General features: G+C 40.9%; 207 protein-coding genes, 1 tRNA gene and 8 pseudogenes (1 of these 216 cut by a window edge). 191 read left to right on the top strand and 25 right to left on the bottom strand.

Annotation, left to right across the window (positions count from 1 at the left end):
* From LKD41_RS03560 to LKD41_RS03490, 15 genes are all read left to right on the top strand, one after another.
* Positions 1-1,147, top strand: partial view of an MATE family efflux transporter gene (locus tag LKD41_RS03560; RefSeq protein ID WP_227700412.1) — the 3' portion only. It extends 179 nt beyond the left edge of the window; 1,147 of the gene's 1,326 nt are visible here — the last part of the coding sequence; its start codon lies beyond the left edge, outside the window; its stop codon occupies positions 1,145-1,147.
* A gap of 105 nt (positions 1,148-1,252) precedes the next feature.
* On the top strand, positions 1,253-2,668 hold the full coding sequence (locus LKD41_RS03555) for an MBOAT family O-acyltransferase (RefSeq protein ID WP_117841725.1): 1,416 nt from the start codon (positions 1,253-1,255) through the stop codon (positions 2,666-2,668).
* Positions 2,669-2,680: 12 nt separating this feature from the next.
* Positions 2,681-3,562, top strand: a complete 882-nt coding sequence (locus LKD41_RS03550; protein ID WP_227700411.1) for a GDSL-type esterase/lipase family protein — start codon at positions 2,681-2,683, stop codon at positions 3,560-3,562.
* Positions 3,563-3,682: 120 nt separating this feature from the next.
* Complete coding sequence (locus tag LKD41_RS03545) at positions 3,683-4,588, top strand: hypothetical protein (protein ID WP_227700410.1); 906 nt, start codon at positions 3,683-3,685, stop codon at positions 4,586-4,588.
* A gap of 157 nt (positions 4,589-4,745) precedes the next feature.
* Entirely contained in the window at positions 4,746-6,245 is a 1,500-nt protein-coding gene (locus tag LKD41_RS03540) for a radical SAM protein (RefSeq protein WP_227700409.1), read from the top strand.
* Positions 6,246-6,412: 167 nt separating this feature from the next.
* Positions 6,413-7,198, top strand: coding sequence for a LytTR family transcriptional regulator (locus LKD41_RS03535; RefSeq protein ID WP_227700408.1), 786 nt, complete (start codon positions 6,413-6,415; stop codon positions 7,196-7,198).
* Between the two features lie 329 nt (positions 7,199-7,527).
* Positions 7,528-7,707, top strand: a complete 180-nt coding sequence (locus LKD41_RS03530) for a hypothetical protein (RefSeq protein ID WP_227700407.1) — start codon at positions 7,528-7,530, stop codon at positions 7,705-7,707.
* The gene (locus tag LKD41_RS03525) at positions 7,667-12,058 is read left to right on the top strand and encodes a DUF4368 domain-containing protein (RefSeq protein WP_227700406.1); all 4,392 of its coding nucleotides are present in this window, start codon (positions 7,667-7,669) and stop codon (positions 12,056-12,058) included. Before LKD41_RS03530 ends, LKD41_RS03525 begins: the two co-directional genes overlap by 41 nt.
* Before the next feature lie 18 nt (positions 12,059-12,076).
* Positions 12,077-12,451 carry a TnpV protein gene (locus tag LKD41_RS03520; protein ID WP_227700405.1) on the top strand — a complete coding sequence of 125 codons (375 nt, stop codon included), beginning with the start codon at positions 12,077-12,079 and terminating at the stop codon, positions 12,449-12,451.
* A gap of 10 nt (positions 12,452-12,461) precedes the next feature.
* The gene (locus tag LKD41_RS03515; protein ID WP_227700404.1) at positions 12,462-12,752 is read left to right on the top strand and encodes a hypothetical protein; all 291 of its coding nucleotides are present in this window, start codon (positions 12,462-12,464) and stop codon (positions 12,750-12,752) included.
* A 198-nt stretch (positions 12,753-12,950) separates the two neighbouring features.
* A complete protein-coding gene (locus LKD41_RS03510; protein WP_227700403.1) occupies positions 12,951-13,664 on the top strand; it encodes a TetR/AcrR family transcriptional regulator in 714 nt (237 codons plus the stop codon).
* Positions 13,661-17,266, top strand: a complete 3,606-nt coding sequence (locus LKD41_RS03505; protein WP_227700402.1) for a pectate lyase-like adhesive domain-containing protein — start codon at positions 13,661-13,663, stop codon at positions 17,264-17,266. Before LKD41_RS03510 ends, LKD41_RS03505 begins: the two co-directional genes overlap by 4 nt.
* 428 nt (positions 17,267-17,694) lie before the next feature.
* Positions 17,695-18,597: an AAA family ATPase gene (locus tag LKD41_RS03500; RefSeq protein WP_227700401.1), complete on the top strand. Its 903-nt coding sequence runs from the start codon at positions 17,695-17,697 to the stop codon at positions 18,595-18,597.
* A gap of 103 nt (positions 18,598-18,700) precedes the next feature.
* The gene (locus LKD41_RS03495; protein WP_227700400.1) at positions 18,701-19,639 is read left to right on the top strand and encodes a hypothetical protein; all 939 of its coding nucleotides are present in this window, start codon (positions 18,701-18,703) and stop codon (positions 19,637-19,639) included.
* A 15-nt stretch (positions 19,640-19,654) separates the two neighbouring features.
* A complete protein-coding gene (locus LKD41_RS03490; RefSeq protein ID WP_227700399.1) occupies positions 19,655-19,792 on the top strand; it encodes a hypothetical protein in 138 nt (45 codons plus the stop codon).
* On the opposite strand, the gene LKD41_RS03485 is transcribed toward LKD41_RS03490, so the two are convergent.
* Positions 19,789-20,034, bottom strand: a complete 246-nt coding sequence (locus LKD41_RS03485) for a GHKL domain-containing protein (protein WP_227700398.1) — start codon at positions 20,032-20,034, stop codon at positions 19,789-19,791. The two genes, LKD41_RS03490 and LKD41_RS03485, sit on opposite strands and share 4 nt — an antisense overlap.
* A 226-nt stretch (positions 20,035-20,260) precedes the next feature.
* Positions 20,261-21,118, bottom strand: a complete 858-nt coding sequence (locus LKD41_RS03480) for a patatin-like phospholipase family protein (protein ID WP_227700397.1) — start codon at positions 21,116-21,118, stop codon at positions 20,261-20,263.
* A gap of 469 nt (positions 21,119-21,587) precedes the next feature.
* Here LKD41_RS03480 and LKD41_RS03475 point away from each other — a divergent pair, with 469 nt between their 5' ends.
* The 7 genes from LKD41_RS03475 to LKD41_RS03445 all read left to right on the top strand — a co-directional run bounded on the left by LKD41_RS03475 (position 21,588) and on the right by LKD41_RS03445 (position 29,768).
* Positions 21,588-25,049 (top strand): DNA polymerase III subunit alpha, encoded by a 3,462-nt coding sequence (locus LKD41_RS03475; protein ID WP_227700396.1) that lies wholly within the window; start codon positions 21,588-21,590, stop codon positions 25,047-25,049.
* An 88-nt stretch (positions 25,050-25,137) separates the two neighbouring features.
* Complete coding sequence (pfkA, locus tag LKD41_RS03470; protein ID WP_117841732.1) at positions 25,138-26,112, top strand: 6-phosphofructokinase; 975 nt, start codon at positions 25,138-25,140, stop codon at positions 26,110-26,112.
* 9 nt (positions 26,113-26,121) lie between these two features.
* Complete coding sequence (locus LKD41_RS03465; RefSeq protein WP_117841733.1) at positions 26,122-26,895, top strand: TrmH family RNA methyltransferase; 774 nt, start codon at positions 26,122-26,124, stop codon at positions 26,893-26,895.
* A 3-nt stretch (positions 26,896-26,898) separates the two neighbouring features.
* Positions 26,899-27,165, top strand: coding sequence for a hypothetical protein (locus LKD41_RS03460; RefSeq protein WP_022242313.1), 267 nt, complete (start codon positions 26,899-26,901; stop codon positions 27,163-27,165).
* 24 nt (positions 27,166-27,189) lie between these two features.
* Positions 27,190-27,705 carry a transcription repressor NadR gene (locus LKD41_RS03455; protein ID WP_227700395.1) on the top strand — a complete coding sequence of 172 codons (516 nt, stop codon included), beginning with the start codon at positions 27,190-27,192 and terminating at the stop codon, positions 27,703-27,705.
* An 86-nt stretch (positions 27,706-27,791) separates the two neighbouring features.
* Positions 27,792-28,853: a PTS transporter subunit IIC gene (locus LKD41_RS03450; RefSeq protein ID WP_117697982.1), complete on the top strand. Its 1,062-nt coding sequence runs from the start codon at positions 27,792-27,794 to the stop codon at positions 28,851-28,853.
* 228 nt (positions 28,854-29,081) lie between these two features.
* A complete protein-coding gene (locus LKD41_RS03445; protein WP_227700394.1) occupies positions 29,082-29,768 on the top strand; it encodes a GTP pyrophosphokinase in 687 nt (228 codons plus the stop codon).
* Between the two features lie 143 nt (positions 29,769-29,911).
* Here the strand turns inward: LKD41_RS03445 and LKD41_RS03440 are convergent, their stop codons facing one another.
* Positions 29,912-30,496: a hypothetical protein gene (locus tag LKD41_RS03440; protein WP_022243716.1), complete on the bottom strand. Its 585-nt coding sequence runs from the start codon at positions 30,494-30,496 to the stop codon at positions 29,912-29,914.
* Positions 30,497-30,662: 166 nt separating this feature from the next.
* Between LKD41_RS03440 and ispE the strand changes: the two genes are divergently transcribed.
* From ispE to LKD41_RS03405, 7 genes are all read left to right on the top strand, one after another.
* Positions 30,663-31,532 (top strand): 4-(cytidine 5'-diphospho)-2-C-methyl-D-erythritol kinase, encoded by an 870-nt coding sequence (gene ispE / locus LKD41_RS03435; protein ID WP_022243715.1) that lies wholly within the window; start codon positions 30,663-30,665, stop codon positions 31,530-31,532.
* Between the two features lie 39 nt (positions 31,533-31,571).
* Complete coding sequence (locus LKD41_RS03430; protein ID WP_227700393.1) at positions 31,572-32,255, top strand: GntR family transcriptional regulator; 684 nt, start codon at positions 31,572-31,574, stop codon at positions 32,253-32,255.
* Between the two features lie 162 nt (positions 32,256-32,417).
* Complete coding sequence (locus LKD41_RS03425) at positions 32,418-33,992, top strand: spore germination protein (RefSeq protein ID WP_227700392.1); 1,575 nt, start codon at positions 32,418-32,420, stop codon at positions 33,990-33,992.
* Between the two features lie 2 nt (positions 33,993-33,994).
* Positions 33,995-35,200 carry a GerAB/ArcD/ProY family transporter gene (locus LKD41_RS03420; protein ID WP_227700391.1) on the top strand — a complete coding sequence of 402 codons (1,206 nt, stop codon included), beginning with the start codon at positions 33,995-33,997 and terminating at the stop codon, positions 35,198-35,200.
* A gap of 55 nt (positions 35,201-35,255) precedes the next feature.
* On the top strand, positions 35,256-36,395 hold the full coding sequence (locus LKD41_RS03415; RefSeq protein WP_227700390.1) for a Ger(x)C family spore germination protein: 1,140 nt from the start codon (positions 35,256-35,258) through the stop codon (positions 36,393-36,395).
* A gap of 617 nt (positions 36,396-37,012) precedes the next feature.
* Entirely contained in the window at positions 37,013-37,654 is a 642-nt protein-coding gene (spoIIR, locus tag LKD41_RS03410) for a stage II sporulation protein R (RefSeq protein ID WP_022243710.1), read from the top strand.
* 40 nt (positions 37,655-37,694) lie between these two features.
* Positions 37,695-38,141, top strand: coding sequence for a DUF1934 domain-containing protein (locus tag LKD41_RS03405; protein WP_227700389.1), 447 nt, complete (start codon positions 37,695-37,697; stop codon positions 38,139-38,141).
* A 49-nt stretch (positions 38,142-38,190) separates the two neighbouring features.
* Here the strand turns inward: LKD41_RS03405 and LKD41_RS03400 are convergent, their stop codons facing one another.
* Positions 38,191-38,601: a hypothetical protein gene (locus LKD41_RS03400; RefSeq protein WP_117698024.1), complete on the bottom strand. Its 411-nt coding sequence runs from the start codon at positions 38,599-38,601 to the stop codon at positions 38,191-38,193.
* Between the two features lie 224 nt (positions 38,602-38,825).
* Here LKD41_RS03400 and tig point away from each other — a divergent pair, with 224 nt between their 5' ends.
* Positions 38,826-40,019 (top strand): trigger factor, encoded by a 1,194-nt coding sequence (gene tig, locus LKD41_RS03395; RefSeq protein ID WP_227700388.1) that lies wholly within the window; start codon positions 38,826-38,828, stop codon positions 40,017-40,019.
* A 39-nt stretch (positions 40,020-40,058) separates the two neighbouring features.
* Positions 40,059-41,450, top strand: a complete 1,392-nt coding sequence (gene asnS, locus LKD41_RS03390; RefSeq protein ID WP_022243706.1) for an asparagine--tRNA ligase — start codon at positions 40,059-40,061, stop codon at positions 41,448-41,450.
* A 125-nt stretch (positions 41,451-41,575) separates the two neighbouring features.
* Here the strand turns inward: asnS and LKD41_RS03385 are convergent, their stop codons facing one another.
* Positions 41,576-44,020 carry a GH36-type glycosyl hydrolase domain-containing protein gene (locus LKD41_RS03385; RefSeq protein ID WP_227700387.1) on the bottom strand — a complete coding sequence of 815 codons (2,445 nt, stop codon included), beginning with the start codon at positions 44,018-44,020 and terminating at the stop codon, positions 41,576-41,578.
* A gap of 384 nt (positions 44,021-44,404) precedes the next feature.
* Between LKD41_RS03385 and LKD41_RS03380 the strand changes: the two genes are divergently transcribed.
* The 11 genes from LKD41_RS03380 to LKD41_RS03330 all read left to right on the top strand — a co-directional run bounded on the left by LKD41_RS03380 (position 44,405) and on the right by LKD41_RS03330 (position 54,777).
* A complete protein-coding gene (locus LKD41_RS03380) occupies positions 44,405-45,445 on the top strand; it encodes a LacI family DNA-binding transcriptional regulator (protein WP_227700386.1) in 1,041 nt (346 codons plus the stop codon).
* A gap of 16 nt (positions 45,446-45,461) precedes the next feature.
* A complete protein-coding gene (locus LKD41_RS03375; RefSeq protein ID WP_227700385.1) occupies positions 45,462-46,889 on the top strand; it encodes a hypothetical protein in 1,428 nt (475 codons plus the stop codon).
* 127 nt (positions 46,890-47,016) lie between these two features.
* Positions 47,017-47,976, top strand: a complete 960-nt coding sequence (locus LKD41_RS03370) for a carbohydrate ABC transporter permease (RefSeq protein ID WP_227700384.1) — start codon at positions 47,017-47,019, stop codon at positions 47,974-47,976.
* On the top strand, positions 47,976-48,878 hold the full coding sequence (locus tag LKD41_RS03365) for a carbohydrate ABC transporter permease (protein ID WP_227700383.1): 903 nt from the start codon (positions 47,976-47,978) through the stop codon (positions 48,876-48,878). The genes LKD41_RS03370 and LKD41_RS03365 overlap by 1 nt, the downstream gene beginning before the upstream one ends.
* A 233-nt stretch (positions 48,879-49,111) precedes the next feature.
* On the top strand, positions 49,112-49,621 hold the full coding sequence (locus LKD41_RS03360; RefSeq protein WP_022243700.1) for a QueT transporter family protein: 510 nt from the start codon (positions 49,112-49,114) through the stop codon (positions 49,619-49,621).
* A gap of 122 nt (positions 49,622-49,743) precedes the next feature.
* Positions 49,744-50,490 (top strand): helix-turn-helix domain-containing protein, encoded by a 747-nt coding sequence (locus LKD41_RS03355; protein WP_227700382.1) that lies wholly within the window; start codon positions 49,744-49,746, stop codon positions 50,488-50,490.
* Between the two features lie 400 nt (positions 50,491-50,890).
* Complete coding sequence (locus LKD41_RS03350) at positions 50,891-51,778, top strand: DUF2156 domain-containing protein (RefSeq protein WP_117697998.1); 888 nt, start codon at positions 50,891-50,893, stop codon at positions 51,776-51,778.
* Position 51,779: 1 nt separating this feature from the next.
* Complete coding sequence (locus LKD41_RS03345) at positions 51,780-52,652, top strand: GNAT family N-acetyltransferase (protein WP_227700381.1); 873 nt, start codon at positions 51,780-51,782, stop codon at positions 52,650-52,652.
* 94 nt (positions 52,653-52,746) lie between these two features.
* Entirely contained in the window at positions 52,747-53,520 is a 774-nt protein-coding gene (locus LKD41_RS03340; RefSeq protein ID WP_227700380.1) for a ZIP family metal transporter, read from the top strand.
* Between the two features lie 21 nt (positions 53,521-53,541).
* The gene (locus tag LKD41_RS03335) at positions 53,542-53,757 is read left to right on the top strand and encodes a hypothetical protein (protein ID WP_227700379.1); all 216 of its coding nucleotides are present in this window, start codon (positions 53,542-53,544) and stop codon (positions 53,755-53,757) included.
* Between the two features lie 27 nt (positions 53,758-53,784).
* On the top strand, positions 53,785-54,777 hold the full coding sequence (locus LKD41_RS03330; protein ID WP_117841745.1) for a helix-turn-helix transcriptional regulator: 993 nt from the start codon (positions 53,785-53,787) through the stop codon (positions 54,775-54,777).
* Positions 54,778-54,934: 157 nt separating this feature from the next.
* Here LKD41_RS03330 and LKD41_RS03325 read toward each other — a convergent pair whose 3' ends face one another.
* On the bottom strand, positions 54,935-55,333 hold the full coding sequence (locus LKD41_RS03325) for a bZIP transcription factor (protein ID WP_227700378.1): 399 nt from the start codon (positions 55,331-55,333) through the stop codon (positions 54,935-54,937).
* A 175-nt stretch (positions 55,334-55,508) separates the two neighbouring features.
* Here LKD41_RS03325 and LKD41_RS03320 point away from each other — a divergent pair, with 175 nt between their 5' ends.
* Both LKD41_RS03320 and LKD41_RS03315 read left to right on the top strand, forming a co-directional pair.
* The gene (locus tag LKD41_RS03320; protein ID WP_117841757.1) at positions 55,509-55,778 is read left to right on the top strand and encodes a hypothetical protein; all 270 of its coding nucleotides are present in this window, start codon (positions 55,509-55,511) and stop codon (positions 55,776-55,778) included.
* Between the two features lie 26 nt (positions 55,779-55,804).
* The gene (locus tag LKD41_RS03315) at positions 55,805-56,284 is read left to right on the top strand and encodes a hypothetical protein (RefSeq protein WP_199534303.1); all 480 of its coding nucleotides are present in this window, start codon (positions 55,805-55,807) and stop codon (positions 56,282-56,284) included.
* A 71-nt stretch (positions 56,285-56,355) separates the two neighbouring features.
* Here the strand turns inward: LKD41_RS03315 and LKD41_RS16030 are convergent.
* Positions 56,356-56,541, bottom strand: a pseudogene (locus LKD41_RS16030) (IS481 family transposase); the annotation flags it as partial.
* Between the two features lie 348 nt (positions 56,542-56,889).
* Between LKD41_RS16030 and LKD41_RS03305 the strand changes: the two are divergent.
* The 15 genes from LKD41_RS03305 (at position 56,890) to ilvN (ending at position 71,541) form a co-directional block, all read left to right on the top strand.
* Entirely contained in the window at positions 56,890-57,627 is a 738-nt protein-coding gene (locus tag LKD41_RS03305) for a DUF6577 family protein (protein ID WP_117698008.1), read from the top strand.
* 6 nt (positions 57,628-57,633) lie between these two features.
* On the top strand, positions 57,634-58,671 hold the full coding sequence (locus LKD41_RS03300; protein WP_117698009.1) for a nucleotidyl transferase AbiEii/AbiGii toxin family protein: 1,038 nt from the start codon (positions 57,634-57,636) through the stop codon (positions 58,669-58,671).
* 127 nt (positions 58,672-58,798) lie between these two features.
* Positions 58,799-59,359, top strand: a complete 561-nt coding sequence (locus LKD41_RS03295; protein ID WP_022243687.1) for an RNA polymerase sigma factor — start codon at positions 58,799-58,801, stop codon at positions 59,357-59,359.
* Positions 59,356-60,048: a hypothetical protein gene (locus tag LKD41_RS03290; protein ID WP_117841758.1), complete on the top strand. Its 693-nt coding sequence runs from the start codon at positions 59,356-59,358 to the stop codon at positions 60,046-60,048. Before LKD41_RS03295 ends, LKD41_RS03290 begins: the two co-directional genes overlap by 4 nt.
* Positions 60,049-60,471: 423 nt before the next feature.
* Positions 60,472-60,906 carry a hypothetical protein gene (locus LKD41_RS03285; protein WP_227700434.1) on the top strand — a complete coding sequence of 145 codons (435 nt, stop codon included), beginning with the start codon at positions 60,472-60,474 and terminating at the stop codon, positions 60,904-60,906.
* Between the two features lie 516 nt (positions 60,907-61,422).
* Positions 61,423-62,784, top strand: a complete 1,362-nt coding sequence (locus tag LKD41_RS03275; RefSeq protein ID WP_227700377.1) for an MATE family efflux transporter — start codon at positions 61,423-61,425, stop codon at positions 62,782-62,784.
* A gap of 53 nt (positions 62,785-62,837) precedes the next feature.
* Positions 62,838-63,323, top strand: coding sequence for an NUDIX hydrolase (locus LKD41_RS03270; protein ID WP_118087731.1), 486 nt, complete (start codon positions 62,838-62,840; stop codon positions 63,321-63,323).
* A gap of 266 nt (positions 63,324-63,589) precedes the next feature.
* Positions 63,590-64,615 carry a phosphoribosylformylglycinamidine cyclo-ligase gene (gene purM / locus LKD41_RS03265; RefSeq protein WP_022243386.1) on the top strand — a complete coding sequence of 342 codons (1,026 nt, stop codon included), beginning with the start codon at positions 63,590-63,592 and terminating at the stop codon, positions 64,613-64,615.
* A complete protein-coding gene (gene purN, locus LKD41_RS03260; protein WP_022243387.1) occupies positions 64,609-65,247 on the top strand; it encodes a phosphoribosylglycinamide formyltransferase in 639 nt (212 codons plus the stop codon). The genes purM and purN overlap by 7 nt, the downstream gene beginning before the upstream one ends.
* Positions 65,248-65,325: 78 nt before the next feature.
* Entirely contained in the window at positions 65,326-66,600 is a 1,275-nt protein-coding gene (gene purD, locus LKD41_RS03255) for a phosphoribosylamine--glycine ligase (protein WP_227700376.1), read from the top strand.
* A gap of 354 nt (positions 66,601-66,954) precedes the next feature.
* On the top strand, positions 66,955-67,803 hold the full coding sequence (gene thyA, locus LKD41_RS03250) for a thymidylate synthase (protein WP_118087728.1): 849 nt from the start codon (positions 66,955-66,957) through the stop codon (positions 67,801-67,803).
* A gap of 19 nt (positions 67,804-67,822) precedes the next feature.
* Positions 67,823-68,314, top strand: coding sequence for a dihydrofolate reductase (locus LKD41_RS03245; RefSeq protein ID WP_117841761.1), 492 nt, complete (start codon positions 67,823-67,825; stop codon positions 68,312-68,314).
* Positions 68,315-68,335: 21 nt separating this feature from the next.
* On the top strand, positions 68,336-69,295 hold the full coding sequence (locus LKD41_RS03240; RefSeq protein WP_227700375.1) for an AEC family transporter: 960 nt from the start codon (positions 68,336-68,338) through the stop codon (positions 69,293-69,295).
* A 13-nt stretch (positions 69,296-69,308) separates the two neighbouring features.
* On the top strand, positions 69,309-71,030 hold the full coding sequence (ilvB, locus tag LKD41_RS03235; RefSeq protein ID WP_227700374.1) for a biosynthetic-type acetolactate synthase large subunit: 1,722 nt from the start codon (positions 69,309-69,311) through the stop codon (positions 71,028-71,030).
* A gap of 13 nt (positions 71,031-71,043) precedes the next feature.
* The gene (gene ilvN, locus LKD41_RS03230; protein ID WP_117698016.1) at positions 71,044-71,541 is read left to right on the top strand and encodes an acetolactate synthase small subunit; all 498 of its coding nucleotides are present in this window, start codon (positions 71,044-71,046) and stop codon (positions 71,539-71,541) included.
* 51 nt (positions 71,542-71,592) lie between these two features.
* On the opposite strand, the gene LKD41_RS03225 is transcribed toward ilvN, so the two are convergent.
* Positions 71,593-72,636 (bottom strand): DUF6709 family protein, encoded by a 1,044-nt coding sequence (locus tag LKD41_RS03225; RefSeq protein WP_227700373.1) that lies wholly within the window; start codon positions 72,634-72,636, stop codon positions 71,593-71,595.
* A 135-nt stretch (positions 72,637-72,771) separates the two neighbouring features.
* On the opposite strand from LKD41_RS03225, the gene LKD41_RS03220 reads away from it, so the two are divergent.
* From LKD41_RS03220 to LKD41_RS03210, 3 genes are read left to right on the top strand one after another with little or no spacing between them, the layout of a single operon-like run.
* The gene (locus tag LKD41_RS03220; protein WP_117698017.1) at positions 72,772-73,521 is read left to right on the top strand and encodes a class I SAM-dependent DNA methyltransferase; all 750 of its coding nucleotides are present in this window, start codon (positions 72,772-72,774) and stop codon (positions 73,519-73,521) included.
* 19 nt (positions 73,522-73,540) lie between these two features.
* Positions 73,541-74,410 carry an Hsp33 family molecular chaperone HslO gene (gene hslO / locus LKD41_RS03215; RefSeq protein ID WP_117698018.1) on the top strand — a complete coding sequence of 290 codons (870 nt, stop codon included), beginning with the start codon at positions 73,541-73,543 and terminating at the stop codon, positions 74,408-74,410.
* Positions 74,407-76,329 carry an NAD(+) synthase gene (locus LKD41_RS03210; RefSeq protein WP_227700372.1) on the top strand — a complete coding sequence of 641 codons (1,923 nt, stop codon included), beginning with the start codon at positions 74,407-74,409 and terminating at the stop codon, positions 76,327-76,329. The genes hslO and LKD41_RS03210 overlap by 4 nt, the downstream gene beginning before the upstream one ends.
* A gap of 43 nt (positions 76,330-76,372) precedes the next feature.
* Here LKD41_RS03210 and LKD41_RS03205 read toward each other — a convergent pair whose 3' ends face one another.
* Positions 76,373-77,074 (bottom strand): phosphatase PAP2 family protein, encoded by a 702-nt coding sequence (locus tag LKD41_RS03205; RefSeq protein ID WP_227700371.1) that lies wholly within the window; start codon positions 77,072-77,074, stop codon positions 76,373-76,375.
* 264 nt (positions 77,075-77,338) lie between these two features.
* Between LKD41_RS03205 and LKD41_RS03200 the strand changes: the two genes are divergently transcribed.
* The 7 genes from LKD41_RS03200 (at position 77,339) to LKD41_RS03170 (ending at position 86,459) form a co-directional block, all read left to right on the top strand.
* On the top strand, positions 77,339-79,186 hold the full coding sequence (locus tag LKD41_RS03200) for a peptidoglycan binding domain-containing protein (RefSeq protein WP_227700370.1): 1,848 nt from the start codon (positions 77,339-77,341) through the stop codon (positions 79,184-79,186).
* A gap of 584 nt (positions 79,187-79,770) precedes the next feature.
* Positions 79,771-80,937, top strand: a complete 1,167-nt coding sequence (locus tag LKD41_RS03195; RefSeq protein WP_227700369.1) for a galactokinase — start codon at positions 79,771-79,773, stop codon at positions 80,935-80,937.
* 17 nt (positions 80,938-80,954) lie between these two features.
* A complete protein-coding gene (gene galT / locus LKD41_RS03190) occupies positions 80,955-82,487 on the top strand; it encodes a UDP-glucose--hexose-1-phosphate uridylyltransferase (RefSeq protein WP_227700368.1) in 1,533 nt (510 codons plus the stop codon).
* A 208-nt stretch (positions 82,488-82,695) separates the two neighbouring features.
* Positions 82,696-83,595, top strand: a complete 900-nt coding sequence (locus tag LKD41_RS03185; RefSeq protein WP_227700367.1) for a DMT family transporter — start codon at positions 82,696-82,698, stop codon at positions 83,593-83,595.
* Between the two features lie 59 nt (positions 83,596-83,654).
* Complete coding sequence (locus LKD41_RS03180; protein WP_227700366.1) at positions 83,655-84,854, top strand: pyridoxal phosphate-dependent aminotransferase; 1,200 nt, start codon at positions 83,655-83,657, stop codon at positions 84,852-84,854.
* A gap of 55 nt (positions 84,855-84,909) precedes the next feature.
* Positions 84,910-85,971, top strand: a complete 1,062-nt coding sequence (hisC, locus tag LKD41_RS03175) for a histidinol-phosphate transaminase (protein ID WP_227700365.1) — start codon at positions 84,910-84,912, stop codon at positions 85,969-85,971.
* Between the two features lie 20 nt (positions 85,972-85,991).
* Complete coding sequence (locus LKD41_RS03170; protein ID WP_022243405.1) at positions 85,992-86,459, top strand: COG2426 family protein; 468 nt, start codon at positions 85,992-85,994, stop codon at positions 86,457-86,459.
* Between the two features lie 242 nt (positions 86,460-86,701).
* Here LKD41_RS03170 and LKD41_RS03165 read toward each other — a convergent pair whose 3' ends face one another.
* A complete protein-coding gene (locus tag LKD41_RS03165; RefSeq protein ID WP_117699129.1) occupies positions 86,702-87,706 on the bottom strand; it encodes an ABC transporter substrate-binding protein in 1,005 nt (334 codons plus the stop codon).
* 130 nt (positions 87,707-87,836) lie between these two features.
* Here LKD41_RS03165 and LKD41_RS03160 point away from each other — a divergent pair, with 130 nt between their 5' ends.
* Entirely contained in the window at positions 87,837-88,568 is a 732-nt protein-coding gene (locus tag LKD41_RS03160) for a phosphatase (RefSeq protein WP_227700364.1), read from the top strand.
* A gap of 684 nt (positions 88,569-89,252) precedes the next feature.
* Here LKD41_RS03160 and bsh read toward each other — a convergent pair.
* Complete coding sequence (gene bsh / locus LKD41_RS03155; protein ID WP_227700363.1) at positions 89,253-90,239, bottom strand: choloylglycine hydrolase; 987 nt, start codon at positions 90,237-90,239, stop codon at positions 89,253-89,255.
* Positions 90,240-90,461: 222 nt separating this feature from the next.
* Between bsh and LKD41_RS03150 the strand changes: the two genes are divergently transcribed.
* From LKD41_RS03150 to LKD41_RS03130, 5 genes are all read left to right on the top strand, one after another.
* Positions 90,462-90,701 carry a hypothetical protein gene (locus tag LKD41_RS03150; RefSeq protein WP_022243409.1) on the top strand — a complete coding sequence of 80 codons (240 nt, stop codon included), beginning with the start codon at positions 90,462-90,464 and terminating at the stop codon, positions 90,699-90,701.
* A gap of 16 nt (positions 90,702-90,717) precedes the next feature.
* The gene (locus LKD41_RS03145; RefSeq protein ID WP_331470881.1) at positions 90,718-91,326 is read left to right on the top strand and encodes an HD-GYP domain-containing protein; all 609 of its coding nucleotides are present in this window, start codon (positions 90,718-90,720) and stop codon (positions 91,324-91,326) included.
* A 101-nt stretch (positions 91,327-91,427) separates the two neighbouring features.
* Positions 91,428-91,730, top strand: coding sequence for a DUF6110 family protein (locus tag LKD41_RS03140; protein WP_022243411.1), 303 nt, complete (start codon positions 91,428-91,430; stop codon positions 91,728-91,730).
* A gap of 97 nt (positions 91,731-91,827) precedes the next feature.
* Positions 91,828-93,903: a heavy metal translocating P-type ATPase gene (locus LKD41_RS03135; RefSeq protein WP_227700362.1), complete on the top strand. Its 2,076-nt coding sequence runs from the start codon at positions 91,828-91,830 to the stop codon at positions 93,901-93,903.
* A 154-nt stretch (positions 93,904-94,057) separates the two neighbouring features.
* Positions 94,058-94,375, top strand: a complete 318-nt coding sequence (locus tag LKD41_RS03130; protein WP_022243413.1) for a YerC/YecD family TrpR-related protein — start codon at positions 94,058-94,060, stop codon at positions 94,373-94,375.
* 186 nt (positions 94,376-94,561) lie between these two features.
* Here LKD41_RS03130 and LKD41_RS03125 read toward each other — a convergent pair whose 3' ends face one another.
* Positions 94,562-95,251, bottom strand: coding sequence for a DUF1836 domain-containing protein (locus LKD41_RS03125; protein WP_227700361.1), 690 nt, complete (start codon positions 95,249-95,251; stop codon positions 94,562-94,564).
* A gap of 269 nt (positions 95,252-95,520) precedes the next feature.
* On the opposite strand from LKD41_RS03125, the gene pcrA reads away from it, so the two are divergent.
* The 11 genes from pcrA to LKD41_RS03070 all read left to right on the top strand — a co-directional run bounded on the left by pcrA (position 95,521) and on the right by LKD41_RS03070 (position 108,697).
* Positions 95,521-97,749: a DNA helicase PcrA gene (pcrA, locus tag LKD41_RS03120; protein ID WP_227700360.1), complete on the top strand. Its 2,229-nt coding sequence runs from the start codon at positions 95,521-95,523 to the stop codon at positions 97,747-97,749.
* A 127-nt stretch (positions 97,750-97,876) separates the two neighbouring features.
* Positions 97,877-98,155 (top strand): hypothetical protein, encoded by a 279-nt coding sequence (locus tag LKD41_RS03115; protein ID WP_022242638.1) that lies wholly within the window; start codon positions 97,877-97,879, stop codon positions 98,153-98,155.
* Positions 98,156-98,290: 135 nt separating this feature from the next.
* Positions 98,291-99,709: a 23S rRNA (uracil(1939)-C(5))-methyltransferase RlmD gene (gene rlmD, locus LKD41_RS03110; RefSeq protein WP_227700359.1), complete on the top strand. Its 1,419-nt coding sequence runs from the start codon at positions 98,291-98,293 to the stop codon at positions 99,707-99,709.
* Between the two features lie 435 nt (positions 99,710-100,144).
* On the top strand, positions 100,145-102,262 hold the full coding sequence (locus tag LKD41_RS03105; protein ID WP_227700358.1) for a penicillin-binding transpeptidase domain-containing protein: 2,118 nt from the start codon (positions 100,145-100,147) through the stop codon (positions 102,260-102,262).
* A complete protein-coding gene (locus LKD41_RS03100; protein ID WP_118541762.1) occupies positions 102,210-103,451 on the top strand; it encodes a DUF6070 family protein in 1,242 nt (413 codons plus the stop codon). The genes LKD41_RS03105 and LKD41_RS03100 overlap by 53 nt, the downstream gene beginning before the upstream one ends.
* A complete protein-coding gene (locus tag LKD41_RS03095; RefSeq protein ID WP_227700357.1) occupies positions 103,451-104,725 on the top strand; it encodes a DUF6070 family protein in 1,275 nt (424 codons plus the stop codon). The genes LKD41_RS03100 and LKD41_RS03095 overlap by 1 nt, the downstream gene beginning before the upstream one ends.
* Positions 104,726-104,729: 4 nt before the next feature.
* Entirely contained in the window at positions 104,730-105,995 is a 1,266-nt protein-coding gene (locus LKD41_RS03090; protein ID WP_227700356.1) for a DUF6070 family protein, read from the top strand.
* A 53-nt stretch (positions 105,996-106,048) separates the two neighbouring features.
* The gene (locus tag LKD41_RS03085; protein WP_227700355.1) at positions 106,049-106,507 is read left to right on the top strand and encodes a hypothetical protein; all 459 of its coding nucleotides are present in this window, start codon (positions 106,049-106,051) and stop codon (positions 106,505-106,507) included.
* A 13-nt stretch (positions 106,508-106,520) separates the two neighbouring features.
* Positions 106,521-106,961: a hypothetical protein gene (locus tag LKD41_RS03080; RefSeq protein ID WP_227700354.1), complete on the top strand. Its 441-nt coding sequence runs from the start codon at positions 106,521-106,523 to the stop codon at positions 106,959-106,961.
* Positions 106,962-106,977: 16 nt separating this feature from the next.
* Positions 106,978-108,204, top strand: a complete 1,227-nt coding sequence (locus LKD41_RS03075; RefSeq protein WP_227700353.1) for a hypothetical protein — start codon at positions 106,978-106,980, stop codon at positions 108,202-108,204.
* Between the two features lie 52 nt (positions 108,205-108,256).
* Positions 108,257-108,697: a hypothetical protein gene (locus tag LKD41_RS03070; RefSeq protein WP_227700352.1), complete on the top strand. Its 441-nt coding sequence runs from the start codon at positions 108,257-108,259 to the stop codon at positions 108,695-108,697.
* A gap of 96 nt (positions 108,698-108,793) precedes the next feature.
* Here LKD41_RS03070 and LKD41_RS03065 read toward each other — a convergent pair whose 3' ends face one another.
* Entirely contained in the window at positions 108,794-110,590 is a 1,797-nt protein-coding gene (locus LKD41_RS03065; protein WP_227700351.1) for a BlaR1 family beta-lactam sensor/signal transducer, read from the bottom strand.
* A gap of 1 nt (position 110,591) precedes the next feature.
* Positions 110,592-110,978: a BlaI/MecI/CopY family transcriptional regulator gene (locus tag LKD41_RS03060; RefSeq protein ID WP_004059103.1), complete on the bottom strand. Its 387-nt coding sequence runs from the start codon at positions 110,976-110,978 to the stop codon at positions 110,592-110,594.
* A gap of 300 nt (positions 110,979-111,278) precedes the next feature.
* Between LKD41_RS03060 and LKD41_RS03055 the strand changes: the two are divergent.
* The 39 genes and pseudogenes from LKD41_RS03055 to LKD41_RS02860 all read left to right on the top strand — a co-directional run.
* A pseudogene (locus LKD41_RS03055) lies at positions 111,279-111,485 on the top strand (SH3 domain-containing protein); the annotation flags it as partial.
* Between the two features lie 167 nt (positions 111,486-111,652).
* Positions 111,653-112,069 (top strand): recombinase family protein, encoded by a 417-nt coding sequence (locus tag LKD41_RS03050; protein WP_227700350.1) that lies wholly within the window; start codon positions 111,653-111,655, stop codon positions 112,067-112,069.
* The gene (locus LKD41_RS15765; protein ID WP_331470879.1) at positions 112,060-112,593 is read left to right on the top strand and encodes a recombinase family protein; all 534 of its coding nucleotides are present in this window, start codon (positions 112,060-112,062) and stop codon (positions 112,591-112,593) included. The genes LKD41_RS03050 and LKD41_RS15765 overlap by 10 nt, the downstream gene beginning before the upstream one ends.
* Positions 112,562-113,341 carry a recombinase family protein gene (locus LKD41_RS15760; RefSeq protein ID WP_331470878.1) on the top strand — a complete coding sequence of 260 codons (780 nt, stop codon included), beginning with the start codon at positions 112,562-112,564 and terminating at the stop codon, positions 113,339-113,341. The genes LKD41_RS15765 and LKD41_RS15760 overlap by 32 nt, the downstream gene beginning before the upstream one ends.
* Positions 113,286-114,623 carry a recombinase family protein gene (locus tag LKD41_RS03040; RefSeq protein WP_227700431.1) on the top strand — a complete coding sequence of 446 codons (1,338 nt, stop codon included), beginning with the start codon at positions 113,286-113,288 and terminating at the stop codon, positions 114,621-114,623. The genes LKD41_RS15760 and LKD41_RS03040 overlap by 56 nt, the downstream gene beginning before the upstream one ends.
* A gap of 116 nt (positions 114,624-114,739) precedes the next feature.
* Positions 114,740-116,080: a hypothetical protein gene (locus LKD41_RS03035; RefSeq protein WP_178061088.1), complete on the top strand. Its 1,341-nt coding sequence runs from the start codon at positions 114,740-114,742 to the stop codon at positions 116,078-116,080.
* An 18-nt stretch (positions 116,081-116,098) separates the two neighbouring features.
* A complete protein-coding gene (locus tag LKD41_RS03030; RefSeq protein ID WP_178061090.1) occupies positions 116,099-116,854 on the top strand; it encodes a restriction endonuclease in 756 nt (251 codons plus the stop codon).
* A gap of 25 nt (positions 116,855-116,879) precedes the next feature.
* On the top strand, positions 116,880-117,734 hold the full coding sequence (locus LKD41_RS03025) for a hypothetical protein (protein WP_227700349.1): 855 nt from the start codon (positions 116,880-116,882) through the stop codon (positions 117,732-117,734).
* 55 nt (positions 117,735-117,789) lie between these two features.
* Complete coding sequence (locus LKD41_RS03020) at positions 117,790-118,212, top strand: hypothetical protein (RefSeq protein ID WP_227700430.1); 423 nt, start codon at positions 117,790-117,792, stop codon at positions 118,210-118,212.
* A 123-nt stretch (positions 118,213-118,335) separates the two neighbouring features.
* The gene (locus LKD41_RS03015; protein WP_178061367.1) at positions 118,336-120,159 is read left to right on the top strand and encodes an HAD-IB family phosphatase; all 1,824 of its coding nucleotides are present in this window, start codon (positions 118,336-118,338) and stop codon (positions 120,157-120,159) included.
* 332 nt (positions 120,160-120,491) lie between these two features.
* A complete protein-coding gene (locus LKD41_RS03010; protein WP_178061366.1) occupies positions 120,492-121,403 on the top strand; it encodes a hypothetical protein in 912 nt (303 codons plus the stop codon).
* 216 nt (positions 121,404-121,619) lie between these two features.
* Positions 121,620-121,754, top strand: a pseudogene (locus tag LKD41_RS16025) (tRNA (uracil-5-)-methyltransferase); the annotation flags it as partial.
* Between the two features lie 49 nt (positions 121,755-121,803).
* The gene (locus tag LKD41_RS03000) at positions 121,804-122,493 is read left to right on the top strand and encodes a response regulator transcription factor (protein WP_117914274.1); all 690 of its coding nucleotides are present in this window, start codon (positions 121,804-121,806) and stop codon (positions 122,491-122,493) included.
* Positions 122,469-123,734, top strand: coding sequence for a sensor histidine kinase (locus LKD41_RS15645; RefSeq protein ID WP_255669422.1), 1,266 nt, complete (start codon positions 122,469-122,471; stop codon positions 123,732-123,734). The genes LKD41_RS03000 and LKD41_RS15645 overlap by 25 nt, the downstream gene beginning before the upstream one ends.
* 136 nt (positions 123,735-123,870) lie before the next feature.
* Positions 123,871-124,545, top strand: coding sequence for an ABC transporter ATP-binding protein (locus LKD41_RS02980; RefSeq protein WP_227700348.1), 675 nt, complete (start codon positions 123,871-123,873; stop codon positions 124,543-124,545).
* Complete coding sequence (locus LKD41_RS02975; protein WP_227700347.1) at positions 124,542-126,986, top strand: ABC transporter permease; 2,445 nt, start codon at positions 124,542-124,544, stop codon at positions 126,984-126,986. Before LKD41_RS02980 ends, LKD41_RS02975 begins: the two co-directional genes overlap by 4 nt.
* A gap of 728 nt (positions 126,987-127,714) precedes the next feature.
* Positions 127,715-128,719, top strand: a complete 1,005-nt coding sequence (locus LKD41_RS02970; RefSeq protein WP_227700346.1) for a virulence RhuM family protein — start codon at positions 127,715-127,717, stop codon at positions 128,717-128,719.
* A gap of 6 nt (positions 128,720-128,725) precedes the next feature.
* Complete coding sequence (locus LKD41_RS02965) at positions 128,726-130,414, top strand: recombinase family protein (protein WP_331470876.1); 1,689 nt, start codon at positions 128,726-128,728, stop codon at positions 130,412-130,414.
* A 256-nt stretch (positions 130,415-130,670) separates the two neighbouring features.
* Positions 130,671-130,859 (top strand): annotated as a pseudogene (locus LKD41_RS15900) (cell filamentation protein Fic); the annotation flags it as partial.
* Between the two features lie 209 nt (positions 130,860-131,068).
* Positions 131,069-131,638, top strand: coding sequence for a hypothetical protein (locus LKD41_RS02955; protein WP_227700345.1), 570 nt, complete (start codon positions 131,069-131,071; stop codon positions 131,636-131,638).
* 74 nt (positions 131,639-131,712) lie between these two features.
* A complete protein-coding gene (locus LKD41_RS02950; protein ID WP_227700344.1) occupies positions 131,713-131,964 on the top strand; it encodes a DUF262 domain-containing protein in 252 nt (83 codons plus the stop codon).
* A 139-nt stretch (positions 131,965-132,103) separates the two neighbouring features.
* A pseudogene (locus tag LKD41_RS15895) lies at positions 132,104-132,617 on the top strand (site-specific integrase); the annotation flags it as partial.
* Between the two features lie 354 nt (positions 132,618-132,971).
* Positions 132,972-133,472 (top strand): replication initiator protein A, encoded by a 501-nt coding sequence (locus tag LKD41_RS02940; protein ID WP_227700343.1) that lies wholly within the window; start codon positions 132,972-132,974, stop codon positions 133,470-133,472.
* Between the two features lie 122 nt (positions 133,473-133,594).
* Positions 133,595-134,884 carry a ComEC/Rec2 family competence protein gene (locus tag LKD41_RS02935; RefSeq protein ID WP_227700342.1) on the top strand — a complete coding sequence of 430 codons (1,290 nt, stop codon included), beginning with the start codon at positions 133,595-133,597 and terminating at the stop codon, positions 134,882-134,884.
* Positions 134,885-135,480: 596 nt separating this feature from the next.
* Complete coding sequence (locus LKD41_RS02930; protein WP_022243003.1) at positions 135,481-136,551, top strand: carbamoyl phosphate synthase small subunit; 1,071 nt, start codon at positions 135,481-135,483, stop codon at positions 136,549-136,551.
* A complete protein-coding gene (gene carB, locus LKD41_RS02925) occupies positions 136,551-139,757 on the top strand; it encodes a carbamoyl-phosphate synthase large subunit (RefSeq protein WP_227700341.1) in 3,207 nt (1,068 codons plus the stop codon). The genes LKD41_RS02930 and carB overlap by 1 nt, the downstream gene beginning before the upstream one ends.
* Before the next feature lie 342 nt (positions 139,758-140,099).
* The gene (locus LKD41_RS02920; RefSeq protein ID WP_118087698.1) at positions 140,100-140,426 is read left to right on the top strand and encodes a DUF4176 domain-containing protein; all 327 of its coding nucleotides are present in this window, start codon (positions 140,100-140,102) and stop codon (positions 140,424-140,426) included.
* A gap of 1 nt (position 140,427) precedes the next feature.
* The gene (locus LKD41_RS02915; protein ID WP_227700340.1) at positions 140,428-140,865 is read left to right on the top strand and encodes a YwqH-like family protein; all 438 of its coding nucleotides are present in this window, start codon (positions 140,428-140,430) and stop codon (positions 140,863-140,865) included.
* A gap of 29 nt (positions 140,866-140,894) precedes the next feature.
* Positions 140,895-141,194 (top strand): hypothetical protein, encoded by a 300-nt coding sequence (locus LKD41_RS02910; protein ID WP_147340206.1) that lies wholly within the window; start codon positions 140,895-140,897, stop codon positions 141,192-141,194.
* A 17-nt stretch (positions 141,195-141,211) separates the two neighbouring features.
* Entirely contained in the window at positions 141,212-142,963 is a 1,752-nt protein-coding gene (locus tag LKD41_RS02905) for a T7SS effector LXG polymorphic toxin (RefSeq protein WP_227700339.1), read from the top strand.
* The gene (locus tag LKD41_RS02900) at positions 142,950-143,294 is read left to right on the top strand and encodes a hypothetical protein (protein WP_227700338.1); all 345 of its coding nucleotides are present in this window, start codon (positions 142,950-142,952) and stop codon (positions 143,292-143,294) included. Before LKD41_RS02905 ends, LKD41_RS02900 begins: the two co-directional genes overlap by 14 nt.
* A 33-nt stretch (positions 143,295-143,327) precedes the next feature.
* The gene (locus tag LKD41_RS02895; RefSeq protein WP_227700337.1) at positions 143,328-144,026 is read left to right on the top strand and encodes a PoNi-like cognate immunity protein; all 699 of its coding nucleotides are present in this window, start codon (positions 143,328-143,330) and stop codon (positions 144,024-144,026) included.
* Positions 144,027-144,055: 29 nt separating this feature from the next.
* Complete coding sequence (locus tag LKD41_RS02890) at positions 144,056-144,532, top strand: hypothetical protein (protein ID WP_178180704.1); 477 nt, start codon at positions 144,056-144,058, stop codon at positions 144,530-144,532.
* A 2-nt stretch (positions 144,533-144,534) separates the two neighbouring features.
* Positions 144,535-144,747: a hypothetical protein gene (locus LKD41_RS02885; RefSeq protein WP_227700336.1), complete on the top strand. Its 213-nt coding sequence runs from the start codon at positions 144,535-144,537 to the stop codon at positions 144,745-144,747.
* Positions 144,748-144,795: 48 nt separating this feature from the next.
* Positions 144,796-145,140, top strand: coding sequence for a hypothetical protein (locus tag LKD41_RS02880; protein ID WP_227700335.1), 345 nt, complete (start codon positions 144,796-144,798; stop codon positions 145,138-145,140).
* A 36-nt stretch (positions 145,141-145,176) separates the two neighbouring features.
* Positions 145,177-145,512 (top strand): annotated as a pseudogene (locus tag LKD41_RS02875) (DUF1911 domain-containing protein).
* Between the two features lie 31 nt (positions 145,513-145,543).
* The gene (locus tag LKD41_RS02870) at positions 145,544-145,879 is read left to right on the top strand and encodes a hypothetical protein (RefSeq protein WP_227700334.1); all 336 of its coding nucleotides are present in this window, start codon (positions 145,544-145,546) and stop codon (positions 145,877-145,879) included.
* Between the two features lie 30 nt (positions 145,880-145,909).
* On the top strand, positions 145,910-146,386 hold the full coding sequence (locus tag LKD41_RS02865; RefSeq protein WP_227700333.1) for a hypothetical protein: 477 nt from the start codon (positions 145,910-145,912) through the stop codon (positions 146,384-146,386).
* A gap of 38 nt (positions 146,387-146,424) precedes the next feature.
* Complete coding sequence (locus LKD41_RS02860) at positions 146,425-147,102, top strand: PoNi-like cognate immunity protein (protein ID WP_227700332.1); 678 nt, start codon at positions 146,425-146,427, stop codon at positions 147,100-147,102.
* 350 nt (positions 147,103-147,452) lie between these two features.
* Here LKD41_RS02860 and LKD41_RS02855 read toward each other — a convergent pair whose 3' ends face one another.
* Complete coding sequence (locus LKD41_RS02855; RefSeq protein ID WP_227700331.1) at positions 147,453-148,310, bottom strand: helix-turn-helix domain-containing protein; 858 nt, start codon at positions 148,308-148,310, stop codon at positions 147,453-147,455.
* 217 nt (positions 148,311-148,527) lie between these two features.
* On the opposite strand from LKD41_RS02855, the gene LKD41_RS02850 reads away from it, so the two are divergent.
* The 4 genes from LKD41_RS02850 to LKD41_RS02835 are packed head-to-tail and all read left to right on the top strand — an operon-like array spanning position 148,528 to position 153,669.
* Positions 148,528-149,928, top strand: coding sequence for an MFS transporter (locus LKD41_RS02850; protein WP_227700330.1), 1,401 nt, complete (start codon positions 148,528-148,530; stop codon positions 149,926-149,928).
* Between the two features lie 47 nt (positions 149,929-149,975).
* A complete protein-coding gene (locus tag LKD41_RS02845) occupies positions 149,976-151,877 on the top strand; it encodes a glycoside hydrolase family 2 TIM barrel-domain containing protein (RefSeq protein WP_227700329.1) in 1,902 nt (633 codons plus the stop codon).
* Entirely contained in the window at positions 151,861-152,814 is a 954-nt protein-coding gene (locus LKD41_RS02840; protein WP_227700328.1) for a beta-galactosidase small subunit, read from the top strand. Before LKD41_RS02845 ends, LKD41_RS02840 begins: the two co-directional genes overlap by 17 nt.
* 24 nt (positions 152,815-152,838) lie before the next feature.
* On the top strand, positions 152,839-153,669 hold the full coding sequence (locus LKD41_RS02835) for an AraC family transcriptional regulator (protein ID WP_227700327.1): 831 nt from the start codon (positions 152,839-152,841) through the stop codon (positions 153,667-153,669).
* Between the two features lie 127 nt (positions 153,670-153,796).
* Here LKD41_RS02835 and LKD41_RS02830 read toward each other — a convergent pair whose 3' ends face one another.
* Positions 153,797-155,014: an HD-GYP domain-containing protein gene (locus LKD41_RS02830; RefSeq protein ID WP_227700326.1), complete on the bottom strand. Its 1,218-nt coding sequence runs from the start codon at positions 155,012-155,014 to the stop codon at positions 153,797-153,799.
* Positions 155,015-155,206: 192 nt separating this feature from the next.
* Here LKD41_RS02830 and LKD41_RS02825 point away from each other — a divergent pair, with 192 nt between their 5' ends.
* The 7 genes from LKD41_RS02825 to LKD41_RS02795 all read left to right on the top strand — a co-directional run bounded on the left by LKD41_RS02825 (position 155,207) and on the right by LKD41_RS02795 (position 162,838).
* Positions 155,207-156,457: a cell wall hydrolase gene (locus LKD41_RS02825; protein ID WP_227700325.1), complete on the top strand. Its 1,251-nt coding sequence runs from the start codon at positions 155,207-155,209 to the stop codon at positions 156,455-156,457.
* Between the two features lie 176 nt (positions 156,458-156,633).
* Positions 156,634-157,818, top strand: a complete 1,185-nt coding sequence (locus LKD41_RS02820) for an acetyl-CoA C-acetyltransferase (protein WP_117841801.1) — start codon at positions 156,634-156,636, stop codon at positions 157,816-157,818.
* Positions 157,819-157,949: 131 nt separating this feature from the next.
* On the top strand, positions 157,950-158,822 hold the full coding sequence (locus LKD41_RS02815) for a 3-hydroxyacyl-CoA dehydrogenase family protein (protein ID WP_022244335.1): 873 nt from the start codon (positions 157,950-157,952) through the stop codon (positions 158,820-158,822).
* A 27-nt stretch (positions 158,823-158,849) separates the two neighbouring features.
* Positions 158,850-160,004 carry an acyl-CoA dehydrogenase gene (locus tag LKD41_RS02810; RefSeq protein ID WP_022244336.1) on the top strand — a complete coding sequence of 385 codons (1,155 nt, stop codon included), beginning with the start codon at positions 158,850-158,852 and terminating at the stop codon, positions 160,002-160,004.
* An 81-nt stretch (positions 160,005-160,085) separates the two neighbouring features.
* On the top strand, positions 160,086-160,868 hold the full coding sequence (locus LKD41_RS02805) for an electron transfer flavoprotein subunit beta/FixA family protein (RefSeq protein WP_022244337.1): 783 nt from the start codon (positions 160,086-160,088) through the stop codon (positions 160,866-160,868).
* A gap of 27 nt (positions 160,869-160,895) precedes the next feature.
* The gene (locus tag LKD41_RS02800) at positions 160,896-161,939 is read left to right on the top strand and encodes an electron transfer flavoprotein subunit alpha/FixB family protein (RefSeq protein ID WP_117699200.1); all 1,044 of its coding nucleotides are present in this window, start codon (positions 160,896-160,898) and stop codon (positions 161,937-161,939) included.
* A 302-nt stretch (positions 161,940-162,241) separates the two neighbouring features.
* Entirely contained in the window at positions 162,242-162,838 is a 597-nt protein-coding gene (locus LKD41_RS02795; protein WP_117699203.1) for an ECF transporter S component, read from the top strand.
* 107 nt (positions 162,839-162,945) lie between these two features.
* Here LKD41_RS02795 and LKD41_RS02790 read toward each other — a convergent pair whose 3' ends face one another.
* Positions 162,946-163,671: a GntR family transcriptional regulator gene (locus tag LKD41_RS02790; protein WP_227700324.1), complete on the bottom strand. Its 726-nt coding sequence runs from the start codon at positions 163,669-163,671 to the stop codon at positions 162,946-162,948.
* 245 nt (positions 163,672-163,916) lie between these two features.
* On the opposite strand from LKD41_RS02790, the gene LKD41_RS02785 reads away from it, so the two are divergent.
* The 12 genes from LKD41_RS02785 to LKD41_RS02730 all read left to right on the top strand — a co-directional run bounded on the left by LKD41_RS02785 (position 163,917) and on the right by LKD41_RS02730 (position 176,646).
* Entirely contained in the window at positions 163,917-165,473 is a 1,557-nt protein-coding gene (locus tag LKD41_RS02785) for an amidohydrolase (RefSeq protein WP_227700323.1), read from the top strand.
* Positions 165,474-165,486: 13 nt separating this feature from the next.
* A complete protein-coding gene (locus LKD41_RS02780) occupies positions 165,487-166,731 on the top strand; it encodes an MFS transporter (RefSeq protein ID WP_227700322.1) in 1,245 nt (414 codons plus the stop codon).
* Between the two features lie 18 nt (positions 166,732-166,749).
* On the top strand, positions 166,750-167,733 hold the full coding sequence (locus LKD41_RS02775) for an SIS domain-containing protein (RefSeq protein ID WP_227700321.1): 984 nt from the start codon (positions 166,750-166,752) through the stop codon (positions 167,731-167,733).
* Between the two features lie 17 nt (positions 167,734-167,750).
* Positions 167,751-168,626 (top strand): PfkB family carbohydrate kinase, encoded by an 876-nt coding sequence (locus LKD41_RS02770; protein WP_022244344.1) that lies wholly within the window; start codon positions 167,751-167,753, stop codon positions 168,624-168,626.
* 64 nt (positions 168,627-168,690) lie between these two features.
* Positions 168,691-168,846: a hypothetical protein gene (locus tag LKD41_RS02765; RefSeq protein WP_022244345.1), complete on the top strand. Its 156-nt coding sequence runs from the start codon at positions 168,691-168,693 to the stop codon at positions 168,844-168,846.
* Positions 168,843-169,487, top strand: a complete 645-nt coding sequence (locus LKD41_RS02760; protein WP_227700320.1) for a stage V sporulation protein AA — start codon at positions 168,843-168,845, stop codon at positions 169,485-169,487. Before LKD41_RS02765 ends, LKD41_RS02760 begins: the two co-directional genes overlap by 4 nt.
* Positions 169,477-169,905 carry a stage V sporulation protein AB gene (locus tag LKD41_RS02755; RefSeq protein ID WP_022244347.1) on the top strand — a complete coding sequence of 143 codons (429 nt, stop codon included), beginning with the start codon at positions 169,477-169,479 and terminating at the stop codon, positions 169,903-169,905. The genes LKD41_RS02760 and LKD41_RS02755 overlap by 11 nt, the downstream gene beginning before the upstream one ends.
* 140 nt (positions 169,906-170,045) lie before the next feature.
* A complete protein-coding gene (locus tag LKD41_RS02750) occupies positions 170,046-170,363 on the top strand; it encodes a DUF3837 domain-containing protein (protein ID WP_117947686.1) in 318 nt (105 codons plus the stop codon).
* Between the two features lie 11 nt (positions 170,364-170,374).
* Positions 170,375-172,333 (top strand): GGDEF domain-containing protein, encoded by a 1,959-nt coding sequence (locus LKD41_RS02745; RefSeq protein ID WP_227700319.1) that lies wholly within the window; start codon positions 170,375-170,377, stop codon positions 172,331-172,333.
* Positions 172,334-172,465: 132 nt separating this feature from the next.
* Positions 172,466-174,763: a methyl-accepting chemotaxis protein gene (locus LKD41_RS02740; protein ID WP_227700318.1), complete on the top strand. Its 2,298-nt coding sequence runs from the start codon at positions 172,466-172,468 to the stop codon at positions 174,761-174,763.
* 187 nt (positions 174,764-174,950) lie between these two features.
* Positions 174,951-176,012, top strand: coding sequence for an iron-containing alcohol dehydrogenase family protein (locus tag LKD41_RS02735; protein ID WP_227700317.1), 1,062 nt, complete (start codon positions 174,951-174,953; stop codon positions 176,010-176,012).
* A gap of 109 nt (positions 176,013-176,121) precedes the next feature.
* A complete protein-coding gene (locus LKD41_RS02730; protein WP_227700316.1) occupies positions 176,122-176,646 on the top strand; it encodes a SpoVA/SpoVAEb family sporulation membrane protein in 525 nt (174 codons plus the stop codon).
* A 446-nt stretch (positions 176,647-177,092) separates the two neighbouring features.
* Here LKD41_RS02730 and LKD41_RS02725 read toward each other — a convergent pair whose 3' ends face one another.
* On the bottom strand, positions 177,093-177,986 hold the full coding sequence (locus LKD41_RS02725) for a hypothetical protein (protein WP_022244353.1): 894 nt from the start codon (positions 177,984-177,986) through the stop codon (positions 177,093-177,095).
* Positions 177,987-178,054: 68 nt separating this feature from the next.
* Between LKD41_RS02725 and spoVAD the strand changes: the two genes are divergently transcribed.
* From spoVAD to LKD41_RS02710, 3 genes are all read left to right on the top strand, one after another.
* Entirely contained in the window at positions 178,055-179,068 is a 1,014-nt protein-coding gene (gene spoVAD, locus LKD41_RS02720; protein WP_227700315.1) for a stage V sporulation protein AD, read from the top strand.
* Positions 179,069-179,138: 70 nt separating this feature from the next.
* On the top strand, positions 179,139-179,495 hold the full coding sequence (spoVAE, locus tag LKD41_RS02715) for a stage V sporulation protein AE (protein WP_227700314.1): 357 nt from the start codon (positions 179,139-179,141) through the stop codon (positions 179,493-179,495).
* A gap of 79 nt (positions 179,496-179,574) precedes the next feature.
* Entirely contained in the window at positions 179,575-179,958 is a 384-nt protein-coding gene (locus LKD41_RS02710) for a hypothetical protein (RefSeq protein WP_199535639.1), read from the top strand.
* Positions 179,959-180,083: 125 nt separating this feature from the next.
* Here the strand turns inward: LKD41_RS02710 and guaB are convergent, their stop codons facing one another.
* Positions 180,084-181,541 carry an IMP dehydrogenase gene (gene guaB / locus LKD41_RS02705; protein ID WP_022244357.1) on the bottom strand — a complete coding sequence of 486 codons (1,458 nt, stop codon included), beginning with the start codon at positions 181,539-181,541 and terminating at the stop codon, positions 180,084-180,086.
* A 202-nt stretch (positions 181,542-181,743) separates the two neighbouring features.
* On the opposite strand from guaB, the gene hisA reads away from it, so the two are divergent.
* The 6 genes and pseudogenes from hisA (at position 181,744) to LKD41_RS02675 (ending at position 186,828) form a co-directional block, all read left to right on the top strand.
* On the top strand, positions 181,744-182,523 hold the full coding sequence (gene hisA, locus LKD41_RS02700; RefSeq protein WP_022244358.1) for a phosphoribosylformimino-5-aminoimidazole carboxamide ribotide isomerase: 780 nt from the start codon (positions 181,744-181,746) through the stop codon (positions 182,521-182,523).
* A gap of 19 nt (positions 182,524-182,542) precedes the next feature.
* Positions 182,543-183,871: a type I glutamate--ammonia ligase gene (gene glnA / locus LKD41_RS02695; RefSeq protein WP_227700313.1), complete on the top strand. Its 1,329-nt coding sequence runs from the start codon at positions 182,543-182,545 to the stop codon at positions 183,869-183,871.
* 33 nt (positions 183,872-183,904) lie between these two features.
* Positions 183,905-184,453, top strand: coding sequence for an ANTAR domain-containing response regulator (locus tag LKD41_RS02690; RefSeq protein WP_227700312.1), 549 nt, complete (start codon positions 183,905-183,907; stop codon positions 184,451-184,453).
* Between the two features lie 56 nt (positions 184,454-184,509).
* Complete coding sequence (locus LKD41_RS02685) at positions 184,510-185,724, top strand: LL-diaminopimelate aminotransferase (RefSeq protein WP_227700427.1); 1,215 nt, start codon at positions 184,510-184,512, stop codon at positions 185,722-185,724.
* Between the two features lie 475 nt (positions 185,725-186,199).
* Positions 186,200-186,582: pseudogene (locus LKD41_RS15740) on the top strand (GH36-type glycosyl hydrolase domain-containing protein); the annotation flags it as partial.
* Positions 186,583-186,672: 90 nt separating this feature from the next.
* Positions 186,673-186,828, top strand: a complete 156-nt coding sequence (locus LKD41_RS02675; RefSeq protein WP_227700311.1) for a hypothetical protein — start codon at positions 186,673-186,675, stop codon at positions 186,826-186,828.
* Between the two features lie 91 nt (positions 186,829-186,919).
* Here the strand turns inward: LKD41_RS02675 and LKD41_RS02670 are convergent.
* Positions 186,920-186,992: transfer RNA gene (locus tag LKD41_RS02670), tRNA-Gly, on the bottom strand.
* Positions 186,993-187,103: 111 nt separating this feature from the next.
* Between LKD41_RS02670 and LKD41_RS02665 the strand changes: the two genes are divergently transcribed.
* Genes LKD41_RS02665 through LKD41_RS02655 form a run of 3 tightly spaced genes read left to right on the top strand, consistent with a single transcriptional unit; the run spans position 187,104 to position 189,050 of the window.
* Entirely contained in the window at positions 187,104-187,553 is a 450-nt protein-coding gene (locus LKD41_RS02665) for a hypothetical protein (protein ID WP_022244363.1), read from the top strand.
* 56 nt (positions 187,554-187,609) lie between these two features.
* The gene (locus LKD41_RS02660) at positions 187,610-188,203 is read left to right on the top strand and encodes a M48 family metallopeptidase (RefSeq protein ID WP_227700310.1); all 594 of its coding nucleotides are present in this window, start codon (positions 187,610-187,612) and stop codon (positions 188,201-188,203) included.
* Positions 188,187-189,050: an aldose 1-epimerase family protein gene (locus tag LKD41_RS02655; RefSeq protein WP_255669419.1), complete on the top strand. Its 864-nt coding sequence runs from the start codon at positions 188,187-188,189 to the stop codon at positions 189,048-189,050. The genes LKD41_RS02660 and LKD41_RS02655 overlap by 17 nt, the downstream gene beginning before the upstream one ends.
* Here the strand turns inward: LKD41_RS02655 and LKD41_RS02650 are convergent.
* Entirely contained in the window at positions 189,047-189,421 is a 375-nt protein-coding gene (locus LKD41_RS02650; protein WP_227700308.1) for a DUF3783 domain-containing protein, read from the bottom strand. The genes LKD41_RS02655 and LKD41_RS02650 overlap by 4 nt on opposite strands.
* Before the next feature lie 172 nt (positions 189,422-189,593).
* On the opposite strand from LKD41_RS02650, the gene LKD41_RS02645 reads away from it, so the two are divergent.
* From LKD41_RS02645 to aspS, 5 genes are all read left to right on the top strand, one after another.
* Positions 189,594-191,909: a RelA/SpoT family protein gene (locus LKD41_RS02645; RefSeq protein WP_022244367.1), complete on the top strand. Its 2,316-nt coding sequence runs from the start codon at positions 189,594-189,596 to the stop codon at positions 191,907-191,909.
* A gap of 74 nt (positions 191,910-191,983) precedes the next feature.
* Positions 191,984-192,616 (top strand): MBL fold metallo-hydrolase, encoded by a 633-nt coding sequence (locus LKD41_RS02640; RefSeq protein ID WP_227700307.1) that lies wholly within the window; start codon positions 191,984-191,986, stop codon positions 192,614-192,616.
* Between the two features lie 9 nt (positions 192,617-192,625).
* Complete coding sequence (hemZ, locus tag LKD41_RS02635) at positions 192,626-194,119, top strand: coproporphyrinogen dehydrogenase HemZ (protein WP_227700306.1); 1,494 nt, start codon at positions 192,626-192,628, stop codon at positions 194,117-194,119.
* A 108-nt stretch (positions 194,120-194,227) separates the two neighbouring features.
* Entirely contained in the window at positions 194,228-195,484 is a 1,257-nt protein-coding gene (gene hisS / locus LKD41_RS02630) for a histidine--tRNA ligase (RefSeq protein WP_118057149.1), read from the top strand.
* Positions 195,485-195,548: 64 nt separating this feature from the next.
* Positions 195,549-197,372, top strand: a complete 1,824-nt coding sequence (gene aspS, locus LKD41_RS02625; protein WP_022244371.1) for an aspartate--tRNA ligase — start codon at positions 195,549-195,551, stop codon at positions 197,370-197,372.
* A 245-nt stretch (positions 197,373-197,617) separates the two neighbouring features.
* On the opposite strand, the gene LKD41_RS02620 is transcribed toward aspS, so the two are convergent.
* Complete coding sequence (locus LKD41_RS02620) at positions 197,618-198,490, bottom strand: DegV family protein (protein WP_022244372.1); 873 nt, start codon at positions 198,488-198,490, stop codon at positions 197,618-197,620.
* A 233-nt stretch (positions 198,491-198,723) separates the two neighbouring features.
* On the opposite strand from LKD41_RS02620, the gene LKD41_RS02615 reads away from it, so the two are divergent.
* The 9 genes from LKD41_RS02615 (at position 198,724) to LKD41_RS02575 (ending at position 206,478) form a co-directional block, all read left to right on the top strand.
* Entirely contained in the window at positions 198,724-198,891 is a 168-nt protein-coding gene (locus tag LKD41_RS02615) for a hypothetical protein (protein WP_022244373.1), read from the top strand.
* Positions 198,892-198,903: 12 nt separating this feature from the next.
* Positions 198,904-199,986, top strand: a complete 1,083-nt coding sequence (locus LKD41_RS02610) for an ATPase, T2SS/T4P/T4SS family (protein ID WP_317246668.1) — start codon at positions 198,904-198,906, stop codon at positions 199,984-199,986.
* Entirely contained in the window at positions 199,973-201,235 is a 1,263-nt protein-coding gene (locus LKD41_RS02605; RefSeq protein ID WP_227700305.1) for a hypothetical protein, read from the top strand. The genes LKD41_RS02610 and LKD41_RS02605 overlap by 14 nt, the downstream gene beginning before the upstream one ends.
* An 8-nt stretch (positions 201,236-201,243) precedes the next feature.
* Complete coding sequence (locus LKD41_RS02600; protein WP_022244376.1) at positions 201,244-201,618, top strand: hypothetical protein; 375 nt, start codon at positions 201,244-201,246, stop codon at positions 201,616-201,618.
* 116 nt (positions 201,619-201,734) lie between these two features.
* Entirely contained in the window at positions 201,735-201,878 is a 144-nt protein-coding gene (locus tag LKD41_RS02595) for a hypothetical protein (protein WP_156454680.1), read from the top strand.
* Between the two features lie 5 nt (positions 201,879-201,883).
* Positions 201,884-202,327: a hypothetical protein gene (locus LKD41_RS02590; protein ID WP_227700304.1), complete on the top strand. Its 444-nt coding sequence runs from the start codon at positions 201,884-201,886 to the stop codon at positions 202,325-202,327.
* Positions 202,324-202,959 carry a hypothetical protein gene (locus LKD41_RS02585; RefSeq protein ID WP_227700303.1) on the top strand — a complete coding sequence of 212 codons (636 nt, stop codon included), beginning with the start codon at positions 202,324-202,326 and terminating at the stop codon, positions 202,957-202,959. Before LKD41_RS02590 ends, LKD41_RS02585 begins: the two co-directional genes overlap by 4 nt.
* A gap of 10 nt (positions 202,960-202,969) precedes the next feature.
* The gene (locus LKD41_RS02580) at positions 202,970-205,621 is read left to right on the top strand and encodes an InlB B-repeat-containing protein (protein ID WP_227700302.1); all 2,652 of its coding nucleotides are present in this window, start codon (positions 202,970-202,972) and stop codon (positions 205,619-205,621) included.
* Positions 205,622-205,698: 77 nt separating this feature from the next.
* The gene (locus LKD41_RS02575) at positions 205,699-206,478 is read left to right on the top strand and encodes a hypothetical protein (protein WP_227700301.1); all 780 of its coding nucleotides are present in this window, start codon (positions 205,699-205,701) and stop codon (positions 206,476-206,478) included.
* 32 nt (positions 206,479-206,510) lie between these two features.
* Here LKD41_RS02575 and LKD41_RS02570 read toward each other — a convergent pair whose 3' ends face one another.
* Positions 206,511-207,761 (bottom strand): HlyC/CorC family transporter, encoded by a 1,251-nt coding sequence (locus tag LKD41_RS02570; protein WP_022244382.1) that lies wholly within the window; start codon positions 207,759-207,761, stop codon positions 206,511-206,513.
* A 1-nt stretch (position 207,762) separates the two neighbouring features.
* Entirely contained in the window at positions 207,763-208,002 is a 240-nt protein-coding gene (locus LKD41_RS02565) for a hypothetical protein (protein ID WP_022244383.1), read from the bottom strand.
* Positions 208,003-208,130: 128 nt separating this feature from the next.
* Between LKD41_RS02565 and LKD41_RS02560 the strand changes: the two genes are divergently transcribed.
* The 5 genes and pseudogenes from LKD41_RS02560 to LKD41_RS02540 all read left to right on the top strand — a co-directional run bounded on the left by LKD41_RS02560 (position 208,131) and on the right by LKD41_RS02540 (position 210,595).
* Positions 208,131-208,772: an HAD family hydrolase gene (locus LKD41_RS02560; RefSeq protein ID WP_227700300.1), complete on the top strand. Its 642-nt coding sequence runs from the start codon at positions 208,131-208,133 to the stop codon at positions 208,770-208,772.
* A 228-nt stretch (positions 208,773-209,000) separates the two neighbouring features.
* A complete protein-coding gene (locus tag LKD41_RS02555) occupies positions 209,001-209,324 on the top strand; it encodes a PadR family transcriptional regulator (protein WP_022244385.1) in 324 nt (107 codons plus the stop codon).
* Positions 209,267-209,428: pseudogene (locus tag LKD41_RS15890) on the top strand (hypothetical protein); the annotation flags it as partial. The gene LKD41_RS02555 and the pseudogene LKD41_RS15890, both read left to right, overlap by 58 nt.
* Before the next feature lie 94 nt (positions 209,429-209,522).
* Positions 209,523-209,816 (top strand): hypothetical protein, encoded by a 294-nt coding sequence (locus LKD41_RS15735; RefSeq protein ID WP_227700435.1) that lies wholly within the window; start codon positions 209,523-209,525, stop codon positions 209,814-209,816.
* Positions 209,813-210,595 carry a DUF4097 family beta strand repeat-containing protein gene (locus LKD41_RS02540; protein WP_227700299.1) on the top strand — a complete coding sequence of 261 codons (783 nt, stop codon included), beginning with the start codon at positions 209,813-209,815 and terminating at the stop codon, positions 210,593-210,595. The genes LKD41_RS15735 and LKD41_RS02540 overlap by 4 nt, the downstream gene beginning before the upstream one ends.
* An 86-nt stretch (positions 210,596-210,681) precedes the next feature.
* Here LKD41_RS02540 and LKD41_RS02535 read toward each other — a convergent pair whose 3' ends face one another.
* The gene (locus LKD41_RS02535) at positions 210,682-211,248 is read right to left on the bottom strand and encodes an ECF transporter S component (RefSeq protein ID WP_022244388.1); all 567 of its coding nucleotides are present in this window, start codon (positions 211,246-211,248) and stop codon (positions 210,682-210,684) included.
* Between the two features lie 210 nt (positions 211,249-211,458).
* Between LKD41_RS02535 and LKD41_RS02530 the strand changes: the two genes are divergently transcribed.
* From LKD41_RS02530 to LKD41_RS02475, 12 genes are all read left to right on the top strand, one after another.
* Positions 211,459-212,691, top strand: coding sequence for a CapA family protein (locus LKD41_RS02530; protein WP_227700298.1), 1,233 nt, complete (start codon positions 211,459-211,461; stop codon positions 212,689-212,691).
* 106 nt (positions 212,692-212,797) lie between these two features.
* Entirely contained in the window at positions 212,798-214,561 is a 1,764-nt protein-coding gene (locus LKD41_RS02525) for a S8 family peptidase (protein ID WP_227700297.1), read from the top strand.
* Positions 214,562-214,684: 123 nt separating this feature from the next.
* Positions 214,685-218,953, top strand: coding sequence for a diguanylate cyclase domain-containing protein (locus tag LKD41_RS02520; RefSeq protein WP_227700296.1), 4,269 nt, complete (start codon positions 214,685-214,687; stop codon positions 218,951-218,953).
* Positions 218,954-219,314: 361 nt separating this feature from the next.
* The gene (locus LKD41_RS02515; RefSeq protein WP_227700295.1) at positions 219,315-221,951 is read left to right on the top strand and encodes a cation-translocating P-type ATPase; all 2,637 of its coding nucleotides are present in this window, start codon (positions 219,315-219,317) and stop codon (positions 221,949-221,951) included.
* A 318-nt stretch (positions 221,952-222,269) separates the two neighbouring features.
* The gene (locus LKD41_RS02510; RefSeq protein ID WP_227700294.1) at positions 222,270-222,701 is read left to right on the top strand and encodes a hypothetical protein; all 432 of its coding nucleotides are present in this window, start codon (positions 222,270-222,272) and stop codon (positions 222,699-222,701) included.
* Between the two features lie 33 nt (positions 222,702-222,734).
* The gene (locus LKD41_RS02505) at positions 222,735-222,878 is read left to right on the top strand and encodes a hypothetical protein (protein ID WP_197420839.1); all 144 of its coding nucleotides are present in this window, start codon (positions 222,735-222,737) and stop codon (positions 222,876-222,878) included.
* Between the two features lie 207 nt (positions 222,879-223,085).
* Positions 223,086-226,514 (top strand): ABC transporter ATP-binding protein/permease, encoded by a 3,429-nt coding sequence (locus tag LKD41_RS02500; protein WP_227700293.1) that lies wholly within the window; start codon positions 223,086-223,088, stop codon positions 226,512-226,514.
* Between the two features lie 65 nt (positions 226,515-226,579).
* On the top strand, positions 226,580-227,014 hold the full coding sequence (locus tag LKD41_RS02495) for a MarR family winged helix-turn-helix transcriptional regulator (protein ID WP_227700292.1): 435 nt from the start codon (positions 226,580-226,582) through the stop codon (positions 227,012-227,014).
* A 127-nt stretch (positions 227,015-227,141) separates the two neighbouring features.
* Positions 227,142-227,648 carry a DUF2798 domain-containing protein gene (locus LKD41_RS02490; protein ID WP_227700291.1) on the top strand — a complete coding sequence of 169 codons (507 nt, stop codon included), beginning with the start codon at positions 227,142-227,144 and terminating at the stop codon, positions 227,646-227,648.
* A gap of 72 nt (positions 227,649-227,720) precedes the next feature.
* A complete protein-coding gene (locus LKD41_RS02485) occupies positions 227,721-228,989 on the top strand; it encodes a Y-family DNA polymerase (protein WP_227700290.1) in 1,269 nt (422 codons plus the stop codon).
* Entirely contained in the window at positions 228,979-229,164 is a 186-nt protein-coding gene (locus tag LKD41_RS02480; protein ID WP_147326048.1) for a hypothetical protein, read from the top strand. The genes LKD41_RS02485 and LKD41_RS02480 overlap by 11 nt, the downstream gene beginning before the upstream one ends.
* Positions 229,165-229,278: 114 nt before the next feature.
* On the top strand, positions 229,279-230,070 hold the full coding sequence (locus tag LKD41_RS02475; RefSeq protein ID WP_227700289.1) for a sporulation initiation factor Spo0A C-terminal domain-containing protein: 792 nt from the start codon (positions 229,279-229,281) through the stop codon (positions 230,068-230,070).
* Positions 230,071-230,686: the final 616 nt, after the last annotated feature.

The raw sequence follows: 230,686 nt of genomic DNA, 5'->3' as shown, positions 1-230,686 counted from the left end.
TCTCATTGCAATCGGCGTTATGCTGGCAACCGGTGGAAGTGCAGTGGTAGCGAGAAAAATGGGTGAGGGAGATGAAAAGGGAGCATGTGAGAACTTTACTTTTCTTGCAGTGGCAGGAGTTGCTGTAAGCCTGGTGCTGCTGGTTATTGTATTACTTTTTCATAAACCGATTGTATATGCATTAGGAGCAGACGACTCTTTATTCGAAAATGGGAAAACATATCTTATTTATATGATGTATTTTGGACCGTGCTGTATTTTGCAGAGTTTATTTCAGTGCTTCTTTGTGACTGCAGGAAAACCTGCATATGGACTCGGACTGATTACTGCCGGAGGTGTAGCCAATGCAATCTTAGATTATGTCTTTATGGGACCAATGCAGCTTGGCATTGCCGGAGCAGCTATTGCAACAGGCATCGGACAGATGATTCCTGCGGTAGTGGGAGTCATCTATTTCCTTGTGAAAAGAAAAGGACTTCATTTTACCCGCTTCCATTGGGATGGAAAAGCATTGTGGCAGTCCTGCACCAACGGTTCTTCCGAGATGGTAACGAACCTTTCCAATGCAGTAATTACATACCTTTTTAATATTATTCTGATGCGTATGGTTGGAGCAGACGGGGTAGCTGCAATTACCATTATTTTATACGGACAGTTTTTATTCAATGCGCTGTATCTTGGATTTTCCATGGGTGTGGCACCGGTTATCAGCTTCCAGTACGGAGCAAAGAACAGTGAAAAATTAAGTAACGTTTACCATATCAGTAACCGGTTTGTAAAAATATCTTCCGGTTTTATGGCGGTGGCATCCATCCTTCTGGCGAAGCCGATTACATCAGTATTTGTCTCAGAAAGCAGTCATACCTTTGCAATGACAGTTACGGGATTTGCATTGTTTGGCATCAACTATCTTTTCAGCGGCTATAACGTATTTACCTCTTCGCTGTTCACGGCACTTTCTGATGGAAAAACATCTGCACTGGTATCCTTCAGCAGAACCTTTGTCTGTATTCTGGCCTCTTTACTGATTCTGCCGCAAATTATCGGATTAAAGGGAGTCTGGCTGGCAGTTCCGGTGGCAGAATTTGTGACATCAGGACTTTCTTTTTACTGTCAGAGAAGAAATTTATCGAAATACGGAATTTAAGAAACTTTTTTTTTATCTGGAACGTCTAATCTATAAAGAGTATAATGAATGGTAAAGAATGAATGGATAATACTATTTTAAGATAGTAAAGAGAGGATACGAAAGATGGTTTTTAGCAGCATAGCATTTATCATGTATTTTATGCCGGTATTTTTTCTGGTTTATTATATCCTGCCGGCTTCTTATAAGAATGCCTGGCTTTTCCTTGCCAGCCTTGGTTTTTATTACTATGGTGTCAGGGGAAATCCGGGTTATCTTTTACTTATGATTATGTCTGTGGTGGTCAATTTCGTGGCTGGAAAACTGATTGAAGCACAGAAGACGAAGCGGGCGAGGAAAGCCTGGCTTGTGGTTGGAATCGTCTATGATTTAGGATGGCTCATTCTGTTTAAATATCTGGGCTTTCTTATAGAGAATCTGAATGCCCTTTTTGGTGCAATGCACGTTAAGGTACAGCTGGAAACATGGAATCTGATTCTGCCGATTGGAATCAGCTTTTATACGTTCCAGATTATTTCCTATCTGGTGGACGTGTACCGGAGGGAAACAAAAGCGGAAAAATCGTTGATTTCACTGGGAACGTATCTTTGCATGTTCCCGCAGTTAATTGCAGGACCGATTGTCAATTACCATCTGATTCAGGAACAGCTTCATAAGAGAAAACATTCCATGGTAAAGGTGGAATCCGGACTTAAGGTATTTGCACTGGGACTTGCTTATAAAGTATTGCTGGCAAACCGGGTGGGACATCTTTGGACAGAGGTGACAGCAATCGGTTATGAGAGCATTTCCACACCGCTGGCATGGATGAGCATTGTGGCATACAGCCTGCAGTTATATTTTGACTTCTATGGGTATTCCCTGATGGCAATCGGACTGGGGCGGATGATGGGCTTTGACTTCCCACAGAACTTTAACAATCCGTATATGGCAGTGTCCATGACGGATTTCTGGCGCCGCTGGCATATGACACTGGGTGGCTGGTTCCGGGAATATGTATACATTCCGCTGGGCGGCAACCGCGGTGGTTTTGCAAAGACCGTCCGCAATATGTTTGTGGTATGGCTTCTGACAGGGCTCTGGCATGGCGCAAGCTGGAACTTTGTACTGTGGGGACTTTTACTTTTTGTCTTATTATTCGTGGAAAAAGCCGGACTTGGAAAAGTGCTGGAACGGCATAAGGCGCTTGGTCATATTTATATGATACTCTGGATACCGCTTTCCTGGCTGGTCTTTGTGATTACGGATTTAAGCCAGCTTGGCATTTATTTACAGAAATTATTTCCATTCTTTGGCAGTACCGGAACGGTATTGTTTCAGGGAGATTATCTGAAATATGGTAAGACCTATGGCATTTATCTGGTGCTTGGTATCCTGTTTGCAACAGGTGTTCAGGAGAAACTCCTTAAGAAGAATAAGAACCGCCTCTGGGTGATCTTACTGCTGCTGGCATTATTCTGGGCGAGCGTATATTGTATGTATCTTGGAATGGATGATCCATTCTTATACTTCAGATTCTAGTGAGGAAATACGATGAAAAAATATAAATTTACTATACTTTTACTGCTGACATTTGTGATTGCATTCCCGGTAATTACCGTAAAGCTTGTAACTGCGGAGCAGGAGAAGAAGGCAAGGCAGGAAGAACTGGCACAGGTGACAGGCACAGAAAAAGAGCCGGCGGAAGCAGTTGCCGGAACGGAAGAAAACAGCACAGATAAAGCCGGTACAGGACAGGCAGATATTGATAGTACAGAAAATACAGAAGATAAAACAGGTATCAAGGATAATGAAACGGTGGCAGATACGGAGCAGGAGGGAACCTTTACAACAGAGGATATCAGCTATTTTTCCGATGCCTTATTTATTGGAGATTCCAGAACAGTAGGATTATCGGAGTATGCAGACCTTGGGGATGCGGATGTATTTGCAACGATTGGCTTAAGTTCCTTTAAGCTGTTTGAAACAGAGGTGGATATGCCGGGCTATGGAAAAGAAACTTTGGATGAAGTGTTAAGCCGGAAAAATTACGGAAAGATTTATCTGATGCTAGGTATCAATGAACTGGGATATCCACATGCAAGCATAGAAAAGCAATATCGTGAAGTGGTAGAGAAAATACGGGAAATGCAGCCGGATGCCATTTTATTCTTAGAGGCGAGTCTTCATGTTTCCAAGGCAAAATCCGATTCAGACAGCCTTTATAACAATGCCAATATTGACTGGCTCAATGGTGTGGTGGAGTCCTTATGTGACCAGAAGCAGACCTATTATATTGATGTGAATGAAATCTTTGATGATGGGGCAGGAAACCTCGATGCCCAGTATACCAGTGATGATGCCCATCCTCTAGGAAAATATTATGCTCAGTGGGCAGAATGGATTCTGACGAAAGCCATTGTAAAGGAAAAATAAGACCAAAACCCTTAGGAAAACGCAGTGGAAAACCGATATATTATTCATAAAAGTGTATACAACAGCGAAAGAAATATCCGATAACCGGATAAGCGTTGCAGAAAGGCAAGGGAAGCGTATATGAATGGAATCAATACCAGCTTTGGGACACAGAGCTTATATCAGAATGACGGGACACAGGGAAGTGCAAAGTCAGATGATAAGAAGCAGGATAATAAGAATGACAGCAATGTAATAAAAGGTGCCGGTCTTAACCTGAATCAGACAGATCTGATTGGACAGAAGATGGCAAATGCCCAGAAAGAAGCATTAAAGAAGATTATGGATACATTTTCCGGTGAGCATGCAGTGGATGAAGAGATGGACGAGCGGCGTGCCCACATTAAGGAAATAGACAGCGAGATAAAAGATTATCAGAGTGAAATCCGCGACTTACAGGATAAGGAAGCTGAATTAAAGGAACGTTACCAGGTAGCGGATGGCAGCCAGGAAAAGGCAGACCTTGACCTTTTAAAGAAAGCCAGTACAGCAGAAGGAAGAAGCATGCTTTCCAAAGAAGAATTAGAGCATGTCTCAGAATTACAGAAAGGCGGAATGACAGACTATCAGAAAGAGTCCATGGACTACTATAAAATGGAGTCAGAATACAGAAGCAAGATAAAAGACCTTGGAAAGGAAAGAGCCGAGGATAACGGATACCTCCGGGCAGTACATACGGAACGGTTAAAGCATCATGATATGATAGACAGCCAGAAGGAAGCGGAAGAAATATTAGACAATGCATCCGATGAAGCAACATTAGGACTGATTGGGGAAGCAGTAGACCACATCGATGAGACCATCAAAGAAAATGAGAAAGATACGGATAAGAAGGATGCAGACAAGAAAGAGGATAAGAAGACTGATACAAAATTAGACAAGGAGACCCAGAGCAGCCTTTTAAAGAGTGAAGCAGAGAAAAAGGTTGCGGAGCATAAACTTGCCGAGGACGATATCAAAGGACTTGTCTATGATGAGCAGTTATAAACAAAATGGACAATTTGTGCTGTCAGATATACAAATTATCGAAAAAGTATAACTTGACCATACAAAAAAAATTTATTGTATATGTCAAAAAACCGCATTGTTTCTTATACTAATAAATGTTAAAATACATAGAAGAAAAAAGAGGGAGGAAGTTAGCATGGCTTCATTCGTTGAAAACACACAGCACAAAGTAGAAAGAAAAGCTTTTGAGATAATGACCAATAGCATCGTAGGTAAGTTGACTAAGACAGATGATATCGCGAAAAGACAGGAAACATTCCTTGAACTTATTGACAAGGCAGAGACTTTCTGGGGAAATGGCGCAGACAAGGCAACATTGGATAAGGTCAGAGAGTATGTAAAGAATCCGGAGAACAGATGGGTGAAGTTTGTAAACCGTGTTCTGGATGAGACAAATCCAAATTATGCTAAGAAATTCCTTCTGAATTTAGGATATGAAGCATTTTTCCGTGGAACAAAGACAATCAGGGCAAACCGTGAGAAGTACAACTGTAATATTCCATGGCTGATTCTTTTTGACCCGACAGACGCATGTAATATGCATTGTGTAGGATGCTGGTCTGGCACATATGGTCACAAGAATAACATGTCCTATGAGGATATGGATAAGATTGTTACACAGGGTAAGGAACTTGGAACTTATCTTTACTTTATGACAGGTGGAGAACCGACTGTTCGTAAGAATGATATTTTAAAACTTGCTGAGAAGCATAATGATTGTATGTTCGGTCTTTTCTCCAACTCTACTCTGATTGATGAGGAGTTATGTAAGAAGATTGTAGAACTTGGAAATATTACATTCCTTCTTTCCATTGAGGGAACACCTGAGACAAATGACGGACGTCGTGGTGACGGACACTATGCAGCCGTTATGAAGGCAATGGATTTGTTGAAACAATATGGTATCATATTCGGAACTTCTATCTGCTATACCAGAGCCAATATTGAGGCTGTTACCGATGAGAAATTCTTACGTTTCATTGCTGATAAGGGCGCACGTTTCGGATTCTACTTCCATTATATGCCGGTAGGACAGAATGCAGCTCCGGAGCTGATGCCGACATTGGAACAGCGGGAAGAAATTATTAAGAAGATTCGCTGGGTTCGTACCGGAGACAATGATATCGGATTTTTCCCAATGGACTTCCAGAATGACGGAGAATTTGTTGGCGGATGTATTGCCGGTGGACGTAACTACTTCCATATTAATGCACAGGGAGACGCAGAACCGTGCGTATTTATCCATTTCTCGGATTCGAATATCCATGATAAGTCAATCCTTGAGATGCTGCAGAGTCCATTGTTTAAGGCATATCATGAAGGACAGCCATTTAACAGAAACCACCTGCGTCCATGTCCGATGCTTGAGAATCCAAAGCTCTTAAGAGAAATGGTAAACAAGACTGGTGCGAAGGGAACAAACGCTGAGGCAGAAGAGACTGTTGAGCATCTTTGCTCTAAGTGTGACCACTATGCAGAAGAGTGGGGACCGGTTGCAGACCGTATCTGGGCAGAACAGAAACATAAGAAAGCACCTTATGAGAACTATACGGAAGAAAAGAGAGAACATCCGGAACTTGCAGCATTTGAGCATGCGGATGGTTCCAATGGATTAAGAGATGAGGATCTTCAGTAATTAAATCAGATGTTAAAATAGGACTAAATCAAGAGAAACCTTATAAAACAAGGGTTTGAATGATTTAAGTCCTATTTTTTTAAAGTCCGCGAGAGATAAGTAAAGCATCTTGCAGTCTTATACCTGATACAGTACAATAGATACATCCGGCAACAGGGAGGTCTCAAATGAAACAGGAATCCATTACGATCATATCAAAGCGTATGAAAAAGAAGATAAGGATAGCAGATATTTTATATATCATCAAATCAGAATACCTCAGCCTGATCCATCTGATAGACGGGGATATTCTACAGACCATAACGCCTATTTATGAATTAAAGGAAATGCTCGGTGATGACTGTATCGAGGTAAAGAAGGGGTGTATTGTGTCGGTATCCGCAATCACGAATATCAAAGATAAAATCTATCTGTGCAATGGCGAAGCGATTGACTTTACCGTGAGAAGAAGAAAGGCAGTCCGGCTGGAGTGGCGGGAAAAGCAGAAACTGATGATAGATGAAATTAATGGACAGAATCCGCCGAGGACGGATGAGGAATACCATAAATATTATGAAATCTGTGATAAATTTCCATTTGCATTTACGGATATTGAGATGGTTTTCAATGAAAAACGCCGTGCAGTAGACTGGATCTTCCGCTACGGTAATGAAGCACTGGCAGAACTGGAAGGTGTCCCTTTGAAAGAGATGATCGGCAGCACATTTTCCAGCCTGTTTGACAATATGGATGCCAAGTGGCTGCGCTGCTATGAGCGGGCTGCCTTGTATGGAGAAACCATGGAAATTGAGGAATACAGCCCGGAGATCGATACGAACCTAAGGATACTGTGCTTCCCGACATTTCCCGGACATTGTGGTTGTATTCTGCATGACATGGACAGGCTACGGTTTATGAAAAAAGAGAATTGGTTTGGAATGGCGGCGGTAGTACAAAGGAGTCGGGATTTCTGAAAATGTCGTTTCATCAAAAGTATATGTCGTTTTGTTGAAAGTTTGAGAAATTAATCTGCCTTTTGATAAAATAATGTTTGATATTGCAATACCTGCATGGTATATTTTCCATAGGTGGATGTGACAAACCCTGTACATATCTACAGAACGGAAAGAGAGGATGCAACTATGAATCCATGCAGTCAGTACAGCCTGACAATAACGACAGACATTAGCTAGAAAAATCAGGAAGATATCATAGAGAATGGCATGCATAAAGTATGCGATTCTCTATGGTGTCTTTTTTATGTTTTAGGGGAATTACACGCTAAGAGAAAGGACAGATAAGTATGAAAAGATTTAAGAGAGGACTTGCAATATTGTTAAGTGTCGGCATGATTGGCGGCATGATGCCGCTTCCGGTTAGTGCAGAGGAGTCGGTGTCAGGGAATACTGCTCAGACAGAGGGCACAGAGCAAGTGCAGGAGAATGGGGAAGCAGGAACAGAAGCCATATCTGACACGCTATGATGCGGCTGTTGCAAAGATGATGGCACTGATGGGGATGGACGGAGCCGGAGAGACGATGTCAGCAGATATGGATACCTCTCCGCAGTATTATACCATGAAGCCTGGGAGCACATTGGATGTGACCACAGTACCAATGGGAGAATTGAAACCACGGGTTTATCAATTAAATCAGGATGGAGCCACCTATACAATTACAGGAAAGCGAGCTACCAGTAGTTCAACGACTCTTAGATTTGTGATATCGGCAAACTGTACCGTTATATTAAAAGGTACAGAATTCAAAGCCGGAATCACCTATGATGATGGAACCAAGAATCACTATAGAGGCGGAACGCATGGTGTGTTCGAGGTGGAGCAGGGGAAAAAGGCAGCATTTCAATTAGAAGGAGACAGCACCATATATCCGGTATCTTATAATGGCTTAGCGGGTAGCTGTGTGCCGGGAATACTATTGAAACCGGATGCAAAAGTGGAATTCTGTGGTTCGGGAACATTGGATATACAGGGGAAAATTGGTCAAAATATTGAAATTATAAATAAAAATCCAGGAACCTATGGGGTAGGATACGTCATAATGAAGGGTGGCAGCGTGTCCATCGATGGTTTTGGTAATACCTATGGAATGGATTATCACACTCCTAAGGGGACGGTTTTATTTAGCTACCAGGGAGGTAACTTCAGAAACACATATGATTTTAAAGAAAATTCCGAGCATTTGTACACGACACCGGATGGAAGAAGCACGATGTATCGTGTAGAGATTCCGATACAAAGGTTCGCCAAGGGCAAGATAAAGGTCGGAAGTACAGGAACCTTTACTGAGTTCGAAGCGTGGAGCAATAGTGTATTGTATGCATGGCAGGATAGTGCTGCCGTCAGGGATTATTATGTAGTATATAATGGAAAATACTACCATTACAAAAGCGGTACCTATGCGGCCGGAACGTATACGGCACAGGCTGACGATGCGGCATCAGAGAAAGATACCATCGGTGGATTCTCGGGCACGGTAAGGGGAAGTGGAAAAGGGATTGCCAATGCAGAACTGATCTTTGTAAGAGAAGGTACGGATGGAATGGCTTACACAGGAACGTGCACGACAGACAGTAATGGACAGTATTATGTTGCATTGCCGCCTGGAACTTATACGGTGAAATTAAAATTCCCCACCGGAGAGCTTACCTATGGAGAAAAGTTTTCCTTATCGGAAGAAAAGGAGTCTAATAAGGATATCAATGTAAGTGCAGTTTCCGGAACAATAACAGATCAAAACCAGAATCCGTTGAGTGGAGCAGAGGTTACTGTACAGCAGGGAAATAATGTGTTTACTACGCAGACGGATGCTGCCGGAACTTACACGATTGTACCGGTGGGATTCACAGAGGATTCTTTTAATATCAGAGTGGCTTATAGGACATTTAAAGCAGTATCAGGAACATCCACATGGAATCATTTGTCCGGAAGTATATGTGATTTGTCCATAAATACTTCATCTGAATCGGAGATACATATTGAAAATGAAGCGGATCTGCTGCGGCTTGCGAAGAATGTGGAGCATTTATCAGATAAGACCATTATATTGGAAAATGATATAACAGTATCTTCGGGGGAAAATGGATTTAAAGGTATCGATCATACGGGAAAAAAGATAAGTAATCTTACCTTTAAAGGAAATGGGCATACCATCAGCGGAATGACAAGACCATTGTTTCATACCAATATTGATCAAAAGGATACCTCTAAAACTAATTTGAATAATTGTATTTTTGAAAATCTCCATATAAAGGGAGATATAGAAATTTACAGACAATCCAAGGAAAGCTACTACGGTGTATTGTGTGGAATGTTAAGCGGAGGAGGCTCCAGAGTTGAGGGATGTTCATTTGAGGGCTCTATTTGCATAGACAAGGAAGCACATGCGCTTGGTGCATTGGTTGGAAAATTGGCATATAGTGCAACAATAGAAAACAGTTATGCAAACTTAAGTTTCATAAAAGCAGAATATAGTTTAATGGGAAACAGTGTTCATAGAATAGGCGGCATTTGTGGTATAATAACTGATAATGCGACAATAAAAAACTGTTATATTATTATTGCGGATATGCAGTGGGGAAGTAGTAAGGATGCACCATGTGTTGGTGTAATAACAGGTGTATGTCAAAGTGCATCCATAATAAGTAATTGTTATGGGGTTATTAACAAAGCAAAAAAGAATATAAATTTATATGGGGAACAAGAAAAGAGTACTATAAGTGGCTATATTAGCGGTGACGGAGCGCAAACCACCTCCGGCTATTATATTACGATGGAGAAGGTAGCGGCAGCATCGGGTACGGAGGGCGAATCGAACTCGATACTGAATCAAAAGAGATTTCTCGAAGATTTTGCCCGCAAAAGCGGTATGACGAACATCAAGCATTTTACCGATGACGGTTACACAGGGCGTAACTTCAACCGTCCCGGATTTCAGGCAATGCTTGCAGAAGCCGAAGCCGGAAAAATCGGCACGATTATCGTCAAGGATATGAGCCGTTTCGGCAGAAACTATCTTGAAGTTGGCTTTTATACCGAGATTCTGTTCCCCAAGAAGCAGATACGCTTTATCGCAATCAATAACAGCGTGGACAGCGACAAACCACAGGATAACGACTTTACCCCGTTCCTCAACATAATGAACGAGTGGTATGCCAAGGACACCAGCAACAAGATAAAGTCCATCTTTCTGTCCCGTATGAATGATGGCAAACGCTGCTCCGGCAGCATTCCCTACGGCTACAATCGACTGCCCGAAGATAAACAGACCTTAGTGGTCGATCCTGTTGCTTCTCAGGTGGTAAAACACATCTTTGAGCTTGCGGCAGAGAGCTTGACACCTCCGGCAATCGCAAGACAGCTAACGGAGGAAAAGGTGCTTATCCCATCGGCGTACACCCTCCAATATCACCCCGAACAATGCAACCGAAAAGCAGAGTACGGCTGCACAAGCTGGAACGCAAACACGGTAAGAGAGATTTTAAGCCGACAGGAATATCTCGGTCATACTGTGCTGAGAAAGACCATTGGAACGAACTTTAAGACCGATGAACGCCGCTTTGCCACCGATGAGGAACGCCTTGTGTTTGAGGACACCCACGAGCCAATTGTTGACAGCGAGCTTTGGGAGCAGGCGCACAGAAGATTGAAACACGCTACACGCCGTATAAAGGAAGGGACGCACCAAGAGGAATGCTTACTGCCCGGTCTTGTGTATTGCGCCGATTGCGGCAGTAAGATGTCCTATCAGACGAATTACTACAAAAGCGGAGAACCCTATCATTCGTTCCGATGCAGCAGCTACGGAAACAGAACCGTGAACTGCACCATCCATCATATCAGCGACAAAGTCCTCTATCAGCTGGTACTGCGCTCTATCCAACGCCTTTCAAGCCACATTATCGCAGATGAGCGTGGCTTTGCCGAAGAACTGAAAAGCAAATGGGAAGCACAGGCGAATGGCAAACTGCAAAAGCAAAAGGATGAACTTCAGATAATCAATCGCAGACTGAACGAGCTTGACCGCCTGATTGGAAGTCTTTATGAGAATTTCATTTCAGGTCTGCTGCCTGAAAAGCAGTACAAGTCCCTGATGAAGAAATACTCGACTGAACAGGACAGCCTTGAGAGCCAAGTATCGGAAATTCAGGAGAAGCTGGAGCAAACCAAAGCGTCCTCTGCTCATATCGGACGGTTTATCAGGCTCATCAAGAAGTATAAGCAGCCCACAGAGCTGACGAAAGAGATGGCGTGTGAACTGATTGATAAAATCGTTGTTCACGAAGCCGTGGGCAAGAAGCCCAACCGACAGCAGCAGGTGGACATCTACTATAACTTCATCGGGCAGTTTGACCTCCCGCTTTCCGAAAAGGAAATTGCCGAAGCAAGACGAAAAGCCGAGCAAGAAGCGGCGGAAAAAGCCAGGCGCAAGAAGAACCGGCAGCGTGAGAGCAATGTTGCACATCAAGCCAAAGCAAAGGCGGAACGCTGGGCGGCGAATGACGGGCATAAGTACCCGAAGCGTGTGTGCGAACAATGCGGCAAAGAGTTTTATCCAAGCAGCACAAGACAGAGGTTTTGTAACACCGACTGCACAAAAGCCCATCAGCAGGCAGAAAAAGAGAAGAAACGCTTTGCCGAAAAGGGAGAGCACACCTTCCGTCAAAAGGTCTGCAAGATTTGCGGCAAGCCCTTCTGGCCGTCCAACGGTCAGGAGGTGCTGTGCTCCGAGGAATGCAAAACCATCAATCGCAACCAAAGACAGCTTGCCTATTATCGCCGTAAGCAATCCGGGCAGAAAGCCGGAGAAGCAATATAATTCAAGGAGGACGACACAATGGAAGAATTCATCACGGACGAACGGACAGGCTTGCGTTATGAGCTTGTCGGGGACTACTATCTGATCGCCGGAGAGGACGAGCCGGAGGGCAGACCCATCGGCATTTGGGGACAGCGACACCTGCGATATATCCGAAAGCACAAGGTCAGCTTGTATGCCGAGCTGCTGACTACCGGCAAGCTGAACGATTACCTTGCAGACCTCAACGAGCAGGCGGAAGCATTGTTTTCTCGGCTGGTAAAGCAGCTTTCCGAAAAGGAGGGCGTTACGGAAGCCCTCAAAGCGGAAAATCAAATGCTGTGGGTACAGAGGATGAACAACATCCGCAGTGCTGCTATGGAAATCGTTGCAAACGATTTGATTTACTGTTAGGAGGACGGCTATGAAGGTCAAGCTGGACGATTATGAGGTGCGAGTGCTGATAAACGGCTTAATACAGCAGCACAGGAGCTATGACGCAGAAACCAACGGTCAGATTGACTCACTCGCCCTTCGCCTGTGTGACATTGCTGAAGCAATGAAGCCGGGGCGAAAGAAGAAAATCTCCTTTGAGCCGGTAGAAATCAGAGTAATTTGTCAGTGCCTTATGGAGTGGCGAAATCGAGAGATACAGGCGAAAAGACACGGCGCAGTGGATGCTATAAATGAACTGCTGATACGGTTTACCCGATAAAGAGAAAAGTCGCTGTCATCGGACGGCGGCTTTTCCTTTGCGGGTAGTATTCAAGAAGTCATAAAGATCTGTGAGTAATGGAAGAAGCCAGCACTTGTGAAAATATCACAATTTACGGAGGTAAAGTTTCAAATTCCACTTGCCTTTTTGTTCTTGAAATGATATTATTGGTATATATACTAGAATATTTAAAGAGAGGTGATATATTTGCGGAGAGACAGCAGTGAAACAAAGAGGAAAATACTGACCGTGTGCGTCCGTCTCTTTCTGGAACAGGGGTATAAAAACACCTCTGTCAGTCAGATCGTGGATGAAGCAGGTGTTGCAAGGGGAAGCTATTTGAATCTGTTTCCTACCAAGGACAGAGTTTTGCTGGAATTAACCGAAACAATGTTCGGCGGACAGTTCGACGTGGCAAGAAGCATTGCAGGCAGCAAGCTGCCGCCGGTTTATGCCTATGCTGTGGAAACGGCGATTCAACTGACACTGACTGAACTGAATGAGAACCTGCGAGAAATCTATATTGAAGCCTATTCCCTGCCTGACACGTCGGAATATATTTACCTGCATACCACAGCAGAGCTGAAGCAGATTTTTGGTGAAAATTTCCCCCATGATACCGAGAGCGACTTTTACGAGATGGAAATCGGCACGGCGGGACTGATGCGCAGCTATATGGCGAGAAAATGTGATATTCATTTTCCGTTGGAACGCAAGCTCAGCCGCTTTTTGACGGCGGCAATGCGGGTGTATCGTGTATCGGAGGAAGAGCAGGCAAAGGTGCTTGCCTTTATTCAATCACTGGATATTAAAGCAATTGCCACAGATGTTATGTATAAGCTGTTTACAATGCTTGAAATGAAATACGATTTTAAGCTGTCAAAGAACAACGAAATGGAGGAAACAAGATGAAGAAACGATTATTCAGTATCCTGCTTGCTCTGTGCATGGTGCTCTGCCTTGTGCCGACCACGGCATTTGCCGAGAGCGAGACGGAAGAACCGCCTGTATGCACCTGTGAAACAGCCTGCACGGCAGAAGCAATGAACGCAGATTGTCCCATCTGCGGCGTAGAGGGCGCTTTGCCGGAGAACTGTGTAAAGTGCGCCCAGCCCGCAGACGATGCGGCAGTGCAGCCGGAGGGGGAAGTGTCCGACCCCCAGCCGGAGACAGCCTTGACGGCGTTGATTGGAGGGAACGAGACGGCAAAAGAGGTCAGCAACGAGTCTGAGCTGACTGCGGCGATTGCCGATTCTACTGTCGGCACCGTCAAGCTGGCAGGGGACATTAGCATCAGCAGTTCCCTGACCGTCAACCGCACCGTGACGCTGGACTTGAACGGTCATGTGCTCAAATACGAGAGCGCAAACAAGGGCAGCGTGATTGTGGTCGAGAACGGCGGGCAGCTGACTATCGAGGACAGCAATACGAGTAATCTCTCGCACAAATTCATGCCGAATGGCAAACTGTGGGTGCTGGACGAGGCAAGCGGCACAGAGACCGTCACCGGCGGCGTCATCACCGGCGGTACGGGCTATCCGTTTACGCTCAGCAGCGGCACAGTAAATTGTGGCGGCGGTGTGTATATCGCACCCGGCGGGCAGTTGACCATGACCGGCGGCAATATTATCGGCTGCTCCGCAGAGTTCGGCGGCGGTGTATGTATTTATCCGAGGCAAAACGGCGAACAGATTCAGTTCTCTATGTCCGGCGGCAGCATCATCGGCTGCGTCGCCTCCGACATCGGCGGCGGTGTTGGTGCTTACGGCACGTTCAAAATGTCAGGTCCGGCGGTCATTCGCAGCTGCGCCGTCGAAAGCGCGGACAATTTTGTTCTCGGCGGAGGCGTATTTGTCGACGGTAGCTTTGAAATGTCTGGTGAGGCAACAATCAAAGGCTGTCATGCAATCTCCGATTTTGCCAACGGCGGAGGCGTATTTGTCAACAGCAGCCGTAGCTTTGTGATGTCTAATGAGGCAAAAATCGAAAACTGTCAGGCAATCTCCAATTCTTCCAGGGGCAGGGGCGAGGGCGGGGGCGTCTATCTCGCAAACAATACGAAGTTTACCCTGTCGGGCAGCGCCGTGATTCAAAATTGCACGGCAACAAATTCCGCCAACCACGGCGAAGCCTATGGCGGCGGCGTAAGCACCGATTGTGTGAAGGAGATCACCTTGGCGGACAGTGCGCGCATCGTTGGCTGTACTGCGGCAAACGGAAGCGGACTATACATCACCGGCTCTCAGGTACCTGGCTATGGGATCCTTCACGCCAACGGCGGCTCGGTTGACGGCGACGTCGTGCTGGGAGATACAGAAGACGGTCCCTGTACCATTACAGGCTCCGGCGGGACTGTGTTCAATGGCAAAGTGACCGTTACCCCCGGCAGCACCATCGAAAGCGGCACATTCAACGGCGAGGTCATCAACAACGGTACCATCACCGGCGGCGTCTTTAACAACACAGTCTCCGGCAGCGGTACCATCACCGGCGGCACATTTAACACCCCGATGACCGGCAGCGGCACGGAGAACGACCCCTATCAGATTGGCACCGCCGAACAGTTGAAGCTGTTCCGGGATATTGTCAACGGCAGCAACGGCCAGAAGCAGGACCGTGGCGCGTGCGCTGTGCTGACAAACGACATCGTCCTCAACGACGGCACCTTTGCCGAGGACGGCAGCTACACCCCCGGCCCCAGCGGCAAGACCGCTGAGGAATGGACGCCCATCGGCAGGTATACGGACGACGGCAATAAGACCCCCTATACCGGCACCTTTGACGGAAAGCATTATGCCATTAAGGGTCTGTATGTCGTCAATTTGCCCGACCTCGTCGTCGGCCTGTTTGGCGGTCTGGAGGGTGCTGCCGTCCGAAACCTGACGGTAGATGGCTATGTACAGGGCTGCCACGCTGTCAGCGGTATCGCGGGCGATGCCAGCGCAAACTCAACCATTGAGAATTGCCGCAATAACTGCCGTGTTGTAAGTGAATTCGTCACCGGTAGAAGCAGCAGCTACCTGTACGTTGGTGGTATCGTAGGGTTTGCCGAAGACACCACCATTGTGGGCTGCGTCAATACCGGAGTTGTCGAGGCGAGAGGCAGCTACAAAAATAGTCGCGCAAGCAAGGCTGCCGGTATTGTATGCACCCTGTGCGGAAATGTGATCGTCAAAAACTGTTACAACACCGGCGATATCAATGTCACCAGCGACAAAATGAAAGAGGGCACCGCCGGTGGTATCGCGGGCAACGACCTCTCTGCGCGCAATACCGTATCCGACTGCTACAATCTGGGTGCAGTAACGGTCAGTTATACGGGCAACGATGTTAAATATATTGCTAAGGCAGGCGGTATCATGGGCTACATCTTCTATTCCGACACCACCGTATCCAACTGCTACAGCGTAGGGACGCTGACGTCGACGACAGGGACAGGAACAAGCTATATCGGCGGTGTTGTCGGCATAACCAAAGGCACCGTAGGAAACTGCTATTATCTGGATTCCACAGCCACAAAGGCCGTCTGGAACGATGGCGGCACAGTGGATGAAGCCACCGGCCCCAAGACTGCCGCGCAGCTTGGCAACGGCACGGTGCTGGCGCTGCTCATCAATAGCCGCGCTGATAGCGAACACCCATGGAACAGCCAGTGCCAGTATATGGCCGCAGCGGGTAAGACCCTGCCGGTGTTCAAGACCCAGACCGGTGACAAACATACCCACAATTGGAGTGTGTGGACATCGAATGACGACGGCACCCACAGCCGCCGCTGCACCTGCAACGCCGTGGAAACAGAAAACTGCTCCGGTGGTATGGCAACCTGCATAGCTAAGGCCGTCTGTGAGTTTTGCAAGGCTGAGTATGGCGAAAAGCTGCCCCACGGCTTCACGGCGGAGACCGTGGATGCAAAGTACCTGAAATCCGCCGCCACCTGCACGGAAAAGGCGGTCTACTACAAGTCCTGCGCAGTCTGCGGTCTGAGCTCCGAGGGCACGGCGGATGAGGCGACCTTCTTCTCCGGCAATGCGCTGGACCACGACTGGGGCGCTTGGACGCAGAACAGCGATGAAAAGACCCACACCAGAATCTGTAAACGTGACACCAGCCATACGGAAACCGAGAATTGCCACGGCGGCACGGCGACCTGCACCGCAAAAGCCGTCTGTGAGATTTGCAAGGCAAGCTACGGCAGCCCTGACCCGAACAACCACACCGACCTGAAACACATTGACGCAAAGGCCGCCACCGTTGCCGAAGAAGGCAACATTGCGTATTGGTACTGCGACGGCTGCAAGAAGTATTTCTCCGATGCTGCGGCAATAAAGGAAATCACCAAGGCTGCCACCGTGACGGCAAAGCTGCCCGGCGGCACCGTCAAACCCAGCGCCGACAAGTCTCCGCAGACGGGAGATAACTCCAATCTTTTGTTGTGGATTGCCCTGTTGTTCATCAGCGGCGGTGCAGCCATTGGTACAACGGTTGTAAGCAGAAAGAAAAAGTACAACAGATAATTGAATAGCGTTCCCTTGCTCCATCTTCCGAGCAAGACAAAAGCGTCGTAGTAATACGGCGCTTTTTTGTTACCCGGAAGCGACAAACAGCGACATGTGAATGACGGACGGTAAGGATACCGCCGCCAAAACAAAGCCGCTCATATCGAAAGAAAACGCCCAAAATCACCCCGAAACCATACAGCGGGGTCAGGTTTTGGGCGTTTCTGCGTTTCGGGAGCAAATCGGCAATTAGGCAGCGAAAAGGAGGTGCCCGCTATGCCCCGTATGCCGAAATACCTCAAGAGAGAATGGGCGTTCTTTCTTGATGAGCGTGGCAGGAAGAAATACAACGAGCTTTGCAGGAAATGCGAAAGGAGCTGCAAGCAGAGCTTCCGTGCCACCGTTATCTACTGCCCACACTATCTATCAAAAAGGAGAACAAGACAATGACAGACTATCCGAACAACATTCCCGCAAAGCTGGAAATCATCAAGGCAAGCGAGATTACCCCGAAAGAGGTGCGCTGGCTGTGGTATCCCTATATCCCCTTCGGCAAGGTCACACTGCTGCAAGGCGACCCCGGAGACGGCAAGAGTAAGCTGATGCTTTCTCTTGCCGCTTTGCTTTCCAAGGGAGCGCCGCTTCCCTTTGCCGATGAGGACGAGAGCGGCGAGCCGATGACCGTTATCTATCAGACCACCGAGGACGATGCAGACGATACTGTTGTGCCGAGATTTAATGCGGCGGGCGGTGACGGCGACCGGCTTATCTTCATCAAGGAGGACGAAAAGAGCCTGACCTTTGGAGATGACCGTATCCGTGAAGCCGTGGAGAAGTACCACGCCAAGCTGCTGATCCTCGACCCGATGAGTTCGTATATCGGTGACACCTGCTCGATGAACAACGCCAACGAAACAAGAGCTGAGTTCAACCACCTGATTGCCGTTGCCAAGGAAACCGGCTGCGCCATCGTTATCATTGCCCATATGAACAAGGCAAAGGACACAAGTCCCCTCTACCGCACCAATGGCTCTATCGACATTGCCGGTGCTGCAAGAAGCATTCTTGCCGTCACACGCACGGCAAACAAACAGAACCCCGCCGAGCGTTATCTGGTGCAGGTCAAGAGCAATCTTGCACCGATGGGCTCGGCTATTCTCTTTGAGGTGGCCGACAAGGGCGTGAACTTTCTTGATGAGCTGGAGCTGAGTGCAGAGGATGCTTTCTCTGCTTCTGCTCCGAGAATGGGCAGGAAGTCACGGACGGGACGACCTGCCTATTTGATTGAGGTTTTGAGGGAGGTCAAGGGAGGAAAGCCCTTGCCCACGACATCTTTGCAGCGAAGCTGAAAGTGTCATAGTGGGTTACGCACTTTGAAAAAGTTGCGTAACCCGCACCCCCGCCCTTTCCGCTGACTGGAGGTGATGAGAATGGCGGAAGGAAACTGGAGCGTTGTCCGAGGGATTGACTGCAAAAAATTACACGATCACTTTTGTGAAAGGTACTCTGACCGTAAAAGAAAAAGCACCGGAACTATCCAATGCTTCCGGCAATAATAACAATACAGGCACAACTGGAGGAAGTGCCGCAGGAACAGAGAACAGCAGCAGTACTGGACAGAATAATTCTGACACCGAAAATAAGCCATACATCAAGGACGACAGCGGTAAGGAAGGCTGGGATGTGATCAGCTCACAGCTTGACGAAGCCAAATCCGGTGAGACAGTGACCGTTGCCATGAATGGAACAACGGTAGTACCAAAGGATATTTTTGACAGTATTAAGGGTGAGGATGTCACACTGGTGCTTGACATGGGAAATGGTCTTTCTTGGAAGATTAACGGACAGGACATCACAGAACCATCCGGAGACATTGATTTCGGCGTGACCGTCGGGGCAGATGCCGGAAAATCCATTCCAGTAGATGTCATCAACAACGTGACCGGAGAACGTTCTTCCATGAACCTGTCACTTGCTTATGACGGAGAGTTTGGATTTACAGCCACACTGGCTATCAACATGGAATCAAAGAATGCAGGACTGTATGCGAACCTGTTCTACTACAAGGAACAGACCGGTGAACTGGAATTTGTCAGTGCCGGACAGATTGATGCGGATGGAAATGTGGAACTTGAATTTACCCACGCATCTGATTACACGATCGTTGTTGATGTGGCTGTGATGGATGGAGGAAATAAGGATAGCATAAATACTACAAAAGACAATGGAAACGCCGAAGATAATTCAACGATTCCTGCGCCGAATGCAGATCATGCTAAGAGTGACGCATGGAATCCGGCTATCATAATCATCATCGGAATCTGTATTCTATTGATTGTGTCTGGTGTAGTAATTTTCGCCAGAAAAAAGAGTGGTCCGGAGGAAGAATAAGTATCAAATTTTACGATGAAACAACAGATAGTTACAAAGGCAGTGCTGCGGGATGGCGAACAGGCAACAGAATATGATATGCCACAAGAGGATAAAGAGAAAACGCCTGAAAAGTATGAGACAGTATCATTGGATGAAATAGCTTTCTCTTAAGATAACCGTAGCATAATATTTGAAATAAACTCCGTTTCCTCATTATAAAACCGGGTAGAACCGTGATAACGTTCGGCAGTGGTTTGGATAGAAAGAAGTCCAATACCGCTGCCGCTTTCTGTTGTAGACAGAAACTGCCTGTTCATCTTTTTTACAATTCCATTGAAGCTGTTTACCATTGTGATATATATGGTGCCCGGACTGTTAAGGTCAGAACTGAGGTGAATATATCTATTTTCCACAGGAACCTGACAGCACTGGAACGAACGGTTCCGGCACAGTAGCGGGAACTTCAAATGGAAGCAGCTCTGATGCAGCCGGTTCCAATACGGCAGCCCTGACGGGAACAACACAGAAGACGGCAACCATAAAAACTGGTGATGAAACACCGGTTGGAAGAATACTGCTTCTTATGTTTTCCGCAGCCGGATTACTGGTTGTGGCAGCTGCAGGCAGAAAGAAATATTGTTAATTGTTTAAGAAGGCACGCAGCGCATCCTTTTGTGCTTTATAATCACTGATTCCTAAATCATAAAGCTCCTGCATGATTTTCGGGTCAGTGGTAAAAGTGCCAATCTTAACCTGATGGGACGGTGCAAAGAGAAATGCCCGTCCTTCTTTTTGTAATTTTGCAGCAACTTCTACCGAGTGCCGGTAATTTAAGTGTCTGTTATCAATTGCAGTAATCGTATTTGGAAATTTCCGTAACATCTTTTTGTAAAGAAAACGGTAACTCTCCGGCTGCTTGACATAGCCAAGTGGACGGCAGTAGATAATTACTACCTTGTCGCAGCCATCTGCAATGGCACGTTCAACCGGAATGGAATCTGCAACACCGCCATCATAGTAATAATTGCCGTGAAAAGAAATCGGTTTGCAGAAGCCCGGAAGGGCACAGGTTGCCATAATGCCGCGGTAATCATCACGGCCTAAATCTTCTTTGGAAAAATATTCTGCCTTTCCGGTGGCAGCATTGGTTGCCGGAAAATGAAATTCACTTGGATTTGCTGCTAAGGCATCATAATCCAGCGGGTCGTTTCCTGTGGAATTGGTTAAGGTTCCGTAAATATATTGAAGTCCGAAGAGAGAACCGGTTTTAATCAGATTTTTGATACTGATGTAGCGGGGGTCCTTTACATGCTCTATATAGAAACGCAGATTACGGCCATGCTGCCCGGCAAGGTAAGAAGCAGTATTTGCCGCACCGGCAGATACCCCCATACAATAATCAAATGTAACATTGTCGTCTAAGAAGGCATCCAGAATTCCGGCACTGTAAGCGCATTTCATACCGCCGCCTTCTACAATCAATCCAGACTTTTCCATGATATCACCTCTTGAGATATACTTCGTTAATTTTTTCACATATAGTTTAGCACATTGAAGAAGAAAGTCAAAATACATTTTTTATTGTATGTATATTCCAGGAAAATATAAGAGTTTGCGGCATTCGGGCTGCTACCCATATGTCACTGCATTGTTAAGAGTCTCTAAGAATTTCATGAAATATAAAAAAAGTTCCGGCAACCGGCACAAATTCACATCCATGTTCATCTGTGCCTTGCTGGCACGTCCATGTGCCAGCATTGCCAGTTTTGGTGAGAAATTCTAAGAGTCTCTAAACAATTTCGTTAATATATGGGGAGCAGCACGAATGCCACAAATTGATATAATTTCCCCGGAATAATCCACACAGAATCTCCTTCCGGTCGTTGAAACCTTCCGCAAAAAACGCTATAATATGAGACAGTGATAAAAGGCGAAGAATAGAAACAGTGGAAGAGAGGAAGCGGGAATGGCATTTGCCCATTTACATGTACATACAGAATACAGTCTGTTAGACGGTTCAAATAAAATAAAAGAATATGTGGAGAAAATCAAGGCACTTGGCATGACAGCAGGGGCGATTACCGACCATGGTGTTATGTATGGTGTCATTGATTTCTATAAGGCAGCCAGGGAGGCGGGAATTAACCCGGTTCTTGGCTGTGAAGTCTATGTGGCTCCCGGCTCCAGATTAGACCGTGAGATGGTACATGGAGAGGACAGATACTATCATCTTGTGCTTCTGGCAGAGAATAACACAGGCTATAGCAATCTGATGAAAATTGTATCCAAAGGCTTTGTGGAGGGATACTATTATAAGCCGCGTGTGGACATGGAAGTGTTAGAAAAATACCATGAGGGAATCATTGCCCTAAGTGCCTGTCTGGCAGGTGAAGTACAGCGTAATCTGGTACGTGGAATGTATGAAGAAGCAAAAGAAGTAGCTTACCGCTATGAACGCTGTTTTGGAAAAGGCAATTTCTTTTTAGAGCTGCAGGATCATGGAATTCCGGAGCAGAAGCTGGTAAACCAGCAGCTTCTTCGCATGAGTCAGGAGACCGGAATTGAGCTGGTAGCAACCAATGACGTGCATTACACCAATGCAGAGGATGCAGAGCCTCATGACATCCTGCTCTGCCTTCAGACCGGAAAAAAATTAGCGGACGAAGACAGAATGCGTTATGAAGGCGGACAGTATTATGTCAAATCCGAAGAGGAAATGAAATCACTTTTTCCATATGCACTGCAGGCACTGGAAAATACCCAGAAGATTGCAGACCGCTGTCATGTGGAAATTGAATTCGGACATACCAAGGTGCCGCATTTTGAGGTGCCGGAAGGCTATGATTCCTGGACTTATTTAAATAAATTGTGTCATGAAGGACTGGATAAGCGGTATGGAGCCGATGCACCAAAATATTTACAGAAATTAGATGACGAGCTTGCCGTTATTAAAAATATGGGATATGTGGACTATTTCCTGATTGTGTGGGACTTTATTCATTATGCGAGAGAGCATGATATTATGGTGGGACCGGGACGAGGCAGTGCCGCAGGAAGCCTTGTTTCTTACACCACCGGAATTACAGATATTGACCCGGTTCGTTACAATCTGATTTTTGAGCGTTTCTTAAATCCGGAACGTGTATCTATGCCCGATATTGATGTGGACTTCTGCTTTGAACGAAGACAGGAAGTTATTGATTATGTGGTAGAAAAATATGGCAAGGACTGTGTGACACAGATTGTAACCTTTGGTACGCTGGCAGCCCGTGGAGTAATCCGTGATGTGGGGCGTGTCATGGATTTGCCTTATAATTTTGTGGATACGATTGCCAAGGCAATTCCAAATGAACTGGGAATTACCATTGATAAGGCACTGATGATGAACCCGGAGCTCCGGGGCATGTATGAATCTGACGAGTCGGTAAAGAAACTTATCGATATGTCAAGAAGATTAGAAGGTCTGCCGAGGCATACGTCCATGCATGCGGCAGGCGTAGTAATCAGCCAGAAACCAATGGATGAATATGTTCCGTTGTCAAGAGCATCCGATGGCACCATAACCACACAGTTTACCATGACTACCATTGAAGAATTAGGACTTCTGAAAATGGATTTCTTAGGACTCCGGACACTGACTGTAATCCAGAATGCAGTCCGTCTTGCAGAAAAGAGCAGCGGTAAGAAAATCGATATGAATGCCATCGACTATAACGATAAGAAAGTGTTAGACTCTCTTGGAACCGGTAAAACCGATGGTGTATTCCAGTTAGAAAGTGCCGGAATGAAGAACTTCATGAAGGAGTTAAAGCCACAGAGCTTAGAGGATGTTATCGCAGGCATTTCTCTTTACCGTCCGGGTCCAATGGACTTTATTCCGGCTTATATCAAGGGAAAAGACCACCCGGAAAGCATTACCTATGACTGCCCGGAATTGGAACCGATTCTGGCGCCGACCTATGGCTGTATCGTATATCAGGAACAGGTTATGCAGATTGTACGTGACCTCGCCGGTTATACATGGGGCAGATCTGACCTGGTGCGCCGTGCCATGTCTAAGAAAAAGGGCAAGGTAATGGAGCAGGAGCGGAAGAACTTTGTCTATGGTAATCCGGAGGAAAATGTTCCGGGCTGTATTGCAAGAGGAATCGATGAGAAAGTGGCAAACAAGATTTATGATAACATGATTGACTTTGCCAAATACGCATTTAATAAATCCCATGCGGCAGCTTATGCAGTGGTTGCATATCAGACCGCATATTTGAAATACTATTATCCGGTAGAGTTTATGGCAGCATTAATGACATCAGTCTTAGACAATACTTCCAAAGTCTCAGAATATATCTACACCTGCCGCCAGATGGGAATCGCAATTCTGCCGCCGGATATCAATGAAGGCGAGGGTGGTTTCTCCGTATCCGGACAGGCAATCCGCTATGGACTTTCTGCCATTAAGAGTATCGGAAGACCGGTGATTGATGCCATTGTGGAGGAGCGTAAAATCCGTGGACCGTTTACCACGTTAAAGGATTTTATTACAAGACTTTCCGGAAGAGAAGTGAATAAACGGACCATAGAAAACTTTATCAAAGCGGGAGCCTTAGACGGACTGGAAGGAAACCGCCGTCAGAAGATGATGATATACGGTTCTCTTTTGGATGCACTGAATCAGGAAAAGAAGACCACAATGGCTGGTCAGATGACACTTTTTGATATTGCACCGGAAGAGGACAAGGCAGAGTATGAAATCAAGCTTCCGAATGTAGAAGAGTATGACAAAGAAGTGCTTCTTGGCTTTGAAAAGGAAGTTCTGGGCATATATATCAGCGGACATCCGCTGGAAGAATATATGGAGCGTTTAAAGAAGAATACCAATGCCGTTACCACAGACTTTGTACTGGATGAAGAGACCGGAACCCTTAAGGTATCGGATGGCGTAAAGGTGCGTATCGGTGGAATGATTACCGATAAAGTCATCAAGTATACCAAGAGTAATAAGGCAATGGCATTTATTACGTTAGAAGATCTGGTGGGAACAGTGGAAATCATCATTTTCCCGAAGGATTATGAGCGTTATGCAAAATATCTTGAAAATGATGCCAAAGTATTTGTGGAAGGCCGTGTAACTGCAGAAGAAGACCGTAACGGCAAGCTTATTTGTGAGAAAATCATTTCCTTTGATGAAGTGAAACGGGAGCTGTGGCTGCAGTTTCCAAGTAAGAGCGATTTCGAAGAAAAAGAAGGTGCTCTTTATGGAAAAATGATGGATGCCGATGGCTCAGAGCATGTCGTTATTTATCTTGCAGCAGAAAAACAGATGAAGCGTCTGCCGGAAAACAGAAATGTTGCAATTACAAAAGAGCTTTTAGAAGAACTTGGGAATTTCTTAGGTAAAGACAATGTAAAAGTTGTAGAAAAGTCGTTGTAGCCATTGCAAAACCACAGTTTAAGGATTAGAATAAAAATGATTGGATAAAGAACAAAGAGAAGTGTTTACATATAGGAGGTAACAGGGAATGTCAAAAGAAATTCAGACAATTGGTGTTTTAACCAGTGGCGGGGATGCTCCGGGCATGAACGCTGCTATCCGTGCGGTAGTAAGGGAAGCTATTGCAAAGGGAAAGAAAGTAAAAGGAATTAAGAGAGGTTATGCAGGTCTTTTGCAGGAAGAGATTATTGATATGGAAGCAAAAGATGTAGCAGACATTATCCAGAGAGGTGGAACAATTTTACAGACTGCACGTTGTCAGGAATTCGTAACACCGGAAGGACAGCAGAAGGGTGCTGAAATCTGCAGAAAACATGGCATTGATGGAATTATTGTAATCGGTGGAGACGGTTCCTTTAAGGGCGCACAGAAGCTGGCAGCACTTGGAATCAACACCATCGGATTACCGGGAACCATTGACCTTGATATTTCCTGTACCGATTATACCATCGGTTTTGATACCGCAGTAAATACTGCCATGGAAGCCATTGATAAGGTACGTGATACCTCAACCTCCCATGAGCGCTGCTCCATCATTGAAGTAATGGGCAGAGGTGCAGGCTACATTGCACTGTGGTGTGGTATTGCCAATGGAGCAGAGGATATCCTGCTTCCAGAGAAATATGATTATGACGAGCAGAAGCTTGTAAATAATATTATAGAGAACAGAAAACGTGGAAAGCAGCATCATATTATTGTAAATGCAGAAGGTATCGGTCATTCCGCAAGCATGGCAAAGAGAATTGAAGCAGCAACCGGAGTTGAAACCAGAGCAACCATCTTAGGACACATGCAGCGTGGTGGAAGCCCGACCTGTAAAGACCGTGTTTATGCATCTACCATGGGATGCATTGCCGTAGATTTGCTGTGCGAAGGCAAATCCAACCGTCTTGTAGCATATAAAAATGGTGAATTCGTAGATTATGATATTGACGAGGCACTGGCAATGACCAAATCCATTCCGGAATATCAGTATGAAATCTGTAGAAATCTTTCCAGATAGGATGTTATTATGATTACCAGTACAGCAAATCCGCAGGTAAAAAATTTAATTCAGTTAGTAAAAAAAGCCAAAGTTCGTAATGAACAGAGGCTTTTTGTTGTGGAAGGAATCCGTATGTTCCGGGAAATCCCGGAAGGCTGGCTTGATAGAATTTATGTTTCCGAGCATTTCATGGAAGAGGAATCCCATGTAAAAGTTCTGCAGGGGAAAAATTATGAAGTACTTGCCAATCATGTGTTTGAAAGTGTGTCCGATACCAAGACACCGCAGGGAATCCTTTGTCTTGTGAAAATGCCGGATTATACCCTAGAAGAAGTAATACCAAAGGAAAATGCCCATCTTCTGATTCTTGAAAGTATTCAGGATCCGGGTAATTTAGGCACGATGTTCCGGACCGGAGAGGGAGCGGGAATCAGCGGAATTATCATGAACCGCACCACTGTAGATGTTTTTAATCCAAAGACCATCCGCTCCACTATGGGCAGTATCTTTCGCGTACCATTTTTCGTGACGGAAAACCTGCAGGATATATTGATGCAGTTAAAGTCCCGGAAAATAAAGCTTTACAGTGCCCATCTGCAGGGCAGTGTTTCTTATGAGGAGCCGGATTATAAAGAACCCACAGGCTTTTTAATTGGAAATGAAGGAAATGGATTATCGGATGAGATTGCCAGAATGGCAGATACCTATATCCACATTCCAATGGCAGGAAAAGTAGAATCACTGAATGCAGCAATTGCGGCAACACTGCTGATGTATGAGGCAGCACGTCAGAGGAGGTAAGGGATGTTCCGGTTATGGGCAAAAGAATTTAAAGACAATCATATGTTAAAGGATACCACCATCTGTGATGACTCCGGGGATACCAGAACCCATAAGGTGTTCCGGGCATTAGATGAGGTGTGCTATACCTTTGATTTGGGAAAACCAATCTGGTTAGACCGCAATGTGGATGAATTTAAGCGGCATGCAAAGACCAGGTTTTATCAGGATAATTTTGTGGAAGAAATTGAATTTGATTTTTTGGAAATTCATGTGATTGAAGAGGATTAAGTAACTGTGTCAGGAGGAAAGAAAATGGAAGGGCAGATGCGCCGGGATACCATCATTAAGATGCTGGGGGAGAAGGGAAAACCTTTGTCCGGAACAGAATTGGCAAAAGAATTAGGAGTCAGCCGTCAGGTGATTGTACAGGATATTGCATTGCTTCGTGCAGTAAATAAGAATATTTTAAGCACCAACAAAGGCTATGTGCTCTATGACCCTTCGGAAGAGATACAGAAAGCAAGAAGAACCATTGCAGTAAGCCACAGTGATGAACAGACACAGGATGAGCTTTATACCATCGTGGATTTCGGTGGAAAAGTCTTAGACGTCGTAATCGAGCATGATATTTACGGACAGATAACGGTGGATCTGATTTTAAAGAGCCGTCAGGATGTGGACGAATTTATTGCAAAGGTTGCAAAGAGCAAGGCAAAGCCGCTTAAGACACTGACCGGAAATAAACACTTTCATACCGTAGAAGCAGATTCAGAACAATTACTTGACATCATAGAAGAAAAATTACGGGAAAAAGGCTACGCAAGATAACAGCTTGACTTTTTTTCTCGATATGGTAAACTACTCCTTGACTGACAAGACAACTGACAAGACAGCTAAAGTCAAGGAGGAAGAAAATGGAAAAGATAAAAGCGTTCTTAAAACGCAAAAATATTATTATCTCAGCAAAAAGATATGGCATTGATGCATTAGGTGCAATGGCACAAGGTCTTTTTGCTTCTCTTTTAATTGGAACAATTATCAGTACAATTGGTGAGCAGGCTGGCATCCAGCTTCTGGTGGACATCGGTGGATATGCCAAAGCAGCAACCGGTCCGGCAATGGCAATCTCCATTGGTTTTGCTTTGCAGTGTCCGCCACTGGTGCTTTTTTCACTGGCAGCCGTCGGTGTGGCCGCAAATACCCTGGGTGGAGCAGGCGGACCGCTGGCAGTATTGATTGTCACCATCTTTGCAGCCGAATTCGGTAAAGCAGTATCCAAAGAAACCAAAATTGATATTATCGTTACTCCGTTTGTAACCATTTTCATCGGAGCAGGCTTATCCATCTGGTGGGCACCGGCAATCGGAGCCGCAGCCAGTGCAGTAGGAAATGCCATTATGTGGGCAACCGAATTGCAGCCGTTCTTTATGGGAATTTTAGTCTCTGTAATTGTAGGTATCGCACTGACGCTGCCAATCAGCAGTGCTGCAATCTGTGCAGCTTTGGGACTGACCGGACTGGCAGGAGGAGCTGCAGTAGCAGGATGCTGTGCTAACATGGTAGGTTTTGCAGTACTAAGCTTCCGGGAAAATAAATGGGGCGGACTTTTCGCACAGGGAATCGGAACTTCCATGTTACAGATGGGAAATATCGTGCGGAATCCAAGAATCTGGCTTCCGGCAATTTTAAGCTCCGCCATAACAGGTCCAATAGCAACCTGCGTCTTCCATCTTCAGATGAACGGTGCAGCCGTAGCATCCGGAATGGGAACCTGTGGACTGGTTGGTCAGATTGGTATTTATACTGGCTGGATTAATGATATTGCATCCGGCACCAAGGCAGCCATTACACCAATGGACTGGATTGGAATGCTGTTAGTATGCTTCATTTTACCGGGTGTTTTAACCTGGGCATTCGGTCTGTTCTTCCGTAAGATTGGCTGGATCAAAGAAAATGATTTGAAGCTTGATTTATAAGAAAGATTTAAGAAAATATAGATAAAAGTTATACCATAAGAAAACAAAAGCAATACCTCTTGTGCATAATTATTAAAAATTGATAAAAATTTAACTAATAACAAGCATATTATACAAAGATGTGCTATACTAAAGTTAGATTGTTCTTGCATATATTATAACTTACGAGGAAAATTTCGAAAATATAAAAAGGTTATTTTCCGCAGTAGATGCATGGAGGAGTAGAAAATGGAATCACCAATTGAAGTGACAGAAGGTGTAGATGGTTGGAATACCATAATCTTTCTTTATAATTCTGCATTAAAAGAAGTTGGAACCAAGCTTGAAATATTAAATGATGAATTTCAGCATGTACATCAGTACAATCCGATAGAATATATAAAGCGGCGGATTAAGACGCCGGAGAGTATCGTAAAGAAGCTGAAACGATATGGTTACGAGAGTACCATTGATAATATGGTCAATTATGTAAATGACATTGCAGGAATCCGTATTGTATGTTCCTTTACTTCTGATATTTATCGTATGGCAGAGATGATTGGAAAGCAGAATGACCTTACCGTGGTATCGGTAAAGGATTATATCAAGCATCCGAAGGAAAGCGGCTATAAGAGTTATCATATGTTGGTTACGGTGCCGATTTTCTTATCAGACCGTGTAGTGGATACAAAGGTTGAGATTCAGATACGGACCATTGCCATGGACTTCTGGGCGAGTCTTGAACATAAGATATATTACAAATTCGAAGGAAATGCACCGGAATATATCAGTAAAGATTTACGGGAGTGTGCAGAAATTGTTTCTATGCTGGATGCAAAGATGTTATCCTTGAACGAAGCAATTCTAGAGGCAAAGGCAGCACAGGAAGCGGAGCTTTTGCGGGAAGAAAAAGATAGAGCGGATAAAGAAAAATAAAAGAAGCTGCCGGTTTGGCAGCTTCTTTTTTACGCGAGTAGCGAGAAAAATCGCATGCTTGCGTGCAGATTTGGCGAGCACCGCGATAACTCGAGAAACTCGCAAAGCGTGTTTCTCGTAGTTGCAAGTGGCTTAAAAATGATTTAATCGTCTTCACCATTCATCCAGCTATCAAATTTTTCTAATACTTTATCATAGGTCTGCTGGGAAATATCAGGAAGCTTTCCACCCCAGGCTTTGGTAGCCTGATCGAAGCCCTTTTTAAAAGCATCTGCTAATTCCTGGGCTTTGGACTTATCATTACCGGATAATGCTTTTGCAAAATCTAAAATACGGTCAGAGGTCTGGTTTACACCCCAGTATCCGTCTTCTGCAATATCAGCCTGTGCCTGAGCCTTTACATCAGCAGAAACGGTGAAGTTACCACCTGCAAGGAAAGACCACATATCATCGGCTTTGCCAATGGCTGCGCCCTGTTTGCTCATCATCTGTTCTACAATTCCGCGAAGCTGTGAAATACGGCTGTCAGAATCAGCTTTCATCTTTGCAATGAGAGCAGAGTTCTGTGTCTTTTGGGAAGAACTGCTCTTGTCGCTGGAGCCTTTTTCATAGATAACACCGGTAGAGGTGTCATTCTTCGAAGATTCGGTCTTCTTAGAAGAAACTTTGGAATCTGTGGCAACAGTGGATGCAGCAGATACATAATTGTTAATAGAATTAATTGCCATAATCTTAACCCTCCTTGGTCAAATGCTTACTAAGTATCCATTCTTAGTCTTATTCATATATTTTATCGGTAAGAATGGGACAAAATATAAGAGGAAGAATTGACCTTTTTTAGAAAAAATGATAACATAAATTTGTATCATGTATACAAAATACAGGAGAAAAACAATGGACGAACTTGCAGTAAAAGCACTGGCAAAAATAAATCTTGGATTGGACGTATTACGTCGGAGAGAAGATGGGTATCATGAAGTAAAGATGGTTATGCAGACCATTCATTTATATGACCAGCTTCATCTTAAGAAAATAGAGTCTGGCATACATTTAGAGACAAATCTTGGATTTCTTCCGGTAGATGAAAGTAATCTGGCTTACCGGGCAGCGAGACTTATGAAAGAAAAATATCAGATTGAAGAAGGCATTGATATCCGGCTGAATAAGCGGATTCCTGTTGCTGCCGGGATGGCAGGTGGAAGCACGGATGCCGCAGGTGTGCTTTATGGAATCAATGAATTATTCAATCTTGGAATAAAGCGGAAAGAACTGATGGAGCTGGGCGTTCAGATTGGGGCTGACGTACCGTATTGCATCATGCGTGGTACAGCCTTGGCAGAAGGCATTGGAGAAAAATTAACTTCACTGCCACCGATGGTGAAGTGTCCGGTAGTGATTGCCAAACCGCAGGTCAGTGTATCTACTAAATATGTCTATGAGAATCTGAAGCTGGATGAGCATACACAGCATCCTGACATTGATGCCTTAATACAGAATATCCGCACAAAGGATTTGCCGGCAATTGCAGGTAGTATGGGAAATCTTTTAGAAACGGTTACTGCAAAAAAGTATCCGGAGATAGAGAAGATAAAAGAACTGATGCGGGAAAATGGTGCATTGAATGCCATGATGAGTGGAAGTGGCCCGACAGTATTTGGACTTTTTGATGAACTGGAAACAGCAAAAATGGCAGCAGCGATTGTACGTCAGAGCGGGCTCGCAAGGCAGGTCTTTGTAACAGATATTTATAATAATAGAAGATAAGAACATGCTCTTTATAAAAAAGGGTTGGAGGGTTAATATATGACAGATAATCTGGAATTAAATATGAATGCATATCTTCCTTTGCGAGATGTTGTATTTAATACACTTCGTGAGGCAATATTAAAAGGAGAATTAAAACCGGGTGAAAGACTGATGGAGCTGCAGCTGGCATCTAAGCTTGGAGTCAGCCGGACTCCGATTCGTGAGGCCATCCGGATGTTAGAGCAGGAGGGGCTTGCTGTAACCGTACCGAGAAGAGGAGCCGAGGTTGCCCGCATGACAGAAAAGGACATGGAAGATGTGTTACAAATCCGGGCAGCTTTAGATGAACTGGCAGTGCAGCTTGCAACAGAACAGATTACAGATGAACAGTTTGATGCATTAGAACAGGCAAGACAGAACTTTGAAAATTCTTTAAAAAGTGATGATGTAAAAGAAATTGCACAGGCAGATGTAGCATTTCATGATGCAATTTATGATGCTACCGGAAATGCAAAACTGGTATCCATGCTGAACAATCTGCGGGAGCAGATGTATCGTTACCGTGTAGAATATTTAAAGGACGAGACGATTTATCCGAGATTATTAAAGGAACATAAGGATATTGCAGAGAGTCTTCGCAGAAAGGACAAGTCTCGTGCTTCAGAAACCATGCGGGAGCATGTGAAGAATCAGGCAGAAGCAGTCAAAGATATGATCCGTCAGCAGGAACAAGACCAATAGCATAAAGAAACAGGAATAAAAAAGCAAAATACGGAAACACTAAGGACAGACCGCACAGGGTCTGTCCTTTTTGCATATGCACAGGTGACTGGAAAATCGCATGCTTATATGCAGAGCTGGCGGACATCCGATACTATAAAAATTATGCCAAGGAGTTGATTTATGCAGCAGAAAGAAGAGAACATCGCAGGGCACACTGCAAAGCATATCGCAGGACACACTGCAGAACATACAACAGAACGTAATGCAGAATACAATGATGAAATTACAACCAGTTTGCAGGAAAATGCTGCACGTTTTCAGAAGATATTTTCCGGGTGTGCGGATATTAAAATGCGAACCATGAAGATTGGACAGAAGCAGCAGATTGCGTGTATGGCAGCATACATAGAGGTAACCGGTGGTGGAGCAATTTTTGAGAAATATCTCGTTGGCAGGCTTTTAAACGAATTGTGTCATTATAATGAAAAAGAAGTCTATGAGCGGCTGTCGCAGAATGCCCTTGGCTTATCGGATGTTACGCCTTTTGATACTTTTTCGGATGCAGCAGCAGGTCTTTTGACCGGAGATACCATTCTATTTATAGATGGCTATGATAAAGCGTTAAAGATTCCGGATAAGGGATACCCTTCTATGGGGATTTCGGAAGTAAATTCAGAAAAGGTAATCCGGGGCTCCAATGAAGGATTTACCGAGTCCGTAAAAGCGAATACGGCATTAGTACGTAAAAGGATTCGTTCTCCGAAAGTAAAGGTAAAAGAGAAAAAGATAGGGCTGCGCAGTAAGACCAATGTGGATTTGATGTATATGGAGGATTTGATTTATCCCGGAGTTTTAGAGGAGGTAGAAAAGCGGCTTGACGGATTTGAAATTGACGGAGTCTTAGACAGTGGAATCATTGAACAGCTTACAGAAGAAAAATGGTATTCTCCATTTCCGCAGTTTCAGACTACACAGCGGCCGGACCGGGCAGCCATGGCAATTTTAGAGGGAAGGGTAGTGCTGATTGCGGATAATTCACCAATTGCACTGATTCTGCCGACGGATTATAACTCCTTCATACAGACCAGTGATGACTATTACAACCGCTGGGAAATTGCATCATTGGGAAGAATTTTACGTTTTCTGGCTTCTTTTTTTGCCATGACATTACCGGGACTGTATCTTGCGGTCTGTAATTTTCATACACAGATACTGCCGACGAAATTGCTGTTATCCTTTGCTGCAGCAAGACAAGGAGTGCCGTTTCCCGGGGGGGTAGAGGTGCTTTTGATGGAGTTATCCTTTGAACTGTTGCGGGAAGCAGGCGTACGCCTTCCGGGAGCTATGGGGAATACCATAGGAATTGTCGGTGGGCTGATTATCGGACAGGCGGCGGTGGAAGCAAATCTGGTCAGTCCTATCGTGGTAATTGTGGTGGCATTTACAGCACTGTGTTCCTTTGCGGTACCCAATGAAGAATTTGCAACAGCATTTCGCATCTTGAAATTTTTCTTTATTGCCATGTGTGCGTGGCTGGGCTTTTTCGGCTTTTTGATGGCTTTACTTGCGGTACTCATTCATCTGTCGCATCTTAAGAGTTTTGGCATTCCATATCTGATGCCCTTTGTAGGCGCAGATGTAACGGATTATCAGGATGAGCGGGACAGTCTGCTGCGTCTGCCATTATATCAATTGCGGCACAGACCGGTTTTTGCGAGACGCCACAATCGTCTGCGGCTTAGGAGGAAAAAGTAATTATGTTTTCAGAAAATCAGAGAATATCAGAGAGGCAGATGGCAAGGCTCCTGATTTTTGATATGTGCGGAATCAGTACGCTGCTGCTTCCCGGACTGTTAGGAAAAATGCTTGGGACAGACGGCGTATTTGCTATATTGCTGGGAGCAGTGCCGGTGTATCTATTTACCTTTCTTCCGGAGCTGCTACAGGAAAAGCGGAAAAGCAGTAATACCAGAAATGGCAGTAATACCAGCAATATCAGCAATATCAGTAATATCGGGAAAAGTTATCCGGAGATTTTAAAAAAACAAGGCAATGGTTTTATTCGTATTTTTGCATTGTTAGTCTATACAGTCGAGGGAATTCTGCTGGCGGGCTATGGCTTATTTCTTTTAAGTGACCTGATGGTGAGTGAATTGTTAAAGGACAGTTCATTTGTGCTGGCAGCAGTTTTACTAATGCTTTTATGTGGCTATGGAATCTGGCAGGGCATCGAAGGGCGTGCCCGGGTGTATGAAATCCTGTTCTGGTTTATATTCCTTCCACTTATTTTAATGCTGCTTCTGGCAACAAAGGATGTCAATACGATTTACTGGACTCCGGTAATGGTACATTCCTGGGGAAACTTTGTTAAAGGGACAGCGGCAGTTGTGCTTCTGTATGGCACAATGGCATTTGTTTTGTTTTTACAGCCCTATCTTGCAGAAAATGTCCGTGTAGGACGAACATGCCGGAAAAGCCTTTGTGTTACAGTGATTTTTAATGCTGCAATCTATCTGATTACGCTTGGCATCTTTGGCAGTGGCATGCTGCCGAAAATGAAATATCCGGCAATTACATTAATGAGCATGATAAAACTGCCAGGCGGTTTCTTCGAACGGCAGGATGCCTTTATGGTAGCAATCTGGTTCTTTACAATTTACGCATTTATCAATACCGGAATGTTTTATGCCTCGGATTTGCTGAAAGCTGTATGGCAAAAGGAAGGGCACCAAAAAGCGGATGGGAAAAATGAAGCGATTCAGGGAAAAGCCGATGCGAAAAGTATAGAAAAATTGATAATACCAATTGTAATGGTTCTTACATTTGCAGTCACATTACTTTTTTACCGGCTACCGGAGTGGAAAATAATGTTTATATGGATTCAGGCAATTGCATTTCTTCCGTTGACGGTAATTCTTCCGCTGTGCATTGGAGAGATAAGGAAATGCCGGGAAAAGGGATAGTGAAAAGGGATAGTGAAAAAGGATAGCGGAAAAAATGGTGGAAAGGAGCAGCAGTATGAAAAATAGAATCGTGACAATTGTTTCCATGATATTTTTGGCAGTCTTATGCCTTGGCGGCTGTGGAAATACAGAGTTGGAAGAACGGAATTTTCCATTGGCAGCAGCGGTGACTTTGACAAAGGAGAACTATCAGATGGCATTTGGCTTTGAGCAGCTTAAGGATGTGGCAGATGAGAAAAGCGAAAAAGAGAATACATCGGTACTTCTGGCGGAAGGAAAAGACTGCATGGAGCTGTTTTTACATGCAGATGGGGAAAATCCTGGAGAGATGGATTATAACCATTTAAAGGCACTGATTCTAAACCGGTCGCTTTTAGAGGATGAAAAGCGGCTGGGGGCATTTCTTGGGTATCTGGAAGAGGAAAATCTTTTTTCAAGGAATACGCTGCTTTTTGTTACGGAGGATGAACCGGATCAGGTGATGGAGATGGATACAGTTTTAAAAGAGCCGGTAGGAACTTATCTGAATGAAAGAATTGCCTCGGATGAACGTTTTAAGGACAGTGAGGCAGTTACCCTGGGCAGCCTGTTCCGGATATGTGAAAATGAGAACGAAAATCTGTGGATTCCCTATATTAACTGTGCAGAAGATAAAATGATACTGGAAAAATATTATCTGATGCAGGGCAGGACGGCAGCAGGCAAAGTGGACCGGGAAACGGGAGAACTGGCTTTGCTCTCAGAGCAGAAGATGAAAAGCTACAGCATTTCACTTGAAGATGCAGAAAGTGTAACACTTAGTAATTTATGCTGCAGCTATGCTTTTACGGAGCAGAATGGCCAGGTGACGGAAACCGTTACAATAAAGGCGGATGGAAAGTATCAGGGCAACAGGGAACTGCTGCAGAAAACAAAGCACAGGGATGAAAAATTGGAAGACATTCATACAGACAGTCAGGATGAAAATGCACTGCTGGAAGTGGAAGCAGAAATAGAGCAGACTTTGGAAGAAAAGATGGATGCCATGACAGAAAAATTGCAACAGAATCAGAATGCAGATGGAACAAACAGTTATTATAAATTAGGGGCATATGCAAGGGATATTTATTTGCAGTTTCAGAAGGATTGGAGCGGTTACCGGAAAAACCTGACAGTGGAATATCATTGGGATGTCACGCTGGTGACATCTCCGTAGGATGCTGGACACCCGGTTACACTGGTAACATTGGAAACATCTTTGTAAGATGTCTGGTTCTGGTGATGCGGATGGCAGCCGATTATTTCTTAAGTTAATTTATTAATTTGACTTAGATTGGGCAAAAACAGAAAGATTACATTACTTTTTGCCCAAAATGAGTTGCAGAAGGAAGCATAGTCTTTGTTATTTACTTCTGATTGGGTAAAAAGACTTCATTTTTCTAGAATCTTACCCAAACCGAGAGAACTTCGGAGATAACAGCAGAGGAGATTGGGCAAAAAAGAGTCATTTTTCTTAAATTATACCCAAATCAACTTCACCAGCGACTTTTGAGAGAAAAGTCGCAAACTCAACCGTGTCCCTAAAAAGAAAAGTTACAAACTCAACCGTGTCCCTAAAAAGAAAAGTTACAAGCTCAGCCGCATCCCACCAAGAAAAATTTACAACCCCACCACATTTCTACATAAAATTTTCTCCCCCAAAAAGTTATCAAAATGTATAGAAAAAATTTTTTCGGTTATATTCCAGATAGAAAGTCAGAATGGTATGGCTAAAGAAAGCGTAGCAAGGAAAAGAAGAAACAAGAAATCAGAAACATGAAAAGGAGTTTTAAGATGAAAGAATATAACCGAAAAAAATTGTATTTAAAAAGAGCGTTGTTCTATGGCATGCTGTTATTACTGTTGGTATTTACGGTGGACAGTGCGAAAAAGGCTTATGAGGGGCGAAGAATGCAGGAGGACATTGCAGAAAAGATTCTGCGTTTCCATGTCAGGGCAAACAGTGATGGGGAAGCAGATCAGGCACTGAAGCTTAAGGTGCGGGATGCTGTTGGAAAAGAAATGGGAGAACTTTTGCAGGATGCTAAGACAGCCGAAGAAAGCAGCCGGATTGCAAGAGAACACTTCCCAGAAATTATACATATTGCAAAAGAAGTCATCCGGCAGGAGGGCTATGATTATCCGGTAGAGGTGAAATTATCTTCCGTGGAGTTCCCGGTAAAGACCTATGGCAGTTATACGTTCCCGGCGGGAACTTATCAGGCACTGGAAGTGATTATCGGAGCAGGCATGGGACATAACTGGTGGTGTGTCATGTATCCGAATATGTGCTTTGAAGGAAGTGTCTATGAGGTTGTGGATGGTAAATCAGAAAAGGTATTGAAGGATACCTTGAGTGAGACGGAATATCAGTCTCTGATGGAAGAGAAGAATTATAAGATTTCATGGAAATGGCTGGATTTCTGGGATAAATAGTGCTATACTGACCTGGATTTCTATAGAAGGAGCGGATTAGATGACAAAAGATGTAATTGTATCAATCAGCGGATTACAGATGCCGGCAGAAGGAGAAGCAGAGCCGGTTGAAGTGATTACAGTAGGGGATTATTACCAGAAAAACGGAAAACATTATGTGCTGTATGAAGAAGTAAATGAAGGTTTTGAAGGAAGCACAAAGAATATAATCAAGATGCAGGAAAACTGTATTGATATTACAAAAAAAGGAGTTTCCAATGTACACATGGTCTTTGAAAAGAACCGGAAAAATATGTCTTATTATGGAACGCCATTTGGAAATCTTCTGGTTGGAATTGATGCAAAGGATATTAAAGTGGAAGAGACAGAACATTGTATTGATGTGCAGATAGATTATGCATTGGAGGTAAACTATGAGCATCTGGCAGACTGTACAATTAAGATGAAGATTGCATCAAAAGAAAAAGGCGAATTCAGTCTTACGTAGCTGGATGTATAAAAATAGAGCTGGGTGAAAACCCAGCTCTATTTTTATTTTATTTACCAGCTTTTTCTTTTAATTTTGCCATAAAGCCTTTTTTCTTTTTGGCAGGTGCTTCGATAGGACCACGCATTCCTTTTACTGCGGTAATGTAAAGCCCGCTGACAGTAGCTTTTACTTCCTTCTTAACCGGAACGGAATCAAAAATCTGTCCGTCACAGATTAAAGTCATAACCTTTGGACCAACCTTTGCTTTGACGATTGGAAGTTTGGAACGGCGGAGCATTTTCGGAGTCTGGGCAATGACATTTGCCGGAAGACCGGAATCTTTAAGCCGCATCTTCTTCTTATCGATAATCAGCATGGAAATGGTCTGTGCTGCTGCTGCAATCTGGGCATCCTGTTCTTCTTTCTTTTTCTGAGCTCGTTTGCCCACAAAATAAAGAACAATCAGGGCAATAATCATAATAATCAGTATTGTTAATAATACAATCGCAAATTTTGGCACGATGAAAACCTCCTTAAGTAAAATCCAAATATGATTGTATCATTGATTGGCGGGATTGACAACCTGCAAATGCGAAAAATTCTATGAAATGCTTTTATTTTCGGTGAAAATGTGGTATCTTTAGAAAGTATGACTGACTGGAAAAATCCAGCCTTTGAATGAAAGACAGAAGGGAAATAAATATGAAGAAGAAAATAGTAGCAGTATTGTTATGCCTGACACTGGCATTTTCAGTAACTGGCTGTGGAAAAGACAAGAAAAGTGAATCGGTAGAGAATACAGAGAGCACAGAAGTGGTATCCAGTGCGGCAATTGATTTTGACCCGCTTGATTATGTGGAACTGGGCGATTATATGGGATTGTCAGTAGCTTTGACAGACGATTATTCCGTAAGTGATGATGATGTGAAGACTTTTATTGAGAATAGCGTAATTACCAACTATCCATACTATGTAGATACGGATAAAACAGTGGTAGAGGATGGAGATGCTGTAAATATCGATTATGAAGGATTAAAAGATGGTGTGGCATTCAGCGGTGGAACTGCAACAGATACGGTCTTAGAGATTGGAAGCAATACGTTTATTGACGGCTTCGAAGAAGGACTGATTGGTGCAAAAGTAGGGGATAAAGTAACCTTGAATCTTACATTCCCGGAAAGCTATAAAAATACAGACCTGGCAGGACAGGCGGTTGTGTTTAATGTAACCATCAATAAAATTGTTGAGAAACAGGATATTACTTATGACAATATGACAGATGAATATGTGGCATATGTCAATGCTAAGGCCAGCCTTGGCTATGATACGGTAGATGAGATGAAGGCAGATGCACGCAATTATATGGAATCTTCTAAGGAATCCTCCAAGAAATCTGCAATCCGTTCTGCAGTAATGGACAAGTTAGGAGAGGTATGTACCGTAAAGGAAATTCCGGATGGACTTCTGGATGCCCGTATGGAAGAGGTAATGGCACAGTATGAATCCTATTACTGCAGCGATGGAAGCAGCCTTAAGGATTATGTGGAAAATACAGCAAATCAGGATTATGATGAATTTGTAAGCAATGTAACTGACGAAGTGACATCAGATCTTAAGACACAGATGATTTTAGAGGCAATTGCAGAAAAGGAAGGCATTGAGTTTGACCAGGATGGCTTTGACAGCTACGTTGGAAATCTTATGAGCAATTACAGCTACAGCGATGAATCCACATTATACAAATCATATGGATTGAACGCAGACAGCGGAAAAGAATATTTAAAGAAAGTATATGTATGCAATCTGGCACTTCAGAAAGTAGTTGACAGTGCAACTGTTGAAGATGAGGCAGGAACAGAAAATGTTACAGATACTGAATTAAATACAGAAAACTAAAAAGGATTAGAAAATTTTTTATCTAAGGGGGATAGAAAAATGGAACTTGTTGACATCAGAGATTTATTTCACCATCAGGAAGATTATGTAGGTAAGAAGATTACCGTCGGAGGCTGGGTAAGAAGTAACCGTAATTCTAAAAACTTCGGATTTATCGTAGTAAATGACGGAACTTTCTTTGAGCCACTGCAGGTAGTATATGCAGACGGACTGGAGAATTTTCAGGAGCTTACCAAAATTAATGTGGGCGCAGCTATTGTTGTTACCGGAGTGCTGGAAGCTACACCGGAAGCAAAGCAGCCATTTGAAATTCAGGCAGAGGAAATCATAATTGAAGGCGCATCTGCACCGGATTATCCGTTACAGAAGAAACGCCACAGCTTCGAATATTTAAGAACCATTTCACATTTAAGACCACGTACCAATACCTTTGAGGCAGTATTCCGTGTGCGTTCCCTGATTGCATATGCAATTCATAAGTTCTTCCAGGAGAGGGACTTTGTCTATGTACACACTCCGCTGATTACCGGAAGTGACTGTGAGGGTGCCGGGGAAATGTTCCAGGTTACTACCATGGACTTAAATAACATTCCACACAAGGAAGACGGAAGCATTGATTATACACAGGATTTCTTTGGAAAACCAACCAATCTTACCGTAAGTGGACAGTTAAACGGAGAGACCTTTGCACTGGCGTTCAAAAATATTTATACCTTTGGACCAACCTTCAGGGCGGAGAATTCCAATACTACAAGACATGCTGCAGAGTTCTGGATGATTGAGCCGGAAATCGCATTTGCAGATCTGGAAGATGACATGGTACTGGCGGAGAGTATGCTGAAATATATTATTTCCTATGTTATGGAACATGCACCGGAAGAAATGCAGTTCTTTAATTCCTTTGTAGACAAGGGACTGATTGAACGGCTGAATAATGTATTACATTCCGATTTTGCAAGAGTGACTTATACAGAAGCCATTGAACTTCTGGAGAAGAATAATGATAAATTTGATTACAAGGTATCCTGGGGCTGTGACCTTCAGACCGAGCATGAGCGTTTCTTAACCGAGCAGGTTTTCAAGAGACCGGTATTCGTAACAGATTATCCAAAGGAAATCAAAGCCTTCTATATGAAACTCAATGAAGATGGCAAGACAGTTGCAGCAGTTGATTGTCTGGTGCCAGGAATCGGAGAAATTATCGGAGGAAGCCAGAGAGAGGATGACTACGATAAATTATTAGAAAGAATCCATGAACTTGGATTAAAAGAGGAAGATTACAGCTTCTATCTTGATTTACGTAAATATGGTTCTGCAAGACATGCAGGCTTCGGACTTGGATTTGAAAGATGCGTCATGTATCTTACCGGTATGGCAAACATCCGTGATGTCATTCCGTTCCCAAGAACCGTTAACACCTGTGAATTGTAAGAGCAGCAGGTTATAAAAGAAGTATATAGAAGAAGGGCGTATGAAAAAACTTTCGTTTTTTCATACGCCCTTCTTTTGAATCATGGATTGATTTTATATAAGATAAATAAAGGGAGGTATTTTGCTTAACCCATAATTACTTCAACAGTAACTTCTTTCTTAGACGGATCAAATGGAATCATATTGCCATCAACAATAACACCATCTACAGTAAGAACCTTGACACCTTTCTGTACGCCAGTTGGATTCTTTACCTGAATGTGATAAGTTACACCACGGAAATCACGTTTTGCGGTAAAGCCGGATAAAGTAGATGGAATACATGGGTCAATTACAAGACCATCATAATCCGGACGGATACCTAAGATATACTGGGATACATCAAGGAAGGTCCATGCAGCAGTACCGGTAAGCCAGCTGTTCTTTGCTTCACCGAAGTTTGGAGCATCTTTTCCGGCAATCATCTGAGAGTACACATATGGTTCAGTGCGGTGAATTTCGCTGATATCTTCGATATAAGCAGGACAGGTTCTGGTGTATACCTGCCATGCACGGTCGCCACGTCCAACGACTGTTTCTGCAATGGAAATCCATGGATTGTTGTGACAGAAGATACCTGCATTTTCTTTGTATCCAGGTGGATAGGAAGAAATTTCACCGAGCTCTACATGGTATTTGTGATAAGGTGGCTGCAGCAGTACAATACCGTATTTGGTATCTAAGTATTTTTCAACAGACTGCATTGCCTGAAGACAATTGCCTTCTTTCAGGCCGATTTCGGCCATAACACAGAATCCCTGCGGCTCGATAAAGATTTTACCGTCGTCACATTCTTTGGAACCGATTTTCTGTTTGTAGTGGTCGTAAGCTCTTAAGAACCATTCGCCATCCCAGCCGGCATCAAGAACGGTTTTTTCCATGGAAGCAATTGCTTCTTCCGCTTCTTTGGCTTCTTCTTCCAGACCTTTGTGTTTGCAGATTTCTACATAATCTTTACCATATTTTACAAACATGCCTGCGATAAATACAGATTCTGCATTTGGCCCCTCAGATGGTCCAAAGGTCTGGAAGGATTCACCCGGCTCTTCTGAGAAGCAGTTTAAGTTCAGACAGTCATTCCAGTCAGCACGTCCAATCAGAGGAAGTCCATGTGGTCCTAAGTGTGTTCTGGTATAGTTGAAGGAACGTCTTAAATGTTCCATAAAATCGGTTGATTTGCTTTCGTCATTATCATAAGGAGTGATTTCATCTAAAATGGAGTAATCTCCGGTCTCCTTGATATAAGCAGCAGTACCGGCAATGAGCCATAACGGGTCATCATTGAATCCGCTTCCAATATCAGCATTTCCTTTTTTGGTAAGTGGCTGATACTGATGGTAAGCACTTCCATCCTCAAACTGGGTGGATGCGATATCTAAAATACGCTGTCTTGCACGGTCCGGAATCAGATGAACAAATCCTAAAAGATCCTGACAGGAATCACGGAAGCCCATGCCTCGTCCAATTCCGGATTCGAAATAGGAAGCGGAACGTGACATATTAAAGGTAACCATACACTGATATTGATGCCAGATGTTTACCATACGGTCTAACTTCTCTTCAGAAGAAGATACGGTAAAGTGGTTTAAAAGGTTATTCCAGTATTCTTTTAATTCTGCTAAAGCAGCGTCAGCTTTTTCTGTGGTATCAAAACGTTTTAATAATTCTTCTGCCGGTTTTCTGTTGATGCATCCGTTTTCAGCAGGACCATCCCATTTCTCGGCAACCGGATTCTCTACATAACCCAGTACAAAAACAAAGGATTTTGATTCGCCCGGTGCAAGAGAAACCTTGATATGGTGGGAACCAATCGGAGACCAGCCGCTTGCTACAGAGTTCTTAGAGGTTCCGTTTATGACAACTTCCGGCGCGGAATTTTCGCCATAAGCACCAAGGAAAGATTCACGGTCGGTATCGAATCCGGCAAGCTGGGTATTTACAGCATATACCGCATAATGATTACGGCGTTCGCGGTATTCTGTCTTATGATAAAGGGCAGAGCCGTGAATTTCCACTTCACCGGTACTGAAGTTACGCTGGAAGTTTGTCATATCATCCATGGCATTCCACAGACAGAATTCTACATAAGAGAATACGGAAATTTCTTTGTGTTCACTGCCGTGGTTGGTCAGTGTCAGTTTGTTAATCTCACAGGTATTTCCCATAGGAACAAACATGGTCAGCTCTGCGGATAACTGATTTTTGCTTCCTTCAAAAACAGAGTAGCCTAATCCATGCCGGCACTGATAGGAATCTAATTCAGTCTTGGCTGGCATCCATCCCGGATTCCAGATGGTGTCACCGTCTTTGATATAGTAATAATGTCCATTGCTGTCATAAGGAATATTGTTGTAACGATATCTTGTAAGACGAAGGAGCTTGGCATCTTTATAGAAACTGTATCCTCCACAGGTGTTAGAAACCAGTGAAAAGAAATCTTCACATCCTAAATAGTTGATCCATGGAAGTGGAGTCTTTGGGGAAGTGATGACATATTCTTTCGCTGCATCATCGAAATGTCCAAATTTCATAATTAAATAACCTCCTTAAATGCAATAAGCTCGAAAACGATTAAGAGAGGTATTTCTTTAGATTGAGTATAATATAAGAATCAGGAAAAAGCAACAGAAATATTGATAAAATGCTTATTTCATTGAGATGAAGGCAAAAAAACGGATTTGTATATCGTCCAGCAGGCAGGTAAAACAATAACGATTAAGTAAAAAGATAGGTTGAAATTCGGCTTGATGTAGAAGAAAGAAAACAAGATTAGTAAAAAATGCACAAAACTGACGAATTAAAACTGGATAACTATTACAAATATACAAAAAAAGGTTGCATTTCACACTGAATATGTTATGATAAAGATACGAAAACGATTAAGAAAAGCAACTCGAAACAGTGAGGTGCAAAAGATGGTATCTTTAAAAGACATTGCGAAAGAATGTGGTGTATCAACTGCAACAGTTAGCAAAGCACTGAATGGACAACATGATATTGGAGAAGAAACAAAAGCAAGAGTAAGAGAGACAGCAGAGCGGATGGGGTATTTTCCAAATGCAGCTGCCAGAGCATTAAAGACCAACCGTTCCTACAACGTAGGAGTCCTGTTTCAGGAAGAAGCAGGAAGTGGTCTGACACATGAATATTTTTCAGGTGTGCTAAATGGAATTAAGGTGCAGGTTGAGAAGATGGGATATGATGTAACATTTATCAACAACAGTTACGGAGTAAAGAAAACCTCATTTTTTGAACATTGCAGATACCGGAACTTTGAAGGAATCGTTATCGTGTGTGCTGATTTTGCCAGCCAGGGAGTGCTTGAATTAATGAACAGTGCATTCCCGGTAGTGACCATTGATTATACACATTACAATTGCACAGCAGTTTGTTCCAATAATGTAAAAGGAATGGAAGAGCTGCTGAAGTATATATATAAGAAGGGTCACCGAAAAATTGCTTACATACATGGACAGAAAAACTCGAATGTAACACGAGAAAGACTTACAAGCTTTTACCGGACGATGGAAGAACTTCATATTAAGGTAAATGAAGATTACATTCGGGAAGCTGCTTATCTGGAAACAAAGGGAGCGGCGGAGCAGACAGAAATCTTACTTGATATGGATGACCCGCCAACCTGTATTCTTTATCCGGATGACACCTCTTTAATCGGAGGAAAAAACGTGATTATGGAACATGGGATGCATATCCCGGAAGATGTTTCCATTGCAGGATATGACGGAACTAGAATTTCCCAGTTATCCCATCCGAGGATCACAACGATTCGTCAGGATACAGAAGAAATAGGAAGAGAAGCAGCCAGGCGTCTGATTGATGCCATAGAGAAACCGAGAACTACTCTCATAGAGAGAGTCATTATAGAGGGCACTTTGATTACCGGCCAGTCGGTAGGAGAGCTGCCTGAAAACAACATCCAAAAGGATGACGAATAAGAAGGAGGAGAACTCAATGAAAAAGAAACTTATCAGTACTTTATTGTGTGTATCCATGGTAGCAGCTATGGTAGCTGGATGTGGATCAGGAGATGACACAAAGGATGCGAATAATGATGCATCCAACACAGAAGGAACAGCAGATGCGGATGCAGACACAGACAGTGATTCTACAGAAGTAGAGAATACAATCACCGGTGATCCTAGTGCAGATGATGCATTTGTAGTATGGGGCTGGAACGACGATATCAAGAATATCTTAGATGGACCGTTTGCAGAGCAGTACCCAGACCTTGCAAAACGTATCGTATTCGTAAATGCAGGTGGATCTGATTATTATCAGACAAAGATTGATGAAATCTTAGATGATCCTGATAATGAATTGTATCCAGACCTGATGGGACTTGAGGTTGACTACGTTTTGAAATATGTAAACAGCGACTGGCTGACCTCAGTTGGTGACTGCGGAATTACAGCAGATGATTATGCAAATCAGTATCAGTACAATCTGGATCTTGGTACCGTAAGTGGTGAGGATTCATCTGATGCAAACAATGTAAAAGCATTATTCTGGCAGGCTACTCCTGGATGCTTCCAGTTAAGAGCTGATCTTTGTGAGAAATACCTTGGAACAACTGATCCTGCTGAATTAAGCACAATGTTCTCTACATGGGATGGAATCCTGGAAGCAGCAAGAAAAGTAAATGATGCATCAAGCGGAAAATGTAAACTGTTCTCTGGTTATGATGAGTGTTTCCGTGTACTTTCTAACTCAAGAGCAACTGGTTGGTATGGCGATGACGATGTAATTACTGTAGATGACAATATGACAGAGTACATGGATCTTGCTAAGACAATGGTAGACGAAGGATTAACCTATGAAACAGACCAGTGGTCAACAGACTGGTATGCAAACATGGAAGGTGACGGCGAGACATCTAATGCAGCAGTTGCTTACTGTGGATGCCCATGGTTCACATACTGGAGCTTAAAAGATACCTGGAAAGGTAACACAATCCTTGTAAATGCTCCGGAACAGTTCTACTGGGGTGGTACAGGACTTGCAGCAACAGCTAACTGTGCAGACAAAGAAATGGCTGGAACAATTATCAAAGCATTTACCTGTGACACAGACTTCATGGTATCTATCAATGCCAAGAACAGTGATTTCGTAAACAACAAAGAAGCTGTTAAGAAGATTTCTGAAGCTGGTGCAACATGTGACTATTTATATGAAGCAGCTGGTCAGGACATCATGGCATTCTACTTACCAATGGCTGATTCCATCAGTGCTAAGAATGCAACAGCAGAAGATCAGAACATCAACTCTGCTTGGTCTACTCAGGTGAAAGAGTATGCAGCAGGAAACAAGGATAAGGATACTGCAATCGCAGATTTCAAATCCGCAGTACATGACTCCTATTCATACTTAAAAGCTGAATAATCAGTAAAAGAACAATAACTATGCTGCCCTTTCCGGCATGGGAAGGGCAGCATTTATAAACAAAACTATTGGAGAGTTGTTTTAAAATATAGGGAAATGGAAGATGGATTGAGAGGAGTTGGCAAAGATGGACAAAAAGAAAAAACGTAAACATATTGAATATGGCAGATATGGATACTTCTTTATCGCCCCATTCTTCATTGCATATTGTCTGTTTCAGTTATGGCCGTTATTTAATACATTTTACTATAGTACATTAAGCTACTATAAGAGAAACGGTAGAGAATTTATTGAATTTTGTGGAGTAGACAATTTCAAAAATATTCTCGGACTGACAGCCGGTGAAAAAGGATATGCATTGATTTATTTGAAAAATACACTGACAATGTGGGTATGTAACTTTATTCCACAGATTTTAGTTTCATTGTTACTGGCAGTATGGCTGACTGATAACATTGTAAAATTAAAAGCTCAGGGCGCATACAAAATTATTATTTACTTACCTAGTATTATCACAGCAGCGTCTGTATCTGTTTTATTCAATGCAATGTTTTCCCAGTATGGACCAATTACACAGACTTTACGTGATATGGGAATCATTTCACAGAAATTTAACTTTATGACAAGCGTCGGCGGAACGCGGGGGTTAATATCATTTATCCTCTTCTGGATGTGGTATGGAAATACAACCCTGTTGCTGATATCAGGAGTTTTGGGAATTGACCCAAGTCTTTATGAAGCAGCTGATATTGATGGAGCAACCGGATGGAAGAAATTCCGTTATTTAACGCTTCCATTATTAAAACCGATTATGTTATACGTATTGATTACTTCTGCAATCGGTGGTTTACAGATGTACGATATCCCGGCATTATTCAATGTCAGTAAGTCAGGACTTATCGGACAGCCGGATGATTCATCCACAACAATGGCAATGTACATCATGAGATTATATCAGAGTGATGTAGGTAAGGCAGCAGCAGTATCTGTATTCCTGTTTATTCTGACCTTGATTATCAGTCTTATCTTCTTCGGAACGATGACGGATCGGAGCGAGAAGAAATATAAGAAAGGAGGGAATCGATAATGGCAAGTTTTGATATGGCAATGAGTGGACAGACATCCCAGCCAAAACAGAAAAGTTATTCGAAAGTATTACATACAAAAAGAGCAATCCGAGGTTTGATTTGTATCCTCTTCTGTCTCCTTAGTTTACTGCCATTCCTTTTAATGGTTATGAATGCGACCAGAACTTCTGGAGATATTCAGGCAGGTGTATCCTTGATTCCTTCCTCCCACCTGATGGAGAACTGGAACATGCTTCTTCAGAAGCAGAATGGTATGAGATTAACATTAGAAAGAGCAATGTTGAACTCCTTATGTATCACAGTACCAGGTACCTTCCTTGCAGTATATTGTTCCTGTATGACAGCTTATGGAATTCATGTATATAACTTCAAAGCAAAGAAGTTTGCATGGGCGTTCATCATGGCAATCATGATGGTGCCGAACCAGATTACAATCATTGGTTTCTACCGTTTTATGTTAAAACTGAATCTGGTAGATACTTATATCCCATTGATTATTCCTTGTATCGCAGCACCGGCAGTTGTATTCTTCATGAAGCAGTATATGGAAAGTACCTTATCCATTGAAATGATTGAAGCTGCACGAATTGACGGAGCAAGAGAATTTCGGATTTTCAATACCATTATCATGCCGATTATGAAACCGGCAGTAGCAACACAGGCAATCTTCCAGTTTATTGCACAGTGGAATAACCTCTTTACCCCAACCATCATGTTAACAACTGATGAGAAGAAAACACTTCCATTGTTTGTACAGATGCTGACATCTGATCAGTTCCGTGTAGATTACGGTGTTGTATATGTAGGCCTTACTGTAACGGTACTTCCATTAATTATTGCTTACCTCATCCTTTCAAAATACATTGTAGCAGGTGTAGCACTTGGTGGTGTAAAGGGCTAAAACAAAGATAATTCTTTTTTCCATTTCCTCATACAAAATATAATTAAGCGCGAAGAGAGGTTGCCGAAAGGCAGTCTCTCTTTGTGTGTATACAATCGCTTGCAATTAGACAAGTTCTGTGATACACTTTCAAACGTTGCAAGTACCCCGTAAAACCAAGGTCTTTGGGGAAGAAGAAACCGAGTGTTCGAGACCTTCCACTCGTAAAACAAAACTAGAGGAGACAAAAGAATATGAGAAACAAAAAAGTATTATTTATTGTGCAGGCTGCGTTAATTGCAGCAATCTATGTGGCACTGACTTATCTTAGCAGTATTGCAGGACTGGCATCCGGTACGATTCAGGTGCGTATTTCAGAAGCATTATGTATTCTGCCAGTATTTACGACTGCAGCAATTCCGGGATTATGGCTGGGATGTTTTCTGGCAAATATGCTGACGGGCGGTATTCCTGTGGATGTTGTGTGCGGAAGCATTGCAACTTTGATTGGAGCGTTTGGAACTTATGCATTAAGAAAGCATAAATTTGCATGCACATGGCCGCCGGTTATTGCAAATATGGTGATTGTACCTTTTGTATTACGCTATGGTTATGGCTTTATTACAGAATATAAAGGCGTTGACTGGTCGATTCCATTTAATGCACTTACTGTTGGAATCGGAGAAGTTATCACCTGTGTGATTTTAGGCAGTGTATTACTCCGGGTACTGAATAAGTACCGCAATGTAATCTTTCATGAATAAAAATAAAATAATACTTGCAATTTAAAATGCCATAAAATATAATGGTTTTAGACCAAAGAGGGTATATTCGAAAGAATATGCCCTCTTTTTACATCTGAAAAATACTTAAAGAGGGTGATTGATTGAAAACACTAGAGACAAATGACTGGATGATTTTAAATAGTATTATTTATAAGATTTATACGACGGAAGATGCAGATATTATGCGGGAGCAGTTTTTAGAGCAGATGAAGATGGTGCTGGATTTTGACAGTGCAGATTTTTTTCTCGCAGACAGCCAGGAGAGCAAGCATCTGGTAAGACCGGTCACTTATAATTGTGATGATGAATCCCCGATGTATGATGAAATGAATGCTGACCGCGGAATTGTATATAGCGGAAAGAGCCTGGTGTACCGGGAAACTGATATGATATCGGATGAAAAAAGGGTACAGACAGAATATTATCAGAAGGTGTACCGGCCAAATAACTGGCATTATGCAATCCAGATGATATTGGGAAGAAATAAGGAATTTCTGGGTGTTGTCACTTTTTACCGGACAATTGGAAAAGACAATTTCCAGTATGATGACATTTTTATTCTGGACATGTTAAAAGACCATCTGGCATTCCGGCTGTATAAGGACGGACAGCAAAAGGATGAAAGGGCAGAGAAACTTACGATAACAGAAGTAACAGAGAAATATGAACTGACAAAGCGGGAGCATACGATACTGCAGCTTCTGATGCAGGGAAAGGATAATCATACCATCTGTGAAGAATTGTCCATAAGCGTAAATACATTAAAGAAGCATATCTTAAATATCTATCGGAAGCTGGGTATCAGAAACCGTGTTCAGATGTTTAAAATGATTAAAGAAAAAGAGTGATTTTTCTATATCGAAAATCTGATGGATATTTTTGCATTGCCGGAAGAGGAAGCAGATAATTTATTGCAGGGTGGTAAAGAACAGTAAAATATATATTGGAATAGCATGATTTAAGGAGAAGGTTCGCTATTGTCATAACCGATGGAAAGGGGCAATAGGGAATCTTTTTTACTGTACAGGAAATTGCTTTCCTGTACAGTAAAAAACGCTCCGCGAGGATGCACACTGCGGCGTATAAGGTAGAAGTTGCAAGCGACCGCCGCAGGCGCGAGAATGTGCCAAGGCACATTCTATGTTCCGATAAACATGGGAAACATATTTCTAGTAGTTTATGGCAGGAGCAGAATTTGACAATCTGGGGTATAATAATTGAAGAAGAAAAGAGAATGAGGAAGATGATATGATAGAATTTAGACCAATAACCATAGATGACAGAGACTGGATGAGTGAAAAGCTTAGGGAAGATAACAGACAGGGCTGCGAATACAGCTTTGCAAATAACTTTATCTGGTCTGTGATATATAAAGTGGAAGTGGCAGAAGTCTGCGGCTGCTGCGTGATAAAATTCGATGCAGAAGGGGAAGACTGTTATGCATTCCCAATTGGAGCCGGAGATAAGAAGGCAGCAATTATGCAGCTCCTTACACATGCAAAAGAAGATAACAGCAAGCTCTATATTGAAAGTATTGAGGAGGCAGACCGGGAGTTTTTAGAAACGTATTTTTCCGGTATTTTTCAGATCGAAGAAAACAGGGACAGCTTTGATTATATTTATACAGTGGACAAGCTGACCAGTCTGGCAGGAAAGAAGCTTCATGGCAAACGAAATCACATTGCAAGATTTAAAGATGACGAGGATTGGAGTTATGAGCCAATGACAGCGGAAAATAAGCAGGAATGCTATGATATGAATCTTAAGTGGTGCGACCGGAGAGCCTGCAAGTGGAATGAGGATATGAGTGATGAGCAGTGTGCCCTGAATCAGGCAATGAAATATTTTGATGAGTTGCATTTAGAGGGCGGCATATTGCGTAAGGCTGGAGAAATCGTAGCATTTACCATAGGAGAACGATTAAATTCCGATACTTATGTAGTGCATTTTGAAAAAGCATTTCCGGAAATACAGGGTGCTTATCCAATGATTAACCAGCAGTTCGTAATGCATAATTGTCAGGAGTATAGTTATGTAAACCGAGAAGATGATGCCGGGGATGAAGGACTGCGAAAGGCAAAATTATCCTATTATCCTGATATTTTGCTGAAAAATTATACTGCACGGGAGATTTAAGATGGAAATACGGTTTGCAACAAAAGAGATGATTCCACAGATAAAAGAGATTTGGCATCGGTGCTTTGGGGATGAAGAGGACTATATGGAATTCTATTTCACGCACCGGTTTACGGAAGAAAATATGCTGGTGTGTACGGAAGATAAGAAGCCTGTGGCAATGACAACATTTCTTAAGGCGTATCTTGTGACCGGGGAAGGTGAGATACCGGTACATTATGCTTATGCAGTAGCAACCCTGCCGGAATACCGGGGCAGGGGCTATGCAAAAATGCTGTTAGAAAAAGGAAAACAGCATTTTCAAACACCGATTGTCTTAGAACCAGCCAGTGAAAGCCTCATATACTATTATGAGAAGCTGGGATTCCGTATGGCATTTTGCGTAGCAGAGAGAACCATTCTTCCGGACGAAATTGCAGAAGCAAAAGGGGAAGAAAAAGGGCAGCAGAAATACTGGCTGCTTACAGTGACACCGGATGAGTATGTGAATCTTCGGGATGCCTTTTTTACGGAAAATGGTTATATCCGCTGGGATAAGGATGCAATTACTTATGCGTTGCTGGAAAATGACTATGCAGATGGTTATGCTTATAAAGTGCAGCACCATGGCAGAGAGGATCTTTTATTATTCCGGGAAGAGGAAAATGCAATCGAAGTATTGGAAACAACTTTATCAGAGCAGGATTTGCTGGCGGTATTAAAGCGGCTTCGGATAAAAGTTCCGGTCAGAGTCAGAAAATCTCTGGCGGCAGTTGAAAGAGAAGAACGAGTCGGAAATGATAAAAAAGAACAGGGCTATCAGAAAAAAGATTTTGGCATGATAACCGGCTGTGATGAGGTAAAGAATGGGTACTTGAATCTTACGCTGGAGTAGAAACTTTATGAGATAAATTCTATATGAGAGAAGAATTTTATAAGAAGATAATGAAATGCTGCTTTAGAATAGCAAGTGTGAAAGGAGGTTTTATATGATTGGAATATATATCTGGATTCCGTTTATAGGAACATTTTTAGGGGCGGCCTGTGTGCTGTTTATGACTGGGGAGTTGAAGCCGCTGGTGCAGAAATCCCTGCTGGGATTTGCATCCGGAGTCATGGTGGCAGCGTCGGTATGGTCACTATTGATTCCGTCTTTGGAAATGTCAGAAGAAATGGGAAGGTTATCATTTATTCCGGCAGCAGTTGGATTTGCCCTTGGAATTGCATTTTTGCTGATTTTGGATAGGATTATTCCGCATTTACATTTAAACAGTGATGAGCCGGAGGGAATTAAAGCACACCTAAAAAAAACAACCATGCTGGTACTGGCAGTTACCTTACATAATATTCCAGAAGGAATGGCAGTGGGTGTAGTATTCGCAGGATTTCTGATGGGCAGCGGAAATATTACTTTGACAGGAGCGCTTGCCCTGGCAATCGGTATTGCCATTCAGAATTTCCCGGAGGGTGCAATTATATCCTTGCCACTTCGCAGTGAAGGAACCGGAAAAGGAAAAGCATTTCTTTACGGTGCACTGTCTGGCATTGTAGAGCCGATAGCTGCAATTATAACCATTGCAGCAGCATCCATAGTGATTCCGATTCTGCCGTATCTGTTATCGTTTGCAGCAGGCGCCATGATTTATGTGGTAATCGAAGAACTGCTGCCGGAGGCATCCACAGGCAGCCATTCGAATATTGCAACCATATGGTTTTCGGTAGGATTTCTGCTGATGATGATACTGGATGTGGCACTGGGATAGAAAATGCGTGAAGGTACTAGTTTGGCAGAAAACAGAAGTATGAAAAGCTTGAAGTTAGATAGTTTTATTACAGAACTGAATAAGAAACAAAATAACAAAGAAATAAAGAGAATAAAGTCGGATAGTTGTGAGGGCGATTATTCAGGAATAGCTGCAATCGGTAAGTTTATTGGATTTTTCGTATTACTATTTGGTATGTTATGGTTATTTATGGTATCATATAAGAGAAGTTTTTAGTTTTATCGGGGAGTTTGGAGGTGCTATATGCCTAAATCATCAAATCAGAAATTGAAACTGATATATCTTATGAAAATTCTTCTGGAGCGGACTGATGAAACGCACAGTATTACTATGCCGGAGATTATAGATGCACTCGCTGCGTATGATATAAGTGCGGAGCGCAAAAGCTTATATAATGACATTGAAAATTTAAGAGTGTATGGTCTGGATGTTATAGGAACGCAGGAAGACAGGACATATTCGTATCATATAGGTAACAGACAGTTTGAACTTGCAGAATTAAAATTATTGGTTGATTCTGTGCAGTCTGCAAAATTTATCACAGCCAAGAAGTCAAATGAGCTTATAAAAAAGATAGAAGGATTGGCAAGTAAATATGAAGCATCGCAGTTACACAGACAAGTATTTGTGGCTGGTCGTGTAAAGACGATGAATGAGAGCATTTATTACAATGTTGACAGGATACATACGGCAATAGCAGAAAATTCGAGGATAACATTCCAGTATTTTCAGTGGAATGTTGACAAGAAGATGGAACTGCGTCATGATGGAGCACTTTACGAGGTTAGTCCATGGTCATTATCCTGGGATGATGAAAATTATTACTTAATTGCGTATGACAGTAATGAGGGAATAATTAAACATTTTCGTGTAGATAAAATGCTTTATATCAAGTCAAACGGTAAGGGAAGAGAAGGAAGGCAGGCATTTAAATCATTTGATATGGCTGCATATGCCAGAAAAATGTTTGGCATGTATGGAGGCAAAGAAGAGTGGGTGCGCATTGAGTGCGACAACTCTTTTGCTGGTGTAATGATAGACCGCTTTGGTAAAGATGTATCAATGATCAGATTGGATGATAAACGCTTCGTAGTCAATGCAGAGGTTGCAGTCAGCAGGCAGTTTCTGGCGTGGATCATAGGTCTTGGAGAGGGGGTAACACTTGCAGGACCGCAAAATGTGGTTGAAATGATGAATGCTGAAATTGACAGATTGATAAAACAATACAAAAAATAAGAACAGTTACTGTTCACACCTTAGCCAAATGCAGTAAATAGAACGGGTGCAGGGTTTATGTTGTGAATGTTTCACAAATAGGTTCTCGGCGTTGTAGCTCATGAGCCTCTTTTAAAGTCATCACTGATCCTCCTTGAATTTATGGGAATAAGAAAATTTAGTTGGAAGTCTGAATGCGTTCAAGTTCTTTCTTTAAAGCGGATATTTGAAGCTTAAGCTGACGGTTTTCGTCTTCTAATTCCTGAATACGTTTGTCTTTATCAATTTCAGGAGATATAGAATTGGGTTTAGACTTTGCACCCTTATTTCTGCCATCAGTAGGTATAATCTCACCAGTATTGGAATCAAGTTTGCCGATGAGAGTACGTTTGGCTCTGGAACATTTTTTTCCTTTGTCGTAGTAAGATTTAGAGTCATAAACATAGGTAATACCAGATCTTTTATCGAATTGTTTTATGATAGCTATAAAAAACACCTCCTTAGTGGTTATGAGTTTGCTATAACACATAACACTATGAAATGCAAGAAAAAATGGCAGAAAACCGCCATTTTTCAAGGATTTTTAGGTGTTTTTATAAATGAAATGTGGTTACGTGATAGGACTTCTGGCTGGGGTCTGAACAGTAACAAAAGAACAAAGATTCGATATACAAGGGATGATTATAGGACAACATAAGTAGTACTATATAATCAGAAAGAAACAAATAACCTTGATTACAGGAGGTATGGCAATGAGAAATTGGATGGATTTAAATGGCGATGGAGAAATAGATAGCTCAGAAATGATGTTTGCAGGAGAAATGCTTTGCACTAGCAGGGAAGAACATGAAGCATTATTTGGAGATGCCGGAGACTTCGAGGATGACGCAAAGGATGATTTTGAGATTGATGCAATGGCAGCAGGACTTGATGTTGATGAATTAGAACTTATGGATCCTGATGACAGGGCAGAGGCATTGGAAGAAGCAGGGTTAGACCCGGATGATTATGATTTTGACTGAGTTTTTTGCAAGGGAGGCAGATTTGTATGAGAAAGAATTCATTTGGACAGGGACTGGCAATATTCCTTGTAATAATAGGCGTTCTGTTTGTAATAGGTTCCATAGGTGAAGCAAGTGAGCCTAAGTGCATTAAGGCAGGATGTGATAATAAGCAGGCAAGTGGAAGCAGCTATTGTTATTTGCATAAACCATATACGGGAAGCAGTACATCCCATAGCAGTTCATCATATAGCAATAAATCGTCTGGCAGTACTTCTAAGAGCAGTACAAGTAACTCTGGTTCAAGTAGCAGTTACAATAATAAATCAAATTCTACAAACAAGTCATCATATAGCAGTGGTACAAAGAAAAGTACAACGACAAAGAAGAGTACATATGACTCTTATGATGATGGCTATGATGATATCTATATGGATGACGATTATGACTATGACAGATATGACAGAGACAGCGATTATGCAGATGGTGTAGATGATGCAATGGATGAGTATGGAGAAGATTGGTAATGCTGACAAAGTTTTACGGAAAGGAGACCACTATGGAAGAACTTTATTTTACCATCAGGAGTTTTCAGTTAAGGACCAATACTTGAATCACCACACCATACTTCATTTATGTGAGGTCTTTCATAGCGGCGCATATCCTGATTGCTGGTTGTTTTGAGCTTAAGAGCCAGGAGATTAATATATCTGTTAACCGTGGATTCAGATACATCCCCTTTTTTGATGCTTCCGTTTTCATGAAGCTGTCTGTAGATAGCAGAAAGTCTGATGATGTTATCGTTCCAAGCGTACCTAAAACCGGAAAGGCAAGGTAAGTGCTTATGACAGATAAAGAGAAAAGGTACTGGGCATATTTTCTGAATGGAAAGTAGTAGCTGAAGGGAGGGTGATTCATCTTATGGTGGATTGCTCTTTTTGTCGTTTTGCTTGAAAAAGTAAAAAAATTCCAGGTATATTTTTTTGAGAAAAGCAAAATATATTAATGGCACTAAAATAATAATAGTGCCGAAAAAATATTGACAAATATAAAAAGAGATATTACGCTATTCATATATTTCCGGCACTTGGCTGGGTGAAGTGCCGGAAAAATAATTGGAGGTGATATCACGATGACTGAAGAAATTTATTTCAGGGGTGTTCATAATGTGACGGAATTTACGCGCAATGAATTATTCGTCTCTTTTCGTCAGGGAGGATATCAATTAAGTGAAGCTTCGTTCTACAAAAAGGTTGAAGATATGGTCAATGATGGTGAGATAGTAAGGGTGGGACGTAATCATTATTGTTTGCCGAATGATAAGCGGCAGGTGTACCGTCATGACTATTCGGAATTGGCGGAAGAAGTGGCATTGCAACTAGAGGAACAATATCCATATTTGAATTTTACAATATTTGAATTTGTTCAAATGAATGATTTCGTAAATCATTTAGTGGCTCATAATGTTATATTCCTATCAGTAGAATCAGATATTATGGAATTTGTTTTTGATACATTAAAGGAGAAATATCCTGGAAAAGTGCTTATCAATCCAACGGCAGATATCTACCATCAGTATTGGTCGGATAACATGATTGTAATTGTAAAGCTTATAACAGAAGCACCAAAAGGACAGGAAAAATCGTGGCATACAAGATTGGAGAAGCTATTAGTAGACATTATGTCAGAACCGTTACTTCTGGCATCTATAAGTGAGTCAGAATATCCGGGTGTATATATGGATGCTTTTGCAAGATACTATATTGATGAAAATTGTTTGTTTCGATATGCAAATCGAAGAAAGAGCGCAAAGAAAATAAAGAAACTGCTACATGATAAAACGGATATTATATTAAAAACAAAGGAATAGGTGCAAATGCTTTTGAAAGAAAATTTTAGTGAGGAATATATTCGCAGTCTACAAAAGGACAGCAAGAGAGATCCGGTGCTTTTAGAACGTACTGTATATGCTTTTGGACTTCTTGAAGCTTTGGCAAGGGTGAGGATGCCATTTATTTTTAAAGGTGGTACCTGCCTTATGATGCTAATGGATAAGCCACGTCGATTATCTACAGATATTGATATTATTGTGGAACCAGGGACTGATTTGGATGATTACTTAGAAAAAGCATCTGCTATATTTCCATTTCAGATGGTGGAAGAACAGAAGAGAGTCGGAAAAAACAATATAGAAAAGCGGCATTTTAAATTTACTTATGATTCACCAATTAACAATAAACAATTTTATATATTATTGGATGTGCTATTTGAAAATAATCATTATGCAGAAGTTGAGACAAAGGAAATAAGAAATGATTTACTACTGACGGAAGAAGAGTATCTAACAGTTAAAATTCCGAGTGCAGATTGTATTCTTGCAGATAAACTGACTGCATTTGCTCCTCATACGACAGGTGTCGAACTTAATAAAGGTAAGGATATGGAAGTAATGAAGCAGCTTTATGACGTGTGTTCTTTAATAGAGGTTTTTAAAGAATGCGATGTTGTAAAGCGTACATATGAACCGATTGCGTTGGCGGAGATTGCATACCGTGGAATAAATGCAACACCAACGGACTGCTTATGGGATAGCTTTGAGTCAGCTTTATGTATTGCGTCACGAGGCAAGGTCGGAGCAGAGGAGTATCCGATATATGTTAAAGGTATACGTGACTTACGTGGACATATTTATGCAGAAAACTATAGTCCGGAAATTGCAGCAGGGAGAGCAACCATGGTTATGTACATGGTAATGTGTTTGTTGACAGATACAGAGTTTGAAAAGGTGAGGGACTTCCGGGAATATGCCAATCATAAATTAGTGCATGAAAAGTTATTGACTCTTCGTTACTTGAAAAAGGCAAATCCAGAGGCCTATGCTTATGTGGTGAAGACTGATGAGATAATGAAATAAAATGATACTTGAAGAATTAATATCAAAAGCTAATCTTTGAATAAATATTTTTTGAATTTAAGTGACTCTTGACACATTTTCCCCGTCTATTAGGGTGAAAGGCCTTAATACAAAGGAGGAGAAGCCTATGGATGATAAACAGATATTAGATTTATATTGGGAGCGCTCCGAAGCTGCTATATCCGAAACTTCAAAAAAATACGGAAAGTATTGCAGATACATAGCCTTTAATATTCTTCACAATGACGAAGACAGCGAGGAATGTGTAAATGATACTTATTTAAGAGCTTGGAACAGCATACCGCCTAACCGTCCATCTGTTCTAAAAACTTTTTTAGGGAAGATTACTCGCAACTTATCTTTGGACAGGTACGAACTGCTCAATGCAAAGAAACGTAATGGCGGGCAAATGCCATTGATTTTTGATGAAATACAAGAGTGCATACCATCGTTGGATAGTACAGAAAACATTGTTGAAGAAATTGCTCTAACGGATATTCTCAACCGCTTTCTTTCTTCCCTGTCATTAGAACAGCGAAAAATCTTTATGAGAAGATATTGGTATTTATCGCCCATTAAAGAAATTGCAACGGAATATGGTATGAGCGAGAGTAAAATCAAGATGTCATTATTTCGTTCAAGGAACGAACTCAAAAAATTGTTAGAGAAAGAAGGTATCTCTGTATGAAAGAAAAGAAACTTTTAAGGGCATTGGGAAATGTCGATAATCAGTATATTAAAGAAGCTGAACCTATGAAAAAAACAAGTAAAATAACTAATCGGCAAAAATGGGTGTCTGTTGCTGCTTGCTTCGTACTCGTTGCTGTGATTGGAGTGGGAGTTTTTCAAAGCAAACTGTTTGGTACAAAAAACGATATTGCCACGCTGGATAGTGGAGAAACAATTACTTTTGTTAAAAATGACTTATCACAATCTTCAATTGACTTAAATGTAACAACAAGACCTTTGAGCGATGCTGAAATTGAAATGCTTTTTGCAGACTTGCCTGTTACCGCAGATGCTTACTTTGATGCTGACAATCATAATATTCTGGGTTTTGAGGGAAAAATTGGTGATACAAGAATGGTAGTTTCTAAACAGGGTGTAAATCTATTAGATACTATCATTGATGGAAATACAATCACTTCAAGTGTAGACGGCGTTGATATCAATGCAGGATATTTCGTAACAAAGTCAAATAGTCAAGGTATCAAAACCGTAATATATTATGCAACCTTTGATATGGGAGAGAACACTATTTATGTAGAGTATTCTGGCACTGAAAATGAAAGTGAAACTGTAAAGAACAACTTGGTAGACACAATTTTGCAGTTGATTGAGAACGGTGCATTTGATTTGAGTCAAATCCAAGAATAATCTGCAAATTTCATATACTAAGAACTTGATGTAACGCCTATACCCTTAAAAATATTTGGCTTCGGTATGCTGTATTGTGTGGTGTATCTTCCTTCTTAAGATGGCACATTATTTCTTTGCTGTGGTTACAAATGCACCAATTACATATTATGGAACGGTGTGCATTGTGCTGTTTGGATTAATGTGGAGTATAGTCATGGAATTGAAGCAGGAATTAAAAGAATACCTTTTGGGGTTTCCACAGGAATATTGGCTTGTTCCGTGTTCTAATAGTTCAAGATATAACAAGGTGTTTCGTTTTATATGGTTAGTAGGCGTCGTTTTAGAAATGATATTTTTATTAATGATTAAATGAGGGATGAGTCTTTGATAAAAGTTATATTTTATTTTTTACTTGTAAGTATAGGAGCAGGTTTGGTGCAGATGAAAATACCGCTGTTTGGTCGTCATGGCAAGCGGTGGGAAGAACAAAATTATGCACAGCGGTTTGGCGGTATCTTTTTTCCGGTATTCATTGCGCTTGTAGTTATCTTTTTATTTAATGAGTATAAGACGGCTCAATTACCCACTTTGAATGAAGAAATGCTGATGAATGGAGCGGAGTATTGTTTGGTAACTGATCTGAATGAGATAGGAGATGCGGATTATGCTTATGAGATAAAAAGCGGAAGCTCACAAGAGGAGATTTGCGGAATTATATCAAGTATATGTATAGACTTAAAAAGGGAAGATGATTTGGTAAATGCCAGATATGAAAACGGAGAATATATTATCATCAGCAATGGCATAACAATAGGACGGGCTGTCATAAATGACAAAGCAACAACAGATTTGTTGAAAATATACTTTTGCAACTAACAGTGGATGAGCGTTTCTGTGTAACTTTTAGGCGAGAATATCAAAAACTTTTCGTTCTGTTCACATTAACTGCTATATATTCGTTGAAGAATTTGCTATAAAATAAGTGGTTGAGGATACCTGTTAGCCCATAACGCGAAAGGCGATGTTATGTATGCGTATGTAAGCTCAGTAACAATTCTTTCTGCTAACGACAAGGCTTCCTATGACGTGACGTAGATTATAAAAGATATTAAAGAATGGATTACATCATGGAACGAGTAGTACAATTTTTAAAAGAAGCAGAGACATATTATTTGGCAACAGTAGAAGGTGACCAGCCAAAGGGTAAGACCTTTTGAAACCGCACACATTTTTGAAGGGAAGCAAGACAGTCTATGCTTGATGCTTATCCATCTATAACTATGGAAAAGTAAGAGGATTGCGTGATGTAATAGATTATCGTACAATGGATTATTATCAAAGAAGATATATGGCAGGAAAGGAATAGCAAACCAACCAAAGTGAAATAAAGTTATGAGCAGTAAAGCAGAAAGCAGAAGAAAAAGTATCGGGATGACATCCGGCTCTTTATGGAAGAACATCTTCCTCTTTAGCATACCGTTGATGTGTTCTCAGATATTAGAAGTATTATTTAATTTAAGCGACGTAGCAATTGTAGGAAAATATGCAGGATATATCCCCCTGGGGTCGGTTGGCTCGACCACGCTGTTGGTGTCCTTATTTACCGGCTTCCTGATTGGAATGGGTGGAGGTGTTAATGTAAGGGTAGCGCATAAACTGGGCGTAGGCGATGCGAAGGGAACAGAAGAAACCGTGCATACGGCGGCATTGATTTGTCTGATAGCAGGTCTTATACTGTGCCTGATATGTAATATATTTGCGGAGCCATTTTTAAACATTTTACATACGAAATCAGAGTTTATGGATGGCGCAGTACTATATTTTCGGATCTATGCACTGGGGCTTCCGGCACTTGCAATTTACAATTTTGGAAATGGTGTTTTAAGTGCATCCGGCGAGACGAAGCTTCCACTTATTTATCTGAGTATTGCCGGTGTGTTAAATGTGTTATTAAATCTTTTCTTTGTTATCCAGTGTAATATGGCAGCAGGCGGAGTGGCAATTGCCAGCGTTATTGCTCAGTATGTGTCAGCTATTTTGGTGGTTTCTCATCTGTGCCAGAGAAAGGATAGCTGCAGGCTCTATTTTTCCAGACTGCGTTTTCATAAGGAAGCGGCGAAAAGTGTGCTGATGCTTGGCGTTCCGGGCGGAATGCAGAATGCAATCTTTGCAATTGCAAATCTTTTTGTGCAGACCGGCGTAAACTCCTTTGATGCGGTTATGGTGTCCGGCAATTCAGCGGCAATCAATGCAGATACGCTGATTTTTAATATTATGACAGCGTTTTATACGGCATGCGCCAGTTTCATGGGACAGAATATGGGGGCAGGAAACAGGGAACGCATGATAAAAAGTTACCGCATCAGTTTATTGTATTCGTTTCTGGCAGGCGCAATTTTTGGTGGGCTGCTGGTGGTTTTCGGAAGACAGTTCCTGTCTCTTTTTGCCAGCAAACCGGAGGTAATTGAAGCCGGAATGGAGCGGATTAAGATTATGGGATTTTCCTATGCACTTTCCGCATTTATGGACTGCACGATTGCGGCATCCCGCGGAATTGGAAAGAGCATTGTGCCGACCATTATTGTTATCATGGGCTCCTGCGTATTCCGTGTAATCTGGGTATATACGATTTTTGCATATTTTGGAACCATTGCATCCTTATATCTTTTGTATGCATTTTCCTGGTCGATTACAGCAATTGCCGAGATTATTTATTTCAAAGTATGCTTCCGGAAGCTTCGGATAGCGGCATAGAACCATAGAGTCATGGAAGAAAGTAAAAAAGAAAGCGGAAGAGAGAAAGAAAAATGGAAGAAAGACGTTCGGAAAATACAACGCTTTGCTATATAGAAAAGGAAAATTGCTACCTGATGATGCACCGGGTGAAGAAAAGTCATGATGTAAATAAAGATAAATGGGTTGGTGTTGGCGGTCATTTTGAAGCCGGAGAATCTCCGGAAGAATGCCTGCTTCGGGAAGTAAAAGAAGAAACCGGGCTTACTTTGGATGCCTATCGGCTGCGGGGCGTGGTAACTTTTGATTCCGATGCGTGGCCGACGGAGTATATGTTTCTATATACGGCAGATGAATTCCACGGTACGATGAGCGAGTGTGACGAAGGAACACTGGAATGGGTGCCAAAGGAAGAAGTATATGACCTGCCAATCTGGGAAGGTGATAAGATATTTTTCCGGCTGTTAGAAGAGAGGGAGAGTTTCTTTTCACTGAAATTATCCTATCAGGGAGATACTTTGACCCATGCCATATTAGATGGGACAACCCGATTGAAATAAAAGTAAATTATAAGTAGAAATAAGCAACCAGATACCATTAATTAGAAAAACTAATTAGTGGTATTACTATATATAATTGGTCTTTATAAGCAAATGACGTTATAATGTAAGTAGCATTGAGCAGTGCCAGACCTTATAAGCAGTCCGTTGGGCTGCTTATAAGGTCTGATAGGGCGAAAGCCCGTAGTATGGAAATGCGAAGCATTTCCATACTTGCACTGAAAAAATAAAGAGCAAGATAAAGAATAATTTCAGGAGGAAGAACAATGGATTACAAGAACGCAGGCGTGGATATTGAGGCAGGATATAAGTCCGTAGAACTGATGAAGGAGCATGTAAAGAAGACCATGCGTCCAGAGGTTCTTGGAGGACTGGGCGGATTTTCCGGAGCATTTTCATTAGAGAAGATTAAAGAAATGGAAGAACCGGTACTGTTATCCGGAACAGATGGCTGTGGCACGAAAGTAAAGCTCGCCATGATTATGGACAAGCATGATACCATCGGTATTGATGCAGTAGCAATGTGTGTAAATGATATTGCCTGTGCAGGTGGAGAACCATTATTCTTCTTAGATTATATTGCATGTGGTAAGAATTATCCGGAGAAAATTGCAGCCATCGTAAAAGGTGTAGCAGAAGGATGTCTTCAGTCTGATGCGGCATTAATTGGTGGAGAGACCGCAGAGCATCCTGGTCTGATGGCGGAGGATGAATATGACCTGGCTGGATTTGCAGTAGGTGTATGTGATAAGAAAGATATGATTACCGGCGAGACCCTGGCAGACGGTGATGTTCTGATTGGTATGGCATCAACCGGAGTACATTCCAATGGATTTTCACTGGTTCGTAAAATCTTTACTATGGATAAAGAAACCCTTGATACATACCATGAAGAACTGGGAACTACTTTGGGAGAAGCACTACTTGCACCAACCAGAATTTATGTAAAAGCACTGCGTGCCATCAAAGATGCCGGCATCCGTGTAAAAGCCTGCAGCCATATCACAGGCGGTGGTTTCTATGAAAATGTTCCACGTATGCTTCCGGAAGGAAAACATGCAGTGATTGAAAAGAACAGCTATCCGATTCCACCAATCTTTACCCTGATGGCAAAAGAAGGAAATGTAGAAGAGAAAATGATGTACAATACCTACAACATGGGACTAGGTATGGTACTTGCAGTTGCACCGGAAGATGTAGATAAAACCATGGAAGCAATCAAATCTGCCGGAGACAAGCCATATGTTGTTGGTAAGATTGAAAACGGAGAAAAGGGTGTTACATTATGCTAAAAGTTGCAGTATTAGTATCCGGTGGTGGAACCAATCTTCAGGCAATTATCGATGCCATGGATAATGGAACCATTACCAATGCAAAGATAGAAGTGGTAATCAGTAATAATCCGAATGCCTATGCCTTAGAGCGTGCAAAAAAACATAATATCAAGGCACTTTGCATTTCTCCGAAATCCTATGAGAACCGGGCGGCATTCAATGCTGATTTCTTAGAAAAATTGAATGAATATAAAGTAGATTTGGTGGTGCTGGCAGGATTTTTGGTGGTAATTCCACCGGAAATGATTGCACAGTACCGCAACCGGATAATCAATATTCATCCATCCCTGATTCCATCTTTCTGTGGAACAGGCTTCTATGGATTGAAAGTCCACGAAGGAGCACTTTCCCGTGGAGTGAAGGTAACAGGAGCTACGGTGCATTTTGTGGATGAAGGAACAGATACCGGCCCAATCATTTTACAGAAAGCAGTTGCAGTTGAAGAGGATGATACACCGGAGATTCTGCAGCGTCGTGTGATGGAACAGGCAGAGTGGAAAATTATGCCACAGGCAATTGATTTAATTGCCAATGGAAGAGTAAAAGTCGAAGACGGGAAAGTGAAGATTCTTCCAAAAGCAGACCATTAGAATTGAGTAAAAGTAAATAAAGATTAAGTAGAAATGAATGAAAAATAGAAGAAAAATAACCGGATTAGGAGGAGCAGCATGAAAGTATTAGTAGTTGGAAGCGGCGGAAGAGAGCATGCAATTGTGACAAGTGTAGCAAAGAGCAGCCGTGTAGATAAGATTTATTGTGCACCGGGCAATGCCGGAATCGGACAGCTGGCAGAATGTGTGAACATTGGAGCTATGGAATTTGACAAGCTGGTAGCTTTTGCAAAGGAAAAAGAGATTGATTTTACCATCGTAGGAATGGATGATCCATTGGTCGGTGGAATTGTAGATGTATTTGAAGCAGAAGGATTAAAAGTATTCGGACCGAGAAAGAATGCTGCAATCTTAGAGGGATCCAAAGCATTTTCCAAAGATTTGATGAAGAAATATAACATTCCGACCGCAGGATATGAGACCTTTGATGACCCGAAAAAGGCATTGGAGTATCTGGAAACTGCAAAAATGCCAATCGTATTAAAGGCAGACGGACTGGCACTTGGTAAAGGTGTTCTGATTTGTAACACCTTGGAGGAAGCGAAAGCCGGAGTAAAAGAAATCATGGAAGATAAGAAATTTGGTTCTGCCGGCAACCATATGGTAATAGAAGAGTTCATGACAGGCCGTGAAGTATCCGTGCTTTCTTTCGTAGATGGCAAGACCATTAAGATTATGTCTTCCGCACAGGACCACAAACGTGCCAAAGATGGAGACCAGGGCTTAAATACCGGTGGAATGGGTAACTTCTCTCCAAGTCCTTTCTATACCAAAGAAGTAGATGATTTCTGTAAGAAATATATCTATCAGGCAACCGTAGATGCCATGGCAGCAGAAGGAAGACCATTTGTAGGTGTTATTTTCTTCGGTCTGATGCTGACAGAGGATGGACCAAAGGTATTAGAGTACAATGCCCGTTTTGGTGACCCGGAGGCTCAGGTAGTTCTTCCGAGAATGAAAAATGACATCATTGATGTAATGGAAGCCTGCGTAGACGGTAAATTAGATACCATTGATTTACAGTTTGAAGATAATGCAGCCGTATGCGTTGTTCTTGCATCTGACGGATATCCGGTGGCATATGAAAAAGGATTTGAAATCAAAGGCCTTGAGAACTTTGATGGCAAAGAAGGTTACTACTGTTTCCATGCCGGAACCAAGTTAAATGACGAAGGCAGGATTGTAACCAACGGAGGCCGTGTACTTGGCATCACAGCCAAGGGAGCTACCTTAAAAGAAGCAAGAGCCAATGCTTATAAGGCAACGGAGTGGGTAGACTTCGATAACAAGTATATGCGCCATGACATTGGAAAAGCCATAGATGAAGCATAAAGTTAAAGAATGATTTAATAAAATAGAAAAATAAAAAGATAAGAAAAAGTATCCGTAAAAAACAGAAAAAAGTTACGGATACTTTTTCTTTTGACGGTTCTCTTTTATAAAAGATACTAAAATCAGAAAACAAATTAACATAAATCTTAAAAGAAAGATTTTAAGATTACATAATATATAAAATAATAAAAATTGATAAGACAACTTGCAGGAGAAAAAGAAAATGCACAAGCTGCAATCATAAATTTGTAATGTTAAATTTTCTACTCTTGCGCTTGGTGGGATTATCCGATACAATATTAATTTAGAATATACTCTAAACAGTGAAAAAACTAGCGCAGGAGGTGCCGCAGCATGAGTCTGGCAGATAAAATTTTTATCGATATGTGTCAGGATATATTGGACAACGGGGTAAGTACAGAAGGAGAAAAGGTCCGCCCACATTGGGAGGATGGAACCAGTGCTTATACAATTAAGAAATTTGGTGTGGTAAACAGGTATGATTTATCCAAAGAATTTCCGGCAATTACATTACGAAAGACAGCAATCAAGAGCTGTACCGATGAGATGTTATGGATCTGGCAGTTGAAGTCCAATAATGTCAATGACTTACACAGCCATGTCTGGGATGAATGGGCAGATGAGACAGGCTCCATTGGAAAAGCATATGGCTACCAGATGGGAGTAAAGCATAAATATAAGGAAGGAATGTTTGATCAGGTAGACCGTGTGATTTATGACCTTAAGAACAATCCTTTCAGCAGAAGAATCATGACCAACATATATGTACATCAGGATTTAAGTGAGATGCATCTTTATCCATGCGCATACAGCATGACCTTTAATGTAACCCAGAAGAAGGGGGACGACAAGCTGACTTTGAATGCAATTTTAAATCAGCGTTCCCAGGATATCTTAGCTGCCAATAACTGGAATGTCTGCCAGTATGCAGTATTGATGCATATGCTGGCACAGGTGTGCGATATGCATGTGGGAGAGTTAGTGCATGTGATTGCAGATGCACATATTTATGACCGGCATATTCCTATTATAAAGGAACTGATTCAAAGACCGACGTATGACGCACCGACATTCTGGCTGAATCCGGATGTAAAGGATTTCTATGAATTTACCAGAAATGATGTACGTCTTGATAATTATGTGACAGGACCGCAGATTCAGGATATTCCAATCGCAATATAAAAAGGAGCAGGTGAAAGAGATGAATTTAATCGCAGCAGTAGATGCTAATTGGGCAATTGGCTATAAGAATAAATTACTGGTAAGCATTCCGGATGATATGAAATTTTTCCGTCAGACCACAACCGGGAAAGTGGTAGTCATGGGACGTAAGACCTTGGAAAGCTTTCCAAATGGACAGCCTCTTAAGAACCGTGTCAATATTGTACTGACAAGTGATAAGAATTATAAAGTGAAGGATGCCATTGTGGTGCATGATTTAGACGAACTGCATAAAGAGTTAGAGCAGTATAACAGTGAGGATGTCTATGTTATTGGCGGTGAAAGCATTTACCGCCAGCTTTTGGATGAGTGCGATGTAGCGCATATTACGAAGATTGACTATGCATATGATGCAGATGCCTATTTCCCGAATCTGGATGAAAAGGAAGAATGGCAGATTACAGAAGACAGTGATGAACAGACCTATTTTGATCTGGAGTATTACTTCTTAAAATATGAAAGAATAAGATAAGCAGAAAGAAACGTGTAAGAAATGAATAATCTTATTTTCAGTTTAAATACCACCATGCCAATCTTTCTTGTGATGGTAATCGGTTATATCTTAAAGCAGATTGGTATGCTCAATGATAATTTTGTGACAGTGGCGAATAAGTTTAATTTTAGGGTGACCTTGCCCTTTATGTTATTTCGGGATATTTCTACGGTAAATATCCGGGAAATCTTTGATTTGAAATATGTGCTTTTCTGTGCACTGGCAAGTACCGCCTGTTTCTGGGTAATCTGGGGAGCCACAAAGCTCTTTGTAAAGGATAAATCCATCCGTGGTGCATTTGTGCAAAGCTCCTTCCGGAGCAGTGCCGCAGTCATGGGACTAGCCTTTATTGAAAATATTTATGGCAGTTCTGCTATGGGACCATTGATGATTATCGGAGCAGTGCCGCTTTACAATATTTTTTCCGTTATTGTACTGACCTTTGAAGCCAATGAAGATGGAACTGGAGAAGAGACAGCACATGGTGGCAGAATCAAGACAGCATTTCTTAACATACTAAAGAATCCGATTATCCTTGGAATTGCCTTTGGTATGGTGGCAGCATTATTGTCCCTTGATTTTCCTGCCATGGTAGATAAGACCATTGAGAATGTGGCAAAGATGGCAACACCACTGGCGTTGGTTGCACTGGGCGCAGGCTTTGAGGGAAGAAAAGCCTTGGCAAAAATCAGACCGACCCTTGCAGCATCTGCAATCAAGCTTGTGATACAGCCGCTTTTATTACTTCCGGTGGCAGCAGCCTTGGGATTTACCGGAGAGAAAATGATTGCAATTCTGATTATGCTTGCATCACCGACTACACCAAGCTGCTATATTATGGCAAAGAACATGAAAAATGATGGCGTGCTGACAGCAAGTATTATTGTGACAACAACGCTTTTGGGAGCATTTACCTTAACTGGCTGGATTTTTATCCTTAAGACCATGGGATTGATATAGAGGAGGACGTTAGATGGATATTACAGGAAGAAAATTATTTGTAAAGGCGATGATGGAAGAAGGCGTGGATACCATATTTGGCTATCCGGGCGGAATGGTCACCGACCTTTTTGATGAATTATATAAACAGGATGATATTCACCTGGTGCTTCCAAGACATGAGCAGGGACTGATTCATGAGGCAGAAGGATATGCGAGAGCTACCGGAAAGCCGGGCGTATGCCTGGTAACCAGCGGACCGGGTGCCACCAATATTATTACAGGACTCGCAGATGCGCATTTTGACAGCATTCCGCTTGTTTGCATTACCGGTCAGGTGCCACTTCCGTTGATTGGAAATGATGCCTTTCAGGAGGTTGATATTGTAGGAATGACCCGTTCCATAACAAAATACGGCGTAACCGTTCGGGACAGAAAAGATTTGGGAAAAATAATCCGCATGGCATTTCACATTGCAACCACCGGAAAACCGGGACCGGTTCTTGTGGATATCCCAAAGGATATCCAGTTAGAGAGTGGACCATCCGATTATCCAAAGAGTGTGCAGATTCGTGGTTACAAGCCAAATGAAGGCGTACATATCGGACAGTTGAAAAAGGCATATAAGCTTTTAAAGAGTGCCAAGAAACCATTGATTCTTGCCGGAGGCGGAATCAACATTGCCCGTGCCAATGATATTTTTGATGAATTTGTTACTAAAATGCAGGTGCCGGTTGTTACCACCATTATGGGAAAAGGAGCCATTGGCACATCCAATCCTTATTATATGGGAAACTGCGGTATGCATGGAAGATATGCAGCCAATATGGCAGTTTCTGAGTGTGATGTATTATTTTCCATCGGAACAAGATTCAATGACCGCATTACCGGCGATTTGAATGAATTTGCACCAAAGGCAAAAATTGTTCATGTAGATGTGGATACAGCATCCATTTCCAGAAACGTTGTGGTGGATGTACCGGTAGTAGCAGATGCAAGAACCGCACTGGAAAAATTATCAGAGTGGGCAGAACCGAAGAAAACAACAGCCTGGATAGCCCGCATTGAGGAATGGAACAAAGAAAATCCTCTGGAAATGCGAAGAGATAAGGGACTTTCCCCACAGATGATTATGGAAGGAATCAATGAGCATTTCAAAGGAGCCATTATTGCAACAGATGTTGGGCAGCATCAGATGTGGGCAACCCAGTATCTTGAGATGGAACGTGGCGGAACCTTTATTACATCAGGGGGCCTTGGAACAATGGGCTTTGGATTCCCGGCAGCAGTCGGAGCAAAAATCGGCTGTCCGGAAAAAGAGGTTATCTGTATCACCGGAGATGGTGGATTCCAGATGAATATGCAGGAAATGGCAACTGCAGTATGCCAGGATGCACCGGTAATTGTCTGCATTTTAAATAATTTTTATCTTGGCATGGTTCGCCAGCAGCAGCAGCTTTTCTACGGAAAACGTTATTCTGCAACCTGCCTGCGTCAGCATAAGGAATGTCCGAACAACTGTAAGGGACCGGGAAAAGACTGCCCGGTATATGAACCGGATTTTTTGAAATGGGCAGAAAGCTATGGCGCAAAGGGTATTCGTGTAACGAACACCGAAGAAATGAATGCAGCCTTCGAAGAGGCAAAGAAGAATAAAAAGACTTCTACCGTAATAGAATTTATGATTGCAACAGAGGACATTGTACTTCCGATGGTTAAGAGTGGAACTGCAATGAGCCAGATGATTTTGAAATAGGAGGAACGTTGGTATGAAAAACAGATGGATTGCATTATATGTAGAAAACCAGGTTGGTGTACTGGCGAAGGTTTCCGGACTTTTTTCCGGCAAATCCTATAACCTCCAGAGTCTTACCGTAGGAACTACGGAAGATGAGAGTGTGTCCCGTATGACAATCTGTGTAACCAGTGATGATATTACATTTGAACAGATTAAGAAGCAGTTAAACAGTATGGTAGAGGTCATTAAGGTAATTGATTTAACCAATGTACCAATCCATATGAAAGAGATTCTTTTCGCAAAAGTGCTGCATTGCAGCGTGGAAGATAAAGCGGAGGTATTTCAGATTGCAACAACCTTTAAAGTAGATGTGGCAGATATTGGGGAAGACAGCGTATTGTTAGAGTGCAAGCTGACAGAACGCCGCAACAATGAACTGATAGCTCTTTTAAAACGCCGCTTCAGGACCATCGAAGTAGTGCGTGGCGGGGCAGTAGCCATTGAATCAATCAGCACATCCTGCCGGTAATATTAAATACCGGGAATATGGGAAGACCGTAATGCGGAATTCCCATATTTTTTATAATCTTTTTTTCAACAGTGCAATAAACTTCTCAAACTGCAATGGTGTTCCCTGAATTTCCTGTACCTTCAGGCGGTTCTTTTCATTGAAGCCTACAAGAATATCATGATTTGCTTCTGCTAAGTAGTCGATGATACCGTCGATATCGGATTTTAAGTTCTTCGGACACTGGATGTATAAGTGCTTTTTCGCAGAGATACACAGCGTATAGGAGATACTGAAATGGTACCAGAAGAACTTGTGCAGGGTGGAATGTTTATAAAGCCAGATGATTTCCTGAATCGGAACAAAGGCAATTCCATCCGTAGAGATTTCAATAAAGAAATGCTCGGTAATAAACATATCTTCCGTAGCCAGCTGTGGCAGTGTCGCCAGTTCTTCTTCTGCCTGCATAAGAAGAGTCTTCGGAGAACCGAACCGGGCCAGCTGCTGGCAGGGCGGTGACAGCCATGGAAAATGAATGTATACAAAATAACATATGATACTGAAAATAGCATAAAGTCCACTGCATGCAAAAAGCAGAATCAGAAAGATACTGAAGCCGTAACGGAAACCGGGCTCACTGATATAATAGGAGGAGCTTTCTCCGTAAATACCGCTGTCTGTCCAGTTCAAATCTGCTGCAATTTTAGAAAGCAGGGTATGGTAGGATTTGGTTGCGGTCTGGATTTTGGCATGGACGGTTACTTTGTTAATATTCGGAAGTCCCTCTTCGCTGGTCTTCGGAGAGAGCAGTACGATATTACAGCACCCATCCTGAATCGTATAGTAGTAATATCCATGGGTCTGCCCTAAGACTTCCTGTGTGTATCCGGTAAATTTTAAATCCGTCAGCGTAATACTGACATACCGGTCATTCTCTTTATATAATTTATCAAGAGAAGTCTTTTCGTTGATAACCCTCGGACTTAAGATGGTGCCGATGGGAAAGATAATCCAAAGAACAATCAACAGTATCATATATAGAATCGGCGAAAAAAGCTTATGCCGGTAAAGACTTTTGATGTGGTTGGATATATAGTGGTCTAATTGGTTTGTCATAATTCCTCCCGGTAGTGTTATGATTTTAAGTATAAAGTTTTAGGGAAAAATAATCAAGCCTTAGGGCGCGACTACTTGCTTTTATCAGGGAAAATTGTTAGTATTACAGAAGAATAGGACAGAAAGAGTGGTTGTGTGGAAGCATATACAGAATTTGCAACAGTTTATGATACATTTATGGACAATGTCCCTTACGAAGCATGGAAAAAATATCTGGTGGACATATTAAAAGCAGAGGGAATAAACGATGGCCTGCTTTTGGAACTTGGCTGTGGAACCGGAAGGATGACGAGACTTTTAGCGGCAGAAGGTTATGATATGATTGGGGTGGACAATTCCGAGGAAATGCTCTCGGTAGCCAGAGAATATACCATGGAAAATACAGAGATACTGTATCTTCTTCAGGATATGCGGGAGTTTGAATTGTATGGAACCATCCGGGCAGTAGTAAGTGTCTGCGATTCCATGAATTATATCATGTCAGAAGAGGATTTAAGACAGGTATTTTCCCTGGTCAATAATTATCTCGACCCGGGCGGAATCTTTATTTTCGATATGAATACCAGATATAAATATGAGGAACTCTTAGGAGACAACAGCTTCTGCGAGACCAGAGAGGACAGCAGCTTTATCTGGGAAAATTATTATGACCCGGAGGAACAGGTCAATCAGTATGATTTAACACTTTTTATCAAAGAAGAGGATGATTTGTTCCGGAGATATGAAGAAACACATTTTCAGCGGGCGTATGAGATAGAAACCGTACGAAAATTAATCGAAGAAGCCGGTATGAAATGGGAAGGTGTCTTTGATGTAGAGACGGGAAAAGAACCGACAGCCTGCAGTGAACGGATTTATATCATCGCAAGAGAACAGGGGAAATAAGAAGAAAGAGGAAGAAAAAATGTCAGATTATATGGTGAGAGCAACAGCTGCAGATGGACAGATTCGTGCATTTGCGATTACATCAAAAGAGATGACGGAGGAAGCAAGAGTCCGTCATAACAGCAGCCCGATTGTAACAGCAGCATTAGGACGTGCCATGAGCGCAGCAGCAATGATGGGCAGCATGATGAAGGGAGAAAAAGACCTTCTGACCCTGCAGATTCAGGGCGATGGTCCGATGCATGGCCTTACGGTAACTGCCAATGCTAACGGGGGTGTAAAAGGCTATCCCGGCGTGGCAGATGTGATATTGCCACCCAATGCAGCCGGTAAATTAAATGTAGGCGGAGCCATTGGAAATGGTGTTTTAAGTGTTATAAAGGACATGGGATTAAAGGATCCGTATGTAGGACAGACCGAGCTTCAGACCGGTGAAATAGCAGAGGATTTAACCTATTATTTTGCAGTATCCGAGCAGGTACCATCTTCCGTGGGTTTAGGAGTTCTCATGAATAAGGACAATACAGTGCGTCAGGCAGGCGGGTTTATCATTCAGCTGATGCCGTTTACAGAGGATGCAGTCATTGATGCCTTAGAGCAGAAAATCGCACAGATAGCATCCGTAACAGAAATGTTGGAAAAGGGCATGACACCGGAAATGATTTTAGAGGAAATCTTAGGAGAGATGAAGCTTGAAATCAATGATACGATGCCGGTTACCTTCCACTGTGACTGCTCCAAAGAGCGTGTGGCAAAAGCACTGGCAAGCTTAAGCAAGAAAGATTTGGATGATTTAATCAAGGATGAAGAACCGATTGAAGTAAAATGTCATTTCTGTAATGAGAATTATGTATTCAGTCCGGATGATTTAAGGGAGATAAGAAAATGAGAGATGGATTTATCAAAGTAGCAGCAGTAACACCAAAAGTAGTAGTCGCAGATCCGGTAGAAAATACCATTCGAATAAAAGCGGCAGTAATGGAAGCAGCAGCAAACGGAGCCAAAGTCATTGTGTGCCCGGAGCTTTGCATTACCGGATATACCTGTGGCGATTTATTTTTACAGGAGACTTTATTAAGAAGCGCAAGGGAGCGGCTGGTATGGCTGGCAAAGGAACTCGGTGCTTTGGATGCCGTTGTATTTGTTGGTCTGCCCCTAATGCATGAAGGCAAGCTTTATAATGTGGCAGCAGCTTTAAACAAAGGCGAGATTATCGGCATCGTGCCAAAGACCCATATTCCAAATTACAATGAATTCTATGAAGCAAGATATTTTACTCCGGGAAAAGAAGAAGCGGAGGGTGTAGATATTGCACCGGCTTATCATGTACCGATGGGAAGCCATATTTTGTTCCAGTGTGATGATGTATTGCCGGAGCTGGTAATCGGTGTGGAAATCTGCGAGGATGTCTGGACACCGAACCCACCGAGTATTTCCCATGCTCTGGCAGGAGCAACTTTAATCGTAAATCTTTCAGCCAGTGATGAGACAACCGGAAAGGATATTTACCGGAGAGAGCTTGTTGCAGGACAGTCTGCCCGCCTGCTCTGCGGTTATATCTATGCCAGTGCCGGAGATGGAGAATCCACACAGGATGTAGTATATTCCGGGCATAATATCATTGCAGAAAACGGAGCGGTTTTAGCAGAATCCGAACGTTTTACCAATGAGACGGTATATTCTGAAATTGATATGGAACGTCTGGTATCCGAAAGACGGAGAATGAGCACTTTTGCAGCAGGCAGCAGAGGCAAGGATTATCTTAGATTTTCTTTCTTTATTGATAAATCAGATACCACGCTGAGCCGTTTCGTGGATCCGGCGCCATTCGTTCCGGGCAATAAGGACAAGCGTGATAAACGTTGTGAAGAGATTTTAGCTATTCAGTCCATGGGACTTAAGAAACGGTTAGAGCATACCGGATGTAAATGCACAGTGGTAGGCATTTCCGGAGGATTAGATTCCACACTGGCACTTCTGGTTACGGTGCAGGCATTTGACCGGCTGAAGCTTCCGAGAGAGCAGATATATGCAGTTACCATGCCGGGCTTTGGAACCACAGACCGTACCTATGAGAATGCATTAAGTCTCATTCGCTGTCTTGGCGCAAAGCTGATAGAAGTGGATATCAAAGAAGCAGTACGCATTCATTTCCGAGATATTGGTCAGGATGAGAGCGTACATGATGTCACTTATGAAAATGGACAGGCAAGGGAACGTACCCAGATTCTGATGGACATTGCCAATAAGAATAATGGTATGGTAATCGGAACCGGAGATATGTCAGAGCTGGCATTGGGCTGGGCTACCTATAACGGTGACCATATGTCCATGTATGGAGTGAATGCATCCGTACCGAAGACGCTGGTGCGCCATCTGGTACACTACTATGCAGACACCTGTGGAAATAAGGAACTTTCAACTGTACTTTATGATGTCTTAGATACACCGGTCAGCCCGGAACTGCTTCCGCCGGAAAATGGAAAAATCGCCCAGAAGACAGAGGATATTGTAGGACCGTACGAACTGCATGATTTTTATTTATATTATGTGATGCGATTTGGCTTTGCTCCGGCAAAAATATATCGCCTGGCACAGGTGGCATTTGCGGGGCAGTACGACAATGCAGTGATTTTGAAATGGTTAAAGACCTTCTACCGCCGTTTCTTCTCACAGCAGTTTAAACGTTCCTGTCTGCCGGATGGACCAAAGGTCGGTACGGTAGCAGTATCACCAAGAGGTGATTTAAGAATGCCAAGTGATGCATCAGTGCGTATCTGGATGGATGAAATCGAACATTTGAAATAAAAAAACTGCTGCTCAAAATGGAGCAGCAGTTCTTTTATAAAAACTATATGTGCTTAAGCTGTTTTTCAAAAGATTCTTTTGTCTTGCTGCGGCCGAAAGCAAAGTTCCTGCCGTAGACGAAAGAGTACATGACAGCAGCCATTACAAATGCAGTAACCACATCAAATACAGAATGCTGTTTTAAGAACATGGTTGCAAGAATAATGCTGACCATAAGAATGAAAGAAGCCAGCTTTAACTTCGGACGATCCTTAAATTCTTTACTGTTACAGATTGCAATGTGAACACCGAGCGAATTATAAACATGAATACTTGGAAACAGGTTTGTCGGTGTATCGGTTGCATAAAGCCAGGCTACCATATGGGTGAAGACATTGTCATGCTCAAAGGAATGCGGGCGGAGATAATGTCCGTTTGGATAGAGGCTGGATACTACCAGAAATACAGTCATTCCCACAAACAGGAATGTACAGAGCCGGTAATAATCTTCTTTATTTTTGAAGAAAAAGTAAAGAACCGCATATGCGACATATCCAAACCATAACATATATGGTACGATGAAAAATTCTATAAATGGGATTTTATCATCCAGTGCAGTATGTATTACGTTGAAATTTGAAGTCACATGTTTTTCCAGATAGGTAAACCATGGAAAATATATGAATACATACAGCAGAACCCATGCGTGCTTATATTTTTGAAAAAATGCTTTGAGATTTTGCTTAAAGTTATCTTTTTTCAACATCGGATTCCCCTTTTTTAATGTAAGAATACTACTTCTATGGTGGAATTCTAGCACAGCATTTTTTAAAAAACAATGCTATAAAATCGAATTTAATAATTTTTATGGAATTCTTAAGATTTTAATGGAAAAGGAACATTTTCATTGTGCAAGAATACAAGAAAATGTATTTCATTTTTTAAATAAATATTACAAATGCGGGATTTCATTGACAAAGAAAAACGGTCAACTATAATGGAAACTAGCAAAATAGAAAGGTTAAGGGATATGAAGAAGAATGAAGAGAAACAGCAGGAAACTGCAAAGGAAAAAATGAGCAGAAAAAAACTCCTTTGTGTAATCGGAATTCCTGTAGGAATATTAGTTGTGATTTATCTGGTACTGGCACTGTTTTTTCAGAGCCATTTTGCATTTCGTACCACGATAAATAATGTGGGGGTATCCGCTTCCTCAACCAGTGGTGTGGAAAAGAAGATTACGAAGCAGGCATCCAGGTATGAGATGAAACTGGTGGAGCGTGAGGATAAGACAGAGAGCATCAATGGAACAGACATTGACATGGAGCCGGTATTTGATAAGCAGGTAAAAGAGCTTTTAAAGAAGCAGAATGGATTTGCATGGCCGTACTATCTTATTTCTCCACAGAAATACGAAGCGGAGACTATGATATCTTTTGATGAAGAAAAATTGAAGGATGTTCTGGATAATTTGTCCTGTATGGATGAAAGCAAATGGACGGATTCCGAAAATGCACAGATTAAGGATTATACAAAGGATGGCTATGAAGTGCAGCCGGAGGTATATGGAACAAAAATCGATAAGGATGCATTTACGGAGAAAATCAAAGAAGCCTTGGATAAAATGCAGCCGGAATTTGACCTTTCCGGGGAAGGCTGTTATGAAGACCCAAAGGTAAAAGAAGAGGATGATGTATTTCAGGATGCATTGGATACTTTGAATAAATATACCCAGATGAAGATTACCTATCAGGCAGAAGGCAAGGATGATGTGGTTTTGGATGGAGAAACCATCAGTACCTGGCTTTCTGTGGATGATGATTTCAATGTGTCTGTAGATGATGAGGCATTGAGCGCTTATGTAAAAGCTATGGCAAAAAATTATAATACCGCCTATGGAAACCGGACACTGGATACCTCTTATGGACAGACAGTGACAATTTATGGTGGAAATTACGGATGGTGGGTAGATAATGCAGCTGAAAAGGAAATGATACTGGAGGATTTGAAAGCCGGTAAGGATGTAACAAGAGAGCCGGTTTATTCCCAGACGGCTAACAGCCATGGTGAGAATGACTATGGTAATACATATGTGGAAATCAATCTGACCGCACAGCATTTGTTTTTCTATAAGAACGGATCACTGGTGGTAGAATCTGATTTTGTCTCCGGTAACCTTGCAAAGAATCATGGAACGCCGTCCGGCTCTTTTGGTGTTACTTATAAGGCAAAGGATGCGGTGCTTCGCGGCGAAGATTATGAGTCTCCGGTATCTTTCTGGATGCCTTTTAACGGTGGTGTTGGAATGCATGATGCCAGCTGGAGAAGTACTTTTGGTGGAACAATTTATAAAAGAAGCGGTTCACATGGATGTATCAATCTTCCATACAGTGCAGCAAAAACAATTTATGAAAATATAGAAGCAGGTTATCCGGTGCTTGTTTATGAACTGCCGGGAACCGAGAGCCAGAAGGGCAAGGATATGGATGCAGCATCTGCAGTAGATGAGGCAATCACCTCCATTGGAACAGTAACCCTGGACTCCGCAGGAACCATTGCGTCTGTCCGTTCCCAGTATGATGCTTTATCTGACAGCGCCAAAGCATATGTAAAGAATCTGGATGTGCTGACAGCAGCCGAGTCAGCTCTGTCACAGTTGCAGTATGAACAGGCCCTGCAGGAATTGCAGAATCAGGAAAGTATAGATGCACAGAATGTAACGAATACAATCATGGCATTGCCAGATACGATAACTGCCACAGATGCAGCAGCAGTAGCCAATGCAAGAAATGCCTATAATGCCTTAAGCGAGGGCGCAAAAGCGAAGGTACCACAGAGTGCACTGGACAAGCTGGCAGCCGCTGAAGCAGCATTGTAGGGAATTGGAATAAAGAATAAGAACGCTAGCTTCTGTTCAGACAATTTTAGTATGATGAATGTCTGTAGGAACCACTGAAAATAAATTGAAAATAGAAATAACACCAGCCTCTGCCTGGATGATTACAGATGCATGAGGGAGGGCTGTTAGGGACTTATGAAATTCGTTCGGAAACAGGCAACGCCGGTACAGGGATGTACCGGCGAGGCGCAGATGAACATGGATGTGAATTTGCGCCGGTTGCCGGAAGCATATATACTTTTATCGAATTTCCAATGTCCCTTACAGCTCTCCCTCGTATCAAAATCATCCGAACAGAGGCTGGTGTTATATATATATTTATATTTTCATGTTTATTTGTAATTATCATAATGCATATGGAAAAATGTTGCCAAATAGCAATTGAGATGTTGCAGACTAGAACAGCAATATTGCAAAGAAACAAGGCACATAGTATAATATTATCAAGAAGTAAAAAATATAAATTATGTTGCTGACGAGCACAAAGACAGATGAATAATATCCTGTGAAAATGTGCCGGATAACAGGAACGGATGAAAATAAATCGAAAGGAGAATGTATTGATGAAGGAGCAGGTTTTGACAAGGTTTAAGGAATTATTTGGGGATGAAGGAGACATCCGTGTGTATTTTGCACCGGGACGTGTGAATCTGATTGGAGAGCATACGGATTACAACGGAGGTCATGTATTTCCATGTGCACTGACCATTGGAACTTATGGCGTGGCAAGAAAACGTGCCGATAAGAAACTGAGATTTTACTCCATGAATTTTGAACAGCTTGGTGTGCTGGAATCTTCCATTGAAGGCTTGAAACCGGAGAAAGAAGCAGACTGGACGAATTATCCGAAGGGTGTTATCTGGGCATTTGGAGAAAAGGGCATGCAGGTAGATACCGGACTGGATTTGTTGTTATTTGGAAATATCCCGAATGGTTCCGGACTTTCTTCTTCTGCATCTGTTGAGGTGCTGACCGGATATATCTTAAAGGACTTATTCGGATTTGATGTAACGAACCAGGACCTGGCTTTAATCGGACAGTTTTCAGAGAATAAATTCAATGGAGTGAACTGTGGTATCATGGATCAGTTTGCCATTGCCATGGGAAAAGCAGAGCATGCGATTTTCTTAGACACGGCTACTTTAAAATATGAATATGCGCCGGTTCGTTTAAAAGATGCGAAAATCGTAATTTCCTGCAGCAATAAGAAGCGTGGTCTGGGTGATTCGAAATATAATGAGCGTCGTGCAGAGTGTGAGGAAGCACTGGCAGAATTACAGAAGGTAGTAGATATTAAGAGCCTTGGTGAATTGTCTGAGGAACAGTTTGAAGAATATAAGGGAGCCATCGGAAGTGAAGTCCGCATGCGTCGGGCAAAACATGCGGTATATGAGAACCAGAGAACCCTAAAAGCGGTGGAAGCTTTGAAAGAAAATGATGTGGAAACCTTTGGAAAGCTGATGAATGCATCCCATGTATCCTTAAGGGATGATTATGAAGTAACCGGAATTGAACTGGATACCTTAGTGGAAGAAGCCTGGAAGGTAGCTGGAGTCATTGGATCCCGTATGACAGGTGCAGGCTTTGGTGGATGCACCGTCAGTATTGTAAAGGATGAAGCAGTAGAGCATTTTATTGAAGCAGTAGGCAGTGCCTATGAAAAGAAAATTGGATACAGCGCAGATTTCTATGTGGTAGAAATTGGAGACGGTCCATCCAGACTGGCATAAGAAACAGGAGGTAAGTCATGATTTGTGAAGATATCTTAAAATTAACAGAATATGGCATGGTAACCGGGTTGGTTCCAAAGGAAGATGAGCGTTTCACCATCAACCGCCTGCTGGAATTGTTTGAATTAGAAGAATTAGATGAGGACGCTGTGGCAGCTTATCAGTCACGGACACCGATGAGCAGAGAAGAAGCAGAAGAGAGTCTGGAAGAATTGTTAAACCGTCTGCTGGATTATGCTTATGAAAATGGCATTTTAAAGGAAAACAGCGTAGTATACCGAGATTTATTTGATACGAAAATCATGGGAATGCTGATGCCAAGACCAGGTGAAGTAATTCATAAATTTCAGAGCCTTTATGAGAAGGATGCAAAGGCGGCAACGGATTATTATTATACTCTCAGCCAGGACAGCAATTATATCCGCAGATACCGTATCAGGCGTGATATGAAATGGACTGCTGAGACGGAGTTTGGTGAACTGGATATTACAATTAACTTATCCAAGCCGGAAAAGGACCCGAAAGCCATTGCAGCTGCAAAGCTGGCAAAGCAGAGCGGCTATCCGAAATGCCTTTTGTGTAAGGAAAATGAAGGCTATGCAGGAAGAGTCAATCATCCGGCAAGACAGAATCACCGTATTATTCCGGTAACCATCAATCATAGTGACTGGTTCTTACAGTATTCTCCTTATGTGTACTATAATGAGCACTGCATCGTGTTTAATGGAAAGCATACACCGATGAAAATTGAAAAAGCAACCTTTGGAAAACTGCTGGATTTTGTAAAACAGTTTCCGCATTATTTCGTTGGCTCCAATGCTGACCTGCCGATTGTAGGAGGCTCGATTTTAAGCCATGACCATTTCCAGGGTGGACATTATGAATTTGCCATGGCAAAGGCACCGCTGGAAAAAGAGATTACCTTTGCGGGCTTTGAAGATGTGAAAGCAGGAATTGTAAAATGGCCGATGTCAGTTATCCGCCTGTCCGCACCGGATACAGAACGGTTGATTGAGCTGGCAGATAAAATACTTCTGACCTGGCGTGGCTATACGGATGAGGCAGCATTTATTTTTGCAGAAACAGACGGGGAGCCACATAATACCATTACACCAATTGCAAGAAAACGAGGCAATAATTACGAACTGGATTTAGTGCTTCGTAATAATATTACAACAAAGGAGCATCCGCTGGGCGTATATCATCCGCATGCAAAGCTTCATCATATTAAGAAGGAAAATATCGGCTTAATCGAGGTAATGGGTCTGGCAGTGCTGCCGGCACGTCTGAAGGACGAGATGGCACAGCTTAAGACGGCAATTCTTTCCAGGGCTGATTTACGGAGCAATGAAGTTTTAAGTAAGCATGCAGACTGGGTAGAGGAATTTTTGCCAAAATATGAGAGCATTACGGCAGAAAATATCGACGGGATTATCCAAAAGGAAATCGGACTGGTATTCCGTGAAGTTCTTCTGGATGCCGGTGTATACAAATGCACTGAAGAAGGAAGAGAAGCATTCTTACGCTTTATTGATACGGTAAATAAATAGAAAAAGATGTTTATCCGGGAGTGGGATTCTGGTTAACATAAGAAAAGAGCATCATTGGCATAAGGTGTCATCCAAAGGGAAGGATGAAAAGCACCGCCTTTGATGCTCTTTGTTGTATGTTATGACTCTTGCAAGAAGGAAAGAAATGCATTAATATAAGAGCGATATGATAAATTATGCAAAAGAATAAGGACAGAATGGAGATTTTATGAAACAGCAGATAAAGAGTTCTTTGATATTGTTATTGACCGCAACCATCTGGGGCGTGGCTTTTGTAGCCCAGAGCGTGGGCATGGAATATATTGGTCCATTTACCTTTAACGCAATCCGATGCGTTCTGGGGGGAATGGTGTTAATCCCGGTTATTCTGGTTTTAAAGAAAAAGAAAGAGACAGGAGCAGAAAATCAGGAAAAAGAGGATAAAAAGACTTTATGGATGGGTGGAATTGCATGTGGTGTAATTCTTTGCATTGCATCTAATCTGCAGCAGTTTGGCATTATGGAAGCAAGCGTTGGTAAATCGGGTTTTTTTACGGCGTTGTATATTGTGATGATTCCGGTTATCGGCATCTTTATTGGAAAGCGTCCGGAAATCAAGCTGTGGTTTTGTGTGGCACTGGCAGTTGTGGGAATGTATCTGCTTTGTATGAAGGACGGCAGTTTTACCATTGAGCGGGCAGACATCATGCTTCTTTTATGTGCACTGGCATTTTCCTTTCATATACTGGTGGTTGATTATTTTTCACCAAAGGTAGACGGCGTAAAAATGTCCTGTATACAGTTTTTTGTATGCGGAGTGCTTTCAGCAGTAGGAATGCTGTTTACAGAGACACCGGACATTTCCAATATTCAGGCGGCATGGCTGCCCTTGTTGTATGCGGGACTTCTTTCCTGCGGCGTTGGCTATACCTTGCAGATTGTGGGACAGAAAGGCATCAACCCGGTTATCGCATCCCTTATTATGAGCCTGGAATCCGTGATTTCCGCACTGGCTGGCTGGGTGATCTTGGGACAGGTATTATCACCAAAAGAAATTTTAGGCTGCGTATTGATGTTTGTGGCAATTATTATCACGCAGATTCCCATCGGAAACAAGAAAACAGATTGATTTTACGGATAGTCTCAGCTATACTGTAACAGAATAGAAAGAGAAAGAAGGCATAAGATATGTTGTCAAAAAAGATAAAACAGGCAATGGCAGGAAGCTCTGCAATTCGTGCCATGTTTATGGAAGGAAAAGAAATGGCTGCCAGGTTTGGGGCAGAAAATGTGTATGATTTCAGCCTTGGCAATCCGGCTACACCGGCACCGGAAAAAATTAAGACAGCAATTTATGATATTTTGGATAAAGAAGACCCGCTTGTGGTGCATGGATATATGGCAAATGCAGGTTATGAGGAAGTAAGAGAGGCAATTGCAGAGAACTTAAATGAACGCTTCGGAACCAATTTCCATGGGAAGAACCTGATTATGACAGTTGGTGCAGCAGGCGGTCTGAATATTATTTTTAAGACGATTTTAGATCCGGGCAATGAAGTTATGGTATTTGCTCCGTATTTTGGTGAATATAAAAGCTATGCCGCAAACTTCGATGCAAAGATTGTGGAAGTCATGCCAAATGAAGCAGATTTTATGCCGGATTTAGCAGACTTTGAACGAAAAATTACAAAAGATACAAGAGCGGTTATCATCAACAATCCGAACAACCCGACCGGAGTGGTATATTCAGATGCTACCTTAAAAGAGATTGCCAGAATTTTAACTGCGAAGGAAGAGGAATTTGGAACCGATATTTATCTTATTTCCGATGAACCATACCGTGAACTGGTTTACGACGGCGTACAGGAGAATTTCCTGACGAAATATTATAAAGATACGCTGGTAGGATATTCCTTCAGTAAATCTTTATCACTTCCGGGCGAGCGGATTGGTTATGTGGTAGTGCCGGATGAAGCGGCAGATTCCGCAGAATTAATCGAGGGAATTACTGTATCAAACCGTACTCTTGGCTTTGTAAATGCACCATCTCTCATTCAGAAAGCAGTGGCAGAGTGCTTAAAGGAAAAGACCAATCTTGAATTTTATGACCGCAACCGTATTGCTTTATATGAAGGACTGACGAAGCTTGGATTCACCTGCATTAAACCACAGGGAGCATTTTATCTGTGGCTGAAATCTCCGGTTGCAAAGGAAGAAGAATTTGTAGAAGCTGCGAAGAAATACCATTTGATTCTGGTAAAAGGAAGTGCCTTCGGCTATGGCGGTTATGTACGCCTTGCATACTGCACTTCTTATGAGACAGTAGTAAATTCCATGCAGGCATTTGCAAAGCTGGCAGCAGAGTATGGACTGAAGGCAGCAGAATAAAAAATCGGAAAACGAAAGAATGATAAAATCAAGCAGCAGATAGAAGGAGTAAGACATGAAAGCATGGGAAAATAACATACGCAAAGTTATCCCGTATATTCCGGGAGAACAGCCGAAGAAAGAGAAAATGATAAAACTGAATACCAATGAGAATCCGTATCCACCGGCACCGGGAGTAAAGGATGTTTTAACCTCTTTTGATACCGACCGGCTGCGTCTTTATCCGGATCCAAAGATTGAGAAACTGACGGACGCAATTGCAGAACGATATGGTTTAAATTCCAATCAGGTATTTGTGGGCGTTGGCTCAGATGATGTACTTGCCATGTGCTTTATGACATTTTTTAATTCTAATCGTCCGATTCTGTTTCCAGATATTACTTATTCTTTCTATGATGTCTGGGCAGAGGAATTCCGTATTCCATATAAGCAGATTCCGCTGGATAGGAATTTTACAATTTGCCCGGAGGATTATGCTGGGGAAAACGGAGGAATTGTATTTCCAAATCCAAACGCACCGACAGGAAAGCTGCTTCCGTTAGAAGATGTGGAACGCATCATTGCACAGAATCCGGATGTCATTGTTATTGTGGATGAAGCATATATTGATTTTGGTGGAACATCTGCATTGCCGCTTATTGATAAATATGACAATGTATTGGTAGTCCAGACCTTTAGCAAATCCCGTTCCATGGCAGGCATGCGGATTGGATATGCGATGGCACAGCCTGAATTAATCAAATATTTGAACGATGTTAAATATTCATTTAATTCTTACACCTTAAATTCCCTTACGATTGAAATGGGAACGGCTGCTATTTTGGATGAAGCTTATTTTAAAAAGACAACACAGAAGATTATTGCAACGAGAGAGCGTACCAAGGAAGAACTTCGGGCACTGGGATACCGGATGGATGATTCAAAGAGCAACTTCCTCTTTGTAACCCACGATACGATTTCCATGGAGAAGCTGTTTGAAGATTTGAAGAAGAAGGACATTTATGTCCGTCATTTCTCCAAACCGGAGCGGATTGCAAATTATCTGCGTATTACCATTGGTACAGATGAAGAAATGGATACGCTGATTACGTTTTTGAAAAACTATAAACAGTCATAATTCATTAGGAAAGGAGTATTATGTTATTACATTATCTGATTGTATTTTTTGTTTCCATGGTACCACTGGTTGAACTGAGAGGAGCGATTCCATTTTCACAGGGCTTTGGACTTCCATTGATACCATCTTATATTATTTCCATCATTGGAAATATGCTGCCGGTACCATTTATTTATTTTTTTGCAAGAAAAGTACTGATTTGGGGTGCAGATAAGCCTGTTATTGGAAAATTCTTCGGCTGGTGTCTGGAAAAAGGTGAAAAGGGTGGTAAGAAGCTGCAGGCAAAGGCAGGAAGAGGATTATTCCTGGCATTACTGCTCTTTGTTGGAATCCCGGTGCCGGGAACCGGAGCCTGGACAGGAACTCTGGCAGCCAGCATCTTAGATATGGATTTTAAATCATCTGTTATCGCAGTGATGCTTGGCGTATTGCTGGCTGGTGTAATTATGATGTTAATCAGTGTTGGTGCATTTTCTATGATTCGCTAACAGGGTGGAATGTAAAAAGGATATCTAAGTGATAAAAGCACAGCGTGTATAGTAATGTTATTTACTATATATTCTGTGCTTTTTAACTTTACAGGAAATTGCTTTCCTGTAAAGTTAAAAACGCTCCGCGAGGATGCGCACTGCGGCGTATAATGTAGATGTCGCAAGCGACCGCCGCAGGCGCGAGAATGTGCCAAGGAACATTATTTGTTTAATAATGATTTAATTTCTGATGCTTTGAACTACAGTGTGGATGCTTTTTCGGCAAAATCTGTATTTACAAGATCTTCATAAGGAGCGGCACCGGAGAGAACACCGGACTCTTCTAAAATAGTAAGCATTAAGTCATAGCCTTCTTCCCGGAGTATTAAATCTGTGTTCCAGGTTTCCTGGTCGTAGTAGCGGCTTACAATAAGTGTAAGGGTTTTAAGATCTGTTTCACTAAACTGTGGTGCAATGACAGTTGCGATTTCTTCCGGACTGTGACCTGCTACATAATCCATGCCTTTCTGTAAAGCATTGGTGAAATGCTGGATAAGGTCGGCATTTTCCTTAAGATAGCTTTCTTTGGCACAAAAAGCAGTATATGGAAGATAACCGGAATCCACGCCAATGGACGCTACCACATAGCCGTCACCGGACTGCTCCAAAGCAGTAGCAGATGGTTCAAATTCAATGGTATAATCCCCCTGCCCGCCGGAAAAAGCCGCTGCGGTAGAACCAAAGTCAATACTCTGGTCGATTTTGACTTCGGAAGGAGAAACACCATTTTCCCGGAGTACATATTCATATACCATTTCCGGTGTGCCACCGGCTCTTCCGCCCAGCACATCTTTTCCAATCATATCTTCATAGGAAAAGGAATCGGTGTTTTCCCTTGCAACCACAAAGTTACCGGCACGCTGGGTAAGCTGTGCAAAATTGATGACATGGTCTTTTGCACCTTCCGTGTAGGCATAAATGCTTGCCTCCGTTCCCATGAACCCTACATCTGCATCCCCGGAAACAACGGCAGCCATGGTTTTATCCGCTCCGAAGCCGGTGGTCAATGAGAGCTCGATTCCCTCATCTTCAAAGTAGCCTTTTTCGATGGCCACATACATCGGTGCGTAAAAGATGGAATGTGCCACTTCATTTAATTTTACGGTTGTTAATGCTTTAGAATCATCTGATTTGCAGGCACAAAGCGGGAAGGACATAAGAAGAATTAAGAAAAGAGAAATACCTTTTTTATAAAATCGTTTCATAGAGCATCCTTAAAAGACATTTGTATTATAGTATGAAAGACAGATGAAAATGTGCTATGATGAATAGGATAGGATTGTCTGAAATTTAGAAAACAGTATTAAGACAAGAGATATAAAAGGAGAACAGAACATGAACGACTACGTAGACCTTCATACTCATACAATTGCAAGCGGACATGCTTACAGTACTATTGAAGCAATGATAAAGGCGGCAGAGCAGAAAGAAATCCGTCTCTTTGGTATTACAGAGCATGCTCCGAAAATGCCGGGAACCTGCAGCGAGTTATATTTTAATAATCTTCGCGTGCTAGAAAGAAAGCATGGAGAAATGTATACGCTGTTTGGCGCAGAACTTAATATCATGGATATGGAAGGGCATGTGGATCTGCCGGAGCGTACCTTAAAGCAGATGGATTTGTGCGTTGCAAGTATGCATGGTCCGTGTTTTCATCCAGGAACCATAGAAGAAAATACGAAAACTTATCTGAATGTGATGAAAAATCCCTATGTAAATATTATCGGACATCCGGATGATTCTTATTATCCGGTGGATTATCGTGCATTGGTGGAAGGTGCAAAGGAACATCATGTATTGTTAGAGGTCAACAATGGCTCCCTGACACCGGGTGGCTTCCGGCAGAATACGAAGGAAAACAGCTGCAAAATGTTAGAACTTTGCAAGGAATATAAAGTTCCGGTTATCATGGATTCCGATGCGCATGTGGATACTGCAGTTGGGAATCATCAATATCCATTGGAAGTTATTCAGATGGTAGATTTTCCGGAAGAACTGGTAGTCAATACCAATGTGGAACTGGCGAAGAGTTTTTTGAATTATTTTAAATCACCGGAACATCTATAAGGAGTTATCACAGGTGAGAAAAGAATATCAACAGCGATATTGACAGAAAACAAGAGTTAGCATAAACTAACTCTTGTAAGGAACATTACAATACACACAAAATACTTTGGACGTAAAGGGAGCAGACTTTTGATGCGGGTCTGCTCCTTTTATATGCCATCAATTAGGGAATTGTGATGTGGGAGATAACATTTAGAATCAAAGAATTTTGCAGCAGTCAAAGTACATCTGATTTTCTTTTATGTGAAATGTCAACCGTTCTTAGGGGTCTGTTTTTCTTGATGATAAACTGTCTTTTCGGTTGCTTTGACAGAATATTGGTACTGTCCGTCGAGGACAGATACCACCTAATGTCTGCAAGGGGCACTGGGAATTTCGATATATTTTTCATTTCATCTGGCAACCGGCACAAATTCACATCCATGTTCAAATGTGCCTCGCTGGTACATCCCTGTACCAGCGTTGCCTGTTGCCAGACGAAATTCCAAGTGCCCCTAACAGCCCTTATCAGGCATCTGCACTTCGACGATCAGTACCAATATTTTGTCAAACATAGAAAAGACGGTTTTTATCGTAAAAAGAAAAACAGACCCCTTAGAACGGTGACGTTTCATCATATGAAAATCAATGTGCTTCGACTGCTGCAAAATTTTTTAATAAATTTTTCTCCCACATCGCAATCCACTAATTCTGCCAGTGAATCTCACCTGCATCAAGAACCGCAAACCGGATTAACTCTGCACTGTCCAGGTTCTCATGATGCATATCGATTCCGTTAATTGAATGATTATCATAGGTCGTATAGTAATAAATCCCCTTATCCGCATTGCAGCAGGAAGTGTAGATTGTAATTTCATATTTTCCATCAGCAACTTCACAGCAGCCCCGCTGCTGGTCGACGGAACCTAAGATATGAAAGAACTGGCTGACACTTTCGATTTCTGAACTGCCGGAAATGGAATGCAGTCTGGTGAAAGCAACCCGGATAAAACGGGACTGGGAAGATAAATCGCCCGGCAGACCCAAAGCCCCCATACCGCGGCTGTAAGCCTGTAAGTTGAGCTTGTCGGAAAAATGATTTTCCGGCTGCCTGGATGAGAGAGCCGCATAATTATTTAAAGCAAACATCTGTATTGGAAAAGGTGGATTGTTGGTCAGCACACCGGCAGGATTGTCATAGATATGAAGCCCGTCTGCCATGGATTCCACAACGATGTTTTCACTTTTGTCGGCAATCATCCAGTGAAGCTGTGCTGCCGGAAAATGGCTGGCAAAAACAGTTCCAACGAGATTCATCTGCACTAATTTTTCTCTGGCTTCTGAAACAGAAGCACACTGGCTTAGAATCCATGGAATAAATTCAAATTGTGCAACATTTTCCTTTGTATCAATAATATCAGCATAAGCGGCATTTCCCACAAAGTTAAGCCCTGCCATGCAGACACCTTTTTCATTGCAGGCATCATAATAAAGAGGATAGTCAACACCATTGTCCGGTGCTACATGAGCCATGCCAATCATGGCATAGTGGGAGCTTAAAGTCCCGGCATGACGGAAATGAAACGGATAGTTGCGGGGGGTAATGGTGACTTCATCGCCATAGGAAAATTCATAATCAAGGGTTCTGCCCATGTAGAAGTTCTTTGTTTGATAAGTAGCTGCGGTGCACATAAAATAGCCTCCTTTTATCTTTCTTTTGTATTAGTATTCTGCTGAAAAATCAGATTTATGTAATAGGACTATTATAACGTGGATACAGGGGTAAATCAAATTAAGAAATAATGAGAAAAAATATCGATAAGAAAGGTCCTATTTTCAATAACAGGTGTTATAATACAACTGGATTAGAAAGAACTAACATAAAGTAGTAACAACTAAGAAAGGAAGCTCATTATGGGAAGATATTATCGGATGTCTAAAAAAGTAACAGAGGATCAGGTAAAAGAAATTCTTCGTGAAACATTAGAATTAGAGGATGTAGAGGAAGCAGAATATGAGGCAGAGACACAGCTTCTTAAAATTGTAACCAAAGATAACCAGTTTGCAGGAGTTATGACCAGAGTGGTAAATATCTGCAGCAGAATCGGCAAAGGAGCAGAATTATCATTTGCAAAATTTTTCATTGAAGGATAGAAAGTGAAGGGATTATTTGAAAGCTTGTGAATATTGCGGCGAGATAGATTATCATGAAATTATGGAATGCATTACCTGTGCACTGGATGCCAAGGACCCTTATACGGCGGGGCATTCCCAGCGTGTCAGTGATATGGCAATGAAAGTATGCCAGTTAATTGGCTTAAAAACGGAGAATATACAGCAAATCCATATTGCGGCACATCTCCATGATATTGGAAAAATCGGTGTTCCGGATGCTGTTTTAAATAAAGAAGGAAAGCTTGATGATGAGGAATGGGAGGCAATGAAGAAACATCCCTCTATTGGAGCTGAGATTTTGAGTAAATCAAGACATTTAAAAGAACTGCAATATATCGTGCTCTGCCATCATGAACGATTCGATGGAAAGGGCTATCCGCTTGGACTCAAAGGAGAAGAAATCCCGGTGGGAGCAAGAATCATTGCAATCTGCGATTCCATTGATGCCATGACTTCAAACCGGAGTTATCGCAAAGCACATGATTTTGACTACTGTTATCAGGAAATCAAAAATAATCTTGGCAAGATGTATGACCCGATTATCGGACAGTATGTCTTAGACCACTGGGAAGAAATTATTTCCGTAATCAAAATTTCAAGATAAGATTCTATTGTTGATAAGAATTCTCAATAACGAAAAAGAGTATGGACAATGGGTTTTAATGGCGGTAAGCTAAAAAACAAACAGAAATAGGAGGAATACATATGTTTGATTTTGTGAAAAAATTTAACTGGAAGAAGACCGGAATCTTTGCTGCCGGTGTATTGTTTGGAACAGCCGGAATTAAAATATTAGGTAGTAAGGATGCAAAGAAAGTCTACACAAACTGTACAGCAGCAGCATTACGTGCAAAGGAATGTGTCATGAAGACTGCTTCTAATATCCAGGAAAATGCAGAGGATATTTATGCAGAGGCACAGCAGATTAATGAAGACAGAGCTGCTAAAGCAGCAGAATATACAGATGAATCTGTAGAAGATGCAACAGAAGAAACTGTAGCAGAATAAACATTGGACATGCGATTTTGCTCGTTGTTCATGTAAACTATGAGAATCACCTTCAGAATATGCTGTAGGTGATTCTTTATCTAAGGAAGTATGTAATATGAGATTTGTTATAAAACATGAGATAAAAGGAAGACTTCGTATTCATATCATTCAGGGCGGGATGAGTTTCCGCCAGGCAGATATGATGGAATATTACCTGAGTAACTGCAAATGTGTCACTTCAGTGAAAGTAAATGAACGTTTACAGGATGCAGTAGTCTGTTATGTGGGAAATCGTGAGGAGATGATAGAGACACTGCGTCATTTCTCTTATCAGAAAGTGGATGTGCCAGAGACTTTTTTACAGAATTCCGGCAGGGAACTGAACCGGACTTACTGGGACAAGCTGGTAAATAAAGTGGTACTCCGTATGGGCAGTAGGATGTTCCTGCCATATCCAATCCGCGCAGGAATTACCATGGTCCGTTCCGTGAAATATTTGTGGGCTGGAGTGTCTGCATTGGCGAAGGGCAGGATAGAGGTTCCGGTGCTGGATGGAACAGCTATTGGAGTCTCTCTGCTTCGCAATGATATCAATACAGCAGGTTCCATTATGTTCTTACTGGGCATTGGAGAAATCTTAGAGGAGTGGACACACAAGAAATCCGTTGATGATCTGGCAAGAAGTATGTCCTTAAATATCAGTAAAGTATGGCTGTGTCAGGATGGACAGGAAATACTGGTATCGGCATCTGAGATTAAAGAAGGCGATGAAGTCTGTATTCATATGGGAAATGTCATTCCGTTTGATGGCGTGGTAACGGAAGGGGATGCGATGGTAAATCAGGCATCCTTAACCGGCGAATCCCTTCCGGTGCATAAGAGTGTAGAAAGTTATGTCTATGCCGGAACCGTATTGGAAGAAGGAGAACTGACCATTCGTGTCAAAGAAGTAAATGGCTCCAGCAAATTTGAAAAAATTGTCACGATGATTGAAGAGTCAGAGAAGTTAAAATCTTCCCTGGAAAGTAAAGCCGAGCATCTGGCAGACCGCCTGGTTCCGTATACATTACTAGGAACAGGAATTACCTGGCTCTCTACCAGAAATGCCACAAAAGCATTAGCAGTTCTTATGGTGGACTTTTCCTGTGCATTAAAACTTGCAATGCCGGTATCTGTATTGTCTGCAATCCGTGAAGCAAGTGTGCACAATATTACCGTAAAAGGTGGCAAATTCTTAGAGGCAATGGCAGAAGCAGATACCATCGTCTTTGACAAAACAGGTACTCTGACCAAAGCGCAGCCTACCGTAGTAGATGTGGTTTCTTTTACGGATAAGCCCACGGAAGAGCTTTTACGTATTGCTGCCTGCTTAGAGGAACATTTCCCTCATTCCATGGCAAAGGCAGTCGTAGATGCAGCCCAGGAAAAGAATCTTGTGCATGAAGAACTACATTCTAAGGTGGAATATATTGTAGCCCACGGAATTTCTTCCACCATAGAAGGAAAGAGTGTGGTAATCGGAAGCTATCACTTTGTATTTGAAGATGAAAAATGTGTGGTTCCGGAAGGCTATGAAGAACAGTTTAACAGCCTTCCATCAGAATATTCACATCTTTATATGGCAATTGAGAACCGCCTTGCAGCCGTTATCTGCATTGAAGATCCGCTTCGTGATGAAGCAGCAGCCGTTGTAAATTCCTTAAAGACAGCCGGAATTAAGAAAGTTGTTATGATGACAGGGGATAGTGAACGTACAGCATCCGCCATTGCAGCAAGAGTGGGCGTAGACGAGTATTACTCCGAGGTACTTCCGGAAGATAAGGCAAGTTTTGTAGAGAAAGCCAAAGCAGAAGGACACAAGGTCATTATGATTGGAGATGGTATCAACGATTCACCGGCATTATCTGCGGCAGATATTGGAATAGCCATCAGTGATGGAGCAGAGATTGCAAGAGAAATTGCAGATGTAACCATCGGTGCAGATAATCTTTATGAGATAGTAACCTTAAAGGTGCTGAGTAATGCATTGATGAAACGGATTCATAAGAATTACCGGACAATTGTTGGGTTCAATACAGGACTGATTGTGCTTGGCGTGGCAGGAGTCCTGCAGCCAACCGTATCTGCATTACTTCACAATACATCTACCTTGGTAATTACCTTAAAGAGTATGCAGAATCTTTTGGATTAAAAATTTCCAGAAACAGAAATCTTACGGTTCAGGAAAAGAAAAATTTTGAAAAGAAAATTGAAAAGAAAATTTTTCGAAAAACGGTTTACTTTCACACTTTAATATGCTAACATTTTTGTATTGAAATAAGTATAATACGAAAAGGAGAGGCAGAATGAGTAAGAATGTAAGAACGGAAGCAGTGGATCATTTGTTTGATGCAATCTTAAGCCTTGAAAATAAAGAGGAATGTTATAAATTCTTTGAAGATGTCTGTACGGTAAATGAATTACTGGCATTCTCACAGAGATATGAAGTGGCAAAGATGTTGCGTGAGCAGAGAACTTATCTTGATATTGCAGAGAAAACTGGCGCATCAACAGCGACCATCAGTCGTGTGAACCGTTCCTTGAATTATGGATGCGATGGATATGATATGGTATTTGCCAGAACGAATGTGAAGCCGGTAGAAGAAAAAAAAGAGGAAAATTAAAACGAAGAGTAGAGATAAAATTAAAACGATATTTAATTTTTGCACAAAATCATGTAAATAATAAAGAAAAGCACCGGTTCGAAAACTGGTGCTTTTTCGATTTACAGGAAATTACTTTCCTATAAAGTAAAAAACGTTCCGCGAGGATGTGCCAAGGCACATTCTTTTTTCCAGGCATATGGCTTTTTATTCGTTCGACTTTTTTTCGGAAGTCTTTTTCTCGGAAGCTTTTTTCTCTTCGGAAGCTTTCTTTTCTGCAGCACGCTGCTCATCTTCGGCTTCTTTTTCCATTTCTTTCGTCTCGTCAATCAGCTTTTCAATCAACATACACTTTACAAATACATCAAAACTTAACATACAGATAAAGGAAAAGGTATGAAGAAAATCCTGGTCTTCTTCCGGTGCATCTGCAAAGGTGGTAGAACTGGTATTGAATTTCTTGGTAATATCCTTCATCAGATTTTTTACCTCATCCCGTTCCAGACTGAACACCTCTTCATAGACAGTTGTCAGATTGAAATCTCCTTCTGCATTGAAGAAACGTTTTGCCAGAGGATTTAAGATACTTTCGATATCATTGATACTTAATATGCTTTTGAAATAATAAATGAAAATCAGCATCAGAATATGTTCTTTGCTGTATTTCTTCTTGACCGGCGGTGGAAGCAGATTGTTTTTTGCATAGTTATTAATCATGGTTTTGGTCAGAATCTTGTCATCGGGATGACGTTTGGAAGCTGCAAGCTGGGTATCCATGAAGGTTGTAATCTGATCCATGTAAAGGTCAATATTTGGAATACTTTCCGGACGGATATAGTCAATCCGCGACAGACTGGATAAAATACTGTTTAATAAATCTTTTGCATCAATTGTCATTTGAATTCACCTCATACCTATTATATAGTATTGAAAACTAGATAACAAGAAGAAAAATGACAGAAAGCATATACAATGACGCTGTGATGTGTAAATGACATTGCGTGATGCAACTACAATAGAATGGATATAAGGGAAAAGAACGCATGAATGCGTTCGACGGACAGTACAAAAAGAAATCTGAAAAGAAATACAGAAAATATGTTCCCATCCCTTAAGGAAGTATGGTATACTGAGCGGAGTGGTATTGAGGAGAGTAAAGGAGCATTATGAGTATATACGATTCATTAAATGAAGAACAGAAAAAAGGTGTATTTACAACAGAAGGACCTGTGCTGCTGCTGGCGGGCGCAGGCAGCGGAAAGACCCGTGTGCTGACCCACCGGGCGGTATATCTGATAGAGGAACTGGGAGTCAATCCCTATCATATCCTTGCGATTACATTTACCAATAAGGCTGCAGGCGAAATGCGGGAGCGTATTGATGACATGGTGGGCTATGGCTCGGAAAATATCTGGGTATCTACCTTTCATTCTACCTGTGTGAGAATTTTGCGCCGTTTTATTGACCATATCGGATTTGGAACCAACTTTACCATATATGATACAGAAGACCAGAAGACCATTATGAAGGATATCTGCAAGCGTCTGGAAATTGATACGAAGATGTATAAGGAAAAAAGTTTGCTTGCGGCCATTTCTTCTGCAAAGGACGAGCTGATCAGTCCGGAAGCATATGCCTTACGGGCGCAGGGAGATTTCCGGAAAATGAAGGAAGCAGCTGTTTACCGGGAATATCAGCAGGTGTTACGGAAAAATAATGCACTGGATTTTGATGATTTGATTGTAAAGACTGTAGAGCTTTTCCAGTCAGATATGGAAGTGCTGGATTATTATCAGGAGCGGTTCCGTTATATTATGGTGGACGAGTATCAGGATACCAATACGGCACAGTTTCAGCTGATTAAACTGCTGGCAGGCAAATATAAGAATCTCTGCGTGGTAGGTGATGATGACCAGTCCATTTACAAATTCCGTGGAGCAAACATTTATAATATATTGAATTTTGAAAAAGAATTTCCAAATGCAGTTACCATCAAGCTGGAGCAGAATTACCGTTCCACCCAGAATATTTTAAATGCAGCCAATGGGGTCATTGCAAATAATGTGGGACGAAAGGCAAAACGTCTCTGGACTGAGAATGAGGAAGGCGAAAAAATTGCATTTCATCAGTTTGAAACCGGATTTGATGAAGCAGACTATGTAGCAAAAGATATCCGGAGCAAAGTGCGGGAAGGCATGTATCATTACGGAGACTGTGCCGTATTATACCGTACCAATGCCCAGTCCCGACTTTTCGAGGAACGTTTTATCACAGCCAGCATACCATATAAGATTGTGGGAGGCGTAAACTTCTATTCCAGAAGAGAAATCAAGGATTTACTGGCTTATCTTAAGACCATTGACAATGCCATGGATGATCTGGCGGTACGCCGTATTATCAATGTGCCAAAACGTGGAATTGGAGCAACGACATTAAGCAGGGTGCAGGATTATGCCGATGAAAACGGTCTTACCTTTTATAATGCCTTAAAAATGGCAGAAGAGATTGGCACAATCGGACGGGCATCTGCAAAAATCAGACCGTTTGTAATGCTGATTCAGAGTATGCGGAGCAAGTTGCCGTATATCAGTGTATCAGAGCTTTTGCAGGAAATCATTGAAGAAACCGGTTATGTCCGTGAGCTGGAAGCAGAAAATACAGAGGAAGCACAGCAGCGAATGGAAAATATCGATGAGTTGATTTCCAAGGCGGTTACTTATGAGGAAAGCGAAGAAGAGCCGACCTTAAGCGGATTCTTAGAGGAAGTAGCACTGGTTGCAGATATTGACAGTGTGGATGAGACACAGGACTATGTAGTGCTGATGACGCTGCACAGTGCGAAGGGTCTTGAATTTCCACAGGTTTATCTGGCAGGAATGGAAGACGGACTGTTTCCGGGATTCGGTGCAATCTGTGCGGAAAATCCAACAGCGGAAATCGAAGAAGAACGTCGTCTTGCCTATGTGGGAATCACAAGAGCCAAGGAGCGGTTGTCCATATCCTGCGCAAGAATGCGTATGATACGAGGAGAAACACAGTATAATAAGGTGTCCCGTTTCGTAAAAGAGATTCCGCGGGAACTTTTAGCGGGAACCATCCAGAAGGAAAAAATGCCGGATATTCCGAAACCAAGTATGATGGCGAAAAATGCATTTTCGGCAAAGCCGATGGCACTGCGCAGAACTGGCGTACCGGAGGCAAGAAACTTTGGCAATTCCGCAATGAAAAAGTCGTTGGATTATGCTGTGGGTGATACCGTTTCCCATCTGAAATTCGGCACCGGAGTCGTAAAGCAGATTATTGACGGCGGCAGGGATTATGAGGTTACTGTTGATTTTTCCGGTGTAGGTGTGAAGAAGATGTTTGCATCCTTTGCCAAATTGAAAAAGTTATAAAAATTTTATGAATTTGTAATTTTTTCTAGTAGATTGGGGAAACATATGCTATAATGAATTAATAAAAAGAGTTCTAGGTGGCAGGAAAATGAAAAACTGTTGTTGGCATAAAAAGGAGTGGTCAGAAATGGAAAAAATGGAAGAATTAAAGAATTTATTAACCGCAAATGTGAACAAAGTAACAGAATTATTGCATAAAAAGGAGAAAGAGGAAATAATGGAAGAGAAGAAAAAATCAAAAGCTGGTTTAATTTTTGCAATCATTGGTATTGTTGTAGTAGTTGCTGCAGCTGCTTATGGATTATATCGTTTCTTTGCACCAGATTATCTGGAGGATTTTGAAGACGATTTCGATGATGATTTTGAAGATGATTTCTTTGACGAGGATGACGAGGAAGAGAAATAATCATTATCATTTGCATAATTTAACAGGTGAAGATGTAAAGGGCTGTGTGATATCATGCAGCCCTTTTACTGAGTGTGCCGGAAACGCTGCGGATGACATGTGTTTCTGGAAAAGAATTGTTCGTGTGAGGTAAGTATGAAAAAAGGTCAGGTATTACAGGGAACTGTTGCATATGTGGATTTCCCGAATAAGGGAGTCGTAAAAGTAGAAGAAGGAAAGCAGGTAATCGTAAAAAACGTATTACCGGGACAGGAGATTTCCTTTTCTGTAAATAAAGTAAGAAAGGGAAAAGGCGAAGGTCGCTTACTGGAAGTTTTGAAGAAAGCACCAAATGAGCTGCCGGAAGCACCATGCCCGCATTTTGGAATCTGTGGAGGCTGTACTTATCAGAATTTATCCTATGAAGATCAGCTTGCATTAAAAGGACAGCAGGTGAAGAAACTGATGGATGCGGTAGTAGACCCGGAAACTTACAGCTTTGAGGGCGTAAAAGCAAGTCCGAATGAATTCGGATTCCGTAATAAGATGGAATTTACTTTTGGGGATGAATATAAAGATGGCCCCCTTGCTCTTGGCATGCATAAGCGTGGCAGCTTTTATGATATTGTTTCGGTAACGGACTGTAAAATTGTAGATGAAGATTATCGGAAGATATTAAGCTGTGTGCAGCAGTATTTTGCAGAAAAAAAGATTTCCTATTATCACAGAATGCGGCATACCGGATATCTGCGTCATTTACTGGTGCGTAAAGCGGTAAAGACCAAAGAGATCCTGATTGACCTCGTAACGGCAGGCGCAGAGCATATACTGGATGGTCTGACAGAGGCAATATCTTCAGAAAAAGAATTGTTGGCTGGAATGAAAGATGCATTATGTAAACTTGATTTAGACGGCAGCATTGCAGGAATTCTTCATACGAAAAATGACAGTGTAGCAGATGTAGTAAAGGATGAAGGAACAGAGATTTTATATGGAAAAGATTATTTCTACGAAGAACTCTTAGGACTTCGTTTTAGAATCACACCATTTTCTTTCTTCCAGACCAACTCTCTTGGAGCAGAGGTGCTTTACCAGACTGCAAGGGACTATATCGGAGATACGCTGACCGAGAAGGCAGACAAGGTGGTATTTGATTTATACAGCGGAACCGGAACCATTGCACAGATGCTGGCACCAGCCGCAAAAAAGGTAGTGGGTGTGGAAATAGTAGAAGAGGCGGTGGAAGCTGCAAAGGAAAATGCGGCATTAAATGGTCTTGAAAACTGCGAATTTTTAGCCGGTGATGTCTTAAAAGTATTGGACGATATTACCGAAAAACCGGATTTTATCGTATTGGACCCTCCGCGCGATGGCATCCATCCAAAGGCATTGGAGAAAATTATCCGCTATGGCGTAGACCGCATGATTTATATTTCCTGTAAGCCAACCAGTCTTGCAAGAGACTTGGAGGTTTTAACCGCCAGAGGATATCAGGTGGAGCGGATGTGCTGCGTGGACATGTTCCCATGGTCCGGAAATATTGAAACCGTTTGTCTGCTTTCAAAGAAACCTTGATTTTCTGCGGTTTGTAGGATATTAAGGGGAGAAAAATGAATGTGTGTTTTCAGGTCTTTTGAATGAAACATTTGAATATCGAAACAGTGGGGTGTTTTGAGACTCTGCTGAATAATAGGCTTTTGCTAAAAGGTATCACTTTTGCGAAAATGTATGATACCTTCCGGCAGAAGCCTTTTTGTATAAAGATAACTTGACTTCTAAATCTTACTGATGTAATATTTACACGAGTGTAGCAGGAGTTCGAACGATATTTTTTTGTTGTGAAATCTTACACATGTAATAAAAAAAGGATGAGGAATGTATAGTATGATATATTCATCAAAGAGAAATTTTTTTACTCAAAAATCTTACAAATGTAATATTTTTGAGATATAGTGTACATTGAAAATAGAATATGACCATATCAGCAAAGCAAAATGAATGGAGGTCAATATGAAGAAAGGAAAAAGCAGACATAAAAGAAAGAAAAGCAGGCTCCTATGGATTGCGATTGCTGTTATAGGAATGGCTGCGGTAATTTCTGCGGTATGTGTGGCAGGAATGTTGGAAACAAAAGAAAATGCCTGGAGGACACCGGAAGAACTTCTGGTGGAGTACATGTATCATATCCCCAAAAAGGAATATGAAGAAATGTATGCGATGTTGCACGTTGAGGCATCGGGAAGTATCAGTCAGGAGGATTTCATAAAACGCAACTCAGCTATTTATGAAGGCATAGAAGTCCAGAATATGGCTGTCCGGATTATTGCATATGACGAGGAGCAAATGACGGTAACCTACCAGACTTCTTTCGATACAGTTGCAGGAACTATCAGCTTTGAGAATGAAGCACTTTTCCTAAAAGACGAAGAAGGATATAAGTTGGTTTGGGATGATTCCATGATTTTTCGGAATCTAACTTCTACAGATAAAGTAAGAGTTTCCACTACACAGGCAGAACGAGGAGAAATTCTGGATAGGAACGGACGTGTCCTTGCAGGAAAAGGTACAGCATCTTCGGTTGGAATCGTTCCGGGAAAGTTGGAAAACAGAGAGGAAGCAATCGCACAGATTGCAGAACTATTGGAAATCACACCGGAAGCGATAGAAAAGAAACTGTCTGCAAAGTGGGTAAAGGATGATTCTTTTGTTCCTATTAAAACGATTCCAAGAGTGGAAGAAATTGAGTTAATGTCTATCAGTCCAGATGAAGAAGTCCTAAAGGAGAATGAAAGGCATGAAAAGTTGCTGGAGATTCCCGGAGTGATGATATCTGATGTTGAAGTGCGTGAATACCCATTAGGGGAAGCAGCTGCACATTTGGTCGGATATGTTCAAAGTGTTACTGCGGAAGATTTAGAGGAACATGCAGGAGAAGGCTATACAGCCAATAGTGTAATCGGCAGAAGTGGAATGGAGGGATTGTTCGAAAGTGAATTCAAAGGCCAGAACGGTTGCAGGATTTATATTGTAAACTCGGAAGGCAAAGAGAAGGAGGAACTTGCTTGCATCCTGGTACAGCATGGACAGGACATCCAGCTTACGATAGATACTGATTTACAGGTTTCCTTGTATGAGCAGTTTAAGGAAGATAAAAGCTGCTCGGTAGCCATGAATCCTTATACTGGAGAGGTATTGGCTTTGGTCAGCACACCAGCCTATGACAATAACGATTTTATTATGGGATTATCGAGTGAGCAGTGGACTGCACTTAACGAGGATGAGAATAAGCCAATGTATAATCGCTTCCGGCAAGTATGGTGTCCGGGGTCTACATTTAAGCCAATTACCGCTGCGGTCGGCTTGGAATCAGGAGCAATCGATCCAATGGAAGATTACGGGAACGTAGGCTTAAGCTGGCAAAAGGATGCATCGTGGGGGTCCTATTATGTAACAACACTCCATGCATATGAACCAGTCATTTTAGAGAATGCCCTGATATATTCCGACAATATTTATTTCGCAAAGGCAGCATTAAAGATTGGATCAGAAGAGATGGAGAGTTCTTTGACTGGACTTGGTTTTAATGAGGAATTGCCATTTGAGATTAAGATGGCAGAGTCGCAGTATTCTAATTCAGAGGGAATTGAAACAGAAATACAGTTAGCTGATAGCGGTTACGGTCAAGGGCAGGTTTTAGTGAATCCGTTACATATGGCTTGTATCTATTCTGCTTTCTGTAACGAGGGAAATGTCATAAAGCCTTATTTGGTATATCAGAATGAAGCAACAGCTGAGTATTGGATTCCGGGTGCCTTTTCTAATGAGACAGCAAGCCGTGTATTGGAAGGAACAAAGAAGGTTGTGAATGATTCTAATGGAACTGGATATGCAGCCCATCGGGATGACATTCTTTTAGCAGGAAAAACAGGTACGGCAGAAATCAAGGCATCGAAGGATGATATTTCGGGTACGGAATTAGGATGGTTTGCAATTTTTACAGCAGAAGATACGGTAGAACGTCCTATATTGATTATCAGCATGGTAGAAGATGTGAAAGGTAGAGGAGGAAGTGGATATGTTGTTAAGAAAGACGGCCTGGTCCTGGAAGAGTGGTTTAGCAGTAATTAGTTTTGTACTGATGCTTAGTGTTTCAGGGTGTAGCGATGCACCCCCGGAAGAAGATACAGTTTCGGAAACAGTAATTGATATTCAAGCTATTCCAGAAGATTCTAAGGAGAACGCAGAAGAAATTATAAACATCTGTATAGATCTTTATAAGAAGGCAGCAGAAGAAAACAAGATAGCTGATTTGGAAACGATTCGTAGTATTGTAAATTGCCTTGGAGAAAATGGATATCCGGCTGTTGACAGCAGAAATCAAATTAACATGACGGACCCAGAGAAGGTAGTGGAATTCTGCGAAAAGGTGGATGCACAGGAAGAAGCAGAAATAACAATTCTTGAAGTCAGTTATTTAGGCGGATTTGTAAAATACGATTTACACACAAAAGACGGAAATGTAGATGTGGTCAGAAGCTATTACAAGTACGAAAATGGAGATATACAAAGAGAGGTTACTGGAAGCTATCAGGCGGAGTATTGGAATTATACAGAAGAAGGTTACCTGATGTTTTCCGGTGTCTGGTTTTCAGAAGAATTGTATGTTCTTACATTGAGTGGGGCAGAGGAGCATACCGCATTGCGGGTACAGCCATTGGATGAAACATATCGGGAGTTGAGTCGGAAATATCTCCGCCCGATTGGCTTTGAACAGAATAACATGTTTATTGTGGATTGGAGCGAGGATGATTTCGGGGCTTTGAATTTCTATGATATGTATGACATTCTCTATCCAAAAGTAAATGGTCAGTATGTTCCCTATATTGCAGATGACAACCTGGCAGTAAGTGCAGTTTATCGGATTCCAAAAGAGGAATTTGAAAGCGTTATTATGAAATATTTCAATATTGATAGTGAAACGCTGCAATCCAAAACCGTCTATTATTCGGAGGATTCAACTTATGAATATAAGCCGAGAGGCTTCGAAGAAGTAGAGTACCCGGAATATCCATATTCAGAGGTAGTCGATTTTACAGAAAACAGCGATGGGACAATTACACTTACAGCTAATGTAGTATTCCCTTATGCAGGTGATTCCAAGGTATATGCTCATGAGGTTGTGGTCCGCCCGTTAGAGGACGGAGGGGTACAATATGTATCCAATCAAATTATACCTTCCGAGGATAATTATGAGGAAACATGGCATACACCACGGTTGACGTTGGAAGAATGGGAAGAATTGTACGGAGGCGAATAATGGAAGATGTAAAATGGCTGCTTAGAAGATGTGGACTTCCGATTTTGCTGCTGTTGATTTTCGTGATAGCCGGAGTGTTCTGTTGGGGAAAATTGCATGCAGAAAAGCAAAAGGTGGCAGAAGAAGTATGGGAGCCACCTATAGAAATCGAAAATAGCGAAGCAGAAACAGAAGAAGCCGAGAATGCGGAGATTTCCACAGAGTCAGCATATTGGTTTATTCCGCAAGCCAGTGATGATCTCCTTTCAGAAAAGGAGAAGGAGCAGCTGCAGAGTACGGTTTTGTCAGCAGCAGAATCGGTCAGAGAAATCTATAAGGATATTGTAATTGCAGATGCACCAAGCTACTCTTCCGGTATTAATGAATTTACCCACGAGCAGAGGAAAGCCGTGGTGGAACAATTGGGCAGAAGCGGTTTGGTAAGTGTTGAAGAAGATACTGCCATGCAAAACCATGAAGTAATCGAAACATTTTATGCAGATTACTTGGATGGACGGGACTCGATGGTTACGGTATTTGAAGTATATAGAGATGGACTGATTGGAGCAGTTACCTTCATTTATCGGAAAGGTGAGCTGCAGACCTATTACATAGGAATTCGGTGGAAGGAAGGCGGTATACCAGAGATACAGGGAACTTCGGTAAGTAATGTGGCTGAGATTAAACTGACCGAAAAAGGATATTTTATCTACGCATATGAATATGTGATTGCACATGCAAGTTTAAGACAGTATTGGAGAATAGAACCGCTTCCGGAAGACTGGCGGGAATTGACGGAGAAATACATATCAGGACTAAGCTATGTGAATTACAATGTGCTTGTCACAAATTGGGACAGCAACAATGTAGAGGACATTCTGATGCCTTGTATGTATGAAGATATTTATCGGATTTCTACGGGCGAAAATCTGAAAACTGAAGATTGGAAGATTCCGGCAGAGGAATATGAAAGGATAATGACTACTTATTTTCCGGTATCGGTAGAACAGTTGAGAGAGCATTGCGGGTATGCTGAGGGCAGCAACAGCTATGAATATGAGATGATTTATGCCAGCCCATACCCACCTTTTGGAGAGGTGGTTGACTATACAAAAAATGCGGATGGAACGATTACACTTATCGTAGATGGAGTATGGTCGGATTATAATTCTGATCTCGCTTTTCGGAATACGGTTGTGGTTCTGCCATTTGAAGACGGAACTTTCAGATACCTTTCCAATTCTATAGAACAAATTGAGTTGGAACTGCCGCCGATAGCAAGAAAGAAAGGATGATATTATGGCATTAAAGAAAAAAAGCATTCTGCTGATTATGGCATTTCTGATTGGATGCGACCTGTGTGCCTGTGGAAAAGAAGATAGCGTTGTGGGTGAATCTCTTGTGGAAGATACGGAAGAAGTATCTTCCACGGAGGAAACAAAAAGTGCCGAGGAAGAGGCTGCAGAACAATGGGAAAAGGGCTACGACCTTCCAGTAGATGAACAGGAAAGGGAAGAAGCTGAGACTGACTGTAAAAAGCTGATGGAACATTATCTTGATATTTATGAAACTGCAGATAAAGGGATAGCATCCAATGTTGTTTTGGATGATCAAACGGTTCTTGAAATGCAGAAGAAGGTAAAGGACGCAGGATATCCAATTGCTACGATGGTAACGTATTCTAACATGGGGAATTATGAAAGTGTCGATAGTTTTCTTAAAGAATGTATGGAAGGGCAAAGCGGTTCTGTAGTAATTTATGAAATCCACAACGATGGTGGACTGGGCAGAATGAAATTCATTTTTGATGGAACGGATATGTATGTTGTAAGTACAAGAGGAATCTGGAATGCTGACAACGAGCCGGGAATTTCGTACATTTCATATACGAGACTCAAGGAATGGAAATACACGGAAAAAGGATGGTTCTGCTATGAGTTGTGTGTGCCGGAGCCACCGGAAGTCAGTGAAATTGTGGATGGAAGCTGCCTGATTAGAATAAAACCTATGACAGAGGAACAGCGTGAAATGTCTGAACGTTGTGTTCGAGGTCTTGGGTATCAGGGAAATAATCTTTTATGCTCGAATTGGGATACTGACCATATGGAAAAACTGGACTATAATGGAATGTATGAATATCTGTATGCCATGAAACATCAGAAAGCGTTTGATGCCGAGGATTATTCAAATGGAATACCAAAAGAAGAATTTGAGAGTTTGATCATGGAATATCTTCCAGTAACAGCAGAGCAAATTCAGGAATATGCGGTATTTGATGAAAAAAATCAGACTTATGTATGGGTACGACTAGGCTGCCTTAACTATGCACCAACTTTTTTTGGAACTTCGCTGCCGGAGGTTATTGATATCAAAGAAAATGAGGATGGAACAGTGACATTAACGGTGGATGCGGTGTGTGATATGGTCATTTGTGATGATGCGGTCATAACCCATGAACTTACGGTAAAGTTTGCTGATGATGGTAGCTTTCAATATTTGGGGAATAAAATCCTTGATGATGGAATTAAGGAGATACCAGCCTATCAGTACCGAATTAAAGAATGATTGATAATATTGGTGATGGTGGTAATATTACAGATGTAAGAGAGTGAGAATAAATGAAAAAAATAAAATTGGTTGGAATATTGGCAGCAGTTGTTATGCTGATATTTGTAGCAGTTACAGCTTATTTGCATGAAAAGAATGCAGATAAATCAGAAGAAAGATTTGTTATTCCTGTAAACAATGATGAATTATTTGTTAGTTCGGAGGAGAAATATAATTCTATTAAAGTATATAAGCAGACAAATATGCTAGTTATAAATGCACAATCGGAAACGGCGTTTTTCGATGGGGCACAATTTACAGTAGAAACTGATGGGAAAATAACGCCGGAAGATATAGAAATTACTTGGATGACCATAGGTGGCAATACGGAGCAGGCAGAAGATAATGACCGTATTATCGCTGAGATAAAAATATATGATAATGATGAATTGATTTGTGATACAAAGATAAATTTTGCAAAAAAAGCAATTGACGCAATAGAAGATGTGTTAGAAAGGAACGGGATGTAAAAAAGGAGGACACATGAAAAAATTAAAATTAGTTGGAATATTGGCAGCGGTTGTATTGATAGGCAGTGTGATTTCAATTCCACTTATAAATAACCATACAGCCTATAAGGTGGAAAAGGCATTATGTGAAATCCCGTTGCCAGAGGAAACAGAATTGATAGAGTCGTTGTCACAGGCTGGGAAGCTGACGGGTAACGGAAATGGAATGCAGTATTTCGGAGCAATTTTAATTCGAAGTGATTTGTCTTTGGAAGAATTGGATGCTTACTATTCAGGTTACAGAAGTAATGAATGGGAATGTTTGGTGGAAACTCAGGAAGGGCAGTCCATTGAGGTGATTGAACATAAGGCACTACAATTTTCGGAAGAAATAGAGGACGGCGGTTATTACATTGTATATTCATGGGGAAGTGGAAATTCTCTATTGAAAGAACTGGATATACGAGGACATTAAAAAGGGGGCTATATCAATGAAAAAATTTATGCTATGTATTATGGGCTCGCTCATTGCACTGTTTGTAGTATTTTGGTGTTGCATTTCGTATACGGTAAATTACAAGAAGATAACTTGCGATACATCCGTTTCACCAGATAAAAAATATGAAGTGGTACTTCAAGCTGTTGGAGAACCGGAATGGGCTTTTGGTTCAGCAAGTGGACGGTTAGTCCTTAAAGAAGGCGAAGATAAGATATCGCAAACAGATTTTGAATTGCACAATGACGGTGCAAGCATCAGTAGCAGCTGTTGGAAGGTTACCTGGCATGAGGATTATGTAGAAATAATTCTATCAGGTGAAGAACAAATTGATGAACAAGTCATTTTATATTTCGATGGTACGAAAGAAATACAGCAATTGACAGATGTAGCAGATATTGAAGTAGAATATCCATCAGGAGAGAGATTAGATGAAAGCCGGGTTATAACTGAACAATCCTTTGATGTAGAATTGAATGATTGGGGTGAAGTACAGTTTGTATCTTATCTGCCGACTTATGAAACGCTCTGGGAAGATGTTTCATTTGTGCTGGCAAAAGACAATCAAATTATATATTATTTTCCGGAGTGTTATGAAAATAATAGTACAGAGAATGATAGTGTAGGAATGTTTGATAGTGTTGAAGCGGTTGGATTTCAGGATATAGATGGAGATGGTGCAAAGGATGTGATTGTCATCATAAACTATGTTACAGGAGCAGGACCGCAGGGAATGATGCCACGAAAGACCATTAGAATATTCAGTTCACAGGATAATGGTTTTGTCATTCAACACGATTTAATGGATGAATTAATGGAAAATATGAAAGAGGATGATATTTCTATTCCTGCGATCTGTGATTATGTGACATTAATGGAAACAAATGAAATATATGATGGATATCGTACTATATATCAACAATACCTCGCAGACGAAGGATGTGATTTTATGATATCATACGGTGCGAATGGAAATTCCAGAGTTATCTTAAATGAGAATGAGGAAATAATAGAATATCTTGTATATGACAGACTTTCGGAGAATGAAAAATGCGAATTATATGTTTTATACAGAAGTAAGAAAAACACAGATGGTTCATGGTATATCTTAGAGGCGGAGATCCTTGATATATTTGCATATAGTATGTCTACAAAAGATGTGGTCAGTAGTGGTAAAACATCATGGTCAGCGACTGGAAGTGAAGAGCATGAAATAAATTAAGATAAGCTTTTGATTTTAATTCGATTATCTACATGTGGAGTGAGGTGTTTTTATGAGAAAGTTTGTTAGAACGTATTCTCCATTTTTAGTATATTTTGTATGTGTGGCTTTGGCTTATTTTCTTTGTTTTTATTTATTTCCCAAATATAATGCGGCCTTAGCCTATTTTGGTTTTTTAATTATATATACATATATTGATATTGGGGTTTTTATTTTAGGTTTTTTTATGGGAAAAATCATTGTCAAACGCAGCATTGACATTAGCTTTTTGCTGTGTCTAATATATGCATTAATTTCTTTCTGGTTGATGCTCTTGATAGGTTCTCTGAAATACGTTTTTTATGATTATATGTATAGTAACTTTACGTTTACATTTTCAATCTTCATTGAATCATTAGGTGATAGAGATAGTTTGTTTGTTTCAATTGGGACATTTATATCTTTTTTTATTGGAGAAATTATAGAATACATCAATGATAAATCTAATTCTTGACGTATAGAACTGGATAATTGAAACGCTTTTATGCATAAAGTGTAAATAAAAAAATCGGGCAAAGGATTATACGACTATGACCTTTACCCGATTTCTTTATTTCCAGATATTCATGTCGGACAAGATAGACATGGTTATTTCAGTTGCGTTGCCTCCGGTAGCATCGCTGTCTGCACCAATGTTGGTAGCGAAAAAGTATGTATTATCTACAGTTTCGATATAGCCGATAAACCATCCGTTCACATCTTGGCCATCCACACGTCCGGTTCCGGTCTTTCCGTAGAATGTTCCGGCATCGGAAGAGGAAAGGCAGATGGCATCTTTTACTGCATTGATATTTTCAGGGGCGAAGCCCAGGCTGTTATTCTGCAGCCTGGTTAGAAGTTCGACCTGCTCTATTGGGGAAATCTTCAAGGAAGATTCCATCCAATAAGTGGAGAAATCACCACTTATATTTTCGTTTCCATACCCAATTTCCTCAATATAGTTGGAAATGTTAGCGGCTCCAAGCTGTTCGTCCACAGATTCAAAATACCAATTCACGGAGGAATTCATTGCAGACTGTAAAGTCTGATCCGCATTCCATGCTTCAAATGGATAGGTTTCGCCATTCCATGCAATGAACGAATTTTCCGGTGTAATGATCTCTTCTTCCAATCCGAACAGGGCATCATATATCTTGTAGGTGGAGTTTGGAGCAACTCGTAAGGTGGCATGCTCCATGTCGTGTATGCTCCATGCATCATTTTCTAAATCGTATAAAACAAAGCTGCCTTCGTATTCTCCGAAGTATGTGGAGAGGTCTACATAGGAAACATTCTCAGAAGAGGAATCCCATTGGTAGTGGCTTCCGTCTGCTGCGTATGTGGAAATAAAAGGTGCGAATCCCATGAGAAGAACAGCAGTCAGCACAAATGCAGTCATACCTTTTATTCTTTTCATAAATGTTGGCTTCTCATAAGAGGCAATGTTGATAATTCTCCGTTTCATCTGATCCATGTTTCCACCAAGACCGGCAGCAAACGGAAAAGGAGTAAGTGAAACTTTCTCTGCAAAGTTAATCAGTGTATTGCCATAATCTTCGTAAGCATCCTCTTCAAGCATTTTCAAAACGGAAGTGTCACAGGCAACCTCTCTGTCATTACGCATTTCTTTCAGAGCGTACCAGACAAGAGGATTGAACCAATATATTACCCCGGCAAGGTTCATCAGATAACTGGCAACAGCATCTTTGTGTTTATAATGCTGCAGTTCGTGCAACAGCATATAACGCATATCGGATTCGTCATAATCAGAGATCAGATGAATCGGAAGATAAATACACGGTTTCAAAAGTCCGACAATAATGGGGGATTTCAAAAATGCGGTGCTGTAAACAGGAATATCTCTGTGAATCCCCATTTCCTCCAGACATCGATGATACAGTCTGCGGACTTCCTGATTTTGAAGTGGAAGCGCAGATTTCTCCAACGAGCGTAAACGGAGAGAGGATTTGATTACCAATATTATCATGGCGAGAATACCGACAATCCATATCCCTAATAGTATGTATCCTGCGATGGATGGAGTCTCACTATTTACCGAAAGAGTAAAGTTGTTCATCCAATTTGTATTTCCGGTTGTAACTGCTTCTGCGGTGCCTGTAATATTGGTGCCAGCACCGGAAGAAGGAGAACTTCTCAGGCTGCCAAGCCAGGAGAAGATTTGTGGTAGACCGATGAAACGGAACGGTATAAATGGAACTGCTAAAAGTCCGAGCAGCAGAAACCACAGATTATACTGCATCCGGCTGGACAGGCTGTTTTTGAATATCCGTTTGACAAGCAAAAGGATTCCAATGATACCGCTGATAAACACATTGCATAGGAAAAAGCGTATCATAAAATTAGCCACGTTAATTGCCTCCTTTTTTTGACCTCTTGGAAAGAAGGGAGCGGAGAGTGTCTATTTCTGTTTCAGATAGTCTGTCATTTTCTATATATGCAGACAGCATGGCAGTGATATCCCCGTCATAGTATCGTTCCAGAAAAGAGTTGCTTTCCTGGCCGATGTATTCGCTTTCTTTCACAACTGGGGTATAAACAAACACTCGGCTCTGTTTTTCATAAGTCAGAACGCCTTTTGTTACGAGACGTTTGATTAAAGTCTGTATCGTTTTCGGACTCCAGCTTGTGGTCTGTAATAATTTATCTGTTATTTCATTTGTACTGATCGGCGCATGTTTCCATACGATTTTCATAACTTCAAATTCAGCTTCAGAAATCTGTGGTAAATCACTCATTTCAAATCCCTCCTTAAATCTTACAACTGTAATAAATATATTATAGACGTTATTTATGTGGTTGTCAATTTCAGAAAAAAGATATTGACTTGAAATCTTACTTACGTAATAATTAAAATATTACAATAGTAAGAATTTTAGATGGTAACAAAAAGAAAAGAACCAGAATCACAACGGATTAGCTGGTTCCTTTACTCGTTTGAATTACCTCTTTTATGTATGAGTGCTGTCTGACGTTGGAGATATTCCATATTTGATGAATCCGGTAAAGTGATTTATTCCAATGATACATTCACACTGTATCTTGTGAGAGTATCCATCGAAGATTTGAACATCCGCAAGGGTCCGGGAACAGACTATGATAAAACAGGTAAGTACACCGGAAAAGGTGCTTTCACTATTGTGGAAGAAGCAGAAGGTAAAGGTGCGAGCCTTTGGGGACTTCTGAAATCTTATCAGAAAAATCGTGACGGATGGATTTCACTGGATTATACCGAGAGGGTTTAAAGATAAGCCGGACAGAGACAACAGGTTTCTGTCCGGCTGCTTTTTTCGGTTCCTGACAAGTTTGGACAGAGTGAAAAAAGAGTGGGTGGAAACCGTAGAATTGCTTGACTTTACAGGGGTTTAGAGTGATTTATATACTACCAAAAACGAAAGGAGTACTTATTTATATGGTGATTGCAGGAACGATAAATAGGGTGGCTTTTTACTGCAGAGTCAACCATCGTGACAGAGACTATGAAAAATATCTGGACGATGTAATGAGGCGGTTGGAAGAAGAATATGGAAAACAGAAATGGGATTTGCAGATATTTTTTGAGGAAGCTTCAGGAGCCGACCCGAACAGAAAAGAATTTAATCGTCTGAAAGAGAAAATCGCAGCAAAGAAGATAGATGTGGTGGTTACCATGAGGGCTGCCACAATTGCCCGTAGCTGGGGACAGTTTATGGAGTTCATGCTGATTTGCAGTAAGAAAAATGTGGATGTGGTGTGCATTGACAAGGTAGAGGATGCACAAGCCATTTTCCGAAGGATTCAGGAGTTTAAGAAAAGGTTTTTTGAAGGAAGTGATGTAACGTGCGTGTAAAAGTGATTAACAAACGACCAGCTTCGGTCTTACAAAAGAAAAGGGTTTGTGCTTATGCCAGAGTTTCCACAGATAGCAGAAGACAGGAAGACTCTCTTGAAAATCAGATGGAAACCTATGAGAGACTGATTACCGGAAATCCGGAATATGAATTTATCGGAGTATTTGCTGATCAAGGCATATCCGGTTATTGTGAGAACCGACCACAGTTCCAGAGAATGATGGAGAAGGCAAGGGCAGGAGAGATTGACCTGATTATTACAAAATCTATATCGAGGTTTGCGAGAAATACCGTCACCGTTCTAAAGTTCGCAAGAGAACTGAAGGAACTGGGTGTCGGTATTTTTTTTGAAGAACAGAACATTAACACTCTATCAGGGGACGGTGAGATGATGCTTGCCGTCCTCGCTTCTTTTGCTCAGGAAGAAAGCAGAAGCATGAGTGAAAACAATAAATGGTCCATTCGGAAGAAGTTTGAGAGAGGGGGAAGTGATGATTACCACTTCCCGCTTCCTCGGTTATGACAAAAACGAATATGGGGATTTGATTGTAAACCGAAAGGAAGCAGAAATTGTCAGTCTGACTTTTGACCTTTATCTAATGAATGTTGGCTCGTCAAGGATTGGCGAGCTGCTTGATTACCTGGGTGTGAAAACGGTGACGGGAACAACATGGGAAAGCGGGACTATCAATGGGATGCTTTGTAATGAAAAGTACAAAGGGGATTTTCATCTGCAGAAGTATTACACCCCTGAAAACAAAAGAAACCATACAAGGAAAAACAACGGGGAAGTGCAGAGTTATTACATTTCGGAAAATCACGAACCAATTGTATCGCCAGAGGTCTGGGAACAGGTACAGAAGGTCAGAGAGCAGAGAAAGCGTGACAGGAATATTGGACAGGACAACACAATGAAGTTCCAAAACCGCTATCCCTTAAGCGGAATGCTGATTTGCCCTTACTGCGGAAAAACACTCCGGCGCAGACAGGTTTACAAGAAGAAAATCCAATGGCTTTGCAGCACCTACATTGAAAAGGGAGTCAAGGCATGCAAAGGGATAAGGATTGATGATGCCGAATTGCAAGGCTTGAACATTACGGAACAGACAGTGATTGAGGAGGTGGTTAAAAATGGCAAGAAGCATTACGGTTATACCAGCAAAGCAGATTTCGACTGCGGAATCAGGAACAGCACAGTCAGTGCAGAAATTGAAGATGGCAGCGTACTGCCGAGTGTCAACCGACCAAGAAGAACAGTTATTAAGCTATGAGAATCAGGTCAATTATTACACAAATTATATCAGCGAGAATCCACTCTATGAATATGCAGGGACTTATGCGGATGAAGGTATTTCGGGAACCAATACCAAAAAGAGAGATGAATTCAACCGTATGATTGCTGATTGCAGGTCGGGGAAAATAGACATGATTATTACTAAGTCCATTTCCCGATTTGCAAGAAATACGCTGGATTGCTTGAATTATGTGCGAGAGCTGAAAGATTTGGGGATAGGGATTATTTTTGAAAAGGAAAATATCAATACTCTCGATGCAAAGGGCGAAGTGCTGCTTACCATTCTTTCCTCACTGGCACAGGATGAGAGCCGATTCATTTCAGAGAACTGCACATGGGGAATCCGCAGAAGATTTGAGACAGGGAAGCACAAAATGAGTACAAAGCGTTTTCTTGGCTACGATACAGATGAAACGGGGAAGCTGGTAATCAACAACAGGACGCAGGAGCCGATTGTGGTTCGGCTGTATCAGGAATTCATGGACGGAAAAACAACCGATTACATCAAGAGGATTTTTGAGCGGGAAGGTGTGAAAAATTGGGATGGCGGTACGAAGTGGCAGTCTACAACCTTAATGAGTATGTTGGAAAATGAAAAATACAAGGGTGATGCCTTGCTGCAGAAAAGCTATACGGTGGACTTCCTTACCAAGAAGAGGACACAGAATAAAGGGGAAATTCAGATGTTTTATGTGGAGGATGATCATGATGCCATCATTTCAAAGCGGATATGGGAATGTGTACAGCTTGAAATAAAACGCAGGAAAAAGTACCTGGAGGAGCATGGGACAAACTCCTATTCCCACCGGCCGGAAAGTAATCCATTTGCATCCAAGATAATTTGCGGAGACTGTAATAAGGTATTTGCACGTAAAGGCTGGCGGAGCAGCACGGGCGTTGACCGTAAGGTATGGCAATGCAGTGAACGCTACAAGGTCAAAGGAGTCATGGGATGCGCCAACCGCCACGTAGAGGAAAAAACGCTGATAAAGGCATATCTGATGGCTTGGAATGTGTTGGTGGAAAACCGAGAGGATTTCATGGAGCAGTGGACAGAACAGCTGCAGAGCGAGAACCTATTAGAAGGTTATCGAGCAGAGAAGTTCATAGAATACACCGATGGGGCAGAACCTTTGACGGAGATGGATACGGACTTCATGCTGAAAACGCTGGACCACATCAGGGTTTTTGAAGATGGAACATTGTTGGTGGTCTTCCTGGACGGAACGGAGATTGAATGTAAAAATGAAGAGGAGTAAGAAAAGATGCCGATTGGGAGTTGCGATTCCTGATCGGCTTTTTTTCTTGCTCTTTTGCAGATGGTAAAAAAACAGGTGATATGGTAAAATAATAGTGTTAGGCTAAGGAGGCAGCAATGAGGAAAGTTGATGAATTAAGAAATGTAATTGCAAATCAATTTGCCTGTGAATATAAGGCTTATGACTTGGGAGGAGTCTGTAATGCATATGGAATTGAACCAGATGCTGGGTTGGAACCAATGCATAGCAAGCGGTTATGTGTATTGAGTGGTTTGAACAAGTTGCCAGATGATGATATTTGGAAGTTGGCAAGAAGAATAGTTAAAGAATTTGAAAATGCAGAAATGATAAAAACCATGGAGCCTTATTTGGCTGATACAGAATTAGTTTTTTCGTTTGTGACAAGAAGGCGAATTGTTGATTTTTTAGATTCATTAAGTGATATGGAAGGGCAAATGAAATTAGACGATTTTCTATCGTTTATTTGGAATATGACGGATATTCCAGATATTTTCATTGGAACGACTGTAGGGGAAGAAATTATGTCTGCAGTAAAATATGATAAAACCATGTCCTATAAGGAATTGCTTACAAAACGATTAGAGGTTAAATATCTGCCCGATGAAACTTTCGTCAAGTTTTTAGAGTGTTTGGTAAAACCAGAGGTGAGAGAAGGCGATGAACAGAAAAAGTATGTTCAAGGTATAAATGGAATAATTAAGGAAGATGGATATGAGTTATATATCAGTTCTCAAAAATCCGGAGTTCCACATTATAGTATAGGAAAAAGAAGAATTGTTGAAGGTGAATTAAAAAATCTCATTTTTGCTCCGGTCGGTCAAAAGCCAGATATTACTATTGAAAATTCAATTAGTAACGAACTGCGATTGATAGGAGATACTGACAATTGCTTGTTTTATAATTTTGAGATAGGAGCAGATGGACTACAGTGGAATACTTTGGTCGAATGGTGGAAAGAGAATAACAAAGAGAATGATGGCAATCCTGAGTTAGAATTGTATGGCCGGTTAAGAGCATCTCTTGATTCAGAACCCGAAAAAATCTTTTTTAGAGCATATTATAACTATTATCGTCACCCGATAAAGCAAGATATTCCTGCATTAGTGCCACAAGTGTATTTGCATTATGACCCTCGTAGCAAATATCAGAGAAAAGGACAAGTAGTATACTCCCATCAAAGAATGGATTTTTTGATGTTATTACCGGGAGGAATACAGATCGTTTTTGAATTGGATGGGCAGCAACACTACTCTCAGAATGGAAAGGCGGCACCTGCATTATATGCCGAAATGGTAAAAGCTGATAGAGCATTGCGGTTGAAGGGCTATGAAGTATATCGATTTGGAGGATATGAGTTTTGGGACGAGAATAATGCGAAGCAAATGATATGTGAGTTTTTTGATAAATTATTTGAGAGATATGAAATTGATTTATAAGGCACGGAGGCAATGTGCATGGAATTATTAAATGATGTAGTTATACAGTGTGAAGAGTGCGGAAATATTATCGTCATTAAGAAGGAGTATCTGGATGCAGAAACATCTTCATACGAAAGACAAATGGGTCCAGAAATCGTGTATGATATATACGAAGAATGCGATTGTGAAGAATGTGGAAACAATATAAAATACAGAATTTCTGGTTATGAATATCCAGTAGGGTGTTTCAATTATGAAGATAATGAAATACATGGTGGACAATTTCTTGAGAAGCCAAATATGGGGATTGTATATCAGGTGGAATTCGATGAAGAAAGCATAGCTTCATTTTTGCCACAGGTAGAGGAAAATATATATAGGATATTGAATGATAAAAGATCTGTATATCAGCTTACTCCCAGGGAGTTTGAAGAGCTCGTGGAAGAAGTGTTTAAAAGGCAAGGTTTTCAAACTCGTTTAACACCTCAGACACGAGATGGGGGAAAAGACATAATCGCAACAAAAAGTATCTTAGGTAGACCTGTCATGTTTTTAATTGAATGTAAAAGGTATAATGAAATGAATAAAATAGGTGTTGATATTGTTCGAGCCTTATATGGTGTGCAAACAGCAGAAAGGGCAAATAAGGCAATTATCGTAACTTCTTCCTATTTTACAGAAGATGCACAGAGATTTGCAGAGCAACAGAAAACATTGATAGACCTATTTGATATTGATGATTTGATTAGATTAATGGAAAATAGTATTCAAAATGAACAAGGTAATTTTTAGCTGCCCATAAGGAGAAAAGAATAATATGAAAAAATATTACGCAGAAAGGCATGGTTTACTTACAAAGCAACTGCAGATAGATTTTGATGAGTTGTTACAGTATTTCAGACAAGTACATAAGTATTTTTGCGATAAAGAGTATTTTGAAGTGGCTACAAGAGGAGTGTGGAGACAAATTCCTTATACGCAGGATTCGGAGCAGGTTTTACCACCAAGTCTGTTGCCATCGCCGGAAGTGTATTTTGCAACACGCTTACAGGATAAAGAGGTTTGGCCAATTTGGCAATATCTCGAAGAATATGATGAACAGACATTATTTTCGGTGATTGAGATTTTATACGACCATATTGGTGTTTATAACTATGAAACAGCTGAATTTGAAAATGAAGCGCAAAAGGCAGAATTTGCTGAACAGATTAATAATATCTTACGTGCCTATAAAGAGGGTTATTATCTTGAACCAACAAATGGATTTATAATGCAAATGCCTAACGGTGCATTGCGTGAGCAGTTAGAATATGATGGTTCTGCTTTGCCTGATTCAGTATATGAGCAATTAGCAACAGCCACAGAAATGTATTATCGTTTTGATGCCAATTTAGAACAGAAAAAGAAGGCTATTAACATTCTTGCTGATATTTTGGAAAGTGAACGTGAAGAAGTAAAAGATATTTTTAATGCTGAGTATGAAGTTTCTAAAAATGAACATGATAAGTTGATTTTTGGTATAGTTAACGGCTATAATATTCGCCATAATCGTGCGGGTCAAAAGAGCGATTATAGCAAGGAAATATGGTATGATTGGATGATGCAATATTATACCAGTGTAATAATTGCATTTTACAAGCTGAAAAATAAGCATAACGATATTGATTTTTAGCAGATAAGGAAAAGAGTATCTCCTCAATGGATACATATTTTTTTCGTAAAAGGTAATAGTTTGCGGAGACTGCAAAAAAGTATTTGAACGGAAAGGCTGGCGGAGCAGCACGGGCGTTGACCGTAAGGTATGGCAATGCAGTGAACGCTACAAGGTCAAAAGAGTCATGGGATGCGCCAACCGCCACGTAGAGGAAAAAACGCTGATAAAGGCATATCTGATGGCTTGGAATGTGTTGGTGGAAAACCGAGAGGATTTCATGGAGCAGTGGACAGAACAGTTGCAGAGCAAGAACCTGTTGGAAGGTTATCGGGCAGAGAAGTTCATAGAATACACCGATGGGGCAGAACCTTTGACGGAGATGGATACGGACTTCATGCTGAAAACGCTGGACCACATTAAGGTTTTTGAAGATGGAACGCTTGCAGTAATGTTCTTGGATGGAACGGAGACTGAATGTAAAAATGAAGAGGAGTAAGAAAAGATGCCAATAGGGAGTTTCAATTCCTGATCGGCATCATTCTTACTCCTTTTCGGATGGTAGGATGTGGACTTCTGTGGTATAATATTATTGGATTTTTTATGATTGGAGGGTAAGCTCATGGAAAGGATAAACCAAAAAACAACAAAACAAATAAAGAGAGAAAATAAAAATTGGTTATTATTAGTGACAGTTAATGATATAGAAACAAACAGTTTACTTTCCAGATTAAAACCATTAGAAGACTATTCAGATATACTGGTTGCATATAGTAAAAATAATACATATTTTATAGGTAGATTTGGGGCTTATAATGTAATTCATGTTCAATCAGATATGGGAGCAATGAATAGGGATGCGGTAATGACAACAGTAGATAATGCAATAAAAATGTGGAATCCTCGTGGAATTATTATGGTAGGTGTTGCATGGGGAATGAATAAGGGAAAGCAACGAATTGGAGATGTACTTATTTCTAAAAAAATACTTCAGTATGAAACCGCAAAAATATCAAATGGAAGTACAATACCAAGAGGCGCTGATACAGAAGCTGGGGGAGTATTAACGAATAGGTTTAAGTCATGCATGGACTGGGAGTATTTGTTAGAGGATGGTAAAGCCGCAAAAAAATATATGGGGACAGTATTGTCAGGTGAAAAATTATTAGATGACAAAAATTACAGAGATAAATTACATAGTTCATTTCCAGAAGCTATTGGTGGTGAAATGGAGGGCGCAGGATTAGCAAGTGTTGCTATGGCTAATAATCTGTATGAGTGGATTATTGTAAAAGGAATCTGTGATTGGGGATATGATAAGCAAAGTGAAAATAAAGATAGATATCAGAAAATTGCCATGGAATCTGCCATTTCACTTTGTGAGTCGGTTTTGTGTGATGATTCTGTTTTGGAAGAAATATTGAAAGCAGAAAATAGAAAGAAAAATGCAGATAATTTAATGCTTAGAATCAACGCATACAAATTGTTTTTTTACAGAAATTCCCAAAAGATTACAATAAAGGAATTGAGCAAATTAAGTGGAATTAGTATAGGACATATATCCAAATGTGAGAAAATCAATGCAGAGGAAAACGAATTTTCAATTAGGATTTTTAGGGAAACTACGGTAGCCACCATAAGAAGTTTAGAGAAAGCATTGAATTTACGAAAAGGAGAGCTTACTGCAGATGATGATGACTTATTAGCAGAAAAGTATAAAAATTATTATTTAAAAAGGAAAGGAATCCATGCTACGCCTATGAAATTAAAAAATGCTAAAATCGTAGTGTTTGATTTTGATGGAACACTTGTATCGCCTAATTTTTCAAAAACAACATGGGAGCGAATATGGACTGAGTTGGGATATAGTGTAAATGATTGCGATTATTATCATAGACAGTTTTCTAACAAGCAAATAACACACGAGCAATGGTGTAAGATAACAGAAGACAAGTTTAGAGAAGCTGGGTTAACCAAAGATATTATGAAAAAAATTGCATCTGAAATGGTATTAATTGATGGATGTAAAGAAACATTAATGGAATTGAAGAGTAGAGATGTGTTGTTGTACATTGTTTCAGGTTCTATTCGAGAGATAATAAAAGAAGTACTTGGAGATATGGTAAATCTTTTTGAAGATATAAGTGCTAATAAGTTCTATTTTCAGAAGGGTAAGCTGTCAAGAATTGTTGGAACAGAGTATGATTTTGAGGGAAAAGCAGAATATATTAAGCAGATTGTAAATGAGAATAAGATAAATGCATCGGAGGTATTATTTGTGGGAAATTCATTTAATGATACATTTGTACATTTATCTGGGGCAAGAACTTTATGCATCAACCCTCAAAATACCAATTATACGAATTCCATATATTGGCATGATTATATTAGGGAAGTGAATAATTTGAGGGAGATAATACCTCATGTATTTATAGAAGATAAATAGAACATATGTTTAGTAGATTAGGTTTATTACGAGCCTTATCCCCCACCAGTGAGAGTTCCATAAAGTTTGGCGAAAGTGGTACTTTCGCTATTTAGTATAAGTAGAAACTTTCACCGCATGTGGAGACAGTCTGCCTTCTGTCGAGAAAAGACCAATAAATCAAAGGATTTCGCCATTTTGGGAATAAAATAGATGTGTGTTTCTGTTTCCATAGAGTGATGATATAACTGGAGTTTTACCCCAGGGGATAGGCTTTTGGGAATAAGAAATACACATTTTGGCGGAAGGATACTTTTTCGCAAAAGTAAATTTGTGATAAGGAGGATAAGTTAATGAGTAATTTTAATAATAACTCATATCAAAGCTTAGTTGCAGATTTAATCGGAGATACATTTTATAAAGATACTTCCGTTAGCGGAAGAATATCTTTTGTTAGAAAATATGCAGAGGTTGTTATTCGAAAAATATTAGATATTGATCCAAATAGGGCAGTAACTTTAGGAGCGAAGAATGTTCAAAATAGAATAAAAAATTTGCCTAACCATGAATTTATTGAAGCAGCTGTAGAAACTGTTCGTGGCAAAGGAAATCAGTCGACACATACGCAATATTTAGGAGGGTTTGACTCAGAGGACTTTGATAATGTGGTAGATGGTTTATTTGATATGCTATCATATCTGCTGATAAGCTATTTTGAAAAATACGAATTTGGATCAAGAAATGACGTGTTATATTCCTTTTCAATGCTGCCACCTATAATACGTTATAAGGTGTTAAGTTTTTTGTATAAAAAATATCCGGATAATATTTCAGTCATAGATAAGTTGGTTTTGGCAACTGTGAAAGCTTTTAGTGTTGATGAGGCAACGGAATGGGTTGAAAGAGAGAAGAACGCACTAATCAAGATGGGAACAGTGACGGAAAAAGCCTTTAATGAGATAGCCGAAAAAGAAGGCATAGGGTTTGCTGAACTTATTCGAAATAATTCACCTGCTAATATGTACATATTATGTAAAATGAAGATTTCAGAAGTCGGAGACATGGTTAACAGTAGAGGTGTATTATATACGGATTTTGAAAGTGCATTGCCACATTATAAATCAAGAGGAATACTAACAGGAGATGATTGGGAAACAACGGAATTTAATGATATTATGAATTTTTTGTATATGGGACGAAAAGAAAAAATTAGAGAAATATCAAATGAAAGTAATCCGTATGTTATCTTGAATTTTATTTCGTGATATGGGGGATAAAATTGTCACCCCACTTTGAAAACCTATTGCATACTTTCGCTATGCAGTATAAAATCAAAGTTCAGGGGAATATTGAGACAGTGTGCATGTTGTCGAAACTCCATGAGGTGAAGTAGCATGTGAATGTGAGACTTGACATGGACGAGATGGATTTAACGGCAGCTGAGAGGCGCTAAAGGTTCAGGGAACATTTGCTCAGCGCGGACCGAAGCGGAGCGTAGACAGGCTACTTATGAGGAGATAAAGAAGTATGTGTCTGAACATAATGCCGGCATGAAGGTTTCCAATCTGTATATTTCGCAGGTAAAGAGAAAATGCAGAATTGAAGTTGGAAAGAATTTGTGCGTTGCAACGAGGAGAATAGTTAATAAAGAGAGGCGCATATGCTATGCCAGGTATACTTGTGGTTGAAGATGATGAAAATTTAAATCGTGGAATTGCATTTTCACTGAAAAAATCCGGATATGAGGTTTTTTCAGCAGAATCAGTGAAAAAAGCGAAAAGAATTGCAAGTGATAATAATGTGGATGTTACCATTTGTGATGTGAATCTTCCGGATGGGAATGGACTGGAATTTGTAAGGTGGATGAGATGCAATTATAATACATACATTATTTGTCTTACAGCACTAGATCAGGAGATGGATCAGGTCATGGGATATGAAGCAGGGGCAGATGATTATATTACAAAGCCGTTTAGTCTTTCGGTACTTCTTTTGAAAATAGAAGCACATTTCCGCCGCAGACAGGAGAAAACGGAAGCCGGAAAGATGATTTCGGGAGATATCGTATTTATCGCAGGAGAAATGAAAGTCCTGATAAAGAGTCGTGAAATCAGTCTGACAAAAACGGAGTTGAAAATGCTGACTTTTTTTCTTCAGAATCCGAAACAGATTCTTTCAAAAACACAAATATTGGAAAATGTGTTTGATCTGGAAGGGGATTTTGTGGATGAAAATACAATCGCTGTCAATATCAGAAGACTCCGTGAGAAAATCGAAGACAATCCGGCTGCACCGGTCTATATAAAGAATATCAGAGGTCTTGGGTATATATGGAATCAGGAGGTAAGGCAGTGACAAAGAGATATCGCAAGAAGATTACAGTAGTGCTCTCCTTGGTATTACCTGTCATAGTATTGTTTGCAATATTAAATTGCTTTACCACGTATGTGTTTTATGAAGATTATAAATATAAAATGAATCTTATGACAGAGATTGCTGCAAAGGAAGAATTTTCCGGGCTGGATGCTGTTTCGGAATTGCTTAAGGATAAGGATATTGAAACGAACGAACAGGGGAGGCGATTATTGGAGCAATATGGATACTGGGGAAATAAAGGGAATGCATTTTATTCGCAATTCTGGCATCAGGTTATGGTGACTGGTGCTGTAAGCACTGTGATATGCGTGCTTCTTTTGACTTTTTTACTTTATTGGAAGAAAAAAGAAGATGCGTGTCATCAGAAAATTTTAGACCAGTTGGAAGAAATTCTGATTAGATTCCGTGAAAATAAATTTGATGATTTACTGAAAACGGAAAATCATGCAGAACTGGAAAAATTGAATGACCAGCTTGAAGCAATCGGACATCATATTCAGTTGACAAAGGAAGAAGCAAGGGCAGAAAAGGAGAACACGAAAGAAATGGTTTCTGATATTTCTCACCAGTTAAAGACACCGGTTGCAGCTTTGGATACATGTTTTAGTGTGCTGATGCAGAATGACTTAAGTGCCACAGAACAGGAGGAGTTTCGTATCCGTTGTCGGAGTGCTCTGGATGGACTGGAGACATTATTGCAGTCGCTTCTTGAAATATCCAAGATGGAAACTGGACTGATTCAGATTAATAAGAAAAAACTTCCGCTTATGGATACTGTCATATCTGCTGTGAACCGCACTTATCCTAAAGCGGATGAGAAAGAGATTGAATTCGTTTTTGACTATGAAAAAGAGCTGGAAACATGCACGATTATGCAGGATAAAAGGTGGCTTGGTGAAGCTGTGATCAACGTTCTGGATAATGCAATCAAGTACAGCCCGGATGGTTCAAAAATATTTATCCGGTTACAAAAAAGAAACGATCTTGTAAGAATGGAAATTGAGGATCAGGGAATTGGTATTCCGCAGAATGAGTATCACAAAATTTTTCAACGATTTTACAGAGGAAGTTCCAGGGAGGTCATGGAAAAGAGTGGTACAGGAATCGGACTTTTTCTATCGAGAGAAATTATCGAAAAACACGCAGGTACGATTACGGTAACCTCCGGCAAAAAGAAAAAAGGAAGCACGTTTGTGATTCAATTACCATATGTTGGTTAAATTTTAAGTGGGCAGAAATCTTACAATTCTGTAAGACTTCTGCTCGTTTTTTGAAAGTGAAATGAAAGATTATCCTGATACAATTTGGATGTAGGTTGAAAAGGTACACTTTACAGAATTGAAAAGGAGGCAACACATGAGTGTGATATTAGAAACCAAGCAGCTTTGTAAATTTTATGGCGCGGGTGAGAATCAGGTCAAAGCGGTCAATCAGGTGGACATTCAGATTGAGCAGGGAGAATTTGTCGCAATTGTCGGAAAGTCAGGTTCCGGTAAAAGTACATTACTTCATATGCTTGGAGGGCTTGATACTCCGACAAAAGGCAGTGTTACTTTAGCGGGGAAAGATTTATACAGGATGAAGGAAGATGCCCTTGCTGTTTTCCGCAGAAGAAAAATCGGATTTGTTTTTCAGGCATTTAATCTGGTTTCATCTGTTAATGTCTGGGAAAATATTGTACTGCCACTGGGGCTGGATGGAAGAAAAGTGGATGAAGCGTATGTAAATGATATCATTGCAACTTTGGGGATTGAAAAGAGAATTTACAATCTGCCAAATCAGTTATCCGGAGGACAGCAGCAGAGAGTAGCAATTGCAAGAGCACTGGTGAATCGTCCGGAAATTATATTTGCAGATGAGCCGACAGGAAATCTTGATTCCAAGACCAGTGATGAGGTAATCGCCCTGCTTAAGATGACAGCAAAAAAATATGGACAGACAATTATAATGATTACCCATGATGACGAAATTGCACAGGTCGCTGACCGTATTCTGGTGATTGAGGACGGACAGGTGGTGGATTTCAGATGAAGACAATAAGCAGGATTGCATATAGCAATGACAAAAAGAACAAGACAAGAAGTATACTGATTATGATGTCCATATGTCTGACTACGATGCTGCTTGTGATTATCAGTACTGTGGGAAATGGAATGATCCGTTTACAGAAAAGTCAGGCGGCAGGCTCATATGGAAGCAATTATGGTTTGTTTGTCGCAGCAGATGCCTCGCAGTTAAAAGAAGTAAACCGCCGTGCGGAAATAGATGCTACAGGCACTATGTGCACCGAAGGTATCATAAAAGGCAACGAAAACGGTGGTTTTGTCTGCATGGATGAGACTGCAAGAAAAATGCTTCCCTATAATAAGGAATATGAGTTAAAGGAAGGAAAGTATCCGGGGGGAACGCAGGAAATTGTCGCAGGAAGAGCATTTTTTAGTGAAATGGGATATGATGATGTAAAGGTCGGAGATACGGTTACATTGGATTACCGCGCAGGGATGCAGTCAGAATATAAGCCGGAAGAATTTGTTGTCAGCGGAATCCTATATGACCGGGATGAGTATACCATCGAGGCATCTTATGTTGCTTTCGGGTCACAGGAGTTTTATGATGAGCACGTCGCAGAGAATGACAGACAGTATAATATTTATTTTACTTTAAATGATTCTGCAAATGTATCTATGAATAATATTGATTCGGTTATAAAGCAGATTGCAGCAGCTTGTGGGATCGAAGAAAAAAACGTTATAGTCAATGATCTCTATTTGCAATGGGTCTTGCAGCCGAGTTATGAAACGATTGCGGTATGCGGGGTTTTGATTCTTGCAATTGTACTTTTCTCTGTTGTGGTCATTTATAATATTTTTCAGGTCGGTATTGTCAACAAGATACAGGAGTATGGAAAAATCAAGGCTCTGGGAGCGACAAAAAAGCAGATGAAACAACTGATCTTCAGAGAGGGCATTTTTTTGACATTTTTTTCAATACCAGTTGGATTGCTTTTTGGCTTTCTGATTGCAAAATGCGGTTTTAACTGGCTGGTAGAACAGGGGAACCTTGTATCAACCGGGACGGACTCTATGGGAGTCCAAAATCAGCAGGTGCCACTGTTTTCCCTGCCTGTTATACTTCTCTGTATTTTCGTATCATTTCTTACCGTTGCTTTGGCACTGCGTAAACCAATGAAAATTGTTTCACGGATTTCACCTATCGAAGCAACACGGTATTTAGAAAATGCAGAAACACACAAAAAAGGAAAACGAAATGGCAGAAAAAATGTCACCGTGTTTTCTATGGCAATGGCAAATGTAACGGGTAATCCCAAAAGAACTATTGGTACTATCCTCACAATGGGTTTTTCCTGCGTATTGTTTGTGATTATCTCTAATTATGTGGGAAATATTGACACGGAGCATGAAGCACGTCTTTTTGTTAATCATGGACAATTTGAACTGCAGCTTGACTATTCTGCTGAGTATGATGAAAGATATCCGGAGAATAATCTGGATACGATTCTGACGGACGATCCATTGAATGATTCGCTGATTGAAGAAATCAAAAGCATTCCAGGAGTAACAGATGTCATGACGAGAGAGATTGTCTCTGTAAATCTGAACGGAACAAGATATCCGGCTGATATTGTGAGTAAAAAGGATTTTGATTTTATGCGCCAAGAAGGGGATATTGGCTCTATGGACTATGATCAGGCGGTAAAGAATGGTGATATTTTCTTTGGCTGGTCAACGTGGATGGAACAAGATGGATATGCTCCGGGTGAATCCATTGCATTTGACTTTGAGAATGGAAATGGAACCTATACCTATCAGGGAAGGATTGCAGGATCTTTTGTAAGTGCGGACACTTATCTTGTCATTCCGGAAGGTGTATATCGTTCCATGAATCCGAGAGGAACAGCCTATGGCTATCTGTGGGTGGACTGTGATAAAAAAGATGTGGCATCTGTAGAACAAAGTCTGAATACTTTGATTTCTAATACTTCGCATATAAAAATGGATACTTATCATGCGCAGTTACAATCTGCCGAATTTGCAAGCAGCATGATGAAGCTTGGCTGTTATCTGTTTATGGCTATTGTAGGACTCATCGGGTTTATGAATATGGCGAATACCATGATTATGAATATTACGACAAAAAAGCAGGAATATGGTATATTACAGGCTGTGGGTATGACAAATAAACAATTAAATTTATGCCTGCAGTTACAGGGACTGATGTTTACGGTTGGTACCATATGCGTAGCTTTGATCATTGGTCTGCCGCTCGGCTATGCACTTTTTTCCTATGCAAAACATATGGGAATATTTGGAATGAATATCTATCATGTTCCAATTACACCAATTCTTGCTATGATTTTGCTGGTCGGTCTGTTGCAGATTGTACTTTCCTGCGTTTTAAGCAGTAATCTGAAAAAGGAAACGCTGGTAGAAAGAATAAGGTATCAGGGATAGCAAGTAATATGTAGTGAACTAGGTCTTAACGAAGAGGAAAAATAGATAACTTCCAATTTGTATGTATGGTAAATCTAAACTGTATTTTAGCAATATTTCCTGAGTGGGGGCAGAAAGCGCCCCCACATATAATAAACAAAGGGTTCAAGGGAAAAATCCCTTGCTAGAACAGCATTTGGATGGAGACATCTCTAATGCGTATCTAGCCGTCGCTGGGGACTGATATATAAGAAGGAATATTGTTTGAGCAGGAAAAGACATAGAAGACTCTGGATATATCGCAGGATATGTGCCTTGAAAGAATTGATTTGTGATAGATAGAAATATTTGAAAACTACCATTCAGTAAAATCTATTCCATTTTAGTAAGTCTTGAGATAAAAGAAGAAGTAGAGGTGTGTATGATGATCAAGGATTCAATTGATGACGAGAAAGTAAGCAGGCAGAAACAATTTGACCGGTTCTGTTATTACTTAGGTGGAGTAAAACAGCTTCTGGACAAAAAGGCTGCGTAGGCAGCCGGCATCCTGTAGATAATATGCTATGGGATGTATACATATATCAGGAGGCTTCATTCATGGCGAGTGGAGTCTCTTTTATTTTGCACTGTATAATGGAAAAAGTTTTTGTTGAACAGAGGTTGGAATGATGATAAGATTTAGTTGGGACAATAGTGAACACATGTGTTCACATTTCATAACTAAGAAGTAATGGATTGGAGAGGTGCTTATGGCAGATAAAATTGGAACCGATGAATATGGGGAAATTCTCATATACCAGACAGATAATGGGCAGACAAATATAGAAGTTAAAATAGAAGATGATACAGTGTGGTTGACACAACAGCAGCTTACTGAATTATATCAATGCAGTAAATCAAATATAAGTGAACATATAAAGCATATATTCGAAGAAGGGGAGCTGGATAAGGATTCAGTTGTTCGGAAATTCCGAACAACTGCAGATGATGGAAAAACATATAATGTTACTTATTACAATTTAGATATGATTATCTCTCTTGGATACCGTATTAAATCAGTGATTGCAACAAGATTCAGGCAGTGGGCAACAAAGCGGTTAAAAGAATATATGATTAAGGGATTTACGATAGATGACGAGCGTTTGAAAGGAAATGGTGGAGGAAATTACTGGAAAGAGTTACTTGACAGAATCAGGGATATCAGATCTTCAGAAAAGGTCTTGTATCGTCAGGTTCTTGATTTGTATGCTACGAGTGTAGATTACAATCCTCATAGCGAAGAGTCTGTTAGATTCTTTAAAATTGTTCAGAATAAACTTCACTATGCAGCACATGGTCATACTGCGGCAGAGGTCATATATCAGCGGGCAGATGCACAAAAACCATTTATGGGACTTACTTCATTTTCAGGTGAATTACCAGCATTAAAAGATATAGGAATTGCAAAAAATTATCTGGATGAGAGTGAACTAAAAGTATTAAATAATCTTGTATCTGGTTATTTTGATTTGGCAGAAATTAATGCAATTGAACATAAACCTATGTACATGGATGATTATGTAAAGCAATTGGATAGTGTTTTGTCATCAGGAAACAGAAAGCTTTTAACTGGTTCCGGTTCTGTAAGTCATAAACAGGCATTGGAGAAAGCAAAGTCAGAATACAGAAAATATCAGGAGATTACTTTGACACCAGTCGAAAAAGCATATCTTGAAAGCATTAAAGAGGTTTCCAAGGAAGTAAAAAGGAGATAACATCTGATGAAAAAACAGCAGAAATGTTACATATATACAAGAGTTTCCACTTCCATGCAGGTAGATGGTTACAGTCTTGATGCACAGAAGGATAAGCTTAGAAAATACGCAGAGTATCAGGAAATGTCTATCGTTGGGGAATATTCTGATGAGGGTAAATCTGGCAAAAGTGTGGAAGGCAGACCACAGTTTAAACAGATGTTATCAGATATAGAAAAGGGTAAAGATGATGTTGATTATGTGTTAGTATTTAAGCTGTCAAGATTTGGAAGAAATGCCGCAGATATTTTATCATCATTGCAGAAAATGCAGGATTATGGGGTTAATCTTATCTGTGTAGAGGATGGAATTGACAGCTCCAAGGATGCCGGGAAGCTGATGATATCTGTGTTATCTGCGGTTGCAGAGATAGAACGTGAGAATATTCTTGTCCAGACAATGGAAGGCCGCAGACAGAAAGCGAGAGAAGGCAGATGGAACGGCGGATTTGCGCCATATGGCTATCAGCTGGTAAATGGTGAGCTTATCATTGCAGAGGATGAGGCAGAGATTATCCGCATAATATATGATAAATTCGTCAATACAACGATGGGAATGGCTGCGATAGCCGCATTTTTAAATAACAGTAGTTATAAGAAAAAGCTTCGCCAGAATAACACAATTGAAGGTTTCTCTACATCATTCGTCAAAGGTGTGCTGGATAATCCGATATATTGCGGTAAGCTTGCATTTGGCAGAAGAAAAAATGAGAAGATTCCGGGAACAGGGAGTGAATATCATATTGTAAAACAAAAGGATTACTTGTTAAATGATGGAATCCATGAGGCAATCATATCAGAAGAAATGTGGAATCAGGCACACAGAAAGCGTCAGGAGACAGGTGTTTTACAGGTAAAAACGCACAGCCTTGAACATGAGCATATTTTATCCGGAATTATTAAGTGTCCTGTCTGTGGAAGCGGTATGTATGGCAATGTAAACCGCAAGAAGCATCCGGATGGAGGCTATTATAAGGATTATTTCTATTATGCCTGCAAACACAGGAAGCTTGTGGACGGACACCGCTGTACTTATAAAAGACAGTGGAATGAGGACAGGATTAATGCGGCAGTTGAGGAAATTATCCGCAAATTTGTGAAGAATCCAAAGTTTGAGCAGGAAATCCGTAAGCAGATAGGAAGCAGCATTGATACTTCGGAGCTTGATCGGGAATATGATGGATTAAAAGACAGACGGAACCAGACAACCGGGGCGAAAAACAGGCTTGCTGACCAGATGGATCATTTATCTGTATCTGATAAGAATTATGATAAAAAATATAATGACATGCAGGAACGTTTGGACAAGCTATATGATGAAATCACTGATATTGAGGATGCCATGGAAGAAGTCGAAACAAGACTATATAATATCAGGCAGGACAAAATCTCAGAAGATAATGTTTACCAGTTCCTTTTATTCTTTGATAAGCTGTATGATAAATTTACAGATCTGGAAAAGAAGATATTTTTGAAGAGCTTCCTGTCTGATGTATTTATCTATGAGGAAGAGCAAAAGGACGGCAGAATATTAAAAGGTCTCCGGTTTAAATTTCCTATATATATGAATAGCAGAAATGTATTAGGCGTGGATTGGGACAACGAGAGTACAGATGAGACTGTGTGCATGTTGTCGAAACTCCATGAGGTGAAGTAGCATGTGAATGTGAGACTTGACATGGACGAGATGGATTTAACGGCAGCTGAGAGGCACTAAAGGTTCAGGGAACATTTGCTCAGCGCGGACCGAAGCGGAGCGTAGACAGGCTACTTATGAGGAGATAAAGAAGTATATTGCACAGATAAAGCAGAAGCATGGCATTATAGAAAGAGAGAACTATAATAAGCCAAAATCTGAGAAGGGCGGACAGCCGGAATGCCCAAAAGAAATAGCAATTGAAGAGGCATTTTATTTGGCAAAGAAAAAAGATGGGATAACCATCCGCTCAAGTGCAGTGGAATACCTGACCTATGTTGCCTCTGTAGGTGATCAACAGGACAGCATAGAAATGCGCTATGAGGATGAAAATATATGGCTGACGCAGAAGATGATGACCACATTGTATGATGTTGGTTTACCAACGATAAATGAACAATTTAAAACAGAACTTACTTGGCAGAGGATAATAGCATATCTAACATTAGCATGGGTTGAGTTTACGCAGGCAGATATTGTATGCAAAACCATATATACATACACAAAAAGGTGAAGTTGTATCTATAAGTGCTTATTTAAATTATTTTTTTATGTGAACATAGTGTTTTATGGATTGTTAGGGACAGATTTAAGAATCTTGGTCGACAGGATTTTGTGAATTATTTTGGCAATTTGTTTGAAAAGTATTTTGCAGAATTACTTGGTTGTACTTTAGATAAAAATGAATATGAAAAGATTCCAGAAGAAAAGGAGAAGAGAGCTGATTGGAAAATATGCTGTGGCAAACATAAAATACTTGTTGAACAGAAATCGGCGATTATGAGATTGTCTGCAAAACAGCAGGGAACAGACGTAAGTGCAATAAAGAGTTTTGCAGTTAAGACTGTAATTAAGGCAATGAGACAACTTGAAAGAACTGAAAATGATTTCGGTGCTGGTAAGTATATAAAAATCATTTTGCTATATGAGGATTATCTTAAACCTGAAATTTTAGAACAAATTATGGACATGCCTGAATGTGATGTAGAAAATGATAACTATTACTGGCTTGTGACAATAAGTGAAATGGAGAGGCTGCTTACTGTTGCGAAGAATGATAGAAAAAAGTTTGACGACATCATTTGTGACAAGGTGGACAGAGAATTACATCATTCTTTGGCAGGGAAAAGTTTAGATCAATTGCTAGATGAACATGGTGTTACTGATAATGAATATATAAGATAAGAAAAATTTATGAAATATAGGAATGCAGCTCAGGATGCTGCAAGATCATTTTTATAACATCAGGTGGTGAACGTATGGCTGAGATAAAAAGTATAAATGAATTATTGAATATGAAGCTGGATATTCCTGATTATCAGAGGCCGTATAAATGGGATATTCAGAACATAGATGATTTATTATCTGATATTACGAATGCAATAAGTGATGCAGATAGATACAGAACTGATTTTAAGTATCGTATTGGAACAATAATTCTCCATAAGACAAAAGATGATATTTTTGATGTAGTGGACGGCAGCAAAGAATTATTTCATTGGTGCTTTTGAAACAGTGTATTGAAGAGGGTTTTAATTGTACGATATTAGAGAAGAACTTTGCGAATAAAGTTACTCAATATAATATTCACAGAAATTATACCTTCATAAGAGAGTGGTTTTCATTAAAGAGCGAGGAAGCAAAGAAGGAATGGGTAAAGAAGAAAATAAGGAAATGGAGTTCTGGACACAGGAGGAATTTCAGGCATTTTTGGAGTGTGTGGCAGATAAGCCTATTTCGTATTATGCATTTGAAATACTTTATTGGACTGGTATTCGTGAAGGTGAGCTGCTTGCCTTGACACCGGGTGATTTCAATTTTGAAAACGCTTCGGATAAACAAGTCATATCAGAGGCTGGAAGGTAAAGATGTAATTACAGACCCGAAAACACCAAAGAGTAACAGAACCATTGTCATGCCGGATTTCCTTACTATAGAGATGGAGGATTTTATAAAAAGCATATACGGAATCAAGATGGATGACAGAATTTTTACCATTTCAAAAAGCTATCTGCATCACGAAATGGATAGGGGAGCAAAGCTTGCAGGAGTGAAAAGAATCCGAATCCATGGATTACGACATGCGCAGTATTGTCATTTTGACAATTTTGTATTATTCACGGGTTTTAAACTTGATGGGGATTGCGTCCCCATACCCACGTGAAAATATAATTGCAGGCGATTACATTTTAGCAGATACGCAAGCGTTTCTGAGTAAGCGTCACAGACACCAAAATAAGAAAATTTTGATAAGGCATATCACTGGAATAAGTGAATGTTTTTTTGTTTTCAAATATTCAATTAACTGAAAAAGTAAAAAAGTTTTCCTCAGGGGCTGTAAAAATACCTTTCAGCGTTTCGTATTAATGAAAGGGTATTTTTTGCAGGAAAAATAAAAAATTTTTATCAAGAGCCTGTGTTTATGCCCTTCATCTTTTGTATATGTGTAAGAACATTTTTTAGCCGGCATAAAAATGATTTTTACAACAGTTAGAAACAGAAATGAGGCGAGAAAAGAATGAAATATGAATACATGAAGGAGTCAGAGCAGAGGATTCAGTACTTCCGGTTTCCGAAGTTTTTGCTAAAACTGCGAATTTCTCAAACTGCAAAATTCCTTTATATGATTTTGTATGACCGGGCGCGGATATCGAGAAAGAATAGCTGGATAGACAAGTATGGAAACGTTTATCTGATATTTCCAATAGATGAATTGTCTGTTCAAATCGGCAAATGCAAATCTTCTGTAAAAACAACATTGAAGGAATTAGATGATGAGGGATTATTGGTTCGCAGATTCGGTGGATTTTCAAAACCTAATCATTTATATGTAAAAATTCCATCTGATGAGATAGGTTTACAGCCAGTTGATAATAAGGTGTTTGAAAAGATGGCGATAACAGAGTCAGAAAAGCAACCATCATCTAGCCGAAAAAATGGCTGTGCAGGAGTCGGAAATGTGGCACCTAGTAAAGTAACTGAGAAATATAAAAGAAATAAATATTATGAAGTAAATTAAGGTAGTTTAATATGGAAGTGGAATGACGCTCTGACTTAGGCTGGAGTGTTTTTCTGTGGAAAAAACATAAAAAAATATTATAATAGAAAAGAAATTTTAAGAAAAACGGAGGAGTTAGGAAAATGAAATCGAAATCCGGAAACAAGAAATTATGGATTGCAGTTATTATTTTCGTATTGATGATAGCCGGAGCAATCGGCAATCATTCAGATAATAAGAAAGAAAAGCCTGACAGGGAAAGTTCCGTTGCCGCGGAAGCACAGACTGAAACAGAGACAGAAAGCAATACAGAGCCTGGTGGTGATACGGAGGATTTTGTTACCGAGGGAGTCATCAGTAATACCTATAAGACAGATAGCAGTTCCGCCGGACAGATGCAGGTGCATTTCATAGATGTAGGGCAGGGCGATGCTGCCTTGATAGCTTGTGATGGTCATTACATGCTGATAGATGCCGGCAATAATGACAAAGGAACAACGGTACAGTCCTATCTTATGAGCCAGGGCGTAGAGAAACTGGATTATGTCATAGGAACGCACCCGGATGCAGACCATATTGGCGGACTGGATGTAGTAATTTATAAATTTGACTGCGATACAATTATCATGCCGGATGTGGCAAATGACACCAGAACCTATGATGATGTGGTGCAGGCAATGAAGTCCAAGGGCTATCAGACTACTTATCCGGTAGTTGGAGAGACTTATACTTTGGGCGGAGCAACTTTTACCATCGTGGCACCGAATGCAGACTATGGAAATGACATGAATGACTGGTCGGTGGGTGTGCTGGTGCAGAACGGCAACAACCGTTTCCTCTTTACCGGAGATGCAGAAGAAAAAGCGGAAGAGGACATTTTAAATAATGGAATTGATATTTCCGCAGATGTCTATGCGGCGGCGCATCATGGAAGCAAGACAGCCACAAGTCAGGCTTTTTTGGATAAGGTATCACCGACTTATGTGGTAATCAGTGCCGGTGAAGGCAATAAATACGGACATCCTCATGCAGAGGTGCTGAACCGTCTGCGGGCAGCCGGCATATCCGTGTTCCGTACCGATGAACAGGGTACGATTGTAGCCACGTCAGATGGAAATGATATCACCTGGAACTGCTCCCCATCAGAAAGCTGGAAAGCAGGAGAACCGACCGGAAGCAGTGATAGTACAGCAAATAATTCCACAGCAGACAGCACTACATCATCAGGCAGCAGTGATGCAGGTATAGCTGCAGATGCATCCGGCAGTTCAAATAGTGACAGCAGTTCCGTTATGGTACATATTACAGACACCGGTTCAAAATATCATTCGGCAGGCTGCTCGTATTTGAAAAAGAGTGACCATGAGGTGACTTTGTCAGAGGCGAAGAACATGGGTTTGACACCATGCTCAAGATGTAACCCGCCACAGTAAAAATTTAATGAGAAAAACGAATCGCCAAGCACCTTGCACTTTTTATTTGATTAGTATACAATAAACGAAGTTAGTAGCAACTAACTCCTCGTGAATCATAGTGACTCCTTTGGAATATGGAGACGGCAATATCCATATTCACCGGAAGAAATATTCTTCCGGGAGGCAGAGTCCTGTATCTGACAAAATATGAAGAGGAACTGCACCGAGCTTCAAAGTTATAAACTTCCAAAAGCTGGCACGGAATATACCGCAGAGCAGTTAATCGTACTCCTATAGATAAATGATATTCTTTAACAAACACCAAAGAAGCTGCAGTACGGCAGCTTCTTTTGGCGTGCCGGGAAAATGGAAGGGTGGTTATTATAGAGGGAAAAAGAAAAAATGCATAAAAAATGGATAAATATGCATCAAACTTAGTGACTATTTGTTTTGCGAAAAAGGTTGAAAAAACCTTCCCGATATGGTAGAATTTTTACAATTTAGGTAGACTGTGCAGGTTTGGTGCATTTTTTATGCAAAAGGAAGGAAAAAGAGATGACTGACTCTTTTTTTTTGCGCAGGTATCGGAAGAATAGAAAGGACAGGGTGAACAAATGAAAGCTTTTCTTATATTGGAAGATGGCAATGTATTTACCGGAACCAGCATCGGTTCAACACGGGAAGTCATCAGTGAAATCGTATTTAATACGTCGATGACAGGGTATTTAGAGGTACTGACAGATCCATCTTATGCAGGACAGGCGGTAGTAATGACATATCCTTTGATTGGAAATTATGGAATTACACCGGATATGGAGTCAGGACGTCCATGGGTAGATGGATATATCGTAAGAGAATTATCCAGAATGCCAAGTAATTTCCGTTGTGAAGGAACCATTCAGGATTTTCTGAAAAAATACGATATACCGGGAATTGCAGGAATTGATACCAGAGCATTAACCAAGCTCTTACGTGAAAAGGGAACAATGAATGGAATGATTACAACAGATGAGAATTACAATCTGGATGAGATTATTCCAAAATTAAAGGCTTACACCACAGGAAATGTGGTAGATAAAGTAACCTGTGAAGAGAAAAGCGTATTGCCTGGAAAGGGCAAAAAAGTAGCACTGTTAGACCTTGGTGCTAAGAGAAACATCGCCCAGTCATTAAATAAAAGAGGCTGTGAAGTTACCGTTTATCCGGCACACACCACAGCAGAAGAAATTTTAAGCACGAATCCGGACGGAATCATGTTAAGTAATGGACCTGGAGACCCGAAGGAGTGCAAGGAGATTATTGCAGAGATTCGTAAATTATATGAATCTGACACACCGATTTTTGCAATCTGCTTGGGACATCAGCTGATGGCACTTGCAACCGGTGCAGACACATATCATTTGAAATATGGTCATCGTGGAGGAAATCATCCGGTTAAGGATTTAAAGACCAACCGTGTATACATTTCCAGCCAGAACCATGGTTATGCAGTAGATACCAATACCTTGGATGAGAAAATTGCAAAACCGGCATTTGTAAATGTAAACGATGGAACCAACGAAGGATTAGAGTATGTCGGAAAGAACATTTTTACCGTACAGTTCCATCCGGAAGCATGTCCGGGACCACAGGATTCTGCTTACCTTTTTGACCGTTTTATTGAGATGATGGGAGGAACGAAATAATGCCTAAGAATAAAGATATTAAAAAAGTATTGGTAATTGGTTCAGGTCCGATTGTCATTGGACAGGCTGCAGAGTTTGACTATGCAGGAACACAGGCATGTCGTTCTTTAAAAGAAGAAGGAATCGAAGTTGTTCTGGTAAACTCCAATCCTGCTACCATTATGACAGATAAGGATATTGCAGATGAAGTTTATATCGAGCCATTAACTGCAAAAGTATTAGAGCAGATTATCATAAAAGAAAAACCGGACAGCGTCCTTCCTACCTTAGGTGGACAGGCAGGTCTTAACCTTGGTATGGAGTTGGCAGAATCCGGATTCTTAGAGAAACATGGTGTCAAACTGATTGGTACAACTGCTGAGACAATTTTTAAGGCTGAGGATCGTCAGGCATTTAAGGATACCATGGAAAAAATCGGTGAGCCATGTGCACCATCCCAGGTAGTACACAATGTAGAAGATGGTATCAAATTTACCAATACCATCGGATATCCGGTTGTACTTCGTCCTGCTTATACCTTAGGAGGAAGCGGCGGCGGAATCGCACATAATGAGACAGAGCTTATCGATATTTTATCCAACGGACTTCGTCTGAGCCGTGTCGGAGAAGTACTGGTAGAACGTTGTATCGCAGGCTGGAAGGAAATCGAGTACGAAGTAATGCGTGATGCCAATGGAAACTGTATTACTGTATGTAATATGGAAAACATTGACCCGGTTGGTGTACATACCGGAGACTCTATCGTAGTAGCACCTTCCCAGACATTAGGTGATAAAGAGTACCAGATGCTGCGTACTTCTGCACTTAATATCATTTCCGAATTAAATATTACCGGTGGATGTAACGTACAGTACGCACTGCATCCGGAAACCTTCGAATATTGTGTTATCGAGGTTAATCCTCGTGTATCCCGTTCTTCTGCATTAGCATCCAAAGCAACCGGATATCCGATTGCAAAAGTTGCTGCAAAGATTGCACTGGGCTATACCTTAGATGAAATCAAGAATGCAATTACCGGAAAGACATATGCAAGTTTTGAGCCGATGTTAGACTACTGCGTAGTAAAAATCCCAAGACTTCCATTTGATAAATTCATCACTGCAAAACGTACGTTAACAACACAGATGAAAGCAACCGGAGAAGTTATGAGTATCTGCAATAACTTTGAAGGTGCCCTGATGAAAGCAATCCGTTCCTTAGAGCAGCATGTAGACAGTCTTTTATCCTATGACTTCAGCAAGCTTTCTGATGAGGAGTTACAGGAGCAGTTACATGTAGTAGATGACCGCAGAATCTGGGTTATTGCAGAAGCACTGCGCCGTGGCGTATCTTATGATAAAATTCATGAGATTACAAAGATTGATAAATGGTTTATTGACAAACTGGCTATCTTAGTTGAGATGGAGCAGGATTTAAAGACAAAACCACTTACCGTAGAGCTTTTAAAAGAAGCAAAACGTATGGAATTCCCGGATAAAGTCATTGCAGATCTTACTGGAAAGAGTGAAAAAGAAATTCATGACATGCGTTACGAAAATGGTATCGTAGCAGCCTTTAAGATGGTTGATACCTGTGCCGCAGAGTTTGAAGCATCCACTCCATATTACTATTCCGTATTTGGCAGTGAAAACGAAGCAACAGAGACAACACCGAAGAAGAAAGTACTGGTATTAGGTTCCGGTCCAATCCGTATCGGACAGGGTATCGAGTTCGACTACTGTTCCGTACACAGCACCTGGGCATTTGCCAAGGAAGGCTGGGAGACAGTTATCGTAAATAACAACCCGGAGACTGTATCAACAGACTTTGATATTGCAGATAAACTGTATTTTGAGCCGTTGACACCGGAAGATGTTGAGGCAATTGTAAAATTGGAAAAACCGGACGGAGCTGTAGTTCAGTTTGGTGGACAGACCGCAATCAAGCTGACCGAAAGCTTAATGAAGATGGGTGTCAAGATTCTTGGAACCAAGGCAGAAGATGTAGATGCTGCCGAGGACCGAGAGCTCTTTGATGAAATCTTAGAGAAGACCGGAATCCCAAGAGCAGCAGGTGGAACTGTATTTACCGCAGAAGAAGCCAAAGAAGTTGCACACCGTCTGGGTTACCCGGTACTGGTTCGTCCTTCCTATGTATTGGGCGGACAGGGTATGAAGATTGCATACAATGATGAAGAGATTGAAGAATTTATCGGAATCATCAACCGTATTGCGCAGGATCACCCGATTCTGGTTGATAAATACCTGATGGGTAAGGAAATCGAAGTAGATGCCGTATGCGATGGTACAGATATTTTAATTCCAGGTATCATGGAGCATATCGAGCGTACCGGAGTACATTCCGGAGACAGTATTTCCGTATATCCGGCACCGACCATCAGTGATGAAGTAAGAGAAATGCTGGTAGAATATACTAAGCGTTTGGCTCAGGCATTACATGTAGTAGGACTGATTAATATCCAGTTTATCGTAATGGACGAGCAGGTATATGTCATCGAAGTAAATCCACGTTCTTCAAGAACGGTACCATATATCAGTAAAGTTACCGGTATCCCAATCGTAGACCTGGCAACCAAGGTTATCATTGGAAATACCATCAAGGGAATGGGTTACACACCGGGACTTGCACCAACCGCAGATTATATCGCAATCAAGATGCCGGTATTCTCCTTCGAGAAACTGCGTGGAGCAGAAATCAGCCTTGGACCGGAAATGAAGTCCACCGGAGAATGCTTAGGAATTGCCAAGACCTTTGATGAAGCTTTATACAAAGCTTTCTTAGGAGCAGGCGTTCAGCTTCCGAAATATAAGCAGATGATTATGACTGTAAAAGATGCGGACAAGCCGGAAGCAGTCGGTGTAGCAAAACGTTTTGCAGCCTTAGGCTACAAGATTTATGCAACCAGAAGTACTGCAAAATATTTACAGGAGCATGGCGTAGATGCACTGCGTGTCAATAAGATTACCCAGGAGTCACCAAACGTTATGGACTTAATCTTAGGTCATAAGATTGACCTTGTCATCGACACACCGACCCAGGGAAATGGTGATAAGAACCGTGACGGATTCCTGATTCGTCGTAATGCAATTGAGACTGGCGTATACTGTATCACAGCAATGGATACAGCCAACGCACTGGCAACCAGCTTGGAAAATGCTCAGTCAGAGCTTACTCTGGTAGATATTGCAACCGTGAAGAATATTTAAGAGCAACCCAAAACAGCCTCATGTGTTTCGATTGGAACACATGGGGCTGAAATTTTTTCTGTCAGGCATCTGTAAGAAGCTGCCGGTAGCAGGCACAGGCAGCGTTTATATAATATATACAAAAACGGAAACATAATTTGAATAAAAATGACAATTGACAAAGAAATGTAAAATGGTTAATCTGATAGGTAGTTGCTGAAGAATCAGCGGGAGTACTGAGCTATGAAAAAATGAGATGAAATGATTAGATAGTACAATTCATAGATTCCGGAATTCTCCGGTGATAATCCCAAATGATATGAGGCAATAAAAATAGAATAAGTATGCATATGAGGTGGCAAAATGGAAGAGAGAGTGGACTATCTGCCGTTAGGAAGTGTTGTTATTGTGCATGGAGGTGTAAAAAAGTATGTAATCGTAGCAAGAGGACTACAGCTAAAGATAAATGGAGATTACAAACTTTTTGATTATGGAGCATGTACTTATCCGGAAGGAATGATGGGAGACCGGTTAATGTATTTTCAGGCATCTGATATTAACAAGGTAGTATTTAAGGGGTATACGGATGATGATGAGAGAATAATGGTTGATAATATTCAAAAAGCAATGGAGAGTCTTGATGTAGAGCGGGCAGATGTTCGAAGACTGAAGCAGAGTATGAGGAATTAATATGGCTAAAAAATATGACAATTCCAAATATCAAAGTTTAAAATCACAGAAAAGTGCAAATGAGAAAAAACAGGAATCATACAAGAGCGAAATTAATGATATAGAAGCTGAGATTGAGAGACTTCGGGTCGCTTATAATACCCTGGATGATGCAAAGGAAGCGTTGGAGGATATAAAGAATATTCATAGTAATATGCCGACTTTCTATGAATCATTATGGACGGGAAATAAGGCACAGTATTTTTATGAAATCTGTGAGAGTGGCGGATTGAAAACAGGATATGATGGATATATTTCCGGTATTGATAGTGTAGAAGATGAAATCAACTGGGAGATTAATGCTTTAAAGGAAAAACAGAATGAGAAATATGGAGCACTTTCGAAACTGGTAAATGCATGGGATGATTTATGTACAAAAATTCGAAACTTTTTTAATTAGCAGGAATGTTTAAAACAGGAGTGGAACAGATGATAACTATTTTAGATGAGATAGCCACGGAATCAGATATCGGAAAAATGTATATGGATGCATGTGGTCTTTCGCTGGAGGCAACAACAACAGATATTAGTGGAAAATCAGAAGCATTGGAGAAGTTTTTAAGCAGTTATGAGAGTTTTGCAAATATAGTAAGTGCTTATGAACAGATATTGATTTCGGATATATGCAATATATCTGAAATATCAAATTCCTGGATAGAACGGGACAGAGAGCAGAGTAATCAGTTAAAGGAAAGTAATACATTGTTAGATTTACTGGAACATCCATAGAAGGATGGGGGAGAAGAATGGAAGGGTTTGTAATCAAATATACAGATATAAATAATCTGTTATGGGAGTATAAGTCAAAGCTGGAAGGCTTGATAAGTAAGTTGGAAACGTGTGAAAGAAGTATAAATCAGTTTATTCAGAGTGACCAGTTTATAGGAGAGACGGCAACAGCAGCAAAAAATTATTTATATGATGTACATATTACTATGATATCCTGTTTAAAGGTGGCAACGCAAAATATGCTAGATGATATTGCTTATCATAAGGCATGTTATAATGAGATAGATGGTTCGACGAATTTTAGGCTGGATGAGGAAGCAATCCGGGAGTTCCGCACAAAACTGGCTACGAATTCAGCGGATACGGAATCTTATGCTCAGAGTGTACAGCAGGCGGTATCTAATATCTCAGATATTTCAGGCGTGAATACACCGGGAACAAATGGTATAATAGAACTACATGAACAATTGGATCAGGAACTTTTGAATTTTATTGAGACAATTCAGACACAGGAAAGTACTACGGTAACAATTATTGAAAATACAGTAGATCTCATGGTTGACAGTATAAAAAACTGCCTTGGGAAAATAGGAACCAGTAAAACATCAATCACTACTTATACAAGTAATAGTTTTTATACTGACATCGATGTGTATACACTGGCATACCTGAGTGAATATTTTTATCAGCAGCATACAGTCAATCAGGAAACTTATGATGCAATATGGGATGTAGAACAGCAGTTAAAAGATGCGGCAGAAGAACGGGAAGTGCAAGGTGTTATAAAAGCAATCGGCGGAATTGTACTGGTTGTAGTTGGTGTAGCATGTATTGCAGCATCGCTTGGAGCAGCAACTCCGGCAGTGGTAGCCGCAGGTACAATGATTGGAAGCGGAACAACCGTTTTTGGAATTACAGATACAGCCGAAGGGGCACAGGATGTTTATTATGGAAGTATTAGTGATCTTGACAGTACGGCTGTGAATCGGCTAAAAGAAGTAGTCTTTCAGGGAAATGAAGAGGCGTATTATTTTACGGAGGGTGTATTTTCTTTCGCAGCATCAGCCTTTATTCCAATTGGAAAAGCTTCGACAGTAGGAAAACTTACTTTTCGAAGCGGTTCAACGATAATTGCCAAAGAAGGACTTTCAACATTGGCGGGCGAGGGTGTCTCGAAATTGACAACAGATTTATCGGGAAACCAGACTGTGGGAATGATGGCAGGAATGCTGGCCAGCGGACTTACTTCACATGGGCTTGATAAGCTGGATGTGAAGAAGAATGTTTCTGGCATAGGAAACATAGAGGAAAATGGAAATATTGGAGAAAAATCGACTGCTGGAGAATTAGATATAGTTGATAAAAAAGTAATTGGAAAGATACCAGTGGAAGAATATGAAAAAATAAAAGAAATGTCAATACATAATCCAGATGCAAAAAGTATGACTCTAGGAAAATATTTTGATGGAACAATTGAATCTGGTTCATATGTGGCAAGAGCTGAAGAAACAGGGGATACATATTTTAGCTTAGGAACAATGTGGGATGAAATAGAGGAAATGTATGGATTGACAGATAAAGAAATGTTTGATTTGTTTAACACAAAAGCATTAGATGATGCTGTTTTAAGTGATAAAGTAATAAGATTTGGACAAGATCCAAGAGAGTGGAGCGAAACGGCATTAGGGGATGAATGGAATTATTTGAAAAGTAGATATAATTATACAGGATTATTAGAAAATGGAGGATATTGGTATGCAATTAAATGAGACACAGACAATGGCAATTAATTTTACTAAAATGGCAAAAGAAAAAATGGGGGATAAAGTTAAAGATTTTTGCATTTTGGACGTATATGATGATGTGAATAACCGAGCATTTAGCGTGGAATTTACAGCATATGATTATTTTCCAATAAGGTTGAATTATGAAAGAGGAAGATTTGGATGTTGCATTTTATATGGAGAAAGAACAGTGGCATTAAGTAACTCACAACAATGGTGGGAAGAAGCTGATTTTGATGTCTTTTTTAAAGAATTAGAAAGAGAACTGAAGTTAAGAATTCCGGATAAATTCTTAAAAGCGCATCGTTGGCGATGATATGAAAGAAGCACTACTAAGGAGAAACAGACATTGCGTGATACAGTAATGAATGAAAAATATTTTAGGGAATATATTTTGGAAGAGACAGGAAGAATAAAAAATTTTCAAAATAAATTAGAAAATAATGAGGTAAGAGAAGATAGAATTTATTCGGTAAAAAGAAAGATTGATGCTATACAATTTGAATTACTTATTGCAAGATATTCTAGTGGTGAAGATATAGAAAAATTAGAAAATGATTTTATGCAGTTATTAAATGATATGCCATTGTATTGGAATGGTAATTCCAGCTATATTGATATGCTGTGGATGATGGCACTTGCAATTTTATTTGATGTAAGTAGAGAAAAGTTTGGTATATTGTCGGATTTGGTAACTCAATATAATCGGAAAGATGCTTTGCTGGAATTTTTTGTTAATTACAAAATGCATGGAAGCATAGAACAACTGGAAGGAGACTATTCCTTTGGCTTCCCATATGATAAGCTGACGGATATTGTTGCAAATAGAGAAAAAGCAGTTGAAAAATTAAAAGAATATTTAGAAAAATATTGGTATGTGGGACATAAAAATATGGGATGGTACGATATTCATAAAGCAAAAGAAAAATTGTATTATGGCTATTGGAGTTTTGAAGCAGGAGTTATTGCAAAAATATTAAAATTAGATGACAGTAATTTGAAAAATGTTCCATATTATCCATACGATTTGGTTCATTACAAAAAGTAAAATTAGTAAATGATTCGAGGCAATATATTATGAAACCAATATATGCAGAAAATATTATAGTAGCAATAAAATCGTGCGGCTGTATAGCGTGGTATATTTTAGACAAAGATTATTGCTTTTTAGATTATCCTAAGCTAGAAGAAGCATATCGTAAGAAAGGCTATAATGATACTTTTGATGATGATTCCAGATTTGGCATAAAAGTAGTAAATGAATTGTCAAAAACACAATTTTTGGATCATATAAAAGAATATAAAATTACAGCCGAAGAATTAAAGAAAATGTTAATGAAGGAATCTGATTATAATGATAAATTAGCATATAATCCATCTATTTTAATAGATTTTGAAAATCGGGTATTTATATCGTATTATGCTGAACCAGAATCTTTTGAAGCGTTTGTTCCAGATGGTTGGACAGGAAGGTATCAGGATTTTACAGAAGAAATACCAGAAAAACAGAGATATTGGATGGATGAAAACGGTAAAAATTTGATAGGAGAGTAGGAATGGATAATAATACAGTTACAATTTTAAATGAAGAATTCGAGAATGATAAAACAGGTGAGAAAGTACAGGGAATAACAATTATTGTAGAGGGAAAACTTAAAGAAGTGCTTGATTTGCTCATGAAAAATAATCCTAATTACAAAAATTATACAGAAATTGTTCGGGATGCTTTTTTTAATGGCATTAATTCAATGATAAGAGAGCATAAATAATAAGCACAAAAGAAGTAGCTGGTAGATAATAATACGGAGGGTATTGGTATGGAATTTAATGAGACACAAACAATGGCAATTAATTTTACTAAAATGGCAAAAGAAAAAATGGGGGATAAGGTTAAAGATTTTTGCATTTCGGACATATATGATGATGTGAATAACCGAGCATTTAGCGTGGAATTTACAGCATATGATTATTTCCCAATAAGGTTGAACTATGAAAGAGGAAGATTTGGATGCTGCATTTTATATGGAGAAAGAACAGTGGCATTAAGTAACTCACAACAATGGTGGGAAGAAGCTGATTTTGCTGTCTTTTTTAAAGAATTAGAAAGAGAACTGAAGTTAAGAATTCCGGATAAATTCTTAAAAGCGCATCATTGGAGATAATATAAAAGAATTCAATATAATCGGAAAGATGCTTTATTGGAATTTTTTGTTAATTATAAAATGAATGGAAACATAGGACAACTGAAAGGAGACTATTCCTTTGGCTTCCCATATGATAAGTTGACGGATATTGTTGCAAATAGAGAAAAAACAGTTGAAAAATTAAAAGAATATTTGGGAAAATATTGGTATGTGGGACATAAAAATATGTGATGGTACGATATTCATAAAGCAAAAGAAAAATTATATTATGGCTATTGGAGTTTTGAAGCAGGAGCTATTGCAAAAATATTAAATTTGGATGACAGCAATCTGAAAGATATGCCATATTATCCATATGATTTGGTTCACTATAAAAGCAATAGTATGTAATCGGGATTAGAGGATATAAAAGGCGTTTTATATGTTGTGGGATAAATTAACGGAAGAGAATTATATAATATATGTAAACAGAAACATTGATTTAAAGATAAAAGTTTTTGAATTGATGGAGAATGATGAAATATATATCAACTATAAGGGATTTAATTTGACAATACCTATGTTGGTATGGGAGTTTGGAGAAGATTTAAAGTTGGCATCAATAGAAGATGTTCGTATGGAAGGCAACGACCGATTTGATAAACATTTTGTTATTAAAAAAGAGGATAAAGAAAAGTTTTTAGATGAAATATATTTCTTTTTGGTTGATAATCATATGGATTCTGTTTTAAATGAAAAGTATCGAGCAAATTGGTGATAAAGCAAAAAAATATTTTATAGGATGAATATGAAAATAAAAGTAAGAAGAGAAGATGCTAAATGCACAAATTGTGGGAAAATTAATGAATTTTATTATTTATCAGATTTTTCATATGGTGAGAGATTAGTGCTATTTCATAACGGTATGAGTTATGCATATATTAATTTGTTGAAAGATGATGTTTATAATGATTTTATTGATAAAGTGAAATCCATTTTAAATTTGCATCAAAAAGAATTTTCAGAAGAAAAATTGCAAAATATAATTAATCATATATTTGGCATGACTTGTGACAGGATACAGGAAAGTGAGATTGACTTTGCAATGAACCATAAAAAATGCATCTATTGCGCCGCGGATGATTTTGAAGATTTAATGGCTAAGCCGGAAAAAATTATTTGTGTGGAGATGCCCAATGTGACACATCATGCGTGGAAAACTCTGGATGATGCGAAAAAGGTGCAGCGAATAGAAAAAGCATTAATGGAAAATAAAGTTATCTAATGATACAGTGGTGTATACCAAATGGAGAAAATCAGGGAATGAGAGATTATATTAAAAGTGAACAATATTTCGACGAATTCATAGCGGAAGATACAGCCAGAATTTTAAAATTAACCCAAAAAGTAAATGGGGGAGAAGTAAGGCAAGAAAGAATAGTGCCGGTAAAACAGGGAATTTTTCGTATTAAACTTGGAATTATAATAGCAAGGTATTCTAAGGGAGATAACATAGCCTGTTTAAGAAGTGATTTTGTGGAAATATATGAAGAATGGATAATGTCTTTCTTCTCGCCAGATGCATATAATGAAAATTTGAAAATGTTGTCACTTGCAGTTCTTTTTGAAATAGAGGAAAATCTGATTGCATTAACAAAAAGAAAAATGAAGGAAAAAGAGGTAAAAGACTGGCTGTTACTTTTTCTGATTGGCGAAGAACAACCGGATTTACCACTTTTATTTCCAGACAGATTTCAAATGATGAAAGCATTAGTTGAAGAAAAGGAAACAGATAAACCAAGGCTGCTGGCAAAGTATTTGAAAGAGAACTGGTATAATGAGAAGTGCGATTGTTATGAGGCTCATAAAAGCAGCCAGAATATATATTATGGCTATTGGAGTTTTGAAGTAGGAGCTATTGCAAAAATATTAAATTTAGATGACGGCAATTTGAAAGATGTACCATATTATCCATATGATTTGGTTCATTATAAAAGATAAAATTTCCGTGGAGAAAATGAAATGTGGAGAATCCAAAAGAAAGAAAAATTTGATATTTGGGAAAACGACTTATGTTCATTGAAAGTTCAATATGAAGAAAATAAATGTAGAGTTTGTGGGGCAACTGTACATTACATAGGGTAAAATCTGTGCGTGAAAAAGTCTGCATAAAAGCTAAGTAAGTTTTCAATAAAGTTGTGGAATTTGTTTCTCATAGATGTTCATCTCCTTTTTGTTTACGCTGTCATTATAAAACATGAAAGGGTATATTACTTGCCAAAATAAAAAAATAATTGGACAAAAATTGCAATGGGCAGAGCGTGTGTAAATTCTCTTCCCATTGCAGTTTTTTATATATTTTTACGATATTCTGAGGGAGATATGCCTTTTATTTTTTTGAATATGCGGCTGAAATATAAAGCATTATCATAACCAACAATTTGTGCAATTTCATTTATGTTATATTCCGTATTCAAGAGCAGGGCTTCTGCATTACAAATGCGTTTTTGCAAAATGAAATGCATGGGTGTAGAGCCGACATAAAGTTTGAAGTTGCGTATAAACCAGCTTGTGCTTACATGAATTTTTTTGGCGTATTCTTCAATACTGATTGATTCGCTATAATGTTCATTAAAATAGGCAATAGCCATGTCAATAGTTTCAGCAGCACGGGAATTATCTATCCTTATGCTGTTATTAAAGTGTCGTTGCAGTTTTATAAATATCTGTCTTAAATACATTTCAAGCATTTCCTGATAACTATCCTTACACATCTGCAATTCATTTATCATTGTACGAAAAAGATTTTGATAGGAGGGACCAGAACCACAGTAAAATACCCTTTTGTCATCGGTCAATCCATAAGAGCGTAATATATTTGTTACATCACTGCCTGTAAAATGAACCCAGTAGACTTCAGTTTGATCTTCTGCATAATATTCATATTTTTGAGGCTCCTTTGGACGATATAAAATCATATGTCCGGCATGAACAATAGTTTCATCTTCACTATTGCGGCCAAAGTGGAAATGCGCTTTTCCGGCAGCAATATAAATCAACTGAAAATCGAGTCTGCCACGAGGCCTCCAGGTAGGTAGCTTAGGATGCGTGTATAACTTATATGTTCCACACATAGTTACAACAAGCGGCTTGGATTTATCTTTTCTATCCATCGTTGAGTGATCGAGATATGCATTATTTGTGTACATGTGTGCCTCCTTGTATTGAAATATAAAAAAGTGTATGTCAAAAATAGCTAAAAATCTGTCCAATATAATCCTTATGTTCATTAATTTTATCATTTTGTGCATATTTTGTCCAATTTATGATATGTCATTTTGTACTTATTTTTTATATACTAACCATAACAAAGCTGTGGGGCAAAACAAAGCAAAAGGAAAAGTACTTGTGGAAGGAGAAATTCTCATGGAAGAAAAAACATACCTGAAATGGTATAACAAAGTAGGTTACGGAACGGGAGATATTGCAGGAAATGTAGTATATGCTTTTTTATCATCATTTGTCATGATTTATCTGACAAATACAGTTGGGTTAAATTCGGGCATAGTAGGCACATTGATAGCAGTATCAAAATTATTTGATGGAGTTACGGATATATTTTTCGGTACAATGATTGACCGTACAAAGAGTAGGATGGGAAAAGCAAGACCGTGGATGTTCTATGGATTCTTTGGCTGTGCTGTCACACTGTTTGGTGTATTTGCAATTCCGACCAGTCTTGGAAAAACAGCACAGTATGCATGGTTTTTTATAGCATATACATTACTTAATGCTGTGTTTTATACTGCTAATAATATTGCGTATGCAGCGTTGACATCACTGGTAACAAAAAATAGTAAAGAGCGTGTTCAGATGGGTTCTTTCCGTTTCATGTTCTCTTTTGGTACAAATCTGGTCATCCAGTCTGCTACTGTTGGCGCAGTAGAAATGTTTGGTGGTGGTGCGGCCGCATGGAGAACTATCGCAGCTATTTACTGTATTATAGGTATTATTACCAATACACTTGCTGTATTTTCAGTAAAAGAACTGCCGGACGAAGAATTAAAAGATGACAGAGTAGCAGGAGAGGAAGATGACAAACTTTCTTTTAAGAAGACAATAAAACTTCTCTTTAGTAATAAATATTTTTCAATGATTTGCGTAATCTATATTCTTCAGCAGCTTCGTGCAGCTATGGTGAATGTAGGAATCTTTTTTATGACATATGTATTACTGAATAAGAATTTGTTCGGTATATTTTCATGGGCGAATAATATCCCTTTGATTATTGCACTTGCTGTTACACCTGTACTGGTTTCAAAAATGAAAGGAATGTATAAATTAAATAAGTATAGTTATATGTTTGCTACAGTATGCCGTTTGATGGTTGCAGTGGCAGGTTATCTGGGTAGTGTTCCATTAATGCTGTTATTCACAGTTCTTACATCCTTCGGAGAAGGACCTTGGCAGGGAGATATGAGTGCAGTAATTGCACAATGTTCAGAATATACTTATTTAAAGAGCGGAAAGCGGATTGATGGTTCCATGTTCTCCTGTACTTCGTTAGGTGTAAAGCTCGGTGGAGGTATTGGTGTTGCACTTTCAGGCTGGCTGCTTGATATAAGCGGATATATTAATCTTGACAATGCGGTTCAGCCGGATAGTTGTATCAATATGATGTATTTTATGTATCTGTGGCTTCCATTTATATTTGACATAGTTATTGCAGTCATTCTTTCGTTTCTTAATGTAGAACGGGCAAATATGAAATTAAAAGAAAAATATGCTGAATCAGTAAATAAGATAGCCTCTCGAAATTTGCTTTAGGGGCTATATAGAAAAAGAAAATAAGAAAAGATATGAGGAGGATTATTATGAACGCTGATATGAAGTGGTTAGACAATCCGGAAGTGTTCCGTGTAAACCAGTTGGACGCACATAGTGACCATTGTTACTATATGGATTATACAGATATGGAAAAATCAGAAAATCCGTTGACACAGTCATTGAATGGACAATGGGAGTTTGCTTTTAGTAAAAATGTAATGGACCGACCGGAAAATTTCTATGAGGAAAATTTTGATGCATCTTCATTTAATAAGATTATGGTTCCTGGACATATTGAGCTGGCAGGTTATGACAAAATACGCTATATCAATACGATGTATCCGTGGGAGGGAAAAGAATATCACAGGGGTGCGTATAGTATGGGGAGTACCGGGGACGAGGCAGGAATGTTTTCTGAGGCAGAGTATAATCCGGTCGGCTCTTATATCAAACGATTTGATCTGAGTGAGCAAATGCGTAAAAAGAAAATCCGTATTTGTTTTGAAGGTGTGGAAGAAGCGATGTATCTGTGGCTGAATGGTCAGTTTGTAGGATATGCAGAGGATAGTTTTACACCGTCAGAATTTGATCTGACACCATTTATCAGAGAAAAAGGAAATGTGCTGGCAGTTCAGGTTCACAAAATGAGTACAGCAGCATTTTTGGAGGATCAGGACTTTTTCCGTTTTTTTGGAATTTTCAGAAATGTAACTTTAAAAGCAGTGCCAGAGGTGCATTTGGAAGATGTATGGTTTCAACCGACACTAAACAAGGATAATGCAAGCGGCAGGGTATCGGTAAAGATAAAAGTAACTGCTCCAGAAGGAAAGAAAGTAGCTGCCCATTTTGTGCTAAAAGACCGGGAGAATAATCAGGTGGCAGAGGACAATATCATCTTAGAGGAAAAAGATGGAAGTCTTGTAGGAGTGATGGATACTGAGGTTGGAAGTGTTAAGGCATGGGATAATCACTGCCCATATCTGTATCACGCATATGTAGAGCTTAGAGGCGAAGATGGAGAAATATTAGAGATAATTCCATATGACATAGGTTTCAGAAGACTGGAAATGATTGACAAGGTAATCTATTTAAATGGTAAACGTCTTGTCATTACCGGAGTAAACCGTCATGAGTGGAGTGCAAAGACAGGAAGAAGCATCAGTATGGATGAAATGACAGCAGACATTGATTGTCTGATTAGAAATAATATCAATGCAGTACGCACCTGCCATTATCCGGATCAGATACCGTGGTATTACCTGTGTGATAAAGCAGGCATTTATGTAATGGCAGAAACGAATATGGAAAGTCATGGAACATTCCAGAAACTTGGTACGATTGAACCATCGTGCAGCATACCTTGTTCTATTCCACAATGGCGGGCGGCTGTTGTTGACAGGGCTAGGAGTAATTTTGAAACTTTTAAAAACCACACAGCAATTCTTTTCTGGTCTTTAGGAAATGAATCTTATGCGGGTGATGACATAGAAGCAATGAATACTTACTTCAAGGAAAAGCAGGATGGCAGATTTGTTCATTATGAAAGTTCTTTCTATGACCGTAATTATGAGGAAACCATATCAGATGTAGAGAGCAGAATGTATGCAAAGCCTTATGAAGTGGAGGAATATTTAAATAATAATCCAAAGAAACCTTATCTTTTGTGTGAGTATATGCATGATATGGGTAATTCGATGGGAGGACTTGGTACTTATATGAAGTTAATAGATAAGTATGAGATGTACCACGGTGGATTTATCTGGGATTTCATTGATCAGGCACTTCTCGTGAAAGATGAAGTGACAGGAAAAGAAGTTTTGCGTTATGGCGGAGACTTTGATGATAAGCCTTCTGATTATGAGTTTTCAGGAAATGGAATTGTATTTGCAGACCGTAAGGAAAAACCAGCTATGCAGGAAGTGAGGTATTACTATGGCTTATACAGATAAGAATAAATTGAGAGTTGTATATGGAGATTATACACTTGGCGTACATGGAGAAGGGTTTGACTATATATTCTCTTATTCACAGGGCGGTCTGGAGTCTGTAGTAAAAAACGGTTATGAATGGTTGTATCGTTGTCCAAGACCTACTTTTTGGAGAGCATTAACAGATAATGACAGAGGCAGCAGGTTTCATATTAAAAGTGGAAGCTGGCTCGCATCGGATATGTTCATTGACTGTAAAAAAACGGAAGTTATTATGGATGGTGAACTGCAAAAGCAGTATGCTCCGGACAATAACAGCTATGGCGGTGATGTAGCTGCCGGAGAAATAATTGTGAAATATACCTATGAGACTGTCAGCAATCCAGCCACAACAGTCATTGTATCTTATACCATTGATGTAACTGGAAATATCAAGGTGGATGTGGATTACACAGGAGTAAAGGGACTGCCGGAACTTCCGGTATTCGGAATGAGGTTTATTATGCCGACACTTGCAGATAAATATATGTACAAGGGATTATCGGGGGAAACCTATCCGGACAGAAAGGCAGGGGCAGAAAAAGGAATTTATGAGGTATCAGATTTGAGCCTGACACCATATCTGGTTCCACAGGAATGTGGTATGAGAATGGATACAGAGTGGTTGGAGATTACAAGACATACAAGTCTGGATAATAGCAGAATGGATAGTTCACCACAGACATTACGAATAGAGAAAAACGACAAGACATTTGCTTTTTCGTGTCTGCCTTATACGGCATCAGAGGTTGAAAACGCAACACACCATGAGGAACTGCCTCCAGCAAGAAGAACAGTCCTTTGTGTCTATGGTGCAGTAAGAGGAGTCGGTGGAATTGATAGCTGGGGAAGTGATGTGGAAGATGATTATCGGATTAGTGCAGAAAAAGACATTCACTATTCCTTCATTATCCGCTAAGTTTGTTTGAGGAGTTGCTTGCGAGTGTTATTGGTATATGAGAACAGAATAGATGGAATAGTGGCAGAGTGGAAAAAAACAGTGCATTTTCCACCACATTTACATGAAGCAATAGAGGTAGTGTATGTAACAGATGGGGATATTGAGCTTGGAGTTGGACAAGAATTGTACCATATGGATGAGGGCGATTTTGCAATCGTGTTCCCGAATGTAATACATCATTATCAGGTGTTTGGGAAAAAAGAAAATAAGGTAATATACTTGTATCTTGATCCAACGCTGTTTCCATCTTATTACAAGGAGTTGCAGATATACAGCCCGAAGAATCCGGTTGTAAAAAAAGAGCAAGTGCATCCTGATGTAGTAAATGCCATAAAATATCTGGCAGGAATAACAGAGGGGAATCCCATGCTGATACAGGCTTATGTACAGATGATTCTTGCCCATGTTTTCGCGGAAATGCCAATGGTTGATAAAAGCACAGTAGGGAGTGATGACCTCATTTATAATGCGGTAGAATATGTAGCTAAAAATTTTAGAGAGAAAATCAGTCTTGAAAAAATGGCATACGATTTGTGCGTAAGCAGATATGTGTTATCAAGAATGTTTGCAAAAACCTTTCACTGTAATTTTAGTAAATATGTGAATGGAGTCCGGTTAAATTATGCAGTTACTGCGCTGGAAAACACAATGGATTCCATTACAAATATATGCCTTGATTGTGGGTTTGAAAGTCAAAGAACTTTTAACCGTGTTTTTAAGGATAGATACAAGATTACACCAAGAGAGTACAGAAAAAGGAGAGGACTTATTAATAAAAGCGTAGTAGTGAATGATAGAGGGGGGAAGAGGTAAGTGGAATGTGGCATTAAAATTTTGGAGCATTAGTATTATCTGGTTATCGGATATGTGGTTAAAAGAAAACCATGTATGTTCAATATTTTAGATTGAACATACATGGACCTTTTTGTATTGTCGAATCCTACACCAGCTTCTTTCTTGCAGCCTTTTTCTTTGGTGCCGGCTCGGCAGCGGCTGTTGCGGCAGCCTGATTCTGGCGCTTGCGGAACCGGTCGGCTACATCTTTGATATATTTGTCTGAGGTAAAATGCTTTAAAGTATTTTCATCAATGGCAATCCGGTTATCCATGGTCTTCATGATATCCTGAATCTGGATAATGTCATAGATGTGCGGGTCACGCAAATCAAAGATTTCATTATTAGTAAACTGTAAGATAAGAGGTTTGGAATAATCCTCCGGGTTATCTTCAAGAATCATCGCCTTTTCGCCATTGGATAAATCTACACAGGCACCTCTCGGAAGAATGTGGATGCAAAGAGAAAGTGCACGGACAATCTTTGTATCATATTTTTCCGGAAACTCCTGCAAATATTTCATGGCAACGATTTCGGAAATCGGCTCATTGGTTAGGCTCATGGCGGTCATCCGGTCAAAGGCATCTGCAACCTGTAAAAGTTTTGTGCCGCTGCTGCGGAAAATCTTGGATGGCTCAGCAGCCTCTTCCGGAGCGGAGAGTGTAATAAACTGGGTAATGATTCTTAAAGCATCCGGTGATAACTTTATACTGTGAGTCTGCGGATTCAGATAATCTAAGCTCTTGATACGGCAGGCAAGGATTTTCTTTTCGTCTTCTTCTGTTAAAGGATCCGTTTTTTCAGCAAGCTCGGTCGGAACTAAAAGCCAGCCAAAATCATAGAGCAGAGCAGCCGTTACACAGGTCTGCTGAAAATCATCCGGCATATTTAACTGGTGAGTCAGCATGGCGACCAGAATAGCAACGCTGATGGAATGCTTGTATACATAATCCGCAGAGCTTCTTAAATTCTGCGCAAAGTTCAGCTTGTGGTCAAGACGGCCATACTGGGACAGAATCGAAGAGACCAGCGTTGGAAGCTTGTCCGGCTGTCTGCCTTTACGAATCATATCCATGCAGTCGCGAAGCTGGAACATGGAAATGGTCTGGAACTGTTCGAAAGCAATATCCTCGTCGGATAATGGCGGAACCGGTTCGGCAGGCTCCAGAATATAAATACCAATCAGCTCGAAATTCCGGATACTTTCGATACCCTGCCGGGTCAGTCTGGTGTCGCGGTCATAAAGCATGACGCCCAATTTATTATAGATAGGTTTAGCAAGACGCATGCCGGGTTTTAAGTCATCTGTCCGTATAAATAGCATAGCGGTTACCTCCTTACAAAATATGTTTTTCTCAGTTAAAATTCCTAGTTCAAATATAGCACAAGCAGAGAGGAAAAACAATCTTGGGATTGAAAAAGAAGTGTAGTTTTTCGTTGCATTTTCATAAGAATGCCGTCTATAATAAAGGAAGAAAACAATTGGCGTGATAAATCCATAAAAGAGGATAAAGATATGAAGAAAAACAGTAAACGACGTATGTTTTCCGCATTGCTGATACTGTTTCTGATGATACAGATGACGGTGCAGGCAGACACCGGTACCAAGGAAAGAGTGGATCTGGCATCTAAGGACACCGGAAGCAGCGTGGAAGAGCTGGAACGTCAGAGAGAGGAACAGCAGTCGCAGCTTGATTCCTTGAAAGAATATCAGATAAATCTTTCCGATGAACTGACGGAATTAAATAATGGATTGCAGGAAATCAGCAACGAACTGGCGGATACCCAGGATGAAATTGCGGCGAAAAATGTGGAGATTGAAGCAGCGGAAAGCCGGATTGCAGAGCTGACAACACGTTCTGAGAGCCAGTACGAAGCCATGAAGAAAAGAGTACAATATATGTACGAAAATGGCAATCAGTCTTACATGGAGCTGCTGCTTGGAGCAAGCTCTTTTTCGGATTTTTTAAACCGGATGGAATATGCCAAATCCATTTATGATTATGACAGGCAGGAGCTTTCTGATTATCAGGATACACTGGCTGAATTAAAACAGCAGAAGGAAGATTTAGAGACGGCAAAAGAAGAACTGCTGGCGGCAGAACAGACGAAGCAGGAGCAGAAGAGCAAGGCAGACAGTCTGGTGGCAGCCCAGCAGGAAAAAATAAGCGCAGCAAAGTCGGATGTAGCAGATGCAGAGACGGAAATAGCAGACACAGATGCGGAAATCGCAAGACAGAAAGCCTATGAGGAAGAATTAGAGGCACAGAAGGCGAAAGAAGATGCTGCCCGTCAGGAGGAGATTAAGCGTCAGGAAGAGGAACTTATTAACAGTCAGCAGCCAGCTGCTTCAGATAATAATGCAAATCCGGATGGGACATCCACCGGGGATAATACCACAGGAAGTGATGCTTCCGGTGGCGGGACAGTGAATGCCAGTGATGTTGCCATGCTGGCAGCACTGATCCAGTGCGAAGCAGGCGGCGAAAGCTATGAAGGGAAGCTTGCCGTTGGAAGCGTGGTCATGAACCGTGTGGACAGCAGTTATTTCCCGGATACCGTGGTAGGTGTCATCTATCAGAGCGGGCAGTTCTCACCGGTAGCCAGCGGTCGTTTCGCAGTAGTGCTTTCATCCGGGACAGATGCGTCCTGTGTGCAGGCTGCCACAGAAGTATTAGCAGGCACAAGAACCTTAAATTGCTTATATTTCCGCAGAAACAACGGACTGATTAATGGAACTGTAATCGGAAACCATGTATTTTATTAAGGAAAGCTGAAAATCCGGCTCAATAAAGCAAGTTTCACTTGCAAAAATCCCCTTTCTATGATAACATCAGATTGTCGGGAAAGAGCCGGAAAGGCTTTCTTTTATTTTTTTTACAAAAGATTGTTAAAAAAATAACAATAGTAAAAGGCAAATTTAATTCAGAAGGAGACGAGAAAATGGCACAGAAAGTAGTTTTAGCAGGCGCATGTCGTACCGCAATCGGTAAAATGGGAGGAGCTTTAAGCAATACTCCAGCCGCAGATTTAGGCGCAATCGTAATCAAAGAAGCATTAAACAGAGCTGGTGTTAAACCAGAACAGGTTGATGAGGTAATGATGGGATGTGTAATCCAGGCAGCACAGGGACAGAACGTTGCACGTCAGGCTTCTATCAAAGCAGGTTTACCAATCGAGGTTCCTGCATTTACATTAAACGTAGTTTGTGGTTCTGGTTTGAAATGTGTAAACGAAGCTGCAAACATGATTATGGCTGGTCAGGCAGACATCGTTGTTGCAGGTGGTATGGAGAACATGTCTATGGCACCTTACGCTATGACAAAAGCTCGTTTTGGATATCGTATGAACAATGCAACAATTATCGATACCATGGTAAATGATGCATTAACAGACGCATTTAATCATTATCATATGATGATTACAGCAGAGAACGTATGTGACAAATACGGAATTACCCGTGAAGAGTTAGACGAGTTCTCAGCAAACAGCCAGCAGAAATGTGAAAAGGCAATTGCTGAAGGCAGATTCAAAGACGAAATCGTTCCTGTACCTGTTAAGGTTAAGAAAGAAACTGTTATGTTTGATACAGATGAGGGACCACGTCCAGGCACAACTGCTGAGTCATTAAGCAAATTAAGATGCTGCTCTGGTAAAGAGGGTGGACTTGTTACAGCAGGTAATGCTTCCGGTATCAACGATGGTGCAGCAGCAATCGTTGTTATGAGCGAAGAAAAAGCAAAAGAGCTTGGTGTTAAACCAATGGCTACATGGGTTGCAGGAGCACTTGGCGGAGTTGAGCCGGAAATCATGGGTGTTGGACCTGTTGCTTCTACAAAGAAAGTTCTTGCAAGAACCGGAATGTCTATCGATGATTTCGACTTAATCGAGGCAAACGAAGCATTCGCTGCTCAGTCAATCGCAGTTGCAAGAGATCTTGGATTTGATATGTCTAAGGTAAACGTAAACGGTGGTGCAATCGCACTTGGACATCCTGTTGGAGCATCTGGATGCCGTATCTTAGTTACATTGCTTCATGAGATGCAGAAGAGAGACGCTAAGAAAGGTCTTGCTACTCTGTGTATCGGTGGTGGAATGGGCTGCTCAACAATCGTTGAGAGAGACTAATTCACTCTTTCTGAATAAGTAAATATACCCGGGAAGTGCAAAACGCTTCTCGGGTCTTGCGTTGCAAGTTATAACCCAGAAGGCTTTCGTTTTCGGGTAAATATAATACATAATTTTTAAGGAGGACTAACATGAAAGTTGGCGTTATTGGTGCAGGTACCATGGGACAGGGCATTGCAAAAGCATTTGCTCAGGTAGAAGGATATGAAGTAGCTCTTTGCGACATCAAGCAGGAATGGGCTGATGGCGGAAAAGAGAAAATCGCAAAAGGATATGCAAGACTGGTAGAAAAAGGAAAAATGACACAGGAAACTGTTGACGGAATCCTTGCTAAAATTACACCAGGTTTAAAAGAGAATCTTTGCGCAGACTGCGATTTAATCGTAGAAGCAGCATTCGAAGATATGGGCGTTAAGAAGACAACATTCCAGGAGCTTGATAAGATTGCTAAACCAGAATGTATCTTTGCTTCTAATACATCCAGTCTTTCTATTACAGAAATCGGAAATGGTCTTACCCGTCCAATGGTAGGTATGCATTTCTTCAACCCGGCAGACAGAATGAAATTAATCGAAGTTATCGCTGGTGTAAATACTCCTGCTGAAACAGTAGAAGCTATTAAGAAAATCTCTGTAGAAATCGGAAAAACTCCGGTACAGGTAAATGAAGCTGCAGGTTTCGTAGTAAACCGTATCTTAATCCCAATGATTAACGAAGCTGCATTTATCAAAATGGAAGGTGTATCTGATATCGCAGGTATCGACGCAGCTATGAAGCTTGGCGCAAATCATCCAATGGGACCTCTTGAGTTAGGTGACTTCATTGGTCTTGACATCTGCCTTGCAATCATGGATGTACTTTACAACGAGACAGGCGACAGCAAATATCGTGCATGTCCATTAATCCGTAAAATGGTTCGTGGTGGTAACCTCGGCGCTAAGAGCGGAAAAGGATTCTATGTATACAACGCTGACCGTACAAAGACCCCGGTTGACGCTCAGTAAAATAAAATTTATGGAGGATTTCAGAACATGGATTTCAGTTTAGATAAGAAACATGAAATGGCGAGAACTCTGTTCAGAGATTTCGCAGAAAACGAAGTAAAACCTCTGGCTCAGGAAGTTGATGAGACAGAAGTATTCCCACAGGGAACAGTTGATAAAATGGCAAAATTTGGTTTCATGGGAATTCCGGTACCAAAGGAGTACGGCGGACAGGGATGTGACCCATTAACCTATGTTATGTGTGTAGAAGAGTTATCTAAAGTTTGTGGTACAACAGGTGTTATCGTATCTGCACATACTTCTCTTTGCATCGACCCAATTATGACTTACGGTACAGAAGAGCAGAAACAGAAATATGTAAAACCACTTGCAACAGGTGAGAAGCTTGGTGCATTCGCATTAACAGAGCCTGGTGCTGGTACAGATGCCCAGGGAGCACAGACCAAGGCTGTATTAGATGGTGATGAGTGGGTATTAAACGGATCTAAATGCTTTATTACAAACGGTAAAGTTGCAGACGTTTATATCGTAATCGCAATCACAAGTGTTACCGAAGATAAGAGAGGAAGAAAGAAGAAGAACTTCTCTGCATTCATCGTGGACAAGGGAGCTCCTGGATTCTCCTTCGGAACAAAAGAAAAGAAAATGGGTATCCGTGGATCATCTACATACGAGTTAATCTTCGAAGACTGCAGAATTCCAAAGGAAAATCTGTTAGGACCGGAAGGAAAAGGATTCCCAATCGCTATGCATACTCTGGATGGCGGACGTATCGGTATCGCAGCTCAGGCACTTGGTATTGCAGAAGGTGCATTAGACAGAGCAGTTGCATACACCAAAGAAAGAAAACAGTTTGGTCGTTCTATCGCTCAGCAGCAGAATACCCAGTTCAAGCTTGCTGATATGGCAACCAGAATTGAAGCAGCTCAGATGCTGGTTTACAAAGCTGCTATGGCTAAAGCAACACAGAAGGTATATTCTGTAGAAGCAGCAAAAGCAAAATTATTCGCAGCAGAAACCGCAATGGCAGTTACTACAGAAGTAGTTCAGTTATTCGGTGGATACGGATACATCAGAGAATACGATGTAGAGCGTATGATGCGTGATGCTAAGATTACAGAGATCTACGAAGGAACAAGCGAAGTTCAGAGAATGGTTATTTCTGGCGCATTATTAAAATAGTTTCTGACAGATCGGCGCAAAAGGATTTTAAACGAAAAATCATGGCGCACACAAATTAAAAATATAAGGAGTGAATATACCGTGAAAATAGTTGTATGTGTAAAACAGGTACCAGATACAAAAGGCGGAGTAAAATTTAATCCGGATGGTACTTTGGATAGAGCTGCAATGCTCACTATCATGAACCCAGATGACAAAGCAGGTCTGGAAGCAGCATTAAGATTAAAAGATCAGTACGGTGCAGAAGTTACTGTACTTACCATGGGACTTCCAAAGGCTGATGAAGTTCTTCGTGAAGCAATGGCAATGGGAGCTGACAAGGGAATCCTTGTAACAGACCGTGTATTAGGTGGTGCAGATACCTGGGCTACTTCTACTACAATCGCTGGTGCATTAAGAAACCTTGACTATGATTTAATTATCACAGGCCGTCAGGCTATCGATGGAGATACCGCACAGGTTGGTCCTCAGATCGCAGAGCATCTTGGACTTCCGGTTATTTCCTATGCACAGGATATCAAAGTAGAAGGTGACAGCGTAATCGTTGAGCGTCAGTTTGAAGATGGATATCATGTATTAAAAGCAAAAATGCCTTGCTTGGTTACAGCATTATCTGAATTAAACGAGCCGCGTTACATGACTCCAGGCGGAATCTTCGATGCATTTGACAAAGAAGTAACTGTATGGGGCAGAGCTGACCTTAAAGACGTAGATGATTCTAACCTTGGCCTGAAAGGTTCACCGACCAAAATCGCAAAAGCATCTGACAAAGTTCGTAAAGGTGCAGGCGAGAAGGTTGCTCTCGATACCGACGAAGCAGTATCTTACTTAATTGGCAAATTCAAAGAGAAACATATCATCTAATAAAAATAAGGAAAAGTGGTGAATAAAATGGGTTTAGAAGAGTATAAAGGAGTATTTGTCTTTGCACAGCAGGTAGACAACACATTAAATGGTGTTGCTTTTGAGTTACTTGGAAAGGGCAAAGAACTTGCAAAAGATTTAAATACAGAAGTAACTGCAGTATTAATTGGTTCTGATGTGAAAGGTCTTGCAGATCAGCTTGCTGAGTACGGCGCTGATAAAGTTATCGTAGTAGATGATCCGGAACTGAAGAACTACAGAACAGAGCCATATGCACATGCATTAGCATCTGTAATCAACGAATTCAAACCAGAAGTTATGTTAGTTGGTGCAACAGCAATCGGTCGTGACCTTGGTCCTACTGTATCTGCAAGAGTTGCAACAGGTCTGACAGCTGACTGTACTGTTCTTGAGATTGGTGATTTCCCAATCAATCCAGTTGGAAACCAGGAGCAGAAACACAATCAGTTACTGATGACCCGTCCTGCATTCGGTGGAAATACCATCGCAACAATCGCTTGTCCGGATAACCGTCCTCAGATGGCTACTGTACGTCCAGGCGTTATGCAGAAAATTGCTCCAATCAAAGGTGCAAAAGCAGAAGTTATCGAGTTCAATCCAGGATTTACACCAAACAACAGATATGTTGAAATCATGGATATCGTAAAAGAAGTTAAGAATACAGCAAACATCATGGATGCTAAGATCTTAGTATCCGGTGGCCGTGGAGTTGGTTCTAAAGAAAACTTCAAACTGTTAGAGGACTTAGCAGAAGTTCTTGGTGGAACAGTAAGCTGCTCCCGTGCAGTTGTAGAGAATGGATGGCTTCCAGTTGACTTACAGGTAGGTCAGACAGGAAAGACAGTTCGTCCTCAGATTTACTTTGCAATCGGTATTTCAGGAGCAATCCAGCACGTAGCAGGTATGGAAGATTCTGATCTCATCATCGCAATCAACAAAGACGAAGATGCTCCAATCTTCGACGTTGCAGATTACGGTTTAGTAGGAGACTTAAACAAAATCGTTCCAGCTCTTACAAAAGCATTAAAAGAGGAAATGGCTGCAAAATAATCCGTTTATGGATGTAATATTCATCTTGGATGAGTCGCATTTAAGATGAGTGATAAAAGGGTGTCATGCAAACCGGAAGATTTGTGTGATGCCCTTTTTTATGCACCTGGCGGGAAATTTGCAAAGTATGTTGCCTGTAGTTAAACTGCAGTTAAACTGCAGGTATTTTTTGGAATACAAACATTGTATACAGTGGAAAAAAGTGGTATTCTAAACAAGGTTTGCAGGAAACTGTTTTGGCAGTGTGGCAGACAAATAATATTGCGGCATCGGCAGACAGATGCAGAAAAGAGGAAGAGACTATGAATAGAAGTAGCAGAACAGTGAAACTCGTTGAGATGGCTCTGTTGGTTGCAATCATTCTGATTCTGGCTTTTACCCCACTTGGTTATATTAAGACACTTGGTCTGGAAATTACATTGATTGTAGTTCCAGTTACAATTGGTGCCATTATTTTAGGACCATTGGGTGGAGCAGTATTAGGAGCAGTATTTGGAATCACAAGCTTTATCCAGTGCTTTGGAATGAGTCCTTTTGGAGCAGTACTCCTTGGCATCAATCCATTTGGAACCTTCGTGGTATGTGTAGTATCAAGAATTCTGATGGGCTGGTTGACCGGACTTATCTATAAGGGATTATCCAAATTCCCGAAAATGAAGAACTGGAAGATTTTAATTGCCAACCTGGCAGGTCCAATCTTAAATACCTTTTTCTTCATGTCAACACTGGTAATCTTTTTCTTCAGCTCCGATTACATACAGTCACTGGCAGGCGGATTAAATCCATTCCGTTTTGTCATTGCCTTTGTAGGTGTCAACGGACTGGTTGAAGCAGCAGCCTGCTTCGTGGTAGGAAGTGCAATTACCAAGGCATTGCAGGTTGCAATGAAAAATAAGTAAAAGAATATCTGTTTCGGATGAAAAGAAGAATGCTCTGTTTTCAAAATAGAAAACAGAGCATTTTTTCGAGTTGATAGACTTCCGTAAGAAGAAACTGGTTCGATAGGTTATGAATTGTCATAGCAGAAACGATATTTACTGCCGCAGATATATTCATATCCTATATGGATAAGTTCATTGTGGATATCATACATTTCTGTATGAAAAAGAAACAGTGGGTCACCAGGTGAAATATGAAGAAGATTGGCTTGTTCCGTAGAAGCTTTTACAGCATCAATATAAGAATTTTGTGAACAACCAATGCAGATATCATAATTCTCACGAAAAAGCTGATATAGAGAGCCGTCTAAAGGTTCCGTCAGCAAAAATGAAAATTTGTGGCAGGGATAATAATTGTTTTCAATCATAATAGGTGTGGCATCGGCATATCGGATACGCTGGATATAAACAATAGAATCACCCTCAAAAAGTTTGGCATTATCCAAATGATATTGTTCGTAAGGTATGACTTCACGTTTTGTTACAATAGTAGAAGCTTCCATTTGATTGGTTTTGCATGCATCAGAAAAGCTGAGAGTATGTTCCAGTTTACGAAAAATTTTCCGCTCTTTTACAAAGGTTCCTTTTCCCTGTTTCTTAATTAAGACCCCTTCATTACATAATTCAGTAATTGCACGCCTTATGGTAATACGGCTCACATGATATAGTTCAGACAATTCAGTTCCTGTCGGGATTTGCTGACCGGAAATATAAATTCCTTTTTTTATTTGTTCGAGTAAATCATTTTTTAACTGTTCAAACAGTGGTATATCACTGGTTGTGTTCAATTTCATAATAATATCACCTCACAAACGTTATAATAACATATAATGTTTTGCATGACAATATGAATTTAAAAAACATTATATTGAAAAGATTATGTGAAAAATTGTATAAAAAGTAATAAAAAGTAAAGGGAAAGTATAAAAAATAGATAATAAAATGTTGAGAATGCTGAAAGTGATTTGAGAAAAAGAAACAATATTGCAATATAACGTTATATGATGATATAATCAATTTAACAAAAGGAGGTGGAAAAATGCAAAAAGAAGCAGACAAGATATTTCAATCAACCTGTATTTTTGATTCTGTTTCAGAAGAGGCATATCCAGGATATGTGGCAATAAAAGGAAAACAGATTCTTGAAGTCGGATGTGGAGATATCCCAAATGAACTGGTGGGTGAATCTACTGAAGTTGTGGACTATGGAGAGGGAACCATTTGCCCGGGATTTGGTGATACCCATACATTTTTCACAGGATATGTAGTGGATTATCTTGGTGTGGATTTATCAGAAGCAGTTAATCTGAAACAAATAGTTGAACGGTTATCAGAAAATCTGGAAATGAATCCGGAGACGGTCGTTCTATTTGGAAATCATTTACAACCGGAGCTGGCAGAAAAAATAAATAAGGGAGGTGAATTGGAACAGGTTAAAAGACCGGTTATTTTATTTACTGCCGGACATGGGTATTGTGCTATGAACAAAGTTGCAGAAGAAGTGTTTGGGTTTACACCAGATACATGCGGAAGTTCAGAGGCAATTTATAAAATTATGAAAATTTATCTGAATGATAGAAATTTTATTATTCCACAGTTTAAGGCATATATGTCTATGTTAAACAGCCATGGAATAACATCTGTAAAAGAAATGGGATTTGATAATTTTTATGGATTTACAGATATATTGGCTGAATTGGAACAGAAAGCAGAATTGAGCCTTCGGATTTCCTTTATGTCACAACCAGTAGGAAAGAAAATGGATTTAGCATATGGAAAAGAAATGAAGAAGAAATATCATTCTGATTTTTTAAGGTTTTCCGGTTATAATCAGATGACAGATGGATTGATTGTCTCAGAAGAGGCAGATCTGATGGAGCCATATGAGGGAAAAGATTATTGTTGCCAAAAGAATATTGATTATGCATTATTAGAAGAAGATGTACTTACAGCAGACCGTGAAGGATTCAGATTTACATTGCATTCTGAAGGGGATGGTTCCTTCCATAAAATTCTTCAGATTTATGATAAATGTGAAAAGGAAAATGGAAGATTAAAGAATCGACATGGAATTACTGATTTGGAATTGACGAGTGCAGTGGACGAAGAAAAAATGGCACAGCTTGGAGCCTTTGGTGAGATTTATACACAGGTTTATAAGTTGGATTCCTGTGAAAATTGGAAACAAGACTATGATGAAAAACTTGGTAGTAGGCGGAGCCGTTATATGAATTATCGTTCAATGGCAGATCATGGTGTGATTTTAAGTGGTGCAACGGATCTTCCGATGTTAATACCGGATATACCTGAGGCAATTTATTATGGATGCGGAACCTATGCCGCAGATGGAAAAGAACCGGTTCAGCCGGAAAATGGTCTGACAATACCGGAAATGTTAAAAACCTGGACAATTGGAAGCCAGTATGCCATGGAACAGGAACATATATTAGGAACGCTGGAAAGCGGTAAGCAGGCTGATATAGTAGTTTTTGACAGGAATCTTCTCAAAACAGATATTGAAGAAATTCGAAAGGCACATGTTTTAAGAACCATATGTGCTGGACAGGATGTTTATAAAGAAATGGAGAATAGGTAAAGGAGGTTTTGCGATGAGTGACAAAACAAAAGCACATTTGAGTGCAAAAACGTTATGGGTACTTTTTATTCTGGGACTTGTAAATGCAGTTATGTATTGTTTCCCTTATATCAGATATGTGTTTTATGATCAGCAGATTGCAGCTATGGGAATTACAAATACCCAGTCAGGAATTTTAATGACAATTTATGCGGCAGCAAATACGATTACATTGATTCCCGGTGGAATATTAGCTGATAAGTGGTCTGTGAAAAAATGTCTAGTAGGCTCTATTCTGGGCTCTGTAGTTATCGGAATTATTTATGCACTTACCATGAATTTTGCAGTAGCCTGCGTATTATGGGCTGGACTTGGTGTGTCTACAATTTTTGTATTCTGGGCAGCAATAACCAAAGCAGTAGGTCAGGTTGGCACAGCAGAAGAGCAGGGAATGTGTTATGGAATTTATTATGCTGCATCAGGTATTATTTCTGCAATTTTAAATGCAGTATGTTTACAGGTAAGCCGTTTATCAGATGACCCATCTACTTCCTTTAGTATTGCAGTATGGGCAATGGTAGCATTTACAGCAGTTGCTTTAATTCTGACAATGATATTTTTTAAAGAAAAAAGTATTACACAGACAAAATCTTCTGATGAAGAATTTAAAATTAAATATGTCGGTGAAGCGTTAAAGAATCCGATGACCTGGCTCTTTTCACTGATGGTATTATGTGCATATGGTCTGTATACAAGTGTATCCTATTTTTCACCATATCTGACGGATGTACTTGGTATACCGTTGGTACATTCATCTTTTATCAGTATTGTGAGAAGTAATCTTATGAACCTTTTATGTCCGATTGGTGGAATTATCGTAGATAAGATTTTTAAATCTTCTACAAAATGGTATATTACTGCATTTGGAATTACAATTGTGATTTATGGTGGAGTATTGATAATGCCATCCAACATCAGTCCGGTACTGGCAACAATTGTTTCTTTGTTACCAAGTGCAATTGGTATGATGCTTTACGGAGTAATCTGGTCGGGATTACAGGAATGTAAATTTAAACCGATATATGCAGGAACTGTAATTGGAATTGCATCTATTATCGGATATTTGCCAGATTCTTTTTACTATATAATTTTTGGAAAGTGGATGGATAAATTTGGAAATAATGCTTATCCAATGATTTTTGGCTTCCTGATGGGAACTGCTGTACTTGGTATGGTTATAACAATTTTAATGAGAAAACTGATTAAGAAAAATAACTAAGAAAGAAGGTATTTAAAAATGCATGCATCAGAATTTAACGTAGAAAAATTTGTTGATATAATTGAAAAGGAAAATGGAACAATCAGTGAAGTATATTTTGTGGCCTGTGGAGGCTCTCTGGTTGACCTTTATTCTTCATGTTACTTTATTAACCGAGAATCATCCACTATGACAGCAGAGTGGATTACCAGTAAAGAATTTGTTTTAACCCCTCCAAAGAAACTTGGAAAACACTCCGTTGTCATTATCTGTTCACATGGTGGAAATACAAAAGAAACGGTAGAAGCAGCAGAACTTGGTGTAAAGGAAGGTGCATTTGTAATTACATATACACATACACCGGGCAGTGCCTGCGACAGTGAAAAATTCCATGCAATTGTCTATGATTGGGAGCCGGAAACATTACAGAAGGATAGACCATTAGGATTAAATTACAGTATTATAAATGAGTTGATTCACAGACAGGAGCCGGAGTATAAACTTTATGAAGGAATGAAAGATGGAATCACTAAATGCGATGCAATTATCCGTAATGCAACAAAGAAGTTTCAGAATAAGGCATGGAATTTTGCAGAACATTATTATAATGCACCATTTTTATATATTATGGCATCCGGTTCTGCATATGCACAGGCATACGGATTTGCAATCTGTTCTCTTCAGGAGATGCAGTGGATGGACTGCTGTTATCTTGATTCCGCAGAATATTTCCATGGACCATTTGAGGTAACAGATAAAGACCATATTTATATCCTCTTAAAATCGGTAGGAAAAACAAGAATGATTGATGAAAGAGCAGAAGTATTTTTAAATAAATATGCGGAAAAATATGAGATTATTGATGCAGCAGATTGTGGAATGGATGCAATAGATGATTCCTGCGTAGATTATTTTAATGCTCCATTGTTCTATGAAATGAGCGTGTTATACCGTACTGCAATTCAGAATAAGAGCGGACACCCATTGGATATGCGCCGGTATATGGGAGTTGTAGAGTACTAGACGAAAGGAGAAACAGTATGAAATATGACGTAAGTGTGGTAGGCTTTGGGGATAACGTGGTAGATATTTATACTCACGAGAATGTACAGTATCCAGGTGGAAATTGTGTAAATCTTGCTGTGTATGCCAAAATGTTTGGTGCAAAAAGGTGTGCCTATATGGGCTATTTTGGTACTGATAAAAATGCAGATCATGTTATTTCTGCGTTGAGGGAAGAACAGATTGAACTGGTAAAGTGTAAGAAAATTGAGGGAGAAAATGGTTATTCCAGATGTACCTTAGAAGATGGTGACCGTGTATTCTTAGATTATAATGAAGGTGGAGTCCGGAGCAGACATATTTATGATCTGGATGAATTTGACTTGGAATATCTTGCAGAATTTGATCTGGTACACAGTGGAAATTACTGTTATATGGAGTCACAGCTTCCAAAGATTAAAGCAGCAGGACTTCCGTTATCCTTTGACTTTTCTGATGATTCTGAACCGGAATATTATGAAAAAATAGCTCCATTGGTAACATATGCATTCTGCTCCTTTGATGGAACAGATGATGAAGTAAAGGAGCATCTTCAGAAGGTAGCATCTTATGGACCGAAAATTGTATGTGCATCAAGAGGAGCAAAAGGCTGTATGCTCTATGCTAATCATGAGTTCTTTGAACAGTCAGCTTACCCGATTGAAAAGGCAATAGATACAATGGGTGCAGGAGACTCTCTTATTACAACTTTTATGGTAGGTTATCTCGACCGCAAGAAAAAGGGTATGCATGATGATGTGGCAATCAAAGAGAGCATAAAAGAGGCTGCAAAGTTTGCTGCAAAAGTATGTCAGATGGAAGGTGCATTTGGACATGGAAAAGAAGTTCAGATAGATGCCCTGAAAACGAAATAAAAGAATAAAAAACGAATCGTAACACATACTATTCCGGAAAATACAGGAAATGAGGCGGAATAGTATGAAGCATAAGACGTATCGTATCTGCCTCCTTTCACTGGTGATAATCGCAGTGATAGGAGGCATTCTTTATTATACCAATGAAAATGGAAATAAAAGTACGAAGGGTGAAGGAACATTTGTAACAAAATTCGTAGAAAGGATGCCATTTTCATGAGTAGTCAGCAGACAAGTCTTTATATTAAAATCGAAAAGAATTCCATGGTCAAAGACCGCCATGTCAAGTTATCGGATGTTGCCAGGATGACAGGAACGGATGAAGCAATGATACGTCAGTTGAAGCAGATGAAAATTTATTCCTTTCCACAGAAAGCAAAGAAAACAGAATATGTTCAGGTGATGACTTCCCTAAAAATTTTTGAAATGATACAGGCACAGTATCCCAATGTGGACATTACCAATGAAGGAGAAGCGGATTTTGTGATTGAATATGAACCGGCATTGCAGCCTTCCCAAACAGCAGAGTATGCAAAAACAGCTGTTTTATGTGTGCTGGTTTTCTTTGGAGCGGCGTTTACCATCATGGCATTTAATAATGACATTTCTGTGACGGAACTGTTCCAGAAGCTTTATTATCAGGTGATGGGGAAAGAATCCACCGGCATTACGGAGCTGGAAATCTGCTATAGCATTGGTCTGCCTGTGGGAGTTATCATTTTCTTTAACCATTTTGGAAACAGCAAGATAACAAACGACCCGACACCAATCCAGGTGGAGATGCGTAAGTACGAAAAGGATGTAGATGATACTTACATTGCCAACTGCGGACGGGGAGGCAAGACGATTGATGTGGATTAGACATGTTTTCCTAGGACTGGCAGGACTGACCGCCGGCGCTGCGGTGGCTGGAGGAACCTTTGCATTTCTGATTATGTTAAATATCATTCCCCGGATGATTGGAAAGACGAAGACTGCCGCCCGGATTTGTCTTTACGAGAATATGATTGTATTAGGTGGAATCGGAGGAAACCTCTTATCAGTTTTCCTTATGATGCGGATTCCGCTGGGACATATTTTCCTTGGAGTATATGGAATCTGTGCAGGATTATTCGTAGGCTGTGTGGCAGTAGCGTTGGCGGAAATTTTAAAGACCTTCCCGGTTATCTTCCGCAGAACGAAAGTAAAAGTGGGATTGTGGGTGATTCTCTGGTTTATGGCATTGGGAAAGACAGCAGGCTCACTTTTCTATTTTATAAGACGGTTATCAGATTCTTGAAGTAAAAACACTGTAAAGGGTAAAATAGTGAGAAAAGATAATTGATAGGAATTGGTAGAACAATATGCAGTTCGGGTTGATGTTTTTCGTGAAATGTTATAAAATGAAAATATAAAAATCCGTAAGGAAGAAGTGAAAAAATGATACAGTCAATTGCACGTCAGAGTGTTGTAATCAAATGTAATCTGCAGGCATCTATTATGATGGGAAACTATGAATTCTATTATGCGGCGGGTCTTGCATACAAACTGACCGGAAATATGGCAACAGAGATTTTACAACCACAGCAGTTAATTGAAGAGGTCAACCGGATGCTGGCAGACTATATGACAGATGATGTGCGGGAGCAGCATCTGATTCGGATGTTAAAAGATTACGAACCGGATGATAAACTAGATGAACAAATGCGTGAATTATTTCAGGAGGGACAGACAGAACAGCGTTTGTGGCAGGAATAGGAAGCGATGTTATGGGGAAGAAATTTACAATTGGGGTATTGATTGGAAATGTGCATACAGCACATCCGAAGGACCTGATGAGAGGGATTCGGGCAGCAGCAAGCGGGATGGATGTTAATGTGATTTATTTTCTGGGAACGCAGAGTGTGCGTTTCAACCAGAAATTTGCACTGGAGGATTTTGATTATCAGTATAATACCGTCTATGATTATGCAAAATTAGCAAAAGTAGATGTATTGATTATAGCATATGGCTCTCTTTGCATTTTTCAGAAAAATGAAGATAAACAGGCATTTCTGGATAAATTTGCAGGAATACCATATGTACTGTTAGAAGATGCGACGGATGATCCACGGGGTATCTATGTCATGGTGGATAACTTTGGTGGTATGCAAAAATGTGTGGAGCATCTTATTATAGAACATCATTTAAAGCATCTGGTTTATCTTGGGGGACCGGAAGACAATCAGGATGCCATAGAGCGGAAAGCAGCATTTTTAAATGTTATGGCAGAACATCATCTGCCCGTGACGCCGGAAATGATGGCGGTAGGAGATTATTCGGAATTCGTGGATAATCTTGTAGAACAGCTGCTAAAGGACAATCCGGATGCCGAAGCAATTATATCAGCTAATGATGAAATGACAGTGGCGTGTTATCGTGTATGCAAAGCCCATGGACTCCGGATAGGAAAAGACATTTTGATTACCGGTTTTGATGATGTGGAGAGGGCGCGTTATAGTAATCCACCATTGACGACTGTCTCCCAGGATGCTTATAAAATGGGGCAGATAGCGGTAGAAAAGGCAGTAGATATCTGTGCAGGCAGACCAGTGGAATCTGTCCGGTTGGATGCAGAACTTATAATCCGGGAATCCTGTGGCTGCAAAGTAACACGAAGAGCGAAAGAAAAGGCAGATGAGAAAACAGAGCTGCTTCATATTATTGATGAATTAAGGCTTTTTCAGCATAAATCGTGGCTTGGACCATTTCTGATCCGGGACCTGATGCAGGAAGCAGAGAATGAGAAATCTTTCTACCGGAAAAGTGGAGAAGTATTTTATCATCTGGGTATACGCAGTTCCCTGCTTTATCTGTTGGAGCAGCCGGTTACCCATGAAAATGGACAGAAATGGAAGATGCCCCAAAGGATGTATTTAACTATGCACCAATACAGGGAAAATATTCAGGTATTTGAGAAAAAGGAACGTCCATATATAGATGGAAGCTTTGGTGTACCGGATTGTTGTAGCTCCGGTGAAGATCATTTTTCTTATATCAGCTTTCTATTAATTGATGGAAAGCGGCAGTACGGACTATTGATGCTTGAGATTGAACCGGAAGAGATTTCTTTTTATTATATACTGGCATTGCAGCTTGGAACATCTCTCCGCTTTCTGGAAGCAAATATTAAACAGAAAAAATATCGTGACCGTCTGCGGGAAAAGAATGAAGTATTAAATTTTATTGCAATTTACGATGAACTGACCGGAATCTATAACCGTAGGGGACTGATGGAGAGTCTGGTCCGGTTTAATCAGGATAATTTAGGGAAAAAAGCCTGTCTTATGATAGCGGACCTTGACCATTTAAAGGAAATCAATGATAATTTTGGCCATGCGGAAGGAGACTGCGCAATCCGGACAGCAGCAGGAATTGTAAAAGAAGTCTTTGGACAGTATGGAGATGTGGGGAGATTCGGAGGGGACGAATTTGCAGGCATTGTAAGATATAGCGAGATGGAAGAGAAGGAACAGCTCATTTACAATATTCACCAGAAATGTGAACAGTACAATGAACATTCCATGAAACCGTATTATGTTGGAATTTCAGTTGGAGTAGTAGAATTTGTCTGTGAAAAGAAGATTGATTTTATTGAGATGTTTAAGCATGCTGATGAATATCTGTATGAGGAAAAAAAGAAACGGCGCAAGACAGTCTGCCGTAATGTAAATTTCGAGAATTCATAATAAGCTGGTGTTGAAAAACAAACGAAAATATGCTAGAATAAAGCAAATCGTATGGTAACGTTTCCATGCAAATGAAGACAGAAACAGCGGGGAGAAAGATATGCTTACAATTGGGAAAACGGGGTAATACGGATGAAGACAAGAAAGCAGAAAATTCGTCAGGAAAGGCCAGAAGAAATGCAGGAAACTCGGCAGCTTAAAGTAGAAAAAAGGGAAGAAAGAAAGCAGTTGGAAGTAAAGAAAGAGAAGCTTAAGAAAGTAAAGCCAAAAAAGGAAAAGTTAAAGAAAGAAAAGGTAAGAAAACCGAAGAAAGAACGGATTAAGAAGGAAAGACCGGCAAAACAGACGGAAAGAAAGCCACAGCCGAAGAAAACAGGTAACAGTAGAAAGGCTGCGAAGGATAAGGGAATGGGGCTTCGTGGCATTCAGGTGAAATTAATCGGGGCATTTATGATTCCGGTTATCCTGTTTGTTATCATCGGTTTTATGATTTATTCAAAGTGCAGTACTACCTTGAATAGTACATACGAGGCTTCTGCAAATACCAGTGTTGGTACATTGGAAGAGTATCTCGGACTTGGTTTTGAGAATATTGAACTGATGGCAACACGTCTTTCTATTAATTCTGCAATTACAAGTTATTATACAGGTTCAGAAGTAAAGTCAGAGTCTATGCTGATGGATACAAAGGTTGCATTGAGCAATGAATCTACTGCAGACAAATTCATCGATCACATTATAGTTTGTGCGAAGAGTGGAACAGCATGCAGTGAAAAGGGTGCAATCCGTGGAGATGTATATAATGCGTTTGTTGAGTCGGAAGAAGGAAAGAATGTAGAGTCTGAGATTGGCATGGGAAGTATGTGGATCAGCAGCCACCCAGCCATTGATGAAGTCACCGGATATGACAGTGATGAGTATGCATTATCTCTTGTTACCGTTCTTAAGAATAATAGCAATAAATCTGTTGGATATATCATCATTGATGTTAAGACAAGCTTTATCCAGGATATATTAGATAATGCACAGATTAGTGATAACAGCATCAAGGGCTTTGTATTAGAGGATGGAAGCCAGGTGTTAAGTGGAGATAGTGATATAAAATTTACAGATACGGACTTTTATCAGGAAGCATTAGCAGGAGAAAATCTGCAGGGTTCTAAAGAAGTGTCTTATGAGGGCGCAGATTATCTGTTTACATACAGCAGGATTGAAGGTACGAATATGCTGGTATGTGCCATGGTTCCGCAGAAAGAGATTATGGCAGGTGCACAGGCGATTCTCAGATATACGTTAATTGCCGTAGCAATATGTGCAGTTATTGCAATCGTGATAGGTTCCGTTCTTGCAAGCGGAATTTCCAAAGCAATCCGTAAGGTTAACCGTGTCTTAAAAAAGACCTCCGATGGAGATTTGACCGGACAGATCAGCATGAAGCGTAAGGATGAGTTTAATGTGTTGTCATCCAGCATTACCAATATGATTGGCAGTATGAAGGATCTGATTCTCAAGATGACCAATGTCAGCGGTCATGTTTCTGATTCGGCAGTCCAGGTAGGAACCAACTCCGAAGTTTTATTGGAAGTAACAAAGAATATTACGGAAGCAGTGGATTATATCAACAGTGGTATTTCCCAGCAGGCACAGGATACGGAAAGCTGCCTGGAGCAGATGAATGGTCTGGCAGAAAGAATCAATGTTGTACATGAGAATACTGATGAAATCAGCGAAATTGCCCAGGAAGCCCAGGGAGCAATTGAAAATGGTATGGTTATCGTAGCAAACCTTGGTGAAAAAGTTCAGGGTACAACGGAAGTAACAGAGACCATCATCCGGGAAATCAGAGAACTGAACAAAGAATCTATTGCAATTAACAGCATCATTGGAACAATCAATGAGATTGCAGAACAGACCAATCTTTTGTCCTTAAATGCATCAATTGAGGCGGCGAGAGCCGGTGAAGCAGGAAGAGGATTTGCAGTAGTTTCTGAAGAAATCCGTAAACTGGCAGAACAGTCCGGAAATGCGGGTAATCAGATTGGTGAGATTATCAATCATATTCAGGAACGTCTGGCAGCTACCATCGAGACAGCTGGGCTTGCAGGCGAGAGCGTTGCATTCCAGACAGAAGCATTGAATAATACCGTTGATGTATTTAAGAATATCAGTCAGCAGGTAAGCAAGCTGGCAGAGGATGTTGAGAAGATTACCCAGAGTGTGGGGGGTATCGAGCAGGCAAAAGAAGATACCATGAATGCCATCGAAAGTATTTCAACAACCTCTAACCAGACAGAATCTGCATCTGAAGAACTTGCCCGTAGTACAGAGAAACAGTTACAGGCAGTAGAAGTATTAAATGATGCGGTAAAACGGCTTCAGATGGATGCAGAGGATCTGGATACATCAGTAAGTATCTTCAAGGTACAGTAAGGAATATAATTCGGCAGTCAGGTTTCTGGCTGCCGTTTTTTTCGCAAAGAATCCGTAAGAAGCTGCCAGTGACAGGTTCTGTAGAGCGAGCTTGATATTATGGCATAGAATACATATAATAAAAGTCAGAGTATTTCAAAAGTTTGAGAAATCTAAGAAGTTGAGATAGAAAAGAGGAGAAATAAATATGCAGACAGGAAAAGCAATTTCAGTTCCGGCAATTCTGAAAGTCGGAAATGGCACGTTAAATCAACTGGGAAGTTATTTAAAGGGAGAAGGTCTAAAGCAGGTAGTTATTTTCCTTGGAAATGGTTTGATTGATATGTTTGGTGAGACTGTAATGGAATCACTGAAAAAAGAAGAAATTACAGTATTGGAGTATAGCGAACTGGATACCGTTGATATTGATGATATTATAACGCTTGCATTTTCCATGCCGAATAAAACGCAGGCAGTTATTTCAATTGGTGGCGGAAAAGTAATCGATGCCGGAAAATATGCCGCATTTTTAAGAAATATTCCATTTATCAGCGTACCGACCTCCAGCTCCAGTGATGGATTTTCTAGTGCCAGCGCCTCCCTTCTGGTGCATGGCAAGAGAACTTCGGTTCCGGCAAAACTGGCTTATGGCATTGTGGTGGATACGCAGATTATCCGCACGGCACCGGAGAAATTTATTTATTCCGGTATCGGAGATATGATTTCAAAAATCACAGCATTATATGACTGGATTTATGAGGAAAAATGTGGTTACTCTACGGTAAATGATTTTGCGGTTATGATAGCGAAGAAAGCGGTGAACAGTTTTGTCCGGACTCCATATCAGAGCATAAAGGATGAATTGTTTTTAAAAGAACTGGTGGATTCTCTAGCCATGAGCGGAATTGCCAATGAAATAGCCGGAAGCAGCGCACCGACCAGTGGAAGCGAGCATTTGATTTCCCACGCACTGGACAAATTATTGGAAGCACCACAGTTACACGGTATTCAGGTCGGCATTGCAACCTATATCATGAGCAAGGTGCACAATCACAGATATGTGCGGGTACAGACCGTATTGGAAGAGACCGGATTTTTTGATTTTGCAGCAACACTTCAGGTGAAAAAGAGCGATTTCCTTGCGGCAATTGATTTGGCACCGTCTATTAAGCCATTCCGTCACACTTACCTTCACGAAGAAAAATACCGGGAAGAAGCAAAGCGTCTGGTGAGAGAAGATGAAATCTTAAATCGTATATTGGTTGACTGACATTCATAAGGAACTGCCGGGCATCCGTAAGAAGCTGCCGGTGTATGTATAAAAGAAACAATTTTTGCCATACTAAAATAAAAACAAAAATTACAGGGAAGGTTTTAGCATGGCAAAAAGTGAATCAGAAAAAGATATACGGCAAAAAAATGAAAATCTGAATAAAACAGTACAGGAGCAGGATGTTGCGGAAAGAAACCAGGCATATAACGAATATGTAAAGCAGGTAACACCAACGCATAATCTTGCCCTGAAAATGTTAAAAGCATTTGTGACCGGCGGAATTATTTGTTGTATTGGCCAGGTGATTTTAAATATTGCACAGAACGCAGGACTGGATAAAGATACTTCCGGCGGCTGGTGCAGTATGATCCTTGTCCTCATGAGCGTAATTCTTACCGGTCTTAATATTTATCCATCAATTGCAAAATTTGGCGGGGCAGGAGCCCTCGTTCCAATCACCGGATTTGCCAATTCAGTGGCGGCTCCTGCCATCGAATTCAAAAAGGAAGGTCAGGTCTTTGGGATTGGCTGCAAAATTTTTACCATTGCGGGTCCGGTAATCCTTTATGGAATCTTTACAAGCTGGCTACTTGGGGTCATATACTGGATATATCAGCTGATAGCGAGGTAGATGGGAAGGGTGTGAGCCACAGTCGAAAATCAGATACAGCAGTGAAACAAAGTTGTGGCAGCGATCCCAGCCGTGCCCAGAGGCAGATTGGGCAAAATCATTGTGAAACAAGAGAATTTTGCCCAAAAGGAGAAGAAAAGAGAGACTTCACCAAGGAAGAGGAGCCGTGTTCGGTGGTAGATTGGGCAAAATCATTGTGAAATAAGAGTGTTTTGCCCAAAAGAAGTAGAAAAGCAAGATTTTATCAAGGAAGAGGAGCCGTGTCCCGCGGTAAATTGGGCAAAATCATTGTGAAATAAGAGTGTTTTGCCCAAAAGAAGTAGAAAAGCAAGACTTTATCAAGGAAGAGGAGCCGTGTCCTGTGGTAAATTGGGCAAAAATGTTGAGAAACAAGAGAATTTTGCCCAAAAGAAGAAGAAAAACAAATTTACAAAGTCAGCTTCCCGCTAATCCCCAAAATAGTAATGAATTAATTGCTCGGCATAAGCAGAATCAAAGGGATGCTCACTTGTTTCATAAGTAGTAATTAATTGAATGGATGGGATAATGTTATGTGCGGTGTAAAGCTGAAGCTTGGAAAAGACATTCTTTCGATAAGAAGGAAAATCCATCAGACCAAAATGCTCCCAGTAATAAAATGCTCCTGTTTTAGGATGACGAAGCGTGAAATCAGGGTGCAGGGTAGTTTCGCCTAAACACAGTGCACATTCATAACGAAAAGGAATACGATTATGTGAGAGCAGTGTTGCAATCAGTGCTTCTGATTTGGAACGGACCATCAGACCGGAAGCAGATTTGTGAATCCGTTGTTCCGGGTATTTGATATTGTATTCAAAATCAGCATTCATCCATTGATTTAATTCTGTGGAAATGGGTTGGAGGACAGTGTGAAATAATTCACAATAGGGAGAAGATTCTTGAAAAAGAGTTTCAATTTTAGAAGGATGTGAGGCAAGGGTGTCAATACAGGTGCGGATTGTCTGTCGCTCAAAAGAGAGGGACTGCAGTTTTAGTTCTAAATATTTTTTCCGGGCCATGACTTGAGCAAAATTTTTCTCTTTCTTGGGAATATAAAACTGTTGGGATAGAAGTTGATGATACCACTTGGTATAGTTGCCATTGTGGGTACAATAAAGAGTGCCGGGTGGCAGAGTGGAAAGTTCATCCTGAATGGCAGAGATTTGCTCCGTAAGATTCTTATAATGAGATAATAGTTTATTATAGATGTCAGTTTCTCCTTTCTCAAAAAGTTCAATGGAAATATTGAAAAATGTTGAAATTAATTGCTGCCATGGATTTATTACAGCATAACCGTAGATAGAAGTAAAGAAAAGAAACATGAAAAATTTCTGAAAAATACATAAAATGCCAGAACCTGGACATGCTAATCACAAAAAGGAGTGATGACATGTCTGAGGTAAAGGGAAAACAGAGTCTTCGCTTTGCGAAGACTCCTTTTATTTTAAATTCGGCATCGGTGGTCGGAAAGAAAGAAGGAGAAGGACCACTGGGAGAGTATTTTGATGTGATTGGAAATGATGACAAATTTGGATGTGAGTCATGGGAGGAAGCAGAAAGTACCTTGCAGAAGGAAGCAGCAACCCTGGCATTGGGAAAATCTGGGCTTACGCCGGAAGAAATCCGTTATATTTTTGCAGGAGACCTGTTGGGTCAGACTATAGCAACATCCTTTGGACTTCTCGACTTTGAAATTCCGCTGTTTGGTGTGTATGGAGCCTGCTCTACGGCAGGGGAATCCATGTCACTTGGAGCAATGTGCGTGGCGGCAGGATTTGCGGAAAATGTCCTGACGATTACATCCAGTCATTTTGCCAGCGCGGAGAAACAGTTCCGATTTCCGTTGGAATATGGGAATCAGCGTCCCATGTCGGCTACCTGGACGGTTACCGGAAGTGGTGCCTATGTATTGTCCACCCAACGGACTCATGTAAAAATCAGTGGAATCACCACCGGAAAAATTGTGGACTATGGAATTCATGATTCCTTAAATATGGGAGCAGCGATGGCTCCGGCAGCAGCAGATACCATAGCAGCACATTTTGCGGATTTTGGAAGCAGGCCGGAAGAATATGACCGTATTATAACTGGGGATTTAGGAACTGTCGGACAGGAAATCCTATTTGATTTGCTTAAGAAAAAGGGCTATGACATCGAGAACAATCATTCAGATTGCGGAATCGAAATTTTTGATGCAAAAGAACAGGATACGGATGCTGGCGGAAGTGGCTGTGGCTGCAGTGCTTCTGTTTTATCTGCCTATTATCTGCCAAAGATTATTTCAGGGGAATGGAAAAAGGTGTTATTTGTGCCAACCGGAGCATTGCTTTCCACAGTAAGTTATAACGAAGGGAAAAATGTACCGGGAATTGCCCATGGAGTAATGCTTGAGTATGTGCCGTAACAAAAGCCTGGTAGATAATAAAAAGTAATAATAGTTTTGATAAGAATGATGGAAGAAAGGAAAAGAACACATGGATTATGTAAATGCATTCTGGGTAGGAGGCCTGATATGTGCCCTCTGCCAGATTTTAATGGAAAAGACGAAAATGCAGCCGGGACGGATTATGGTGCTATTGGTATGTTCCGGAGCTGTTTTGGGAGCAACCGGTGTATATCCGCCTTTCGTGGAATTTGCAGGGGCGGGAGCATCGGTGCCATTGTTAGGCTTTGGCAATACGCTGTTTAAGGGAATTAAGGAAGCAGTTGATACCAATGGATTTATCGGAATCTTCATGGGTGGATTTACGGCAACGGCGGTAGGAATCTCTGCTGCATTGGTATTTGCCTATCTGGCATCCCTGATATTTGAACCAAAGATGAGAAAGTAGAAAATCCACACAGAAGATGCATAGAAAAGGATAGGTTGGAAACAATAAACTTGAAATCAATAAAAAGGAGATATTGAACATGAAGAAATTAAGAAAACTGGTGTTGACCATGATGGTAGTGTGCCTCTTTGGCAGCATGGCAGCCTGTGGTAATAGGAATGGAAATGAGGAAAATACCACGGAAAACGGAGCAGGAAGTAACAATACTACCAATAAGAATGACACAGACAATAAGAATAACACAAATGACAAGAATAATCGTGACAATACCACAAACAATGGAGATAATGGCGACGGTGTGGTAAATGATGTGACAGATGGAGTAGTAGATGGCGCAGAAGATATTGTAGATGGTGTAGATGATGCAGTAGATGATGCCGGAACCGGAATTAAAGATGCTGTGGATGATGCGACAACTGGAACCAATGGAAATGGTAATAATAATGCAAAAACAGCAAGATAGTTTTGAATAAAGATTTTTAAATGCAAAAAACAGGATTGAAAACTCAATGAAAAGTTTTCAATCCTGTTTTGTATAATATGAGTACCACGATGGCTCATATAAAATTGTTTCTCTTGGTGAAAAATTTATTTGTCATCAATACTGTAGTTTGGTGCTTCTTTTGTGATATGAATGTCATGTGGATGACTTTCCTTTAAGGAAGCAGCAGTAATCTTAACGAAACGGCCTCTTTCCTGTAATTCTGGAATAGTAGGACATCCGCAGTAACCCATACCGGAACGGATACCACCGATTAACTGGAATACGGTATCTTCAAGGCTTCCCTTGTAAGCCACACGTCCTTCAACACCTTCCGGAACAAGCTTCTTAGCACCTTCCTGGAAGTAACGGTCTTTGCTTCCGTTTTCCATAGCTGCAAGAGAACCCATACCACGGTAAACTTTGTATTTTCTTCCCTGATATAATTCGAAGGTTCCAGGAGCTTCGTCACATCCTGCGAACATACTTCCCATCATACATACATTACCGCCGGCAGCTAAAGCCTTGGTCATGTCTCCGGAGTACTTGATACCACCATCGGCGATGATTGGAATACCATATTCTTTTGCAACTGCAAAGGCATCCATGACAGCAGTAATCTGAGGAACACCAATACCTGCAACCACACGGGTAGTACAGATAGAACCAGGTCCGATACCAACCTTAACAGCATCAGCACCAGCTTCAATTAAAGACCTGGTTGCTTCACCGGTTGCTACGTTACCTGCGATAACCTGAAGATCAGGATAAGCAGCTTTGATTTTCTTAACTGCATTTAAGATATTTAAGGAATGTCCATGTGCGGAATCTACAACGATTACATCGACATGGGATTTTACCAGTGCATCGATACGGTCCATCATGTTAGCAGTAATACCAACAGCAGCACCACAAAGCAGTCTGCCCTGGTCATCCTTTGCGGATAATGGATATTTAATCTGTTTTTCAATATCTTTGATTGTGATAAGGCCTTTTAAGTGAAAATCTTTATCAACAATTGGAAGCTTTTCTTTTCTTGCCTTAGCGAGAATTTTTTTCGCTTCGTCTAATGTGATTCCTTCCGGAGCAGTAATAAGACCTTCGGAAGTCATGCTTTCTTTAATTTTCTTTGTATAATCTGTTTCGAATTTCAAATCACGATTGGTGATAATGCCGACTAATTTTCCGTTTTCTGTAATAGGAACTCCGGAAATGCGGAAGTTGTGCATTAAATCTTCTGCGTCAGCTAATGTATGATCTGGGGATAAGAAAAATGGGTCTGTGATAACTCCATTTTCGGAACGTTTTACCTTGTCCACTTCCTCCGCCTGAGCCTCGATAGACATGTTTTTGTGGATGATTCCGATACCACCCTGTCTTGCCATAGCTATTGCCATGCGATGTTCAGTTACTGTGTCCATTCCAGCACTCATCATTGGAATGTTCAATTTGATTTTCTTAGTCAGGTAAGTGGTAAGATCAATCATATTAGGAGTAACTTCCGAATATGCAGGAACCAGCAAAACATCATCAAATGTAATTCCTTCACCGATAATTTTACCCATTTTCTCGTTTCCTCTCTTTCTTATTAAAAAGTGTGTAATATAATAAAGCCTTTAATTTCTCAATTCTAGCAAAAAAATAATATACTGTCAATTGTTAAAACAACTATTCCATTTTATACAAAAATATGTTATTCTTTTAGACGGACAACGGGGTCAACCAAGGGTGAACGTTGTCCTTTTTTCAAACAGAGGGGGAAAAAGGATGGAATTTCGACCGTGCATAGACATCCATAATGGCAAGGTCAAGCAGATTGTAGGCGGAAGTCTTAAGGATGAAGGAAATCAGGCAAAAGAGAATTTTGTGGCGGAACAGGATGCCGCTTATTTTGCAGAATTTTATAAAAAAGATAAGATTCGTGGCGGACATATCATTCTGCTGAATCCGTCAGACAGTTCTTATTATAAAGAAACGAAACGTCAGGCACTGCTTGCGCTTCACACATATCCGGGCGGTATGCAGGTTGGCGGCGGCATTCATGCAGAGAATGCCAAAGAATTTATCGAGGCAGGAGCCAGTCATGTAATTGTGACATCCTATGTATTTAAGGATGGAAAAGTAAATTATAATAATCTGGAGAAAATTCTTGCAGCAGTAGGAAAAGAGCATCTGGTTCTGGATTTGAGCTGCCGGAAAAAAGATGGCGACTACTATATAGTGACAGACCGCTGGCAGAAATTTACCGAAGAGAAAATCACGCCGGAGTTATTAGATAAATTAAAGGAATATGCGGATGAATTTTTAGTACATGCAGTAGATGTAGAGGGAAAAGCATCCGGCATTGAAGTCCCACTGGCAGAAATGTTAGGAGACTGGGGCAGAATTCCAATTACATATGCCGGAGGAGTCGGCAGTTTTGAAGATTTAAAGCAGTTAAAAGAACATGGAAAAGGCAGGCTTAATGTGACGATAGGCAGTGCATTAGACCTGTTTGGCGGCAGAATGGCATATAAAGAGGTTCTGCAGTATATAAATCAAGTATAAGGAAAAGGAGAGCGGCAGTATGAAGTATACAAAACAGGATATTATCCGTATGGCAGATGAAGAAGATGTGGAATTTATCCGGCTTCAGTTTACGGATATGTTTGGAACCTTAAAAAATGTGGCAATCACACGAAGTCAGTTAGAGAAGGCACTGAATAATCAGTGTATGTTTGACGGCTCATCCATAGAAGGCTTTGTCCGGATTGAGGAGTCCGATATGTATCTCTACCCGGATTTAGATACATTTACTATTTTCCCATGGAGACCACAGCAGGGAAAAGTTGCAAGAATTATCTGTGACGTTTATTGTGCAGACGGAACACCTTTCGAAGGAGATCCAAGATACGTATTGCGGAAAGAGATTGCGCGTGCAGCAAAGATGGGCTATACCTTTGAGGTAGGACCAGAGTGTGAATTTTTCTTATTTCATACCGATGACAATGGCCAGCCCACAACCGTTTCCCATGAGAAAGCAGGATACTTTGACTTAGGACCGGTAGACTTAGGTGAAAATGCAAGACGTGATATGGTGCTGACCTTAGAGGATATGGGATTTGAAATCGAGGCATCCCATCATGAAGTAGCACCGGCACAGCATGAAATTGATTTCCGTTATGATGAAGCATTGGCAACAGCCGATAAGATTATGACTTTTAAACTGGCAGTTAAGACCATTGCAAAGCGTCATGGCTTATTTGCAAGCTTTATGCCAAAGCCAAAATATGGAATCAACGGTTCCGGCATGCATATTAATATGTCACTTTCCCAGAATGGAAAAAATATATTTGATGACCCATCCGGTGAACTTGGTTTGAGCAAAGAAGCATATTATTTCATTGGCGGAATAATGAAACATATGAAAGGTATGTCCGCTATCACCAACCCACTGGTAAATTCCTATAAGAGACTGGTTCCGGGCTATGAAGCACCGATTTACATTGCATGGTCTGCAACGAACCGCAGTCCGCTGATTCGTATTCCGGCATCCAGAGGGGCAGGAACCAGGGTGGAATTAAGATGTCCGGACCCGGCAGCCAATCCATATCTGGCATTGGCAGTATGCCTTGCAGCAGGCTTAGATGGAATTGAAAATAAGATTATGCCACCGGAAGAGGTAAGAGAAAATGTATTTGAAATGAGACTTTCCAGGAAAGCGGAAAAGGGTATTGAATCACTTCCGGGAGATTTAATGGAAGCAATCGAAGAGTTCGAACACGATGATTATATCAAAGGGGTTTTAGGACCACATATTACAGAGAAATATGCAGAAGCCAAGAAGGCTGAGTGGGCGGACTACAGAGCCCAGGTGACACAGTGGGAGATTGATGAGTATCTGTATAAGATTTAGTTGATGTAAGAAAATGCTACAGGAGATAAGAACTTGATTAATGTTATTGTTGCATTCCCTAAGATAGAAAATGCCAAAAGTATAAAAAATATACTTGTGCGCAGTGGATTTCATGTAGATGCAGCAGTCACAACAGGGGCTCAGGCATTGCAGTATGCGAATTCGTTAGATGGAGGTATATTGGTCTGCAGTCCAAGATTTGTGGACATGATGTATACAGAACTGCATGAATATATTCCTGCTACATTTCAGATGCTTCTTGTTGCTTCGCCGGATATCTGTAATGAGCATGAAGTTGCTGATATTATGTGCCTTTCCATGCCGCTTAAAGTGCACGAACTGATACAGACGGTAGAGACCATGTCTTATACTATTACCAGAATGCGTAAGAAACGGCGTACGGAACCGAAGGTACGAAGCGAAGAGGAAAAACGCATGTTACAGGATGCTAAAGAACTTCTGATGATACGAAATAACATGAGTGAAGAAGAAGCACACCGGTATATCCAGAAACGGAGTATGGATAATGGAACCGGACTCATCGAGACGGCACAGATGATTTTGAGCCTTATGCATGCATAAGTATGAAAAATAGGTTAAATATAGTAGATTATTTAGAGAGAAGAAAAGGAGATATTATGTATCAGATTAATGAAAACTACCAGAAATTACCAGGAAGCTATTTATTCAGTACCATTGCCAAAAAGGTAAATGCATTTACCCAGGCAAATCCGGATAAGAATATCATCCGTCTTGGAATCGGGGATGTCACCCAGCCAATCGCTCCGGCAATTATTGAGGCTTTACATAAGGCAGTTGATGAGATGGCAGATCCTGCAACCTTCCATGGATATGCACCGGATTTGGGATATGATTTCCTGCGTAATGCTATTGTAAAAAATGATTATCAGGCAAGAGGATGTGCAATCGAAGCAGATGAAATTTTCGTATCCGATGGAGCAAAGAGTGATTCTGGAAATATTCAGGAATTATTCGGACCGGATGTAAGAATTGCTGTATGTGACCCGGTATACCCGGTATATGTGGATTCCAATGTTATGGCTGGAAGAACCGGTACATATAACCCGGATACCCAGATGTGGAGCAATGTAATTTATATGCCATGTACCAGAGAAAATAATTTCGTGCCGGAATTCCCGAAGGAGACACCGGATGTAATCTATCTGTGCCTGCCAAATAATCCAACCGGAACAACCATCACCAAAGCACAGTTACAGGAATGGGTAGATTATGCCAATAAAGAAGGCGCACTGATTATCTATGATGGTGCTTATGAAGCATACATTTCAGAAGCAGATGTGGCTCATACCATTTACGAATGTGAAGGAGCACAGACCTGTGCCATCGAGATTAAGAGCTTTTCAAAGAATGCAGGATTTACCGGAGTACGTCTTGGATATACTGTAGTACCAAAGAATTTGAAATGCAATGGCATATCTTTACATGATATGTGGGCAAGACGTCACGGCACCAAATTCAACGGCGCACCTTATATCGTACAGCGTGCCGGTGAAGCAGTATATTCCGAAGCTGGAAAAGCACAGTTGAAAGAACAGGTTGCATATTACATGAAAAATGCAAGCGTAATCAAAAACGGTCTTAAAGAAGCAGGCTTCGAAGTATTCGGTGGCGTAAATGCACCATATATCTGGTTAAAGACACCGGAGCAGATGACATCCTGGGATTTCTTTGATTACCTCTTAGAAAATGCCAATGTAGTAGGAACACCGGGATCCGGATTCGGACCAAGCGGAGAAGGATACTTCAGACTGACAGCATTCGGAACATATGAGAATTCAGTTGCAGCATTAGAGAGAATTAAGGCATTATAAGTCAGTATCATAAGGATATACGAAAATATAGAAGGGACAGCGATTTTAATTGCTGTCCCTTTTTGGCATCCGATATAACAGGCAATTGGGAAGAAAAATATATTTATTTTAAAAAGTTTGGATATCGAAGAACATCTGGATGATATGTACTGGAATGCCAGCAGTTCTTAAATATTGGTTTTGCTTGATGGTAAACTGTCTTTCCGTTGCTTTGACAGGGGCACTGCACTGTCCGACAACTACGGATGCAACATAAAATCTGCAAGGGGCACTAAGAATTTTGTTATAAATAGTATCTGTTCCGGCAACCGGCGCAAATTCACATCCATGTTCAAATGCGCCTCGCTGGCACTTCCCTGTGCCAGCGTTGCCGGATAACAGACGAAATTCTAAGTGCCCCTAACAGACCTTATCATGCATCCGTAGTTGACGAACAATACAGTGCCTTTGTCAAACATTGGAAAGACAGTTTACCATCAAGCAATACGGATATTTTGACAATGAGAAAAGAGAATATGTAATTGACCGGGTGGATTTGCCGGCATCCTGGACAAACTACCTTGGCGTAAAAGATACCTGTGTGGTCGTAAATCATACAGCGGGGGCTATATGTTTTACAAGACACCGGAGTATCATCGTGTAACAAGATTCCGGGCGAATGGAGTTCCAATGGATCGTCCGGGACATTATGTATATATCCGCGATGAAGAAGACGGAGATTACTGGAGTGTTTCCTGGCAGCCGGTTGGCAAATCACTGGATGAAGCAAAATATACCTGCCGTCATGGAATGAGTTATTCCAAATACAGCTGTGATTACAAAGGAATTGCAGCAGAGCAGACCTTAGTTGTTAAGATAAAATTTTACCCGAAGATGTACGAATGGCACATGAAATGACAGAAAGGTTAAAAATTTTATCAAAGTATTCTTTTCCTGAAAAACCTTCTTATGGAAGTAATAAATGCGACAAACGGAAACATTATTTTAGCATCAACCATATTTGGAAACACACCAAAGGTTGCAGAAAAGAATTATTATGTAGGAACAAATTTAGCGGTTGCAAAACAGGCATTAAATGAAAGACATTTTCTTAACCAAAAATAGCGAAAATCTGGTTAAGAAAGCAAGAATTTAAGAATTAGAAAAATGCTGTAAACCCGCATAAATAAAGGCTTACAGCATCCAAAAAAAATAGAGCGATAGACGGGGCTCGAACCCGCGGTCTCGACCTTGGCAAGGTCGCGCGTTACCAACTACGCCACTATCGCATTTGTGCTGAACACGAAACTTACTATACTATAAGAAAAAGGGTTTGTCAAGTGTAATATTAGAAAAGTTTTCACATAAAATACAATAAGCAAGAAAGCAGGAGGACTCCCTTGAGTGCAAAGACAAAGATTGTAGTGCTTCATATGAAGGAACTGATTTACACAGGAATTTTTGCGGTACTTGGAATATTACTGGTATTATTGTTGGTCTATATGTTTTCTCCGGATAAAGATGAGGAGAGCCGGGAGACCATGAAATATGTGGCAGGGGTATATACGTCTTCCATCATATTTAATGATAAAACCGTGGATGTGGAGGTTGTGGTGGATGAGAATAAAATCAATTCCATTTCGCTGGTAAATCTCGATGAAACTGTAACCGCAATGTATCCGTTGATGCAGCCGGCACTGGATAATTTGAAAGAACAGATATATGAAAATCAGTCAACGGATAATCTCAGCTATTCCGATGATAACCAGTATACGTCCATGGTGCTGATTCACGCCATTGATGATGCCCTGGAAAAAGCAGCGGCTGCCCCGGAGACAGAGGCGGAGTAACAGTATAAAATGATACGACAGAAATAGCAAAAGGAAAACAAGAAAAAGGCTTGTCAGTGCCGGGACCAAAAAGCTATAATAATGGAATGGAGAATACAATACAATATGAACTGACACCAAAAAAAGTAAAGAATATTATCATCCGGGTAAAAGCCAATGGCGTAGTAGCAGTAACGATGCCCTATCGCATGAGCAAAAAGAAAGTGGATGCATTTGTGCAGAGCAAGGCGGAGTGGATCCGCATGATGCAAAAGAAGCTTGCAAATCAGCAGAGGATAGATGTGGATGCACTGGAATGGAACCGGCAGAAAGAGCAGTATTTAAGAGATATACTGCTGCAGGAGTATGAACTGTTTCAGGCTTATCATATTTCTATGCCAACGGTCAGATTCCGCAGCATGACCAGCCGCTATGGGAGCTGCTGCAAGGCAAAGGCATCCATTACTTTGAATAAAGTACTGGCAGACCTTCCGTTAGAATGCGCAGAATATGTTGCTGCTCATGAACTGGCACACCTGGTAGAAGCAAATCACAGCAGACGATTTTATCAGGTGCTGGATACTGTGATGTCAGATCATAGAATACGAGAAAAGAGGTTGAAAGAATATGCGTTATTCCATGGAAAACGCGAGCATGAAGGTGGAAGTTGAGTCCCTTGGGGCAGAACTGAAATCTGTGCTTGGAAAGAAAAGTAACATTGAGTACATGTGGTGCAGCAATCCGGAGTATTACAAACGGAGTGCACCAAATCTGTTTCCGATTGTTGGAAGCTTAAAAGACGGAGTCTATCATTATCAGGGAAAGACTTACAAGATGGGACAGCACGGTTATGTCCGTGATGTAGAGTGGAAGGTGGAGAAAAAAGATGAAAACACACTCGTTTTTACCCATCAGTCCGATGATACAACAAAAGAAAAATATCCCTTCGATTATGAGATGGAATTAATCTATCATATGAATGGCAACAGACTGGAAATCACATGGAACATTAAGAATACCGGCAAGGAAAAAATGTATTTTTCCTGTGGATTCCATCCATGCTTCTCCTGCCCGGTACATGGCGAAGCGGACAAGAGCGGTTATGGCTATGACATGCATATGAATGGAAATGTCATCTGTCGTGATTTTGACGTAGAATCCGGACTGGCATTAAACAGCAAAAGTGAGCTTAAGTTAGAAAATGGATTTGCAGCATTTACGAAGGATTTCTTTGACAATGGTGCTTATGTGATAGAGAATAACCAGACTCATGAAGTATCTTTGCGTGATCCGGAAGGAAAGAATTACTTAAATGTGTATTTCCCGGAAGCTCCGTTATTTGGACTCTGGTCAGCAGAGAAGAAGAATGCACCATATGCAGCCATTGAACCTTGGTTTGGAAGATGCGATAAAGAGGATTTTAACGGAAGCTTGGAAGAAAGGGAATGGGGACATGCGTTAGCGCAGGGTGCATGCTTTCAGGTAGCATACACCATAGAAATTGCAGGAGAAGATTAATTTTCATGCATTTTCTTATCTTCCGCTAAGAGTTCTTCATGAAGTGCAATGGAATCCCAGTTGATATTGTGCTCCGTGAGAACGGCTTTCAGTCCGATTCTGGTAAGATGAAGCTTTTTTAATTCCACCAGGAAACGGTCTAAAAGAGCATTATCAAAGCCTTTGAATACCAGCATTTCGTCGGTGAAACCATCGCCGGTATAGACCTCTTCTTTCAAAGGGAAGCCATCAATCCCTGCGAGGGCACCTAAAGTCTGGTTATATTGTTCTTTGGTGATAATACGGATTTTTATTTTTAACCGGAGGCAGAGCATTTTTAATGTTCTGCCTTTGCTGTTTTCTAAATTGTAAAATAATATAACTGGATGCATAAGGGAAAACTCCTTTCTAAAAGAGATAGAAAATATCTGCCATTCAGCCATAAAGTATAAGGTTTCCGGGGGAAAATGGCAAGTATAAAAGATTGCATTTTTATATATTTTTTATTATAATGAAAAATCATAGTTAAAAGTGGGATAAAACGCAAAAAAGTTGGTGTGAATTATGGCAGATATTACAACAGAAGAATTAGAAGAATTAGAAAATGAAGTGGTGTCTAAGGATGACAACATAAAGACCATGCAGGAATTCGTCAGTCCGGAGAGCCTGTATCAGGAGCTGATTGCCAGCGTGAAGAAATATCACCCATCGACAGATATTTCTTTGATTGAAAAGGCATATAAGACAGCGGATACGGCACATAAGGGACAGGTACGAAAATCCGGTGAAGCATATATCATTCATCCGTTGTGTGTGGCAATTATTTTAGCGGAGCTGGAGCTGGATAAAGAGACTATCGTAGCCGGACTGCTTCATGATGTCGTAGAGGATACCGTCATGACAGTAGAGGAAATTGCTTCAGAGTTCTCAGAAGAGATTGCCCTTTTGGTGGATGGCGTTACAAAGCTGGGTCAGTTATCTTATGATGCGGATAAAGTCGAGGTTCAGGCAGAGAACTTAAGAAAAATGTTCCTTGCCATGGCAAAGGATATCCGTGTTATCTTAATCAAGCTGGCAGACCGGCTGCACAATATGCGTACGTTAAAATATATGACACCGGAGAAGCAGAAGGAAAAAGCGAGAGAGACCATGGACATCTATGCGCCGATTGCACAGCGTCTTGGTATTTCTAAAATTAAAATCGAATTAGATGACCTTTCCTTAAAGTATCTGGAGCCGGAAGCATATTATGATTTGGTAGAAAAGGTTGCACTTCGTAAGAGTGTCCGTGATGATTATGTGCAGAGCCTTGTAAAAGAAGTGAGTAAACATATTGAAAATGCAGGAATCAAGGCACAGATTGATGGAAGAGCAAAGCATTTCTTCTCTATTTATAAGAAAATGGTCAATCAGCATAAGACCTTAGACCAGATTTATGATTTATTTGCCATAAGAATTATCGTGGATAATGTCAAGGACTGCTATGCAGCACTGGGTGTCATCCATGAGATGTATAAACCAATCCCGGGACGTTTTAAAGATTATATCGCTATGCCAAAGCCGAATATGTATCAGTCCCTCCACACCACACTGATTGGACCGACCGGACAGCCGTTTGAGATTCAGATTCGTACCTTTGAGATGCATCGTACCGCAGAATATGGTATCGCTGCCCACTGGAAATATAAGGAAGCTGCCAATAACGGCGGCACAGTGGCTACCACCAAATCAGAGGAAGAGAAGTTAAGCTGGCTGCGCCAGATTCTGGAATGGCAGAAAGACATGTCAGATAATAAAGAGTTCATGAGCCTGTTAAAGAGTGATTTGAACCTCTTTTCTGATACGGTATTCTGCTTTACTCCGTCCGGAGATGTAAAGAATCTGCCAACGGGTTCCACACCGGTAGATTTTGCGTACAGTATCCACTCGGCAGTTGGAAATAAGATGATTGGAGCCAAGGTAAATGGTAAATTAGTTCCAATTGATTACGAGATTCAGAACGGTGACCGTATTGAGATTATCACGTCCCAGAATTCCAAGGGACCGAGCCGTGACTGGTTAAATATTGTTAAGAGTACACAGGCAAAAAATAAGATTAACCAGTGGTTCCGGAGTGAGTTAAAAGAAGAAAATATCGTAAAGGGCAAGGAACTGATTGCCCAGTATTGTAAGGCAAAATCCATTAATCTTACGGATATTAACAAACCGGAATATCAGAGTAAGGTTATGCGGAAATATGGATTCCATGACTGGGATTCCGCACTGGCAACCTTAGGACACGGCGGACTGAAAGAAGGCCAGGTTGTGAATAAGATGCTGGAGGAATACCGGAAAGACCACCCAATCCAGCTTACCGATGAGGATGTATTGAACAATGTGTCTTCCGAGAATAAGGATAAGGCAGTTCCACAGAAATCCAAGAGTGGTATCATTGTAAAAGGACTTTATGATGTGGCAGTGCATTTTTCCAAATGCTGCAGCCCGGTGCCGGGAGATGAAATTGTAGGATTTGTCACAAGAGGCCGTGGTGTTTCTATTCATCGTACCGATTGCATTAATATCATGAACCTTTCCGAGTTGGAAAAAGTGCGTTTGATTGATGCAGAGTGGCAGCAGGGTGCAGAGCAGGGTGACAATGGACTTTATCTTGCTGAGATTAAAATATTTGGTAACAACCGTACCGGACTTTTAGTAGATATTACCAGAATTTTCACTGAGCGGGAAATCGATATCAGTTCCATTAATTCCAAGACCAGTAAACAGGGTGTTGCGACCATTTCTATTTCCTTTAATACCAAAGGCAAAGAGGAATTGAGCAGCTTAATAGAAAAAATCCGTCAGGTAGAGAGCGTGATTGATATTGAACGTACTACCGGCTGATAGAGCATTAGCAAAATAAATTGCTGATTTATGAAAAAAGTCAAAGTCAGTTATTATTATAGAAGAGGAAAATTATGACAGAACAGACAGAAGTATTACGATATATTGTGGGACCGGTCTGCACCAACTGCTATCTTCTGGTAAATCATAAGACAGGAGAACTTCTTGTGGTAGACCCGGGAGACCAGGCACAGTTGATTGAAAAGCAGATTGAGAAGACCGGAGCAAAACCGGTGGCAATCCTTCTGACCCATGGACATTTTGACCATGCAGGAGCAGCAGAAGCGCTTGCAGATAAATACCAGATTTCCATTTATGCCCATGAGGCAGAGAGGGAGACCTTGGAAGACCCGGGACTTAACCTTTGCGGGATGATAGGAGAGCATAAGGTCTATCATGCAGATATTTTCGTAAAAGACGAAGAAGTATTAAATCTTGCAGGATTTTCCATCCGTGTATTTCTTACACCGGGGCATACCATTGGCGGATGCTGCTATTATATTGCAGATGAGAAGATTCTTTTCAGCGGAGATACGCTGTTTCAGGAATCTGTGGGAAGAACCGATTTCCCAAGAGGAAGTGCATCGGATTTAATCCGGGCAATCAGAGAAAAACTGATGCCGCTGCCGGATGATGTGACCGTGTATACCGGACATGACGAAAGCACTTTAATAGGCTATGAGCGGATGCATAATCCGTATTTATAAGGACGAACCATGATAACAGTATTATTAGATAAAGCAGAATTTGAATATGATATCCATTCGCTGGTAAAGGCATTTTATCCGAAGGAAGAGGTATATGTTTCCACGAAGGATAAGGAGAAAAAAGAAGAGCCGGTACATTATCACATGGATGTACAGTTTGCACCGGAAGAAATCATTTTTTCCTGGAAACGGGTGGAGGCTTCGGAAGACAATGCGAATCAGACCGGAATTACAAAATGTGTAGCAGTAGATTATACAAACCGCAAGGAGACCAAGAACAGTTTAAAGCGGACACTGTATCGGTTATTGTCAGAATATACCGGAGTGGAGCTTCCGTGGGGAAATCTTACCGGTATCCGTCCGACGAAGATTCCGATGGCGCTTTTAGAAGAGGGTAAGAGCGAGGAAGAAATTGCCCGCTATATGAAGGAAACGTATTTTACCTCCGATGAGAAGATAAAGCTCAGTATTGAAATTGCAGAGCGGGAGTTGGAACTTTTACACAAATTAGACTACGAAGAAGGCTACAGCCTTTATATTGGAATTCCATTCTGCCCGACGACCTGCCTTTACTGTTCCTTTACTTCTTATTCCATGTCAGCCTGGAAAAACCGCATGGATGACTACTTAAGTGCACTGGAAAAGGAACTGGATTATACAGCGGTCAAATTTGCACATAAGAAATTAAACAGCATTTATATCGGTGGTGGAACACCGACCACATTAAATCCGAAACAGTTAGACAGATTGATTCGAAAGATTAAATGTAGTTTTGATTTATCAGATTTAGTGGAATTTACAGTGGAAGCCGGAAGACCGGACAGTATTACAAAAGAGAAGCTTATGGTGCTTCGCAATCATGATATCAGCAGAATTTCCATTAATCCACAGACCATGAAACAGGAAACTCTGGATTTGATTGGACGACATCATACCGTACAGCAGACCATTGACAGCTTTTATCTGGCAAGAGAATTAGGCTTTGATAATATCAATATGGATTTAATCGTAGGACTTCCGGGAGAAAGTCTTTCGGATGTAGCAGATACCATGGAAGTAATCCGGAAGTTAGCACCGGATAATCTGACGGTTCACTCACTTGCCATCAAGCGTGCAGCAAGGCTGAATATACAAAGAGAGCGTTATCAGGATTTTGAAATTGTCAATACCGCAGACCATATCGCACTGACTTCGAAAGTGGCAGAAGAAATGGGCCTTTTCCCATATTATTTATACCGCCAGAAGAATATGGCAGGCAATTTTGAAAACGTAGGCTATGCAGCACCGGGAAAAGCCGGTGTATACAATGTTCTTATTATGGAAGAGAAACAGAGTATTGTAGCCTGTGGTGCTGGTGCATCCACGAAGCGTGTCTGGGTACAGCCAAATCCCGATGGCACACACCGGATTGAACGTGCCGAGAATGTCAAGGATGTGGCACAGTATATCACAAGGATTGATGAGATGATTGAACGGAAGAGCCGGCTCTTTACAAAGGAATAAAAGCGGTTGACATATCAGAACACGAAAAATATAATAGTTCTGTATGAATACAAATATATAATAAGAAAAATAGATAAAATGCTTATCTCGGAAAATGGAGGAAATTTCATGGCATTGAGTAAGAAGCCGGTTACAGGCATGAAGGATATTTTACCGGAGGAGATGCAGATTCGTGATTATGTGCAGAATGTAATCAAAGAGACCTACCGGAGTTTTGGATTTACACCAATTGAAACTCCTTGTATGGAGAATATTGCAAACCTCACCAGCAAACAGGGTGGAGAAAATGAAAAACTCATTTTCAAAGTATTAAAACGTGGTGAAAAGCTGAACTTAGAGACAGCAGAAAAAGAAGAAGATGTAGTGGATTTTGGTATGCGTTACGACCTTACCGTTCCGCTGGTACGATTCTATTCCAATAACAGTAACCAGCTCCCATCCCCGTTTAAGGCATTACAGATGGGAAATGTGTGGCGTGCTGACCGTCCTCAGAGAGGGCGTTATCGTCAGTTCATGCAGTGCGATATTGACATTTTAGGAGAGCCGTCCAATCTGGCAGAGATTGAGCTGATTCTTGCAACAACTACAACCCTCGGCAAGATTGGATTTAAGAATTTTGAAATCCGAATCAATGAACGCCGTATTTTAAAAGCAATGGCAGCTTACAGCGGATTTCCGGAAGAAAGCTACGACCTTGTATTTATCATCTTAGACAAGATGGACAAGATTGGGCTGGACGGAGTCGCAGAAGAACTGAAAAAGGAAGGTTTTGCAGAAGAAGCGGTCGATAAGTACTTATCCTTATTTGAAAAAGCAGAAGGTACCGAAAACGGACTGGTTACCTTATGTGATACATTAATTGAAGCAGGATTCTTAGAGGAAGAAGTAAAGCAGAACCTGACAGAGATTATCGACAGCGTAGAAGCAACCAAAGCAGCAGACTTTAAAATGGTATTTGACCCAACTTTAGTGCGTGGCATGGGTTATTATACAGGAACTATTTTTGAAATAGCTATGCCGGAGTTCGGCGGAAGCTGTGGCGGCGGTGGCCGTTATGATAAGATGGTTGGAAGATTTACCGGCAACGATGTACCTGCATGTGGATTTTCCATCGGTTTTGAAAGAATCATTCTTCTGCTCTTAGAGAGCGGATTTAAGATTCCAGGACAGGCAGCGAAGAAGGCATATCTCATCGAAAAGGGATATCCGGCTGATAAGCTGCAGGAGGTAATTGCACAGGCTCAGAAGGAACGTTCCGAAGGAACCCAGGTATTAGTGGTTCGTATGAATAAGAACAAGAAGTTCCAGAAGGAGAAGCTTACGGCAGAGGGTTATGAAGAATTTGTGGAGTTTTTTAACAAATAGTCTGTTTTTCTGCAAGAAGCAGAAAATGGAATGATTTTGATAAGATTTTTAGGAGGATAAGAAAATGTCAGAATCCATGCAGGGATTACACAGAACCCATAGATGTACAGAAGTATCCAATGCCAATATTGGAGAAAAAGTTACCGTCATGGGCTGGGTACAGAAAAGAAGAAATTTAGGAAGTCTTATATTTATAGATTTAAGAGACCGTTCCGGAATTCTGCAGCTTGTATTCGACGAGCCAAAGGTAGGAAGCGAAGGCTTTGCCAAAGCGGGAACACTGCGTAGCGAGTTTGTTATTGCAGTCGAAGGAACCGTGCAGAAGCGTTCTGCAGCAGTTAATGAGAATTTAAAGACCGGTGATATTGAGGTAATTGCTGAGAGTATCCGTATTCTCTCAGAATCACAGACACCGCCATTTCAGATTGAAGAGAACAGCCAGACCAAAGATGAGATTCGTTTAAAATATCGTTATCTTGATTTACGTAGACCGGATATCCAGCGTAACCTGATGCTGCGTAGTAAAGTAGCATATCTGATGCGTGATTTTATGGCAAAAGAAGGTTTCTTAGAGATTGAAACTCCGATTCTTTGTAAATCTACACCGGAAGGTGCAAGAGATTATCTGGTGCCAAGCCGTATACATCCGGGCAGCTTTTATGCATTGCCGCAGTCACCACAGCTTTTCAAACAGCTTCTGATGGCATCCGGATATGACCGTTATTTCCAGATTGCAAAATGTTTCCGTGATGAGGATTTACGTGCAGACCGTCAGCCGGAATTTACCCAGGCAGATATGGAGCTTTCTTTTGTAGATATTGATGATGTATTAGATGTCAATGAGCGTCTGTTAAAATACATTTTCAAAGAAGCCATCGGTGTAGATGTAGAACTTCCACTTAAGAGAATGCCTTGGCAGGAAGCAATGGATCGTTTTGGTTCTGATAAGCCGGATACCCGTTTTGGAATGGAATTAAAGGATGTATCTGATATTGTAAAAGATTGCGGTTTTGGTGTATTTACCAGTGCGTTAGAGCAGGGTGGTTCTGTCCGTGGTATCAATGCAGAAGGACAGGGCGCAATGCCAAGAAAGAAGATTGACAAGCTGGTAGAGTTTGCAAAAGGCTATGGAGCAAAAGGACTTGCTTATCTTTCTGTACAGGAAGATGGCAGCTATAAATCATCCTTTGCAAAATTCATGACAGAAGAGGAATTGAAGAATCTGGTAGCAGCAATGGACGGAAAGCCGGGAGACCTGCTTTTATTTGCAGCAGACAAGAATAAAATTGTATGGAATGTATTAGGTGCACTTCGTCTTGAAATTGCCAAAGAATTAGACCTCTTAGACCCGAACCAGTATAATTTCCTCTGGATTACAGAGTTCCCATTGTTGGAGTGGTCAGACGAAGAGAATCGTTATATGGCAATGCATCATCCGTTTACCATGCCAATGGAAGAGGACTGGGATAAGATTGATACAGATCCAGGTGCAGTACGTGCCAAAGCATATGACATCGTATTAAATGGTACCGAGTTAGGCGGTGGTTCTGTCCGTATCCACCAGAGTGATATTCAGGAGAAAATGTTTGAGGTTCTTGGCTTTACAAAAGAGAGAGCACATGAGCAGTTTGGATTCCTTCTGGATGCATTCTCCTATGGTGTACCACCACACGCAGGACTGGCTTATGGTCTTGACCGTCTGGTTATGCATATGGTACATGCAGATTCCATCCGTGATGTCATCGCATTCCCGAAAGTAAAGGATGCATCCGACCTTATGTCAAATGCCCCGGATATCGTAGATGAGAAGCAGTTAGAGGAACTGTGCATCAAAGTGGATGAGAAAGAAGTAGAAGAAAAAGAAGCAGAAGAAGCTGCAGAAAAATAAGGAAACAGATAAAGCATGTTTCTCACATAAATAAAAGAGTTATTATATCACAGAATTTTAAACCGTGGTACAATAACTCTTTTTTGATTTACGCGAGTAGCGAGAAAAATCGCATGCTTGCATGCAGATTTGGCGAGCACCGCGATAACTCGAGAAACTCGCAAAGCGTGTTTCTCGTAGTTGTCAGACATTTTGCCAGACATCCGTAAGAAGCTGACTTTGACCGGTTTGTATCTGTCGGTGTTTTATCGATATTCACCCATATAGAACAATGCAATCGTTCCAGGACCGGAATGTGCACCGATAGTTGAACCGACATAATTGATTAAGAAGCTGTCGATGCCAAAACGTTCTTTTACAAGATTTGCAACAAACTGTGCATCTTCTAAAGCATCACCATGGCTGATAAATACGATATCATTCTGGTCACGGTAGGAGCCCATCTGCTTTTCCATATTGTCAACCAGGGTAATCAGGGATTTTTTACGTCCACGAACCTTGGAAACCATAATAAGATGACCTTCATCATCTACATGAAGTACCGGCTTTAAGTTAATCATGGTACCAAGAACCGCAGCGGTTTTAGAAACACGTCCGCCTCTGTGAAGGTGGAACAAATCATCTACCGTAAAGTTATGTACCAGATGTAGTTTATTTTCCTCCAGCCATTTTACGGTTTCTTCTAAAGTGGCACCATTTTCTTTCATCTGGACAGCTTTGTGAACCAGAAGTCCCTCTCCCATGGAAGCACAGAGAGAGTCTACGACAACGACTTTATGTGGGAAATTATCTTCTTCCATTTCACTTGCAGCAATTTTTGTACTGGAGTAGCTGCCACTGAGTCCGCTGGAAAAGGCAATGTGAAGAATATCACAGTCATTTTCCGTGGCAATTTTTGTAAAGATTTCGCGGGCAGTTTCCGGGTTGACCTGAGAGGTGGTAGGCAGAGAGCCGGCGCGCATCTTTGCATAGAATTCTTTGACATCCATTGGATGTTCCCAGTCATAGGTTTTGCCGTCTATAGTATAAGTGAGTGACAGCATGCCAAGATTATGTTCTGCTACATAATCTGCCGGCAAATCTGCGGTAGTGTCGGTGGTAATAATAAATTTATTCATGTGTCCTCCTGTATTTCTTATATAAAATTGTGGCATAAAATCATGCCTTTTTTATTATAGCATAATGAAAAATGAAAATGTAAAATTTTTATAAAAATGAAAAAATATCTTTACAAAAAAAGAAAAAGCAGGTATGATTAGAACCATCTTATTTATCTTTTTTTATCCGGGAGTTTCCTCCCAAATATTCCAAACAGTAAAACGAAATTCAGTATGGAAAGGGGTTTTCTTATTTGAAAGAAATTTTTGAACAGTATGGTGGGGTAATTATAACAGTAGTTGCGATTGCAGCATTAGCAGCACTTGTGACAGCAATTATGGGAAATGGAACCAGTGGTCCCGTTTATGATGCATTTAAGAACTTAATTGATAACTTTGGAAATAACATCGGAACACCATAGGAGGGGGATGACTTGGACAGACAGGAACTGGGTATCCGGATGGAGCCGGATTATTTTGGTCCCCTTTGGCGTTATGTCCGGAATGATAAGATTACAGATATTGACTATAACGGAAACCAGTTGTGGATTACAGATGTAGAAAATGAACGCTATCTGATTCGAAGCCATGGAATTACAGAGAAGTTTGTAGAGCAGTTTTCCCATCGGATTGCCAATGAAGTGAGCAAGCCTTTTAACAAGAAAAATAATTTGTTGGAGGCGGAGACCGACACGCTGCGTATCAGTATTGTGCATGAATCTGTTGCCATATCCGGCAGGAGCATCTGCATCCGTAAATCAATGCCAATGCTGCGTATGCAGGTAAAAAAGATGGTGGAGGATGAGTATGTAGCTGTTCCGGTATTAGAATTGCTGACCAATTGTGTGGCTGCAAAAATGAATTTTGTCTTTTGTGGAGAACCGGGGGCGGGAAAGACAGAATGTGCAAAATTTTTCTCGCAGTTTATTCCGGCAGGAGAGCGTGTCATTACAATAGAGGATAATCCGGAATGGCATTACAGTCAGATTAATCCCGGAAAAGATTGTGTGGAACTGCGAATTAATCCGGATTTTGATTATACCAAAGCCATTAAGACATGTCTCAGACAGAATCCATCCTGGATTATGTTATCGGAGGCACGTTCTACGGAAGTAAAGTCTTTGCTGGAATGCTGGTCTACCGGAATCCGTGGATTTACCACTCTTCATACGGATGATGTGCGTAAAATTCCGGATCGTATTTTAAATATGATGGAGAGCCGTATGGATGCAGACCGCATGGAAAATGATGTATACAGCTATGTTGATGTTGGAATTCTGCTGCGGAAGAAAATGAGTGCAGAAGGAAAATTGTATCGTTATATAGACCAGGTCTGTTTCTTTGTAAGAGAAGAAGGAAGAAATGAAATACATATGCAGGTGGTGGATGGCAATCTTATGGTGAGAGAACTTCCAAAAGGGTTGATTGCGCGTATGAAGCGGCATGGAATTTCCGAGCCATTTGATAATCCGATGATACAACATCGTCTGGAAGGAGAAGAATATGAAAAAGAATGAGCGTTTCGTTGCCTATGGAGGCTGTTATGGATTATTGCTGCTGGCAGCATTTTTATTACAGCTTAAGTGGCAGGGATATATCTGCTGCAGTATTGTATTTGTTCTTGTTATGTGGCGTATGGATAAAGTGTTGAAGGAAGAAAAGAAGCAACAGACCCGTCTGCAGGAAGCAGAATTGTATATGGAGCAGATGCTGTATGCATTTTTGCAGAATCCGAAAATCTTATCTGCACTGGAGACAGTTTGTGTATTGTTTGAACCGGGGGCCATGCGGAAACAGATAGAAACTGCAATCTTTCATTTACGAAAAGAATATGACAGCAATATGAAAGAAGAGTTAGATGCGATTGAGCAGCAGTATGAGAATCGCAGAATGAAAGAGATGCATGCGTATTTTCTGATGGTAGAACAGTATGGCGGAGCATACGAGACAACGGTGGAATTGCTTTTAGAGGATTTGCAGAAGTGGATGGAACGGGTCAGACTGCATCAGCGGGACTGTAAGAAATATCGAAGAAATGTATTCTTAGCGGTGGGTTTATCCATTCTGGTATGCGCAATAACGAATTATTTGCTGCCAAAAGATATTGAATTATCGCAACTTTTGGTTTGCCAGATTGCATCAATTCTTTTTTTGTCCTTGGATATGCTGATTTGCTTCCGGGCAATGAAGCGTACCTGCCGCAACTGGTTGAAGGAAAGGGAATCTTATGGAGAAGGGGTTGAAAAGAAATATCGTTATGTGCAGTTCCATAAAGGCGTGCGCAGTAATTTCTACCGGAAGTATCTGAGAAAGAAAATGGAAAAGGAATTTCCGCAGTGGTTAATGGACATTTCTTTATTGCTTCAGACTGAAAATGTGCAGGTGGCATTCTATCGTATCCGGCCGCAGACACCGGAGGTTCTAAGACCGGCAGTGGATGATATGCTGGAAGAACTTTCACAGAATCCGGAGAGTCTGGAACCATATCTTAATTTTTTAAAAGATTATGATTTACCGGATGTGCATTCTGCTATGCGGATGTTGTATGCATTATCCAACGGCGGATATGGAAACAGTGAAAAGCAGTTAAGTCAGATTTTAAAACGGAATCAGGAACTTTTAGATAAGGCAGAAAGAGAACAAAATCAGGATTCACTGGCTGGATTATATGCATTGTTTTTAGCCCCGGCATTGACTGGAGCAGGAAAAATGATGATTGATATGACGGCATTTCTGGTGGTATTTTTAGCAAGCGTACATAGATAGGGGATTAGATGGAGCAGGTAATAAAAACATATCTTGGAATATTTCTGATGATGCTGCTGTCAACAGTTGGAATAGGTATTGTTGCAGCAGAAGCGCAGATTTGTCAGGCAAGAAATTTTAAATCGGATGTGGTAGTGGAACTGGAAAACAGCAATTATAACCGGGAAGTAATAAATGCCTGTATAAAGCAGGCTGATGAATTGGGCTATCAGCTGCAGGTTAATTTATATGAGGATTCCGGAGCTGTAACTGTATGTGAAAATGGAAATGTGCCGCCCGTGGAAAAGGAGGTAACCATGGCGGAGGTGATATTGCATTACGCATACCGGATGGGACCATTTCACAGTAAAACGGAGCATAGTATCCGGGGATTTGGAAGGTAGATTTATGAGAAAAATTATGGAGGATTATGGACAGGCAATCATCTATGCAGTACTTGGAAGTGGTTGTATCGGAGTGTTGTGGTATTTGCTTGGTTATGTCCGGTAAGGGGATAAAAATGCATTTTTTTATGGAAGAATATGGTGGACTTGTGATAGCGGTTCTGGCAGTCATTGTTATGACAGGAATTTTATTTGGACTGTTTTCACAGGGAGGTTATCTTTATGAAATGATAAGCAGGGCACAGGGGGCATTGGGGTAAAACAAATGAAAACATTATGGAAAGAATATGGACAGACAGTAATTACTGTATTAGTGGCGGCAATGTTACTGATATTATGCTTATGGGGATTTCGCATAATTGGAAGTGGGATGGAACGTCCGGCAGCCGGTGCAGATGTTGGAAATAATATGGACGGAAAAATGTTAAAAGATATTCATAGCCGTCAGGTTCCGGTGATTATCTATGAAGATAATCGCATCTTAACGATTGCAGATAAGATAGCGTTATCAGAACTGTTTCACGCAGTGGATGCAGATGGAAAGGAACTTAAGATTGAGATAACTGATATCAGAAATCAGGCAGGAAAAACAGTAGAAGATATTTATGAAAAGGCAGGAATCTATGAAATAGAGGTGCGGGCAGAAGATGCATATGAAAAGCAGACGGTTTCCTGTTTCCGGATTCCGGTAAATGGAGGCGGTATATGAAACATATGGTATTTGGGGTATTGTCCGGCGGCATTGTCGTACTTTTTGTAGTGATGCTGCTGACCATGCAGCATAAGAATGTGCGAAAAGAAGAATTAGAACAGAGTCTTACCGAAGCAATGGAAACAACATTGCAGATGGTACAGGCGGATGCAGACAGAAATTATACTTCCGAAGATATGAGGACATTACTGATTCGAAATCTGGTTCCGCAGATGAATTCCGATTCAGAATTAACCGTTCGGATGATTGCAGCAGATGCAGAAAAAGGATTACTTTCTGTGGAAGTGGAAGAGTATTTTTCGTATCCGGGCGGGAAAATGGGCAGTATAAAGTGCTGCCGTACAATTCTTACAGATGACGATGGGGATGGAGAAGAAACGGAGAAAGGGGAAAAAGAAGTGGCAATGCAGACGGTAATCTTTTATCGCTCCAGGGAAGAAATGGAACAGGGAAAATCTTATTATAAGAAGCTGGAAATACAAAAGGGGGATTACTGTACCTCTCCGGCAGAACCGGTTTGTGATGATTTGAAAAAGAAGTTTTTAGAGTGGCGGGACAGCAAGGATTATCTCGCGGATTTTACACAGTGTGTAGAAGAAAATCAGACATATTATGCAGTATTTGAATAGGGGGGTAAGCATGAAAAAGAAGGTGCGAAAGGGAGTATGCCGTTTCCTTTGCGGATGCATGATTCTTTTTATGAGTCCGTGCAGTATTCAGACGATAAGTGCGGAAACGGTAGAAGAAACTGAGGTGGCAGAATCTGAAAAAACAGAAGTATTAGAAGCAGAAGTATTAGAAACAGAAGTATTAGAAACAGAAGAAACCAAGCAGTTGGAAGAAATGCCGGATGAATTGACTTCATCTGTTTACGGAAGTGCGCAGACCTGGTATCCGGAAACTTCCGGGTATTTCATATTGATAGTTCGTGACAATGCAGGTGGAAGAACGGCTCGTTACCGGATTGACTGTAATATAGGGGAACGTCATTCCAATGGGATTAATTATCGAATCTATTATAAAATGTATCTGATTGGGGGAGACGAGCTTGGCATTACATTAGAAGATAGGGAATATTATACCAGACATGATAATGCAACTTCTGAAATAGGAGCAAGGGAATATCATCTTCCGGTTACGTTTCGTCTGCCGGAGCTGGGGCATCATTTTGAAGGAGTGTCTACCAGCAACTGCTATCAGACATACTTTGAGAGTATGGAAGAGGAAACCTGTAGTTTTGTGGTGGACACCAATGGATGTGGAATGACACCCTGGGGAGATGATGGCGCATGGCATAATGATAATATCGAAGTAAATTATCTCGAAAATCGTTATACCATTCATTATGATGGAAATGGGGCTACCAGCGGAACTGTTGCTTCTCAACCGGATGTGCTGTATGGAAAACAGATTCAATTACAGCAGAATCAGTATAAGAAAGAGTATACAGTAACCTTGGATGGAAATGGTGGAACATCTGAGGCAGAGAAACTTACCGCGGAAAGCACCTTTGCCGGGTGGGAAGATCATAACAGTTTTTATTATAACGGAATAGAATTTCCGTGGTATGCATTTGATGCCCCCTGTTATGCAAAAGCAAATCAGGATTTACTGGAAAGTTTCGGGTTTAATAAGGCAGCACTAGTAAAACATTTCTATCAGTATGTGATACAGGGCAGGGAACGAAGAATATCCAGTCCATATTTTCGATTGACGGATTATATGAAATATGGAGGGGAAGATTTAAAACAGGCATTTGGCAGTCGGCGTGAGTCATATTTATTACATTGGATAAATCATGGATATAATGAGCATAGAGAGGGAATAGGCACAATCGGTGTGCCGGAAGCGTTATCAGAACTTTCTGTATACGAAGATAAGGCACAGGTATTAAATTTATCTTCAAAGCATAAGGGAGAGGTTCTATTAAAGGCACAATGGAAGGATGCAGAAGTAATACTTCCATCCGCAAAGCGCAGTGGGTATGCGTTTGCCGGCTGGGCAGACAGGAAAGATGCGAAAGAGCCGGTATATAATTCAGGAGATAAGGTAGTGGTAACGGAGAATCAGACCTTTTATGCCATCTGGAAGAAATCAAAGCCACCGGTTATAGAGCGGACGATATCGATTCAGAATGGAACGGATGGATTCTATACATATGTCTTTGTGCGGGATGGCGGAGATGGAATCCAAAAGACTGCTTTTGCTGTGTGGAGTGAACATCAGGGACAGGATGATTTGACGGCAGAATGGCAGGTGGCAGAATTAGGAGAAAAAGGGGACTATTTTATAGAGGGACAAAACTACAATTACCGTTATTATACCTCTGCTATAAAACATAAGAATGAATATGGAAGGCATCTGATTTCAATTTATGCATATGACAGTCTGGATGGCTATGCAACAGCAGATACGGATTTTTGCTATTGTTTTCCAATCATTTTTGTTGGAAATGGAGGTCTTATCGATGGAGAAGAGACAAAGCAGGAGAGCCGATATTATGGGACACCCTATGGAGAAATGCCAGACGCCGTGCGGGAGAACTTCCTTTTCTTAGGATGGAGCACAGAGCCGGATGCAGAACAGGACAAAGAGGAAGATAAAAAGCCGGATGTAGTATGGCAGGAAAAAGAACTTATCGGGGAAGAAGATGTTTTTTGCCATGCAGGGGAACAGAGATTATATGCACAGTGGGATGAGAGTCCTGTTATTGAGGCAAAAGATCAGTATTATAGTTTGACGGATGCAAGAAGCGGCAGGATTACAGAGGAAATACTTTTGCAGCAGGCATGTGCAAAGGACAGAGAAAGCAGCTCAGAAGATAATCCGGAAGGTATCTTAAAGAGCGGAGGAGATGAAGAGAAGAATACTGTTTTTTGCGTGGAAGATTATACGGAAGAAGAGTGGAAGAACTTTGCGCATGAAGGAACCACCACGATTACTTATTATGCAAAAGATGCAGTTGGCAATGTCAGCAGAAAACAGGTTACCGTTTATCTGGTGGATACTACCTCGCAACAGGTGGAGGACAAAGAAAAAACGTTTCGATTTATCAGTGAAAAATATCTTGATACCATAACACAGGATTCTATTTGGAGGAGAGAAGAAAATTACAGACAGTTAGAAGAGGCATTGCAAAGGAATACGGCTTTAGAAGTCTGGAATTTATCACATCAACAGATGAATGAGATGAAAGAATATGAATTGCAGCATAATACCGGGAAAATGACGGAAATAGAGCGTTTTCGGAATAAATTTATCCATTGTATCGGTGAAAATGCCGAAATTTAGAAAGAAAGAAGAAATTGGTTGCACAATAAAAATAACTTATGGTATAGTTGGAGAAAAGTGAAAGGAGTTATGAAAAATTGAATCCAAAGAAAAAAATATTGATTTTATCAGGCTGTCTGCTTACAGTGGCAGCTGTAGTTGGTGGTACATTTTTCGTACAGAAGAGCAGTAATCATGTTTTGAACAAAACATCCATAGGAAAATTCCACGAAGCAGAGGAGCATACTGCAACAGGATTTGTGGTATGTAAGACGGAAGCATTGCAGGAGGTATTTCAGCAGAAGAAAGAAGAGGTTCTGTTGGCAAAGCAGGAAGTGCCGGATGAATCCGAGGGAAAGAATGAGAAAACCGATAAAAAGGGAACACAGGAAGTGACACCGGGAAAGGAACCAACAGAGCCGGCATCAACTGCAGGAGGGCAGACCCCTTCAGCTCAGAAAAACGCAACGACATCCGTGGGACAGGACCCTGTCGGTGGAATTCCAGCAGCACCATCAGATACACCATCGGAGACTCCGGCAGCACCATCAGATACACCGTCGGAAACTCCGGCAGCACCATCAGATACACCGTCAGAAACTCCGGCAACGACACCGACAGAACAGCCGGCAGAGGAAACAAAACCAGCAAATCCATGCCCGTATCCGCTTTGGACAGTGATGAGTTTTGATGATGGAACTATGGGATATTACTGGCCGATGGATTATGATATTGCAGATGCAGTAAGAGTGGACAATGAGCTGTATAAATTACATTATACCAGACTGGTAAGTACAACTTTTGTGGGAAATTATGATGGTGCATATCATGTAAGATTAAGTAAATTCAGTTATCATATTCCGTATGCAGATGACTGATGATAGAAAAAGAAAGGTATATCGAAAACTCCCTAAGGAGTTTTCAGATATACCTTTTCAATTCTGTTCTTATCCATTTTCTCAACCCGGAGCAGAATTCCATTTTCTGTGGTAATGGATTCTCCTTCGTCAGGAAGATGGTCTAAATGTTCTAAGATATAGCCGCCAATGGAATCATAATCTTCCGACTCTAAATGAATCCCCAGTTTTTCACACATATCATAAAGATTCATGGAACCGTTGACCAGGTATTCTTTTTCATTTAAAGCAGTAATATCAGCTTCTTCATTGGCATCATATTCATCATGAATTTCGCCTACAATTTCCTCTAATAAATCCTCTAAAGTAACAAGACCGGCAGTTGCACCATATTCATCTAATACGATAGCAATGTTGAGGGAAGAAGCCTGCATTTCTTTTAATAATTCAGCAGTGTTCTTATGCTCATATGTAAAGAACGGTTCCCGCATAATAGAGCGGATGGAAAAATTCGTCCGGTCATCATAGAGCAATAAATCCTTTACATTTAAAATACCAATGACATTGTCCGTGGTATCTTCATATACCGGTAATCTTGTATATTTGGCTTCCCGGAAAATCTCTAATAATTTTTCGTAGCTGGCATTGACATCTACGAAAGTCATATCTATGCGGGGAACCATAATTTCTTTTGCTTCAGAATCAGTTAAATCGAACACATTATTAATCATATTGCGTTCTTCATTCTCAATAACACCGGATTCGTGACTGACATTTACGATAGTACGAAGCTCGGCTTCTGTCATGGTCTGCTTCTTGGCATCAGGATTAATATGCAGGAGCTTTAAGAAGCCATGGGAAAGCATATTAATAATAAAGATGACAGGAGTAAGAACCTTCATAAGAAAGCTGACAACTCCGGAGTACGCCAATGCCAGTTTTTCGGAATGTATGGTAGCAATTGTTTTTGGAGTGATTTCACCGAAAATCAGAATCAAAACAGTTAAAATTCCAGTTGATATTCCGGCAGCAACACTTCCGAAAATGCGGATGGCAAGTGCTGTAGAAATAGCAGAGGCGGATAAGTTTACAATATTATTCCCGATTAAAATAGCGCTTAACATCTTAGATGAATGATCCGTGATAGCAAGCACGCGCTTTGCCCTTACATTTCCTTCATCTGCCAAGGTCCGCATCTTAATCCGGTTAACGGTTACAAGAGCGGTTTCAGCAGAAGAAAAGAATGCTGATAAAAGAATCAGTATGACAAGACTTACTAATTGGATGATATCTGTTCCACTCAAATTAGTCCACCTGCAGATTGGAATAGTAATCCGTAAGAGCACTTAAATCTACCTCTGTATAGGATACCGGTTTATTTGCTTCATGATTTTTATAAATGGAGAAGCCTGCCCAGCCTATGATAAGTGCAATGACAACAACGGTAGCGGTATAACCCAGATAACGCTTGCATTTCTCCTGTTTCATTATTTTTTTACGATTTTTCTTTTGTTCTTTATAGCGGTCAACTTTTTCCTGACTCATAAGAAATCTCCTTGCAATTTTTTTTATAATAATGGTATTATACACCATGTAGGAATAAAATTGAACAAAAAATTCAAAAACTAATAGAAAACTAATAGAAAACAAAAAAATAGAAGAAGGAAAGAAAAATGAAGCAGGGAATAATTTTTGATATGGATGGAACACTGTGGGATTCTACAGTCGGTGTGGCAGAATCCTGGAATGAAATATTAAAACAGGAAAAAGTGAATCGTACACCTCTGACTGTAGAGGATTTTCGTGGAATCATGGGAAAAACAATGGATGTTATTGCAGCAAAATTTTTCCCGGATATGCCGGAAAAAGAGCGGATGGAACTTTTAGATAAATGTGGCGAATATGAAAATGAATATCTGTCCGGGCATGGTGCAGTGTTATATCCGGGTGTGGAAGAAACCTTTGCAAAGCTGAAGGAAAAATATGAACTTTATATCGTAAGCAATTGTCAGAGCGGATATATCGAGGCTTTTCTTTCTTATTATAACTTAGGAAAATATATTTCTGATATAGAATGCTATGGAAATAATGAAAAACAGAAGGAAGATAATATTACTCTGGTAGTATCCCGGAATGCACTTACCGATGCAGTGTATGTGGGAGATATCCAGAGCGATTACGAATCCAGCAAAAAGGCAGGAGTCGCTTTTATCCATGCAGCATATGGATTTGGCACAATTGATGATGAAGTACCGGAAATTGAAAATTTGTCACAGCTTCCGGAAGTGGTAGAAAAAGTATTTGCCGGAAAATAATTAAAATAGAAAACAGGAAACGAATGTAGAAATAAGAGAAAAAGAGTCTTGGTTGTTTGAAAAGAACGAAGCAAGGCTCTTTTTTAGTTGCCCGGCATTCGTAAAATGCTGCCAGTGACAGGTTTTATAGGTTGACAAATAATATTATATGATATATAGTATTGAATATGAAATAGTAATGCATTAAAAATAATATTATATTTATGAAAATCTGGAGGGAGTGATTGCATGGTATTTAATACAGGCGCGGCACTTCTGGATGCAATTGTTTTAGCTGTAGTATCAAAGGATGAGGAAGGTACTTATGGTTATAAGATTACGCAGGATGTGCGGAAAGCCATTGAAGTGTCAGAATCAACGCTATATCCGGTGTTGCGAAGATTGCAGAAGGACGGTTGTCTGGAAGTATATGACAGAGAATGTGGAGGCAGAAATCGAAGGTATTATAAGATAACTGGGAATGGAAATGAAAGATTAACATATTATCGGAAGGAATGGGAAAATTATTCTTCGAAAATAACAGAATTATTTTCCGGAGAGGAGAAGATATGAACAGACAGGAGTTTATGAGAAGGCTGGAGCAGTTATTAGAAGGAATTCCGGAAGAGGAAAAACGGGAAGCAATTGCATACTATACCAGCTACTTTGAGGATGCAGGAGAAGAAAATGAAGAGAAGATAATCCGGGAATTAGAATCTCCGGAAAAAGTGGCAGCAACCATCCGGGCGGATTTCCCAGGATGCAATAATAGTGAGACAGCATCTTCCGGTAATCAGCAGAATCATCGGAGGACTATTTGGAATTGCAGTCGGCTGTGTGATCGGCGGAATAGCGGTAGTAGGTGTAGCAATTACAATTTTGGTAACAGGCGTAATTTCCTTAAGTTTTATTTCTATGGCAGCCGGACTTCTGATGCTTGCAATTGGATTATGTGCGGGCGGACTTCTGGTTCTGGTATGTGGAAAGTTTCTTCCATGGTTTGCAAAAGGAATTGCAAAATTATGGCAGTCACTGTTTAAGAAGAAAGGGGGCGCTTGCGCATGAAAAAAGCATTAAAAATTATTTTTGGTATCGCATTAGGCTGTTTTCTTTTAGGCTGCGTGGTATTAGGAATTGGAATTGCAACCGGTGGAACCATGCGGGAATTTGTAGAAGCAGTGCAAAATAATAAATTTGCATTTCATTGGGATATAACTGACTGGGAAGGACAGGATAAAGGAACAGACAGTACAGAAGAGACTGTATTTGCACCGGAAGATGTGAAATCACTTGATATCGATATGGATGCAGGAATGTTGAAAGTAGTCAAAGGAAAAGGCAAAGAGATTAAGGTAATAACAACTTCTAAAAATGCTGAGGTAGAGACTGCATTGGAAGATGGAACTTTAATAATCAGCGAAAACTTCCATGCAGCATATTGGGGCGATGGAGTGCATCGTTTACAGGTGGTTATTGAAGTGCCGGAACAGCTTGAGTTAGAGGAACTTTCAGTTGAAGTCGGAGCAGGAGATATTGATATAAAAGAAGGACTGTTGACGACAGCATATGCAAGCTTGGATGTGGATGCCGGAAATCTTGATTTTGCCGGTGAAGTAAAAGGTGATTTGGACGCTAACTGTAATGTGGGAAACATGGAATTGAAATTAACCGGTGAGCAGCAGGATTACAATTACAGTTTAAGCTGTGGTGTTGGTTCTATAAAAGCAGGAGATATTTCTGTTGCCGGACTTGGCAGAGATGACGAAATCGACAATGGTGCAGATTATGATATGGATATAAACTGTGACGTGGGAAATGTTGATGTAATTTTTGAAAAACGATGAGAAACACGCTTTGTGGGATGCCAGCATAAAAATGATAGCAGATAATGTGAAAAGACATTGCCTGCTATCATTTTTTATAAAATTATTTACTTGGAAACCCACTCATTTACATCATTGATTTTACTTAAAACCGGGAGCAGAATCAGGCAGAGAATAATGCCGACAACACCCTGGACGATATTGAATGGAATACCTGCAGCAGAAGAAGCAATTCCGGTAGCAAGAGCAGCGGAGGAGAAAGAACCGCTGGCAAATGCAGCAAGACCTGCTTCAAACAGGAAGTAGCCAAGTACCATAAGAGCCTCACCTACGATACCGCCGATAACAACGCGGACACTGCGGTTAGCTTTGGAAGAAATGTTAAGACGCAGTTTGTGGAACAGAAGTCCGGCGATGCATGCGGTCAGAGCCTTGATGATTAAAGTGGCAGGAGCCCAGGTCATATAGCCGGAGAAAATATCAGCAAACATGGAGCCGATACCAGCGGCAAGTGCACCAATTCCAGGTCCTAAGATAATACCACATAGGAGTACCAGTCCGTCTCCTAAATGAATATATCCAAAAGTTGGTGTAGGAATCTTAATAATCATAGTTGCAATGCAGGTAAATGCAGCAAGCAAGGCCGCAGTAACCATTTTCTTTGTATTTTTCATAATAAAGTAAATCCTTTCTTTGGTATGTGATCTGCAAATCGTTTTCCCTATCATATGTAAAATGTGGTTTGATTAAAATAGCCAGATATAACAAAAATGACCATGCCAGTTTGAAGGCAAAAGGAGTATACAAATTTTTACGATTGCCGAAATGCTCATTCATTGGTAAAATAGTCACGGAAACATGACTACAAAAAAGGAGATAAAATAATGAAGAAAGAAGTTCGGATTGCATTATATATAGTTTCTATAGTGTGTGTGATTCTGCTGGGTGCAGCAATGATATATGCAGCCCATCATGGTGGAAGCATCCGCCAGAAGGACAGCCGGCAGACTGCCGCAACAGCAGGGACAGAAGCTGCAGAAGACAGCAAGGATAAAAATGGAGAATCCGATTTAAAGACCAGTGATAAAACTGACGGTAAAAATGATGCGGAAGCCGGAAAGGATGCAGCTTCTGAAGATGCAGATAAGAAGATTGGGAAAAACACGGAAACAACAGATGTAACAGAAGATACAACACTGATGTTTACCGGAGACGTACTTTTTGCCAATTCTTTTAAAACAAACTATGATGCCGGAGGCATAGACGCTGTCATAGATAATGGCATGAAAGAGCTGCTTGTAAATGCAGATATTACCATGGTAAATGAAGAATTTCCGTTTAGTAACCGGGGCACCCAGATGGAGGACAAGCAGTATACCTTCCGCACAGACCCATCCTATGCAGCCGCATTAAAGGAAATGGGCGTGGACGTGGTCACTCTGGCAAATAATCATATCCTCGATTATGGAAGGGAAGCATTGAGTGATACTTTTACAACATTAGATGGACAGGGCATTTTATATGCCGGAGCAGGGGACAGCGTAGAGCGGGCGCAGGAAGTGCAGGTAATAGAAGTAAATGGGAAAAAGTATGGATTTCTTGCAGCATCCCGTGTACTTCCGGTTGCCGGCTGGAATGTAGAAAGCGCAGTACCGGGAGTCCTTTCTACTTATGATGAAACGCGGTTTGTCAATGCCATTGCCGAAGCACGCAGTCAGTGTGATGTGCTGGTGGTTTATGTCCACTGGGGCTTGGAACATCAGGAAAAACCTGAGGCATATCAGAGAACACTGGCACAGAAATATATTGAAGCCGGTGCAGATGTAGTGTTTGGTGCACATTCCCATTGTCTGCAGGGCATTGAATATATCGATGGAAAGCCGGTGTTTTACAGCCTTGGCAATTTTGTTTTTGGCAGCAGCATTGAGCGCACCATGGCAGTGGAAATGGTAGTGGATAAGGATGGTGCAATTTCTTATAAGCTGGTGGGAGCAAAGGCAGAAAATGGAAATACCAGACAGATGAATGAATTAGAACAGCAGCAGTTGAATGACTATATCAACAGCATTTCCTTTGGCGTAACGGTGCAGGATGACGGAACCGTAACACCACAATAAGAGACAGCAGAGTATGAAACAGTATTGGTCCAATAAGCTGAAAAGAAGTGCATAAAAATACCGGATTGCGATAGAGTAGTAATAAAAGAAATTGCCGGGAGATGGAATGAACAGTTCGAAACGGGAAAACTTACTGAATCTGGCACTGGATGCAACGGAAGAGGAAAGACTGCAGTCCTTAAACTTAAATGTAGGATATCAGGAAGAAACGGACACATGGGAAGTCATTGTAAAATATACCGGAAGTCTCAGAAAATTAGAGGAGATATTTCCGGATATTGAAGTTACAGAACTGAGCAATGAATATGCAGTTATCCGGCTGCCGGAGGCTTTGATGGATGCGGTAACAGACCGGACAGAAATTGAATATATGGAAAAACCAAAGAGGCTCTTTTTCTCTGTACAGCAGGGAATCAGAGCCTCCTGCATTACGTCCCTTTATACAAGAAAAATGGGGTTAGGGGGAACGGGATTGAGTGGGAAAGGTGTGATAACGGCATTTTTAGATAGTGGCATCGATTACAGACACCCGGATTTTAGAAAGGAAGATGGAAGCAGCCGGATTCTGGCAATCTGGGATCAAAGCATTGCAGGAAATCCACCGGCCGGATTCCGGCTCGGGACAGAATATGGCCGGAATATAATTAATGATGCATTGCAGCAGGAGGATATACAGGAGGGGTACCGTATCTGCCCCAGCCGGGATTTATCCGGGCACGGAACCCATGTGGCAGGAATCGCAGCGGGAAATGGAAGATCATCCAATGAAAGAAACCGGGGCGTGGCATATGAAAGTGATTTGCTGGTGGTAAAGCTTGGCACACCGGGGGAAAATTCCTTTCCAAGGACAACAGAGCTGATGCTTGGAATGGATTATATTCTCCGGAAAGCACTGGAACTTAAGCAGCCGGTGGCAGTAAATATAAGCTTTGGCAATACCTATGGTTCCCATGATGGAACTTCTCTTCTTGAAACCTATTTATCTGATATGGCAAATTACTGGAAATCGGTTCTGGTGATTGGCACCGGAAATGAAGGCAGTGCCAGAGGGCATACCTCCGGGCAGCTTGTAATGGGAAGAGAACAGGAAGTGGAATTTGCAGTAGGAGAATATGAGCCTGCGTTAAGCTTACAAATCTGGAAATCCTATGCGGATATTTTTTCCATCCGGATGACACATCCCAGTGGGAAAACGGTGGGGATTATCCGGCAGCTGCAGGGCCCCCAGAGATTTACTATCGAAGGAACGCAGGTTTTATTATATTTTGGAGAACCAAGCCCTTTCAGTCCTTTTCAGGAAATCTATTTTGATTTTCTTCCGGTGGAAAATTATATCGACAGCGGAATCTATAAAATAACGCTGATACCGGAAAAGATTGTAACCGGGGTCTATAATATGTGGCTGCCTTCCCTTGCGGTCATCGGAGAAGCAACCGGATTTTTATATCCCACAGAAGAGACAACGCTTACAATTCCATCCACTGCCTATAAGGTAATTTCGGTGGGAGCCTATGATGCAAGATATAATCAGGTGGCAGCCTTTTCCGGGAGAGGGTTCACCAGAGAGACCAATCAGGTGAAACCGGACATCTGTGCGCCAGGGGTGGACATTGAATCCTGTGCACCAGGCGGCGGTTATACCGTACGAAGCGGAACTTCAATGGCAACGCCATTTGTAACCGGGACGGCAGCACTTTTTATGCAATGGGGAATTGTAGAGAAACATGATGCTTTTTTATATGGGGAAAAAATAAAAGCATATCTCATCCGGGGAGCAAGACCACTGCCGGGATATTCTTTTTTCCCAAATCCAAGGCTGGGCTGGGGTGTATTGTGTGCAGCGGACAGCCTGCCATCGGATGCCGGATGAATACGGTTGTGCTTTTATGACACTTTTCTGAATAAATATTGTAAAAAACGATAATTTGATGTACAATTAAATAATGCAGGAAGGAATGTATAGACAGAAAAATATATATTTTTTGGAGGGGCTATGCAGGAGAAGAATACGCTGGATGAATTGTTTAAAGGGAAAAAAGGATTTGCGGAATGTTACCAGACTCTGCAGTTATTAAGTGAAAGTACCGATGATTATTTATTTCTGGCAGATTTAAAAGAGGGTAAATTTTATTTCGCCAGCAATGATATATCAAAGAGATATGCATTGCGCATGGATGAAAACAACAGCTGCGGCATAGATGACTGGAAAGATATTGTATATGAAAGAGACTTAAACCAGTGGGTTAATGATATGGAATCTATCTGCTCTGGAAAAAGCCTGATACATGATTTGGAATACCGGCTGGTAGACAGAAACAGCAATCTGGTCTGGATCAGCTGTCGTGGGAAAGCTGAACTGGATGAGACCGGGATTCCTTATGTAATGGTGGGAAGAACATCAGATACTGTCCTTTTGGGAAAGACAGATTCACTTACCGGACTTTTTAATAGTACTAAATTAATGGAACATCTGGATGAAATGCTGAACAGCAGAAAAGAAGGTGTTTTGCTTGTCCTTGGTGTGGATAATTTTAAAAATATCAATACGAAATATGGAAGAGGCCATGGTAATTTTATTTTAAAGAGGATTGCGGCTCTTCTGGAAAATAGTATTGATGAAAACATAAAAATTTATCGTCTGGATGGTGACCGGTTTGCAGTTAATTTTGTGGAATATGATATGGAGGCTGTGCGTGAGGTATACCAGAATATACAGATGAAGATGATGGAGAACTGTACCTTTTCAGCAGGTGCAGTCTGCTATCCGATGTCCGGAATCAAGGATGCCAATACACTGTTTAACTATGCGGAAAGTTCTCTGGACCGTGCCAAGAAGAGCGGTAAGAACCGGTTGATTCTTTTCTCAGCAGAAGATTATGAGAAACAGTTGTCGGTTATTGACTTAACAGAAGAAATCAGAAAGAGTATCCGCAACCAGTGTGATGGATTTTATCTTCTCTTCCAGCCACAGATTGGGATGAGTAATTATGAAGTAGTGGGAGCAGAGGCACTGCTCCGTTTCCGCTCAAAATATCATGGGGTGGTGTCACCAAATCTTTTTATTGGAATATTAGAGCAGAGCGGAATGATTGTGCAGGTGGGAAAATGGGTATTAAAGGAAGCCATTGCCCAGTGTGCAAAGTGGCGGCGTTATAATCCGGAATTCCGTATGAGTATTAATCTTTCTTATATACAGTTACAGCAGCCGGATTTAAGCCAGTACATTTATGATTTATTAGAACAGGAAGGAATTCCCGGAGAAGCTATTATTCTGGAACTGACAGAAAGCATGCAGTTACAGGATTATACCAAATACAATCAGTTATTTTATCAGTGGGGCAAGCGTGGTATACAGATTTCCATGGATGATTTTGGAACCGGATATTCCAGCTTAAGTTATCTTAAGAGTCTGGCAATTGATGAGATTAAAATTGACCGCTGCTTTGTCAGCCGGATTAATATGAGTGCATACAATTACCGGCTTCTTCGTAATATTTTGGAACTGGCAAGAAGTGCACAGATCCGGGTAGTATGTGAAGGGGTAGAAACACCGGAGGAATTACAGACACTTGCAGAGCTTGCACCTGAAGTTTTACAGGGGTTCTATTTCAGTAAACCGATTGAAGAAGAGCTGTTTGAAAAACAGTATATTTTTGGACATGTAGAGGAAGAACGGTGGCAGGAAGATTGTGGGAATAGTACAGTGATTCTGCCGGAAGCAGGAGACGGTACCGATTATAAAGCGATATTAGACCAGTTAGAAGAGATGGTCTATGTCATAGATGCGGAAAGCTATGAGTTATATTATATGAATTCTGCCGGACAACGAATCAGCGGCGTTAGTGATTATGCCGGCAAGAAATGTTATCAGGTATTAGAGGGCAGGGAAGAACCGTGCCCAGATTGTAATATGGCAAAATTAAAGCATAAGAAGTTTTTGACCAGATATGCAAATAATGAATTCTTAGGAACCCAGATGTTGATGAAGGATAAATTAGTAAACTGGGGCAATAAGGCAGCACGCCTTCAGATAGGTATTGACATGAATACCATCAATATTTCCATGAGCAGGCTGGAAGAACAGTTAGAAGTGGAAAAGGGCATTGTGAAAGCCTTGGAAGAGGCGAAAGAAAAAGAAAATGAAGCTGATATCATCAGTGAACTTCTTCATCATACCGGGGAATTTTATCAGGCAGACCGCTGCTATATCTTTTTATATTCCAAAGAGGCAGATAGCTGGAGTAATGTCTGTGAGTGGTGTGAAAATGAGATTCAGAGCCAGCAGCTTTATCTGGCATCGGTACCGGGTGACCGGGTAAAACTGGTGATTGGTAGTCTGAAGGAAGACAGACCGGTTATTATCAAAGATGTGGATATGTATCGGGAGTCAGCACCGGATTTGTGGAAAATATTAGTGCATCAGGAAATACGCAGGCTGATGCTTCTTCCATTGTTAAATGAAGGTCATTTATTTGGATTTATTGGTGTGGATAATCCGAAATACCGCCCAAATGATAAGACTTTTCTTGCCAGAATACGTCCTTTTATTTCAAATATACTGATTCGTGACGGAATGATGGATGTAAAGAGTGAGATGATAGCCCGTATGACGGGTATGCTGAAGGAGGAAAATATATTACAGTCTGTAAAACTGGGACTGTGGACGCTGGAACTGGATACTGTCAATGGAAAGAACCGTCTGTATGTGGATAAGAGCATGCGCAGCATTCTGGGCATAGACGACATTATGAACAGCGAGGAATATTTCAGGTTCTGGTATGATAACATCAGTGATGGTTATTACGATTATGTACAGAATGCATTACATGATATTATCACAACCGGAAAGATTATCGAGATGGAATATACCTGGAATCATCCGGAACGTGGAAAAGTGACAGTACGCTGCGTTGGAGTGCTTGGTCATCAGGAAAATGGTGTCTATACATTAAAAGGATATCATCGCATTAATAATGATATGATTCGGAAAAAATTTTTAAAGAGTCAGGAATATGAACGTATGGAATATAATGAGAAGAAACATACCATTTATTTCCATACAAATCGTTCTATGTTAAAGGGCAATCAGCTAAAAGAGGTTGGATTTCCGGAAAGCTGGGAGGATGGAATGGTACATCCTCATTTCCGGGATGTATTTCATGCAGCATTTACCGGCGTAGAATATGGAAAAGAGGATCAGGTATTAGAAATTCTTTTAAAAAACAAGCAGGATGAGTTTGAATGGTTCCGCCTGGATATCTGTAAAATTGGAGACCAGAAACAGGATGAAAATTTGAGGATAGTTACTATTTATCAGATTGAAGATCATCAGAATATCCAGTTAAAATATTTACAGAGAGAGGACTTTTATCAGGCAATGCTGTCGGAGACCGTGGCATATGCTGAGGTAGACCTGAGTAATGGTAAGATTCAAAGCAGTGGTGGACTCTGGAAAGATTACGTAGCAGAGGGCGAGCGGGAAGCATTAAATTATATGAAGGTTTTCAACCGTCATATTGATGAACTGGTATTAGAGGAAGACCAGGTTGGATGCTATGATGTATTGGAGCAGGAAAAGATGGTTTATAATTATAACAGTGGAACGGCTACTGTGAATTATCAGCTTCGCAGAAGGATGGCAAGAGGAAGTTACCACTGGATGGAGCTTACCGTACATGTATTTCAGGAGCAGGTAACAGAAAATATGTATGCACTGCTGTATCTTAAGGATATAGATGGACAGAAACGCCGTCAGCAGGAACAAGAGCGTGCAGCCAATACCGATCCGTTGACGAACGTACTGAACCGGCGGATATTTGAACAATATACCAGCCATTATGTATTAGAAGAAGCAAAGAAAGGGGAAGTGTGTGCACTTCTTATATTGGATATTGATAATTTTAAACAGATTAACGATACCAAGGGACATCCATATGGAGATAAAGTATTGCGTACTTTTGTGGATACCATTCATGAAAGCTTCCGCCGTACCGATTATATAGGAAGACTTGGTGGGGATGAATTTGTAGTATTGTTTAAAGGATTTGGCTCAAAGAAAACCTTGGATAAGAGACTCGCACGGATGCAGGAACAGCTGCGGGAGAAGCTTCCGACTCCGGTATCCTGTAGTGTTGGAATCACCCTGATTAGAAAAGACAGCTATAACTATGAAGATAGTATCAGGCAGGCAGATAAAGCTTTGTATACAGCAAAGCATAAAGGAAAGGATACCTATTGTTACTGGGAAGAGTCAGAAAAATAGGCATTGACGGAGAAAAAAGGTATATGTTATGATGATGACGTATCAGGGAGTAGTTCGCACTGGATAGCCGGTGTTGTATTTTTCGTCATCACGTTATCTGAAGAGGGATAACCGGAATATACACTGCAGAGGAACGAGACTTTTACCGTATTATTTTGATGCGGTAAAAGTGCTCGTTCCTTTTTTGCTTTACAGGAAATTGCTTTCCTGTAAAGTAAAAAACGCTCCGCGAGGATACACACTGCGGCGTATAAGGTAGATGTCGCAAGCGACCGCCGCAGGTGCGAGAATGTGCCAAGGCACATTCTTTGTTGCGCATAGTTGATACCCGGTAACATAAAAAGCAGGAGGTTAAGCGTATATGAAAGCATATTGGAATTGTACGAAAGAGCAGTTGGAAGAAATGTTTGGCTTTCGGGAAAAAGGATTAACAGAAGAAGAAGTAGAAAGAATACGAAAAGAGACAGGCGAAAACCGGCTGAGCGAGGGCAGACATAAGAGTCTGCTGCAGGTGTTTTTAAGCCAGTTTTGTGACTTGATGGTAATAATCCTGATTATTGCAGCAATTATTTCCATGTTTTCCGGAAATACCGAGAGTACCATCGTAATTTTTCTGGTATTACTTATGAATGCTGTTCTTGGTACGATACAGTATAGGAAGGCAGAAAAATCACTGGATAGTTTGAAGGATTTGGCGGTACCAGCGGCCCGGGTTATCCGGGATGGAAAACGTCAGGAGATTGCATCTAAAGAGATTGTGCCCGGGGATTATGTAATCTTAGAAGCAGGGGACATGATTGTGGCAGACGGAAGAATTCTTCGCAATTATTCCCTGCAGGTCAATGAAGGCTCACTGACAGGAGAGTCTGCCAATGTAGAAAAAAATGAAGAAGTATTGCCGGAAGAAGTACCGTTGGCAGACCGGAAAAATATGGTATTTTCCGGAAGCTTTGTAACATATGGAAGAGCGGAGGTACTTGTAACAGCAACAGGAATGGAGACGGAATTAGGAAAGATTGCCGGGTTGATGAATCAGACGAAGGAGCGGAAGACTCCGCTTCAGATAAGTCTTGATTCTTTCAGCAAAAAGCTGGCAATACTGATTATGGCAATCTGTGCACTGGTCTTTTGTCTTGGCATTTACCGGAAGATGCCGGTCATTGATGCCATGATGTTTGCTGTTGCACTGGCAGTAGCGGCAATACCGGAAGCATTAGGCTCCATTGTTACAATTGTGCAGGCAATGGGAAGCAGGAGAATGGCAAAGGAGCACGCCATTGTCAAAGAATTAAAAGCTGTGGAAAGCTTAGGCTGTGTATCGGTAATCTGCTCCGATAAGACGGGAACACTGACACAGAATAAGATGCATGTGGAAGAGGTTTATCTGAATGGTATGACTTGTAAACCGGATGAGCTGACCTTGGAGTCCAGCCTGCAAAGGCTTTTTTTATACAATGCTATTTTAAATAATGATGCCAGCATAACGGATGGAAAAGTACTGGGAGATCCGACAGAATCTGCCCTGTTGGAAATGTTCCACGAAGTCCGCCTGAATCAGGACAGAACGGAAAATGTAGGGCAGCTTACCATACAGGAAGAGACGATTCGAAATATGATTCCGAGATTAGAAGAAATTCCATTTGATTCTGAACGGAAATGCATGAGCAGTAAATACCGGCTGCATGGCGAAGAAGAAATTATTTTTACAAAAGGAGCAGTAGATGTCCTTTTAAACCGTTGCATAAATGTGGCATATGAAGAAGAGATAAGACCGATGGATAATGTAGAAATCGCAAAAATCCAGAAGCAGAATCAGCATTTTTCTGAAAATGGACTCAGGGTACTGGCATTTGCATGTAAGAAGTCCGGGGGAGAACTGACGGTGGAAAAGGAAAATGGACTTACCTTTTTAGGATTAGCTGCCATGGCAGACCCGCCAAGGGAAGAATCCATACAGGCAGTAGCAGATGCGAAGCGGGCGGGAATCCGTACCGTAATGATTACCGGAGATCACAAAATCACAGCCGTTGCGATTGCAAAGCGTATTGGAATCTATGAAGAGGGGGACCTGGCATTAACCGGAACAGAGCTGGATGCCTGCCCGGAAAAAGAACTGGAAGAAAAGATTGATAAAATATCTGTTTATGCGAGAGTGTCACCGGAGCATAAGATACGGATTGTAAAAGCCTGGCAGAAGAAGGGCAATATCGTTTCCATGACCGGAGACGGTGTAAATGATGCACCGGCATTAAAGCAGGCAGACATCGGAGTAGCCATGGGAATAACCGGAACGGAAGTGGCAAAGGATGCGGCAGCCATGATATTAACAGATGATAACTTTGCTACGATTATTAAAGCAGTAACGAACGGAAGAAACATTTACCGTAATATAAAAAATGCTATTTTATTTTTACTTTCCGGCAACATGGCAGGAATTTTATCTGTATTGTATACATCCCTTTTGGGGCTTCCGGTTCCATTTGCTCCGGTGCATTTACTGTTTATTAACCTGCTGACAGATTCCCTTCCGGCAATTGCCATTGGCGTGGAACCGCAGGATGCAAGTTTATTGGAAGAAAAACCAAGGCAGGCATCGGAAGGAATTTTATCTGGAGAGACATTCCGGCGAATTATGTTGCAGGGCTTATGCATTGCGGCATCCACCATGGCAGCATTTTATATCGGAAATGGAAAAGGTGCGGCAATGGCATCCACTATGGCATTTGCAACACTGACATTGGCACGTCTTTTCCATGGATTTAACTGTCGTGGAAACAAGACCATTTTTGCATTGGGCTTTACCGGAAATCCATACAGTATCCTTGCATTTGTGTCTGGAAGCGTGCTGCTGGGACTGGTGCTTTTTGTACCGCCGCTGCGGGGGTTATTTTCAGTAGAATCATTGTCCTGTCCTGCTGTGATTGAGATTATTCTGCTGGCAGCACTTCCGACCATTGTCATCCAGATGGTCAGAGGAGTGAGAGAGTTAAAGAAATAAGCCAAATTTGCGCCGGTTGCCAGCCGAAATCAAACACAATATCGAAATTCTTATGTGCCCTTGCAGATTCCAGTTCGCATCCGCTTCCGATGGACAGATGGGGTGAGCAGTCAAAGCAGTGGAAAGACAATTTATTATCAGAAAAAACACTTTCAAGAACGATAACGCATTTCATCAAAAATTTCTTCCCGGACACCGGCTGCAAATTTGTGCTTGTATTTTTCTCTCTGTCCTTAGCCCATCTGGCTGCATCAACTCTTGACGGAAGCTGTTCTGCGACATATACTAAGCTTAATCACAAGGTAAGGAATGAGACAGATGTATCGGAAAAAGATAATCAGGCATTTGGCACTGCTGTGGAGCATCCTGTTTCTGGTAGCCATTGCAGGTGCATCCACCAGAACAGAACAGGTTTCCCCGGCAGAGAAAGAAGCCTTTGCAGTAAATTACATAGAATTAAAGAATGTCCGTCTTTTAGATACTCCGGATAAGATGTTATCCAGAGAGGAGCAGATGCAGAATACAGGCATTGCGGCATTGACACTAGGCAGCAGCGGTGGACTGGCGAACCATAGGAGAAATATCGGAATGATGTTCTGGCTGCTGTTGGTGGTACTGCCACAGCTTTTTATGGGACGCATTCAGAGGAACCGGAAGAAGCATGGCGATAATGTACTAAGGAGCCTGATGTTAGCAAGGTTTGAGCGGAAGGCGGACGGAAAGAAGGAAGCATTGGCACCCGCATATTAAATACATAAAATAATAATATGCGAGGTGTAAGAAATGAATATTTTTATCTGGATTATGATAATCTTAGGTGGTGGAGTAGGAATTCTTTCCTGTGCTTATCTGGTACTGGCAATGCCGGTACTTCTGGTATGGAAGATTTGCCGGAAGGTAAAATATCACATTGGATTATTTGATTAGAAGATAAAGAAAAGAGGATTCTGGAATCTGGCAGCAGGTCAGAAAACAGAGTCCTCTTTGTTATGCATTTTCTAAAATTTTTATGAAAACCATGATATTTTTCGAAAGTGAGATGTAAAAATGTTCGGAATAAGGTAATATAAAAAACAGAGTGAGAAAGAAAAAGTAAAATAGAAAAATAAGAAATGGAAAACGAGAGAATATCATATGCTTCAGATTCAACACATTTATAAGGAATATAAGACCGGAAGTCTGGTGCAGAAGGCACTGGATGATGTCAGCTTAAATTTAAGAGATAATGAGTTCGTGGCAATCCTCGGGCCGAGTGGGTCGGGAAAGACTACATTGCTTAATATAATCGGAGGACTCGACCGTTATGATAGCGGAGATTTGATTATCAATGGAATATCCACGAAGAAATACAAGGACAGGGATTGGGATTCTTACCGGAACCATACCATTGGTTTTGTGTTTCAAAGTTATAATCTGATTCCCCATCAGACGGTACTTGCAAATGTGGAACTGGCATTGACCATTTCCGGTATCGGTAAGGCAGAGCGGAAGAAACGAGCCGTTGCGGCATTAGAGCAGGTGGGACTTGGAAACCAGTTACACAAGAAACCAAGCCAGATGTCCGGTGGACAGATGCAGCGTGTAGCCATTGCAAGAGCTTTGGTCAATGACCCGGATATTCTGCTGGCGGATGAACCGACGGGAGCATTAGACAGTGACACCAGTGTGCAGGTCATGGATTTGCTGAAGGAAGTGGCAAAAGACCGGCTGGTAGTTATGGTAACCCATAACCCGGAATTAGCAGAGCAGTATGCTACCAGAATTGTTAGATTAAGTGATGGAAAAATTCGTGCTGACTCCAATCCTTATGAAGTGGATGAGGCAATGTTGAAGGAACCGGAGCATAAAAACATGGGAAAATCCTCCATGTCATTTCTTACGGCATTATCCTTAAGCTTTAATAATTTGAAAACGAAAAAGGCAAGAACCCTGCTGACTTCCTTTGCAGGCTCTATTGGAATTATCGGCATTGCACTGATATTATCTCTTTCTACCGGTGTAAATAAATACATCAAAAATGTAGAGGAAGAGACCTTATCCGAGTATCCGCTGCAGATTCAGAGTACGGGATTCAGTCTGGCATCCATGAGTCTTGGAATGGCAGATTCTGAAAAGAATACGGAAAGTGATGACGGAAATGCCAAAACAGATAAAGAAAATTCCGGGGATAAAGTAAAAGTCATTAAGATGGTAACCAATATGTTTTCCACGATGGCATCTAATGACCTGGAGGCTTTGAAAAAGTATCTTGATGAAGGAGACAGTGGAATTGAGCAGTATACTACAGCGGTGGAGTATACTTATAATATCAGTCCGCAGATTTTTAAGGAAAATGAAGACGGGATACGTCAGGTAAATCCGGACAAATCTTTTGATGCAGTAGGTCTTGGATCTTCATCTGGTTCCAATAGTCTGATGTCATCCATGATGAGCACGGATGTTTTTTATGAGATGCCGGAAAACAGTAAGTTATATGAAAAGCAGTATGATATTAAGGAAGGACGCTGGCCGGAAAATTATAATGAGTGTGTGGTGGTGCTTACTTCCAATGGCGGAATTAGTGACTTTTTACTGTATACATTAGGTCTTCGTGACCCGCTGGAATTAGACGAGATGATACAGCAGTTTGCCAGTGAGGAAAATATTGAGACACCATCTGATTTTGGAACTTATACTTATAAGGATTTGGTAGGAATCCAGTTTAAACTGGTGAACAGTGCGGATTATTATACTTATGATGAAGAGTATCAGGTCTGGAAGGATAAGTCGGATAATGAAGACTTTATGAAACAACTGGTGGCAGACGGAGAAGAGCTTACGATTGTAGGTGTGGTGCAGCCGGCAGAAGGAAGTAATGCCGCATCCTTAAATGCAGGAATTGCATATCCAAAATCTCTGACAAAGCATGTGGCAGAGGAATCGGCAAAGAGTGAGATAGTAAAACAGCAGCTTGCAAATCCATCCGTAAATGTCTTTACCAATGAAGCGTTTGGTGAGGTAGATAAGGAAAACGGATTTGATATGCAGTCATTGTTTACCGTAGACAGTGAAGCATTGGAAAAAGCATTTTCCTTTGATGAAAGTGCCTTGAGCGGGTTGGAAAATTCTATGGGGGATATGGGAAGTGCCGATTTGTCCGAAGAATTTTCCATGGATGCTTCTTCCATGGGTCAGTCAATTTCTGCGGAAGAAATGCAGGCAATTGCAGGCAGTCTCTTAGAGGGCTACCAGCAGTATGCAAAGGATAATCCGCAGGCAGATTATTCGAATCTGTCCCAGTATTTTATGAACTATTTAAATACGGAAGAAGCCCGGAAAATTTTATCCGATAATATCAAAGAGATTATTACGGCAAATGGCATGGTAACTATTACACCGGAGCAGATACAGAGCCTCATCCAGCAGATTATGGGTGGATATCAGCAGTATGTCATAGACCATGGTTATACCGACCCGGAGAAATTTGATGAGTACTTAGCAGAATATTTGCAGACAGAGGAAGCCCAGGGAATCATAACAGCGTGGGCATCTGAGATATTTACAGGTAGTGGAAATATTGAGATTACGCAGGAGCAGATGCAGAAATTGTCTTCTGAATTATTTGCAGGTTATCAGACTTATGCACAGAATAATGGATTACCTGACCCGGCAAAATTGGGAGATTCTTTTGCGGCATATCTGAATACAGCAGATGGTCAGCAGAGAATTGCAGCCGGACTTTCGAATGTTATGAATGTGGACGCAGTACAGCAGCAGATGATGACGGCAATACAGCAGTATATGCAGCAGGCAATGACACAGATGGGAAACAAGCTGCAAAGTGCCATGGCATCCGGCATGCAGGTGGATGAAGAAGCATTTTTAAATGCATTTCAGATTAATATGAATGAGGATGAGCTGACAGAGCTTTTGATGTCTATGGGTTCTGCAACCGGAACAACCTATGAGAATAACTTAAAGAAATTAGGCTATGTGGATTTTGCAGTGCCAAGCGGAATTAATATTTATCCGAAGGATTTTGAAAGCAAGGAGCATGTGGTAGAAATTTTAGATGCATACAATAACCGCATGGAAAAGGAAGGCAGGGATGAGCAGGTGATAACCTATACCGATATGGTAGGAACGCTGATGTCTTCCGTAACTGATATTGTGGATATTATCACATATGTACTGATTGCATTTGTGGCAATTTCGCTGGTGGTATCTTCAATTATGATTGGTGTCATTACTTATATCAGTGTATTAGAGCGAAGAAAAGAAATCGGAATCCTAAGAGCCATCGGAGCATCGAAGCGGAATGTTTCCCAGGTATTTAATGCAGAGACCTTTATTATCGGACTGTGTGCCGGACTGATTGGAATCGGATTTACGCTGCTTCTGATTATTCCAGTCAATGCGATTATCCATAATCTTGCAAATACAACCGATGTAAGTGCGGTGCTTCCGGTAGTTCCGGCACTGGTGCTGATTTTACTCAGTATCCTTTTGACACTTCTGGGTGGTCTGATCCCATCAAAGAAAGCATCGAAGAGTGACCCGGTAACAGCACTCCGGACGGAATAATGAGGTTGACATTTTTTGAAAAACATTTATAATAAGTAGCAAAGCTACCTAAAAGGAGTGAAATTATGGCAGTGAAGATGCCGCTTGGACTTCGGATTGCAATTATAGACCGGGCATTCCGTCGCAAAATGGATGAATGGGCAGAAGAAATCGGAATTACTGCTGTCCAGCTTCGGGTATTAGGCGAAGTCAGTCTGATGGAAGATAATGGAGTGGAAGAAGTAAATCAGAAGGACTTAGAACATATCGAGCAGGTGACACATCCGACGATGACGGGAATTATAAAAAGGCTTGAGGCAAAAGGATTTTTAATCTGTGCACCAAGTGAAAATGACCGGCGTTATAAGAAAATATCCTGTACGGAGAAATCCCGTGGAATTCATAAGGAGATTGCGAAGAAAGAAGCACTGGTTGTAAAAGAAATGTGTAAGGATTTTACACCGGAGCAGATGGAAGCATTTCTGCAAATGACAGAGATGATGTTACAGAATATTTCCTGAGCATAAAATAAAAGTGAAATCGGAAGAGGAGGAAATTACTGTGTAAATTTCCTTTTCTGGTTTCACTTTCTCTTTGAATTAATAGGTAGCTTTACGACCTAATAAAAGAAAAATGGAGGTAATGATTATGCCAATGCATAAGAGAGAAAGTTTGATTTATACGGTGTTAATGTGTTTTACCATGGTGTTATGGATGAGTATGTATAATGTAGCACTGCACATGGGAACACTGAATATGGAAGTAATAAGAGAAGGCTGGCTGGGATTTCCGCTGGCATATGTATGCGCAATGTGTCTGGATTGGTTTCTGGTATCTAAAATTGCAAAGGGATTTGCATTTCGTTTTCTGGTAAAACCGGAAAGCAGCACAACGAAAAAAGTGATTGCAGTTTCCTGCTGTATGGTAGTTCCAATGGTAATTTTCATGTCCTTATACGGTGGACTGGAAGCCTGCGTAAAAAGCGGAGCATGGAATATGCTTCCGATTATCTGGCTTACCAATATTCCAAAGAATTTTATTATGGCACTGCCGTTTCAGCTTCTGATTGCAGGCCCGTTGGTAAGAAAGATTTTCCGGGCAGCATTTCCGGTTGGAACCGTATTATTAGAAGCAGAAAGTGGAAATCCTGTATAAGAATTCCTCTTGTAAAATCCAAACATATGTGCTAATATAAAACAAGAACAAATGTTCTTGAAAGGCATTGATATGAATGGAAATAAAATCTATTTATGTATTGATTTAAAATCTTTTTATGCATCGGTGGAGTGCGTGGAACGGGGATGGGATCCGCTGACTGCCAGGCTGGTGGTCGCAGACCCGGAACGCTCAGAGAAAACCATCTGTCTTGCCGTATCACCGGCGTTAAAGCAGATGGGAGTTCCCAACCGGTGTCGTGTCTTTCAGATTCCCAAAGAAATTCCATATAAGATGGCACCACCCCGTATGCAGCTATATATTGATTATGCAGCGGAAATCTATGGCGTATATTTAAAATATATTGCAAAAGAAGATATTCAGGTCTATTCCATTGATGAAGCATTTTTGGATGTGACGGATTATCTGCATCTCTACCAGATGACAGCAGTGGAACTGGGCAGAAAAATTATGCAGGATATCTTAGATACCACGAAGATTCCGGCTGCCTGTGGTGTAGGAACCAATCTCTATTTAGCGAAGGTTGCTTTAGATATTATGGCAAAGCATGAGACAGACCGGATTGCCTATCTGGATGAAGCACGCTACCGGGAGAAGCTCTGGAAACATAAACCGCTGACTGATTTCTGGCGGGTAGGGCGTGGAACGGTAGAGCGTCTATCGAATATGGGCATCTGCACAATGGAAGAGATTGCCCATGCCAGAGAGTCTTTACTATATAAGGCTTTTGGCATAGATGCAGAGCTGTTAATTGATCACGCATGGGGAAGAGAACCGGTAACGATCGCGGACATCAAGGCATATCGGCCGAAGAATACATCATTTTCCAGCGGTCAGGTGCTGCCGCGGGATTATGAGTATGAGGAAGGTGTGCTGGTGGTAAAAGAGATGGCAGATTTATTGTGCCTTGACCTGGTAGACCAGTGCCTTGTAACATCCCATATCAGTCTGGTAATCGGTTACAGCAATCAGAAATGCTTTGAACCGGCGAAGGGAAGCACAACGCTGCGCAGTGCAACCAGCTCCAACCGCCGGCTGCTGTCTTATGTAGAGCAGCTATACCGGAGAATTGTAAGACCGGGAGCATATATCCGGCGGATTACATTGGCTTATACCGGCGTAATGACAGAAGATTATCAGCAATTTGATTTGTTTTCAGATCCGGAAGAGACAGAGAAGGATGTGAAGGCACAGCGTGCAGCAATCTCCATCAAGCAGCGCTACGGCAGGAATGCTATTTTAAAGGGAATGAATTTGGAAGAGAGTGCAACGACAATAGAACGAAACGGTCAGATTGGAGGGCATAAGAGTGGCGTATAGAAGAGACACCATGGGAGCCGGACAGCAGGAAAACGCATCCGGCTGGAATGAGAGAGAGAATCTGAGAAGAGAGAAAATGGACATCGAAGACCGTGCCAAGCAGTTTATGCCCTTCGATGCCCTGAAGGGCTTTAAGGAAGCACTGCGGAAGAAGGAAAAAGAGAAAGGGTATTGATTTTTTTGACAAAATGATATAAATATATATCTGTAGCATTGTATAGATACAGGGAGTAGATTCCACAAAACAGCTAGAAAGCTGAATCGGAATGCTGAGGGAGGAAAAGAAAGAATGATTCGAATCATGCTTGTAGAAAGTGATAAACTTTTGTGCAAGGAATATGCATTAGAAATAGCCCGGGATGAAGAATTTGCATTGGTAGCGGTAACGGGGCGGCAGAGTGATGCAATCAATATTCTGACAGAACAGGAAGTAGATGCAGTAATTGTAAATTTGGAGTTAGAAGAAGGTGACGGAATCCATCTCATTATAGAGATGAAACGGAAGTTAAAGAAACATCCGGAAATTATCGTAACAACAAATTATGGCTCGGAGCATTTTCTGCATAGCATCAATAAGTTAGATATAGATTTGGTTTATAAGAAAAATAACGAATTATTTTCACCAAAGAAAATTATTGAAATAATTAAGCTGACCGCACCAACGACTGCAGATGGAGAAAGCGAATATCATAATGGAAGAAAGGTAATCTATACGGAACAGGAAGAAACCGAAATTCAGTATGTACTTGCATGGGGTGAACTGATAAAAAGCGGTTTTGAGCCGGAACGAAAAGGAACCAAATATCTTGCAAGAGCAATTGGTATTCTGTTGGCTGTTCCCAATGGTACGTCAATCCAGATAACGAATGATGTTTATCCGCAGGTTGCACAAGTATATCAGACATCAGTAAGTGGTGTGGAAAAATCAATTCGAAATGTAATAGAACGGGTATGGTCAAAGCCAGATAAGGAGACATCATACCTCAAGAATCCAGAATGGAGAGGCTCAATACAGAACAAACCATCGAATACAGAGTATATTCAGAGTGTGGTCAGACGATTGCGGAATGTTTTACATTAAATAAATACTTACAAAATAGAAGAAATTTGAATTTCTAAGGAGATTCAGATTTCTTTTTTTTACGCGAGAAACTCGCAAAGCATGCTTTTCGTAGTTGCCTTGCATTGTAAGAAATTATGGTTATAGTTATTGGTAAAAATGCACAACCAATTCGTACTTCGTACATGAGCGTAACCGGTTTTTATATATAATTCGACTTAAAAAATTTTTGGCTCGACCTTGAATCTGCTGGAAAGCGGTAAAGAAAATTTTGAGAAAAACAGCATAAAACAAGGAATTTGGAAGAAAAAATAATAAAAATAAGAGTGGAATAAAAGTCGAATATAGGGTGCTGAAAAGTCGAATTTCAGACAAAAATAAGTCGAATATTTTTCCTTGAAAGTCGAATGTAAAAGGGGAAAAATAGATAACAGACAGGATAAAAACAGAATAATAAAAGTGGAGAAAGTTATGGGATTTCAGGTAAAGTATGAAGAAATTACCAGCATTCGGGAACTGATTCTGGCACAGCTTGACCGGTGGATAGAACAGATAGATGTGGTAAGAAGCAGTATTGTAGAGATTGCTGCCATGTCGGAGATGCACGGAGAGGCAGCAGAGCATGTGAGAAGCTATA

Source organism: Roseburia sp. CLA-AA-H209, assembly GCF_020687575.1.
GTDB classification, from domain to species: domain Bacteria; phylum Bacillota; class Clostridia; order Lachnospirales; family Lachnospiraceae; genus Roseburia_C; species Roseburia_C amylophila.
This window is presented reverse-complemented; position numbering and strand designations above follow the sequence as displayed.

Bases quoted from the DNA above. Each gene is read 5' to 3' on its own strand.
- LKD41_RS03555 (WP_117841725.1), top strand. From the start codon at position 1,253: ATGGTTTTTAGCAGCATAGCATTTATCATGTATTTTATGCCGGTATTT.
- LKD41_RS03550 (WP_227700411.1), top strand. From the start codon at position 2,681: ATGAAAAAATATAAATTTACTATACTTTTACTGCTGACATTTGTGATT.
- LKD41_RS03545 (WP_227700410.1), top strand. From the start codon at position 3,683: ATGAATGGAATCAATACCAGCTTTGGGACACAGAGCTTATATCAGAAT.
- LKD41_RS03540 (WP_227700409.1), top strand. From the start codon at position 4,746: ATGGCTTCATTCGTTGAAAACACACAGCACAAAGTAGAAAGAAAAGCT.
- LKD41_RS03535 (WP_227700408.1), top strand. From the start codon at position 6,413: ATGAAACAGGAATCCATTACGATCATATCAAAGCGTATGAAAAAGAAG.
- LKD41_RS03530 (WP_227700407.1), top strand. From the start codon at position 7,528: ATGAAAAGATTTAAGAGAGGACTTGCAATATTGTTAAGTGTCGGCATG.
- LKD41_RS03525 (WP_227700406.1), top strand. From the start codon at position 7,667: ATGGGGAAGCAGGAACAGAAGCCATATCTGACACGCTATGATGCGGCT.
- LKD41_RS03520 (WP_227700405.1), top strand. From the start codon at position 12,077: ATGGAAGAATTCATCACGGACGAACGGACAGGCTTGCGTTATGAGCTT.
- LKD41_RS03515 (WP_227700404.1), top strand. From the start codon at position 12,462: ATGAAGGTCAAGCTGGACGATTATGAGGTGCGAGTGCTGATAAACGGC.
- LKD41_RS03505 (WP_227700402.1), top strand. From the start codon at position 13,661: ATGAAGAAACGATTATTCAGTATCCTGCTTGCTCTGTGCATGGTGCTC.
- LKD41_RS03500 (WP_227700401.1), top strand. From the start codon at position 17,695: ATGACAGACTATCCGAACAACATTCCCGCAAAGCTGGAAATCATCAAG.
- LKD41_RS03490 (WP_227700399.1), top strand. From the start codon at position 19,655: ATGAAACAACAGATAGTTACAAAGGCAGTGCTGCGGGATGGCGAACAG.
- LKD41_RS03480 (WP_227700397.1), bottom strand. From the start codon at position 21,118: ATGGAAAAGTCTGGATTGATTGTAGAAGGCGGCGGTATGAAATGCGCT.
- LKD41_RS03475 (WP_227700396.1), top strand. From the start codon at position 21,588: ATGGCATTTGCCCATTTACATGTACATACAGAATACAGTCTGTTAGAC.
- pfkA (WP_117841732.1), top strand. From the start codon at position 25,138: ATGTCAAAAGAAATTCAGACAATTGGTGTTTTAACCAGTGGCGGGGAT.
- LKD41_RS03465 (WP_117841733.1), top strand. From the start codon at position 26,122: ATGATTACCAGTACAGCAAATCCGCAGGTAAAAAATTTAATTCAGTTA.
- LKD41_RS03460 (WP_022242313.1), top strand. From the start codon at position 26,899: ATGTTCCGGTTATGGGCAAAAGAATTTAAAGACAATCATATGTTAAAG.
- LKD41_RS03455 (WP_227700395.1), top strand. From the start codon at position 27,190: ATGGAAGGGCAGATGCGCCGGGATACCATCATTAAGATGCTGGGGGAG.
- LKD41_RS03450 (WP_117697982.1), top strand. From the start codon at position 27,792: ATGGAAAAGATAAAAGCGTTCTTAAAACGCAAAAATATTATTATCTCA.
- LKD41_RS03445 (WP_227700394.1), top strand. From the start codon at position 29,082: ATGGAATCACCAATTGAAGTGACAGAAGGTGTAGATGGTTGGAATACC.
- LKD41_RS03440 (WP_022243716.1), bottom strand. From the start codon at position 30,496: ATGGCAATTAATTCTATTAACAATTATGTATCTGCTGCATCCACTGTT.
- ispE (WP_022243715.1), top strand. From the start codon at position 30,663: ATGGACGAACTTGCAGTAAAAGCACTGGCAAAAATAAATCTTGGATTG.
- LKD41_RS03430 (WP_227700393.1), top strand. From the start codon at position 31,572: ATGACAGATAATCTGGAATTAAATATGAATGCATATCTTCCTTTGCGA.
- LKD41_RS03425 (WP_227700392.1), top strand. From the start codon at position 32,418: ATGCAGCAGAAAGAAGAGAACATCGCAGGGCACACTGCAAAGCATATC.
- LKD41_RS03420 (WP_227700391.1), top strand. From the start codon at position 33,995: ATGTTTTCAGAAAATCAGAGAATATCAGAGAGGCAGATGGCAAGGCTC.
- LKD41_RS03415 (WP_227700390.1), top strand. From the start codon at position 35,256: ATGAAAAATAGAATCGTGACAATTGTTTCCATGATATTTTTGGCAGTC.
- spoIIR (WP_022243710.1), top strand. From the start codon at position 37,013: ATGAAAGAATATAACCGAAAAAAATTGTATTTAAAAAGAGCGTTGTTC.
- LKD41_RS03405 (WP_227700389.1), top strand. From the start codon at position 37,695: ATGACAAAAGATGTAATTGTATCAATCAGCGGATTACAGATGCCGGCA.
- LKD41_RS03400 (WP_117698024.1), bottom strand. From the start codon at position 38,601: ATGATTATTGCCCTGATTGTTCTTTATTTTGTGGGCAAACGAGCTCAG.
- tig (WP_227700388.1), top strand. From the start codon at position 38,826: ATGAAGAAGAAAATAGTAGCAGTATTGTTATGCCTGACACTGGCATTT.
- asnS (WP_022243706.1), top strand. From the start codon at position 40,059: ATGGAACTTGTTGACATCAGAGATTTATTTCACCATCAGGAAGATTAT.
- LKD41_RS03385 (WP_227700387.1), bottom strand. From the start codon at position 44,020: ATGAAATTTGGACATTTCGATGATGCAGCGAAAGAATATGTCATCACT.
- LKD41_RS03380 (WP_227700386.1), top strand. From the start codon at position 44,405: ATGGTATCTTTAAAAGACATTGCGAAAGAATGTGGTGTATCAACTGCA.
- LKD41_RS03375 (WP_227700385.1), top strand. From the start codon at position 45,462: ATGAAAAAGAAACTTATCAGTACTTTATTGTGTGTATCCATGGTAGCA.
- LKD41_RS03370 (WP_227700384.1), top strand. From the start codon at position 47,017: ATGGACAAAAAGAAAAAACGTAAACATATTGAATATGGCAGATATGGA.
- LKD41_RS03365 (WP_227700383.1), top strand. From the start codon at position 47,976: ATGGCAAGTTTTGATATGGCAATGAGTGGACAGACATCCCAGCCAAAA.
- LKD41_RS03360 (WP_022243700.1), top strand. From the start codon at position 49,112: ATGAGAAACAAAAAAGTATTATTTATTGTGCAGGCTGCGTTAATTGCA.
- LKD41_RS03350 (WP_117697998.1), top strand. From the start codon at position 50,891: ATGATAGAATTTAGACCAATAACCATAGATGACAGAGACTGGATGAGT.
- LKD41_RS03345 (WP_227700381.1), top strand. From the start codon at position 51,780: ATGGAAATACGGTTTGCAACAAAAGAGATGATTCCACAGATAAAAGAG.
- LKD41_RS03340 (WP_227700380.1), top strand. From the start codon at position 52,747: ATGATTGGAATATATATCTGGATTCCGTTTATAGGAACATTTTTAGGG.
- LKD41_RS03330 (WP_117841745.1), top strand. From the start codon at position 53,785: ATGCCTAAATCATCAAATCAGAAATTGAAACTGATATATCTTATGAAA.
- LKD41_RS03320 (WP_117841757.1), top strand. From the start codon at position 55,509: ATGAGAAATTGGATGGATTTAAATGGCGATGGAGAAATAGATAGCTCA.
- LKD41_RS03315 (WP_199534303.1), top strand. From the start codon at position 55,805: ATGAGAAAGAATTCATTTGGACAGGGACTGGCAATATTCCTTGTAATA.
- LKD41_RS03305 (WP_117698008.1), top strand. From the start codon at position 56,890: ATGACTGAAGAAATTTATTTCAGGGGTGTTCATAATGTGACGGAATTT.
- LKD41_RS03300 (WP_117698009.1), top strand. From the start codon at position 57,634: ATGCTTTTGAAAGAAAATTTTAGTGAGGAATATATTCGCAGTCTACAA.
- LKD41_RS03295 (WP_022243687.1), top strand. From the start codon at position 58,799: ATGGATGATAAACAGATATTAGATTTATATTGGGAGCGCTCCGAAGCT.
- LKD41_RS03290 (WP_117841758.1), top strand. From the start codon at position 59,356: ATGAAAGAAAAGAAACTTTTAAGGGCATTGGGAAATGTCGATAATCAG.
- LKD41_RS03285 (WP_227700434.1), top strand. From the start codon at position 60,472: ATGAAAATACCGCTGTTTGGTCGTCATGGCAAGCGGTGGGAAGAACAA.
- LKD41_RS03275 (WP_227700377.1), top strand. From the start codon at position 61,423: ATGAGCAGTAAAGCAGAAAGCAGAAGAAAAAGTATCGGGATGACATCC.
- LKD41_RS03270 (WP_118087731.1), top strand. From the start codon at position 62,838: ATGGAAGAAAGACGTTCGGAAAATACAACGCTTTGCTATATAGAAAAG.
- purM (WP_022243386.1), top strand. From the start codon at position 63,590: ATGGATTACAAGAACGCAGGCGTGGATATTGAGGCAGGATATAAGTCC.
- purN (WP_022243387.1), top strand. From the start codon at position 64,609: ATGCTAAAAGTTGCAGTATTAGTATCCGGTGGTGGAACCAATCTTCAG.
- purD (WP_227700376.1), top strand. From the start codon at position 65,326: ATGAAAGTATTAGTAGTTGGAAGCGGCGGAAGAGAGCATGCAATTGTG.
- thyA (WP_118087728.1), top strand. From the start codon at position 66,955: ATGAGTCTGGCAGATAAAATTTTTATCGATATGTGTCAGGATATATTG.
- LKD41_RS03245 (WP_117841761.1), top strand. From the start codon at position 67,823: ATGAATTTAATCGCAGCAGTAGATGCTAATTGGGCAATTGGCTATAAG.
- LKD41_RS03240 (WP_227700375.1), top strand. From the start codon at position 68,336: ATGAATAATCTTATTTTCAGTTTAAATACCACCATGCCAATCTTTCTT.
- ilvB (WP_227700374.1), top strand. From the start codon at position 69,309: ATGGATATTACAGGAAGAAAATTATTTGTAAAGGCGATGATGGAAGAA.
- ilvN (WP_117698016.1), top strand. From the start codon at position 71,044: ATGAAAAACAGATGGATTGCATTATATGTAGAAAACCAGGTTGGTGTA.
- LKD41_RS03225 (WP_227700373.1), bottom strand. From the start codon at position 72,636: ATGACAAACCAATTAGACCACTATATATCCAACCACATCAAAAGTCTT.
- hslO (WP_117698018.1), top strand. From the start codon at position 73,541: ATGTCAGATTATATGGTGAGAGCAACAGCTGCAGATGGACAGATTCGT.
- LKD41_RS03210 (WP_227700372.1), top strand. From the start codon at position 74,407: ATGAGAGATGGATTTATCAAAGTAGCAGCAGTAACACCAAAAGTAGTA.
- LKD41_RS03205 (WP_227700371.1), bottom strand. From the start codon at position 77,074: ATGTTGAAAAAAGATAACTTTAAGCAAAATCTCAAAGCATTTTTTCAA.
- LKD41_RS03200 (WP_227700370.1), top strand. From the start codon at position 77,339: ATGAAGAAGAATGAAGAGAAACAGCAGGAAACTGCAAAGGAAAAAATG.
- LKD41_RS03195 (WP_227700369.1), top strand. From the start codon at position 79,771: ATGAAGGAGCAGGTTTTGACAAGGTTTAAGGAATTATTTGGGGATGAA.
- galT (WP_227700368.1), top strand. From the start codon at position 80,955: ATGATTTGTGAAGATATCTTAAAATTAACAGAATATGGCATGGTAACC.
- LKD41_RS03185 (WP_227700367.1), top strand. From the start codon at position 82,696: ATGAAACAGCAGATAAAGAGTTCTTTGATATTGTTATTGACCGCAACC.
- LKD41_RS03180 (WP_227700366.1), top strand. From the start codon at position 83,655: ATGTTGTCAAAAAAGATAAAACAGGCAATGGCAGGAAGCTCTGCAATT.
- hisC (WP_227700365.1), top strand. From the start codon at position 84,910: ATGAAAGCATGGGAAAATAACATACGCAAAGTTATCCCGTATATTCCG.
- LKD41_RS03170 (WP_022243405.1), top strand. From the start codon at position 85,992: ATGTTATTACATTATCTGATTGTATTTTTTGTTTCCATGGTACCACTG.
- LKD41_RS03165 (WP_117699129.1), bottom strand. From the start codon at position 87,706: ATGAAACGATTTTATAAAAAAGGTATTTCTCTTTTCTTAATTCTTCTT.
- LKD41_RS03160 (WP_227700364.1), top strand. From the start codon at position 87,837: ATGAACGACTACGTAGACCTTCATACTCATACAATTGCAAGCGGACAT.
- bsh (WP_227700363.1), bottom strand. From the start codon at position 90,239: ATGTGCACCGCAGCTACTTATCAAACAAAGAACTTCTACATGGGCAGA.
- LKD41_RS03150 (WP_022243409.1), top strand. From the start codon at position 90,462: ATGGGAAGATATTATCGGATGTCTAAAAAAGTAACAGAGGATCAGGTA.
- LKD41_RS03140 (WP_022243411.1), top strand. From the start codon at position 91,428: ATGTTTGATTTTGTGAAAAAATTTAACTGGAAGAAGACCGGAATCTTT.
- LKD41_RS03135 (WP_227700362.1), top strand. From the start codon at position 91,828: ATGAGATTTGTTATAAAACATGAGATAAAAGGAAGACTTCGTATTCAT.
- LKD41_RS03130 (WP_022243413.1), top strand. From the start codon at position 94,058: ATGAGTAAGAATGTAAGAACGGAAGCAGTGGATCATTTGTTTGATGCA.
- LKD41_RS03125 (WP_227700361.1), bottom strand. From the start codon at position 95,251: ATGACAATTGATGCAAAAGATTTATTAAACAGTATTTTATCCAGTCTG.
- pcrA (WP_227700360.1), top strand. From the start codon at position 95,521: ATGAGTATATACGATTCATTAAATGAAGAACAGAAAAAAGGTGTATTT.
- LKD41_RS03115 (WP_022242638.1), top strand. From the start codon at position 97,877: ATGGAAAAAATGGAAGAATTAAAGAATTTATTAACCGCAAATGTGAAC.
- rlmD (WP_227700359.1), top strand. From the start codon at position 98,291: ATGAAAAAAGGTCAGGTATTACAGGGAACTGTTGCATATGTGGATTTC.
- LKD41_RS03105 (WP_227700358.1), top strand. From the start codon at position 100,145: ATGAAGAAAGGAAAAAGCAGACATAAAAGAAAGAAAAGCAGGCTCCTA.
- LKD41_RS03100 (WP_118541762.1), top strand. From the start codon at position 102,210: ATGTTGTTAAGAAAGACGGCCTGGTCCTGGAAGAGTGGTTTAGCAGTA.
- LKD41_RS03095 (WP_227700357.1), top strand. From the start codon at position 103,451: ATGGAAGATGTAAAATGGCTGCTTAGAAGATGTGGACTTCCGATTTTG.
- LKD41_RS03090 (WP_227700356.1), top strand. From the start codon at position 104,730: ATGGCATTAAAGAAAAAAAGCATTCTGCTGATTATGGCATTTCTGATT.
- LKD41_RS03085 (WP_227700355.1), top strand. From the start codon at position 106,049: ATGAAAAAAATAAAATTGGTTGGAATATTGGCAGCAGTTGTTATGCTG.
- LKD41_RS03080 (WP_227700354.1), top strand. From the start codon at position 106,521: ATGAAAAAATTAAAATTAGTTGGAATATTGGCAGCGGTTGTATTGATA.
- LKD41_RS03075 (WP_227700353.1), top strand. From the start codon at position 106,978: ATGAAAAAATTTATGCTATGTATTATGGGCTCGCTCATTGCACTGTTT.
- LKD41_RS03070 (WP_227700352.1), top strand. From the start codon at position 108,257: ATGAGAAAGTTTGTTAGAACGTATTCTCCATTTTTAGTATATTTTGTA.
- LKD41_RS03060 (WP_004059103.1), bottom strand. From the start codon at position 110,978: ATGAGTGATTTACCACAGATTTCTGAAGCTGAATTTGAAGTTATGAAA.
- LKD41_RS03050 (WP_227700350.1), top strand. From the start codon at position 111,653: ATGGTGATTGCAGGAACGATAAATAGGGTGGCTTTTTACTGCAGAGTC.
- LKD41_RS15760 (WP_331470878.1), top strand. From the start codon at position 112,562: ATGATTACCACTTCCCGCTTCCTCGGTTATGACAAAAACGAATATGGG.
- LKD41_RS03040 (WP_227700431.1), top strand. From the start codon at position 113,286: ATGGCAGCGTACTGCCGAGTGTCAACCGACCAAGAAGAACAGTTATTA.
- LKD41_RS03035 (WP_178061088.1), top strand. From the start codon at position 114,740: ATGAGGAAAGTTGATGAATTAAGAAATGTAATTGCAAATCAATTTGCC.
- LKD41_RS03030 (WP_178061090.1), top strand. From the start codon at position 116,099: ATGGAATTATTAAATGATGTAGTTATACAGTGTGAAGAGTGCGGAAAT.
- LKD41_RS03025 (WP_227700349.1), top strand. From the start codon at position 116,880: ATGAAAAAATATTACGCAGAAAGGCATGGTTTACTTACAAAGCAACTG.
- LKD41_RS03015 (WP_178061367.1), top strand. From the start codon at position 118,336: ATGGAAAGGATAAACCAAAAAACAACAAAACAAATAAAGAGAGAAAAT.
- LKD41_RS03010 (WP_178061366.1), top strand. From the start codon at position 120,492: ATGAGTAATTTTAATAATAACTCATATCAAAGCTTAGTTGCAGATTTA.
- LKD41_RS03000 (WP_117914274.1), top strand. From the start codon at position 121,804: ATGCCAGGTATACTTGTGGTTGAAGATGATGAAAATTTAAATCGTGGA.
- LKD41_RS15645 (WP_255669422.1), top strand. From the start codon at position 122,469: ATGGAATCAGGAGGTAAGGCAGTGACAAAGAGATATCGCAAGAAGATT.
- LKD41_RS02980 (WP_227700348.1), top strand. From the start codon at position 123,871: ATGAGTGTGATATTAGAAACCAAGCAGCTTTGTAAATTTTATGGCGCG.
- LKD41_RS02975 (WP_227700347.1), top strand. From the start codon at position 124,542: ATGAAGACAATAAGCAGGATTGCATATAGCAATGACAAAAAGAACAAG.
- LKD41_RS02970 (WP_227700346.1), top strand. From the start codon at position 127,715: ATGGCAGATAAAATTGGAACCGATGAATATGGGGAAATTCTCATATAC.
- LKD41_RS02965 (WP_331470876.1), top strand. From the start codon at position 128,726: ATGAAAAAACAGCAGAAATGTTACATATATACAAGAGTTTCCACTTCC.
- LKD41_RS02950 (WP_227700344.1), top strand. From the start codon at position 131,713: ATGGCTGAGATAAAAAGTATAAATGAATTATTGAATATGAAGCTGGAT.
- LKD41_RS02940 (WP_227700343.1), top strand. From the start codon at position 132,972: ATGAAATATGAATACATGAAGGAGTCAGAGCAGAGGATTCAGTACTTC.
- LKD41_RS02935 (WP_227700342.1), top strand. From the start codon at position 133,595: ATGAAATCGAAATCCGGAAACAAGAAATTATGGATTGCAGTTATTATT.
- LKD41_RS02930 (WP_022243003.1), top strand. From the start codon at position 135,481: ATGAAAGCTTTTCTTATATTGGAAGATGGCAATGTATTTACCGGAACC.
- carB (WP_227700341.1), top strand. From the start codon at position 136,551: ATGCCTAAGAATAAAGATATTAAAAAAGTATTGGTAATTGGTTCAGGT.
- LKD41_RS02920 (WP_118087698.1), top strand. From the start codon at position 140,100: ATGGAAGAGAGAGTGGACTATCTGCCGTTAGGAAGTGTTGTTATTGTG.
- LKD41_RS02915 (WP_227700340.1), top strand. From the start codon at position 140,428: ATGGCTAAAAAATATGACAATTCCAAATATCAAAGTTTAAAATCACAG.
- LKD41_RS02910 (WP_147340206.1), top strand. From the start codon at position 140,895: ATGATAACTATTTTAGATGAGATAGCCACGGAATCAGATATCGGAAAA.
- LKD41_RS02905 (WP_227700339.1), top strand. From the start codon at position 141,212: ATGGAAGGGTTTGTAATCAAATATACAGATATAAATAATCTGTTATGG.
- LKD41_RS02900 (WP_227700338.1), top strand. From the start codon at position 142,950: ATGCAATTAAATGAGACACAGACAATGGCAATTAATTTTACTAAAATG.
- LKD41_RS02890 (WP_178180704.1), top strand. From the start codon at position 144,056: ATGAAACCAATATATGCAGAAAATATTATAGTAGCAATAAAATCGTGC.
- LKD41_RS02885 (WP_227700336.1), top strand. From the start codon at position 144,535: ATGGATAATAATACAGTTACAATTTTAAATGAAGAATTCGAGAATGAT.
- LKD41_RS02880 (WP_227700335.1), top strand. From the start codon at position 144,796: ATGGAATTTAATGAGACACAAACAATGGCAATTAATTTTACTAAAATG.
- LKD41_RS02870 (WP_227700334.1), top strand. From the start codon at position 145,544: ATGTTGTGGGATAAATTAACGGAAGAGAATTATATAATATATGTAAAC.
- LKD41_RS02865 (WP_227700333.1), top strand. From the start codon at position 145,910: ATGAAAATAAAAGTAAGAAGAGAAGATGCTAAATGCACAAATTGTGGG.
- LKD41_RS02860 (WP_227700332.1), top strand. From the start codon at position 146,425: ATGAGAGATTATATTAAAAGTGAACAATATTTCGACGAATTCATAGCG.
- LKD41_RS02855 (WP_227700331.1), bottom strand. From the start codon at position 148,310: ATGTACACAAATAATGCATATCTCGATCACTCAACGATGGATAGAAAA.
- LKD41_RS02850 (WP_227700330.1), top strand. From the start codon at position 148,528: ATGGAAGAAAAAACATACCTGAAATGGTATAACAAAGTAGGTTACGGA.
- LKD41_RS02845 (WP_227700329.1), top strand. From the start codon at position 149,976: ATGAACGCTGATATGAAGTGGTTAGACAATCCGGAAGTGTTCCGTGTA.
- LKD41_RS02840 (WP_227700328.1), top strand. From the start codon at position 151,861: ATGGCTTATACAGATAAGAATAAATTGAGAGTTGTATATGGAGATTAT.
- LKD41_RS02830 (WP_227700326.1), bottom strand. From the start codon at position 155,014: ATGCTATTTATACGGACAGATGACTTAAAACCCGGCATGCGTCTTGCT.
- LKD41_RS02825 (WP_227700325.1), top strand. From the start codon at position 155,207: ATGAAGAAAAACAGTAAACGACGTATGTTTTCCGCATTGCTGATACTG.
- LKD41_RS02820 (WP_117841801.1), top strand. From the start codon at position 156,634: ATGGCACAGAAAGTAGTTTTAGCAGGCGCATGTCGTACCGCAATCGGT.
- LKD41_RS02815 (WP_022244335.1), top strand. From the start codon at position 157,950: ATGAAAGTTGGCGTTATTGGTGCAGGTACCATGGGACAGGGCATTGCA.
- LKD41_RS02810 (WP_022244336.1), top strand. From the start codon at position 158,850: ATGGATTTCAGTTTAGATAAGAAACATGAAATGGCGAGAACTCTGTTC.
- LKD41_RS02800 (WP_117699200.1), top strand. From the start codon at position 160,896: ATGGGTTTAGAAGAGTATAAAGGAGTATTTGTCTTTGCACAGCAGGTA.
- LKD41_RS02795 (WP_117699203.1), top strand. From the start codon at position 162,242: ATGAATAGAAGTAGCAGAACAGTGAAACTCGTTGAGATGGCTCTGTTG.
- LKD41_RS02790 (WP_227700324.1), bottom strand. From the start codon at position 163,671: ATGAAATTGAACACAACCAGTGATATACCACTGTTTGAACAGTTAAAA.
- LKD41_RS02785 (WP_227700323.1), top strand. From the start codon at position 163,917: ATGCAAAAAGAAGCAGACAAGATATTTCAATCAACCTGTATTTTTGAT.
- LKD41_RS02780 (WP_227700322.1), top strand. From the start codon at position 165,487: ATGAGTGACAAAACAAAAGCACATTTGAGTGCAAAAACGTTATGGGTA.
- LKD41_RS02775 (WP_227700321.1), top strand. From the start codon at position 166,750: ATGCATGCATCAGAATTTAACGTAGAAAAATTTGTTGATATAATTGAA.
- LKD41_RS02770 (WP_022244344.1), top strand. From the start codon at position 167,751: ATGAAATATGACGTAAGTGTGGTAGGCTTTGGGGATAACGTGGTAGAT.
- LKD41_RS02765 (WP_022244345.1), top strand. From the start codon at position 168,691: ATGAAGCATAAGACGTATCGTATCTGCCTCCTTTCACTGGTGATAATC.
- LKD41_RS02760 (WP_227700320.1), top strand. From the start codon at position 168,843: ATGAGTAGTCAGCAGACAAGTCTTTATATTAAAATCGAAAAGAATTCC.
- LKD41_RS02755 (WP_022244347.1), top strand. From the start codon at position 169,477: ATGTGGATTAGACATGTTTTCCTAGGACTGGCAGGACTGACCGCCGGC.
- LKD41_RS02750 (WP_117947686.1), top strand. From the start codon at position 170,046: ATGATACAGTCAATTGCACGTCAGAGTGTTGTAATCAAATGTAATCTG.
- LKD41_RS02745 (WP_227700319.1), top strand. From the start codon at position 170,375: ATGGGGAAGAAATTTACAATTGGGGTATTGATTGGAAATGTGCATACA.
- LKD41_RS02740 (WP_227700318.1), top strand. From the start codon at position 172,466: ATGAAGACAAGAAAGCAGAAAATTCGTCAGGAAAGGCCAGAAGAAATG.
- LKD41_RS02735 (WP_227700317.1), top strand. From the start codon at position 174,951: ATGCAGACAGGAAAAGCAATTTCAGTTCCGGCAATTCTGAAAGTCGGA.
- LKD41_RS02730 (WP_227700316.1), top strand. From the start codon at position 176,122: ATGGCAAAAAGTGAATCAGAAAAAGATATACGGCAAAAAAATGAAAAT.
- LKD41_RS02725 (WP_022244353.1), bottom strand. From the start codon at position 177,986: ATGTTTCTTTTCTTTACTTCTATCTACGGTTATGCTGTAATAAATCCA.
- spoVAD (WP_227700315.1), top strand. From the start codon at position 178,055: ATGTCTGAGGTAAAGGGAAAACAGAGTCTTCGCTTTGCGAAGACTCCT.
- spoVAE (WP_227700314.1), top strand. From the start codon at position 179,139: ATGGATTATGTAAATGCATTCTGGGTAGGAGGCCTGATATGTGCCCTC.
- LKD41_RS02710 (WP_199535639.1), top strand. From the start codon at position 179,575: ATGAAGAAATTAAGAAAACTGGTGTTGACCATGATGGTAGTGTGCCTC.
- guaB (WP_022244357.1), bottom strand. From the start codon at position 181,541: ATGGGTAAAATTATCGGTGAAGGAATTACATTTGATGATGTTTTGCTG.
- hisA (WP_022244358.1), top strand. From the start codon at position 181,744: ATGGAATTTCGACCGTGCATAGACATCCATAATGGCAAGGTCAAGCAG.
- glnA (WP_227700313.1), top strand. From the start codon at position 182,543: ATGAAGTATACAAAACAGGATATTATCCGTATGGCAGATGAAGAAGAT.
- LKD41_RS02685 (WP_227700427.1), top strand. From the start codon at position 184,510: ATGTATCAGATTAATGAAAACTACCAGAAATTACCAGGAAGCTATTTA.
- LKD41_RS02675 (WP_227700311.1), top strand. From the start codon at position 186,673: ATGGAAGTAATAAATGCGACAAACGGAAACATTATTTTAGCATCAACC.
- LKD41_RS02655 (WP_255669419.1), top strand. From the start codon at position 188,187: ATGAAGGTGGAAGTTGAGTCCCTTGGGGCAGAACTGAAATCTGTGCTT.
- LKD41_RS02650 (WP_227700308.1), bottom strand. From the start codon at position 189,421: ATGCATCCAGTTATATTATTTTACAATTTAGAAAACAGCAAAGGCAGA.
- LKD41_RS02645 (WP_022244367.1), top strand. From the start codon at position 189,594: ATGGCAGATATTACAACAGAAGAATTAGAAGAATTAGAAAATGAAGTG.
- LKD41_RS02640 (WP_227700307.1), top strand. From the start codon at position 191,984: ATGACAGAACAGACAGAAGTATTACGATATATTGTGGGACCGGTCTGC.
- hemZ (WP_227700306.1), top strand. From the start codon at position 192,626: ATGATAACAGTATTATTAGATAAAGCAGAATTTGAATATGATATCCAT.
- hisS (WP_118057149.1), top strand. From the start codon at position 194,228: ATGGCATTGAGTAAGAAGCCGGTTACAGGCATGAAGGATATTTTACCG.
- aspS (WP_022244371.1), top strand. From the start codon at position 195,549: ATGTCAGAATCCATGCAGGGATTACACAGAACCCATAGATGTACAGAA.
- LKD41_RS02620 (WP_022244372.1), bottom strand. From the start codon at position 198,490: ATGAATAAATTTATTATTACCACCGACACTACCGCAGATTTGCCGGCA.
- LKD41_RS02605 (WP_227700305.1), top strand. From the start codon at position 199,973: ATGAAAAAGAATGAGCGTTTCGTTGCCTATGGAGGCTGTTATGGATTA.
- LKD41_RS02600 (WP_022244376.1), top strand. From the start codon at position 201,244: ATGGAGCAGGTAATAAAAACATATCTTGGAATATTTCTGATGATGCTG.
- LKD41_RS02595 (WP_156454680.1), top strand. From the start codon at position 201,735: ATGCATTTTTTTATGGAAGAATATGGTGGACTTGTGATAGCGGTTCTG.
- LKD41_RS02590 (WP_227700304.1), top strand. From the start codon at position 201,884: ATGAAAACATTATGGAAAGAATATGGACAGACAGTAATTACTGTATTA.
- LKD41_RS02585 (WP_227700303.1), top strand. From the start codon at position 202,324: ATGAAACATATGGTATTTGGGGTATTGTCCGGCGGCATTGTCGTACTT.
- LKD41_RS02580 (WP_227700302.1), top strand. From the start codon at position 202,970: ATGAAAAAGAAGGTGCGAAAGGGAGTATGCCGTTTCCTTTGCGGATGC.
- LKD41_RS02565 (WP_022244383.1), bottom strand. From the start codon at position 208,002: ATGAGTCAGGAAAAAGTTGACCGCTATAAAGAACAAAAGAAAAATCGT.
- LKD41_RS02560 (WP_227700300.1), top strand. From the start codon at position 208,131: ATGAAGCAGGGAATAATTTTTGATATGGATGGAACACTGTGGGATTCT.
- LKD41_RS02555 (WP_022244385.1), top strand. From the start codon at position 209,001: ATGGTATTTAATACAGGCGCGGCACTTCTGGATGCAATTGTTTTAGCT.
- LKD41_RS02540 (WP_227700299.1), top strand. From the start codon at position 209,813: ATGAAAAAAGCATTAAAAATTATTTTTGGTATCGCATTAGGCTGTTTT.
- LKD41_RS02535 (WP_022244388.1), bottom strand. From the start codon at position 211,248: ATGAAAAATACAAAGAAAATGGTTACTGCGGCCTTGCTTGCTGCATTT.
- LKD41_RS02530 (WP_227700298.1), top strand. From the start codon at position 211,459: ATGAAGAAAGAAGTTCGGATTGCATTATATATAGTTTCTATAGTGTGT.
- LKD41_RS02525 (WP_227700297.1), top strand. From the start codon at position 212,798: ATGAACAGTTCGAAACGGGAAAACTTACTGAATCTGGCACTGGATGCA.
- LKD41_RS02520 (WP_227700296.1), top strand. From the start codon at position 214,685: ATGCAGGAGAAGAATACGCTGGATGAATTGTTTAAAGGGAAAAAAGGA.
- LKD41_RS02515 (WP_227700295.1), top strand. From the start codon at position 219,315: ATGAAAGCATATTGGAATTGTACGAAAGAGCAGTTGGAAGAAATGTTT.
- LKD41_RS02510 (WP_227700294.1), top strand. From the start codon at position 222,270: ATGTATCGGAAAAAGATAATCAGGCATTTGGCACTGCTGTGGAGCATC.
- LKD41_RS02505 (WP_197420839.1), top strand. From the start codon at position 222,735: ATGAATATTTTTATCTGGATTATGATAATCTTAGGTGGTGGAGTAGGA.
- LKD41_RS02500 (WP_227700293.1), top strand. From the start codon at position 223,086: ATGCTTCAGATTCAACACATTTATAAGGAATATAAGACCGGAAGTCTG.
- LKD41_RS02495 (WP_227700292.1), top strand. From the start codon at position 226,580: ATGGCAGTGAAGATGCCGCTTGGACTTCGGATTGCAATTATAGACCGG.
- LKD41_RS02490 (WP_227700291.1), top strand. From the start codon at position 227,142: ATGCCAATGCATAAGAGAGAAAGTTTGATTTATACGGTGTTAATGTGT.
- LKD41_RS02485 (WP_227700290.1), top strand. From the start codon at position 227,721: ATGAATGGAAATAAAATCTATTTATGTATTGATTTAAAATCTTTTTAT.
- LKD41_RS02475 (WP_227700289.1), top strand. From the start codon at position 229,279: ATGATTCGAATCATGCTTGTAGAAAGTGATAAACTTTTGTGCAAGGAA.